This window comes from Halomonas sp. B23F22_20, assembly GCF_043496985.1.
Classification (GTDB): domain Bacteria; phylum Pseudomonadota; class Gammaproteobacteria; order Pseudomonadales; family Halomonadaceae; genus Halomonas.
Genome location: NZ_JBIEKH010000007.1, coordinates 1 through 225,039, shown reverse-complemented (window position 1 = coordinate 225,039; position 225,039 = coordinate 1). Strand labels below are relative to the sequence as shown.

The window sequence follows — 225,039 nt, the reverse complement described above, 5'->3', positions numbered from 1 at the left end:
CGACACTCATCGTCATCCCTGTCACGGGTCGCTTGAAAGCCTCCGAGTGTACGATGCCAGAGGTGCCATGTCATGGCGCCGGCTTTCCCGAGCCCGATGGGCGGGTTAGGCTAGCCCCATGTGCCTGATTGCCTTCGACCATCGCCCCGGCGAACCCTTCGCGCTTCGCCTGGTGGCCAATCGTGACGAATTCCACGCCCGCCCTTCGGCTCCGCTAGCCGCCTGGAGTGATGCCCCAGACATCGTCGGCGGCCGAGATCTGGAGGCCGGCGGTTCCTGGCTAAGCGTGCACCGCCGCGGCCGTTTCGCCGCGGTGACCAACGTCCGAGATCCGGGCCTCGGCGTCCCCGACCACGCCCCCAGCCGCGGCGAACTGGTCCGTTCGGCCCTGGAGTGCGACGATCTGAGCGATTGGCTAACGCGACTGGCCGACGACGATGCGCGGCGCTACGCCGGCTTCAACCTGCTGGTCGGCGATGGCAAATGCCTGTGGTACCTCCATCGCGGGCGCGAGCGAGTCGTCCTGCGGCAGGTATCCGCCGGCCTGCACGGCCTCTCCAACGCCGAGCTGGACACTCCCTGGCCCAAGCTGATCGCCGCGCGCCAGGGGCTCGCCGCCGGCCTGCATCGAGGCCACTGGCCGGACGACGCGCTGGCAGCACTGGGGGATAGCCACGAGGCCGAGGACGACCGCCTTCCGGCGACGGGCATAGGGCTGGAGCTCGAACGCCGCCTTTCGGCGGCGTTCATCCTGGGGGAAGACTACGGTACACGGGCCACTACCTGGCTGGAGTGGCGGGCCGATGGCCATCTGACCATCGGCGAGCGGCGCTTCGGGCCCCACGGAGCCCCACTCGGCGCCCGACACTTGAGTCTCAGCACGCCGTCAATAGCTTGACGACCGGAGACCTCGACAGTCGCCCTGGCACACCAGGGCTGAAACGGATCAGGTGTCCTTGGGCGGCAACAGGTGGGCCAGCTGCCACTCGTTCATGCGCGCCTCCAGGTGACGCCTCACGCCCACCGGCGACGGCTGGGTCAGGGTCTCATCGACCAGTGCCTCGGCCGCCGCCATGCTGACGCGGCGAATGGCGGCACGCACCTTGGGCAAGCTGGGGGCGTTCATCGACAGGGCATCGAACCCCATCCCCATCAGCAACAGGGCACCGGCCGGATCCCCGGCCAACTCGCCGCACACCGAAGTGGGAACGCCCAGGGCCCTGGTCTCCCTAGCCAGGCGCGCCATGGCCGACAGCACCGCGGGATGGCAAGCATCGTAGAGATCCGCCACGCGTGGGTTGTTGCGATCCACCGCCAGCAGGTACTGGGTGAGGTCGTTGCTGCCCACCGAGAAGAAATCCACCCGCTCGGCCAGCGCTCCGAGCTGATAGAGCGTCGCCGGCACCTCCAGCATCACGCCCACCTTGGGGCGCGCCACCTCGATGCCGTCTTCCCCCAGTTCGCGAATGGCCCGTTCGAGCAGGCGCAGGGCGTCGTCGACCTCGTCGACGTTGGTGATCATCGGCAGCAGGACCTGAAGGTTGTCGAGCCCCTGCGATGCGCGCAGCATCGCCCGCAGCTGAACCATCAACACTTCGGGATGATCCAGGGTGACGCGAATCCCCCGCCAGCCCAGGAACGGATTGGCTTCCTCGATGGGGAAATAGGGCAGGTCCTTGTCGCCACCGATATCCAGGGTCCGCATCACCACCGGCAGCGGGGCAAAGCCCTCCAGTTGCTCCCGATACAGCCGGGTCTGCTCCTGCTCTCCGGGGAAACGCTCGGTGATCATGAACGGCACTTCGGTGCGATACAGCCCCACTCCGCCGATGCGAGACTTGAGCGAAGCCACCGCATCCACCGCCAACCCGGTATTGACCATCAACGGCATGTCGTAGCCATCCGGGGTGCGGCTGGGCAAGTCCTGTTCGTGCTCGAGAACCTCGGCCAGCGCTCGCTCCTCCTCGATCAAGCCCTGGTAGTGGCTCTCCAGGTCGGGGCTCGGGCGCACGAACAGCCGGCCGCGGTGGCCATCCAGCACCACCCGGGCCCCGTTGAGCCGCGGCAAGGGCAGGTCGACCATGCCCAGCACGGTGGGAATGCCCATGGCTCGGGCCACGATGGCCACGTGGGAGGTACTGGAGCCGCGCACCGAGACGATCCCCGCCAGGCGATCGCGAGGCACCTCGCCGAGCATCGCCACACTGATCTCATCGCTGACCAGCACGGTATTCTCCGGATACACGGCCGGCGTCGAGGCGGTCTCCTCCTGCAAATGGGCGAGCACCCGACGCCCCAGGTCGCGCACATCGGCCGCCCGCTCACGGAGATAATCGTCGTCCACCCGCTCCAGGTACTGCACATGGCGTCGCACCACGTCGGCCAACGCCCCCGGCGCCCATTGCCCTTCGCGGATACGCTTGACCACCTCCTGAGAAAGTGCCGCCTCGCCCAGCATCTGCTGATAGACGTCGAACAGTGCCAGCTCCTGGGCCGAGATCCGATTGGCCAGGCGCTCACCCGCCGCACGGATCTCGTCACGCGCCTTGCCGATGGCCTCCTTGAGGCGCGCGATCTCGTATTCTTCATCGGTCGGGATCAAGTCCGGCACGCTGTCGAGATCGGCCGGCGGCGCGATCACTACAGCCTCACCGATGGCCATGCCCGGCGAGGCCGCCACCCCGGTAAAAGTGGCCTGGCCACCGGGCAACGACGGCCGGGTCAGGCTACCAGTGGCCAGGGCATGGGCCAGAACGCCGGCCAGCTGGGCGGCCATGGTGACCAGGAAGGCCTCGTCGGCCTCATCGTAGCGTCGCTTGTCGGATTGCTGAACGACCAGCACGCCGAGCATGCGACGCTGATGGATGATCGGCACGCCGAGGAAGCTGGAGTAGCGCTCCTCGCCGGTGGCCTCGAAGTAACGAAAGTAGCGATGGGCGCGCGCGTCTTCCAGGTTGATGGGCTCCTCGCGCTGGGCCACCAGGCCCACCAGCCCCTCCCCTACCGACAGCGATACGTGTCCCACGGCCTGGGTCCTCAGGCCGATGGTTTCCATCAGCACCAGGCGATCGAGTTCGGCATCGAAGAGGTAGAAGGAACACACGTCAGTACGCATGGCCTTGCGAATACGTCGCACCATGGTCGACAGGGCGGCATCAAGATTGCGCGCCCCGTTGACCTCCAGGATGATGCGTCGCAACACCTCGAGCATCGGCGTCTTGCTGTCCATTGTCGTTATGCCTCGCTGAGGGTATCGCCGGGGCAGGCCCCGGCATGTATCGCGGCGTCAGCCATGCCCGAGAGCCAGACGCTGGGCGCGCGGCGACAGTTCGCGCAGCGCGCGTCGATAGACCTCGCGCTTGAAGGGCACCACCTGTCCCAGCGGATACCAGTAACTGACCCAGCGCCAGCCGTCGAATTCCGGTTTAGCCGCACCGCCGTCCATGCTGATGCGGGTCTCTCCACAGCGGATCCTGAGCAGGAACCACTTCTGCTTCTGGCCGATACACACCGGCCGGGCGTGTGTTCGCACCATGCGTCGCGGCAGGCGATAGCGCAACCAGCCCCGGGTACAGGCAAGCACCTCGACGTCATCGGCGGTCAGGCCGACCTCTTCGTAGAGTTCGCGAAACAGTGCCTGTTGCGGTGTCTCGTTCGCCTTGATGCCTCCCTGGGGAAACTGCCACGCATTCTGCCCAACCCGACGCGCCCAAAGCAGTTGCCCCTGGTCGTTGGCGAGAATGATGCCAACGTTGGGGCGAAAGCCGTCTGCGTCGATCACGGACTTCACCTTATGAATCCAGTATTGGATTCATTCTTCCACAAGGCCGTGAAACGTATCAATACGCCGTTTGCGGGCCGCTCGAAGGGGTCGCCCGCATCTGCCATAATCGCGGGCTCGACATACCAACGACAACCAGAGGAAATCCGTGAGCCTCGCCATCTTCGACCTGGACAACACCCTGCTCTCCATCGACAGCGACCATGCCTGGGGCGAGTTTCTGCTCGAACAAGGCGCCGTGGATCCGGTGGCCTACAAGGAGGCCAACGACCGCTTCATGGCCGACTACGAAGCCGGCACCCTCGACATGAAGGAGTTCCTGTCGGTGGCCCTCAAACCGCTGGCCGACAACTCGCCCGAGCAGCTGGCGGCCTGGCATCAGCAATTCATGGCCAGCAAGATCGAGCCGCACATCCTGCCCCGCGGCGAGGAGCTGATCGCCCGCCATCGGGCCCGTGGCGACACCCTGCTGATCATCACTGCTACCAACCGCTTCATCACCGGCCCCATCGCCGAACGCCTGGGCGTGGACGATCTGATCGCCGTGGAGCCGGAGATGGTTGAGGGCCGCTATACCGGCCATGTCAGCGGCGTGCCCAGCTACCGGGAAGGCAAGGTGACGCGCCTGGAAGCATGGCTCACGGACCGCGACCACACTCTGCACGGCGCCTGGTTCTACAGCGACTCGCACAACGACCTGCCGCTACTGGAGCAGGTCGACAACCCAGTGGCGGTGGACCCCGATGACACCCTGCGCCAGACCGCCGAGGCGCGCGGCTGGCGGGTCATCAGCCTGCGGGACTGAGCCGGCTACGCCGGCTCAAAGCTGTAAGCCCGAAGCTGGAAGAGCGGCGCTTCACACCTGGAAGAAAGACAAACAAAACCCCGCACAGGCCATGCCGTGCGGGGTTTTCTTGCAGCTTCAAGCTTCAAGCTTACGGCTGGCGTCAGCCGAGCAGATGCTCCACCGCGGCGCGTTCTTCACGCAGCTCGGTCTCGGTGGCGGTCATGCGATCACGGCTGAAGTCGTCGATCTCCAGGCCCTGGACGATCTCGTACTTGCCGTCCTTGCACACCACCGGGTAGGAGTACATCACGCCCGGCTCGATGCCGTAGCTGCCGTCGGCCGGAATGCCCATGCTGACGATACCGTCGCTGCCGAGCGCCCAGTCACGCATGTGATCGATGGCGGCAGAGGCGGCAGAGGCGGCGGAAGACGCACCGCGAGCCTTGATGATGGCGGCGCCGCGCTGCTGGACAGTGGGGATGAAGTCGTTCTCGTACCAGTCACGCTCGACCAGTTCCAGGGCCGGCTTGCCATCCACCTTGCAGTGGGCCAGGTCAGGGTACTGGGTCGCGCTGTGGTTGCCCCACACGATCATCGACTCGACGTCGGTGACGTGCTTGCCGGCTTTCTGGGCCAGCTGGGTCTTGGCCCGGTTGTGGTCCAGACGCATCATCGCGGTGAACTGGCCGGCGTCGAGGTCCGGCGCGTTGCAGGAGGCGATCAGGGCGTTAGTGTTGGCCGGATTGCCCACCACCAGCACGCGCACGTCACGGCTGGCGTGATCGTTCAGCGCCTTGCCCTGGACGGAGAAGATCGCGGCGTTGGCCTCGAGCAGGTCCTTGCGCTCCATGCCCGGACCGCGCGGACGCGCGCCGACCAGCAGGGCGAAATCGGCATCCTTGAAGGCGACGTTGGGATCGTCGGAGGCAACGATGTCCTGCACCAGCGGGAAAGCACAGTCGTTGAGCTCCATGACCACGCCGTTGAGCGCATCCATGGCCGGCGGAATCTCGAGCAGCTGCAGGATGACCGGCTGATCCTTGCCGAGCATGTCGCCGGAGGCGATACGGAAGGCCAGGGAGTAACTGATCTGGCCGGCGGCGCCGGTAATGGCAATACGGACGGGGTCTTTCATCGTGGCTCCTTCGGTTGTCGCCGTGAGGATCGGCCGGAGCGATGGTGCCTCCCCGGCCAGGATCAAAACCGGGGAAATGGTATGCCTGCAGTGCACAAAACTCAATTCGACCTGCGACTAGGCCGCCGGAAGGGTCGGTTCAGACGCCGCTGGAGGCTCTCTCTTCGGGCGCATGAGCCGCATGCAGCCGCGCGATCAGACGATCCTCGAGCGAGAAGCGCTCGGTGAGCCCCTTGGCCAGCCGATCCAGCCAGGCAGGCAGGCGGGAAAGGTAATGCTGACATCGCACCGGACTGGCGTAATCCTCGTCGAAAGCCAACACCAGTTCGGTGGACATCTCAAGGCGTGTCAGCAGGCGGTCGGCGAGCCCCAGGGCATCGTCGTCCTCGAACGCCTCGGCCTCGGCCCTGAGCTGAGGATAGATCTCGAAGTGCCCGGCACTGATGTAGTCCATCAGCAGTTCACTAAAGGCGTCGATACGCGGCTTGGTGACCGCCTCCAGCTCGGCGTCGCAAGCCTCCTTGAGCTCGTCGAAGCGGACGAGCAGCATGCGTCGCTCGTCGAGCCAACGGTCGATCAGCCGATGCACGCCCCCCCAGCGTTCCTGTGCGCTCTTGCAGTCTTCCAGCATGGTGCTCCCCTCGCTCGATTTACCCGACCTCGGACACCCAACCGCCCGGCCTGGAGCAACAGCGTCCCCCCTGGGGAGAGCGCTGTCAATCCTGCAGCATTCCCCCCGGCCAACGGTAGCCACTACGCCGCCGCAGGGACCGCCACAGCAGGCCCAGCGGCGCCACGGCCAGTACTACGAAGCCGATCAGCGTCCAGCCCGGCAGCGACAGCCCCAGGAAGCGCGCGCTGATCTCGGCGCACTCCCCGGAGGCGCTGAGTACCATGCTCACCACCTGCTGCAGCGGCAGCACCTCCATCATGTAATCGAGGCCCGGACCGCAGCTCGGCACCTCGTCGGCGGGCAGCGACTGCAGCCACAGGTGGCGGCCGGCCAGGCCGATGCCGGCGCTCACGGCGAGCAGCGACAGCAGCGCGTAGATTGCCCCTCCGAGCCGCCCCTTGGGGTCATGCAGGGCCGCAACGGCAAACACCACGCCAGCAGTGATCACCGCCACCCGCTGGAAGATACACAGCGGACAAGGCTCGAGCCCGCCCAGATGCTCGAGCCCCAGGGCCACCGCCATCATCAGCACGCAGCCACCCAATCCCAGCAGGCTCCAGCCCCTCACGCCCGCCTCACGCAGTCCCTCGATCATGCCTGACCTCCCGCACGCAGCGGTGTCAAAGCCCGGGATTCCCGAGCGCGTTCGAAATAGGCGGCCAGAAAATCGGCGAAGGTATCGACGTCGGCAGCCTCGATGTCGCCCTGCTGCTGATGGGATGTTTCCACCAGCTCGTCGAACAACGCCGCACGGGCGCGCTCGATGGGCTCCTCGCCCAGGCGTGCGCCCTGTTCCCGCGCCAGTCCCAGAACCGCTTCGACGAACTCCTCATTGCGGGACATCAGCCGTGCCAGCAGCTGACCGGATGGCGTCTGCGTCGGATCCTCGAGCCGCGGCGCCAGCGCCGCCAGGGCATCGCCATGGGGCGAGCCCTCTTCCAGCCGATCCAGCAGCGCGGCGACCTCACCGAGCCCTTTGAGGATCTCGCCGCCCCAGTCGGCGATGCCGCGCTTGCGCCCGTGATGGTCGAGGCGCAGCTCGGGATCACGGCCCCGCGACACCACCAGGCGCCGATTGTCGTCCAGATGCTCGCACTCCTCGTCGGAAATCCACGGGCTCTCGGTGAGCAGGCACCACATCAGGAAGGTATCGAGGAAACGACTCTGCACGGCGTCGATGCCCAGCGGGTCGAAGGGGTTCAGGTCGAGGCAACGCACCTCGATGTACTCGACACCGCGAGCCTCCAGCGCCTGGCTGGGCGTCTCGTCATGGCGCGCTACCCGCTTCGGGCGGATATCGCTGTAGTACTCGTTCTCGATCTGCAGGATGTTGGCGTTGAGCTGGCACCAGTCGTCGCCTTCGCGCACGCCACTCGCCTGGTAGTCCGGCCAGGGCGTGGAGATCGCATGACGCAGGGTGTTGACGTAGTTGGACAGCGAGTTGAAGCAAATCTTGAGCTGCGACTGCACCTTGTTCTGGTAGCCCAGATCGGACATCCGCAGGCTGGTGGCGAACGGCGAGACCAGCGTCTCGTCGCCATGGGCCTCGAGCCCTTCCGGTACCCTTCCATCGGGCAGGAAGCTGCGATCGATCGCCGGCGAGGCACCGAACAGATAGAGCAGCAGCCAACTGTGGCGGCGGAAATTGCGGATCAGACCGAAGTAGCGGGCCGAGCGATAGTCCTGCATGGCCGTCTCACCCTCGCCGTCGAGCTCGCGCAGCAGGGCGAACAGCTCATCGGGCAACGACACGTTGTAGTGCACACCGGCGATCGCCTGCATGATGCGCCCGTAGCGCACATCCAGCCCTTTGCGGTAGACGTGCTTCATGCGCCCTACGTTGGACTCGCCATAATCGGCGATCGGCACGCTATCGTTGCCATCCAGCCGGGCCGGCATGCTGGCCGGCCAGATCAGTTCCTCACCCAGTCGCCGATAGCTGAAGCGATGCAAGTCGGCGAGGAATTCGAGGGCATCTTCGGGGCGGCTGTGGACCGGCGTGATGTACTCCAGCAGCGCCTCGGAGTAGTCAGTGGTGATATGCGGATGGGTCAGCTTGGAGCCCAGCGCCCGAGGGTGCCGGGTCTGGGAGATGCGTCCCGCGGCGTCGACCCGCAGCCCTTCCTTCTCGATGCCGCGGCGCAGTCGACCGAAGCGCTTCTGGTCGGCCAGCCGACCGAGGCGTTCGATGTGGGGGGAAAGCGTTTCGGACAAGGTGGTCACCCCATGTCAGGGACGCCGACGCCCGGCGTCCCGGTGGACGGTTCGGGCGCCGCGGCACCCACAAGACCTCTGATTATGGCGACGGAAAACGGCGATTCAAGATAAGCCGGCTAATTGCTTCGAGCTTCGAGCTTCGAGCTTCGAGCTTCGAGCTTCGACAGCATTATATCCCGCAGCCCGCAGCCCGTAGCCCGTAGCCCCATGCTACCCCTCTCGCTTGGCCTTGAGCAGCGCCGCGCCCAAGGCACCGAGCTGGCCATCGCCCTGGCCGCCCTGCCCTTTGCCCTTCTGCGATCCGCCGCCCTTGCGCGCGGCCTTGCCCTGGCGGCCGCGAGAGCCTCCGCCGCCTCGCCTGGCCGGTTCGCCGTCCTCGTCGGGCTGATCGTCGAGGCGCATGGACAGGCCGATGCGCGCACGTTCCAGATCCACGCTCATCACCTTGACCTTGACGATGTCCCCGGCCTTGACCACCGAGCGCGGATCCTCGACGAACTTGTCGGACAGTGCCGAGATATGCACCAGGCCATCCTGGTGCACGCCGATATCGACGAAGGCACCGAAGTGAGTGACGTTGGTGACGCTGCCCTCGAGCACCATGCCAGGCTCCAGGTCCTTGAGGGTCTCGACGCCCTCGCGGAACTCGGCTGCCTTGAACTCGGGGCGTGGATCGCGGCCCGGCTTGTCGAGCTCCTTGAGGATGTCGCTGACGGTGGGCACGCCAAAGCGCTCGTCGGCGAAATCGGCGGGCTTCAAGGCCTTGAGGGTGGCACTGTCGCCGATCAGTCCGCCAAGCTCACGCTGGCTCTGCTTGGCGATGCGCTCGACCAGTGGATAGGCCTCCGGGTGCACGGCACTGGCATCCAGCGGATTGTCGCCGCCCATGATGCGCAGGAAGCCGGCGCACTGCTCGAAGGTCTTGGGCCCCAGGCGGCTGACGTCGAGCAACTGCTTACGGCTGGCGAAGGCACCCTCGGCGTCGCGCCGAGCCACGATGTTCTCGGCGAGACCCGCGTTGAGGCCGGCGACCCGCGACAGCAGCGCACTCGAGGCCGTGTTGAGATCGACTCCCACGGCGTTGACGCAATCTTCGATGACCGCTTCCAGGCTGCGCGACAGCTGCACCTGGGAGACATCATGCTGGTACTGGCCGACGCCGATCGACTTGGGCTCGATCTTGACCAGCTCGGCCAACGGGTCCTGCAGCCGACGGGCAATCGACACCGCACCGCGGATGGTCACGTCGAGGTCAGGCAGTTCGCGCGCAGCATATTCCGACGCCGAGTACACCGAGGCACCGGCCTCGCTGACCATCACCTTGGACAGCGGACCCTTTCCTGCCCCGGTCCTTGAAGAAAGGGCCTTGACCAGTTCGCCTGCCAGCTTGTCGGTCTCGCGACTGGCGGTGCCGTTGCCTACCGCCACCAGGGCCACGTCGTGCTTGTCCACCAACCGCGCCAACACGGCCAGCGACTCGTCCCATTGATTGCGCGGTACATGGGGGAAGATGGTGGCATGCTCGAGGAAGCGGCCAGTGGCGTCGACCACCGCCACCTTGCAGCCGGTGCGCAGGCCCGGGTCGATGGCCAGCGTGGCTTTCTGGCCGGCCGGTGCGGCCAGCAGCAGGTCCTTGAGATTGGCAGCGAACACCTCGATGGCATCGAGCTCGGCGCGATCGCGCAGCCGACCCATCAGCTCGGTCTCCAGATGCGTGTAGAGCTTGACCCGCCAGGTCCAGCGCACCACCTCGGCCAGCCAGCGGTCAGCAGGACGGCCGTGGTCGGCGATCTCGAAGTGCTTGGCGATCGCCACCTGGGCCGGGTGTACGGCGGCCTCGTCCTCGCCGGGCAGGCGCAGGGTCAGCGCCAGCACGCCCTCGTTGCGGCCGCGGAACATCGCCAGCGCGCGGTGCGAGGGCACCTTGGCCAGCGGCTCGTCGTGCTCGAAGTAGTCGGAAAACTTGGCACCCTCCTGCTCCTTGCCGGCGATCAGCCGAGAGGAGAGTTCACCGTCGCTCCACAGCCGCTCGCGCAGCCGACCGACCAACTCGGCCTCCTCAGCGAAGCGCTCCATGAGGATCTGCTTGGCGCCGTCCAGGGCCGCCTTGGCATCCACGATGGCCGGGATGTCCCCCTCCGCGGCGCGGAAATACTTCGCCGCCTCGGCCTCGGGATCCAGCGAGGGATCGGCCAGCAGCGCCTCGGCCAGCGGCTCGAGGCCGGCCTCCCGGGCGATCTGGGCCTTGGTGCGGCGCTTCTTGCGATACGGCAGGTAGAGGTCTTCCAGGCGCTGCTTGGTGTCGGCGGCGCGGATGCTGGCAGTCAGCTCGGGCGTCAGCTTGCCCTGCTCGTCGATGCTTGCCAGCACCGCCTCGCGGCGCTCCTCCAGCTCACGCAGGTAGCCCAGCCGCTCGTGCAGCTGGCGCAGTTGGGTGTCATCCAGCCCGCCGGTGACTTCCTTGCGATAGCGGGCGATGAAGGGCACGGTGGCCCCGCCGTCGAGCAGCTCCACGGTGGCCGCCACCTGGGGCCCGCGAACGCCGAGTTCCTCGGCGAGACGATCGATGATCTTGGCTTGTGCGTCCATGTAATCCTTGGCAATCCGGGACAGACGATCGCGACAAGGTATCACACCGCCGCCTGGGCCGGCAGCTGGAAGCTGGAAGCTGGAAGCTGGAAGCTGGAAGCTGGAAGCTGGAAGCTGGAAGCTGGAAGCTGGAAGCTGGAAGCTGGAAGCTGGAAGGCAGCATGAACCCGACATCATGGGGTCAAGGGTTTTCTTCCAGCTTCAAGCTTATGACTTCAAGCGCCGGACGAAGCCCAGTCGGGTTTTCTTCAAGCTTCCAGCTTAAGCCCGCGAAGCGGGCGTTCTTCCAGCTTCTAGCTCCCGGCTTCGCCGGGCCCGGCTATGCCGGCACGAAACGCAGCGCCAGGCCGTTATTGCACCAGCGCAGTCCGGTGGGCTCGGGACCGTCCTCGAAGACGTGACCCTGATGGCCGCCGCAGCGCGCACAGTGATATTCGGTGCGCGGGATCAGCAGCACCAGGTCCAACTCGGTGAGCAGGTGTCCCTCTACATGGGTGAAAAAACTCGGCCAGCCGGTGCCGGAGTCGTATTTCATCCGGCTTTCGAACAGCAACAGGTCGCAGCCGGCGCAGCGGTATTCTCCGTCGCGGGTCTCCTTGTCCAGCGGGCTCGAGAATGCCGGCTCGGTGCCGGCCTCACGCAGGATCCGGAAACGTTCATCACCGAGCCGCTCCCGCCACTCGGCTTCGCTGAGCTCCAGCGTTTCCAGCCCGGGCGCGGGCTGCAGATCGAGCTTGGGCCGCGCGGAGGCCAGCCCCGGCGCCAGACCGGCGAGGCCACTGAGCCCCAGCAGCCCCAGGAAGTTGCGTCGCTTCATGATGCGCCTCCATTGGCGTGTGATACCCCCGTGTCGGGTTTGCCACGGCATCCTTACCATAGGCCCCGCTCCTTCTCGAAAGCCTCACGAAAGTGTCACGACGACCTTCACGACAAAAAGGGGGCAGCCAAGGCTACCCCCTCTCGGACACTACCGGAACGCCGGGGTTCGCCCGGTCCGCTTCAGGTCAGGCTCGGGCCCGCGGCCACGATGGCCGGGCTCACGCCGTCGAACTTCTTGAAGTTGTCGACGAACTTGGCCGCGAGATCACGCAGGTGGCGGTCGTAGGCGTCTTTGTCTTCCCAGGTCTCGCGCGGGTCGAGCAGGCGCGAGTCAACGCCCGGCACCGCGGTCGGCACGGCCAGGTTCAGGCCGTCGATGGTGCGGGTATCCACGTCGCGCAGCACCCCGGACTGGATGGCGCCGATGATGGCGCGGGTAGTGGGTATCGAGAAACGCGCACCGCCCTCCCCGTAGGCGCCGCCGGTCCAGCCGGTATTCACCAGGTATACCTGGGCATCCTGTTCAGCCACGCGCTTCATCAGCAGGTCGGCATAGACCCGGGCCGGGCGCGGGAAGAAGGGCGCACCGAAGCAGGTAGAGAAGGTCGCCGCAAGCCCCTCGGAAGACCCCATTTCGGTGGAGCCTACCTTGGCGGTGTAGCCGGACAGGAAGTGGTAGGCGGCGGCTTCCTTGGACAGCACCGAGACCGGCGGCAGCACGCCGCTCATGTCGCAGGTCAGGAAAACGATGGCGTTGGGCTCGCCGGCGCGATTCTCCGCTACCCGCTTGCCGATGTGCTCGAGCGGATAGGCAGCGCGGGAGTTCTGGGTCAGGCTATCGTCGGCGTAGTCGGGCTCGCGGCGGTCGTCGAGCACCACGTTCTCCAGCACGGTGCCGAACTTGATGGCGTTCCAGATCACCGGCTCGTTCTTCTCGGAGAGATCGATGCACTTGGCATAGCAACCGCCCTCGATGTTGAACACGGTGCCCGGCCCCCAGCCGTGCTCGTCGTCGCCGATCAGAAAGCGCGCAGGATCCGCGGAGAGCGTGGTCTTGCCCGTTCCCGAGAGGCCGAAGAACAGCGTGGTCTCACCGTCTTCGCCCACGTTGGCGCTGCAGTGCATGGGCAGCACGTCGGCGGCCGGCAGCAGGAAGTTCTGCACCGAGAACATGGCCTTCTTCATCTCGCCGGCATAGCGCATGCCGGCGATCAGCACCTTCTTTTCGGCGAAGTTGAGAATCACGCAGCCGTCGGAGTTGGTGCCGTCACGGCCCGGCTCGCAGGTGAAACCGGGGGCGTTGAGGACGGTCCACTCGTCCTTGGCCGAAGGATTGTAGACCTCCGGACGCACGAACAGGGTGCGACCGAACAGGTTGTGCCAGGCGGTCTGGGTGGTGACCCGCACCGGCTGATAGTGTGCCGGGTCGCTGCCCACGTGAAGCTCCGAGACGTAGTGCTCATCGCCGGCCAGGTGGGCCTCGACGCGCGCCCAGAGGGCGTCGAAACGCTGGGCGTCGAAGGGCTGGTTGACGCTGCCCCAGTCGATCTCACCTCGTGTGGAAGGCTCGTCGACGATGAAGCGGTCCTTGGGGGAACGGCCCGTGCGCTCTCCGGTATTCACTACCAGGGCACCCTGGACGGACAGGCGGCCTTCGCCATTGGCCACGGCCCGTTCGACCAGCTCAGCGCTGGACAGGTTGACGTGGGCAATGGGAGCCTTCTCGTCGGCGGCCTTGGGGGCGGCTTGAGTCGTGGTCATATCGTTTCCTGGGCCTTGCGGCCATCTCTCTCGTTTGCCGGGCGTCCGTGACGCAGTGTCGATTCATCCCCGGCCGCCGCTGGCGGTTGACCGTCTTTTAGTAAGCGGCGACCGAAATACGGATGAACGCGGCGCATTATGGCAAAAAGCCGGCCCCAGCGACAGGAAACGACATTGTTACGCGACGTTATAGTAATTTTACTACCAATTAGAGCCCGTTAAGCACAGATATCGACGTGAGCTCAATGCAAGGTCGGTGGCTCTTCGGGATCCTCCAGCATCGCCTCCACTTCGGCGACGGTGAACTCATACCGGGTATGACAGAAATGACACTGGGTGGCGATGCCGCCCTGTTCGGCGAGAATGTCGTGCAGCTCCTCGCGACCCAGTGACAGCAGGGCTCCGGCAATGCGCTCCCGGGAGCAGGTGCAGGCGAAGCGTAGCGCCTTGGGCTCGAAGACCCGCACGCTCTCCTCATGATAGAGACGATGCAGCAGCTCGCGCTGCTCGACGGCGAGCAACTCCGTCTCGCTGAGGGTCGAGGCCAGATGGACGGTGCGCTCCCAGGCATCCTCGTCCTGGTTCAGCGCCTCCTCGGGGAGTCGCTGCAGCAGCAGCCCGCCGGCCCGCTGGCCGTCGTCGGCCAACCACAGCCGGGTGGGGAGCTGTTCGGACTGGGCGAAGTAATCTTCCAGACATCCAGCCAGACTATCGCGGTTAAGGGCCACGATACCCTGGTAGCGATGCCCACCACGGGGGTCCAGGGTGATGGTGACCTGCCCCTCACCCACCAGCTCGGAAAAGCCGGCGTCCTCGGCGGGCAGCGTCGCTTCCTCGTCGAGGCGAGCAATGGCGCGCAGCTCTCCGCCAGGATTGGACTCGGCCATCAGCAGCGACAGCGGCCCCTTGCCGCGGACCTCGATGCTCATGGTGCCATCGAGCTTGACGGTCTCGGTCAGCAGCGCCACGGCGGCCAACAGCTCGCCGAGCTGGCGGGTCACTGCGGGCGGATAGTCGTGGCGATCCATGACCTCGGCATGCGCCTGCTCGAGGGTCACGATCTCGCCGCGCACGTTGGTGTCCTCGAAGAGGAAGCGTTGGATCTGGTCGTTCATGATGCTTGCCTAAGCTAAGTCGTAAGAAATAAGAGGTAAGAGGGAAGAGAGCAAGAAGCCCCACCCGACCTTGCTCGCTCTTCCCTCTTCCCTCTTCTATTCGCCACGCATGAATCGCTTGATCTCGCGACGCTGCTTCTTGTCGGGACGCTTGAGCGGGTGTTGCATGGCCTGGTTGGCCTGGCGACGACTCTCGGCCTCTCGTGTCCGGCGCGCCTCGCTCTCGGCGGTTTCGCGATAAAGCTCGCGTGCCTCGGGGGCGCCGCGGCGCTGCTCGGACAGCGCCATCACCTCGACCTCCCAGGTATCCCAGCCCTGGGGCAGGCGAATCAGGGCACCGACCTCCACGGTCTTGCTGGTCTTGGCCCGCGCGCCATTGTAGTTCACCTTGCCACCTTCAATGGCCTTCTTGGCCAGGCCACGGGTCTTGAAGAAGCGTGCCGCCCACAGCCATTTGTCGAGCCGTACACCGCTCATGCGCCCTCCTCGCTGCCGGGCATTTCATCGGGCAGGATGGCGGCGAAGCGATCGAGAGCGATGAACTCCTCGAGCTCTTTCTCGGGCCGACGGCTGTCGGGTTGCTTGATGCCGAGCAAATGACGAATGCCGAACTCCCTGGCACTCTCCAGCACCACAGGATTGTCATCGATGAACAGCGTGCGAGCCGGGTCGAAGGGCTCGACGTCCTGGAGGGCAAACCAGAACTCCTGAGCTTCCTTGGGCACGCCCAGATCGGCGGAAGACACGATGGCGTCCAGATAGTCCTCGAGCCCGGTCAGCGGCAGCTTGAGCGCCAGGCTCTCGCGGTCGGCGTTGGTGGCCAGCACCACCCGGGGGTGGGCGCGCTTGAGCCAGCGCAGGAAGTCCAGAGCATCGCTGCGCAGGCCGATCAGGTGCTGGACCTCACGCTTGAGCGCCACGATATCGACACCCAGTTCACGGCTCCAGTAAGCCAGGCTGTACCAGTTCAGGGTGCCCTGCTCGCGAAGGATCCGCGCACGGATCTCCTCCTGGCTCGCCTCGTCGAGCCGATGCAGCTCAACGTAACGACGCGGCAGGTGCTCCAGCCAGAAGTGGCTATCGAAATGCAGATCCAGCAGGGTGCCGTCCATGTCGAGAAGAACGGTATCGATCGCACGCCAGTCGATCATGGGACTCCTTTCAAGGACAGTTTTCAGGGACAGTCGTCGGGGGCGACGCGGTGACGTCCGCCAGGGGGAAGACGTGATAGTGTAACCAATCGATGCAGCGGACGCATTCCAACCCCCGAATGCCCGCGGCTATCGCCGTGATTGAGTGTGCCGATCAGGCGATGGCGACTCGGCATTCGCACAGAACGACCGGAGACCCCATGACCGACTACGCCCCCCGCAAGCCGCAGGTTCTAGCTCGACGCAGCGTCGCGCGCAGCCGTCTGTTCCACGTCGAAGAGATGGAGCTGCGCTTCGCCAATGGCGCCGAACGCACCTTCGAGCGGCTGGGTGGCACCGGACGCGGCATCGGCGCGGTCATGATCGTGGCCATGCCTGACCCCGAGCACGTGCTGTTGATCCGCGAATACGCCGCTGGCGTCGAAGACTACGCCCTGACCCTGCCCAAGGGGCTGGTGGACCCCGGCGAGGACTTGGTCACCGCCGCCAACCGCGAACTGATGGAGGAATGCGGCTTCGGTGCCCATCGCCTGGAGCCGCTGGTGGAGCTGACCCTGGCACCGAACTACATGCGTCATCGCATGCAGGTGATGCTGGCCACCGACCTTTATCCGCGACGCCTGCCTGGGGACGAGCCGGAGCCGCTGATCGTCGAGACCCATGCCATCGACGAGATCGGCGCCCTGCTGGCGCGGGAAGACTTCCACGAAGCCAGGGCCATCGCGGCCCTGTACATCGCTCGGGACAAGGTGCGCAGCGAAGCCGTCACCCCCACGCTTTGGTAGCGTCCCCTCCTCAACATCGAGGAGGGCATCGCCAGGGACGTCAGCCCTTGGCGTGAAGTCGGCGCGGCAGGCTGCCGCCCTCCTTGAGCTTGACCCAGCGTCCCTGGCGATAGCTGTCGAGGCCCGCCTCGAGCAGGCTCATCACCTCCAGGGCCTCGTCGGCGGTGACCGGCGGGGGCGTGCCACGCAGCAGGGTGCGGGCGACGCCGTCGTAGAAGGCCCGGTAGTCCCCGGGCACGCCCTCGACCTCGTGATGGACGAGGGCCACCTCGTCGCCCTGCCCCTCGTTCAGCGTCAACCGTCCCGGCGAGGAATCGACGCCCCAGGCCGGCTGCGGGCTCTCGCCCTCCTTGAGCCACCCCTCCTGGGGATCGAGGCCATACTTGACGAAGCTGCCCCGGGTGCCGTTCACCCGCAGCCGCGGCGTGGGCTCGGCCACCAGGGTGCTGGCCCTCAGGGTCACCCGAAGCCGCTCGTATTCCAGCACCGCCACGAAATCATCGTCGATCTCGGCGCCATCGCGCAGCGTGGCCAGCTCCAGCAGGATCGCCCGCGGCATGCCGAACAGCGCCCGAGCCTGGTCGAGCAGATGCGGGCCCAGGTCGTACCAGATGCCGCTGCCGGGGCGATGCTGCTCCCGCCAGCGGTCGGGAACCACGGGGCGGAAACGATCAAAGCGAGATTCCACTTCCACGACCCGGCCAAGGCGCTGCTCATCAAGCAGTCCCTTGAGGGTCAGGAAGTCGCTGTCCCAGCGCCGGTTGTGGAAGACGCTGAGCAAGCGCTCGGCGCCATCGGCCTGGGTCTTGAGCTGACGCGCTTCCGCCAGCGACACGGCAAAGGGCTTGTCGAGTACCACGTGCTTGCCCTTGGCCAACGCCGCCTTGGCCAGCGGAAAATGGGTCTCGTTGGGAGTAGCGATCACCACCAGGTCGATGTCCGGATCGGCGAACAGCGTCGCCGCCTTGGCATGCACCGCCACCTCGGGGTAGCGGTCGTGCACCGCGCCGGCGTCGCTCGAGACCACGGCGGAAAGCTCGAGTCCCGGGGCCGCCTGGATCAGGGGCGCGTGAAAGGTCCTGCCGGCCATGCCGAAACCAATCAGGCCGACGTATAGAGTCTGGGTCTTCATACCGCGGCTTCCGTGCTGAGTCGAATCGGAAAATGCAAGCACCCCGGCCGAGGCCGGGGTAGACGGCTCAGTCAAGCTTGGTCAGGTCGCGCACCGCGCCCTTGTCGGCGGAGGTGGCGAGCAACGCATAGGCCTTCAGGGCCGCCGAAACCTTGCGCACGCGCTGGATGCTCGGCTTCCAGGCATCGTGGCCGCGGGCTTCCTCGGCGCGGCGGCGCTCGGCGAGCTCCTCGTCGGAGAGCTTGACGTCGATGGTCCGATTGGGAATGTCGATGCGGATGACGTCGCCGCTCCGCACCAGGCCGATGGCGCCGCCAGCGGCGGCCTCGGGCGAGGCATGGCCGATCGACAGCCCCGAGGTGCCGCCGGAGAAGCGGCCATCGGTGAGCAGAGCGCAGCCCTTGCCCAGGCCCTTCGACTTCAGGTACGAGGTCGGGTAGAGCATCTCCTGCATGCCCGGGCCGCCCTTCGGCCCCTCGTAGCGGATCACCACCACCTCACCTTCGACCACCTTGCCGTCGAGGATGTGCTCCACCGCCTGATCCTGGGACTCCACCACGTGGGCCGGGCCCTCGAAGACCAGGATCGACTCGTCGACGCCGGCGGACTTCACCACGCAGCCATCGAGGGCGATGTTGCCCTTGAGCACGGCCAGCCCCCCCTCCTGCGAGAAGGCATGCGCCAGGTCGCGGATGCAGCCGGTGGCGCGGTCTCCGTCGAGGCTCGGCCAGCGGGCGCTCTGGGAAAACGCGGTCTGGGTGGGGACGCCGCCGGGGCCGGCCTTGTAGAACTCCACCACCTCGGCGCTCGGCGAGCGCATGATGTCCCACTCATCGAGGGCCTCGGCCAGACTGTCACCGTAGACGGTGGGTACCCGGGTATCCAGCACCCCGGCGCGGTCCAGCTCGCCGAGGATCGCCATGATGCCGCCGGCGCGGTGCACGTCCTCGATATGATACTTCTGGGTGTTGGGCGCCACCTTGCACAGCTGCGGCACCTCGCGGGACAGGCGGTCGATATCGTCCATGTCGAAATCGATCTCCGCCTCCTGGGCCGCGGCCAGCAGGTGCAGGATGGTGTTGGTGGAGCCGCCCATGGCGATATCCAGGGTCATGGCGTTCTTGAACGCCGCCTTGGAACCGATGGCGCGCGGCAGCAGGTGCGCCTCGTCGCCCTCGTAATAGCGCTTGGCCAGCTCGACGATGCGATGGCCGGCGGTCTCGAACAGCCGGCGACGGTCGCCATGGGTGGCCAGCAGGGTGCCGTTGCCCGGCAGCGCCAAGCCAAGCGCCTCGGTCAGGCAGTTCATGGAGTTGGCGGTAAACATGCCGGAGCAGCTGCCACAGGTCGGGCAGGCGCTGCGCTCGACCTCGCTCAGGGTCTCGTCGTCCACCGAGTCATCGGCGGCCATGACCATGGCGTCGACCAGGTCGAGGCCGTGGTCGAGCAGCTTGGTCTTGCCGGCCTCCATGGGGCCGCCGGAGACGAAGATCACCGGAATGTTGAGGCGCATGGCGGCCATCAACATGCCAGGGGTGATCTTGTCGCAGTTGGAGATGCACACCAGGGCGTCGGCACAGTGGCCGTTGACCATGTACTCGACGCTGTCGGCGATGATATCGCGGCTCGGCAGCGAGTAGAGCATGCCGTCGTGGCCCATGGCGATGCCGTCGTCCACGGCGATGGTGTTGAACTCCTTGGCCACCCCGCCGGCCTTCTCGATCTCGCGAGCCACCAGCTGGCCCATGTCCTTGAGGTGCACGTGACCGGGCACGAACTGGGTGAAGGAATTGGCCACGGCGATGATCGGCTTGTGGAAATCGTCGTCCTTCATGCCGGTGGCGCGCCACAGGGCGCGTGCGCCGGCCATGTTGCGGCCGGCGGTGGTGGTGCGGGAACGATACTCGGGCATGGTGTCCTCTTGAAATGCTGCCTGCCGCCCATGGCCGCGCGATTACGCGGTCGTCGAATGGATTCGAACGAAGGCCCGGGCGATCTTCGGTGTCCAGTTCTCCGATTCTGTCATGCCCCCGGGCGAGGGGCCAGTGCCTTGCCGCCAAGGGCTTACCGCTCCCGGCGACGCCGGGTCACACCAGTCGCCCCGCCTCGAGCCGGCAGCGACGATCGGCCAGCGCCTCGATGTCGTCACGGTCGTGGCTGACCAGCAGCACCGCCACTCCCGCCGACATCTGGCGACGCACGAGATCCCATAAGCCGCGCCGAGTGGCGTCGTCCAGCCCGGTGAAGGGCTCGTCGAGCAGCAGCAGCGGCGCACCTCGCAGCAGCGCCCTCAGCAGCGCCACTCGCTGGCGCTGGCCTCCGGAGAGCTCGTCGGGCAGTCGGTCGTGGAGCCCCTCGAGACCGACCTCGACCAGCCCCTCGCGAACGCGCGAACGCTGCGCCCGGGAAAGCCTCATGTCCGGGGCCAGGCCAAGCCCCACGTTGAGCCACACCGGCAAGTGGTCGAAGAGGTTGTGGTCCTGGAACACGGTGGTGATCCCGCGTTCCCAGGGTGGCAGCGACAGCAGATCGTGCCCCTGCCAGGTCAGCCGGCCGCCGCCGGGCTCCAGGAAGCCAGCCAGCAGTGCCAGCAGAGTGCTCTTGCCAGCCCCGGATGGCCCCTCGACCGCCAGGCACTCTCCCGGCGCGAGCCCGAACGAGAAACAGAAATCGGGGATCTCGCCGGGATCGCAACGCTCATAGTGAAAACTCACATCATCGCAACGCAGCATATCGCCTCACCATCGTCTCTCCCCCACTCACCGCTCACCGCTCACCGCTCACCGCTCACTACTCACTACTCACTACTCACTACTCACTACTCACTACTCACTACTCACTACTCACTACTCACCACTCACCTCTTACCTCTTCCCATTCTCTCTTCCCCAGCCATAGCGCGGCCGCCGCCGGGTCAACCGATCGAGCACGGCGAACACCAGCATGACCAGAGCAAGCAGCAGCAGCGCCGTGGCCGCTGCCCCTTGCCAGCGGTAGCCGCCCAGCTGCTGGAAAAGCAGCATCGGCAGGGTCGGTGCCGAGGGGCTACCGAACAGGGCGATCACGCTGAAGTCGCCCAGCGACAGCGTCATCGCGTAGGCCAGCGCCAGGGCCAGCGGACGACGCAACCTCGGCCACTGCAGCCAGCGCAGCCGCGCCCAACCGTGCACTCCGAGCTGGTCGGCAAGGCGTCGCTCGGGCGCCGAGAGGCCCGGCAGCGCGCCACGGATCACCTGCATGGCGAAGGGCAGCGCCATGAAGGCGTTGACCAGTACCACCAGGGCGTAGCCCTCCCAGCCACTGCCGAGACGCGGTCGCAGCAGCAGGAACAGCCCCGTGCCGAACACCAGAGCCGGAATCACCAGGATCAGCTGGCCGCCGCCCTCCATGACCGTGGCGGCCAGCGGCCGCCGGGCGTCACGTAGCCACTGGCGTCCGGCGAGCAGCGCCACCGCCAGGGCAAGCGCACCGAGCCCGGCGCCGAGCGCCATGAAAAGGCTTCGCAGGGCCGCAGGCGCCAGGCTTGCGCCCCGCGGCATGTCAGGCAGGCCTAGCACCCCGGCCACCAGCACCGCCGCCAGGGGCGGGAGCAGCAGCGCGGCGAGCCCCGCAAGCCAACAGGCATCGGTGAATCGCGAGACACCCAGGGCGTCGCGTCGCCACCAGCGCCCGGCCGAGCGGCTCGGATGACCGCCCACCGCCAGCCTCGGCGTGCCGCCCCGGGACAGCGCGAGGAGCCACAGCGTCAGGCAGATCGCCAGCTGTGTCAGCGCCAGCAGCGCCGCGAGCGCCAGGTCGTGATCGAACTTCATGGCCTGATAGAGCGCCACTTCCAGGGTCGAGGAAGCGGGGCCGCCGCCCAGGGTCATGACGATGGCGAAGCTGGTGAAGCACAGCGTGAATACCAGGGCGGCGAGCCGCGGCAGCAGCGGCGCCAACCGCGGCCATTCCAGAGCCCGCCACAGCGCACCCCGCGACAGCCCCAGCTGGCCGGCCAGGCGCCACTGCGCGGGCGGCGCCTCTTCGAGCGCCTGCAGCATCAGCCGGGCCGCCAACGGCAGGTTGTAGAACACGTGGGCCAACACGATGCCGGAGAGACCGTATAGGTAGTCGTCGGGTATGCCGCCGAGTCCGTCGCGCAGCGGCGCCAGCCAGCCGCGCCGACCGTGCACGGCGACCAGCCCGAACAGCGCGATCAGGCTGGGGATCACCAGCGACAGCTCCATGGCCCGCAGCAGCAGGCGCCGGCCGAAGAAGCGCGGCCGCCGGGCCAGTGCCAGCGCCACGGGAATCGCCAGGCCGATCGAGAGCAGTGTGGAGAGGCCGGCCTGCCACAGGGTGAAGCGCAGCACGGCGGCCAGCCATGGCTCCTGCCACAGCAGCGCCGGATGCAGCTCGCGGGCCTGCCACAAGAGCGCCCCCAGGCTGCCGAGCCCGAGCCCCGCCACCGCGATCAGCGCCACGATGCCGGCTCCCAGAGGCCAGCGGGAATGCGTGGCCCAGCGGGACGACGCCCTCACTGGGCGAAGGCGTTGCGCCACTCGCGGATCCACTCGCGGCGGTGCGCCTGGACCTCTTCAGGCGTGAAGGTCAGGCTCCTAGGCGCGATCAGCCGGTCGTACACCGCAGGCATATCTTCCCCCAGGTCGATAGCCGGATGCATGACATTGCCCAGCGGGATGTGGCGCTGGAAGTCCGGGGTCAACACGAAGGCCAGGAAGTCGCGGGCGAGCTCGGTCCGCTCGCTGTTCGCCACCGTGGCCGCGGTCTCCACCTGAAGATAGTGCCCCTCCTCGAACTCGGCGGCCTGGTAGCGATCGGTGCCCTCGACGGCCATGTGGTAGGCCGGAGAAGTGGCATAGGAAAGTACCATCGGCGCTTCGCCGTTCATGAACAGCGAGAAATAGGCCTGGCTCCAGCCATTGGTGACGGTCAGCACCCGCTTCTGGAGACGCGTCCAGACCTCCGGGGCCCTCTCGCCGTAGACCTTCTTGATCCACAGCAGCAGCCCAAGGCCGGTGACGCTGGTGCGCGGGTCCTGGAGGATCACCTTGACGTCCTCCGGGGCCTCTAGCAGCGCTTCGAAGCTGTCAGGCGGCTCGCTGAGCTGCTCGGTGTCGTAGACGAAGGCGAAGTGCCCCCAGTCGTAGGGCAGGAAGGTGTCATCGTCCCAGGCGATAGGCAGATCGAGCGCTGACATGTCGACGCCATGGGGCGCCAGCAGGTCCAGCGAGCGGGCTTCGGCCATCAGATTCATGTCCAGCCCTAGCACCACGTCGGCGGCGGTATCCTCGCCCTCCAGTCGCAGCCGCTGGAGGATGTCGACCCCGCCGGGCAACGCCACGAACTCCAGGTCACAGCCGCCGCAGCGGGCCTCGAAGGCCTCCTCGATGCCGGGACCGGGCCCCCATTCGGAGACGAAGGAGTCGTAGGTGTAGACGGTGAGCGTCTCGCCGGCCTGTGCGACACCGGCGACCAGCAGCACCGCCAGCGACGTACCAGCGGCGTAAACCTTGAGAGGCATGAGCATTCCTGTTGTTCGAGAAGTGGTGAATCGGACACGAAAACGCGCCCGCCATTATGCCATCGGCGGGCGCGCGGGGACCGGTTCAGATACCGGATCCGGGGTTTCTTTCAGCTTACCGCTCCGTTGCAGCCGTCACCCGAAGACCACCTTGGCCACATCCCTGTAGCGCACGGCGAAATGCACCGTCATGCCCTCCCGAAGGTAGTCGGGGAGCTCCTCGTAGTCGCGGCGGTTGGCTTCGGGCAGGATCACCTCGAAGATCTCGCTGCGCCGGGCGGCGATGATCTTCTCCCGGATGCCACCCACCGGCAGCACATGGCCGGTCAGGGTCAGCTCGCCGGTCATCGCCAGCGAGCGGTCGATGGGCCGGTGCTTGGCCAGCGACAGCAGTGCCGTGGTCATGGTCACGCCGGCCGAGGGACCGTCCTTGGGTGTGGCACCCTCCGGCACATGAAGGTGCACGAAGGCGGAATCGAAGAAGTCCGGATCGGCGCCGTACTCACCCAGATGGCCCAACACGTAGCTGTAGGCGATGTTGGCCGACTCCTTCATCACGTCGCCGAGCTGGCCGGTGAGCTTGAAGCCGCGGTCCAGGGCGTGCACCTTGCCGGCCTCCACCGACAGGGTCGCCCCCCCCATGGCGGTCCAGGCGAGCCCGGTGACCACGCCTTCGCCCTTCATCACCTGTTCCTTGCGGAACAGCGGCGCACCGAGAAACTCCTCGAGGTTGTTCACCGAGACCTTGACCGTCTGCTGGTCGTTCTCGAGCAGCTTGACCGCCGCCTTGCGCACGATGCGGTGCAGCTGCTTCTCGAGCTGGCGCACCCCGGCCTCGCGGGCGTAGCCCTCGATCACCTGGCGCAGGGCCGCCTCGGTGAGGTTAATGCGCTTCTTGGGAATGCGGTCACGCTCGAGCAGCTTGGGCCACAGATGGTGCTTGGCAATGGCCACCTTCTCCTGGGCGATATAGCCGGAGAGGCGAATCTGCTCCATGCGATCCAGCAGCGCCGGGGGAATCGAGTCCAGGGTGTTGGCAGTGCATACGAACAGCACCTTGGAGAGGTCCAGGCGCACGTCCAGGTAGTGGTCGAGAAAGTCGACGTTCTGCTCCGGGTCGAGCACCTCGAGCAGCGCCGAGGCCGGATCGCCCTGGAACGACTGGCCCATCTTGTCGATCTCGTCGAGCATGATCACCGGATTCTCGACGTCGACCTCCTTGATGGCCTGCACCAGCTTGCCGGGCATGGCACCGACGTAGGTGCGACGGTGGCCCTTGATCTCGGCCTCGTCGCGCATGCCACCCACCGAGAAGCGATAGAACTCGCGGCCCAGGGCCTCGGCGATGGAACGCCCCACCGAGGTCTTGCCGACCCCGGGCGGGCCCACCAGCAGCAGGATCGAGCCGCCCACATCGCCCTTGAAGGTGCCCTCGGCGAGAAACTCGATGATGCGCTCCTTGACGTCCTTGAGGCCATCATGGTCGCGGTCGAGCACCTGCCGGGCATGGCCCAGATCCAACTGGTCGTCGCTGGTGATGCCCCAGGGCAGCGAGGTCAGCCAGTCCAGGTAGTGGCGGGTGGTGCCGTACTCCGGCGAGCCGGTCTCGAGCACCGAGAGCTTCTCGAGCTCATCGTCGATGCGCGCCTGGACCCGCTCGGGGACCGTCTTGTCCTCGAGCCGGGCACGGAAGGTGTCGACGTCGTTCTCGCGATCATCCTTGGCAATCCCCAGCTCGCGCTGGATGATCTTGAGCTGCTCGCGCAGGAAGAACTCCCGCTGGCGCTCCTGCATCTGGGCGTTGACCTGCTCGCTGATCTCGCTCTGCAGCCGAGCGACGTCGATCTCCTTGCGCAGCAGCGGCAGCACCTTCTGCATGCGCTCCATCACCGGCAGCGATTCCAGCACGTCCTGCAGCTCTGGCCCCTTGGCCGAGGTGATGGCGGCGGCGAAGTCGGTGAGCGGGCCCGGCTCATGGGGGCTGAAGCGATTGAGGTAGTGCTTGAGCTCTTCACCGTAGAGCGGGTTGATCGGCAGCAATTCCTTGATGCCGTTGATCAATGCCATGGCGTAGGCGCGAGTCTCCTCGTCCTCGGCATCCACCGGCTCGCGGGGATAGCTGACCTCTACCAGGTAAGGCGGCTCCTTGGAGAGCCAGCGCTGGATGCGGAACCGGCGCATGCCCTGGGCGATAAACTGCAGCTGGGAATCTTCGCCCTGAAGCTTATGCACCTTGACCGCCGTGCCCACCTCGGGGAAATCCTCCTGGCCCAGCTCGTCGACCCCCGCCTCGCCGACGAAGGCCAGCCCGACCATGTGGTGCGGCGTATTGCCGACCCGATGAATGGTTTCCTCCCAGCGCTCGCGGTTGATCACCAGGGGCTGGACCTGGGCGGGAAAGAAGGGGCGATTGTGAATCGGCAGCAGGTAGACCCGTTCCGGCAAGGTATCGCTCGCCGGCACGACCGCATGGCCGGTGCCCTCATCGGGATCGAATCCATCCTCCGTCTCGGTCTCGGCCTGGACCCATTCCAGGTCGTCCTGTTCAAAACGCTGATCGTCTTCGCTCATGCCTACCTCATCCTGAAGGAGCGGGGCACCTCGGCCCGGGATGTCTTCGGGAATGCGGGCGAAACAGCCAAACTTCAAGTCATTGCCAGTGTTCGAGGGCCGGCGGCAGGGGGCGCCCGTTGATCCGAGCCCGCCCGCTGACCACATCGACCTGCAGTTCCCGGGTATCCAGAGGCAGCCCCAGCCACAGCGCGATCACAGGCGGCAGGTCTTGCCACAGGAAGTCGCCGTCGAGACGCTCGCGCCATTCGGCACGCTCCAGCGCCGTATTCAGCGCCAGCGGATCCAGCGACTCGAAGTCGCGGGCATCGAAGACCAACACTCCCTCACCGGTCAGCGACAGCCCCAGCATGGGACTGTCGAGATCCGCATCGAGGATGTCGAGCCGCGGCGAATCAGCCAACAGCGAGCGCAGCACCCGGTTCAACTCGATGGCTGAATCCTTGCCATCCTCCGCGATGTGGCCGTGAGCGGTCTCCCGGCGCAGGATCGCCAGCAGGCGGCGCAGGGCATCGGCATCGAGCCGCGAAAGTTCGGCGACCACGCCTCCCGAGAGCAATACCTCGTCTGCCGAGTGGATCTCGCCGAGGTCCAGCTTGCCCTTGAGACGCAGCTCCTCGGCATCCAGCACGGTGCGGGTCTGCAAGACGATCTGGGCTGCGTCGAAGGCCAGCTCCGGCGATCGCCAGGCCAGGTCCTGTATACGCAGCCGATCATTCTGATTGAAGTGGAGGGCAGGCTGGGTATAAGCGTAGCGGCTCTCCAGCACGACCGGCCCGGCCTTCAGGCTCGTTTCGCCATCGTCCAGCCGTACGGCCGACAGACGCGCCCGCAGCTGCCAGTCACCGATGCCGCCGTGAATGGCGACGCGCCCCCCCTGCAGGGTGAGGGTTCGCCCCTGCTGGTGAAAGACGATCGGCGCGAGTTCCAGCGTCGCGTCCAGCGTCTCGGTATAGGGGCTGAAGCGGGCATTCCACTCCGGCGGGGCGATCCGGGCATCGCCGAGCGCGGCCTCGCCAGATTCGGGCGCATGTGGCCGCAAAGTGCCGTCCAGCGCGGTGCTCAGCACACCGTGCCGGGCTCGATAGACGAGATCGAGATGCCAGGCATCGCCGAACAGCGGCGACAGGTGAAGAACACCATGAGAGGTCAGCCAGCCATGCTCGACGTCGCTGCGCCGAACCGTCAGTTCTCCTCGCAGCTGGAGTTCCTTGACGGCCCGGGCGAGCTGGCGCTCGAACAGCAGGCCGGACAGCGTCTGGGCCACCGCCCAGGCAAGCGCCAGCACTGCCAGCACCGGCACGATCAAGCGCTCCTTGCGCATCGTTCACTCCTTGTCACCGTTCCGCCCGCAACGGACGGCATGCCGGCCTCAGTGCAGCCAGAACCAAAGGTGCATCGTACACCAGGCATAGGCGCTGGCCAGGACGTCGTCGATCATGATACCGAAGCCACCGGCGACTCGGCGGTCGGCCCAACGGATCGGCCAGGGCTTGAAGACATCGAAGATCCGGAAGGCCACGAAGCCCCACAGCGCGGCCTCCCAGGAGAACGGCACCGCGGTCATGGTCAGCCAGTAGCCGACGAACTCGTCCCAGACGATGCCGGAGTGATCATGGACCCCCAGGTCGCGGGAGCTCTTTTCACACAGCCAGATGCCCCACACGAAGGTGATGGCCACCACCAGCAGATACCAGCCAAGCGGCAGCTCCGACATCAACCAGTAGAAGGGAATGGCCGCCAGGGTGCCGAAGGTACCCGGGGCGAAGGGAACGGCACCGCTGCCGAAGCCGAAGGCAAGAAAGTGGACCGGCCGATGCCAGACGCTCTGGGGGGCACGGTTCATGGCGTGTCTCCTGAGAAATGCTGCCAGCCCGCCACGCCCAGCTCAACTACCCCGGTGATGCCTGGGGTGGCGGTGACGCGACCGATCGCGGTCAGCGCCACACCGTCGGCGGCCAGACGCTCGCGGGCCGGCGCGAGACACTCGGCCGGCAGCGTCACCAGCAGTTCGTAGTCGTCGCCGCCGCTCAGGGCGGCACGCCGGGCGTCCGAATCGCCAAGCGCCGCCGCGAGCCCCTCGGCCAGCGGCAGCGTCTCGGGGCTCAAGGCCGCGCCCACGCCGGAAGCCTCGCAGAGATGCCCCAGGTCGGCCAACAGGCCATCCGAGACGTCGATCGCCGCACTGGCCAGCTCGCGCAGCGCCACGCCAGCCGCAAGCCGGGGCTCGGGCGTGAGGTAGCGGCGCAGCAAGGGATCATCACGGTCACGCCGCCCTGTCTGCCAGCGTGCTAGGCCACCCGCACCGCCGCCGAGGGCACCGGTGACCGCCACCACCTCGCCGGGCCGAGCGCCGCGACGGGTCAGGGCCTGTCCCTCGGGGACCTCGCCGATCACCGTCACGCCCACCGCCAATTCGCCGCGGGTGACGTCACCGCCGGCCAGGACGACGCCGCAGGCCTCGCACAGGGCATGGAAGCCCGCTGCGAAGTCGGCCACCCAAGCCTCGTCGGCCGTGGGCAGGGTCAGCGACATCAGGCACCAGCGTGCCCTGGCCCCCATGGCGGCCAGGTCGCTCAGGCTGACCGCCAGCGCCCGGTGGCCGATGGCCGCCGCCGGCGCATCGGCGGGAAAGTGGACGTCGGCCACCGAGGTGTCGACGCTCATCGCCAGCCGCATGCCCGGCGTGGGCACCAGCAAGGCACAGTCGTCGCCAACCCCGAGTGCGACGCCGGCGGCGTCCGCAGCTGGCGTCGGGGCAAGATAGCGGGCGATCAGCTCGAATTCGCTGTGCATCCGATAAAGGCCTTCAGCGACGGCGCGCAGAGACCTCGGCGCCGCGCAGTCGGGCGGCGAGCTTGTCGAGGATGCCGTTGACGTACTTGTGCCCTTCGGTGGCACCGAAGGACTTGGCCAGTTCGACGCCCTCGTTGATCACCGCGCGATAGGGCACCTCGGGGCGCTTGGCGAGCTCATAGGCGCCCAGGCGCAGGATGGACAGTTCGATGAGGTCGAGATCCTCCAGGCGACGGTCGAGCAGCGGCGCGATGGCGGTGTCCATCTCGCGGCGATGGCGGGCCACCTCATGCAGCAGCTGATGGAAAAGCGCCAGGTCGGCGATCCCCATGACCTTGTGCCAGTTCTCGTGGTCCTCCAGGTCATCGTCGGCCACCTGGCTGCGGAACTCGGCCTCCACGGCGCTGATGGACTTGCCAGTCAGCTGCCACTGGTAGAGCCCCTGGATGGCCAGCTCCCGGGCCGCGTGGCGGGCCAGCTGGGACTTGGACGGTGCGCGTCGCTGCTCGCTCATTGCGTCTCCTCCCCGCCGTCGTCGAAGCGACGCAGCAGCGAGACCATCTCCATGGCCGCCATGGCCGCCTCGGTGCCCTTGTTGCCGGCCTTGGTACCGGCCCGCTCGATGGCCTGCTCGATGGAGTTGACGGTCAGCACGCCGTTGGCCACGGGGGTGTCGAACTCCAGCTGCAGACGACTCATGGCCGAGTTGCACTCGCCGGCCACGTACTCGAAGTGCGGCGTGCCGCCGCGGATCACCGCGCCCAGGGCGATGACCGCCTCGGGGCGGGCGACCTGGAGCACGCGCTTGATGGCCAGCGGCAGCTCCCAGGCACCGGGGGTGTGGACGATGTCGATGTTGTCCTCGTCCACGCCATGGCGCACCAGGCTATCCACGGCGCCCTCGACCAGGCTGTCCACCACATGATGATTGAAGCGGCCCACTACGATCACGTAGCGGCCATCGACGTCGACGAAACTGCCTTCGACTTGGGAAATCGGTTGCATGGTCTCTTTCCTGCTGAACCCGATGAAACGGAATCGCCGAGCGCGCGCTATCGGCGCCTCGGCGAGATGTCGGTAGGAGCGTCAGGCGCCGTCGTCGCCCTCGGCAGCCGGCGGCTGGCCAGGCTCGAGCCGCTCGACCACTTCCAGGTCAAAGCCGGAGAGCGCCGAGAATCTCCAGGGCGAACTGAGCAAACGCATGCGGCCTACGCCCAGGTCACGCAGGATCTGCGAGCCGGTGCCGATGGTCAGGTAGTTGCCGGCGCCGTCGGAATCGGTGGTGCGCGGCGGCCGGCGGCGCTCCAGGAAGACGTCGAGAAGGTCGCGGAGATCCTGGCGCGAGCGGCCGTCGTCGAGCAGCACGAACACGCCCTGATCGGCGCGTGCGATCTCGGCGATGGCCTCATGGGCGGTCCAGCTATCATGCTCGCCCTTCTGCAGCGACAGCAGGTCGCGCATCACGTTGGTCAGGTGAACCCGCACCGTGGTCAAGGCCTCCGGGTGGGGATGCCCCTTGACCAGCGCCAGGTGATGGGCGCCCTGAATGCGATCGCGGAAGACGTGCAGGGTCAGCTCGCCGTGGGGCGTCTGCACCGGCATCGACTCCAGCGACTCGACGGTCTGCTCGTTGTGGATGCGATAGTGGATCAGGTCGGCGATGGTGCCCATCTTCAGGCCATGCTCGCGGGCGAAAGCCTCGAGCTCCGGACGCCGCGCCATGCTGCCGTCGTCGCTCATCACTTCGCAGATCACGCCGCTGGGGTCCAGGCCGGCCAGGGCCGACAGGTCGCAGGCCGCCTCGGTATGGCCGGCACGCCGCAGCACGCCACCGGGCTCGGCCATCAGCGGAAAGATGTGGCCAGGCTGAACGATATCGGCGGCCTGGGCGTCACGCGCCACCGCCGCCTGGACGGTACGCGCCCGATCGGCGGCGGAAATCCCGGTGGTCACGCCCTCGGCGGCCTCGATCGACAGCGTGAACTTGGTGCCGAAACCGGAGCCATTGTCGCGCACCATCAGCGGCAGCTGCAGGCGTTCGCAGCGCTCGCGGGTCATCGGCAGGCAGATCAGGCCCCGAGCGTGGCGGGCCATGAAGTTGATGTGCTCGGCCTCCACCTTCTCGGCAGCCATGATGATGTCGCCTTCGTTCTCGCGATCCTCGTCGTCCATCAGGATCACCATCCGCCCCTGGCGGATGTCTTCGATCAGTTCGGCGATGGGGGCCAGGCCCCCGGAGGAGGAGTGCTCCATGGAATCTCCACTGAGTCTGCTGCGGTCGTCGCGAGGCAACGACATCGTCGTCGCCGCCGGGCGTCGCCCGCCTCGAAACCGCGTCAGGGTACCGTGGCACGGCCTCGGGCGCCAGTTTGACGTTCAAGCTTCGGCGAGACTTCACGGGCTGCGGGCTGCGGGCTGCGGGCTGCGGGCTGCGGGCTGCGGGCTGCGGGCTGCGGGCTGCGGGCTGCGGGCTGCGGGCTGCGGGCTGCGGGTAGTCTCCGTCGCATCGCGCTTGCTGCAATCCGCTCGATGCGCGTGGCTCGCGGCCCACGCACCCCGAGCGCCTACCGCGGGCGTGCGGTGATTCGCCAGTCCCCGCCCACGGCGCGAATGTCGAGGATCTCCAGCGGCTTCTGCTCGGCCATGGTCTCGAGGCCCGGCAGGGCGAACAGCGGCCGCGCCTCGCCGCCAAGCAGTGTCGGGGCAACGAACAGCTGCATCTCGTCGACCAGGCCGACATCCAGCATGGCCCCGGCCAGCGTCGCACCGGTCTCCAGCAGCGCCTCGTTGGCATCTTCGCGTTCGGCCAGGTAAGCGAGCAGGGCCGCCAGGTCGACGCGTCCACCGCTGCCGGCGGGCAACGCCAGCACCTCGGCACCGGCGGCCTCCAGCCGCTGACGGCGCTCTTCGTCGTGCCCCTCGACGGTGGCCACCAGGGTGCGCCCCGGCTCACGCAGGCAGGCCGCCGCCTCGGGCAGGCGCAGCTGGGAATCCACTACCACGCGCAGCGGCTGACGGGCAGCAATGCACTCCGCGTCGGGCAGCTCGAGCTGCTCGGCGCGCACGGTGAGCCGCGAGTTGTCGAAGATCACCGACTCGACGCCGGTGATGACTGCGCTGGAGCGGGCTCGCAGCCGCTGCACCTCACAGCGCGCCCGGGGACCGGTGATCCACTGGGACTCGCCGGAACGCATGGCCGTGCGACCGTCGAGGCTCATCGCCATCTTGAGCCGCACGAAGGGGCGCCCCCGGGCCATGCGCGATACGAAGCCGGGATTCAGGGCAAGCGCCTGTTCCTCGAGCAGGCCGACCTCGACCTCGATGCCGGCTGCGCGCAGCAGGGCGATGCCCCGGCCCGCCACCAGGGGATTGGGATCGCGCATAGCGATCACCACCCTGGCAACACCGGCCTTGGCCAACGCCTCGGCACAGGGGCCGGTGCGACCATGATGGGAACAGGGCTCGAGAGTGACGTAGGCAGTGGCTCCGCGAGCAGCCTCGCCGGCGGCGCGCAGGGCATGAACCTCGGCGTGCGGCTCGCCGGCTCGATGGTGCCAACCCTCCCCTACCTGGCGACCATCCTTGACCAGCACGCAGCCGACCCGAGGGTTGGGATCGGTGGTATAGAGGCCGCGACGCGCCAGCACCAGGGCTCGGGCCATCCAGCTCTCGGGGTAGCGGGTTACAGTGGTCATGGCTTGCGAGGCTCGTCAGGATGAAAGCTCGGTTCCTGGGCCAGGCGATCGATCTCGGCGCGGAACTCGTCGATGTCCTGGAAACGGCGATACACCGAGGCAAAGCGTATGTAGGCTACCTGGTCGAGACGCTTGAGGGCATGCATCACCTCTTCGCCGACGTCCCGCGCCTGGATTTCCCGTTCGCCTCGGGCCCGCAGAGTCTGGCGTATGCGCTCCACTGCCGCCTCGATCGACTCTGAGCTCACCGGACGCTTCTCCAGGGCACGCAGCATGCCGGCACGCAGCTTGGCCTCATCGAACAGCTCCCGGGAGCCGTCGCCCTTGATCACCCGAGGCATCACCAACTCGGCGGTCTCATAGGTAGTGAAGCGTTCGCCGCAGGCCGCGCACTGGCGCCGCCGCCGCACCTGGTCGCCGTCGGCAACCAGGCGGGAGTCGGTCACGCGGGTGTCGTTGGCGCCGCAGAAGGGACAGTGCATAGGCAGGAATCCGGGATCGGGGAAAGACGATGTTGCCGCATTGTAACGGTTTTGGCCCCCGGGCGCCCAGCGAACCCCATGGCCGCCGCGTTGTCATCATGGGGCCCAATCATTCAAGGAGGATCGTCATGCCCGCCCTGCCCCGCGCCCTGCTGCCCGCCTACCTGCTGGTGCCACTCGCCGTCTCTGCCGAGGAGCTTCCCGCCCCCTTGCAGGCCCTCGAGGCCCAGGGACTCGACATGCACGGCCGCTTCGAGGCCCCCGGCGGCCTGACCGGCTATGCCGCCAGCGCCCAGGGGCAGCCGATGACGGTCTTCGTTACCGCCGACGGCGAGCATGCCGTAATCGGCAACCTGGTGGACGCCGAAGGCCAGAATCTCTCGCAGGCGCCGCTGGATCGCCTGGTGCGCGCGCCCAAGGACGCCGAGGCCTGGGGCGATCTGGAACAGAGCGCCTGGATCGCCGACGGCGCCTCGGGCGCCGAACGCATCGTCTACGTGTTCACCGATCCCAACTGCCCCTACTGCCGCCAGTTCTGGCAGGCCGCCCGCCCCTGGGTAGAGGCCGGCAAGGTTCAGCTGCGCCACGTCATGGTCGGCATCCTCGCCGCCGAGAGCCCGCGCCAGGCGGTCTCACTACTGGCCGACGACGACCCCGCCGCGGCGCTGGCCGCCCACGAGCGCGGAGACCCGGTCGAGGTCCTCGACGCCCTGCCCCGCTCCCTGGAACTGGCCTTACAGGAGAACCACAACCTGATGGATGGCCTCGGCCTGGTCGCCACCCCGGGCATCGTCTATCGCCAGGACGGCGGCCGGCTGAAGACCGCCCAAGGCATGCCCCAGGAGGACAGGCTGGCCGAGATCCTCGGGCCTCGCCCCTGATCACGACACGGCCGAGCGCTATGCCGACACCCGCCGGGCGATGAACCAGCCAACGACCATCGCGGCCAGCATGGCGGCCAGCGGCAGCGAGATGCCCGACACCGAGGCGAAGGCCGGCCCTGGGCAGTAGCCGGACAATCCCCAGCCAATGCCGAACATTGCCGACCCGCCGACCAGTCTAGCGTCCAGGTCCCGCCGAGTGGGCAGCTGGAAGGCCACGGCGAACAGCGGGTTGGGCCGTCGCAGGGCCAGCCGGTAGCCGACGAAGTTGGTCACCACGGCGCCGCCGAGCACGAACATCAGGGTCGGATCCCAGGCGCCCGCCAGATCGAGAAAGCCCAGCACTCGGGCGGGGTCGGTCATGCCGGACACGGCCAGGCCCAGGCCGAACAACAGCCCGGCGACGTAACCCATCAAGCCCTTCATGCGCCACCTCCGATCAGGTGCCGTACCGCGAAGACGGTCATGATGGCCGTCACCAGGAAGGTCAGGGTGGCGACCATCGAGCGCGGCGACAGCCGGGCCAGGCCACATACCCCATGACCGCTGGTGCAGCCGCTGCCCAGGCCGGTACCGACGCCTACCAGCAGCCCCGCCAGCAGCATCAGCATCACGCCGCCGGCGGGCTCACCGATCACCGCCCCGGGCCGGCCGAGCACGTTGCCGAATCCACCGCCGGCGAGCGTCAGCAGCAGCGGCCCCGAAATCAGCCCCAGCAGGAAAGTCAGGCGCCAGGCGCTATCCCCCCGGGGACGGACGGTGAGCAGGGTACCGATGATGCCGCTGACCCCGGCGATACGGCCCAGGGTGACCATCAGCCAGGTAGCCGAGAGCCCGATCAGGATGCCCCCGATCAGGCCATGCAGGCTTGCCGTGATATCCAACGCTTCTTCCCCCTCAGTGACGTGGCTTGCAGGTGCTGATGCCCAGCAGCGAGTAAAGCGGGCAGGTGTTGAACAGCCCGGTGGCCAGCAGGATCACCCCGATCCAGCCCCAGGCGCCGATGGCGCCGGTCAGAGCCAGCACGATGAGCAGGGCCCCGATCAGGATGCGTGCGATCTTGTCGATGCCTCCGACGTTGGTCTTCATGGTGAGACTCCTTGCTTGAGGGTGGGGCCGGACGCTTCGTCCGGCGCGGCGGACGCCTCGGCGTCGGCCCCGTGCAGGGCGCGCCAGGCATCATAGGTGCTGAGGAAGGCGTCACCGGTCAGTTCATCGAAGAAGGCGGTGTGCTCCAGGCGATCCATCACCGGGCCCTTGACCTCGGCCAGATGGAGGCAGACACCGGCGTCCTTCAGCCGGCTGTTGATGGCCTCCAGGCTCTCCAGCGCGGAGGCATCGATGACGTTGACCGCCTGGCAGGCCAGCACGATATGGGCCAGGCCCGGCTGGCGGGCCGCCAGGGCCATGACGGTATCCTCCAGGTAGCGGGCATTGGCGAAGTAGAGGCTCTCGTCGACGCGCAGGATGGCCAGGCGCTCGTCGGTCTCCACCGCGTGGCGGCGCACATTGCGGAAGTGTTCGCTGCCGGGCACCCGCCCGACCACAGCACTGTGCGGGCGACTGGTGCGGTAGAGATGCAGGCCAACCGACAACACGACCCCGGCCAGGATGCCGCTCTCCACGCCGTGGACCAGGGTCAGCACCAGGGTCGCCAGCATCGCCACGCCGTCGGCCCGGGAGTAGGCCCAGGTGCGTTTGATAGCGGGCAGGTCGATCAGGGTGGCCACAGCGACGATGATGGTGGCGGCAAGCGTTGCCTTGGGCAGGAAGGCCAGTGGCGTGGTCAGGGTGAGGGTCGCCACTGCGATGCCCACCGCCGTGAAGGCGCCGGCGAGCGGCGTGGCGGCACCGGCCTCGAAGTTGACCACCGAGCGGGAGAAGCCACCGGATACCGGCGAGCCACCGCTTCCCCCGGCACCGATATTGGCCAGGCCCAGGGCGATCAGTTCCTGGTTGGGATCGATACGCTGGCGACGCTTGGCGGCCAGCGTCTGGGCCACCGACACCGATTCCACGAAGCCCACCAGGCTGATCAGTACCGCCGCGGGCGCGAGGCTCGACCACAGCCCCGGCTCGAGGCTCGGCAGGGCCAGGCTGGGCAGACCGCTCGGCACCTCCCCGACCAGCGCCACGCCGCGTGCGCCGAGCCCCAGGGCCCAGGCCAGCAGGGTGGTGACGACCACCGCCGAGACCGGGGCGGCCTTGGCCACCAGATCCGCAACCGTGGCGGACAGCCCCAAGCGGTGCAGCCCGCCCTTGAGATGCCGCCGGCACAGCAGCAGATAGCCCCAGACCCCGCCACCGATGGCCAGGGTCATGACGTTGACCTCCCCGAGCGAGGCGATCAACGCCGAGAGCATTTCCACCAGGTTGTGGCCGGATGCCTCCACCCCGAGGACGTGGCGCAGCTGGCTGGCGGCGATGAGGATGCCCGAGGCAGTGACGAAGCCCGAGATCACCGGGTGACTCAGGAAGTTGGCGAGGAACCCCAGGCGCAACAGGCCCATGGCCACCAGCACCAGCCCGGACAGGGCCGCCAGCACCAGGGCCGCGCCCACGTACTCGGCGCTGCCGGGGGCGGCGATGCCGGAGAGCGCCGAGGCGGTCATCAAGGAGGCCACCGCCACCGGCCCCACCGCCAGGGTGGCGCTGGTCCCAAAGATGGCATAGAGCACCAGCGGCAGCATGCTGGCGTAGAGCCCCACCTCCGGGGGCAGGCCAGCCAGCAGCGCGTAGGCCAGGGCCTGGGGGACCAGCATCAGGGTGACGATCACCGCCGCCAGCAGGTCGCGGGCCAGGATGTCGCGCCGGTAGCCGTGCAGCCAACCGAGCAGGGGAATCCAGCGTGAAGGGATCATCAGCCTCTCGCGGTCCGGGGTTCGTCTCGATCGACATGGCGGCGGACCGGCCTGGCCAACCACTCATGCCCCTTGAGCATGCCGTTCCAGTACAGCCAGGGCAGTTGCTTGGCCTTGAGCCACCAGGCCCGCCGGGTCGCCTGGGTACTGTCGTTGATCCAGCGGGGGAAAGTGGGCTGCAACTGGCCGCCGTAGCCGAACTCGGCCAGCACGATGCGTCCCCGCTCCACGGTCAGCGGGCAGGAGCCGTAGCCCAGGTAGGCCGCCGACAGGGGCTTGTCGTCCAGGGAGACCAGCAGGTTCTCGGCCACCACCGGGGCCTGCTTGCGCACCGCCGCGGCGGTCTTGGCGTTGGCCGTGCCACTAGCGTCGCCCAGGCCGAACACTGCCGGATGTCGGACGTGCTGCAGGGTCTCGGGGTCCAGGTCCAGCCACCCCCCCTCGTTCGCCAGCGACGATGCTGCGATAAAGGCTGGCGCCTTCTGCGGCGGCACCACGTGCAGCATGTCGAAGCCGCGCTCTACCTCACGATCGCCCTCTGTGTCGTTCACGGCGAAACGGGCCGTGCGTGACGGGCCGTCCACCGCTACCAGTCGATGGCCGAAAGCCGTCTCGATCCCGTAGCGATCGATGTAGCGCTCCAGCGCGGGCACATAGTCAGGCACGCCGAACAGCACTCCGCCGGCATTACAGAAGCTCACCTCGATGTCCCCCAGGCGGCCCTCGCGACGCCAGTGATCACAGGACAGGTACATGGCCTTCTGCGGCGCACCGGCGCACTTGATCGGCATGGGCGGCTGGGTGAACAGTGCCCTGCCCCTCTCTAGCGACTGCACCAGCGACCAGGTGTAGGGAGCCAGATCGAAGCGGTAGTTGGAGGTCACGCCGTGCTGGCCGAGCGTGGCTTCCAGGCCCTCGATGGCGCCCCAGTCGATCACCAGCCCCGGGGCCACCACCAGGCGGGAATAGCCCAGCCGGCGGCCGTCGCCCAGCATCACTTCCCGGGCATCCGGGTCCACCCGCTCGGCATGGGCCGCGTACCAGCTCACCTTGTCCGGGATGACGTCGGCCATGGGCCGCTGGGTGATGTCGGCGGAGAAGACGCCGCCTCCCACCAGGGTCCAGCCGGGCTGGTAGCTGTGCATCTCGGCGGGCTCGACGATGGCGATGTCCAGGTCGCCGCGGCGCTTGAGCAGGCTTGCGGTCACGGCGATACCTGCAGCGCCGCCGCCGATCACGACGATGTCGTGTCGGCGGGACGAGGTCTGTGGAGTCGGATGTGGCATGGCGTGGCTCCGGGGTCGAGTTATCGTTGTCGTGGCGGGCGCCGTCAGGCGTCCAGCATCTCGCGGATCGGCTGGGGATCGTGGCCGGCCGCGTGAGCGGCTTCCAGCAGCGCCGGAATGTCGCAGCCCGGCTCGCGGGCCCGGGACCGGGCCCAGAGATGCACGGCCCGCCTGCCGGTGCGGCAGAACGCGAGGACCGGGGTCGGCAGCTCGTCCAGGGCGCGGCCGAAAGCCGCGATGTCCGCCTCGCCATATTCCCCAGGCGCCACCGGTATGCAGCGCCATGCCAGGCCCAGAGCCTCGGCTCGCTCCCGCAGAGCGGCGTCGTCAGGATGGTCCTCCCCCTCGCCGGGACGGCGGTTGCAGATCACCGCCTTGAAGCCCTGGCGCGCCACCTCTTCGAGGTCGGCAACGCTGATCGCGTCGGCGATGGCCACGCCCGGTTCGAGCTGCTGAATCTTCATCGACGTCTCTCCTTTAGGGTTAGAAGCGGTTGATCGGCACCTTGAGGTAGACCTGGCCATTGTCCTCGGCGGGAGGCATCTCGCCCGCGCGCATGTTGACCTGCACCGAGGGCAGGATCAGCCGCGGCATGTCGAGGGTGGCATCGCGCTCGGTGCGCATCCTGACGAAGTCATCCTCGCCGATGCCCTCGTGGACATGGATGTTGTGGGCACGCTGCTCCGCCACGGAAGTCTCGTGCTGGTACTCCTCGCGGTCCGGGGCCTTGTAGTCGTGGCACAGGAAGAGTCGGGTCTGACCGGGCAGGGCCAGCACCTTCTGGATGGAGCGGAAGAGGGTGCGGGCGTCGCCGCCGGGGAAGTCGCAGCGCGCCGTGCCGTAGTCGGGCATGAAGAGGGTGTCGCCGACGAAGGCGGCGTCGCCGATCACATAGGTCAGGCAGGCCGGGGTGTGGCCCGGGGTGTGCAGCACCCGCCCCTCGAGGCCACCGATGGCGAAGGTGTCGCCCTCCTCGAAGAGGCGGTCGAACTGGCTGCCGTCCCGGGCAAACTCGGTGCCGGCGTTGAAGGCCTTGCCGAAGATCTCCTGGACCTCGGTGATGCGCCCACCGATGCCGGTCCTGCCACCGAGCTGCTCGTGCAGGTAGGGGGCCGCCGAGAGATGATCGGCGTGAACATGGGTCTCGAGGATCCACTCGACGATCAGGCCCTCGCCCTCGACGTAAGCGATGATCTCGTCGGCGGAGCGCACGTCGGTGCGTCCGGCGGCGTAGTCAAAATCGAGCACCGAATCGAGGATGGCGCAGGCGTTTGAGTCCGGATCGCGAACTACATAGCTGAAGGTGTTGGTGGGCTCGTCGAAGAAGGACTTGACGATGGGCTGCTGGGACATGGTGTGCCTCCGTTGCCGCGAAGGATGGGGGACGACACTCTCGATGCGTCCCGGGGCTGCGATTATGACCGCATGATAACCAAATATTTTATTATAACGTTAGACTATTTGTTCATATAAAGAGAGCGGCAGATAGCAACCCGCTATGGCCACCCGGGTGAGGAGGCAGGGGGGCCCCCGTCTCCTGCTTCCTTAGAGGTTCTTCTTGCAGAAGTGCCCGTCGGTGCAGTCATAGCCCTAGTCACGGAGTAGACTTCGCTGACCCCCAACGCGGCGATCAGGTCCATCTCTGGCGCACTGCGGGTCGACCCGGAGCGGCACATCACGATGATCGGATCATCCTGGGCCACGTCCAGCACCCAGGGCACATGGATGTCGGTGAGCGTCGCGAAGCCGGTGAACGTGATCTCGATGGGATCCCGCACGTCGCTCAGCACCGCCCGTTCGTTCTGCTCCATCAGCGCATGGGCCTCAGCCGCAGTGACATAGAGCCCAGCCAGGTCTAGCGATAGGTCGGCACCTCAGTGGCGAGAACCGCCGTCGGGAATGACGCCGAGATCGCGCCCACGATGACGAGAGACAAGAGCAACTTTTCATAACAAAATATTATAATTTAATTCCTTTATTATCTATCAGTATGATCACTTACCGACGACATGCCATGCGGCATGTCGACGCGGGGGCGTAGCTTTGGGTGAGACTAGGAGCCTGTCGGACTTAACGCTGATCTACTGCGAATCCCGGGCTTTCGGCCAACTGTATTCGATCCATTTCGTTAAATAGCGCGCTATTCGCCTCAATCGATCGAACAATTTGACTCGAAATTCGTGATTCTCGTGACGATCGGTCAAACCCGACAGGCTCCTAGAGCTCGACGCGCTGCCGATAGGTGGGAATCTCGGCCTGAATGCCGGCCTCCTGCAGGGCCTCCTGCAAGGCTCGCTGGGCTTCGGGCTCGCCATGCACCAGGTAGAAGCGGGGATGATCGCGAAAGGCGCCCGCCCACCCGATCAGCTCGCTCTGGCCAGCATGGGCCGAGAAACCGCCCAGGGTATGCACTCGGGCCTTGACGGCCAGTTCCTCTCCCAACACCCGGACCCGCTCGACCCCTTCGACCAGCTGACGTCCGAGGGTGCCCCTGGCCTGGAAGCCGACGATGACCAGCCGGGTGCTGGGACGTTCCAGGTTGTAGCGCAGGTGATGAACGATGCGTCCGCCGTTGCACATGCCGGCCCCGGCGATGACGATCGCCCCGCCATGGATACGGTTGATGGCCATGGATTCCTCCACGCTGCGGGTCAGGCGCAGAATCGGCAGGTACTGCCCCGGATCGCCATGGGCGGCGACGTTGAGCACCTTGAGGCCGTCGGGATCGAGCGCCCTGTGCTTACGGGCGTAGAGCTCGGTGACGCGGATCGCCATGGGGCTGTCCAGAAAGACCATCTGCTGGCGCAGCCGTCCTTCATGGTAGAGCACGCTCAAGTGGTAGAGGATCTCCTGGGTGCGGCCCACCGCGAAGGCCGGAATCAGCACGTTGCCACCATCCGCATGGGCCTCCTCCAGCACCCGGGCGAACTCCTCGAGGGTGTCCGGTAGAGGACGGTGGTCACGATCGCCGTAGGTGCTTTCCATCAGCACCAGGTCGGCATCGCGCACCTTCTCCGGCGTCTTCATCAGCGCCGACGCGGGATTGCCCAGGTCGCCGGAGAACACCAGCCGGCGCCGCTGGCCACCCGAGGGAATGGCCAGCTCGATGATCGCCGAGCCCAGGATATGCCCCGCATCCCGGAACACCAGGGTCACGTCGCCGGGCAGCGTGACCGGCCGCCCATAGTCGTGGGGCTCGCACTGCTCCAGCGTGCGCACCACATCGTCCTCGTCGTAGAGCGGCTCGAGGGCGGGCTTGCCGGCCCGCGACCGCCAGCGGTTCTCCCATTCCAGATCCTTGGCCATCACGAAGGCGGCGTCGACCAGCATGATCTCGAGCAGCTCGGCGGTGTCGGCGGTGCAGTGGATCGGCCCCCGATAACCTTCGCGTACCAGCTTGGGCAGCAACCCGGCATGATCGAGGTGGCCATGGGACAGCACCACCGCTTCGAGCTGCCCGGCCAGGCGACCGAAGGGCACGGCGTTGGCGTCCTCGAGCTCGCGGCCGCCTTGATGGAGACCGCACTCCAGCAGCAGCCGATGGGGACGGGACGGGCCGTCGACGTCGAGCAGATAGCGGGAGCCGGTCACCTCGCCCACCGCTCCCAGAAAGGTCAGTCGCGACATGCCCACCTCCCGCTGCGCCTCGGGGATTTCGTTTGAGCATAACGAAGCCTGGCTCTGGGCGCCTCGACTCAAGTCAAGCTCGAGGCAGCCGATGCACAACAAGAGGCTCCGCCTCCCCCGCCCGCTCCGGGCCCGCCAGGTCACGCTCAAGGGAACGCCCCATCATGCACGCATCCTTCACCTCGCTATCCCGCACCGTCCTCGCGCTCTGCCTGCCCCTCGCGTTGAGCGCCTGTGCCGCCATGTCGGATGCCCCGCCCCCGCCCAGGACGCTCGACGACGTGCTCGCGACGGCAACGACGGCGATGGTCGACGCCAACCCGCGCCTGAGCGACTACGATCCACTGATTCCCACGACCGTGGTGGACATCGACGACCTGAACCTCTCCTCGACCCTGGGCCGGCTGGCCAGCGAGATCGTCGCCGCCAGGCTCACCGAGGCCGGCCTGAGGGTGCGCGAGGTACGCCTGCGCGGACAGCTGTACAGCGAGGAGTATACCGGCGAGCTGATGCTGTCCCGGCTGGCCCAGCGGGTCGGCATCGATCAAGGCGGACGCTCGCTGCTGGTGGGCACCTATGCGGTGGGCGAGGATCGCCTCTACCTGACCTTCAGGATAGTCCGCACCAGCGACGCCAACGCGCTTGCCGCCGCCCAGGTCAGCCTGCCGCTGACCAATGACCTGCGCGCCATGCTCGATCGCTGGTGACCACGGTCGGCCTAGCGCGGCTGGATCACCACCTCGACCCGCCGATTGCGGGCACGCCCTTCGACGGTATCGTTGGTCGCCAGCGGCCGGGTGTCGGCGAGTCCCACCGCGCGCAGACGCGTCGGGTCGATGCCGGCCTCGACCAGCGCCTCGACGATGGCGATGGCACGGGCGCTGGACAGCGCCCAGTTGGAGGGAAAGCGCGGCGTCTGGATGGGTCTGCTATCGGTATGCCCCTGTACCGCCACCTGCCCCGGATGGCGCGCCACTACGTCGCGCAGACGCTCCGCCACCAGCTCGCGGCCGGCCTCGGTGAGCTCGGCCTGGGCAGAGGGAAACAGCAGCCGGTCCTCGACCCGCAGGCGTACACCCTCCGGCACCCGCGACACCTCGACGCCTTCGAGGTCCGGCAGGTAGGGGGCGGCAGCGACCCGCTCGGCCACCTCACGGGCGGCGAGGCTCAGGGTCTTGGCGGCCTCGGGTGCCGCCTCCACGCCGTCGGGAGGCCGGTCGGTCAGGATCACCATGTAATCGGCCAGCGGCGCGGTGGGATCGAGCCCCTTGGGTAACGCCAGCTTCGGCAAGTCTCTCGCCGATGCCGTATCGGGCTCGGGGCTCGACGGACGGGCCAGCAGCGCGGGCGGTGCCGGCGGCGTATCCGCAGACACCGCCCGCAGCGGCAGTCCGGCCACGCCGAGGGCCGCCGAGACCGCCTCGCGATGCAGGGTCAAGGGAGCCACCGGGCCGGCGTCCAACGCCTGGCGCAGCGCCGCCGGCAGCGGCACGCCGAGCCGCGGCGGCATCGATTCGGCGATCACCGGTGACACGGGGTCGGGCTCAGCGGCGCCAGCGGACAGTCCATCGCCAAACCGACTCGACAGGGCGAGCAGCAGCACGAACAGCACCACCAGCAGCGTCATCACATCGATGTAGCTGACCATCCAGCCGTGGGCGCTATCATCGTGGCTGTGCTCCGGCAGGAGTGACTCATGTCGCGAAGGCCTGCGGGGATGCTGCATGTCTCGACTCGGCATTTGGCGTGGCAAAGCGCCAAGCCTAGCGCTCTCTCGGTCTCGTCGAAACGTCGAACAGGGCACGTTCGAGACCGTCTATTCCCCGAGCCCGGCGTCATGAAAAAGCCCCGACGCCCATCGGGGCGTCGGGGCTCGTGCGACCGACGGTGGGGAAATCGCCTTCCGGCGATAGCGCTGTCTCGCGCTAGGCGATCAGGGACAACGCTTCAGAGGACTCGGTGAAGCCCACCATCACGCTGCCTCGGCTATCTCCTTGAGCGAGCTGGTCAATCCAGTAGTCGCGGCCCGACACGTCGGCATCGCGCTCAAGGACATTGTGATACATGAGATCGATGAACGCCGCGTCCTCAATGGTTTGATGTAGCTGCTGAAACTCCACCGAATCGACGAAGGCATCAGCAATGTCCGAATGATCGAGACGTTCCTGACGATCCAGCCAATAGCCTAGCCCCGCCCCATCGGCATGACGGTCGAAGGCGGCATCGTAGAGCCGCAGCAGCGAGTCGACGTCTCCCACCAGCACCTGATCGTCACGTGCCGCCAGATTCTGGATACGGGCATCTTCCCCCGCCGGCGTTTCCGCGTCGCTGAACGGCGTCTCGGAATGGAACTCTGCCATGTACTCGGCGAAGGCATCTTGTTCGGTACCCGAGTCGGCGAAGCTGAACCGTCCGTCTTCATTAACGGCATCGACCAGGTCGACTCGCTCCAGATACTCTCCCTGCCCCAAGGGGTAGCCGTCGCCACCGTCCGCCATGAAGCCAAGCGTCACGACCTTGACGATCTTGTCAGCGCTGCCGACGAGGCTTCCATCGTTGACGAGCACGTCCAGGGTGGCGCCGGCCTCATCGACGATGGCGGCACTCTGGATGCGCTCGCCGGCGGGCTGCTCCCAGTCAAAGCTGTATCGAATACCGCCGACCTGGGCAAACTGGCCCGCCGTGATGTCGGGCGCCGAGGCCGCTACGGCATGCTCGAGAATCTCGACCAGCTTCTCGCGGGTCACGCTGAGGATCGCAAGATCGTTGTTGAAACGTAGCGCCGAGGCAGCATCAAGCTGCGACACGCCACCTTCCGGCTTGCCGATGGCCGAGTCGGCCGCCGGTGCCTCGAAGCTCGGCTCGCTATCTTGCCCCTCGACCACGACACGCCCGATCGGCTCGCGGATTCCCCCGCCGTTCTTGAACGACACCAGCACGTCTTCATCCACCTGACGCGCATACCACAGGTTCGCATCGGCAGTCAGATTACCGAGATTGGTTTCTTCGGTACGCACCTTGCCTCGCTCACCCACCAGGTAGGTATCGGTCAGCCCGAGAATATTGCCATCCTGCTCGGAAACGAAGTCGGCGACCGCCCCCACCAGGTCGTCGGCGATATCCCCCTTGGTGCCATCGGCAAAGGCGTTCTCCCATTCTCCCCAGAGAGCCGCCACCTGCTCATCCGTCGCGGCATAGACCCCGGACGTCGCCGATTCCACGGAGTCGGCGATCAGGCGTCCCTGCTCGTCGAATTCCACCACCAGCTGCCCCACATAACGCCAGCCGCCGTCGGTGTTGATAATGGCCACATCGTCACCTGCAGCATCCTGGGTGACGATGGGATAACGATCGTAGGGCTCGCCGGAACCCGGATAGAGGCCTCGATCGACGTCTTCGTCATCGGCCAACAGCGTGTTGGACCCACCCGCCATGACGATATCGACGCCATCCAGCAGTGTGGCCAGTTCTTCCTCGTACTGGATCTGCTGCAGATGGGAAGCCAGCACGATCTTGTTGACGCCCTGGCTTTCCATCTGGTCGACGATCGGCTGGATCAGGTCGGCCAGGGCCTGCATATCATCGCTGCCACCCGCCAGCACCTCGGTATCTCCCGGGGAAGAGATACTTTCCAGAATCTGGGTGGTGATACCGATGATGCCGATCTGCTCACCGCCACGTTCGGTCACCACGGCCGGAGCCAGCTTGGACGGCATGGCACCATCCAGCACCTCATCAGGCGACGCGCGGAAGGCATCGCGATCCAGCACGTCGGTCGTCGCCAGATCGGCCAGATTATCGTCGGCGCTGAAGTCGAGATTGGCCGAGAGATAAGGAAACTGGGCGCCCATCCATTCCATGCCGCTCTCACCGATCACGGGTGCAATCATGTCGGCGATCAACCCCGTGCCCTGGTCGAACTCGTGATTCCCAAGCGTCACCGCATCGGCATTCAGCAAGTCCATGAGCAGCGTCTCGACGCGCCCCGAAGCGGCCGACACGTCTTCCAACGAGCCGGCAGGCAAGCCATAGATCGCCTCGGCCGCGGCCTGGATCGCCGGCTGCAACGCATCACTGCCGGCCGCCGCCAGGTAGGGTCCCGGCAGCACAAGGTCTCCCGAACTGACGAACAGGGAATTGGCTTCCTGCTCCTCGAGATAGTCCACGATCGCGGCGAAGTTGGGCGCGTTCAGCAGATCGCCACCGCCACCTTCCATATCGGAGGCATGCAGTAGCTGCAGGCGAAAGTTGCTCATGAGACTCACTCCCTTGCGTCATGACTTTGGGCGCACCAGTGTCGACGCCGAAAGTGACATCCATTTGACAGTTTCACTATTGGCTCTCTTTCGCATTTCTCCAAAGAAAGCGTCACCCAAGCGTCAATCAATCTAAATATTAGAATGCAAAAATATATTACCGATTGACCATTCAAGAGATTGCCTCATGTCCACTGAAATCCTGCTCGCTAATCTGTACAGAGACATCCTGCTGCGTGAACCCGATGCCTCGGGCATGGCCTACTGGAAAGGTCAGCTCGAGGGTGAAAGCCAATCTCTTTCAGAGGTTGCCCAGGCATTTCTCGATAGCCAGGAATTCCATGCAACGGTCGCGCCGGTGATTGCGCTGTACGAACAGCAGCTCCTGCGTCAACCGGATCTCCCGGGGCTGCGCTTCTGGGTCGGCGAGCTGCGTGAAGGACTTTCTCTGGAAGAGATCGGCTCCGCCATGCACGCTTCCGAAGAGGCCGACGACGACATAGCCTCGCTGTCCGATGAGGCTTGGCTGGAAGGGGCCTATGCCAACGTGTTCGACCGCCAACCCGATCCCGAAGGCCAGAGCTACTGGCTTCAGCAGCTGGCTGCCGGCGGTTCGCGTAGCGATATCGTTGCCACCCTTCAAGCCAGCGAGGAAGGTATCGCGCGTCAGGAGCAACGTCATCTCACCTCAATACTGGAAGATGACGGGCCTCCCGAACAGGCGCTGGATCGCTATCTTGAAGCGCTCGAGGAATCTGCCCAACCTCCCGCCGATGACAGTGACGATCAGAATGACGATTCTCCCTCACCCGCCGAACCGCCGGATGAAGGCGATGATACGCCGGACAACACCGGAGGTGACGAGGAAGAGCCATCCTCTACGGACAATCCCGATCTTGGCTTGAACGAGCGCTACCACCTGGGTGCTTCCGATGCCTCGGCGGCTATCACCGTTGGTGACAGGCTGATGCTGGTCGCTGATGACGAAGACCAGGTATTGCGACTCTATGATCGCGATACCAGCGGCGAACCATTGGCATCCATCGACCTGAACGATGCGCTGGGCCTGAGCGACGGCGATGAAGTGGACATCGAGGCCGTGGCCAGCCTAGACGGCATTCAGTACTGGCTGGGCTCCCACGAGAACGAGCAGCGCTCCTTGCTGTTCGCCACTCGTATCGATGGCAGTGATGCCGATAGCCTCAACGTCGAGGTACAAGGTCAGTACGCCGACCTGGCCGTTGATTTACAAGCCTGGGACGGCGAGAGCGGCCATGACAAAGGAGCCAACGCTCTGGGGCTTGCTGCCGGACTCAACGTGGAGGGAGCGGCCTTCGCGGATAACACTCTGCTATTGGGACTGCGTGCCCCTCTGGATGAAGGGTTGGCACAGGTAATTCCGGTGACCAATGTGCCGGCCCTCGTGGCGGGGGAAGCCGACACGGCCGAGTTCGGCACGCCGCTTCGCCTGGACCTGGGCGGCCGCGTGATCCGCTCCATCGAACCTACCTCTGATGGCAACTTCCTGGTGCTGGCTGGCCCCGAACACGATGACGGCGAGGAAGGCTTCGCGCTCTATCATTGGGACGGCGCCCATGCAGTGCGCGAGATCGACGGCATCGATCTCGATACCGCCCCGGAGGCATTGGGTGCCAAGCCAGAATCCATCTTCGGTCTGCAAGCGACCGATGGCGACGTTACCGCGAGCGTTCTCTACGATAGCGGTAGCGTGGACTGGCTGGAAGATGACCAGGAATCCAAGGACTTACCAGTAGATCAGCAGCGTTTCATCAGTGTGGATGTCGATATTCCGACCCTGCCCGACTTCACTCCCCGCCCGGGGGATATTGCCATCACCGCCGTCCAGGCCGATTCTCCCGACGACTTCCAGTTCGTCGCCCTGAAGGGCATCTCGGCGGGGGCGCAGATCACCTTTACCGACTCCGGTTGGAACGATGGTGCCTTCCGTGCCAATGAAGGTGCGGTCACGTGGACGGCTCCGGAAGGCGGAGTGGCACCAGGCACGCTCATATCATTTGCCGACCAGAGCGAGCAGTTCCAGGAGGCCAACGGAGACGAGGTCGGCAACAACGGCTTCAACCTCTCCTCCAGCGGCGATCAGGTAATAGCCTTCACCGGCACGCCGAGCGAACCGACGTTCCTGTTTGCCGTTCAGACCAACAGCGATACCTGGCAGGGCGCCGCCTCCAGTTCCAACGACTCGGCGCTTCCCCCGGGACTCGAGGCGGGGCTGACCGCCGTAGCAGCGGGTGAAGGGCCAAGCAGCGAATACGACAACGTGGCCTACGTGGGACCGGGGACCGGTACCGCGGAACAACTGCTGGCGTCCATCGGCAACATCGCCAACTGGACCGGCAGCAACGACATGCTGCCTGACAGTGCCACTTCATCGTTCCGGATCGGCACCATGGACGCTCCCCATGTGCCGGGTGAGCGCGATATCGGCCTGGCGATCACCGAAATCTGGTCCGGACAAAGCGGCGACGATGTGACCGAGGACTGGTTCGAGATCACCAACCGCTCCGACGAGACCCTCGACGTCTCCACGACCCCGCTCTACTACGACGATGAAAGCGCCGCCCCCGAGGATGCCGTAGAGATCCAGGGGCTGGATCCTCTGGCTCCCGGAGAGTCGGCCATCGTGCTGGTCGATGGAGGCGCCGATGCCGTGACCGAATTTCGCCAGGCATGGAGCCAGCTGGAAGGGATAGAGAACCTGTCGATCGGTTACGCCGAGGACGCCTCGGGGCTCGGCAGCGGCGGCGATGGCGTCACGCTCTGGCTGGGCGACCCGCGCGTGGATGGCGACCAGGTGGCGACCGGGCGCTATCCGGACACCGAGGGCTTTGACGCCGCGGCCTGGGACGTCAACGCTCAGCGTTTCGTCACCGCCCAGGATGATGGCGTGACCGCCTCCACCGCCCTGGGAGGCGATAACGGCGATGTGCCGGCACTGGCGACGCCCGGAACGGCGACCGAGCCCACCGCCGACATCACCAGGATTTCGTCGATTCAGGGCAGCGGCGATGCCAGCCCCCTGGCGGGCGAACGGGTCACCATGGAAGCCATCGTGACCATGGTCGCTCCCGGCCTGGACGGCTTCTTCCTGCAGGAGGAGGATGCCGACAACGACGCCGACGCCACGACCTCAGAGGGCATTTTCGTCTACACCGGCAGTGGCAGTGCCGATTGGTTGGAGGCCAACCTGGCGGCCGGACAGCAGATCCGGATCAGCGGCAGCGTCTCCGAGTACTACGACAAGACCCAGATCAGCGCCGAGCGTGCCAGCCTGGACGTGCTGGACAGCGGTCTTGCCCTGCCGCAGAGCCAGCACATCGCCATGCCGTTCACCGACAAGCACGGTCTGGAGGCCTTCGAGGGCATGCGTATCGCCATCGAGGCCCGGGATGGCGAGCCGCTGACGGTCACCGAGCTGTACGAACTGGGCCGCTACGGCGAAGTCACGCTCTCCTCCGGCGGGCGACTGGAACAGTTCACTGAGGTCAACGCCCCCGATCAGGAAGGCTATAGCCGTTGGCTGGCAGATGCCGAAGCCCGCACCATCAAGATCGACGATGCCAACAGCGCCCAGAATCCTGACCCGGTGATCTACGGCCGCAACGGCCAGGTGCTCTCCGCCGACAACCCGCTCCGCGGCGGCGATCAGTTGAACAAGCTCGAGGGCGTACTCGATTTCAGCTTCGATGAGTGGAAGGTCCAGAACGTCGGGGGGCTCGACTTTGCCGGCCCCGAGCGCCCCGACGCACCGGCCGAAGAGGCACTGGGCAACCCGGGACTGACCGTGGCGTCCTTCAACGTCCTCAACTACTTCACGACCCTGGACGAAGACGGCAACCAGACCGTCACAGCGAACGGCACCTCGCACGACCCGCGTGGCGCCGACAATCTCGAGGAGTTCGCGCGCCAGGAAGCCAAGCTTGTCGAGGCCATCAACACCAGCGGCGCCGATGTCGTCGGCCTGATGGAACTCGAGAACAACGGCTACGGTGAGGACAGCGCCATTGCCTCACTGGTCGAGGCCCTCAACGCCGACGTGGCGACAAAGGGGATCGAGGGCGTGAACTGGGCCTACAGCATCCCTCGAGATGCCGAGGGCAACCTTACCAGCCCCGGTGACGATGCCATCGCCGTCGGCATGATCTACAACAGCGAGGCCGTCACGACCGTGGGTTCCGCCGTCACCAAGACCGATGGCGCCTTCGCCACCGCCAACCGCGCCCCGCTGCTGCAGACCTTCGAGGAACTCGACTCGGGCGAGCGCTTTTCCGCCGTGGTCAACCACTTCAAGTCCAAGGGCAGCGTGATCAACGGCGAAGAGGCCATCGGCGACGGTCAGGGCAACAACAATCCCACCCGCGTCGAGGCGGCCAAGGCGTTGCGCGATTGGCTGGCCAGTGACCCGACCGGCAGCGGCGACAGCGACGTGCTGATCCTCGGCGACCTGAATGCCTATGCCATGGAGGACCCGATCACGACCTTGACCGAGGCGGGCTACGCGTTGCTGGACGAGGATCACAGCTACGTCTACGACGGCTTCTGGGGCTCGCTGGATCACGCCCTGGCCAGTGCCTCACTGGCATCGCAGGTCAGCGGCACCCGAGCCTGGCACATCAACGCCGACGAGGCCTCGGCACTGGACTACAACACCGACTACACCAGCGACCGTCAGGACGAGAACCTCTATGCGCCGGATGCCTTTCGTAGCTCCGACCACGACCCCGTCCTGGTCGGCCTCAACCTCGGAGAGGCAACTAGTCTCGCCTGATCCCGTCCCCTGACGACACAGCCCCGCCAAGGCGGGGCTGTGTCGCAATATACGCAGACTCACAACGGCGGCCTCGGGCCACCGTGGCGGTATCAGCGATAGACAGGGAAGCGGCCGCAGACGGCTTCGACCTTGCCCTTGACCTCGGCTTCGATGGCGGCGGTGTCGTCGCCCTTGGCCAGGACGTCGAGGATATCGCAGATCCAGCCGGCCAGTTCACTGCACTCGGTCTCGCCGAAGCCGCGAGTGGTCACCGCCGGGGTGCCGATACGCAGGCCGGAGGTCACGAACGGACTCTGCGGGTCGTTAGGCACGGCATTCTTGTTCACGGTGACGTGGGCGCGGCCCAGGGCAGCGTCCGCATCCTTGCCGGTCACGCCCTGCTTGACCAGCGACAGCAGGAAGAGGTGGTCCTCGGTGCCGCCGGAGACGATGTCGAAGCCGCGCTCGATGAACACCCTAGCCATCGCCTGGGCGTTCTTGACGACCTGCTGCTGATAGGTCTTGAACTCGGGCGCCATGGCTTCCTTGAAGCAGACCGCCTTGGCGGCGATGACATGCTCCAGCGGACCGCCCTGGATGCCCGGGAACACTGCAGACTGCAGCTTCTTCTCGATGGCCTCGTCGCCCTCGCGGGAGAGAATCAGGCCGCCGCGCGGACCGCGCAGGGTCTTGTGGGTAGTGGTGGTAACCACGTGGGCATGGGGCAGCGGGCTCGGGTAGACCCCGGCGGCCACCAGGCCAGCGATGTGGGCCATGTCGACCAGCAGGTAGGCACCCACTTCGTCGGCGATCTCACGGAACTTGGCCCAGTCGATGATCTGAGAGTAGGCGGAGAAGCCGGCGATGATCATCTTCGGCTTGTGCTCGCGCGCCAGTTCGGCGACCTGGTCGTAGTCGATGCGGCCGTTCTCGTCGATGCCATACTGAACGGCGTTGTAATGCTTGCCGGAGAAGTTCGGCTTGGCGCCGTGGGTGAGGTGACCGCCGGCGTCCAGGCTCATGCCCAGTACGGTGTCGCCCGGAGTGACCAGCGCCTGGAAGACGGCGCCGTTGGCCTGAGAGCCGGAGTGCGGCTGGACGTTGGCATAGGTGGCGCCGAACAGTTCCTTGGCATAGTCGATGGCCAGCTGCTCGACCACGTCGACGTACTCGCAGCCGCCGTAGTAGCGCTTGCCGGGATAGCCTTCCGCATACTTGTTGGTCAGTTGGCTGCCCTGAGCCTCCATGACCCGGGGGCTCGCATAGTTCTCGGAGGCGATCAGCTCGATGTGCGCCTCCTGACGCGCGCTTTCTTTCTGCATCGCATCGAACAGGGCATCATCGAAACCGGAAATCTGCATGTCACGGCTGAACATCGGCGGGAAACCTCGCATCAACGGGGAAATCGAAGGCCGCCATGATACCCCAGCCCATGGCGGCTTTCACTTGAAACCCCGTCATGCGGCGCCCCATGATTTCTCATGTGCGCTTCAGTAATTCTGAAGGCCGATCTCAGCGGGTCTCCACCCGCATCGAGAGCTTGCTCGGCAGCCCCAGGGGATCCGCAGCCAGCGTGTCTGCATCGCTCTCCGGTGGCAGGGTCAGGTGCACCGTGAGCTCGCCGGCCTGGCCCACCATCATGTCCACCAAGCCGTTCAGCAGCGCGCCGACCTCCGGCCCGAGCATGGTACCGAAGCCCTTGGCCTGGGTGCGTGCCTGGTCGAGGAACTCGGCCTCGCTGACGCCTCGGCTGGCCGCCATCACCGCCGGCATGCGACCGAACAGGCCCAGGTCGGCAAGCGTGGTGTCGATCCGACCGCCGAGCAGGGTAACCCCACGCAGGTCCTCCATCTCGGCCAGGTAGGCCGCCGGCTCCACGCCTTCCGGCAGGCGCACCGGTAATTCGGCATCGATGTTCCAACGGAAGGCATCACCGGCGGTGATCCGACCTTCGCCATTCAGCAGGCTTTTCCGCCCCAGGGCTTCCCAGCGACCGTCGAACTCGGCATCCAGGGCCAGCCTGCCGCTGCCGCCGGTGAGCACGTTGCTGGCCAGGCGCAGCTCGGTGCGCTTCTCGGGCGGCGCCAGTTCGATCATTTGCGCCAGGTCCAGGTCGAGCGACTCGAGGCGCATTCCCCCCTCGCCGTCGCGCATGTCGCCGTCATAGGTCAGCCGCGCCAGGTCGGCCACCAGGCGATCCGACACGATGCTCAGATCATTCAGCGTCATCTGATCCAGGGTGGGCTCCTTGCCGTCATCGTGCAGATGACGCATTCCCTCAAGGCTCAGCGACGCCAGCGTGAAGTCGCCGTCGCCCATCTCCTCGAGCCCTTCCCCATGCCCCTCGATACCGCTCATTTCCAGGTGGCCGATGGCCTGTCGCGACAGCTCGGTGGCGTGCAATCGCTCCATCGTCAGCCAACCACTGGACGGGCCCGTGGGGGCCAGGGTCTTCTTGCCGTCGGAGGAAGTGACCGGTGCCGCCTCGAGTTCCAGGCGCAGCCCCTCGGCGGTCAGCTCGTTGGCTTCGAAGTCGACGTCGCGCAGCGGCCCCTCGGGCCACGGCAGCGGCCCGCCGGGGCCATCGAGGCGCACCCGGTCGGCAGTCAGCACACCGGCCTCGCTACCGGAGCGCTCGAGCCGCAGGCCCTCCATGACGACTGCATCGGGGCGTTCGTAGTCCCCCTCGACGACGTAGCGCGCCACGTCCAGTTTCGAGCCATCGTCATCGACGAAGCTCAGGTCCTCGGCCGCGGTCTCGCCGCCGAGCAGGCTGTCGGACACTTCACCGATGCTGAGCTCGCCGGGCGCCTCGGCGAAGCGCGCGCGCAGATCGCTCTCGAGGCGATCGGCATCGGCCTGCGCCAGGCCGCAGGGCAGCATGGCGAGAAAGGCGGCGAGCGCGGCGGCTCGCGAAGGGGTCATACGCATGAGGGTCACCTCCCTGATGATCCCGCCTGCGGGCGTCAGCGCGGCTCTGCGAGACGCGCCTCGAGCAGGCGATTGGCATGGTCCAGCACCGCCAGACGGGCACGGCGCTTGTCGTTGGCGTCGATCAGGGCCCAGCCCCCATCGACGTCATGAGTATGCACAAACATGTCGTCGATCGCCCGCCGATAGTCCTCCCAGCGCTCGCGATTGCGCCAGTCCTCATCGGTGAGCTTGTGGCGCTTGTGGGGCGTCTCGGCGCGGGACCGAAAGCGACGCAGTTGCTCGTCCTTGTCGACCGCCAGGAACAGCTTGCCGAGCACCGCGCCATGGGCCAGCAGCTGGCGCTCGAAGCGCCGGATCTCGTCGTAGGCACGCCGCCACGCCGCCGGCTCGGCCAGTCCCTCGACCCGCTCCACCAGCACCCGTCCGTACCAGGAACGGTCGAAGATCGCCACGCGGCCGTCCAGCGGCAAGCGCCGCCAGAAGCGCCAGGCCCAGGGATGGGCACGCTCCTCGTCGCTGGGTGCGGCGATGCGATGGACGCGGTACTGGCGGGCGTCGAGCGCCGAGGTCAGCCGGTGGATGCAGCCTCCCTTGCCGGCGGCATCCTGGCCCTCGAAGACCAGCACCACGGGAATCCGCCGCCGCTGGATCTCGCGGGCATTACCGGCCAGCCGCGCCTGGGCCTCGGCGAGACGCTCCCGGTAGCGCGCCTTGCCCAGGGCCCGGGGCGCCTGCGCGGCGAGATCCGCCAGCCGCGGCGGCCCCGCGGCGCCCGCCACCGAGCGAGAGACCGGCGCCTCGACATCGGGCAGCGAGCCGGCCATGGCCTCCACCAGGCGATGGGCCAGCGCCTTCATGGGCTTTTGCCCCGGGCCGCCCACCAGGCAGAGCCAGGGGGCGTGATCGGCCTCGGTGGCGCGGCGCATCTCGTGCCCCCGCGAGGCCAGGGCAGCGTACTGGAGATGGCGCTGCCAGTCGTGATCCTTGACCTGCCAGGCCCGCTCGGGGTCGTGCCATAGCTCGCGAAGGTGACGCCCCTGGACGTCGCGGTCGATGTCCAGCCACAGTTTGATGATCGCCACGTTCTCGGCGGCCAGTTCGGCCTCGAAGGCGCGGATCTCGGCCAGGCGATCGCGGAAGGCCCCCTCCCCCAGGCGCTGCTCGACGCGGGCGAACAGCGCATCGCCATACCAGCCGTGCACGAACACGCCGACCCGCCCGCGAGCCGGTAGGCGGCGCCAGTAGCGCCACCAGTAGGGACGCTCGCGCTCCTCGCTGCTCGGCGCCAGGGCATGCACCTCGGTGAGCCGGTTCTCCAGGCGATGGTTGAGCTCGTTGATCAGCGCGGTCTTGCCGGCGGCGGCATGACCGGTGACCAGCAGCAGCACCGAGCGCGAGGCCCGACGCGCCAGCTCCAGTTGGGCCTCGAGCAATGCAAGGCGCAGCGATTCCTTCATCTTGCCTCTCTGACGCAATGATCGGATGCCTTTCAGGCCTCTCCTAACAAGCCTAGGCTCTCGGCCGGCGCCTGGCGCCGGACACCCCTCGACAGCCACTGGCCGATGACGCCGACCAACAGCGCTCCACCCAGCGGCAGCGCGATCCATAGCGCTGGATGCCAACGTGGCGCCAGATCCAGCCAGCCTCCATAGAGCCCGGCGGCGGCCAGCTCGGTCAGCGCCGCGGCGAGCAGGCCGCTGGCCAGCCCCAGCAGCGCATATTCTGCGCCCTGCACCCGCGACAGCAGCCGATCGCCGGCGCCGAACACCCGCAGCAGCCCGGCTTCGTGGGCACGCACCGGCAGGCTGGCGGTCAGCGCGGCATAGAGCACGCTGACCCCGGCCAGCAGCACCAGGCCCAGCACCAGTTCCACGGCCCGGCTGACCTTCGCGAGCACCTCGCGCACCCGCTCGAGGATCGCCTCCACGTCGAGCAGGGTCACGCCGGGGAAGTCGCGGACCAGGCGGCGAAGGGTGTCGCGGTCGCGGGTGTCGAGATGGAAGGCAGTGATGTAGCTGTGTCCGAAGCGCTCGAGCACCCCTGGCGGGAAAATCACGTAAAAGTTGGGCCGAAAGCTGTCCCAGTCCAGCTCGCGCAGGCTGGCGATCCGGCCGTCGACGGTGGCACTGCCAACGCTGAAGGTCAGGACATCGCCGAGTCCGAGGCCCAGGCGCTCGGCCAGTTCGCTCTCCATCGAAACCGGCACCGGTGAGGCGCGATCGCTCTCTTGCGTCGCCCCGTCAACGTCCTCGAACCATTCGCCGGCCACCAGGCGATTGCCCTCCGGCAGGTCGGCGCGCCAGGTCAGATTGAGCTCGCGGCGCAGGGCATTGTCGCCGCGCGCCTCCGCCGGCACCGCCTCGCGGGGTGGCTGACCATCGATGGCGGTGAGCCGCCCGCGCACCATGGGATACAGGGCGCTGCGCGCTTCGGCGGCCTCGTTCAGGGCTTCGGCGAAGGCGTCACGCTCGGCGGGCTGGATGTTGATGGCGAACTGGTTGGGCGTGTCTTGCGGCAGCTGGTCCTGCCAGGCGTCGAGCAGATCGCCGCGCACCAGAGCGATCATCGCCATGGCGAACAGCGCCACCGAGAACGCCAGCAGTTGGCCGAGGCTGGCGGCACGGCGTCGGGCGAGCTGGCGACCGCCCAGACGCAGCGCCTGAAGCGGCCCCGAGCCGCCACGCCGAGGCAGTCGGGCACAGAGCGCCAGCAGCGCGCTCAGCAACAGCCCGCCGAGCCCCCAAAGGATCGCCAGCGCCAGGCCGCCGCCGAGCAGCAGCGAAATCGCCAGGACAAGATCGCCGGAATACAGCCACAGCAGCGCTCCGAAGACCAGGCCGGCGACGCCCACCACCCACCAGGCGGACGCCGGCAGCGGATCGAGCTCGCGGCGCAGCACCTTGAGCGCGCTGACCCGTCGCAGGCGTAGCAGGGTCGGGCCAGCGAACCCGGCCAGCACCGCCAGTGCGGTAAGCACACCGAGCGCCAGCGGCATGAGCCCCGGCGGAGGCAGTTCCACCGTCACCAGGCTGCCAAGCAGACCCAGCAGCAGCGCCTGACCGGCCAGCCCGAGTAGCGCGCCCAGCGCCGCGGCAGCCAGCGACAGCCACAGCAGCTGCAGCGCGAACAGCCTTACCAGATCTGCCTGGCGAGCCCCAAAGCAGCGCAGCAGGGCCGCGGTGTCCAGATGACGCTCGACGTAGCGACGAGTGGCCATGGCCACCGCCACGCCGGCAAGCAGTACCGCGGCGAGACCGGCCAGGCTCAGGTAGCGGTCGGCGCGGGACAGCGCGCTGCCAAGCCTCGGCCGGTCGCGGCGCACGTCGCGCACCTCGACGCCTTCGTCGCGCAGCCGCTCGAGCCGGGGCGTGACGGCCTCCACCGCGGCCGGCGGACCGGCGGCCAGGATCTCGTACTCGATGCGCGAGCCGGGCTGGATCAGGCCGGTGGCGTCCAGATCGTCGACGTGCACCATCAGCCGCGGGTTGAAGCTGCCGAAACCCGCCGAGGGGTCGGCCTCGCGTTCGATTACCCCGCGCACCTCGAGCTCCGCCTGACCCAGCCGCAGTCGGTCCCCGATCTCGAGGTCGAGCAGCAGCGCCAGGCGCGGGGCGACCCAGGCCGTGCCCCGCTCGGGCCCGCGAGGCAGCGCCTCGGCGCCATCACCTCGATCGACCACTGATTCGCCGTAGTGCGGATAGGCATCGTCCACCGCCTTGACGCTGACCGGCTGGAAGGCCTCGTCGTGGCTGACCATGGACACCATGTCGACCTGGTCGGAGAGCGTCAGCCCGGCGTCCTCCAGGGCACCACGCAGTGCGGCGTCGAAGGGGCGTGACTGTTCGAGAACGATATCGCCGCCCAGCAGTTGCCCGGCCTGGCGGGTCAGGCCGCGTTCCAGGCGGTCGAGAAAGAAGCCGATCATGGTGGCGGCGGCCACCGCCAGGACCAGCGCCACGAACAGCGCACGCACATCGCCCGCGCGCAGGTCACGCCTGAGCCCCTTCCACGAGAGGCGCACGGCATGGCGCAGTCGCTGAGAGCGCGGCCCGGTCATGCGCCGACCTCCTCGGGCACGATCGCCTCGAGCCGCCCATCGACGAGCGACAGGCAGCGATCGCAGCGCCGTGCCAGGGCGCGGTCGTGGGTGACCAGCACCAGGGTGGTGCCGACCTCGCGATTCAGGGCGAACAGGCTATCGATGATACGCTCGCCGGTGGCGGGATCGAGGTTGCCCGTGGGCTCGTCGGCGAACACCAGCTCGGGGTCAGTGACGAAGGCCCTGGCCAAGGCGACACGCTGCTGCTCGCCGCCCGAAAGCTGCTTGGACAGGTGGTCGAGGCGTTCGCCGAGCCCCACACGGCCCAGCCAGTCCCGGGCCCGGGCCTCGGCATCGCCGTCCGGTGCCAGCTCGAGTGGCAGCAGCACGTTTTCCAACGCGGTCAGGGTAGGCAGCAGCTGGAAGTTCTGGAACACGAAACCTACCCGGCCCGCCCTCAGCGCGGCCCGGCCATCCTCGTCGAGCTCGCCGAGCGGCTCGCCGAACAGCTCGAGTTCGCCGGCACTCGGTGCATCCAGCCCGGCCAGCAGGCCGAGCAGGGTCGACTTGCCCGCGCCGCTCTGGCCGAGGATGGCCAGGCTCTCGCCGGGGAACACCTCGAGTGCAAGATCACTCAGAATGGTCAGCGAGCGCTCGCCGCTCTCCACCCGCTTGGTCAGGTGGGCGGCGCGTAGAATAGGATAGGGTTTTCCTGGCGAGGAGTCGGACATGAGGTCGGTCATGAGAAAGCGCATCCCTGTTGGTCGAGCTCACGACACCCTGGCACGGTGCCTGCTCTGGGCGCTACTGGTGCTGATGGCCGCGCCAGCGATGGCCAACGAGCGCCCGCGGCTGCTGGTGATGGGCGACAGCCTGAGTGCCGCCTATGGCATCGAGCGCGACGCCGGCTGGGTCAGTTTGCTGGCCGATCGGCTGGAGGGAAAGGCCAAAGTCATCAACGCCAGCATCAGCGGCGAGACCAGCAGCGGCGGTGCGACCAGGCTGCCCGAGCTGCTTCGACAGCACGCCCCGGAGATCGTGCTGCTCGAACTGGGCGGCAACGACGGCCTGCGCGGGCTACCGCCCGGTCAGCTACGCGCCAACCTGGCGGGCATGATAGAGCAGAGCCAGGCCGCCGGCGCCCAAGTGCTGCTGCTCGGCATCGATATTCCGCCCAACTACGGGCCGGCCTACCGCAACGCCTTCACCGGCGTCTATGACGATCTCGCCGAGCGCTACGAGGTGGCCCTGGTGCCCTTCCTGTTGGAAGGCGTGGCGCTCGATGAATCGCTGATGCAGGACGACGGCATCCACCCCACGGCGGCGGCTCAGCCTGCGCTGCTCGACAATGTCTGGCCGGCTCTGGCACCGCTGCTGGAACAGCAAGGCGTAGCGCTGGCCTCGCGGGGAAATTAAGCCTCGTCCGGCGTCGCCGGAGCCTTCTGCCACTGCTGCAGGGCCAGCCCGCCGAGGATCAGTACCAGCCCCACCAGGGTCGAGGGCAGGATCGGCTCGCCGACGACCAGGTACAGCAACATCAACGACACCGGCGGCGACAGGAAGATCAGGTTGGAGACCTTGGCGGTGCGCGATACCGTGCCCACCGCCAGCTGCCAGAGCACGAACGCGATCCCCATCTCGAACAGCCCCACGTAGACGCCGGCAGCGAGCCCCGTGATGCCATGCCACTCCAAGCCCGGCCCGAACAGCAGCAGCACGGTCAGCACCGGCACCCCGACGCTGAAGTTCTGCCACTGGGCGACCAGCGGCGGGCGACGGTCGCGCACGTTGAGCAGCCAGTAGAGCGCCCAGATCAGCGTCGAGACCAGCGCCAGGCCCACGCCCAGCGGGTCGGCGAAGGCCACGTCGAGCACCTGGCCGCGGGTGGCGATCACCCAGACCCCGCCGTAGGCCACCAGGCCCGCCAGGATGTCCATGAGGGTGAGGCGCTGGCCGAGAATCGGCACCGCCAGCAGCGCCATGGCCAATGCCCAGGTGTAGTTGAGTGCCATCGCCTCCTGGCCCGGCAGACGGTCATAGGCAGCGAACAGCACCAGATAGTAGGCCACCGGGTTCATCAGCCCGGCCCAGGCCGCGGTGCGCCAGCCGCGCTGTAGCGCCTCGCCGAGCAACCCGCGGCGCACCACCAGCACGCCGATCACCGCCCAGGAGACCAGCGCAGCGATCCACATCAGCTCCAGCGGGGTCATCTTGGCGAGCGCAACCTTGAAGGCTGTGGCCACCGTGGACCAGAGCGCGACGGCGCCCAGCCCGTACAGAATGGCGCGACGATCCGTTGTCATGACGTCTCCCTGTTTATTCTCCGCAGCCCGCAGCCCGCAGCCCGCAGCCCGCAGCCCGCAGCCCGCAGCCCGCAGCCCGCAGCCCGCAGCCCGCAGCCCGCAGCCCGCAGCCCGCAGCCGCCAGATTATCGATCGATATGGCCCAGGTTCCGCTCGGGGTCGAGGCGGTCGCGGACCTTCTGCTTGAGCGTCTTGACGTCGGGGAAGCCGCCGTCTCGCTTGCGCTCCCAGAGGCTCACGTCGTCGAAAAAGACCTCGAAGTAGCCGCCGTGAGACGGCACCAGGGCCACCTCCTCGAGATCCTCGCCGAAGGTGGAGAGCAGTTCCTGTGCATACCAGGCGCTGCGCAGCAGCCATTGGCACTGGGTACAGTAGTGAATGCGAATACGTGACACGATGCCCTTCCTGTCGCAACAATAAGCGCTTCATCCTACCAGCGAGGAGCCCCCATGGCCGCCCCCGAGATCAGCCAGACCCGCCTCTACGAGCGGCTGACCGGCGACGAGGACAGCCGCATGTGCAAGGACATCCCCGACGAGGCCTGCCAGGAGCAGCCGCGCAACTTTTTCCTGCACCTGGCGGCCTCGCTCGGCAACAAGCTGGCCGACGAGCTGGCCAGCGCCCGGCTGGTGCTGCCCTGGCTGCTCGGAGCGATCGGCGCGCCGATCTGGATGGTCGGGCTGCTGGTACCGATCCGCGAGGCCGGCGCCCTGCTGCCCCAGGTGTTCGTGGCCGGCGTCATCCGCGGCCGTCCGGAGCGCAAGGGGGTATGGGTGGCCGGCGCCCTCCTGCAGGCCCTGGCCGCCGCCGCCCTGGCGCTGCTGGCACTGTTCGGCCACGGGGGGACCGGCGGCGCCCTGGTGCTCGCCGTGCTGGTGGCGCTGTCGCTGGCCCGAGGCCTGTCGTCGATCGCCACCAAGGACGTGCTCGGCAAGACCATCGCCAAGCAGCGCCGCGGTACCCTGATGGGCTGGAGCGGCAGCCTGGCGGGCGCCGCGACCCTGGCCGCCGGTGCCGTGCTGGTGTGGTTCGGCGACCGTCCCGGCGAGCTTGCCCTGGCTACGCTGCTGGCAGTGGCCGCCCTAGGCTGGGCGATGAATGCCCTTTGCGCCGCACGCATCCGCGAGGTGCCCGGCGCCGTCGAGGGCGGCGACAGTATCGCCTCGACGCTGCGCGAGGGGCTGCGCCTGTTGCGCGAGGACCGCACCTTCCGCCACTTCAACCTGTCTCGCGCGCTGCTGCTGTCGAGCGCCTTGGCGCTGCCCTACGTGGCCCTGCTCGGCCAGCGGCAGGCCGGCGCCGAGCTGGGCGGCCTGGGGGTGCTGGTGATCGTCTCGGGCATCGCCGGCATGGTGGCGAGCCCCGTGTGGGGCAAACGCGCCGACGACTCGAGCCGCCGGGTGATGCGCCTCGCCGCCCTGGGCACCACCGTGTGCTGCGCCGCCGGGGCGCTGCTGGCCTGGCTGCCTCTGGCCTGGACGGCGAGCGTCTGGCCCTACGCTGTGCTCTACGCGCTGCTGGTGATCGTCCACGCTGGGGCCCGGCTGGGACGCAAGACCTATGTCGTCGACCTGGCCGGCGCCGAGAACCGCGCGCTCTACGTGGCGCTTTCCAACACCCTGACCGGTGTGCTGATGCTGATCGTCGGCGGCCTGGTCGGCGCCCTGGCCCAGTGGCTCGGCAGCGGCGCCCTGCTGCTGGCGCTGGGCGTCACCGCGCTGGCCGCCGCCGCCAGCGCCACACGGTTGCCGGAGGTCGAATGAGTGGCTCCAACGTTGAAATCCCGGTCCCGGCTGGCCATGATATTTTACAAAGGGGCGGCGCCTGGCCGCGCCGTCCATCACGCTCTCGCGACAGGAATGCCTCGATGAAACGCCCGCCCCTGATCAGCCCGGACCTGCTGGAACGAATGGTCGATGCCTCCGAGGATGGTATCGTCGTCGCCGAGCAGGAGGGCGACGAGAATATCCTGATCTACGTCAATCAAGGCTTCGAGCGCCTGACCGGCTACAGCGCCGACGAGATCCTCTACCGCGACTGCCGCTTCCTGCAGAACGAGGACCGCGATCAACCGGCCCTCGCCACGATTCGCAAGGCGCTCGCCGAGGGCCGCCCGTGCCGGGAGGTGCTGCGCAACTACAAGAAGGACGGCACGCTGTTCTACAACGAGCTGTCGATCACTCCCGTTTTCGACGAGAACGACGCCCTCACCTACTTCATCGGCGTGCAGAAGGACGTCACCGAGCGCGTCGAGGCCCAGCAGGAGCTCGAGCGACTCAAGGCCGAGCACGGCCTGTCCTGAATTCCCCACGTCGGCGCCCCCGGCGTCGACGGCCAATGGCGTGACGTCCCCGATGCCAGGTGCAGCCCACACGGACACGGCGGCATGATATTTCTTGCCTTCTCCTCTTGCGCTTGGCCGCATCTCCCCTTATATAGCCGTCAGGTGCCCGTCAAGGGCATCCTGGGGCCCCGCTCGATACGGGGTGTCGGATCCGTCTCTGCCGCTACCCGAGCGGCACGGCCATGGGAGGACCTCGCATGCGCCAGAATGCCCATCACGAAGAAACCCTCGACGACGACTTCTACGACGACGATCAGGACGAGGCCGTCAACGACCACGATTATCGCCGTGCCCGCCCGGCCAGCCGCACCGAACAGCTGCGCGCTCGACGACGCCTGGAGACCCTGCTCGAGGAACGCCGCCTGAAACGCGCCATCGAGGACGACTGGGGAATCGACGAGGAGGAGTGAGACTCGAGATTCGAGGTGCGTGGTCGGCCCTAGCCATTCCTCCGCCCGGGCTCTATCATCATGGGCCAGCGCATTCTCCAATCCGTTCTTTACAACCTTAGTGAGATTCCATGGCGCAATACGTCTACACCATGAATCGGGTGGGCAAGGTCGTGCCCCCCAAGAAGCAGATTCTCAAGGACATCTCGCTGTCCTTCTTCCCGGGTGCCAAGATCGGCGTGCTGGGCCTCAACGGCGCCGGTAAGTCGACGCTGCTGCGCATCATGGCCGGCGTCGACACCGAGTTCGAGGGCGAGGCCCGCCCGATGCCGGGCATCAACGTCGGCTACCTGCCCCAGGAGCCGGAGCTCGACGACGAGAAGAACGTCCGCGAGACCGTGGAAGAGGCGCTGGGCGCGATCAAGGAAGCCCAGGAGAAGCTCGACGGCGTCTATGCCGCCTACGCCGAGCCGGACGCCGACTTCGATGCCCTGGCCGCCGAGCAGGCGCGCCTGGAGAACATCATCGAGGCCGCCGACGCCCACAACCTGGAGCGCAAGCTCGAAGTGGCAGCAGAAGCCCTGCGCCTGCCGCCCTGGGACGCCAAGGTGGGCAACCTCTCCGGGGGCGAACGGCGCCGCGTGGCGCTGTGCCGCCTGCTGCTCTCCAGCCCCGACATGCTGCTGCTGGACGAGCCGACCAACCACCTGGACGCCGAGTCCGTGGCCTGGCTGGAGCGCTTCCTGCACGACTACAACGGCACCGTGGTGGCGATCACCCACGACCGCTACTTCCTCGATAACGTGGCCGGCTGGATCCTCGAGCTGGACCGCGGCGAAGGCATCCCCTTCGAGGGCAACTACTCCCAGTGGCTCGAAGCCAAGGAGAAGCGCCTGGAGCAGGAGGCCAAGCAGGAGGCCTCGCGCCAGAAGGCCATCAAGCACGAGCTCGAGTGGGTGCGCTCCAACGCCAAGGGTCGCCAGGCCAAGAGCAAGGCGCGCCTCAACCGCTTCGAGGAGATGCAGTCCGGCGACTTCCAGAAGCGCAACGAGACCAACGAGATCTACATTCCGCCCGGTCCGCGCCTGGGCGACAAGGTCGTCGAGTTCCACGGCGTGTCCAAGGCCTTCGATGACAAGCTGCTCTACGAGAACCTGGACTTCGCGATTCCGCCCGGCGCCATCGTCGGCATCGTCGGCGGCAACGGCGCCGGCAAGTCGACCCTGTTCAAGCTGATCAACGGCACCGAGCAGCCGGACAGCGGCGAGGTCGTCAAGGGCGAGACCGTCGACATCGCCTACGTGGAACAGCTACGTGACGCCCTGGACAACAAGCAGACGGTGTGGGAGGCGGTCTCCGACGGCCAGGACATCCTCAACATCAACGGCTATGAAGTGTCCTCGCGGGCCTATGTGGGCCGCTTCAACTTCAAGGGCAACGACCAGCAGAAGCGCCTGTCGGACTTGTCCGGCGGCGAACGCGGTCGCCTGCAGCTGGCCCAGACCCTCAAGCAGGGTGCCAACGTGCTGCTGCTCGACGAACCGTCCAACGACCTGGACATCGAAACCCTGCGCGCCCTCGAGGAGGCCCTGCTGGCCTTCCCCGGCTGCGCCCTGGTGATCTCCCACGACCGCTGGTTCCTCGACCGCATCGCCACGCATATCCTCGCCTTCGAAGGGGATTCCCACGTGGAATTCTTCGAGGGCAACTACACCGACTACGAGGCGGATCACAGGAAGCGCGTGGGCGACGATACCCCGCACCGGATGAAATATAAGCGCATCGACGCTTGAGGAAACGCCGAATCCATGACTGCGCGGCTCGGTCACGGCGTTACGCGGTGCTCGCTCTCCTCATGTAGCAGGCTACATTCCGGGAGCTGCGCGCCGGGCGCCTTGTTACCGAGCCTGCTCGCCGATGACTTCGACGCTTCCTGATCAGCGTTAAAAACCCCCACGACCCTGCGGTCGCGGGGGTTTTCTTATGACTTCCCTCTTCCAGGCGCGAAGCGCCGCTCTTCCAGCTTTCCTGCGTCAGTAGAGCTTGGGCTCGCCCTTGGGGCGGGTCTTGAAGCGGCGGTGCAGCCACAGGTACTGCTCAGGGTGGCGGCGAATGGCGGCTTCGATGACGGCGTTGACCTGGGTGGCATCGGCCACGTCGTCACCGGTGGGAAAATTCTCCAGCGGCGGCAGGTACTCCAGGGTGTAGGTGCGATCATCAGGGTTGCGATGGAAGATCAGCGGCATGACAGGCGCGCCGGTCATGCGGGCGATCTTGGCGGTGAGCTTGATGGTCGCCGCCTCGACGCCGAAGAAGGGCGCGAAGACGCTGGCATCGCGGCCGAAATCCTGATCCGGCGAATACCAGACGTTGTGGCCGCCCTTGATCCTGCGAACCACGCCGCGCAGGTCGTGGCGGTCGATGGCACGGCCGAAGATGCGTGAGCGGGCGCGGGTCATGAAACGCTCGAACAGCGGATTGTCGTGGGGCCGATAGACCACGTCGGCGGGGAAGAACAGCGAATGCAGGGCCCCACCGAGGTCCAGGGTCGAGAAGTGGATGCCGATGATCAGCGCGCCCTTGCCCTGGGCCTGGGCGCGCGCCATGTGCTCCTGACCCTTGAAGGTCACGCGGTGGCGCAGATGCTCGGGGTCCCGGCACCAGCCGGTGGCCGTCTCCAGAATGCCGATACCGTTGGCGATGAAGGTCTCGCGCACCAGCCGAGCATGCTGGGCCTCATCGAGCTCCGGGAAGCACAGCCGCAGATTGGTCTCGGTGATGTGTCGGCGCCGCTTGGCGAATCGCCAGACGGTGAGGCCGATGGCCCGCCCCACCCACAGCTTGAGCCGCCAGGGCAACCAGGCGGCAACGCGCATGGCGCCGATGGACAGCCAGGTCGGCCAGTAGCGGGGATGGGCGAAGGAGGTCTGGGTCTCGTCCTTGGACATGGGGCGCTCTTACTCGGATTCAACCACCATGATAGCGTCTCGGCACCCGCGGCAGCACCCCGGTGAGCAGCGTATAGCTGATGGTGTCGCAATGCCGGGCCACCTCGTCCACCGACAGCACCTCGCCGTTGCCCGCGCGGCCCCACAGCACCACCTCGCTGCCGATATCCGCTTCGGGGATATCGGTGAGGTCCACGGTCAGCATGTCCATCGATACCTTGCCGGCGATGGCCGTGCGCCGCCCCTCGACCAGCACCGGGGTGCCGTCGACGGCGTGCCGGTCGTAGCCGTCGCCATAGCCACAGGCCACCACGCCGATACGCGATGGCCGCGGGGTCGTCCAGCGACCGCCATAGCCCACCGGCTCGCCCGCCGGCAGCTCACGTACGGCGATGATTTCGGAGCGCAGGGTCATCACCGGGGCCAGGCGCAGGCTGGCATCGTTGGCCGCTTCCAGGGGATCGCTGCCGTAGAGCATCACTCCTGGGCGGTTCCAGGCACCGTGGCTTTCAGGGCGGGCCAGGGTCGCCGGGGAATTGGCCAGGCAGGTGGGCGCGCCCAGCCGCTCGGCGAGCTCGGCGAGCAGCGTCGCCTGGCGGCGGAAATAGCCGTCGTCGACAGCATCGGCGGTGGCGAAGTGGCTCATCAGGTGCAGATCGCAGGCATGGTCCGGCGCGTCCACCAGGCGCTGCCAGGCAGCCTCGACCCGCTCCGGCGCAAAGCCCAGCCGATGCATGCCGGAATCGACCTTGAGCCACACCGGGATCGGCCGTGCCGGACGATAGGCCAGCAGCGCATCCAACTGCCACTCGCTGTGTACCGCCATCCACAGTCCCAGGGCCTCGACGCGCTCGAGCTCGGCGGCCTCGAAGATCCCCTCCAGCAGCACGACGGGGGCGACGATGCCGCCCTCGCGCAGGGCCTCGGCCTCCTCGATGCAGGCCACGGCGAAGGCCGGTGCCAGCCCCTCAAGGGCCCAGGCGCAGGCCACCAGGCCGTGACCGTAGGCATCCGCCTTGAGCACTGCCACCGCCTGGCTGCCAGGCGACAGGTCACGAGCCAGGCGATAGTTGTGGCGCAGGGCGTCCAGGTCGATGTCGGCGCGCAGCGGTCGGGCCATGGGCAAGACTCCAGCAAAGGCAAAAGCCCTATTATTTTTCAATTGATCGCCATTTTCATGGCTAAATAAACCGAAATATATTTATTTGGCAGTATTTTCAACCAGCAAAACCATACTATCCAGACCATCGTGCCAATGAGGCTTCATAACGCAGAAAGCCAGGACAGGGTCCTGGCTTTCTGCCGAGATTCGGGGCGTGATCACTCGAAGATGGCGTCCAGATCCAGCCCCTGCTTGTCGAGCATTCGTCTGAGCTTTTTCAACGCTTCCACCTGGATCTGGCGGACGCGCTCGCGGGTCAGGCCGATCTCCTCGCCGACCTGCTCGAGAGTCGAGGCTTCGTGGCCACGCAAGCCGAATCGACGCACCACCACCTCGCACTGCTTATCGGTGAGCTCGGCCAGCCAGTCGTCGACGTGCTGCTTGACGTCGCCGTCCACCAGGGTCGACTCGGGGCCCAGGTCGTTGTCGTCGGTCAGCGTTTCGATCAGCGGCTTGTCGCTCTCGGTGCCCACCGGATAATCGACCGACGAGACCCGCTCGTTGAGCCCCATCATCTTCTTGACGGTTTCCACCGGCTTGTCGAGATAGTCGGCAATTTCCTCGGCGGTCGCCTCGTGGTCAAGCTTCTGGGTCAGCTCGCGGGCCGCCCGCAGGTAGATGTTGAGTTCCTTGACCACATGGATGGGCAGTCGAATCGTGCGGGTCTGATTCATCAGCGCCCGCTCGATGGTCTGACGAATCCACCAGGTGGCATAAGTGGAGAAGCGGAAACCGCGCTCGGGATCGAACTTTTCCACCGCGCGGATCAGGCCCAGGTTGCCCTCCTCGATAAGATCGAGCAGGGTCAGCCCGCGGTTGAGGTAGCGGCGCGCGATCTTGACCACCAGGCGAAGGTTGGACTCGATCATCCGCGACCGGCCGGCAGGGTCGCCCTTGCGAGCGAGTCGCCCGAAGTGAACCTCTTCCTCCGGGGTCAGCAGCGGCGAGAAGCCGATCTCGTTGAGGTAGATCTGCGTCGCGTCCAGGCTGTGGTGATAGTGACGATCCTCCCGGCTCAGTGCCTTCTCGAAGGCCTCGTCACTATCCGCATCTTCGGCCGCGGCGGTCTCGACCTCGACCTCCTGCTCGCTGGTTTCGGAGGCTGATTCCAGGTCCACGTCCTGCAAGTCCCGTTCAAGCATGCTCATCGATTGTCACCCCGTGGTTGCCATGGGCATCAAGTCATGCCCGAAACGATCGATGTCAGAGGTTATCATTGTAAATTTTTGTGCTGCTGAAACGAGCGACTCTGTGACCCTTCCCTTCAACGCTTGGGGAGATACTCCAGCGGGTCCTGAGGCTGGCCATCCTTGCGCACCTCGAAATGCAGCCTGACATCTTCGGCGTCGCTGTCGCCCATGGTGGCGATCACCTCGCCGGCCTCGACCACATCGTTTTCCTTCACTCTGAGAGTGTCGTTGTGAGCGTAGGCACTGAGGTACTGGTCATTGTGCTTGAGCAGGATGAGGTTGCCGTAGCCACGTACGCCACTGCCCGCATAAACCACGATGCCCGGTCCGGCCGCCTTGACAGGTTGCCCCTTTTGTCCGTCGATATCAATGCCGGCGGTAATGCTGCCCCCTTCGCCGAAACCGCCGACCACTTCACCGTTGACAGGCCACTGCCAGGGCACGTCATCCACCGGCGTATAACGGCGCGACTCGCGGTTCTCGGCGGCCGGCTCACCGGCCACTTGGGTACCGGCATCGGCCTGTACGTCGCTCTCGGCTTCGGCCTGAGACCCGCTGTCGGCCACCTGCCGCTCTTCGGCCGCTTGCGACTGTGACTGGGCGTCGGCCTGCGACTGGGTCTCGGCTTGCGCCTGGGCCTCGCGCCGGCGACGTTCGGCCTGATCGCTATCGCTCAGCTCGCCATCGGCCCCAGGGCTGTCGGGATCGTAGACCGGTCCCGGTCCTTCGGCGCGGGCCTCGCTCGCGGCCGCCGTCCCGGAGGACGAATCCTCGCTACCGGCGCTCTCGCCGCTGCGTTCGGTGCTGCCATCGGGCAATAGCCAGTCCAGCGAACCGTCGTCCTGAGTCCCGCCACCGAGACCGGTGGCCACGGCGCCCCCAGCGGACGCCGCCGCCGCGGTCACCGCCTGGCCGGACTCGCCGGCGCCACCACTGCTGGCTGTGGCGCTATCGCCCAGCGACAGCTGCTGCCCCGGCTGGATGCGATAGGGAGGCTCGATATGGTTGAGTCGTGCCAGATCGCGGTAGTCCATGTCATGGCGCCAAGCGATACCGTACAGGGTGTCTCCAGGCGCGACGGTGTAGCTGGCCGGCCGATCCGTGGCACGGCTGGCCGACAGGTCCTGGACCTGCACCGGCTGGGGCGCCTGCTGGGAGGCGGCACATCCCGCCAGGGTCAGGGCCAACCCGGAAATTAGCAATACCTTATGCATCGGAACCTTCCTCCTTGTCCTTGTGTCGGCCATCGCGGGCGAAAGCCTCGCCACCTCGATGGGCTCTGCCGATGCCCCATACCAGGGCGGCACCGGCCAGCATCAGTGCCACCACGACGGGCAGTTGAGCGGGATCCCCGGTGACCTGGGTAAACCCCGAGGGTGTCAGATAGCGAAAATCGAGGGGGATCATCTGTCCGTCCGGCCCGAGCTGATAGCGGACCAGCTCCCGCCATGGCCACAGCACCGGCAGTGAGCCAAGGATGAACCCCACCAGAAGTTGCAGGGTGGCGGTGTGAAAGCGTTCGAGCAACCAGCACAGCAGCCGCGAGAAAGCGAACAGCCCGATCAGGCAGCCACCGCCGAACAGCATGAGCACCTCCAGGTCGAAGCCACGGATCGCTGCCATCACCTTGCCATAAAGCCCCATGGTCAGCAGCAGGAAGCTGCCCGACACGCCGGGCAGCAGCAGCGCACTGATGGCGATCCCCCCGCCCACTACCAGCACCAGGGCAGGGCTGCCGAGCTGGCCGAGCCAAGGCATCAGCGCCGGCAGGGCCTGGGCCAGCAGCAGACCGACGAGCAACGGCAGCAGATGCCAGAAACGCCAGTCAGCGGGATGCCGGCCGACCACCAGCGCCGAGGCTGCCACCAGGCCGAAGAAGAAGCCGTCGAGCAGCAGCGGCTGTGCTTCCATCAGCCACACCACCAGGTGAGCCACGCTGATCAGGCTGGTGGCGATGCCGGCCAGCAGCGGCACCAGGAACGACAGGTTGAGGTGGGCGACCAGCCCGGCCACGCCGTCCTGGCGCCAGGCCACGATGGCACTGGGGCCAAAGCGGCGAATGGTGTAGAGCAGCTCCTCGTAGATGCCGGTGATGAAGGCGATGGTGCCCCCGGAGACACCGGGCACCGCATCGGCGGCCCCCATGCCGGCGCCCCTGAGCAAGAGGCCAATTTGACGCTTCAAGAACTCACTCCCACTTTCCTTATCAACGTATGACGCCTTCCAGCAGCGGCACGAAACGCACTCGCTCGAGGCGTTGCTTCTCGAACCGATCGCCCTGTCGACGCACCCGCACCAGCCACTGGTCGCCATCGCGGGACGCCAACGGGGCGATCAACACCCCGCCATCCGCCAGTTGAGCGAGCAGCGGCTCGGGCAATGTGCTGGCACAGGCCGTCAGCAGGATGACCTCGAAGGGCGCAGCCTCGGGCCAGCCGTGGCCCCCATCGGCCAGGCGCAACCGCGCGTTGTGCACGGCGAGCAGCCGCAGCCGCTCGCCGGCGCGCCGATGCAGGGCATTGATTCGCTCCACCGACCAGAGTTCCGTCACCAGTCGAGCGAGCACCAGGGTCTGGTAGCCAGACCCGGTACCGATCTCCAGCACTCGCCCGGGCGCCTCCTCGAGGACCAGTTCGGTCATGCGTGCCACGATCCATGGCTGGGACAGCGTCTGGCCGTGGCCGATGGGCAGCGAAGTATCCTCGTAGGCGCGATGCGCCAGCGCCTCGTCGAGAAACAGATGCCGCGGCTCGCTGGCCATCACCTCCAGCACCCGGCGATCGGCGATGCCCTGGCGAGCCAGTCGATCGGCCATGCGATCGCGGGTTCGCTGCGATGTCATGCCGATGCCTTGCATCAGGCCAGGACGCAGGCTGTGGCGAGAGTCAGGCGAGCGCATCCAACCATTCCTGCACGTCATCGCGCGCGGCATGCCGGGTCAGGTCGGTCTGCAGCGGCGTGATGGACACGAAGCCGGCCTCGACGGCGGCGAAATCGGTATCCGGGCCATCGTCGGCGTTCTCGCCCACGGCGGCGATCCAGTAACGCTTGCGCCCGCGCGGATCACGAACCTCCAGCGGCTCGGCCGCCGGTCCGCGGTATCCCAGCCGGGTCACGCGCAGGCCGCGGATCTCGTCCCAGGGCAGGTCCGGTACGTTGACGTTGAGCAGGCTGCGCGGCGGCAGCGAGAGCCGGTCGGCGACTCCGACCAGGCTCGCCGCCACCCGCCCCGCGGTATCGAAGTGCCGGTGCCCCACCAACGACATGGCGATCGCGGTCATGCCCAGGTTGCGCCCTTCCATGGCGGCGGCCACGGTCCCCGAATAGAGGACGTCGTCGCCCAGATTGCCGCCGTGGTTGATCCCCGAGATCACCAGGTCGGGCCGCTCCGCCCAGACGCCGTTGACGCCCAGGTAGACACAGTCCGCCGGGGTGCCGTCGACGCTGTAGAAGCCGTTGTCCAGCGTCGACAGCGCCAGGGGGCGTGACAGGGTCAGGGAATTGCTGGCCCCGCTCTTGTCGCGGTCGGGGGCCACCACGCGCAGCCGCGCATGGGGGGCCAGGGCGTCATGCAGGGCGCGCAGGCCCGGGGCATGTACCCCATCATCGTTGGACAGCAGCAGTCGACGCATCCACGCCTCCTCTGTCGGCACCCTCGGCGGAGGGGTGGAAATTCAGTGTCGGATGAGCGATCAACTCGCGCAGCACCGCGGTGGCGAAGGCTCCGCGAGGCAGCGTGAAGGACAGCCAGGCCTCGCCCTCGCCTGACTCGAGGCGCGGTGCCGCCAGGCGCAGGCGCAGCGGCCGACGCGCCATCTTCACGCCGGCCCTCTCGAGCCCCGCGCACAGCTCGGGATGAGCCCCGCGCAGCGCCTGCTCCAGGGCCAACGCCTCGTCCCGAGCCACCGACTCGCCCTGCCCCCAGAGCATGCCGCTGGGGTGCAGGTCCAGCCGCTCGGCGCGCTCGATCAGCGACGCATCGATGGCCTCGACGACGAAGCGACTCGCCGAGCCGTCGAGCACCACCGCCTCACCGGGTAGCGGCACGTTCCAACTGCCGTCGACGATGCGCGCCGCCAGCAGCTCGTTGAACAGGTAGCTGCGCGCCGCGGAGAGCAGCATGCCGTCGCGGTCGTCGCGCTTGCGCCAGCCGCGCGCCAGCAGGCTGGCCGCGCGATGCAGGTTACGCCCGTCGGGGCCGAAACGCTGGGGGCCGAAGTAGTTGGCGACCCCGTGACGGCACAGCCAGTCCCAGCGTTCGGCGAGCTCCGGGCCATCCAGGGCCTCGCCGGTGAGACGCAGCCGGAAGCGGTTGGCGGCGTGAACGCCGCGCTTGAGCTTGCGGGGATGCCGGGTCACCTCGAGCAACGTCAACGGCAGCTCCGCGAGCCTGGCGTCCAGGTCTTCCGGCGCCTCGCGGCCGGGCAGGTGCACCGAGAACCACTGGCGGGTCACCGCGTGACGATCTTTCATTCCGGCATAGCCGACGTCCCTGGGCGCCACCTCGCAAGCCTTGGCCAATCGACGGGCGACCATGGCGGTGGTCAGATCGCGTTTCTCCAACCACAGCCACAGGTGCTCGCCCTGCCCTTCAGGTTCGAAGCCCAGGTACTCCTCGACCCTGAAGTCCTCGGGCGTGGCCCGGTAGCCCCCGGGACGGGGCGTGCCGAAACGCGCGTCCAGCACCCGCGGCCAGTGGGGCGGCCAGGCGATCGTCGCCTCCTTGCGTTCAGTCATCGATACACTCCCCGACGAGCAGCACGACCGCTTCGGCGGCGATGCCCTCGCCACGGCCGGTGAAGCCCAGCCGCTCGGTGGTCGTGGCCTTGACGTTCACCGCACCGCGCGCCACCGCCAGATCGGCGGCGATGGCCTCGGCCATCGCCTCGACGTGGGGAGCGAGCTTCGGCGCCTGGGCCATCACGGTGGCGTCCAGATTACCGACCCGGTAGCCCGCCTCGTGTACCTGCGCGACCACCCTGCGCAGCAGCTCGCGGCTGTCGGCGCCGGCCCAGGCCGGGTCGGTGTCGGGAAAGTGACGACCGATGTCGCCCAGCGCACAGGCGCCAAGCAGGGCATCACAGATCGCGTGGAGCAGCACATCGCCGTCGGAATGGGCGATGAACCCGCGGTCGAAGGGAATGGCGACGCCGCCGATCTTCAGGTGGTCGCCCTCGCCGAAGCGATGGACATCGAAGCCGTGACCGATTCGCATCATGCGCTATCGTTCCTGTCAGCGTGGTGATCGGGCATCCCCTGGGCGACGAGGATCGCCTCGGCAAGCGCCAGATCCTCGGGATGAGTGATCTTGAGGTTATCGCGGCGGCCGGCCACCAGGCGCGGCGAGAGGTCAAGCGCCTCTACCGCGGACGCCTCGTCGGTGACCGCGATACCTCGTTCGGCGGCATCCGCGAGGGCGCGACGCAGCAACCCGAAGGCGAAGCCCTGGGGCGTCAAGGCATGCCAGAGACCGTCACGGGGCTCAGTGCCGGCCACCCGCCCGGCGCCGTCATCACGCTTCATGGTGTCGGCCACCGGCGCGGCCAGCAGTCCGCCCGCCAGGTCCTCGGCCGCTACTGACGCCAGCCGTCGCAGGTCATCGACCCGCACGCAGGGCCGGGCCACGTCATGGACCAATACCGTGTCGCTATCATGGGCCTCGCCGGCGATGGCAGCCAGGGCGTTTTCCACCGAGTCGACGCGCTCGCTCCCGCCGGGCACTCGCCGCCAGTCCGCGAAGGGCACCTCGGCCGGATCGAAGTACTCGTCGTCGGGATCCAGGCAAAGACACAGTCGTGCGTCCGGAAAGGCGGCGTGCAGTCGCGTCAGGGTGCATGCCAACACCGTGCGGCCGGCCAGCGGCAGGTACTGCTTGGGCAAGGCCGCCTTCATGCGGCGCCCACGCCCCGCAGCCGGCACCACCAGCCAGAGTCGCTCACTCAAGGCGCCACTCCCTCGCCCGTACCGGCATCCGGCACCCAGAAGAACTGCTCGTCGCGGCGTACCATGCCGATGTCGCTGCGCGCCCGCTCCTCGATGGCATCCAGGCCGTTCTTGAGATCGACCACCTCGGCGGCGAGGCGGTCATTGCGCGCCCGTAGCGGCGCGTTCTCGGCCTCTAGATGGTCCACCCGCTGGCGCACTTCGGCCAGCTCGCGCAGTCCGCCCTCGCCGAACCACAGGCGATACTGCAACAGCGCCTGGAGGGCGATAAGCACGATGGCCAGCCACTTGAGCATGAAGAGGATCCGTCACCAGGGAATTCGAGGGCGTAGTATGCCATCTTCCCCCGACCGCCTCATCCACGAAAACTCCTGACGCTCACTCGGAAACGCGAAACGGCAGGGCCTCTTTGGCGGCCTCGATATAGGCCGCGACATGCTCGGCCTCCTCGTCACAGAAGCGCGCCACCCCGGCGCGCAGGCGTGGGTCGGCGATATGGTGAAGCGAGGTCAGCCGACGGGGCGCAAAACCTCGCGCCAGCTTGTGCTCGCCCTGGGTCCCCGGGTCGAAGCGGCTCAGACCACGAGCCAGGCAATGCTCGATGCCCTGGTAGTAGCAGGTCTCGAAGTGCAGACCATCGGCCTCGACCTCGCTGCCCCAATAGCGGCCATAGAGAGTGCGGCGTCCCTGCAGGCACAGCGCCGCGGCCACCGGCCGCCCTTCCATTCGGGCCTGAACGAGCACCAGCGCCTCGGGCAGGTGGCGACGCAGACGGGCGAAGAAGGCCTCGTTGAGATAGCCCTGTCGCCCGCGTTCCAGATAGGTAATCTGATAGCAGCGATAGAAATGCGCCAGGTCGGCCTCACCAATCGATTCGCCCTCCAGGCGGTGCAGGCTCAAGCCTTGCTCGGCAACTCGACGACGCTCGCGGCGGATGGCCTTGCGCCGCTTGGAAGTCAGGGCGGCCAGGAAGCCGTCGAAGTCGCCGTAGCCATGATCCTGCCACTGGAACTGCACCCCGGCACGGGGAATCAGATCGGGCCGGGCCTCGCGCCAGGCGGCGACTTCGCCCTCCTCGGCGAACAGCAGGTGCCAGCTCGACAGCATCGCGTTTTCCCAGCCCTCGGCCAGACAGCGGCGTGCGTCGAGGGGATCGACGTCCGCGGCCAGCGCCAGCCGCGGCCCCGGCGCCGGGGTGAAAGGGATGGCACTCAGCCCCTTGGGATAGTAGCGCCCCCCGGCCCGCTCCCAGGCATCGGCCCAGGCCCAGTCGAAAACGTATTCGCCGAAGGAATGCTGCTTGTGGTAGTGGGGCAGCAGACCGACCAGGGTATTGCCACGCCACAGCGTCAGATGACACGGCTTCCAGCCGGTCTCGGTACTCACCGCACCGCTGGCTTCCAGGGCGTGCAGGAACTCGTGTCGCAGGAAAGGATGATCATCGCCCACCAGGGCGTTCCAGGCCGACGCCGGCACCTCGGCGACGGCGGGCTGCTCGACGAGACACAATCGACTCATGGGGACTCCCGACGGGGGCCGGCTGACAACAGGCCGGCGCAAGACCTACATTGTGCCCTAGTAGACGGTCGGGGTTAACGCCGTCCCCCGCCAGCATGGCGTCGACACCTACCGGCCCCGGACCGTGCACCGGGCCACGACGCCGCCCGCCCGACGGCCGGTATTCGGCCCGACTCAAGGTAAATTAATTACAACTATAGCCGCATAGCCCTTCCCGCCCCGACTTTTCGCCGCTATTTTTGTTAAACTTACGAAACCATTCGTTTCCCCATGCCGAGGTGCCCCATGGCTCAAGCTTCCACGCCACTCAACGCCACCGTCCAGCAGGTCACCCAGCGCATCCGCGAGCGCAGCGCCGAGCGCCGTGCCCTCTACGAGCAGCGCATGGCCGACCAGCATCGCCGCGGCGTGCACCGCGGCGAGCTGTCCTGCGGCAACCTGGCCCACGGCTTTGCCGCCTGCGGCAGCCAGGACAAGAATTCGCTGAAGCTGATGAACGCGGCCAACCTCGGCATCATCTCGGCCTACAACGACATGCTTTCGGCGCACCAGCCGCTGGAAACCTTCCCCGACACCATCAAGGACGCCGCCCGCGCCATGGGCTCCACCGCCCAGTTCGCCGGCGGCGTGCCCGCCATGTGCGACGGCGTTACCCAGGGCCAACCGGGCATGGAGCTGTCGCTGTTCTCCCGCGACGTGATCGCCATGGCCACCGCCGTGGGACTGTCCCACAACATGTTCGACGCCGCTCTCTACCTGGGCGTATGCGACAAGATCGTGCCGGGGCTGTTCATCGCCGCGGCGCGCTTCGGCCACCTGCCGGCCATGTTCGTGCCCGCCGGCCCCATGCCCAGCGGCCTGCCCAACAAGGAGAAGGCCCGCATCCGCCAGCTGTTCGCCGAAGGCAAGGCGAGCCGCGAGGACCTGCTCGAGGCGGAGTCCGAGTCCTATCACAGCCCCGGCACCTGCACCTTCTACGGCACCGCCAACTCCAACCAGCTGATGATGGAGATGATGGGCCTGCACCTGCCGGGCACCTCCTTCGTCAACCCGGGCACCGAGATGCGCGAGGCACTGACCCGCTTCGCCACCGAACAGGCGGTCCGCAACACCGAGCCCGGCGGCGACTATCGCCCCTTCTACAAGCAGATCGACGAGCGCGCCATCGTCAACGCCGTGGTCGGCCTGCTGGCCTCCGGCGGCTCCACCAACCACACTCTGCACCTGGTGGCCATGGCCGCCGCGGCGGGCATCACCCTGACCTGGGAAGACTTCACCGACCTCTCCGCGGTGACGCCCAGCCTGATGAAGGTCTATCCCAACGGCCAGGCGGACATCAACCACTTCCAGGCCGCCGGCGGCATGGCCTACCTGTTCCGCGAGCTGCTTGGCGCCGGCCTGATCCATGGCGACATCCCCACGGTGTTCGGCACCGACATGACCGCCTACACTCAGGAACCCTTCCTCGAGGACGGCAAGCTTGTGTGGCGCGAGGGCCCCGAGGCCAGCCTCGATACCGAGGTGTTGCGGGGCGTAGCAGACCCCTTTGCCCCCACCGGCGGGCTCACGGTGCTCGACGGCAACCTGGGCCGCGGCGTGATCAAGGTCTCTGCGGTGGAGGAGGAGCATCGCGTGGTGGAAGCGCCGGTGCGGATCTTCGAGGACCAGAACGAGATGAAGGCGGCCTTCGACGCCGGCGAGCTGGACCGCGACGTGATCGCCGTGGTGCGCTTCCAGGGTCCCAAGGCCAACGGCATGCCCGAGCTGCACAAGCTGACGCCCTATCTCGGCGTGCTGCAGGACCGCGGCTACAAGGTGGCGCTGGTCACCGACGGGCGCATGTCCGGTGCCTCCGGCAAGGTCCCGGCGGCCATCCACATGAGCCCCGAGGCGCTCGACGGCGGGCCGCTGTCCAAGCTGCGCGACGGCGACATCGTGCGCCTGGACGCCAACGCCGGCACCCTGGAAACCAAGGTGGACGCCCATGTCTGGGCCGATCGCGAAAAACACGTGGCCGAACTCGATCACTATCACGTCGGCCTGGGCCGCGAGCTGTTCGGCGGCTTCCGCCACCTGGCCATGCGCGGCGAGGAAGGCGCCGGGGTGTTCGGCGGCTTCGAGGCCGACGACCTGGCCCGCCAGGCCGGCCAGATCCACGACGAGGACGCCTGAGGAACTCCCGCCATGACCCGATCCGCCCTGTCCGGTAGAAACACCGAAAGCGGCGGCACCATGGCGGGCCACCTTGGCCGAGCCCTAGGCTAGCCCCTGAGAAGACCCGAGACAAAGCCATGACTCGACCCGCACTGATTGGTGGGAATATCGACAGGGGCGGCACCATGGCGGACGCCCCTGAACGAGCCTTGGGCTAGCCCCCTGAGAACATTTGAGACGAAGCCATGACACGACCCGCACTGATCGGTGACATCGGCGGTACCAACGCCCGCCTCGCCCTGGTGACCCCGGGGGCCTTCGAGCCCCACGACATCCTGAGCCTGCCCTGCGCCGACTACCCCGGCCTGGTCGAAGCGGTGCGCGACTATCTGGAGCGGGTCGGCGCCGTGGGCGATGCCGCCCCGCGCGAGGCCTGCCTGGCCTTCGCCTGCCCGATCCGCGGCGATCGGATCAAGATGACCAACAACCCCTGGTCGTTTTCTCGATCCGAGGTCCAGGCGGCTCTGGGGCTCGAGCTGTTCAAGGCGATCAACGACTTCACCGCCCAGGCCCTGGGCGTGCCCCACGTGGCCGAGGAAGACCTGTTCGAGGTTCAACCCGGTGAGGCAATCCCCCATGCCGCGCGGCTGGTGATCGGCCCCGGCACCGGTCTCGGCGTGGCCGGCGTCTTTCCCGGCCGCCACGCCTGGATCCCGCTGGCCACCGAGGGTGGCCACGTGACCTTCGCCCCCACCGACGAGCGCGAGTACAACCTGCTGCGCCACTTCCGCAACCGCTATGGCCGCATCTCGGTGGAGCGGCTGCTGTGCGGCCAGGGGCTGCTCGACCTCTACCTGGCGCACTGCTCACTGAAGGGCGCCAACCCGCGCTACTCGACGCCCGCCGAGGTGACCGAGGCGGCCGACGACGACGGCGTGGCTCGTGATACCCTGCTGCGTTTCCTGAAGATTCTCGGTGACGTCAGCGGCGATGCCGCGCTCACCATGGGCGCCCGAGGCGGGGTCTACCTGTGCGGCGGCATCCTGCCGCGGCTGCTCGACTGGCTGCCGCAGAGCCGCTTCCGCGAGGCCTTCGCCGACAAGGGCCGCATGAGCGCCTACACCGCCGAGCTCCCTGTCCGGGTGGTGACCGCCCCCTGGACGGGCCTGCTGGGCGCCGCCGAGGCCCTGCACAATGAGGAGGTCGAATGATTCCCGCATCCCTGCGCGCCCTGCTGGACGCCACCGACGGACAACGCCGCGCCGAATGGGCCGGCCGCGAGGTATGGATGGCCCGCGAGGCCTGGGGCGAACTCGTGGTGTCGCTACAGGGCGCCCAGGTGCTTCACTATCTACCCGCGCCCGAAGACGCGCGCGCTGAGGGCTCTTCCCCCGCGCCCGAAGACGCGCAAGCCGCAGGCGCTTCCGCGTCGCCCGATGCTGCGACCGGCGAGAACGAGGAAGCCCTGGTGGCCGGCGGCTGGCTGTGGGTCACGCCCACGCCCCAGGCGCTGCCCGGCGCCATCCGCGGCGGCATCCCGCTGTGCTGGCCATGGTTCGCCGACGAGAATACCGCCGACGAGTCCCCGGATCGCTCCGGACCGATGCACGGGCCGGCGCGCAAGGCCGACTGGCGCCTGGATGCCGTGGACGAGCACGAGGAAGGCGTCGAGCTGCACCTATCGCCGCTCGAGCGTCTGCACTCCCAGCTGGTGCCCCGGGCGGTGATCCAGGCCAACGCCAAGCGCCTGCACGTGGAGCTGGTCACCGAGCATGTCGGCGAAACCCCGACCAAGATCACCGGTGCCCTGCACAGCTACCTGGCGGTGGACGACGCCACGGCCTGCCGAATCGAGGGGCTCGCCGGCGCCCGCTACCTGGACAAGCTCGCCGACTTCGCCGAGCGCGAACAGCAGGGCGAGCTTGGCGTGCGCGGCGGGCTGGACCGCATCTACCACACAAACGCCGAACTCACCCTGGACGATGGCAGCCGACGGCTGCGCGTCGCGCGGCAGGGCAGCGATTCGGCGGTGGTGTGGAACCCGGGCGACGAGCGACCGGCGGACACCTCTGCCGCCGCGGGCCGCCGCTTCCTGTGCATCGAATCCGCCAACACCCGGCTCGACCCGGTGTGGCTGGTGCCCGGCGCCCAGCACCTGCTGGGCACCACCCTCTCCCTGGCGAACGACGCATGAGCGCCGCGCCGGTGTTCGACGCGCCCTTCGCGCTGGGCATGATGGCCCTGCACGAAGCCCCGGCACTGCACGCCCCCGAGCGACTGGCCGACTGGCTTGAGGCGCGCCTCGATCAGGGCCTGCATTGGTTCGACCACGCCGACATCTACGGCGACCGCGCCGGCGAGCGGCTGTTCGGCGACGCGCTGCGCGCCCGCCCCGGCCTGGCTTCGCGCGTCAAGGTGGTGACCAAGGCCGACATCGTCACCCCCGAGCGCGACGCCTCGTCGTTCGCCGTCAAGCACTACGACAGCTCGCCGGCCTACGTGACCCGGGCCATCGACGACGCCCTCGAGCGGCTGGGCGTGGAGCGCCTCGACCACTTCCTGCTGCATCGCCCCGACCCGCTGATGGACGCCGAGGCCACCGGCCGCGCGCTGGACGACGCCATCGCCGCCGGCAAGCTCGGCGCCGCGGGCGTTTCCAACTTCCGCCCGGAAGCCTGGCGGCGGCTGCAGGCCGCCATGCACGGTCGCCTGTCGGCCCACCAGCTGCAGCTGTCGCTGGATCACCCGCAGCCGCTGTTCGACGGCCTCTTCGATGCCCTGATCGGCGACGGCCAGGCGCCCATGGCCTGGTCGCCGCTGGGCGGCGGCCGGGTGCTGACCGGCCCGGCGCGCTCCCTCCTGCTGACGCAGGCCGAGGCCTTCGGGGTCAGCCCCGCCGGGCTGGCGCTGGCCTGGGTGCGCGCCCTGCCCGGCCGGCCGCTGCCGGTGATCGGCAGCCTGAAGTCCGAGCGCATCGAGACGCTGTGCCAGGACGCCGCGCTCGAGCTGCCGCGTCCGGCCTGGTTCGCCCTGCTCGAGGCCGCCCGCGGCCACGAGGTGGCCTGAATCCATCATGAGGAACCACGACCATGCTGCCCGTTATCGCCTTCGGTGAAGCCCTCGTCGACATGCTCTCCAGCCGCCTGGGAGACGCCACCGACGGGACCACGGAGACCTTCACGCCCGAAGTTTTCACCCCCTATGCCGGCGGCGCTCCGGCCAACGTCGCCGTGGCCTGCGCGCGGCTCGGCGTACCCAGCCGCTTCCTCGGCATGCTCGGCGACGACCACTTCGGCGATTTCCTGGCCGAGGCATTGACCGCCCAGGGCGTCGACCTCTCCGGCGTGCGCCGCACCCGCGAGGCGCGCACGGCGCTGGCCTTCGTCTCCCGCGACGCCGACGGCGAGCGCACCTTCGACTTCTATCGTCCACCCGCCGCCGATCTGCTCTATCGCCTGGAGCACCTGCCGGCCGGGATCTTCGCCGAACCGGCGATCCTCCACCTGTGCAGCAACAGCCTGACCGACCCCGAGATCGCCGAGACCACCCTGGCCATGGCCGAGATGGCCGCCCGAGCCGGCTGCCTCGTCAGCGTCGACGCCAACCTGCGCCACAACCTCTGGGCCGAGGGCCGAGCCGACGCCGCCCTGGTCACCCGGCTGCTCGACACCGCCGACCTGCTCAAGCTGTCTCGCGAGGAGGTCGACGACCTGCGCGGCGACCATCCCGAGGAGGCCTGGCTGGCCGAGCGCCTGGCCGCCGGAGTCAAGCTGGCGGTGATCACCGACGGCGGCGGCGACGTGCGCGCCTTGGGCGCAGGGCTGTCGCTATCGGTCACGCCGCCGAACGTCGATCCCGTCGACACGACAGCGGGCGGTGACGCCTTTATCGGCGGGCTACTGGCAGCGCTGGCCGAGGGCGGCTTCGCGGAGGGCTGGCATCGCGACACGGCAAGCCTGGAAGCCGCGCTGGCCTTCGCCTGCCGCTGCGGCGCCCACGCCGTCACCCGTCCGGGCAGCTATGTCGCCCTGCCCACCCGGGACGATCTCGCCACAGCCTGATCGGCGGCGCGCCATCACGACAACGCCCGATGACGGAACAGTCATCGGGCGTTGTCTCGTCACCAGTGTCTTGTCACGAGTGCCGTGCCGGGAGGTCGCGGGGAAGGAAGACCGCGGGCGAGCGGCTCAGTCCATCACGCCATGGTGCTCGGCCAGCAGCCGGCGATAGCGCGCATGGACGCCCTGATAGGCCTCGACGCGAGCGGCGTCGGGTTCGGCCCGTGAACTCTCGTCGAGGCGGACCAGCCGCGCGCACAGCGCCTCCAGCGAGGCACCCGCAGAGCCCTCGCACCAGGCAGCCTGGATCGCCGCGCCCAGGGCCGCGGCATCGGTGATGTCGGGGCAGATTACCGGGGTGGCCAGGATGTCGGCGACCATCTGCCGCCACACCGCGCTCTTGGCCCCGCCGCCGATCAGGCGGATCTCGCTGGCGTCCCGGGCCAGCCCACCGAGCCGCTCGAGGCCATAGCGCAGGCCGAAGGTCGCCCCCTCGACCACCGCCCGGCACAGATTGGCCTGGGTGGCGTTGACGTCGGTCAGGCCCAGGAAACTGCCGGTGGCCTGGGGCAATGGCGGGACCCGCTCGCCGTTGAAGAACGGCAGCACCGTCACGCCCTCGGCGCCGATCGGCGCGGCGACGAGGCGCTCGCCGAAGGCCGCCAGGTCGAGGCCGAACATTTCGCGTACCCGAGTGGTCGCCGAGGTCACGTTCATGGTGCAGATCAGCGGCAGCCAGCCGCCGTGGCTGGCGCAGAAGTTGGCCACCTGGGCATCGTCGGCGACCACCGGCTCGGGTGAATAGGCACAGACCGTGCCCGAGGTGCCGAGGCTCAGCGTCACCAGGCCCGGGGCGATATTGCCGGTACCGATGGCCCCCAGCATGTTGTCGCCGCCCCCGCTCGAGACCACCACGCCCTCGGCCAGCCCCAGCTCACGGGCCAGCGCCGGCCGCAGCGTGCCGGCCGGCTCGCGGGAGCCAATCAGCCGCGGCAGCACGCGCTCCGGGTCGAGCTCCGGGGCGATCTCGGCCAGCACGTCCTCGCGCCAGCGGCGCGCGCGGGTATCGAAGTAGCCGGTGCCCGAGGCGTCGCCGGCCTCGGCGACCCGCTCGCCGGTGAGCCAGAAGTTGAGGTAGTCGTGGGGCAGCAGCAGGGTGGCGATGCGCCGATAGGCCTCGGGCCGGGCGTCGCGCAGCCAGGCCAGCTTGGAGGCGGTGTAGCCGGTCTGCAGCACCAGCCCCAGCCTGTCGAGGCAGCCGGCCTCGCCGCCCAGGCGCTCGACCAGGGCGGCGTTGTGCTCGGCGGTCTCGGTGTCGCACCACAGCTTGGCCGGGTGCACCGGTTCATCGGCGGCATCCAGGGCCACCAGGCCATGCTGCTGGCCGGAGACGCCAATGGCACGGATCGCTTGGGGCTCGATGCCGGCGCGCGCCACGGCGTCGTGGAAGGCGCCGCGAAAGGCCTCGATCCAGTCGGCGGGCGCCTGCTCGCGGCGCCCGCCCTCCCCTGCTTCCAGCCGGTGGGGCCGGCTCGCCTCGCCGAGGATTCGGCCGCCGTCGATGTCGACCACCACCACCTTGGTGCTCTGGGTCCCGCAGTCCACGCCGATGTACATCATGAGTCCTCTCGTTCGACCAGCGCCTCCAGCGTAGCGCGTGCGCCGTCACGATGCAGGCGCTCCAGCGCCCACAGGTAGGCCTCGCGGAAGCGCTCCTCGTCCGCCAGGTCGCCGAACAGCTCGCGATTGTCGATAAAGGCGGTGGGGACGTCATGCTGCCGGCCGGCAAGCGACATCAGCTCGTCCTTGAGGCGATCGACGACCTCGATCGGCTCGCCCGCCTCGTCGACGCCCTCGGCGTAGCGCGCCCAACTGGCCACCACCGCCGCGGCGCGGTGCAGCTCGCCGCCGCGGGCGAGCTGCTCGCGAATCACCGGCAGCAGCCACTTGGGAATCCGATCCGAGCTCTCGGCGCACAGCCTGGCCAGGGTGTCCTTGACCTCGGGGTTGGCGAAGCGCTCGATCAGGGTGCGGCGGTAGGCGTCGAGATCGACCCCGGGCAGCGGCGCCAGGGTCGGCGTCGCCTCGTGCGTCATGTAGCCGAGCAGGAAATCGACGAACAGCGGGTCGGCGCTGGCCTCGTGGGCATAGCGGTAGCCGGCCAGGGTGCCGAAGTAGCACAGCGCCTGGTGGCTGGCGTTGAGCAGGCGCAGCTTCATCAGCTCATAGGGCTCGACGTCCTCGACCACCTGCACCCCGGCCTCCTCGAAGGCGGGACGCCCGGCGACGAAGCGATCCTCGAGCACCCACTGGGTGAAGGGCTCGCAGACCACCGGCCAGGCGTCCTCGACGCCGAAGCGCGAGGCCAGCTCCTCGATATCGTCGGCGGTAGTCACCGGGGTGATGCGATCGACCATGGAATTGGGGAACGGCACCTCGGCCTCGACCCAGGCGGCGAGCGCCGCATCGCGGGCGCGGGCGAAGGCGGTGAACATGCGGTGCGCCACCTCACCGTTGCCCTGGATGTTGTCGCAGGACATCACCGTGAAGGGCGCGAGGCCGCGCTGGCGACGCCGCGCCAGCGCCTCGGTGATCAGCCCGAAGCTGGTGCGCGATGTAGCCGGCTCGGCCAGGTCATGCCGCACGTCGGGGTTGTCGAGATCGAACTCGCCCGTTACCGGATGAAAGTTGTAGCCGCCCTCGGTGACCGTCAGCGAGACGATGCGGATGGCCGGGTCGACCATCAGCTCGATCACCGCCTCGGGGTCGTCCGGGGCGTAGCGGTAGTCGATGATCGAGCCGATCACTCGCGGCTCGCGACGGCCATCGGGATGCTTGACCACCAGGGTGTAGAGGTGGTCCTGGGAAGCCAGTGCCTGCTGCATGCGCCGGTCGCCGGGCATCACCCCGACGCCGACGATGCCCCAGTCCAGCGCCTGGCCGCGGTTCATCAGGTCGTCGAGGGTCACCGCCTGGTGGGCGCGGTGGAAGCCGCCCACGCCGAAGTGAACGATGCCGGCGCTGACCGCAGCGCGGGCGTAGGACGGCCGGGCGACCTCCGGGGCCAGTCGGTCCAGCTGGGCGGTAGCGAGTCGGGTCATGTGACGTCTCCTGGCGCATATCGCGGTCAAATCGAAAGTGAGGTCGAGCGGCATTCAGTCGTCGGTGGCCCAGTGCAGGTCGGCGGCCACCGAGGCGGCCTTGATCAGGCGGGCATTGAGCATGTCCTTGTGGCGAGCGCGCTCGATGGCGCCGGCCGGATCCTGGCCCATCTCCCGCCAGCGCTGGATCAGCCGTGCCTCGAGCAACTCGTCGGGCACATCGAGGAACAGCGTCATGTCGAACAGCGGCCGCAGCGACGGCCAGGGGCCCTGGTCGAGCAGCAGGTAGTTGCCCTCGACGATCACCAGGCGATGCTCGGGGGTGATCAGCCGGCCTCCTGCCCGGGCCAGGTCCAGCGGCCGGTCGAACACCGGCACGGCGACGGGACGATCGGCGCGGCGGATGCGCTCAAGGTCGTGCTCGAGCCCGTCGCAGTCGAAGGTCTCCGGCGCGCCCTTGACGGGCACCAGCCCCCGGGGCTCGAGCACGGCGTTGTCGTAGTGGTAGCCGTCCATCGGCACCACCGCGGCGCTGCCGGGCTCGCGGGCGTTGAGCTCGCGGCACAGCCAGCCCGAGAGGAACGACTTGCCGGCGGCCGGTGGACCGGCCAGGGCGACGATGAAGCGCCGGCTCTCCCCCGCCGCCTCCAGCACCCGTGCCGCCACCTCATGGATATTTGGATTCATCGTTGTTCACGCCTGGTCAATCCATCATGTCTTCGCACCTCGCCGTGAATGCCATCGTGGGCGCTCACGGCCCGGCAACCCGGCTGTCAGGCACGCCTCTCTCTGGCAGGGCGCCTGACGGCGCCAATCGTTCAGCGAAGCTGAACTCCCACCATGCAACACCACCATGCCGCGCTTGGTCGTACAGCGGCTTCACACGGGTCTGCGTCGAAACCAAGCTGTCAGCTCATCCAGTTGCCGCCGTCGACATTAAGCGTCTGCGCCACTACGTAATCGCTGTCGTCACTGGCCAGGAACACCGCGGCGCCGGCGTGATCCTCCGGCCGCCCCATACGCCCAAAGGGCACCGCCTCACCCACCAGGCGCTTCTTCTCGCCTAGGGGGCGACCCTCGTAACGGGCGAACAGCGCATCGACCTCATCCCACATCGGGGTGTCGACCACGCCCGGGGCGATGCCATTGACGTTGATGCCGTGCTCGATCAGCGCCATCCCGCAGGACTGGGTGAGGCTGATCACCGCCGCCTTGGAGGCGCAGTACATGCTGACCAGCGGCTCGCCGCGGCGGCCGGCCTGGGAGGCCATATTGATGATCCTGCCGCCCCGGCCGCGCTCCACCATCGCTCGGGCCACCGCCTGCAGGGTGAAGAAGGCGCCCTTGACGTTGACGGCGAACTGCTTGTCGTAGCTCGCTTCGGTGACTTCGAGCACCGGGGCCATGTCGAACACCGCGGCGTTGTTGACCAGGATGTCGATGCCGCCGAAACGCCGGACCGTCTCCGCGACCATGGCGTCGATGGAGGCACGGTCGCAGACGTCCAATCGGATGCCCGCGACGCGCTCGCCACCGCCGAGGGCGGCCACGGCCTCGTCGATGGCCGCCGCGTCGATGTCGGCCATCACCACCCGGGCGCCCTCGGCGAGATAGCGTTCGGCGATGGCCAGGCCGATGCCCCGTGCGCCGCCGGTGATCACGGCGACTCTGTCGTGAAGTTTCATGCTGTCGTCCTCGGTGGAAGGTAGTCTCGGCTTATCGGCCCGCGGCCGTCCGGCGCGCCCGTTGCCACTGCGCCACCAGCGCGGCCAGTTCGTCCATGTGCGACATCACTCGCCAGGCTCCCGCCTCGCGCAGGCGCTCGGCCTGGCCCGGCGGCACGTGGCTGGCGCCGATGAAGCCGATCACCGTCATGCCAGCGCGGTGGGCGGCGGTGATGCCGGAGACGCTGTCCTCGACCACCAGACAGTCGTCCGGGGTACGCCCCAGGCGTGCCGCGGCGTGGCGATAGACCGCCGGATCCGGCTTGGGCTTCTCCACCTGGTCGGCGGTGAAGATCGGCGCCTCGCCCAGCCGCGCCGCGAGCCCGGTGGTCGCCAGCGACGCCAGCACGCGCTGGCGGCGGCTGTTGGAGACCACCGCCATCGGCAGGTCCAGCGCCGCGATGGCCCCGGCCACGCCGTCGATGGCGCGCAGCTCGTCGGCCAGGCGCGCCTCGATCTCGTCGTCGAGGCGGCCCAGGGCCTCGGGCGGCAGGCGATGGGCGCTCAGACCCTCGAGGTGCGCGAGGATGTCGGCGGTGGTCATGCCCAGCGCCTGGGCCAGCAGCCTCTCGACCTCGATGTCCGGCAGCCATTCGGCGAGCCGCTGGATCAGCGTGGCCTCGGCGATGGTCTCGCTGTCGACGAGCACGCCGTCGCAGTCGAAGATCAGGGTGTCCATGGGCATGCCCCTCATTCGCTGTCGGCGCTCGAGGCCACACGGTTGTCCTGGCGCTTCAGGCCGGCCAGGGGATGCGGCTCGAGGCTCGTCAGGGCCAGGCCGTCGGCGTCGAACAGGTGGGCACGTCCGGGCTCGAAGCCGAAGCGCAGCGTATCGTGGACGCGGTGGGCGACATCGCCGTCGGCCATGATGGTCACCGTCTGCTCGCCCATCCTCACGTAGAGCGATGTCTGGCCGCCCAGACGCTCGAGCACCTGGATCTCGCCGGACAGCGGCCCCTGGTCGTCGAGCACTAGATGCTCCGGCCGAATGCCGAGCTCCAGGGCCGCGCCCGCGGCCTGCCCCTGGCCATCGACCGGAACCCGGGTGACGTCCCCACCGGGCAGGCGCACGCTGACGCCCTCGGCGCCGGCCTCGGTGGCCTCCACGGGCAGGAAGTTCATCTTCGGCGAACCGATGAAGCCGGCCACGAAGCGGTTGCGAGGATGGTGATAAAGCGCCATCGGCGAACCCACCTGCTCGACCACCCCGCCCTGCAGCACCACGATCTTGTCGGCCATGGTCATGGCCTCGATCTGGTCGTGGGTGACGTAGATCATGGTGGCGTCGAGCTCCTCGTGGAGGCGCGCCAGCTCGATGCGCATCTGCACGCGCAGCGCCGCGTCGAGGTTGGAGAGCGGCTCGTCGAACAGGAAGATGCTCGGGTTGCGCACGATGGCGCGGCCGATCGCCACGCGCTGGCGCTGGCCGCCGGACAGCGCCTTGGGCTTGCGGTCGAGCAGCGGCTCGAGCTGCAGGATCCGGGCGGCCTCCAGCACCTTCTCCCGACGCTCGGCCTTCGGTACCCCGGCCAGGCGCAGGCTGAAGCCCATGTTGTCCTCGACGGTCATGTGCGGATAGAGCGCATAGCTCTGGAACACCATGGCCAGGCCACGGTCGGCGGGCCCCACCTCGTTGATGCGCTGGCCGTCGATGACGATATCGCCGGAGGTGGCGCTCTCGAGCCCGGCGATCATGCGCATCAGGGTCGACTTGCCACAGCCCGAGGGGCCGACGAAGACCACGAACTCGCGGTCGTTGACCTCGAGGTCGACGCCCTTGATGACGTCGGTCTCGCCGAAGCTCTTGGTGATCTGCTTGAGTTGAAGCGTGGACATCAGGGAATCCTCGTTATTTGACGGCGCCGAAGGTGAGGCCGCGGACCATTTGTTTTTGTGTGAGCCAGCCAAAGACCAGGATTGGTGCGATAGCCATGGTCGAGGCGGCGGAGAGCTTGGCCCAGAACAGGCCCTCGGGGCTCGAGAAGGAGGCGATATAGGCGGTCAGCGGGGCGGCCTGGGAGGAGGTCAGGTTGAGACTCCAGAAGGCCTCGTTCCAGCTCAGGATCACCGCCAGCAGGCCGGTGGACGCGATGCCCGGCAGGGTCAGCGGCAGCAGCAGGAACCACACCTCCTGCAGGGTGCCGGCGCCGTCCATGCGCCCGGCTTCGAGGATGTCCCTGGGCAGGTCCTTGAAGAAGGTGTAGAGCATCCACACCACGATCGGCAGGTTCATCAGCGTGTAGACGATGGTCAGCCCGAGGCGGGTATCGAGCAGGCCGACGTCGCGGAACAGCAGGTAGATCGGCACCAGCACCCCCACCGGCGGCAGCATCTTGGTGGACAGCATCCACAGCAGCGTGCCCTTGGTGCGCCTGGTCGGCAGGAAAGCCATGGCATAGGCCGAGGGAATCGCGATCGCGAGCGCCAGCAGGGTCGAGCCGAAGGACACCACCACGCTGTTCAGCGCGAAGTGGAAGTAGTTGGCGCGGCTCTGGACCTCGACATAGCTGTCCAGGGTCGGCGAGAAGACCAGGCTGGGATCGGCGACGGCCTCGGCCTCGGTCTTGAAGCCGGTCAGCACCATCCAGAAGATCGGGAAGAAGATCACCCCGGCGACGCTCCAGCCGAGCACGGTCAGCCACAGGCGGCGGCTGCGCAACGACGCGAACAGCGGGCTCGGCGTGGCCTGCGGCGTACTGCCGGCGGCGCTCATCGATTTGGTTCTTGCGGTGGTCATGGCGGCGCTCCCGTGTCAGTTGTCCAGGTTCCTGGCCACCATGCGGACCAGGAAGATGGCGACGATGTTGGCCAGCACGATCGCCACCACGCCGCCGGCGGAGGCCATGCCGACGTCGAAGTCGAGCAGCGCGCGGATGTAGATCAGGTAGGCCAGGTTGGTGGTGGCGAGGCCAGGGCCGCCGGAGGTGGTGACGAAGATCTCGGCGAAGATGGTCAGCAGGAAGATCATCTCGATCATGATCACCACGCTGATCGCCCGCTTGAGGTGCGGCAGGGTAATGAAGAAGAAGATCGCGATGGGTCCGGCGCCGTCCATGCGCGCCGCCTCGACCTGGTCGTCGTCCAGCGACTGCATGGCGGTGAGCAGGATCAGCAGCGCGAAGGGCAGCCACTGCCAGGCAACGATAATGATGATCGAGGTCAGCGGCAGCGACGAGAACCAGTCCAGCGCCGGCAGGCCCAGCGACTCGGCCAGCCAGGCCAGCACGCCGTTGGCCGGGTGCATCATCATGTTCTTCCACACCAGGGCGCTGACCGTGGGCATGACGAAGAACGGCGAGATGGCCAGCACCCGGGCGACACCGCGGCCCAGGAACTCCTGCTGGAACAGCACCGCCAGCAGGGTGCCGCCGACCACGGTGATCGCCAGCACCCAGCCGACCAGCAGCAGGGTGGTGCCGATCGCCGACCACAGCGCCGGGTCGGTGAACAGATATTCGTAGTTTTCGAGCCCGGCGAAGCCGGTCATGCCGGGCATCAGCAGGTTGTAGCGCTGCAGCGAGAACCACACGGTCATCGCCAGCGGCACTATCATCCACAGAAACAGCAGGGTGACGGCCGGCGCCTGGAGCGAGAGGGTACGCAGCCCCCCGACCGTGCGTCCGGAGGATCGTGTCTTGTTCATGATCTGACCCATGGGGAATGGAAGGTGGGTAACGGCCGGCCGGGGCCCTGCCCCGGCCGGCCCACGCGGCTCACTCGAAGTAGCCGGCACGTTCCATGGTGCGCTGGGTGGCGCGCTGGGCGGCCTGCAGGGCCTGCTCGACCGAGGTCTCGCCGGTCAGCGCCGAGGCCACCATCTGGCCGACCTGAGTGCCGACCGACTGGAACTCGGGGATGCCCACGAACTGCACGCCGACGTAGGGGTTGGGCTCCAGGGTCGAGTCGGTGGGATCGGCGCCCTGGATGGCGTTCAGCACGAAGTCGGCGAAGGGCGCGGCCTGCTGATAGTCGGCGTTCTCGTAGGTGGAGACCCGGGTGCCGGGCGGCACGCTGGTCCAGCCCTCGCGCTCGCCGACCAGCGCGATGTATTCCTGCGAGGTCGCCCAGGTAATGAACTCACGGGCCGCATCCTTCGAGTCGGACGAGGCCGGAATGCCCAACGCCCAGGACCACAGCCAGTGCGAGCCCTTGGGCGTCTCGGCCACCGGTGCCGGGGCGAAGCCGAGCTGGTCGGCCACCGTCGACTCTTCGGGGTTATAGAGCTTGCCCGCCGCCGAGGTGGCATCGACCCACATGGCACAGTTGCCGCGGGAGAACAGCGCCAGGTTCTCGTTGAAGCCGTTGGAGCTGGCGCCGGGCGGGCCGTATTCGCCCAGCAGGTCGACGTAGAAGCCGATCGCCTCCTGCCAGGCCGGGGAATCGATCTGCGGCTGCCAGTCCATGTCGAACCAGCGCCCGCCGAAGGTGTTCACCAGGGTCGAGACGAAGGCCATGTTCTCGCCCCAGCCCGGCTTGCCGCGCAGGCAGATGCCGTAGGTCTCGTTGTCTGGGTCGTGCAGCTGGCCGGCCCAGTCGCGGACCTGCTCCCAGGTCGGCTGCTCGGGCATCTCGATGCCTGCCTGCTCGAACAGGTCGCGGCGAAAGTAGAGCATCGAGCTCTCGGCATAGAACGGCAGGGCATGCAGGGTGCCGTCGTCGTCGCTCAGGCCATCGCGGACCGACTGCAGCAGATCGTCGACCCGGTAGTCGGCGGGCAGCTCGTCGAGCGGTGCCAGCCAGTCGCGCTCGGCCCAGATCGGCACCTCGTAGGTGCCGATGGTCATCACGTCGAACTGGCCGCCGCCGGTGGCGATATCGGTGGTCAGGCGCTGGCGCAGCACGTTCTCCTCGAGCACCACCCAGTCCAGGGTGATGTCCGGATGGGCCTGCTCGAAGGCATCGGTCAGGCTCTGCATGATCACCATGTCGTTGTTGTTGACGGTGGCCACGGTGATGGTCTCGGCCTGGGCGGCAGTGGCACCGGCCGCGGCCAGGCCGACGAGGGGGATCGCACGAGACAGCTTCATGGCATGCTCCTTGGTGGGAGGGTGTTGTGTTGTTGTCGGAAGTCGTGTCGCCGAAATGATCAATCTACTCATGTTTCGATCAAATGATCGAACACCGCCCCAAAAAAAGCAAAGCCATGGAAGTTAGACTTTCGGGTATATCGCAGAACGGTCCTACCGACGAGACGGCAGGCACATGGTGGGCGAGCGCCTGCGGGTCAGGCGCTCTCGCGGGCCGCCATCTCGGTGTCGACGATGAAGCGGGCGGCTTGCTCGTCGGTGACCAGGCCCTTCAGCCAGCCGCCGCGCAGGGCAGCGAGAATCGCGGGCCCCTTGTCGCGTCCGCCGGCCAGCGCCACCAGGGTCTGCTCGCGGAACATCTCCAGCGGCAGGCTGGTGACCCGCTGGCTGGTCGAGCAATCGACGAGCTCCCCCTGGGCATTCATCGGCCAGCCCAGCAGCTCGCCGACGGCGCCGCCGGAGATCAGTTCGTCGAGCTCGGCCTCGCTGATGAAGTGATCCTGGAACAGGGTCGCCTGACGATCGATGCGCCCCACGCCGACGAAGGCCGCCTCGGCCTGCCGGGCCACCTCGGTGATGGCCCGAAACAGCGTCTGCTCGCGCAGCGCCTCCTTCTCAGACACCGAGCCGGCGACCACCGGCGCCGGCAGCAGGAAACGCTCGCCGCCGGTCTTGTCGGCCAGGATCATCACGCCATCGTAGCGGTTGGCCGAGCCGTCTCGGGCCACGTTGCCGACCAGGGAGACGAAGCGATGCTGGGGACGGTCGATGCGGCTGAGCGCCTCCACCGTGGCGCGCACCGAGCGGCCGGTACCCAGCGACAGGGTCAGCGGCTCGCTGCGATCGAGGTAGCGGGAGAGCCGCTCGGCGGCGGCGACCGCCAGGTAGCGGGCTTCGCTGTCGGAGGTCCCGGCATCGGCGGGCGCCACGTCGCAGAACTCCAGGCCGAAGCGGCCGCGGATCGCCTCGGCCAGGGCCATGCAGTTGGCGATCGGATGGTCGACGCGGACCTTGACCAGGCCCTCCTGGCGGGCCAGCGCCAGCAGCCGCTGCACCCCGGGACGCGAGACGCCCAGCTGGGCGGCGATCTCGTCCTGGGTGCGGCCGCCGACGTACGACAGCCAGGCGGCACGCGCGGCCTGATCCAGCTTTACCTCGAACTTGTCCACGACTCGGCACTTCCTGCATGGCGGTGATCGGCAAAATCATCGCAAGCCTGCCCCGCCGGCACAATGCCCGTCGCCCGATCGCCTCAGGACGCCGCCGCCCGGCTCGCCTCGCTGCGCCAGCGCATCCGCCGCGGAATGACCTCACGCCCCAGTCGATGCTCGCCCCGGGCGGCGGCCAGCGCGCTGTCCAGCGCCGCCTCGGCCATGCGGTCGTGGTCCTGAACCGCGGAGTTGACCGCCAGCGGCAGGAAATCCAGCAGCCGGCTGTCGCCAAAGGTCGCCAGGCGCAGCGAATCCGGCAACCCGCCGGCCTCGAGCAGAGTGTCGAGCACGCCGTCGAACAGCGAATAGGAAGCGGTGACCAGCGCATCCGGCAGGCCGTGCTCGTCGAGCACGCGGCGCATCAGCCGGGCGCCCTCGGCGCGGTCGTAGCGCTCCCCCGCCAGCGACAGCGACCGCACGTCGCGTCCAGCGAGGGAGCGCAGGAAACCGCTGCGCCGCTCCTGGGTGATCGACAGCCAAGGCACCGCATCCAGCCACACCACCCGTGACACCCTATCTTCCAGCACCGAGGCGGCGAGCCGCTCGGCGGCCTCGGCGTCGTTGCTGACCACGCTGGCAAAGCGCCGGGCATCGAACCCCCGGTCGACGGCCACCACCGGAAGACCTTCGGCCTGCAGCTCGGCATAGAAGGCATCGTCCATGGGCAGGCTGCTGGCGGTGATCAGCACCTCGCAGCGCCGTGCCCGCAGGGCCAGCGCCAGGTCGCGCTCGACCTCCGGCCGGTCGTCGGAGCCGGCGATCAGCAGCTGGTAGCCCGCCTCCCGGGCGCCGCGCTCCAGCCGCTTGGCCAGCCGCGCGTAGGTCACGTTCTCCAGGTCGGGCACGATCAGCCCCAGGGTGCGGCTGGAGCCGCGCCGCAGGGCGGCCGCCTGGGGATCGACCCGATAGCGATGGCGGTCCACCACCGCCATCACCTTGTCGACGGTTTCCTGGCTGATGCGCCGTTTCTCGGCCTGGCCGTTGATGACGTAGCTGGCCGTGGTGCGCGACACCCCGGCCAGACGAGCGATTTCCGCGAGCGTCATGGACTCCCCCTAGACTGTTGGGAAGCATTCTACGCCGGACCGCCGCCCTGACGCCCCCTGCCAAAGTCGTAGATATTCGGCCTTGCCAAGCGAGGTGAAGCGATCCAGCATTCGTGGTACCGAAGGTGACACGATTCACCTAACGCATACAAGCCGCTGCAACGCCACGGGAACCACGGATGGCCCGGCGTCGCGCCCCGACGAACCGGAGACACCCATGTTGACGCTACGCCAGGAAGACGTCCTGCTCGGCTGCCGGGCCGAGCACTGGAGCGCCGCGCTGGACCAGGCCGCCGAATCGCTTCACGCCGCCGGGCTGGTCGCGCCCGAATACCGCGACGGCCTGCATGCCCGCGAGGCCCAGTCCTCGACCTTCCTCGGCAACGCCATCGCCATTCCCCACGGCACCCCGGAGAGCCGCGAGCACGTGCGCGCCACCGGCGTGCGGGTGCTGCAGTTCCCCGAGGGCGTCGAGTGGCACGACGGCCAGCGAGTTCACGTGCTGGTGACCATCGCCGCCCAGAGCGACGAGCACCTCGACATCCTGCGCCAGCTGACCCACGTGCTGGACCAGGACGGCATCGCCGAGCGCCTGGCCGGCGCCGAGCAAGCCGCCGAGATCGCCGAGCTGCTGTCGAAGGCGGTAGTCGAGGCGCGGCTGGACGCCGCCACCCTGTGCCTGGGCTTCCCCGCCCGCGACCACCGCGAGCTGGCGCTGGCCGGCGCCGCTCGACTGCGCCAGGCCGAGTGCGTCGACGCCGCCTTCGTCGCCGCCGTGGCCGAGGCATCGCCGCGTTCGCTCGGCCGCGGCCTGTGGCTGGTGGCCAGCGACCGCGGCGTCGAGGTGCCGGCGCTGGCCCTGGCGACCCCGGCCGAGGCCCTGGAGGCCGACGGCTCCCCCATACAAGGCGTATTTTGCCTGGCCGCCCAGGGCCAGGCCCACCGCGGCCTGCTCGAGCGGATCCTCGCCCTGCTCGACGGCGACGCCCCCGAGACCCTGCATCGACTCGACGCCGACGCCCTGCTGGCGAGGCTGGCAGGCGAGTCCGCCGCCGCCAGCCAGCGCCTGGCCACGGTGCTCAACGCCCACGGCCTGCATGCCCGCCCGGCCAAGCAGCTGGTCCAGGTGGCCCGCGCCCAGGGCACCGCGGTGCGCGTGCGCCTGGCCGAGGGCGGCTACGATGCCGTCTCGGCCGCCAGCCTGACCAAGGTCATCAACCTCGGCGCCCGCCGCGGCCAGCGGCTGATCTTCAGCGCCGAGGGCGGCGCCGCCGAGGCCGCGCTGGACGCGGTCTGCCAGGCCGTGGCGGACGGCCTCGGCGAGCACGTCGAGCCCTTCGACGCCTACCGCGAGCCGGTAACGATGGAACAAGAGGACGCCCCGGCCCTCGAGCCGCTGGCCGACGACGTCGCCCATCCCGCGGTGGCCGCCTCGCCGGGCCTGGCCATCGCCCCGGCCTTCGTGCTGACCACGCCGAGCTTCGACTACCCGTCCCGCGCCAGCGACCCGGCCGCCGAGCGCCGCCGCCTGGACGATGCCATCCGCGAGGGCGGCGAACAGCTCGAGGCGCTGATCGGCCAGGCCCGCGGCGGCGAGGTCTCGCAGATCCTGTCGATGCACGAGGAGATGCTCGGCGACCCCGAACTCCACCAGGCCGCCCGCGAGGGCATCGACGAGGGCGCCTCCGCCGAGGCCGCCTGGTGGGAGGCGATCGACACCGCCGCCCAGGCCCAGGAGCGCCTGGCCGACAAGCTGCTCGCCGAGCGCGCCGCCGACCTGCGCGACGTGGGCCGCCGCGTGCTGGGCATCCTGTGCCGGGTCGAGCTGCCCGACCCGCCGGACCACCCCTACATCCTGGTCACCGACGACATCGGCCCCTCCGACGTGGCGCGCCTCGACACCAGCCGGGTGCGCGGCCTGCTGACCGCCCGCGGCGGCGCCACCGCCCACAGCGCCATCCTGGCCCGGGCGCTGGGCATCCCGGCCGTGGTCGGGGCCGGCGAACGCATCCTGCTGCTCGACAACGGCACCGAGCTGATCCTCGACGGCGAGCGCGGTCGCGTGACCCCGAGTCCCGCCGCCGAGCGCCGCCAGGCCGCCGAGCAGCGCCTGGCCGAGCGCCGGCGCCGCGAGGCCGAGGCCTGGGAGGCCCGCTTCGAGGAGGCGCGCACCCGCGACGGGCACCGCGTCGAGGTGGCCTCGAACCTCGGCAACACCGCCCACGCCGCCGATGCCGTGGAGCGCGGCGCCGAGGGCGTCGGCCTGCTGCGCACCGAGTTCCTGTTCATGGCCCACGCCCAGCTGCCCGACCTCGACACCCAGGTCGCCGAGTACCGCGAGGCCCTCGACGCCCTGGACGGCCGCCCGCTGGTGGCCCGCACCCTGGACGTGGGCGGCGACAAGCCGCTGCCCTACTGGCCGCTGCCCCAGGAGACCAACCCCTTCCTCGGCCTGCGCGGCATCCGCCTGGCGCTGACCAAGCCCGAGGTACTCGAGACCCAGCTCCGCGCGCTGCTGATGGCCGCCGCGCCCTCGACCGAACCGAAGCGCGAGGCCAAGCCGCTGCGCATCATGCTGCCGATGGTCAAGGATGTGGCCGAGTTCCGCGCCGCCCGCGCCATCCTCGACCGGCTGCTCGAGGAGCTGCCGGTCGGCGAGCGCAGCGACGACGTCCAGCTCGGGGTGATGATCGAGGTGCCCTCCAGCGCCCTGCTGGCGCCGACGCTGGCCGCCGAGGTGGACTTCTTCTCGGTGGGCACCAACGACCTGACCCAATACACCCTGGCCATCGACCGCGACCACCCCGAGCTCTCCGCCCAGGCCGACGGCCTACACCCCGCGGTGCTCAAGCTGATCGAGATGACCGTGGCCGCGGCCCACGCCGAGGGCAAATGGGTCGGGGTGTGCGGCGAGCTGGCCAGCGACGCCACCGCGGTGCCGGTGCTGGTCGGTCTCGGCGTCGACGAGCTCTCGGTCAGCGCCCGCCAGGTGCCGCTGGTCAAGGCGCGGCTGCGCGAGTTCGATCTCGAGGAGGCCCGTGCCCAGGCCGCGCTGGCGCTGGCCCAGGCCACCGGCGAGGCGGTCCGCGACGCCCTGGAGGCCCGCTGATGGCTCGCCTGCTGACCCTGACCCTGAATCCCGCCCTGGACCTCTCGGTGTCGCTTTCGCGCCTGGCCCTCGGCGAGGTCAACCGCACCCGCGAGACCCACCTCGAGGCCGCCGGAAAGGGCGTCAACGTGGCCCGGGTGCTGGCCGCCCTCGGCCATGAGGTTTGCGTCTCGGGCTTCCTGGGCGCCGATAACGATGGCTCCTTCCTGCGTGCCTTCGAGACGCTGGGGCTCAGCGACGCCTTCCTGCGCGTGCCCGGCGAGACCCGCATCAACGCCAAGCTCGCCGAGGCCGACGGCCGGGTCACCGACATCAACGGCCCCGGACCGGCCATCGACGCCGACGCCTGGCAGGCGCTGCTCGACCGGCTCGATGAGCTGGCCGCCGATGCCTCCCGTCGCCCGGCAGCGGTGGTGATCGCCGGCAGCCTGCCACCCGGCGTCTCGCCCGGCGGGCTGGCCGAACTGATCGCGCGGCTGCGCGGCGCCGGCCTACCGGTCTGGGTGGACACCAGCGGCGCGGCGCTGGAGGCCGCCATCGACGCGCGCCCCACCGCCGTCAAGCCCAACGAGCATGAACTCGCCGCCTGGGCCGGCACGCCGCTCGACAGCCACGCCGCTCGTCTCGACGCCGCCCGTCGCCTGCACGCCGCCGGCATCGAGGAGGCGGTGCTCTCCGCCGGCGCCGAGGGCGTGCTGTGGGTCAGCCGCCGCGGCGCCTGGCAGGCCGTCCCGCCGCCCATGCCGGTGGCCAGCACGGTAGGTGCAGGCGACACCCTGCTGGCCGCCCTGCTGCACGGGGTGCTCGAAGGCCACGCGCCCGACGAGACGCTGCGCCTGGCCGCCGCACTGTCCGCCGATGCGGTCCGCCATCTCGGCGTGGGTAACGCCCGCGCCGCCGATTTCCCGTCACTCCAACAACAGACGCGCGTCCACCGCCTGGCCGGTGACGACGCCGGGGGAGCCCTTGCATGAACGCCATCCTCATCACCGCCTGCCCCAGCGGCCTGGCCACCACCTTCCTCGCCGCCCGGCGCCTCGAGCAGGCCGCCGAGCGGCTCGGCTGGCAGACCACCGTGGAGATGCACGGCGAGCTTGCGCCGGTGCAGCCGGTCTCGGCCGAGACCATCGAAGCCGCCGATCTCGTCGTCGTGGCCGCCGACCACGTACCCGACCCGCAGCGCTTCGCGGGCAAGCGGCTGTTCCGCGCCGCCATCGACCAGGCGCTGCCCGACCCCGGCGGCTTCCTCACACGCGCCGAGCGCGAGGCCGAGACCTTCGAGCCCGGCGACGCGGCAGCTGCCGCCAAGCCAACCACCGCCGCGCCCGGCGGCCAGCGTATCGTCGCCGTGACCGCCTGCCCCACCGGGGTGGCGCATACCTTCATGGCCGCGGAAGCCCTCAGTGAAGCAGGGAAATCTCTCGGCCATGCGATCCGGGTGGAAACCCAGGGCTCGGTGGGCGCCCAGGACCAGCTCACCGACGAAGAGATCGCGGGCGCCGACGTGGTGATCCTGGCCTGCGACATCGAGGTCGATCCCACCCGCTTCGCCGGCAAGCGGATCTACCGCACTTCCACCGGCAGCGCGCTGAAGAAGTCCCGCCAGACCATCGAGGCGGCGCTGGCCGAGGCCGCGGTGGAAGATGGCAGTGCGCCCTCGGGCGGCGGCGAGGCCAGGAAGAGCCTCAAGGAAAAGGGCGTCTACAAGCACCTGCTGACCGGGGTGTCCTTCATGCTGCCGATGGTGGTGGCCGGCGGTCTTCTGATCGCGCTGTCGTTCGTGTTCGGCATCGAGGCCTTCAAGGAGGAAGGCAGCCTGCCCGCCGCGCTGATGCAGATCGGCGGCGGCACGGCGTTCGCGCTGATGGTGCCGGTGCTGGCCGGCTACATCGCCTACTCCATCGCCGACCGCCCCGGCATCGCCCCGGGCATGATCGGCGGCATGTTGGCCTCCAACATCGGCGCCGGCTTCATCGGCGGCATCCTGGCCGGCTTCCTGGCGGGCTACGCGGCCAAGGCGGTGACCCGCTACGTCAAGCTGCCGGCCAGCGTCGAGTCGCTCAAGCCGATCCTGATCATCCCGCTGCTGGCCAGCCTCGTTACCGGCCTGACCATGATCTACATCGTCGGCGAGCCGGTGGCGGCGATCCTCTCGGGGCTGACCGAGTTCCTCGAGAACATGGGCTCCACCAACGCGCTGCTGCTAGGCGGCCTGCTCGGCGCCATGATGTGCTTCGACATGGGCGGGCCGGTGAACAAGGCCGCCTACACCTTCGGCGTCGGCCTGCTGGCCTCCGAGACCTACGCCCCCATGGCGGCGATCATGGCCGCGGGCATGGTGCCAGCGATCGGCATGGGCATCTCGAGCTTCGTGGCCCGCGCGAAGTTCTCGGAGCCCGAGCGCGAGGCCGGCAAGGCGTCGTTCGTACTGGGGCTGTGCTTCATCACCGAGGGAGCCATTCCCTTCGCCGCCAAGGACCCGCTGCGGGTGATCCCGGCAAGCATCGTCGGCGGTGCGGTGACCGGCGCGCTGTCGATGCTGTTCGGCGCCAAGCTGATGGCGCCCCACGGCGGCATCTTCGTGCTGCTGATCCCCAACGCCATCACCCCGGTGGCCTGGTACCTGCTCGCCATCCTCGCCGGCAGCCTGATCACCGGGCTGGGCTATGCGGCGCTCAAGCGCGGTGACCAGGCGGTAGCGGTCGAGGCCAGCGCCTGAAGCCATCGGAACGGATCATCGTGCTGACCACGAAGGGCAGGCCATCGGCCTGCCCTCTTCTGTTTGGTAATAACGTGCCAGTTCATCGGGCGTCGGGCACTGCCGCGAAGCCGTGAGGGACGCGATGCGAAAAAAAGCCGGACGCCATGAAACCGGGTAGGCTCCGGCGTCGTATGTCCAAGACGGGTGTGGATGACTCTTCGCCCTGCGTGACACACCGAAAGACCACGCGCAATGCATCGCGCCCTGTCGGCGAATGTCTCGCCGGCGGCACAGGAAAACGGCTTGGAGGCTAGATTCCCATGGCACACGAAGCGCAATACGACAATGTCCAAGGTCTTTACATCGCCTATTTCGGTCGGCCGGCCGACCCGGAGGGCCTCGACTTCTGGGCCAGGCAAGCGGTCCAGGATGAAAACGGCATCGGCGGCATCATCCAGAGGTTCGGTGACGCGGCCGAGTTCGATCAGCGCTACGGCGACCTCTCCTCCCAGGACCTGGTGCTGACCTTCTACCAACAGCTGTTCGGTCGCGACCCGCGGGAGACCGGGGACCAGGCCGGCCTGGACTACTGGGTCGGGCGCCTGGACGGCGGTCATGTCGAGCCCATGGAAGTGGCCTTCGCCATCCTGGAAGGGGCCACCGGCGCCGACGTCACGGTCGTGGAAGGAAAGAAGGAGGTCGCGGGCTACTATTCGGCGAACGTGGCCCAGGGCGATTTCGATCTGGACTTTTCCACTGCGCTGCTGGCAGGCATCGACGGGATGGCGACCCCGGCGGACGTGGAAGACGCCAAGATCGCCGTCGATACCCAGGCCCTCCCCGAGGAGTTTACCGAGCTGACGATCGACCCCGACACCTTGGTGGGGGACGTCGACGACGACACCTTCGTAGCGACCGCCGGCCAGGATGGCGTCGGCGAGCCGGCCAACACGCTACAGAGCGAGGATGTCCTGACGGGAGGCGACGGTGACGACGCCTTGCACGCGACCCTGGTGGAAACGGGCGTGACCGCGGCGCCGACGCTGAACGGCATCGAGCACGTGCAGGCGCGCTTCGCGGCCGAAGGCGGAGCGACGCTGGACCTGTCCAATGCCAATGGCGTCGGCTCAGTGGGCGTCGTGCGCAGCACGGCACCCGGCTTCGTGACCAATGTCGGGACCATCGACCGCTTCAGCGTGGCCAACCAGGACCAGACCGTCGGCTTCGAGAGCTCGGCCGTGACGGCCTTCACGCTCTCGATCGGCAACGTGACGGCCCAGGCCGATGGCGACCTGGCGGTCGTGGATTTCGATGATATCCAGGCACGCGACATCACCGTCGATGCGCACAATGCCACGGCCGCCCTGGGGCTGGCGAACATCACGCGCGATGCCGATGGCAATCCGGTCACCGAGGCCAGCACCCTGGAAACCCTGACCGTCAATGCCACGGGCGACAATACCCTGGGCATCACCGGGACGGGCAACACCACGACCCTCAACATCGCCGGCGATGGCAACCTCACGCTGGTGACGGGCGCGGTGAACTCGGGGCCGGACGTCAATCCCGTTGATGGCCTGGACCTGGCGACGGAGTTCACCGGCGGCGCCTTCGACGCCCTGGAGACGCTCGATGCCTCGGAAGCCGGCGGCAATATCAGCGTGACCGCCGGTGCCGCGCTGACGAGTGCCACGCTGGGCGATGGGGACGACTCCCTGAGCATCGATGAAAGCCACGGTGACAACGCCGGCGCCGCGATCCGAGGGGGAGGCGGCGATGACACCCTGAGCGGCGGCAGCGGCGATGACCTGATCGTCGGGGGGAGCGGCGACGACACCCTGATGGGAGGCGACGGCGACGACATCTTCGGCGGCCTGGGCGGCGACGACATCGTGACGGGTGGCGCCGGTAACGACGAGTTCCACTTCGATGCCGGCACGGGTACCGACGAAATCACGGATTTCGATGTCGATGCCGACGTCATCTCCTTCCTTGATACCGATGAGGGCGCCATCCAGTTTGCCAACTCGCAGACGGGTGACGTGCGTGGCGACGGCGACCTGGCCATGGCCGACTTCCAGACGCGCGCCTCCCTCGCCGACACCCAGGCCATGGATGACCAGAAGGTCGTCATGCTGGAAGGCGACGTCACCGACGACCGGCTCGCCAACGACATGGGCGCCGCTGCCGAGTTCTATCTGGTGGCGAACAGCGGCGGCAGCGCACAGATCTACTACGACGACGACTGGTCCGACGCCGCGGGACGCGAGCATGTGGCCACCCTGACGGGCATCAATACCGCCGACCTCGGCGTCGAGAACTTCGATGTGTACTGAAGCAACGTCTGGCAGCCTGCCCCCCCTGAGGGCCGCGGCATCGTCAATTACCTGAAGGGGCCCCAGGGCCCCTTTCTTGATGCCGCCAGGGCATGAAACCAAAAAAAAGCCCCGACCGAATGGCCGGGGCGCAAGGACAGCGACTGGCTGTCGAGAGAGAACCCGATGGGGTCGTGAAAACTCAGTGGTGGAAACGCTCTGCGGCCTCGCGAGCCAGGCGCTGGATGGCGTCCCAGTCCTCGGCCTCGACCAGCGACTTGGGTGTCAGCCAGGAGCCGCCCACGCACATCACGTTGGGCAGCGTCAGATAGTCGTCGGCATTGTCCAGGCTGATGCCGCCGGTGGGGCAGAAGCGCGCCTCGGGGATCGGTCCGGCGAAGGCCTTGAGGGCCTTGGCGCCGCCACTGGCCTCGGCGGGGAAGAACTTGAAGCGACGATAGCCGAACTGCCAGCCGATCATCAGCTCGGAGACGGTAGCCACGCCGGGCAGCATCGGCACCGGACTGGACACGCCGTAGCGGTAGAGGGCCTCGGTGGTGCCCGGGGTCACCACGAAGTCGGCGCCGACCTGCTCGGCCTGGCGATACTGGGCCGGGGTCAGCACGGTGCCGACGCCGACGCTGGCCTGGGGCAGCGCTTCCTTGATGCGCCGGGAGGCCTCCAGGGCACAGTCGGTGCGCAGGGTGACTTCCAGGACGCTGAGGCCGCCTTTCACCAGGGCGGTGGCCAGGGGCACGGCATCCTCCACGCGCTGGATGGCCAGCACCGGGATCACCTCGGCCTTGAGGCAGATGCTGTCGATCTCGGTAGTGCGGGTGGACGGCAGCTGTTTGTCGATGGTCATGTCGTGGCTCCTGAAAGGGTCCGGGGGCGACTCAGGGCGCCCAATAGGTGGCCAGCGGGCAGGCCAGGAAGGCGCGGATCGGCAACTCGCGAACGTCGTCACCGGCCAGGGCTCGGGCCAGTACGCTGCGCTTGTCGCCACCGGTGATATGCAGAACATGGCGGCGCGCCTGGTGCAGGCGATCGGCGCTCAAGGTGATACGGGGCTGGGGCTGGCTGGGCGTACGCACGGCCACGACCGGCTCGGCGGTGGACAGCGCCAGCTCCAGTTCCCGGCTGTCGGGGAACAATGAAGCGGTGTGGCCGTCGCCGCCCATGCCCAGGATCACCGCGCTGGCCGGCCAGGCAAGACCCTCGATCCGCCCGGCCACCGCCTCGACGCCCTGCTCGGGCGTGGAGTCCTCGGTGGTCAGCGGCACGAAAGTCGCCGCAGCGGCCGGGCCCTGCAGCAGGTGCTCGCGCACCAGGCGGGCGTTGCTGTCGGAGGCCGACTCGGCCACCCAGCGTTCGTCGGCCAGGGTCACGTCGATGCGCGGCCACGGCAGCTCCATGGCGGACAGGGCGGTGAAGAATGGCACCGGGGTCGAACCGCCGGAGACCACCAGCAGGGCGCGCTCCTGCTCGGCCAGATCGGTCCGCAGGGCCTCGGCCACCGCCTCGGCGAGCTGGTGGGCCAGGCATTCGCGGGGCGTCGGGTTGGCATCGCTCATGTCAATCATCCTCGTACCGACGGGGTCAATAGTCTTCATACCAGCTGCGGCCGTCTTGCGTGATCATCGCGATCGAGGCCACGGGGCCCCAGGAGCCGGCGGGATAACGCCGCGGCGGCTCGTCGCGATCGGCCCAGGCGGCGATCAGGCTGTCGCACCAGTGCCAGGCGTGCTCGACCTCGTCGCGGCGCACGAACAGGTACTGCTGGCCCTTCATGACCTCGAGCAGCAGGCGCTCGTAGGCGTCCGGGATTCGGGTCTTGGGAAAGGCGCTGTTGAAGTCAAGATGCAGCGGACCGCGGCGCAGACGCATGCCCTTGTCCAGACCGCTGTCCTTGGTCAGCACCTCCAGCGCGATGCCCTCCTCGGGCTGCAGGCGGATCACCAGCTTGTTGGCGGCCAGGGCGCGCTGATCGGGATCGAAGATGTAGTGCGGCTGCTGACGGAAATGGATGACGATCTGCGACAGCTTCTCCGGCATGCGCTTGCCGGTGCGCAGGTAGAACGGCACCCCTGCCCAGCGCCAGTTGGCCACCTCGGTCTTCATCGCCACGAAGCTCTCGGTGTGGCTGGCGCGATTGGCGCCCTCCTCGTCCAGGTAACCGGGCACGGCCTGGCCGTCGATGGTGCCGGCGATGTACTGGCCGCGCACCACGTCGCGTCCCAGCATGTCATCGGTGAACGGCTTGAGCGCCTTGAGCACCTTGACCTTCTCGTCGCGGATGGCATCGGCATCGAGGTTGGCCGGCGGGTCCATGGCGATCAGGCAGACCAGCTGCAGCAGATGGTTCTGCACCATGTCACGCAGCTGACCGGCGTCGTCGAAATAGCCCCAGCGGCCTTCGATGCCGACCTTCTCGGCCACGGTGATCTCGACGTGGGAAATGTGGTTCTGGTTCCACTGGGTGCCGAACAGCGGGTTGGCGAAGCGCAGGGCGATCAGGTTCTGAACCGTTTCCTTGCCCAGGTAGTGGTCGATGCGATAGACGCGGGACTCGGGGAAGACCGCGCCGATGGCATCATTGATCTCGGCCGAGGAGGCCAGGTCATAGCCGATCGGCTTCTCCACCACGACTCGGCTTGCCTCGTCGAGGCTGCCGCTGGCTTGCAGGTGGTGGCAGATATCGCCATAGATCTTCGCGCCCACCGACAGGTAGACCACCATGGGCTGCGCCGACCCCTGCCGCCACTCGCGGATGGCGGCGTAGCCCTCGGGCTGGGTGAAGTCGAGCTGCAGGAAGTCGAGCCGGGCCAGGAAGCGGCCCAGCGACTCGCGGTCCAACTCCTCGGCTTTGACATGAATCTTGAGGGATTTTTCGACGCGCGCCTTGAAGGCATCGGCGTCCATTTCCTGGCGCGCCAGGCCCAGCAGCCGGGTGGCGGGATCCAGCAGCCCCTCACGTTCCAGGTGGAAAAGCGCGGGAAACAGCTTGCGCTGGGCCAGATCGCCGAGCGCCCCGAACAGGGCCAGGTCGATAGCCGTACCGGAATCCCCGGAGGAAAGCGCCGCCTCGGGCCGCTTGTGTTGACTCATGTCCGCCCCCATCTGGTTAACTTAACAAAATACTAGCCTATTGCGCCCGCTATCTCCAAAAATATTCTGTAAGATTACTACTAAAAGGGGAGGCAGTGACGCCCCCTGGTGGCCCTGCCCCCTACGCGCGCGCTAGGATAGTGAGCATAATGTAGTTAAATCACCACATCATATCGACACACCCGGGGAGCGGCCACGCCGCCCCGCATTACGGAGACCCTCTCGCGCATGGTCAGTCATGATCTGCTGGACCGCATCCGCCGTCGCCTCGATGAGCTCAATCGATCCGAGCGCAAGGTCGCCGACGTCATCCTCGCCGACCCGGCCGCCGCCACCAGCATGAGTATCGCCAGCCTGGCCCATGCGGCTTCGGTCAGCGAGCCCACGGTCAACCGCTTCTGTCGCAGTTTCGACGCCAAGGGCTATCCGGACTTCAAGATCAAGCTGGCCCAGAGCCTGGCCGGCGGTACCCCCTACGTCAGCCAGGCGGTTGAGCCCGGCGACGCCGCGGGCGAATACACCGGCAAGATCTTCGGCGCCACCATCGCCGCCCTGGACATCGCGCGGCGCGAGGTGGACTCGACCCGGGTGGAGCGGGTGGTCGACTACCTGACCCAGGCCAAGCAGCTGCACTTCTTCGGCCTGGGCGCCTCAGGGGCCGTGGCCCAGGATGCCCTGCACAAGTTCTTTCGCTTCAACATCCCGGTGTCGGCCTACATCGACGTGCTGATGCAGCGCATGGTCGCTGCCGCCTGCCACACCGGCGACGTGGTGGTGATTCTCTCCTACACCGGCCGCACCCGCGAGCTAGTCGACATCGCCCGCCTGGCCCGCGAAAACGGCGCCGTGGTGCTGGGCATCACCGCCCCGGAGTCGCCGCTGTCCGCCGAGTGCACCGAGACGCTCGAGGTCTCGGCCCCGGAAGACACCGACCACTATATGCCGATGACCTCGCGGATGATTCAACTGGCGCTGATCGACGTGCTGGCCACCGGCGTGACCCTGCGGCGCGGCGAGGACTTCCTGCCTCACCTCAAGAAGATCAAGGACAGCCTGCGCGATACCCGCTATCCGATGGGCGACGCCGGATAACGAAGATTTCCAGCTCCTGACATTTGCTGGTTGAGGATGGGCTGACCCGGCAACAAGCCTCCGCGAGGACGCTGTAAACCCATCCCTGGGCGCTTCTTTTGCCATCCATGGCAAAAAAACCTCGCTTCGCCTTGTCCCCGGCGCCCATGAGAGATGGCCGGTATCAGCTCAATCGCAACGGCGGCTCGGCGAGCCCCGGCACCGGAAGGTCGGCGACGAAGAGATCGCCGACCCCGGGCTCGCGGGCCCGCTGCTCGTCACTCATGCCCTCCCGGGCGGTGGTGATGTAGAGCGAGGCCAGCCCCTCGCCGCCGAAGGCCGGGCATGAGGGTTGAGACGTAGGAACGGAGACCGCGCCGATCTCGCGACCCTCGCGGTCCAGGCGCACCACCTTGCCGGCGCCCCACAACGCCAGCCACATGGCGCCTTCGGCGTCGATCACCGCGCCGTCGGGATTGCCCTCGCGCCGGGTGAAGTCCAACCACGGCTCTGGCTCACCGACCGGCCAGCCCTCGGCGTCCAACGCCCAGCGATAGACGATGCCGCGGGCCGTGTCGGCGAAGTGGGCATGCTCGCCCTGGGGCGAGAAGCAGATCGCGTTGGGAATCGTCAGCCCGGTTCTGAGACGCACCAGCTCGCCGCGATGCAGCCGGTAGAGGCTGCCGGCGTCGGGCTCGGCGGCCTTGCCCATGCTCGACAGCCACAGGCTGCCGTGGCGGTCCACCCGAGCATCGTTGCTGCGGGTGACGGCGTTGTCGGCCTCGAAGCCCATCAGTCGCTCGATCGTGCCGGAGGCGGGGTCCAGCCGGCTCAGGCGATCCTCGCCCACCACCAGCAGGCTGCCGTCGTCCAGCGGCGCGGCCAGCGAGGCCATATGATCGAGTTCGATGGTGCCCGTCTCGCCGCTTGCCACCTCGAGCCAGTGCAGCCGCTTGCCAAGGATGTCGCACCACACCAGCCGGCCGAGCGCGGCGTGCCACAGGGGCCCCTCGCCGAGCTCACAGCCGCTGGCCACCGCAACACGAACCGTATCGCTCATGCTGCAGGCCCCGCAGCCTGCCAGGCCTCGATCAGCGCGCGCGCCCGCTCGCCGACCTCATCGGCGCTGAGGCCCGGCCGGTAGAGGGCGCTGCCGAGCCCGGCGCCGTTGACGCCGGCGGCCCGCCACTGGGCGAAGTTGTCGACGCCGATGCCGCCCACGGCATAGAGTTCGGTGCCCGGCGGCAACACGGCGCGCACCGCCTTCATGCCCTCCAGGCCGACCTGCACCGCCGGGAACAGCTTGAGCGCCGTGGCGCCGGCGTCCAGGGCATCGAAAGCCTCGGAGGGCGTGACGATGCCGGGATAGGACGCCATGCCCAGCCGACGCGTCTCCGCGATCACCGCCGGACGGCAGTTGGGCGACACGATCAACCGGCCGCCAACGGCATGGACGTCACGCACCTGTTCAGGCGTCAGCACGGTGCCGGCACCCACCGCGGCGCGATCGCCCAGCGCGGAGACCAAGCGGCGGATACTCTCCAGCGGCTCGGGAGAGTTCAGCGGCACCTCGAGACGGTCGAGGCCGGCGGCGAGCAGCGCCTCGCCAACGTCGACGGCCTCGTCAGGCGTGATGCCGCGCAGGATACCGATCAGCGGAAGGGACATGGAACAAGGCTCCTGTTCAGTCATGGTCAATGGCAGCGTGCTCGAGAGCGGCGTGGGCCAGGCCGAGGCCGGCCAGCACCGCGCGCTGGTTGGCGATGATCTCGCTGGCATGGCCCAGCGCCGAGAGCGCCAGGGCGTAGCGGCGGCACAGCGCCTCGCCGCCGATCAGCCGCACGGTCTGGCCCGTGGTGAGATCGCGGCAGGCGCCGGCCAGCTCCAGGCCGATGGCGAGCCCGGAGAGCCTGGCCGCCAGCACGGCACCACGGGCCTCGCCGCCCGGCAGGGTGTCGTCGAGCAGATCCATGGCGCGCAGCCCGAACAGCCGTTGAGTGAAGGCCTCCGGCGCGTCGACCGCCTCCGACACAGCGGCAGTGAAGGCCCCGTGGCAAGCGGCATCTCCGAGATCGTCCTCACCCAGCGAGTGGGCCAGCACCGAGCGTTCGGCCAGCAGGCGATAGAGCTCGCCGGTCATGTAGGTGTGGAAGCCCCGCACGCGGCCGTCCTCGAGCGTCGCCCACTTGGCATGGGTGCCGGGCAGGCACACCGGGCCGGAGACGCCGGGCTCGAGGGCCGCCAGCCCCGCGAGCTGGGTCTCCTCGCCGCGCATCACGTCGAAGCCGCCGGCGTCCGCGCCCTGGCACAGGCCCGGCAGCAGGCGCACGTCGAGGCGCGGATCCTCGGTGGCCGGGCGCACCGCGCCCTCGGCCAGGGCATCGAGCGCGGTGGGCACCGGGCGATACGGGGCCTCGCGCCAGCCCTGGCGGGCGCCGGCCATGCCACACACCAGCACCTTGATGCGGCCCTCGACGGGCAGCCAGTCTCCGATGACGGCCAGCAGCGCCGGCTCGTAGTCGGCCGGAGCGAGGCCCAGCATGCCGCGCGCGGCCTCAGCTTCGGCCAGCGCTTCGCCGCCCGCGTCCATGGCCCAGGCACGCAGGTTGCTGGAGCCCCAGTCGACGGCGACCCAGACCAGCTGCGTGGGTATCGATATGGTCATGGCGGCCTCCCCTACCATTCGGCGATCGAGCCGTCTTCATGGGTCCACACCGGATTGCGCCAGCGATGGCCCACCTTGGCCCGCTCCTCGACGAAGGCCTCGTCGATCTCCACCCCCAGTCCCGGCCCCTGGGGGATGGCGCAGAAGCCGTCCTCGATGCCGAGCGCCGACTTGTCGACCAGGTAGTCGAGCACGTCGTTGTCCTGGTTGTAGTGGATGCCCATGCTCTGTTCCTGGATGAAGGCGTTGTGGCTGACCGCATCCACGTGCAGCGAGGTGGCCAGCGTCAGCGGCCCCAGCGGGCAGTGCGGCGCCATGGCCACATCGTGGGCGGAAGCCAGGGCGGCGATCTTCAGGCCCTCGCTGATGCCGCCGCAGTGGGATAGATCGGGCTGGACGATGTCGATCATGCCGTCGGCCAGCAGGTCACGGAACTGATAGCGGGTATGCAGCCGCTCGCCGGTGGCCAGCGGATAGCCGAGCCCGCCGGCGATGTGCTTGAGGCACGGCAGGTGCTCGGGGGCCACCGGTTCCTCGACGAACATCGGGTGGAAGGGTTCCAGCTCGCGCAGCAGCGCCTTGGCCATGGGCCGGTGCACGCGGCCGTGGAAGTCGATGCCGATGCCGACGTCCGGCCCCACCGCCTCGCGGGCCTCGGCGACCCGCGCCACGGCTTCGTCGACCTTGCGGTGGCTGTCGACGATCTGCAGTTCCGGCGTGCCGTTCATCTTGAAGGCGGTGAAGCCCTGGTCGACCAGCGCCTTGGCACCGACGCCCACGTCGCTCGGCCGGTCGCCGCCGGTCCAGGCGTACATGCGCATCTTGTCACGCACGGCGCCGCCCAGCAGCTGGTGCACGGGCACGCCCAGGTCGCGGCCCTTGAGGTCCCACAGCGCCTGGTCGATGCCGGCGATGGCGCTCATCAGGATCGGCCCACCGCGGTAGAAGCCGGCGCGGTACATGGTGTTCCACAGGTGCTCGATGCGGTGCGGATCCTGGCCGACCAGGTAGTCGGCGAGCTCATGGACCGCCGCCTCGACGGTGGCGGCGCGACCCTCGATGACCGGCTCGCCCCAGCCGTAGGCGCCCTCGTCGGTCTCGATCTTGAGGAACAGCCAGCGCGGCGGCACCTGCCAGGTCTTGAGTCGGGTGATCTTCATGAAAGGCTCCTTGCTGAACGCGTCAATAATCAGGCGTGAACGGCCGCCCGGATGGCGGCCGATGAAGGTCTGGGTGCTAGGTGTCGCTGTCGCCGGTATCGATGCCCAGATCCCGGGCGGTGCGTCGCAGCACCTCGCGGGCGGCCCGAGCCGCCCCCGGGCCGTCGCCGCCCTTGATCGCCTCGAACACGGCTCGGTGGCGAGCCAGGCTGTCGGAGAGACCATCGTCGCCGCGGGCGGGGCGCTGGGAGTGCTGGACCAGAGCAATGATCGAGGGCCGCAGCAGGTGGCCCATCTGGCGCCAGATCAGGTTGTGGCTGGCCTCGTAGATCGCTTCGTGGAAGGCCACGTCATGCTCCACGTGACGGCCGGCCTGGTCCGGCGACTCGACGGTTTCTATCATGCCGCGGAAGGCTGCCTCGAGGCGATCCAGGTCGTCGGCATCGGCGGCTCGAGCGGCCAGCTCGGCGACCACCGGCTCCGCGGAGTAGCGGAAGGCCAGCAGCTCGCGCACCAGCTGTGGCTGGGGGCGCTCCAGGCCGACCAGCCAATCGCTCATCTGCGGGTCGAGAAGGTGCCACTCACCGACCTCGCGCACCCGGGTGCCACGGCCTGCGGTGCGCTCGAGCAGGCCGGCGGCGGTCAGGCTGGTCAGGGCGTTGCGCACCTGGTTGCGGCTGACGCCGAAGTGGGCGGCGATATCCAGCTCCTTGGGGAAAGTCTCCCCGGGCCGCCAGCGACCGCCCAGCAGCGCCCGGGCCAATAGCCGTGCCAGCGCATCGGCATCGCCCTGATGCGGGCCCAGTGCGTCGAGACTCATCGATCGCTCTCCATGACTGAGTGATGTCAGCAAAAATGTCTGACATTTATCGTGAAAGTGTAAGCCCAACCACACCACCGCGTCATGCACCTTTGGTCCAATGGCGGTCGAGTCCCTACCAAAAGTCCCCGACGCACGCGGATCCGGGGCCTTTGATAAATGCGAGTAGAGGCCGGCCCGACCTCGAACACCGCCTACTCGTGGGCTGCCAGCAGGCGTGGATCGTTCAGCACCCCATCGATGGCGGCATTGAGCGTCTGGTTGGCGAAGTCCGCCAGTGCCTCGACGTCGCCGAAGATACCCGCTCAGACACCGGGGCGTTTCTCTCTTGCCGTTGTTCGAGTCAGGCGTGCGCGATGCGAGCACCTACCCCACCGCAGGCGCCACATCAGGGTCTCAGTATCATGAGAAATCTTGAATACAACCCAGGCGTAGCGCAGGCATGGCGGGGCTTCGGGAAATTCGGTATCGTTAGCGCCCCTCACGCATCTCGACAGCTCTCGAACGTCATGCAGCCACTGTATCTCAAGGATTGGAGAGGCTGGCTTCCCGGGGATCTCGGCTCCGCCGTACCCACTGAACGCCAGATCGACGAGCGGCCAGGCAGCTCGCTGCCGGCGATGCTGCGTCGTCGTCTGGACGAAACCGGGCGTGCTGTCTGCGATCTGCTGGCGGCCCTGGACCCCGAGGCGCGATGCCCTCTGATCCATGCTTCCAGGCACGGCGATACTCGCTACACGCTGTCCATGCTCGAGGAACTGACAGCAGGCAATTCCCTTTCGCCGACCCGCTTTTCCATGTCGGTCCACAACGCCGTGATCGGCGTGCATTCCATTGCCCGGCAGCATCACCGTCCGCTCCAGGCCCTGGGGGCCTGTGGCCAGGAATTCGATGCCCTGATGACCGAAGCCGCCGGCTATCTGGCCGAAGGCCATGACGATGTGGTCGCCGTGTTCTCCGAGGGCCCGCTGCCCGAGGCCTATGCGGGTCACACGACGCATCCCGGGCATCCCTGCGCTGTGGTGCTGCGCTTGTCTCGCTCGGAGGGTGAGCGTCTGATCGCCGAGGCAAACGGCGCTTCCGATGCCCCGACGCCCGAAGACGTCATTGACTGGCTCGCCGGTCGCCGCTCCTCGCTCGCCCAACGCTGGCGGCGGGAGGCACTGTGAGTCTGGATCAGTGGAAACGCGGCCTGGGCACCGCCCTCTCCTTCTCAGCCTTCGGCCTCGGAGGCCTGATCATCGGCATGGTGATCGCTCCGCTCCTGCGCCTCGCCGTGCGAGATCCCTACCGGCAACGCCGACTGGCCCGACGCCTCATCCGCCAGACCTTCCGCACCTTCATCGGTCTGATGCGCGGCCTGGGCGTGCTCGACTACCGGCTCGAGGGCAGTGAGCGCCTGGCCACACCGGGGCAGCTGATCCTGGCCAACCATCCGTCGCTGATCGACGTGATCTTCCTGATCGCCCAGGTTCCGGATGCCGACTGCATCGTCAAGGGACGCCTGGCCACCAACCCCTTCACCCGGGGGCCGATCCGCGCTGCGGGCTATATCACCAATCGCGATCCGGAAGCCGTCATGGAGGCCGCACGAGACAGCCTGGCGGCAGGCCATTCGCTGATCCTGTTTCCCGAGGGGACTCGCACCGAGCCGGGCCGACCGATCAAGTTCCGACGCGGAGGCGCCAATATCGCGTTGCGCTCGGGCACGCCCATCACGCCGGTGCTGATCCGCTGCGAGCCGACCACCCTGACCAAGGGTGAACCCTGGTATCACATACCATCACGCAAGGTACGGATCGACCTTCGCGTACTCGACGACCTGCCACTAGAGCGGGATGATGCGCTGCCCACGAGTCAGCAGGCCCGCGCCCTGACTCGTACGCTGAGCCGCCATTTCAATAGGGAACTGGAGTGCTTCCACCATGCACGACACACAACAACTGTCGCTTGATCTCAAGCGCATGATCATCGAGACCCTCGAGCTCGAAGACATCACCCCGGACGACATCGAGGACCAGGCACCGCTGTTCGGCGAAGGCCTGGGGCTCGACTCCATCGATGCGCTCGAGCTGGGCCTGGCACTTCAGAAGTGTTATGGCATCAAGCTCGACGCCGACGCCGAGGATACCCGTCAGCACTTTGCCAGCCTGGCCGCACTGCAGTCGCTCGTGGAGGCTCGCCGTGTCGCTTGACAGCCCCGCCACCGTGACCCGGGCGGACATCCTCGCCCATATCCAGAAGACCCTGGTGGAGCTGTTCGAGCTGGACGCCGCCGAGGTCCAGCCCGAGGCGCGACTGTACGAGGACCTGGACATCGACAGCATTGATGCCGTGGACCTGGTCGTCGAGCTCAAGCAGTTCACCGGGCGGCGCATCAACCCCGAGGACTTCAAGTCGGTGCGCAGCGTCGTTGATGTGGTCAATGCCGTCGAACGCCTGCTGAACGACTGAGACTCACCATGGGAACGCTCAAGCCTCTGCTCCTGCTGGCAGGACTAGGCTGGCCCCTGCTCGTCTGGTGGCTACATGACGATATCGGCAGCTGGCCGCTGCTGGTCGGCGGCGTGCTGCTGCTGGCCTGGCGAATGCCCGAGGCCCGCCGACTGGCGATCCTCGCCGCCGCGTGTCTGGGGATGATCGGGCTGCTGATCGACCCGGAGCTGGGCATGCGTGCCTATCCGGTGGCCGTCAATGCCGTGATGCTCGGCGTCTTCGCCGCCAGCCTGTGGCGCGGCCGGCCGGTTATCGAGCGTCTGGCGAGGCTGCGCGAGCCCGAGCTGCCCCCGGCCGGCGTACGCTATACCCGGCGCGTGACCCGGGCCTGGTGCGGCTTCTTTCTCGTCAACGGCGGTATCGCCGCCTGGACGGCCCTGTGCGCCGATCTGGCCGTGTGGTCCCTGTACAACGGCGTCATCAGCTACGGTCTGATCGCCCTGATGTTCATCGGTGAATGGCTGTGCCGTCGCCGCCTGCGCAGAGAGTCCGCTTCATGTACCTCCCCCTGACCCGGCTGCCCTGGCGCCGCAACACCGAGGCTTCCCCCGATCTGTCCGCCGCCCCCTGGTGCCGCCCTGGCGATCTCGCGGCCCGCATCGATGCCTGGCGGCAGTGGCTCGATGGACGCCCCGAAGGACGTTGGCTGCTCCACGACAGCGATCCGGCCACCTTCTGCGCCGCCCTGCTGGCGCTGTGGGAGAGCGGTCGCAGCGCCGTGCTGCCCGGTGACGATCGCCCTGCGACGCGCCAGAGGCTCGCCGAGCAGGTCGATGGCATCCTGCCCGAGGCGCCGCCTGCTGCCTCCGACCAGCCCGTCGCCGCCCCCGAACGGCTGGACCCGACACGCGAGGCCCTGGTGCTGTATACCTCGGGGTCCACGGGCGAGCCCGTCATGCAGGCCAAGCGGCTCGACCAGCTGGAAACGGAGCTGGACGCCCATGCCAGTCTCTGGCCGCTGGAAGGCGAGGCCGTCATCTCCCAGGTCAGCCACCAGCATATCTACGGCCTGCTGACCGGCGTACTGCATCCGCTGTGCCAGGGCGTGCCGTTCTGCGGCGACGACAGCCGCTATCCCGAGGTCATGGCCGCCCGCCTCGCCGAGGCAGAACAGGTCGGGCGTCGCGCCACCGTGATCAGTTCTCCTGCCCAGCTGTCGCGCCTGCCGGATCATCTTGCCTGGCGCTCGCCTCGCCGGGTCATGTCGTCCGGCGCCCCGCTGGCGGCGGCGGATGCCAAGCGGACCGAATCCCTGCTCGACGCTCCCGTCATCGAACTCTACGGCAGCACGGAAACCGGCGGCATCGCCTTTAGGCGGCAATCGCTCCACGACGACTGGCAACCGCTACCCGGCGTCGAGATCGATCTGGGCGAGGACAGTCTGGCGCTGCGCTCCCCCTACCTTGAGCATCCTGACCGATGGTGGCACCAGCTGGATCGTGTCGCCGTCACGGACCGCGGCTTCCGACTGCTGGGACGCGCGGACCGACTGATCAAGCTCGCCGGCAAACGCGTCTCGCTGACCGCCGTCGAGCACGATCTAATGACGCTGCCCGACGTCATGCAGGCTCGCGGTATCAACCTCGGACGCGCCGACGAACGCCTCGGCGCAGTCTTGGTCATGGCCGACGATGCCCTGCCCCACGACCACGACACCCGGCGGCAGCTGATCGCCCGGCTGCGCGGCCATCTGGCCACGTCCCAGCCGTCGGTGGCGATACCGCGCTACTGGCGCTTCGTCTCGTCGCTTCCCACCAATGCACAGGGCAAGCTCGACGGCGCTGCCGTGACTCGACTGTTCGCCGATCTTGAAGATACCCGGCGACCGCGCTGGCTAGGCGAGCATCGAGAGAGTCCCGAGACCTGCCACGTGACGCTGGAAGTGCCGGAGCGCCTGTCCTATCTGGAGGGACACTTCGACGGTTTCCCGCTGGTTCCCGGCGTGGTCATGATCCAGTGGGCCATCGAACTGGCCGACGAGGCCTTCGGCGCGCTCGGTAGCTTTCGTGGCGTGGAACGCCTGAAATTTCAGCGCATTCTGCGCCCGGGAGCGCGCTTCATGCTCCGGCTGGAGAAACGGCCGGGCAACCTGACCTTCACCCTGGATTCCCGGGACGGCCGCCATGCCGGCGGCCGGATACGCCTGGCGGGGGACGACGATGGCTGATCCGCGCCCCTGCGCTCTGGTGCCGGTCTACAACCACCCCGGCACCATTGCCGACGTCTGCACGACGCTCGAGGCCTTGAACCTGCCCGTAGTGCTGGTCGACGACGGCAGCGACGACGCCTGCCGGCGTGAACTCGATCGCCTGGCGGCACGTGGCCACCACCTGGTGCGCCTGGCCGAGAATCGCGGCAAGGGTGCGGCAGTCCGAGCCGGCCTGCGCGAGGCCGAGCGTCTGGGCTACAGCCATGCGCTGCAGGTGGACGCCGACGGCCAACACCGCGGCGAGGATCTACCCGCTTTTCTGAAGGCCATGCGCGAAGCACCGCAGACCTTGGTCGTCGGCCACCCCCGCTATGACGCCAGCGTACCGAGGGCGCGCTTCTATGGCCGCTACGCCACTCATGTCTGGGTCTGGATCAACACCCTGTCGCTGCAGATCCGCGACACCATGTGCGGCGTCCGTCTGTACCCGGTGACACCGCTCAACCGACTGCTGGCCCGTCACGCCTGCGGGGATCGCATGACCTTCGACACCGAGGTGCTGGTGCGCTGGTTCTGGGCCGGCGGCGTGCTGCGCAACCAGCCGGTGCACGTCCACTACCCGGCCGATGGTGTCAGCCACTTCGCACCCTGGCGCGACAACCTTCAGATCAGCGCCATGCACACCCGGCTGTTCTTCGGCATGCTGCTGCGCCTTCCCCGGCTGCTGGCCAGGCGGAGGTGACAAACATGACACGGCGGCACTGGGCGAGAATCGGCGAGCGCGGCACCCTGACCGGGATGCTTGTCATGGTGGGCATTCGCCGCCGCCTGGGAAACTGGCCCTTCAGGCTGGCGCTGGGCCCGGTCATCTTGTGGTACTTCCTGACCCATGGCCTGGCTCGCCGCGCCTCCTGCGACTACCTCACGCGCCTGGATCCGAGCCTGGCCAGGCGGCCTCTGGCGTGCCGGTGGCGCAGCTACCGTCATTTCCTGGCCTTCGGCCGCTCGCTGATGGACAAGGTCGCCGCCTGGAGCGGCGAGTATCCCCCCTCTCGCCTTCACGGAGACGGCGTCGATCGCTTCACGTCGGCGATTGCCTCGGGGCGCGGCGGACTGGTGCTGGTCGCCCATCACGGCAACCTCGAGGTGGTCAATGCGCTGAGCGATCGTCATCCGGGCCTGGACCTGACGGTGATGGTGCACACCCGCAACGCCCGCAAGTTCCACGACCTGCTCGAACGCGCCACAGGGCGCCGCCAGCCCGACCTGCTGGAAGTCACCGCGATCACCCCGGCCACCGCTCAGCGCCTCGACGAGCGTATCCGGCGCGGCGGCTTCGTGGTGATCGCCGCCGACCGAGTGCCGGTCGGCGCCGGTCGGCGACGCCGCGTCGATTTCCTCGGCGCGCCGGCCGACTTTCCCGAGGGGCCCTTCCGCCTGGCAACGCTGCTGCGCTGCCCGCTGCACACCCTGTCATGCGTGCGCGAGGACAACGGCTTCCACGTCGATTTCGACACCTTCGACGATACTCGTGATCTACCACGTCGCCAGCGCGAGGCCTGGCTCGAGGACGCCATGCAACGCCATGCCGACCGGCTGGCCGAGCGGGTTCGCCGCCATCCCCTGCAGTGGTTCAACTTCTATCCGTTCTGGCCTGACGACACGGAGGCCCGCCATGAACAATGCCAATGACACCCAGGCGCCGCTTTACCTCGATGGCACCCACGTCGCCCTCGAGACGATCCTGGAAGTCGCCGAGGGCCGCCGCCCCGCGCGCCTCTCCGAGGATGCCGCCTTCCGCAAGCGCATCGCACGAGGCAGCGCCTTCCTGGAAACGCTGCTCGAAGAGGACGGCGTAGTCTACGGCGTGACCACCGGCTACGGCGATGCCTGCACTCGCGCCGTGCCGGCGGAGGACGTGGCCCAGTTGCCTCATCGCCTCTACACCTTCCACGGCTGCGGCCTCGGCGAGACCCTGTCGGTCGAAGCCGCCCGCGCCGTGGTACTGGTTCGGCTGATCTCGCTGTGTCGCGGCGTCTCGGGCGTCAGCCTCGAACTGCTCGAACGACTGGCCTGGCTGCTCGAGCACGACGTGGTACCGGTCATCCCCGAGGAAGGGTCGGTGGGCGCCAGCGGCGACCTGACGCCACTTTCCTACCTCGCCGCGGTGCTGTGCGGCGAGCGCGAGGTGATCGACAACGGCCGGCGCCGCCCCGCCGCCGAGGCCCTGGAAGAACGAGGGCTCAAGCCCTATCGCCTCAAGCCCAAGGAAGGCCTGGCGCTGATGAACGGCACCGCGGTGATGACCGCCCTGGGCTGCTTCGCCTTCGTCCGTTGCGCCTACCTGTCCCGGCTGGCCACCCGCATCACGGCGCTGTCGGTGCACGCTCTGGCCGGCAACCCCTATCACTTCGATGCCGAGCTGTTCGCCGCCAAACCGCATCCCGGACAGGGACGAGTCGCCGCCTGGTTGCGTGAGGACCTGCACACCCCCGACACGCCGCGCAACTCGCCCCGGCTGCAGGACCGATACTCGACCCGCTGTGCACCTCACGTGATCGGCGTGATCGAGGATAGCCTGCCCTGGTGGCGCCAGTTTCTGGAAAACGAGCTCAACAGCGCCAACGACAACCCACTGATCGACGCCGACATCGGCAAGGTCATGCACGGCGGACACTTCTACGGCGGCCACGTGGCCTTCGTCATGGACGGCCTCAAGCAGGCCGCCGCCAATCTCGCCGACCTGCTCGATCGCCAGCTGGCCTTGCTGGTCGATACCCGCTACAACCACGGCCTGCCGAGCAATCTGAGCGGTGCGTCGCTGGAACGCCTGCCGCTCAACCACGGCTACAAGGCAGTGCAGATCGCCGCCTCGGCCTGGAGCGCCGAGGCGCTCAAGCTGACCATGCCGGCCAGCGTCTTCTCGCGTTCGACCGAGTGCCACAATCAGGACAAGGTCAGCATGGGCACCATCGCCGCCCGCGATGCCCTGCGCGTGCTGACGCTGGTCGAGCAAGTCACCGCCGCCGCCCTGCATGCCGCCTGCCAGGGCGCCGAACTTCGAAGCCGACGGGAAGACGCCGATCCGCTGCCGGAGCGCCTGGCCGCCTTCCTCGACGATTGCCGACGCGATATCCCGCCATTGGTCGAAGATCGCGCGCTGGATGCTGAGTTCAACCGCCTCTGCGAGCGCATTCGCCAACGCCACTGGAGCCTGTATGACGCCGGATGATCGCCCTCTGCCCAGGGCCGAAGTCGAGCTCGAGATTCCCTTCCACGACGTGGACATGATGGAGGTCGCCTGGCACGGCCACTATGTGCGCTATCTGGAAATCGCTCGCTGCCGACTGCTCGATGCCATCGACTACAACTATCCGCAGATGCGCGACTCCGGCTTCGCCTGGCCGGTGATCGACCTGCGCGTGCGCTACGCGGCACCGGCGACCTTCGCCCAGCGCATCGCCATCGAGGCACGCCTGAGCGAGTGGGAGCACCGCCTCAAGGTCGACTATACCCTGCGCGATGCCGAGACACGCCGGCGGCTGACCCGCGCCTGGACCGTGCAGGTCGCCGTCGGGCTGGACGACCGGGAAATGCGTCTGGCCTCGCCACCGGCGCTGGTCGACCGGCTGTTGGCCTGGCAGGAGCAACAGCGATGAACCGCCGCCGCATCGCCTTCACCCTGCTGCTGGCACTGCTGAGCCTTCCCGTTACCGGTGTCGCCGAGACAACGCCCGACGCCGACCGGCTTGCCGAGCAGCTTCGCGCACATGCGCCCACCTGCGGGCACTTCTCCCAGCATCGCTGGATGGCGGACCTCGACACCGGGCTCGACAGCACCGGCATCTTCCGCCGCCAAGGCGAGGCGCTGATCTGGCAGACCCTTACCCCGGTGAGCGATCGGGTGCGGCTCGCGCCGGACAACCCGGACCTGCCGCTGGGGCTCAAGGCGATGCTGCCGGTGCTGACCGGTCTGCTGGCCGGTGACTGGCAGGCCGTCGATCAGCACTTTCGGCTGCGGCTCGAAGGACAGCAAGACGCTTGGCAGGCCCGGCTGACGCCACGCGACGCAGCCGTGGCCGAGCGGCTCACGGGCCTGCGCGTCGCGGGCGGCGAGCGGGTCGAACGCGTGCGGCTCGACTTCCGCAGCGGCGACCACCTCGAGCTGACGCTGGAGCCGGTAAACTGCGACACGCTGGATACCGAGGCAACGGCGTCGTGAAAGACCGGACGGCGGCCCATCCGGCCTGGGAACGACGTGCCGCCAGCCTGTGGGCACTGGCGCTGCTGGCCTGTGCGCTGCTGCTGGGTGTCCAGCTGTGGCGTGGCGCGCCACTGGAAAGCCGCGTGACCGCGATGCTCCCGGCGTCCGCCCAGGCAGAGCGTTTCACCGCTGCCGAGGCTCATCTCGATCGGGCCTTCGCTTCCCGACTGCTGATACTGGTCTCGGGGCCCGACGCCGCGTCGGCCATGCCCGATCTGAAGCGGCGCCTGCATGACTCGGGCAGCATCGAGCGTATCGACGACGAGACACCACCGCGTCCCGATCGACTGCTCGCCCCCTATCGCTACCGGCTACTGACGCCGATGCTGGCCGATGCCTCGGAGAGCGAATGGCAGGAGCGCGCCCTGTCGCGTCTCTTCACCCCCGGCCTCGACGCCGATCCAAGCCGTGACCCCTTCGGCCTGCTTGACGCCTGGCTGAACGCTCGACTGGCCGGCCCCGTAAGCTGGCAGGACGGCCTGCCAGGCGTGACCGCCGAGGGTCGGCGTTGGCAGCTGCTCAGTGCCCGACTGGCCGGCAGTCCCTATGCCCCGGCCAGCCAGGCACCGCTGGTCGATGCCGTCGACGCCTTCGAACAGGCCCATCCTCAGCTGACCGTGCGGCGTGCCGGACTGGTCTTCCACGCCGCTGCCGGCACTCGACTGGCCAAGCAAGAGATCACCACCATTGGTCTGGGCTCGCTGCTGGGCATTCTGCTACTGCTGGGCTGGGTATTTCGCCGCCCGGGCATCCTGGCCAGCCTGCTGCTGCCGGTGGCCGCCGGCATCCTGTTCGCCCTGCCGCTGACCTGGGCGATGTTTGGCGCCCTGAACCTGCTGACCCTGGCCTTCGGTGCCAGCCTGATCGGCGTCGCCGTCGACTATGCACTGCACCTGCAGTGCGCCCGCACCCTGCATCCGCATCATCCGCTCGCTCGACTGTGGCCCGGCCTGGCACTGGGACTGGTCTCGAGCCTGAGCGCCTACCTGGTGCAGCTGGCCACGCCGCTTCCGGGACTACGCCAGATGGCCACCTTCGCCGCCCTGGGATTGATCGGTGCCTGGCTGACCGTTCGCCTCTGGCTGCCCCGACTGGCCCCTCCCCGTCACCCGGCGACCACCGCCATCGCCGCACGCCTCGACCGCTGCCGGCTGCCCGCCAGACCAGGACACTGGCAGACAGGACTCGCCGTGATGCTGCTGGCGGCGATGATCGCGGCCTTCGTCGGGCTGCGCACCGGCGACGACCTGCGCCATCTCAACCCTTCGCCGCAGACGCTGGTCGACCAGCAGCGGCAGGTCCAGACGCTGCTCGAACGCGGCGGCGGGCAGCGCTATCTGCTGGCCACCGCCGACAGCGAACCCCGACTGCTGGCTCGCCTCGAGTCGCTGGACGAACCGCTGTCCCGTCTCGTCTCACGGGATCGGCTGCGTCACTACCGCCACCTGGCCCAGTCCGTGCCGTCGCCACAGCGCCAGGCCGACAACCTGCAACGGGTAAGGCAACGCTATGACCAGGCGCTGCCCGGCGTGCTGAACACAGCCGGTCTTCCGCTCTCCTTGGCAGAGACCCTCGACGCCTCCCTGGCCGAGGTGCCCATGCTGACGCCGGACGCCTGGCTGAACGCCACCGTGGGAGAGGCCGACCGCTCGCTATGGTTCACGACCGCCGAGGGTCGCCCCACGGCCCTGGTACTGCTCGATGGCGTCACCCCGCAAGCCGCCCAGGCCCTTGGGACACTGGCCGACGGTACCTCCTGGCTCGACTATCGTGACCGGGTTGCGAGCCTCTCAGATCAGCTCGGCCTGCTGCGTCAGCAGATCGGGCTATGGCTGGCGCTCGCCATGCTGGGGCTGGTGCTACTCTTCGGCTGGCGCTACCGACAGCGCGCCTGGCGCGTACTGCTGCCACCGCTGGGCGCCGTGGCGCTGACGTTCGGGCTATTCGCCGTCCTCGGTGTGGGCGTGACCCTGTTTCACCTGCTGGGCATGCTGCTGGTGCTGGGGATCGGCCTGGATGCCGGCATCTTCAGCACCGAGCATCCCCAAGACGCTGCCGCCTGGCTGGCCATCAGCCTGTCCTGCGCCTCGAGCCTGCTGGCCTTCGGGCTATTGGCCTTCAGCGCCACCCCCGCGCTGCACTACCTCGGGCTGACCTGTCTGGTCGGCCTGGTCGCCACCTGGGCGCTGGTGCCCTTCTCCCGGGGAGCGACGCGATCCGATCGACATGACAGGGAGTTCGTCACACATGGAACGGAGTGAGACCACCGATATCGCCATCATCGGCGCCGGCCCGGCAGGCGCCGCAGCGGCCGCCTGGCTGTCGAGACGCGGCCACGACGTGCGCGTGCTGGAACGCCAGCACTTCCCGCGCTTCTCGATCGGCGAGAGCCTGCTGCCGCAATGCATGACCCACCTCGAGGCCTGCGGGTTGCTCGAGGCGGCTCGTGCCGGCAATTTCCAGCCCAAGAACGGTGCCGCCTTCTGCTGGAAGGGCGCCGAGGCCGCCATCGACTTCCGTGACAAGTTCAGTCCCGGCCCGGGCACCACCTGGCAGGTCGAGCGCGCCGACTTCGATCAGCGGCTGATCGGGGGCGCTCGTCAGGCAGGCGCCAGGGTCGAGCATGGCGTAACGGTGGAGAGCTTCGCCCCCGACGCGCTCGCGCCAAGGCTGACGCTGCGCGATGAAGACGGCACAAGACGCGACCTCCAGGCACGCTTCGTGCTCGATGCCAGCGGCTACGGGCGCGTGCTGGCACGCCTCACCGGCCTCGACCGCCCCTCGTCGCTGGCCGAACGCAGCGTGCTTTTCACGCACGTCGAGGATGGCATCCGCTGCCCCGATCACGATCGCGATAAGATTCTGATCGGCATACACCCCGAGCGTCCTCAGGTCTGGTACTGGCTGATTCCCTTCCGCGACGGACGCGCTTCGGTGGGCGTGGTCGCCGATTCGGCGACCCTGACAGCCGCCGGCGGCAACGACGAAGAACGTTTCTGGGCCCTTCTGGGCCAGGAGCCTCGCTTTGCCGAATTGCTCGACCAAGCCAGCGCGATCCGCGATGTGACCCGGCTGACGGGCTATTCCGCTGACGTCGAGCGGCTCCACGGCCCCGGCTTCGCCATCCTCGGCAACGCAGGCGAGTTTCTGGATCCGGTCTTCTCCTCGGGCGTGACCGTCGCCCTGGACTCGGCGCTGCGGGCCGCGCCCCTGGTCGAGCGCCAGCTGGCGGGCCAGGCGATGGACTGGGACGCCGACTTCGAGACGCCGCTACGCCGGGGCGTGGCGACCTTCCGGGCATTCGTCGACGCCTGGTACGATGGCCGACTGCCGCGCATCATCTTCCACGATCGTCAGCCCGAGCGGCTTCGCGGCATGATCAGCTCGGTGCTCGCCGGCTATGCCTGGGACGAATCCAATCCTTTCGTCGCCGCCAGCCGGCGCCGACTCGACCGACTGGCCGAGACCTGCGCCAACGAGGCCATGACCGACATCCCATGATCCGCGACCTGATGCCCTCACGCCCGATTCGACGTCTCGGCTGGTACCGGCTCCTGCCGAGCCTGCTGTCGATCGCCCTGTCGTCCTGTGCCCTGGCGCCACCGTCTTCTCCATTGCCGCCGGTCGCGACACTGCCAGCAGCGGTACCCGAGACCTATCGGCTGACCTTCGAGCACGATGACGCACGCCACGACCTCATTGCCGCCCTGCGCCACGATCGCCATTCGCTGCGCCTGGCACTGCTCAGCCCCCAGGGGCAGCGCTTGCTGACCCTGGTGCAGGACGCCGAAGGGGCCCGCTTCCTGCCGGATGCCGCCTTCGAGCCCCCTTTCAGCGCCGACTGGCTCGCCAGCCGCCTGAGCTGGGGACTGTGGCCCGCCGAGCGACTGGAGGAGGCCTTCCATGACAGCGACTGGCGCCTCGAGACCCGCGGCCAGGAACGCCTCATCTTCGAGGAAGATCATCAGATCGCCCACCTGAAAGGCGATGCCCGCTGCCGTGTCCTGCAGGACATGGAAGGCGACTATCGACTGACCATCTCTCCACTCGACACACGGACCCAGACGACCGCCCCATGCCGAGCTCCATGACTTCCCGGCCAGCCTCCGGCTTCCGACTGTATCCGCCCGCGGTAGTCTGCCCCTTGGGAGACGATGCAGAGACGATTGCCGAGCACCTGTTCGCCGGCCAGCGAGGTCTGACGATCAGCGACGCCTTCACTCCCGGGCGGCCACTGCCGCTAGGTCGCGTTACCACCCTGCTGCCGAACGCATCGGACTGGCCAGCGGCGCACCGCTCGCGCAACAATCGCCTGCTGGCCGCGGCGCTGGAACGTCTTGCGCCGACCCTGGAAGCCTTCCGAGCGCGCCACCCACAAGCCACTATCGGCGTGGTACTCGGCACCAGCACTTCCGGCATCGGCGAAACAGAGCACGCTCTGGCCGAGCGGAATGACAACGGCGACTGGCCGGCTGATTTCCACTATCAGCGCCAGGAGATCGGCTCCCCCACCGCCTTCGTCGCCCACTACCTGGAACTGAGCGGTCCCGCCTATACGCTGTCCACCGCCTGCTCTTCCAGCGCCAAGGCCCTGGCCAGCGCTCGGCGGCTGCTGGCATCGGGCGCCTGTGATGCCGTGATCGCCGGTGGCGCGGACAGTCTCTGCCGACTCACGGTCAGCGGCTTCTCCTCCCTGGAGGCCGTCAGCGACGCGCCCTGCCAGCCCTTCTCGGGAAGCCGCAGCGGCATCAACCTCGGCGAGGGCGCAGCCCTGTTCCTGATGACCGGCGAACCAGGTGGCATCCAACTGGCCGGCTACGGCGAAACCAGCGATGCCTACCATATTTCCGCGCCTCACCCCGATGGAATGGGCGCGAAGGCTGCGATGCGGGCCGCGCTCGACATGGCAAGCATCCAGCCGGGAGATGTTGACTATCTCAACCTGCATGGCACGGCAACGATCCAGAACGACCTCATGGAAGCCAGGGCCGTCACTAGCCTGTTCGAGACACCGCCACCGTGCAGCTCGACCAAGAGCCTGACCGGCCACACCCTCGGCGCCTGCGGCGCCCTGGAAGCCGCCTTCTGCTGGATGTCCCTCGATGCCGGACGTCTGCCACCGGCGGTGAGCGACGGCGAACCGGACCCGGCGCTGGCACCGCTGCCGCTAAGCAGCGGCGGGACCGCCCGACTGCGCTGCGCGCTCACCAACGCCTTCGCCTTCGGCGGCAACAACATCGCCTTGCTTCTGGAGAAGACCTCATGACCCCCATCGCCGATCTGGTGCCCCATCAGGGCCCCATGTGCCTGCTGGACACCCTCGTCGAGCACGGCGAAGAGCACCTGATCGCCACGGTGACGCCGCGCCACGACGATCTTTTCGCCACCACCGACGGCATTCCCGGCTGGGTAGGCATCGAGTGGCTCGCCCAGGCGGTCGCCGCCTGGTCCGGCGATCGCGCCAAGGCCGCTGGCGGCAACCCGCGAATCGGCTTTCTGCTTGGCAGTCGCCGCTATCGCTGCCAGGTCGAGCATTTCGCCTTCGACCAGCAGATTCGCGTGGAAGTGACGCTCGATTATCTCGCCGACAACGGACTCGCCGCCTTCCGCGGCTGTGTACGTGATGCTGAGGGACAAGCGCTGGCCGAGGCCATGCTCAACGTCTTCGAACCGGACTCTCCGGAGGCCCTGAACGCCATGCAAGAGGATTCACGTTCATGACCGATACCATTCTCGTCACCGGTTCCAGCCGTGGCATCGGACGCGCCATCGCCCTGCGCCTGGCTCGCGACGGCTTCGACATCGTGCTGCACTGCCGCCAGCGCCGCGACGCCGCCGAGGCGGTCGCCGAGGACATCCGAGGCCTCGGCCGCCAGGCCCGCATCCTGAGCTTCGATGTGGCCGACCGCGAGGCCACTCGTCAGGCCCTGGAGGCCGATATCGAGGCCCACGGCGCCTACTACGGCGTGATCTGCAACGCCGGCATCACCGCCGATGGCGCCTTCCCGGCGCTCTCCGACGAGGACTGGGACAGCGTCATCCACACCAACCTCGACGGCTTCTACAACGTGGTGAAGCCTCTGACCATGCCGATGGTCAGACGGCGCGCGCCGGGACGCATCGTGGTCATGTCGTCGGTGTCCGGTTTGATGGGCAATCGCGGCCAGGTCAACTACAGCGCCGCCAAGGCCGGCCTGATCGGTGCGATGAAGGCACTGGCGATAGAGCTCGCCAAGCGCCGCATCACCGTCAACTGCGTCGCCCCCGGGCTGATCGATACCGACATGACCGAAGATATCGCCTCCGAGGAAGCCCTCAAGCTGATCCCCATGCAGCGCACCGGCACCGGCGAGGAAGTCGCGGGCGCCGTGAGTTTCCTGTGCTCCGCGGACGGGGCCTACGTCACTCGACAGGTGCTGGCCGTCAACGGAGGCATGTGCTGATGACCGCCGACACTCTGAGGGCAGACGGCCTGGGACGACGCGTGGTGGTGACCGGCATGGCCGGTTTCTCGCCGATCGGCAACGACTGGGCAAGCATCCGCGAACGACTGGCCCGTCTGGACACCGGCATTCGCCACATCGGTGACTGGGATGAATACGAGGGACTCAACACCCGCCTCGGTGCTCCCGTCGAGGACTTCGCGCTGCCCGCCCACTATCACCGCCGAGCGCTGCGCAGCATGGGTCGAGGTGCACGCATGGCCACCCGCGCCAGCGAACTGGCGCTGGAAGACGCCGGGCTGCTGGGCGAGGCGCTGCTCGGCAGCGGCCGCATGGGTATCGCCTACGGCGCCTCCGCCGGGGAGCCCGACGCGGTGGCCGACTTCGGCAACATGCTGATCAACAAGTCCACCGACGGCCTGAATGCCAACTCCTATATCCGCATGATGGCGCATACCGCACCGGTCAATATCGGCGTCTTCCTGGGCGTCAAGGGACGTATCCACACCACCTCCAGCGCCTGTACTTCAGGCAGCCAGGGCATCGGCTATGCCTATGAAGCCATCCGCTTCGCACGGCAGACGGCCATGATCGCCGGCGGCTGCGAGGAACTGTCGGCCTCCGAAGCGGCGGTGTTCGACACCCTGTTCGCGACCAGCACTCGCAACGAGGCACCGAATACCTCGCCGCGCCCCTTCGACGCCGAACGCGATGGTCTGGTGATCGGCGAAGGCGCAGGCACGCTGATTCTGGAAGATCTCGAGCATGCCCGGGCACGCGGGGCCACCATACATGCCGAACTGGTCGGTTTCGGCACCAACAGCGACGGCCGTCACGTCACCCAGCCGGACGCCACCATGATGGAAGCGGCGATGCGTCAAGCTCTGGACGACGCCGGCCTGTCACCGGAACAGATCGGCTACGTCAGTGCCCACGGCACCGCCACGGATCGCGGCGACCTTGCCGAGAGCCAGGCCACCCACGCGGTATTCGGCGGCCGACAGCCCATCAGCGCCTTCAAGAGTTTCACCGGCCACACCCTCGGTGCCTGCGGCGCCCTGGAAGCCTGGACGGCCATCGAGATGATGCGCGAGGGCTGGTTCCACGGTACTGCCAATCTCGACCGGCTCGACCCCAAGTGCGCCGAGTTGGATTACCTCACCGGCGCGGGGCGACGCTTCGACTGCGACTACGTGATGAGCAACAACTTTGCCTTCGGCGGCATCAACACCTCGTTGATTTTCCGCCGCTGGTCCTGAGGCTTCGGCCTCGTCCGACCCGGCCGAGGAATGGCCGGCTATCTCATCCCAACCGAAAGGAATGCACCATGAAAAAAGGACTGATCACCCTCACGGCTCTGGTGGCCGGTCTGGCCATGGCCACCTCGGCCCAGGCCCGGGACACCCGCCACCTGCTTTCCATCGAGGAAGCCATGAGCACCCCGGCGGCTCAGGAGAAACTGGATCCCAACATCCGCTTCGTGTTCGCCGACGCGCCTCACGACAGCGTAGTGGAACAGCACGGCAACTTCGTCACCAACAAGAAGACCAACGCCTTCAACAAGAGCGACGAGGAAGCCTGTCGCTGGGTGATGCTGTCCGCCCTTCTCAGTCTCCAGGATCGCGTACATGCCGAAGGCGGCAACGCGGTGATCAACATCGAGAGCTTCTACAAGCGCGAGCCCATGGTGTCTCAGGACGAGTACGAGTGTCATGCCGGCATGCTGATGGCCGGCGTCGCACTGCGCGGCGATGTCGTCACCCTGCGCTAAGGCCGTGCCGCCTCTGCTGACGCTGCGCGTGGCAGGGGCGGATCGTGACGGCGCCAGCCAATCGAGACGCGGCCGCGAGCTGCTGAGCGAGCTGGCTGCCGCACGCGGGCTGGACTGCCCGGTGGCAGGTTGGTCGGCGAGGGGAGCCGGCCCGCCGCGCCATCCGGGCCTGCCAAATGGTCTGCATGCCGGGCTGAGCCACCGCCATGGCCGCGTGGTCGCCGCCCTGGCCGACTGCCCGTTTGGCCTCGACCTGGAACACGCCCTTCCTCGCCACCGTCGGCAGCTCGCGGAACGGGTCGCCCTGCTGCCCGATCCCTGGGTACGCCGGCACATCCTCGATGCCGAGGCCCCGCTGGCAGCCTTCTATCGGGCCTGGACGCTCCACGAGGCCCTCTTCAAGTTCGAATGCCTCTGCGGTCGGCCGCCGGCCACGCTGCTGGCCACCCGTCTCGGCACGCTCCGCGAGCCAGACGGACCCGCTGCCTGGCGTTGGCAGCAGGGCGACTGGACGCTGAGCCTCTGCGCCGAGACTCCGACCCTACGGATCACCGCGCCGGCATCACTGACGCCGCTGCCGCTCACGAGCGACATCCTGGCCTGATGCCTCGGCTTGCCAAAGCCACGACCAGCCACAACAATACCCCCTTCGCTTCCTTCCAGGAGACCGTCATGCGCTGGATCGCCGCTTCCGCCGCCGCCCTCGCCCTGTTTGCCCAGGGTGCGGCGGCCGATACCTTCCGCTTTACCGCCATTCCCGATGAGGACCAGTCGCGCCTGGTCGAACGCTTCTCCAAGGTGGCGGACTACCTCGAGGAGCAGTTGGACGTCGAGGTGGAGTATGTGCCGGTGAAGTCCTACGGGGCCGCGGTCACCGCTTTCCGCAACGACCAGGTCCAACTGGCCTGGTTTGGCGGCCTGTCCGGCGTGCAGGCGCGCCGCCTGGTGCCAGGCTCCCAGGCACTCGCCCAAGGCGCCGAAGACGCCGAGTTCGAGACCTACTTTATCGCTCACCAATCGACAGGACTCGAACCCGGGAATGAAATTCCCGAGGCCGTCGAGGACATGAGCTTCACCTTCGGCTCGAAGACCTCTACCTCCGGCCGCCTGATGCCCGAGCACTACCTGCGCCAGCGTTTCGACGCCGCCCCCGAGGAGGTCTTCTCGCGGGTGGGCTTCTCCGGCGACCACTCCCGCACCATCGCTCTGGTCGAGGCCGGCACCTACCAGCTCGGCGCGGTCAACTACGCGGTATGGGAGGCCGCGGTGGAAGACGGCCGGGTCGACACCGACCAGGTCAAGGTGATCTGGACCACCCCGACCTACCCGGACTACCAGTGGACCCTGCGTGGCGACGCCGACGAGAGTTTCGGCGAAGGCTTCACCGACCGGGTGCGCGAGGCGCTGCTCGCGATGGACGATCCGGCACTGCTGGACAGCTTTCCGCGCTCGGCCTTCATTCCCGCCGACAACGCCATGTACGCACCGATCGAGGACGTGGCGGAAGACCTCGGCCTGCTGCGCTGATGAGCGAGCCCCGCGAGCCTCTGTTGACGCTCGAGGGCGTCGACCTCGGCCACGGGTCGCAGGTGGTGCTGCCGGGCCTGAGTCTAAGCCTGGCGTGCGGCGAGCGTATTGCCCTGCTTGGCCCCAGCGGCGCCGGCAAGTCGACGCTACTGACCGCCCTGCGCGCCCGGCTCGGCGCCGCGGCCGCCTGGTGCCCCCAGCACCATGGCCTGGTACCGGGGCTCGCGGTCTATCACAACGTCTACATGGGACGGCTCGCCGAACGCTCGGCACTGGCCAACCTGTGGAATCTGGTGCGCCCGCTACGCGGCCCCTGGGGCGAGGTGGCAGAGCTGTGCGAGCTGCTCGGCCTGGAAGGACTGATGCGTCGCCCCGTGGGCCAGCTGTCCGGCGGCCAGCGCCAGCGCACCGCCATCGCCCGGGCGCTCTACCAAGGCCGTGAGGTGTTTCTCGGCGACGAACCGGTGGCCAGCGTCGACCCGCATCAGGCCCTGCGCCTGCTGGGGCTGATCGAGGAACGTCACGCCACCACCGTGGTCGCCCTGCACCAGCGTGAACTGGCACTCTCCCACTTCGATCGCGTCTGGGGCCTGCGCGACGGCCGGCTGGCCATCGATGCCCCGGCCGATGCGCTGAGCCTGGCCGATCTCGATGCTCTCTATCCCGATGCCGGGGCAACGTCAAAGGGCACCGATCCTAACGATACCGAGCCGACAGCGCCTTCCCCGGAGGCCCTGCCTTGCTCCCGGGGGCGTGCATGAGCTCGGCCACCCTGCCCCGCCGGCCGAGCTGGCTTTCCGGCCGCGCCACCGGGCCACGCCTGGCCCGCCATACCCTGACGCTGGTGGCGATAGCCGTGCTGCTGCTGCCGCTGGCCGACCTTTCGGTGGTCACCCGCGGCCCGTGGACGGAACTCGGCCGCATGCTCCAGGGGCTGGCCTGGCCGAACTTTGCCGGCGTGGAATCGCCCTTTCACGCTTTGGGCCTGACCGTGTCGGTGGCGCTGTGGGGCACGCTGGCCGGGGTGGTGCTGGGCTTTCCGCTGGCACTGCTGTTTGCCCGCTCGAGGCTGGTGCGGGCCGGCTGCGCCTTCGTGCGCGCCATCCACGAGCTGTTCTGGGCGTTGCTGTTCCTGCAGGTGTTCGGCCTCTCGGCGCTGACCGCCCTGGCGGCGCTGGCCATCCCCTACGCCGGCATCTTCGCCAAGGTGTTCGCCGAGATCCTCGAGCAGACCCCGCGGGCGCCGGCCGATGCCCTGCCACCCGGGGTCGGCCGGCTGTCGCGCTTCCTCTACGCCGAGCTGCCGCTGGCCTGGGCCCAGCTCGCCGCCTATACCCGCTACCGCTTCGAGTGCGGCCTGCGCGCCAGCGTGCTGCTCGGCTTCGTCGGCCTGCCGACGCTGGGCTTCCAGCTCGAGACCGCTTTCCGCGAAGGCCGCTACCCCGAGGCCGGCGCCCTGCTGTGGTGCTTCTACCTGCTGATCGCCAGCCTGCCCTGGTGGAGCCACAAGCGGCTGGTGCCGCTGCTGCTGGTCGGCGGGGCCTTGCTGCTCGGCCCCTGGCCGGCAGTGGACGGCGGGCTGCTATGGCGCTTCGTCAGCCAGGACCTGTGGCCGGCGCCGCTGCTCGCGGGGGACTGGACGGGGCTGGCCGGCTGGTTCGCGGCCATCCCCGAGCTGGCCCCGGCCATCGGCAACACCCTGCTGCTGGGACTGCTCGGCACCGTAGGCGCCCTGCTGGTGGCGCTGGTGCTGTGGCCGCTGGCCAGCCGGCACTTCGGCAACCCGGCGAGCCGACTGGCCGGCCGCGGGCTGTTGGTCTTCCTCCGCTCGACGCCGGAGCTGATGCTGGCCTTCGTCTTCCTGCTGGTGTTGGGACCCTCGCTGCTGCCCGCCTGGCTGGCGCTGGCGCTGCACAACGGGGCGCTGATCGCCTTCCTCGCCGCCCGCCACGCCGACGCCCTGGAGCCCGGCATGCCGGGGCTGCCGGCCTCGGGACGCCTGGCCTACGAGCTGCTGCCGCGGATCTACCCTGGCCTGCTGGCGCTGCTCTACTACCGCGCCGAGGTGATCCTGCGCGAGACGGCGATCCTCGGCATGCTGGGCGTCGCCACGCTGGGCTACTACATCGACGAGAACTTCCAGTACCTGATGTTCGACATGGCCGCCTTCCTGCTTCTGGTGACGGCCGGACTCAATATCGCCGTGGACTCGCTGTCCCGACGGCTTCGGCCTCGAGAGGCGCCGCTCGAAGACCCTTGTCTGCGCTAGTTGCCTTTCGGGCAACGAAAAAGGCCGACGCACCATGCGTCGGCCTTTTGCTTGCCGGGGCTCAATCGAAGACCGGCTCAGGCGTCCTTCACCAGGGCGGTGACGGTGACCTCCACCTTGAGCTCGTCGGCGGGCAGCGGCGCGCAGACGCAGGTCCGGGCCGGAGCATGACCCTCGGGCACCCAGGCATCCCAGACGGCATTCATGGCCGCCACGTCGCCGCCGTCCTTGAGGTAGACGGTGGCGCTGAGCAGGTGCTCGCGGTCGGAGCCGATCTCGGCCAGCAGGGCGTCCACACGCGCCAGCATGCTCTCGGTCTGCTCGGTGATGTCGCCTTGGCGGGCTTCGGGGCCGGCCACCTGGCCGCACAGGTAGGCCACGCCGTTATGGATCACGGCACGGCTCATGCGGGCCTTGGTATCGTGTCGCTGGATGGTCATCTATCTCTCCTGAAGAAAAGGCATATGGCCACATAATACCCTAGCATCACTCCCATAAGCAGCCGAATTCGTCGTGCTATTCGGCACACTCGATGCATTTCAACGCCACCGGATCGCCTTCGAGACGCCGGGCACCGATCCAGTCGCCACAGGCGATACATTCTCCGTACTCGCCACGCTCGATCCGCACCAGGGCCGAGGCGATGCGCTTGAGGGTCAGTTGACGGCGTTCCTCCTCGGCCTGGGCCATGGCCTGCCCCTGAAGGGCATCCATGCGCGACAGTCGCCCCACCGAGGTCTGATCCAGAATCACGGTATCGCGCGCCGTCTGGCTACTGACGCTCTGCGCAAGAAGGTCGTCGCGCAGGGCCTCGAGGCGAGTCCTGACGGCTTCCATATCCAGGTCGGGATGGTTCATGGGGCACTTCCACCGTTGATCACGAATTTTTTTCTCGACGCCTGTAAGCATTCGCGATGCACCGCGACTCATCAAGGCATATCGACGCATCGAGCGATGCGCGGTAGCAGCTCACCCCAAGCGATGCACAGGAGACACACCATGAACCGTTCCACCATGATGGCCGCCGTGTTCACCACCGCCCTCGCCCAGGCGGGTGCCATGAGCGCCGTTCAGGCCCAGGAAGACGAGGCCATGGAGAAGTGCTACGGCGTGGCGCTGGCCGGCCAGAACGACTGCAAGGCGGGGCCGGGTACTACCTGTGCCGGCACCTCCACCGTGGACTACCAGGGCAACGCCTGGAAACTGGTCCCGGAAGGTACCTGCACCAGCATCGAGACGCCCCATGGCATGGGCAGTCTGAGCGAGGTCGAGCGCCCCTGAGGTGGCGCCCCGAGCCTACCCCGGCCCGCCGCTCAGCGGGCCGGGCATCATGAGGAGATCGCCATGTCATTACCTCTCGCCCCGGACGCCGTCGGCATCGGCCTCAAGACCCGGCACGCTGAGGCGCTGCTCGCCGCGCCCCGGGCGACCGACTTCCTGGAACTGCACGCCGAGAACCACATGAGCGACGGCGGTCCCGGCCGGGAGCGCCTGCAGGCGCTGGCCGAGCGCTACCCTCTTTCGGTGCACGGCGTGGGGCTGTCGCTGGGCGGCGCCGAGCTCCCTGACCCGGCCCACCTGGCGAGGCTCGTCCATCTTGTAGAGGCGACGGCCCCGGCGCTGGTCTCGGAGCACCTGGCCTGGAGCCGGCTCGACGGCGACTGCTACAACGACCTGCTGCCGGTACCGCTCACCGAGGAGAGCCTGGCGCTGGTCGCCCGCAACGTCGACATCGTCCAGCAGGCCCTGGGCCGCCGGCTGCTGATCGAGAATCCCAGCCTCTACGTGATGCTCGCCATGAACACCCTCGACGAGGCCGAGTTCCTCGCCGAACTGGTGACCCGCACCGGCTGCGGGCTGCTGATGGACGTCAACAACGCCTACATCAGCGCCCACAACCTGGGTCGCGACCTCGATGCCTACCTGGCCGCCCTGCCCTGGGAGTCAGTGGGCGAGTTCCACCTGGCCGGGCACAGCCTCGATGATGCAGCCGACCCACCGCTGCGCATCGACGACCATGGCAGCCCGGTCAGCGAGGCGGTCTGGGCGCTGTATCGCCGGCTGGTGCCCGACGCGGCCGACGCCCCCACCCTGATCGAGTGGGACACCCGAGTACCGACCCTCGAACGCTGGCTCGAGGAGACCGACCTGGCCCGTGCCCAGCGTCTCGCGGTACTGCCCGGAACGGCGAGGAGGACAGCATGAGCGCCCTGGCCGAATGGCAGCAGCGCTTCGCCGACGCCCTGCGCCATCCGCACACCGAAGCCAACGCCGACCTGGGCCAAACCGCGGGGCTCGACGTCTATCGCAACAACGTCCGCCACAGCCTGATAGAGGCGCTAGCCACCGCCTTTCCGCATACCCTCACCCTGCTCGGCGAGCGCTACTTCGCCGCCGCGGCCGGAGACTTCGTCCGCGACCACCCGCCCGACGACCCGCGCCTGACCTGTTACGGCAAGGGCTTCGCCGACTTCCTGGACGACCTGCCACCGCTGGCCGGCCACCGCTACGTGAGCGATATCTGCCGGCTCGAGCGGTCGCGCCTAGACGTCAGCCACGCCGCCGAGGCGGTGGCACTGGACGCGGCACGACTCGCCGCCCACCCCACGCCGGAGGACCTGCGCGTGGCGACTCGACCGGCGACATCGCTGGTGGACTGCCGCCACGACGTACGGGCCCTGTGGCAACACCTCGAGCGGGACGGCGGCACCGCACCGCTCGGCGAGCGAGGAGGCATGGCCTGGCTAGTGGTGCGCCGAGCAGCAAGAGTCGAGTCGATGCCAGTAACGCCGGCGACCGCCGAGCTCTACCGGACACTCGAGGTGGCCGGGCCGGATGGCCGGCGGCTGGAAATGGCCCTGATGCCCAGCGCCGATGCCCATGGACAGGCGGCCGCCGGCGAGGCGCTGGGCACCCTGCTCGGGGCATGCGCCCTGGCCCTGGTCACCGGCGGAGACGAGCGCGACGAAGAGGACATTCCATGAAGGCCCTGCTGATGCCCCTGCGGCTCTACTATCATCGCCTCGAACCGGCACTCGAGCGCCTGCCCTTCGATCTCGTGGCCCTGCTGGCGCGAATCGTGGTGGGCAGCGTCTTCTTTCGCTCGGCGCTGACCAAGGTCGACGGCCTGGCGATCAGCCAGAGCACCTTCTTCCTGTTCGAGCACGAGTACGCCCTGCCGCTGCTGCCGCCGGTGATGGCCGCCTACCTGGCGACCAGCGCCGAATTCGGGCTGTCGCTGCTGCTGTGGGCGGGCCTGGCCACGCGCCTGGCCGCCCTCGGCCTGCTGGTCATGACGCTGGTCATCCAGACCTTCGTCTATCCCGAGGCCTGGGTCACCCACGGCCTATGGGCCATCGGGTTGCTAACCCTGCTGCTGCGCGGTCCCGGATGGCTGTCGCTGGATCGCCTGCTGGGCCGTCAGGTGCCGTCGGCCTGACGAAGCACGCCCTGGGCGAGCCACCAGCCGGCCACCAGCAGTGCCAGCATGCCGCCCAGCACCATCGAGATAGGGGTCCCCAGATCCAGGGCCACGCCCAGAACGCCCGGCGCGATGCCCGTGGAGAAGACCATGGCCGCGCTCAACGTGGACCGCACCCGCCCCAGGTGCTCGGCGCCCCAGAGGCGCACCAGCAGGCTGGTGGCGATGGACTCCTGGGCGCCCATGGCGAGTCCGCCACCGACCATCAGCGCCCAGACCGCGAGGTGTCCGCCCTGGGTCAGGGCCAGCACCAGCCCCAGGGCGAAGGGCAGCAGATACAGCCGCGCCAGGCGCACCGGGCCGAGGCGGTCGACCCAGTGGCCGCCGAGCAGGGCCCCGGGCAGCTTGCCCAGGCCCATGCCGGTCAACGCCAGCGAGTAGACCGCCAGCGAGCTGCCCATGGCCGAGGTCAGTGTTGCCTGGTAGATGAACAGCCCGGTCATGGCGACCGGCAGGGTCATCAGCAACGGCAGCAGGCGCCAGAAGCGCGTATCGCGAAACGGCCGAGGCCCCGACGCCTGGCCACCCTGCGGACGTCGGGTCCGCGGCGCGGACGGCCAGGGCGCCGTCCACAGCGACAGGCCCCACAGCACCCCCAGCGCCGCGCCCAGCGCCCACCACAGCTCGCGCCAGCCGAACCAGACCAGCAGTCCGGCCACCAGCGGCGGCAACAGGGTCTCGCCGAGCATCAGCCCCATGCCGGCGAGCCCCAGGGCACGACCGCGCAGCACCTCGAACTCGCGCCCGGCCAGGGTATTGCCGAGATGGCTCATCATGCCCTGGCCGCACAGCCGCACCAGCCCCAGGCCGAGCACCCCGAGCGGCCACCAGGGCGAGGCGGTCAGCAGCAGGATACCGATGCCCAGCGCCACCAGGATGGCCAGGGCAAAGCGCCGCGGCGCCAGCCAGTCGATGCTGGGCCCCAGGCGCAGCACGGCGAAACCCGCGGCCAGGGTGACCAGCGAATAGGCGGTGCCGAACTCGCCGGCGGTGAAGCCGAGCCGTGCGGCGATGGGCGCCTGAAAGAGGCCAACGAAGAAGCTCTGGCCCAGGCTCGACGTGAACATCGCCAGGAAAGCGATGCCGATCAGCCCCCGATGGTCCTTCAGCAGGGTGCGATAGCTCATGGGGTTCTCCCTGACGGGGTGACACAAAAAGGCCCCGCCATGGCAGGGCCCGAACGAGCGAGGCGCGGCTCAGCGCAGCAGCAGCACCGGCACCGAGGCCTTGCGCAGCATCTCAGTGGTGGTGCTGCCCACCAGCAGTTGACGGATCCGCGAGTGGCCGTAGGCGCCCATCACCACCAGATCGATGTCGTGCTCTTCCTTGTAGCCGCGCAGCGTCTCCTCCACGTCGCCGGCGCGAATGGCGCCCTCGGCCTCGTGGCCGGCCTCGCGCAGGGTGGAAAGCGCCCAGTCGAGCTGGGAACGGTTGTCGCCGGTCTCGGCGCCGACGATCACCACATGGCAGGGAATGCCGCTGAACAGCGGGCTCCGGGCCAGCAGCTCGACGCCCTTGCGAGTGGTGTTGCTGCCATCGAAGGCGATCATCACCTTCTGCGGACGCTGGAAGGTCTCCGGCACCATCAGGATCGGACGGTGCAGGCTGCGCACCACCCGCTCGAGGTTGGAGCCCAGGTGTTCGCTGTCCTGGTGGGCGCTGCCGCCGCGCTTGCCCAGCACCAGCAGGCGGATGTCCTCCTCCAGTTCGGCGAGCGTTTCCACTAGGGTACCGTTGCGCTGGCGGCTGGCGGGCTCGCCGACGCCGTCCTCGACGGCACGCTCCTTGGCCGCCTTGAGCATCAGCCGGCCCTGCTCCTGGGCAACCTTGGCCCGCTGCTCGTCGAGCTGCGAGAGCTCCTCGAGCAGGTGCTCGCGAGACCCCAATCCGATGTTGCCGGAGAGATCCGCCTCGGCGGTCTGCGGGTGGTTATCGACCACGTGCAGAAAGGTCAGCGGCGCCTCGAGCGCCAGACTGGCCCAGGCCGCGTAGTCGCAGACGCCTTCGGAAAACTGCGAGCCGTCGATGGCCGCCATCACCTGTTCTGTCATCTGTCTGTCCTGAAGCTGGCGTGGATTGTGTCGCTTCCGTTCGTTCTACACCATCGCGACCGCCCCGTCACAGGGGCGGCCGACAGCGAGCGTTCAGTGGCCGCCCATCAGCTTCTCGACGGCTGCCGGATCGTCGTGGATGGCATAGCGGTCGACGATGGTGGCGCTGGCCTCGTTGAGGCCGAGCAATTCGACCTCGGTGCCCTCACGGCGGAACTTGATTACTACCCGGTCCAGAGCCTGGACGGCGGTGATGTCCCAGAAGTGCGCCCGGGACAGGTCGATGGTGACCTTCTCCACGCTTTCCTTGAAGTCGAAGGCACGCCCGAAGCGCTCGGAAGAGGCGAAGAACACCTGGCCCACCACCTTGTAGACGCGGCGTTGGCCGGCGTCGGCCTCCTCGACGCCGATGTAGAGAATATTGCCGACCTTGTTGGCGAAGAACAGCGCCGCCAGCAGCACGCCGACGAACACGCCCATCGCCAGGTTATGGGTCCCCACGGTGACCGCCACGGTGGCCAGCATCACGATATTGGTCGACAGCGGATGCTTCTTCAGATCGCGGATAGAGGTCCAGCTGAAGGTGCCGATGGAGACCATGATCATCACCGCCACCAGTGCCGCCATGGGAATCTGCGACACCCAGTCGGCCAGGAACACCACCATGATCAGCAGCATCACACCGGCGAACAGGGTGGAGAGACGACCGCGGCCGCCGGACTTCACGTTGATCACCGACTGCCCGATCATCGCGCAGCCCGCCATACCGCCGAGCAGGCCGGTGCCGATGTTGGCCAGGCCCTGGCCCTTGCACTCGCGGTTCTTGTCGCTCTCGGTGTCGGTCAGGTCATCGACGATGGTGGCGGTCATCATCGACTCCAGCAGGCCCACCACGGTGAGCATGATGGCGTAGGGGAAGATGATCGACAGGGTCTCGAGGTTGAGCGGCACGTCCGGCCACAGGAACACCGGCAGGGTATCGGGCAGCTCGCCCATGTCGCCCACGGTGCGAATGTCCAGGCCGGCGGCCATGGCCACGCCGGTCAGCACCAGGATACACACCAGCGGCGACGGCAGCGTCTTGCCGATTACCGGCACATAGGGGAAGAGGTAGATGATGCCCAGCCCCGCCGCGGTCATGGCGTAGACATGCCAGGTCACGTTGGTCAGCTCGGGCAGCTGCGCCATAAAGATCAGGATCGCCAGAGCATTGACGAAGCCTGTTACCACCGAGCGCGAGACGAAGCGCATCAGGTCCGCCAGGCGCAGGTAGCCGGCGACGATCTGCAGCACCCCGGTGAGCAGAGTCGCGGCCAGCAGGTACTGCAGGCCGTGCTCCTTGACCAGCGTCACCATCAGCAGCGCCATGGCACCGGTGGCCGCCGAGATCATCCCCGGCCGGCCGCCGGCGAAGGCGATGATCACCGCCATGGAAAAGGAAGCATAGAGGCCGATCTTGGGATCGACGCCAGCGATGATCGAGAAGGCGATCGCCTCGGGGATCAGCGCCAGGGCAACGACGATGCCCGACAGGAGATCGCCCTTGATGTTGGAGAACCAGTCTTGCTTGAGGGATCGAGTCATGCTGCGGTCCAGTCGAGAATGGTGGGTTGAGCCATTGAAGCGCGTCAGAGTCATGTCGTGCGCCGTCCCTGCAAACAGCGCGGGGATGCCGACGCCGAGGCACATCGAACGCTTGGTCGCACGTGGAAGACGCCGTGGCGCTTGTAGAAAGAGGCTGGCAGTGCAAGGCAGGCGCGGACGCCAAGGACATCAAGACGATGCCCGACCACGATGACATCGTGACGACGTCATCGCGGCCCGAATTCGGGAGGGAAATGCTAGGGCGGAGTCATCAGCCCGGCACGGAGGGTCATCATGTCGTATCGGTTCCCTTGCGCTGAATCGACAGGGCATGGTGCGGCGCTGGCCACCCCGTCAGAAGCGCGAGAGTCTACCAGACGCGTCGCCTCGCTGCACCCGCCCTAGGTCGACGCCGACTCATCTTCCGGCCCTCTCGGCGGGCGTCGCGCGACGCCTTCTGCCATGTGCCGGAAGGCCTCCATCAGGTCGATGGGCAGCGGCACCACGATGGTGGAGGCGTTCTTGTTGCTCATGTCGCTCATGGTCTGCAGGTAGCGCAGCTGCAGCGCGGCGGGATTCTCGGACATGATGTTGGCGGCCTCGACAAGCTTCTTCGAGGCCTGCAGCTCGCCCTCGGCGTGGATCACCTTGGCGCGCCGCTCGCGCTCGGCCTCGGCCTGGCGGGCGATGGCGCGGATCATGCTCTCGTCCAGGTCGACGTGCTTGATTTCCACGTTGGCCACCTTGATGCCCCAGCCCTCCGCCGAGGCGTCGATGATCTCCTGGATGTCGTCGTTGAGCTTGTCGCGCTCGGAGAGCATCTCGTCCAGATCGTGCTTGCCGAGCACCGAGCGCAGGGTGGTCTGGGCCAGCTGGCTGGTGGCATTGACGAAATGCTCGACCTGGATGATCGCCTTCTCCGGATCCACTACCCGGAAGTAGAGCACCGCGTTGACCTTCACCGTGACGTTGTCCTGAGAGATCACGTCCTGCTCGGGCACGTCCATGGTGATCACCCTCAGGTCGACCACCTGCATCTTCTGAATGCCGGGGATGATGATGAACAGCCCCGGCCCCTTCACCGCCTGGAAGCGGCCCAGGAAGAACACCACGCCGCGCTTGTACTCCGGCAGGATACGAATCGAGGCCGCGATCAGCATCAACAGCAATACGAGCGGCACGAGATAGGAAATCATCATGGCGTGTCTCCTCGAGAGTGACGGCCGGTGCCACCGGCCTCAGGACCTTGCCTCCAGCGGTTCGACCTCGACGGTGAGCCCGTCGATGCCGACCACCCTGACGACCTGCCCGTTCTGCACTGCCACCGGGCTACGAGCATTCCAGCGCTCGCCGTGGAGGCGCACATGACCTTCACCCTGGAAGTTTTCCAGGGCCACGGCCTCGACGCCCAGCAGCTCTTCCTGACCGGTGCGGACCGGCCGGCGGCGCAGCCCCAGGAAGCGGGTCATGACCCACAGCATCAGGCCCGCCGCCACCAGGGCGATACCGCCAATCAGCGGCAGCGATATGTTCAGGGTATCCGCATCCATCAGCATCACCGATCCGATCACGAAGGCCACGATGCCGCCGATGCCCAGAATCCCGAAGCTCGGCATCAGCGCCTCGCCGACGATCAACGCCAGGCCGACCAGGATCAGCGCCAGGCCAGCATAGTTAACGGGTAGCACCTGAAAGGCGAACAGCGCCAGCAGCAGGCAGATGATGCCGATGGTGCCAGGCACCAGGCTGCCGGGATTGGCCAGCTCGAAGATCAGGCCGTAGAAGCCGATGATCATCAGGAAATAGGCCACGTTGGGGTCGGTGATCACCGCCAGCAGCCGGGTGCGCCAGTCGGGATCGAAGCGCTCGATGGCGAGCTCCGCGGTATCCAGGGTGAGTGTGCCATCCGCCATCACCACCTCGCGGCCATCGATCTGGGCCAGCAGATCGTCGAGGTCAGAGGCCAGCACGTCGATGACGTTCTGCTCCAATGCTTCCCGGGCGGTAAGGTTGACCGCCTCGCGCACCGCCGCCTCTGCCCAGTCGGCGTTGCGACCGTGGCGGTTGGCCAACGAGCGGATATAGGCCACGGCGTCTTCCAGCACCTTGCGTTCCATGGCGGTCTCGCCGCGCCGCTTGCCCGCCTCCTCGCCGCTCGCCTCGGACGACGATGCCTCGGCCTGATCCGTCTCGGCCTCGTCCGCGGTATCTTCCTCCGTGGGCGAGGCGTCGCCGCCGGCCGACTTGTCCTTGCCAGCGGCGGTAGCCCCCGCGTCGTCTTGTGCCCCTTCCTGGTCATCCGGCGACTCCGGCTCGCCGATGCCGGGAAAGCCGCCCCCGCCGCCGATCTGCACCGGCGTGGCCGATCCCAGGTGGGTGGCCGGCGCCATGGCCGCCACATGGCTGCCATACAGCAGGTAGGTGCCGGCGCTGGCCGCCCGGGCACCGCCGGGGGAGACATAGAAGGCCACCGGCACCTCGGAGGCCAGCATGGCCGAAATCATGTCGCGCATGGCGGCATCGAGGCCGCCGGGGGTGTCCACCTGCACCACCGCCAGGCGAGCCTCGCGCTCGGCAGCAAGCTCCAGGCCACGCTGAAAGTAGTCGCTGGTCGCCGGACCGATGGCGCCATCGAGGGTCATCACCAGCGCCACACCGCGCTCCTGCTGCGCCGTCGCCTGCCAGGCGACGAACGCCCCCAGCAGCAGGCAGGCCAGGCTCAGCCCAAGCAGGATGCGACGCCGGCTACGCGATCGGTAAATTCTCATGGCGCCCCCCTTCGGCCCCGGGCGGGGCCGCTACAGGTGCCGGGCGAGGCGATCAGGCGTCGGGGCGAACCCCGGGGTTCATCGCCAGTACATCGGCGCGAATCACCTGCTGCTCGGCAATCAACTCGTTGACCACGGCCCGGCTGGCCCGGTAGTGCGGCGTTTCCTTATGGGCCGCCAAGGCCTGCTGATCAGTGTAGATCTCGTAGAGATGGAAGAGGTCCTGGTTGTCGCGATCCTCGATCACGTCGAAGGCATGGCAGCCCGGCTCGTCGCGCACCGAGGCCTCTGCGTTGGGCAGCATGGCCTCCAGGAAGCGGTCGCGGGTGCCGGGTTTCAGGCGGGTCTGGACGATGATGCAGTACATGGGGAACTCCTCGAATGTAGTCAGCATGGTTGTGAAACGGATCATTTTATGGAAACATTTTCCAATTGATTACTGAACCCCCTTGCGCGAAGGAGGCCCCATGCAACGTCCCGCGCCGTTCAACGGCATGCGCCACATCGCCCTGCAGGTCCAGGACCTGGAGGCCTGCGAACGCTTCTACGTCGATGTCCTGGGCATGACAGTACTGCGCCGGGCCCATGAGGACCTGGTCTACCTGACGCTGGGCAACGACAACTTCTCGCTGGCCCGCGCCAAGGCCGACACCGGCGGCGATCCCCAGCGCCTTGACCACTTCGGCTTCGTGGTCGACGAGCGCGACGACGTGGATGCCTGGAACGACTTTCTTCAGGCTCAAGGCGTCGAGGTGGTTCGTGGCCCTCACGACCATGCCGACGGCGGACGCAGCCTCTACTGCAAGGACCCCGACGGCAACACCGTCCAGCCGCTCTACCACCCGAGCGTCTCCGGCCAGCGACTGCGCTGAGCCCCACTTCTCTCTCGTGGCGGCCCCGGCCGCCGCCCCCTACGGCATGCCCGCCATGCTGACTCGTTAGGCGCCACCGATCCGGTGGCGCCCTTTTTCTTGCCCGCCAAGCGGTTATTATCGGAACCTGAGGCATACGTCCGCCGAGATTCATGCTGAGAGTCTCGGCGCGGTCGCGCGGCATCCGTCGGTAAGGCAAACGGCCCGGCGGCGACTCACTGCCGAGAGCGATAACCACAAGGATTACCGATGCCTACGACCATGGTCGACACCGACCAACATGCCCCGTCCCCGCTGCTCGACGCCCTGGCTCGCGCCCTGAAACGCGCCGGCGAGTTCAATCGAGTCCTCGACTTGTCACCCATGGCCGATACCGGTCTGGCCCATCGCCACGTGTGGATACACCACGCGGACGGCGACCGGGTGGCGCGCATTCCCAAGCAGAGCCAGATGGGCATGGCTGTCGAGGACAACCTCGCCTACCAGGCCGCATGCTTCACCCGGGCCGCCGACGGCGGCAACACGCCGGCGTTCCATGGCGTGCTGCCGCCGGACGACGACCTGCCGCGGGGCGCCCTGCTGGTCGAAGCCATCGAGGGTCGTCCGGCCCACCTGCCGGACGACCTGCCGGCCATCGCCCGCACCCTGGCCAGCCTGCATCGACTGCCGCTTCCTGCGGCGGGGGAGCAAGCGCCGCTGCTGGCCCCTGCCGATCCCTGGCAGGCCATGCGCGACGAGGTGTTCGGCCAGGCAGAGGCACTGCCCGAGGCTGGGCTCGCCCCAGAGGCCCGTGCGCTGATCGAGGCCCAGCTGCAAGCACTGCCAGCGCGTCTGCCAGATGCCGACAGGATGACGGCCCTGATCAGCTTCGACGCCCACCCCGGCAACTTCCTGATCGACGCCACCGGGCGCGCCGTGCAGGTCGACCTGGAGAAGTGCCGCTACGGCCTGCCAGGCTTCGATCTGGCCCACGCCAGCCTCTATACCTCCACCACCTGGGATCCACTCAGTCGGGCGATACTCGACGCGAGCCAGCTCATGGACTTCCACGCCGAGTGGCTATGCGCCATGGGGCCGGCCGGCGACGACCACCCTGATACGGCGTTGCTGGCCTGCCGCCGCGCCATGTGGCTGTGGTCGCTGACCTGGTGCGCCAAGTGGCGTCGCAGCCATCGCCAAGCCCCGGACGCCGCTCGCTCGGGCGAAGACTGGTCCTCCGCGCTCAGCGAGGACAGGCTGGTCGCCCATGTCCGAGAGCGGGTCGAACACTATCTGGCCCCGGCGACCCTGCGCCGAGTCATCGAGGAGTTCGACGCCCTCATGTCCGCCACTCACTGCAAAGGACGACCGTGATGCCTTCCTATTCCCCGCTGCGATACGCGGCCCGCGTGCTGCTCGCTCCCCTGCTGGCCTTGACGACGCTCGGCATGGCCATGGCCGAAGAGGCACCGCTCCCAGAGGAATGGGCCGATATCGAGGCCTTGGCTCGCGGTCAGACCGTGTACTGGAATGCCTGGGGCGGTGACGCCGCCACCAATCGCTATATCGACTGGGTCGCCGGGCACCTGGCCGAGCGCTTCGAGATCGAGCTGTTACACGTCAAGCTCGACGACACCGCGGCCGCGGTGTCGCGGGTGATCGCCGAGAAGTCGGCCGGCAACGTCGACGATGGCGCCGTGGACCTGGTGTGGATCAACGGCGAGAATTTCGCCGCCATGAAGCGCCATGAGCTGCTGTATGGCCCCTTCGCCGAACGCCTGCCCCACTTCGCGCTGACCGCCCCGGACGACAATCCCGAGATGCGTACCGACTTCACCCTGCCCACCGAGGGCTTTGAAGCGCCCTGGGGCAAGGCCCAGCTGACCTTCTACTACGACGCCGAACGGCTCGAGACTCCGCCCCGCAGCATGGCCGAGCTGCTCGCCTGGGCTCGCGCCCATCCCGGACGCTTCACCTATCCGCTGGTGCCCGACTTCCTGGGCAGCACCTTTCTCAAGCAGGCGTTGATCGAGCTGGTCGAAGACCCGAGCGTGCTCGCCGATCCGGCAGAGCGGCACGACGTAGCGGCGGTGACCGCCCCGCTATGGGAGTTCCTCGACGCCCTGCACCCCCAGCTGTGGCGCCGCGGACGCGACTTCCCCGCCAGCGGCCCCGAGCTCAAGCAGTTGATGGGCGACGGCGAGCTGTCGCTTGCCTTCACCTTCAATCCCTCGGAGCCCGCCGCCGCGGTGGCCGCCCATCAGCTACCGCCCAGCACCCGCAGCTACGTGCTCGACGGCGGCACCCTGGGCAACGTGCACTTCGTGGCGATCCCCTTCAACGCCGCCCACAAGGCCGGCGCCCTGGTGCTGGCCAACTTCCTGCTCTCACCGGAAGCCCAGGCCCGCAAGCAGGACATCGAGGTCTGGGGCGATCCCACGGTGCTCGACATGACCAAGCTGACGCCAGAACAGCGAGTGGCCTTCTCCAGCCAGGACGATCATCCCGCCCGGCTGCCTCCAGAGGCGATGGGCAAGCTGCTTCCGGAACCTCATCCCAGTTGGATGGAGGCCCTGGAAGCCGGCTGGCGCGAGCGCTATGCCGACGACGGTTGAGCCCTGCCACCGGGCGAGAGCTAGCGCCGAATGACCCTGTTCGAGACCACGATTCGCCTGGTGCCGCGCCTCACCGTACTGCTGCTGATCGTTCCAGTGGTGGCAGGACTGGCCGGCGTGGTGGCGCCGGCCTTCGGCTGGCTGCCGGCCCTGGGCGGTGAGCGCTGGACACTGGCCCCCTGGCGGGCGCTGGCGCAGACTCCCGGCCTGCCCGACATGCTGCGCCTGAGCCTGGTCACCGGGCTTGCCAGCAGCCTGGCGGCACTGGCTATCGTGGTGCTGTTCCTGGGCGCCTTCCTCGACACTCGCCTCTTCCACCTGGTACGGCGGCTGCTCTCGCCGCTGCTGGCGGTGCCCCATGCCGCCGCCGCCATCGGCCTGGCCTTCCTGCTGGCGCCCTCCGGGCTGGCCAGCCGGCTGGCCTCGCCCTGGGCGAGCGGCTGGACGCAGCCACCGGACTACCTGTTTCCCGGTGACCCGGCGGGGCTGGCGCTGATCGCCGGGCTGGTGCTCAAGGAGGTGCCCTTCCTGCTGCTGATGAGCCTCGCCGCCCTGCCCCAATGCCAGGCCGCCGAGCGACTGCAGGTCGCCCGGGCGCTGGGCTACGGTCGGCTCAACGCCTTCACCAAGGCCGTGCTGCCGGGGCTCTATCCGCTGATCCGCCTACCGGTCTATGCGGTCATCGCCTTTGCCACCTCGACGGTGGAAGTGGCGATGATCCTCGGCCCCTCGACGCCCCCGACACTGGCAGTGGCGGTGGGGAGATGGCTCGGCGATCCCGACCTGGCGATGCGCTTCCAGGCCTCGGCCGCCGCGCTGCTGCAGCTCGGCGTTACCGCGCTGGCGCTGCTGATATGGTGGCTGGCCGAGCGCCTGGTCGCCCGAGTGGCCGTCGGCTGGCTGGAGAACGGCCAGCGTCGCCGCGGCGAGCGCCTCGGCCGCGGATTCGGCGCCGGGCTCACCGGGCTGGCAATCCTGCTGCTTGGCGCCAGCCTGGCAGGGCTGGTGCTATGGTCTCTGGCCGCCTGGTGGCCCTTCCCCGCCGCCTGGCCTTCGCCGATGACGCTCGACACCTGGCGTGCGGCCGCCGATACGGCGCCGACGCCGCTCGGCCATACCGCCAGCCTGGGACTGGCCGCTACCCTGCTCGCGGTGGCGCTGACGATCGGCTGCCTGGAAGCCGAAACCCTGCGCCGCCGCCCCCTGCGCCCGGGGTCGCAGTTGATCCTCTACCTGCCGCTGCTGGTGCCGCCGGTGGCCTTTCTCTACGGGCTGGTACAGCTGCAGGCCCAGTTGGGACTGGCCTCGGGCTGGCCGGCGGCGGCCTTCGGCCACAGCCTGTTCGTGCTGCCCTACGTTTTCCTCTCGCTGGCCGAGAGCTACCGTCGACTCGATCCACGCTGGGGCCAGGTCGCCGCTGCCCTGGGCGCCTCTCGGGCGCGTACCTTCTGGCGGGTACGCCTGCCCATGCTCGCCTCGCCGATCGCCGTGGCGGCAGCGGTCGGCTTCGCGGTCAGCGTCGGCCAGTACCTGCCTACGCTGCTGCTCGGCGGCGGCCGCCTGGCCACCCTGACCACCGAGGCGGTGAGCCTGGCCAGCGGCGGCGACCGTCGCCTGACCGCGGTCTATGCGCTGGGCCAGCTGGCCCTGCCGGCGCTGGGCTTCGCCCTGGCGGCAGGCCTGCCCCGCCTGCTGCTGCGCCACCGATACCCGACGCGGTAACCCTCGCCATGTTCACGGAGTCCGCCATGCCCGCCCCCGCGCTGATCCTCGACGACGTCGTCATCCACCACGGCCACCAGCGCCTGGTAGCGGTGGACGCACGCATTGCCGCGGGCGAGGTGCTGACCGTGATGGGGCCCTCCGGGGTCGGCAAATCGACCTTGCTGGCCCAGGCCGCCGGTTTCCTGGCCCCGGCCTTCACCGCCAGCGGGCACATCCGCCTGGGCGACGTCGATCTGACTCGGCTCGCCCCGGAGCGTCGCCGACTGGGCCTGCTGTTCCAGGACCCGCTGCTGTTCCCCCATCTCAGCGTGGGCGGCAACCTGGCCTTCGGGCTGCCCGCCAGCGGCGGACGGCGCAACGAGCGACGCAGAGCGCGGCGTCGCAGGATCGAGGAAGCACTGAATGACATCGGCCTGGCCGGCTTCGCCGACCGCGACCCGACCACCCTCTCCGGAGGCCAGCGCGCCCGAGTGGCGCTGATGCGGGTACTGCTGGCCGAGCCGCGGGCAATGCTGCTCGACGAACCCTTCTCCAAGCTCGATGCGGCACTGCGCGAGGAGATGCGCCGGCTGGTGTTCGCCCGCATCCGTGCCCGGGGGTTGCCGACCCTGATGGTGACCCACGACCGGGAAGACGCCGAGGCGGCCGGTGGGCAAGTGATCGAGCTGGCTCCGCAGCCGCAGGGCTAATATGGAGATATCCCAGGACAGACTCCGGAACGCCCCCATGGCCTCCCACCCGAATGACACTGGCGCGCCGGACGCTTCGACATCGCCAGCGCTGGCGATCATCGTGCCAACCCTCAACGAGGCCCTTACCATCGAAGCCAACCTGAGGGCCCTGGCACCGCTCATCGCACGCGGCGTCGAGGTCATCGTCGTCGACGGCGGCAGTCAGGACGCCACCCGCCGCCTGGCCGCCCCACTGGCGTCGCGGCTGGCGGTCGGCGAACGCGGCCGGGCCCACCAGATGAACGCCGGCGCCCGGCTGACACGTGCCAGGGCGCTGCTGTTCCTGCACGCCGATACCAGGCTGCCGGAGGGCGCCGATAACCTGGTCGCCGAAGCGCTCGCCGACCGACACCGCTGGGGCCGCTTCGACGTTCGCCTCAGCGGCCGCCATCCCATGCTGGCGGTGATCGCCTCCGCCATGAACCTGCGTTCGCGGCTGACCGGTATCGCTACCGGCGACCAGGCGCTGTTCATGACCCGAGCGGCCTACGAGGCGGTGGGCGGCTTCCCGAATCAGCCGCTGATGGAGGACATCGAGATATCGCGGCGCCTCAAGCGGCAGTCGCCGCCGGCCTGCCTGCATGCCCGGGTGACGAGTTCCGGGCGGCGCTGGGAGACCCACGGCGTGTGGCGTACCGTCCGGCTGATGTGGCGCCTGCGCTGGGACTACTGGCGGGGCACACCCGTGGCACGGCTGGCGAAGGCCTATCGCGATGCACGCTGAGCCCCCGAGAATCGCCGTCCTCGCCAAGGCGCCGCTGCCGGGCCGGGTAAAGACACGTCTGATACCGGCGCTGGGCGCCGCCGGCGCGGCCGCCCTGCACGAGCACCTGCTGCGCCGCACCCTGGCCGTGGCAATAGCGGCCAGCAGCGTCGATCGCCTGACACTGTGGACGGCCCTTCACCACGACCATCCGCTGTTCGTCGAGCTGGCCGAGACCCATGGCATCGCCCTGTCGCCCCAACCAGCGGGCGACCTGGGACGACGCATGCATCATGCCCTGGCCGCCGAGGCCGGCCCCGGCCTGGTGGTGGGGAGCGACTGTCCGGCGCTCACCCCAACCCTGCTGCGTGACTGCTGGGTGGCGCTTGAGACGGCCGAGGCGGTATGCCTGCCGGCGGAGGACGGCGGCTATGGGCTGATCGGCGCCCGCGAAAGCGACCCCGCCCTGTTCGCGGGCATCGACTGGGGCGGCGAGAGGGTCATGGCCCAGACCCGGGCCCGGGCGTCGGCGTTGAACTGGCGGCTGGCCTGCCCCGCCCGGGTGTGGGACCTTGACCGTCCGAGCGACCTGGTGCGCTTCGCCGCCCGGGATGAAGACGGATGTTGACGAGAGGACCGCTATGTCGAGCGCCGACCACCATGAGGAGGACCGCCGGCAGCGCCTGGCCGCCGTACGCCCCCGGCTGGTGTCCTTCGCGCTGCTGCACCTGCGCGATCGCGCCCAGGCCGAGGACGCCGTCCAGGAGGCCCTGGCCGCGGCGCTGGAAAAGGACGCCAGCTTCGGCGGCCGCTCCGGCTACGAGACCTGGGTGTTCGGCATCCTCAAGTACAAGATCCTCGACGCCATGCGCGTCCAGCAGCGTCAGGGCAAGTGGCAGCCACTGGACGAGGAAGCCGGCGACGAGGCCATCGATCGCCAGTTCCAGCAAAGCGGGCGCTGGCAGCCCCAGGCACGCCCGGCCGCCTGGGGCGAACCGGAGGCGGCCTTCGAGAGCGAGCACTTCTGGCGGGTCTTCGACGCCTGCATGATCGGACTGCCGGACAACCTGGCTCGGGTGTTCTCGCTGCGCGAGCTGATGGGCCTGTCCACCGGCGATATCTGCCAGGAGGTGGGCATCCGCGAGAACAACTGCTGGGTGATGCTGCATCGGGCGCGACTGCGCCTGCGGGCCTGCATCGAACGCGGCTGGTTGACGGAGGACACCATATGCTGATGTGCAAGCAGGCCACGCGCCTGATGTCGCTAAAGCTGGACCGCCCGCTAAGCCTGGGCGAACGCCTGTCGTTGCGCCTGCACCTGGCGATGTGCGGCGCCTGCCGAGAGTGCGATCGCCAGTTCACGCTGCTGCACGGCGTCGGCCCTCACTTCGAGCCGGAGCGCCACCGGGGTGACAAGGCGGAGTGAAGGCTACCCCGTTGGGCTCGCGTCAGTCGGCGGCCGCCCTCGCCGCCAGACCCTCGAGGGCTTCGGCCACCGTCCCACCCGGCCTGTCGAGTACCGGGGACTGAGCAGACCGCTAGCGCATCGAGCCTGGCCAGATCGCCGCCGCCGGGCGAGAACCGCGCACGACATGGAGGCATCGTCATGGTGATTCCACTGGGCCGCGCACTGCGATACGGTCTGTTCATGATCCTGCTGGCGCTCGGCGCGCCGGCCCAGGCCCAGGACGTTCGCTTCACCCCGGACGAGATCCTGGCCTGGCCGATGCGCGCCTTCGAAGGCGAAACCGAATACCGGCTGGCGACCCTCGACGGCGAGGCGGTGCTGGCGGCCCGGGCGCGGGGCCAGGCCTCGGCGAAATACCTCGAGCGCGACATCGACCTCACCGCCACGCCCTACCTCAAGTGGTGCTGGCGAGTCTCGGGCCTCTACCCCGGCCTCGACGAGCGCACCAAGGCCGGCGACGACTATCCGGCCAGGGTCTACGTGGTGCGCCGCACTGGCCTGCTGCCCTGGCAGGTCCAGTCGGTGAACTACGTGTGGTCCTCGACCCAGGCCGCCGGCACCGACTGGCCCAACGCCTTCACCGACCGGGCACGGCTGTTGGCCCTGCGAGGCGGCCCCGAGCGAGTCGGCGATTGGGTGGCCGAGGTGCGCAACGTGCGCGACGACTATCGCCGGCTGTTCGGCGAGCGTCCCGGGCGACTCGCCGGCCTGGCGCTGATGACCGACGGCGATAACGCCGGCGGTGACGCCACCGCCTGGTTCACCGCTCTGACCCTATCGCGCGACGCTACACCGCCCCGCTGCCCGCGGTGAGGTCGTCTCAGATCAGGCGATCGGCCAGGTCTTCCAGATCGGCCACGGTGAGGTCCGGCTCGATGCCCCAGGGGTCGAAGGGGGCCTCCGGGCTGCGCCGAACCCAGGCCGCCCTCAAACCGGCGTGGCGGGCCCCGATCACGTCGAAGGCATTGCTGGAGATGAGCCAAATCTCGGACGGGGCGGCCTCGAGCCGCTGGCGCAGATGAAAGTAGACCGCCGGATCAGGCTTGAAGCGCTTGACCTCGTCGACGCTGACGATGTCCTCGAAGCGATCGCGCAGCGACGCCCCGGAGAGCAGGCGGGTCACCGCTTCCTGGCTGCCGTTGGAGAAGGCCACGCAGCTGATGCCGACCTCGGCCAGTCGCGCCAGCGCCGCTTGCGCCTCGGGAAAGGCCGGCAGGCTGCCATAGCGCCCCATCAGGTGATCCTTGTCGGCCTCGGACAGCCGGGTCTGAAGAGCGCGATCGATGTACTCCAGGGCCTCACGGGTGCAGCGGGCGAAGTCAACGTAGTCGCCCATCAGCCCGCGACGGAAGCTGTACTCCAGCTGCTTGTCGCGCCAGCGCCGCGAGAACTCCACCGCCTGCGCCGGCTCGGCCAGACGCTGCTCCAGTTCGGCCACCACGCCGTGAGTGTCGATCAGGGTGCCGTAGACATCGAAGGCCAGTAGCTTCGCCATGGGCGTCTCTCCTCGAAACGATGAATCTACACAGCCTGGGCCAGTGCCCAACGCGGCACAAGTCGGATCATTGCGCCGCCAGGCGCGACAGCGCGAAGCCGGCGATGGCGGTGTCCTGAACGCCGGTGCCGGTCAGGTCGCAGACGGTGATGGTGGACGCCGACAGACGCAGCATGTCGCCTTCGGCGAGTACCCGCCCCAGCTCGTGGACCTTGAACGGCACCTCGCCCCCGGCGAAGGCCTTGAGCTCGCCGTTGGTCTCGCTCTGGGCCCGGGTATCGGCGACGAAGGCATCGGCGCGGGTCAACACCGAGGCGGCCAGCTCGCGCTTGTCGGGACTGTCCGAGCCCATGGCGGTGACGTGCACGCCCTCGGGCAGGTCGCGAGCGTGCAGCAGCGGCTCCCGGGCCGGCGTGGTGGTAACGATGATATCGGCCCGCGCGCAGGCCCCGGAGACCGTCTCGTGAACCTCGACCGCCAGGCCTCGGGCACGCAGCCGCTGGGCACAGGCCTCGGCGCCCTCGCGACGACGCGCCCAGATATCGACGCTGTGGATGTCGCGCACCAGCCGCAGCGCCTCCACCTGGCGCTCGGCCTGCTCGCCGGCGCCCAGCACCGCGACCCGGCGGCTGTCCTCCCGGGCCAGGGTCTTGGCGGCGATGGCGCCGGCCAGCGCGGTGCGCACCATGGTGAGGTACCCCTCGTCGAAGAGTACCGCCTCGACCAGCCCGGTCTTCGCCGAGAACACCATCATCAGGCCGTTGAGGCTCGGCAGGCCGAGCTTGGGATTGTCGAAGAAGCCGGGGCTGACCTTGATGGCGAAGCGCTCGGCGCCGCGGATGTGCGCGGTCTTGACGTCCACCTCGCCGTTGGCTTCCTCGATGGCCATCGACAGGATCGACGGCTGCACCACCCCACCGCGCCCCAGGGCGGCGAAACCGGCTTCGACCGCCGCCAGGGCCTCACGATCGATGCCGACGGCGCGTTCGATGGCATCGCGTTGATAGAGCTGCATGACGATCTCCAGAAGGAAGAAGAAAGAGTGAAGAGGGAAGAGGGAAGAGAAGCGGACGATGCGCCATCGCCCCAAGACCGCGGCCCGTAGCCCGTAGCCCGTAGCCCGTAGCCCGTAGCCCGTAGCCCGTAGCCCGTAGCCAGCAGCCTAGCGCCCCGCCATCGCCCGGGCCCGATCGAGGGTCTCGAGCGACACGGCGTTGCCGGAGAGGATCAGCGCGATCTTCTGGCCACGTATCTCGAGGCCATGCTCGGCCAGGGCCGCCAGACCTACCGCGGCAGCCCCTTCCACCAGCTGCTTCTCGTGCTCGAGAAGGTCGACCATGGCCGCGGCGATGGCGGTCTCCGAGACAGCGTAGTGATCGTCCATCACCCGGCGCACCAGGTCGAAGGAACAGCGGTTGTCGAGGCCGATGCCGCCGCCCAGGGAATCGCCCAGGCTCTCCACTTCCTCCACGGCCACCGGGTGGCCAGCGGCCAGGCTCTCGGCCATGGCCGCGCCCCGCGACAGGCTGACCCCGGTGATGCGCGTCGCCGGCCGGATCGCCTTGACCGCGGCGCCGATGCCGCCCAGCAGGCCGCCGCCGGAGAGACCGACGATCACCCTGTCCAGGTCGGGGACATCCTCCATCAGCTCGAGGCCGATGGTACCCTGGCCAGCCACGATCAGCGGGTCGTCGAAGGGCGGGATCAGCATCATGCCCCGCTCTTCGACCCGGCGGGTGACCTCCTCGAAGGCGGCGTCCTGGCTCTCGCCGACGCGCACCACCTCGGCCCCTAGCTCGGCGATGGCTGCCGCCTTGTACTCGGGTACCAGCCGCGACAGGCAAACCACTGCGGGAATCCCCAGCGTCGCGGCGGCGTGAGCCACGGCCCTGCCGTGATTGCCGGTGGAGGCGGTCACGACTCCCGTAGACAAGGCATCCGGCCCTCGCCGCTCCAGTAAGGCAGCGATCATGTTGGTGGCACCGCGCAGCTTGAAGGCGCCGGTGGGCTGGCAGGTCTCCCACTTGAGCAGGATCTCGGCGCCGAAGCGCGCCGAGAGCGCCGCCGAGCGCGTCAGCGGCGTGCGCACCGTCCGGCCGGCGATCCGCCGTCGGGCGGCATAGCACTCGGCCAGGCCGACCTCGGCAAGGTCCGTGGTCATGAGTCCCTCCTTACCGCGACATGATGACGACACCGCCCCGGCACAGACAAGATCGCCGCGGGCAGGGCCCGCGGCGATGATCGGCTCGAGTCGGTAGCGACGATGAGCTTGCCGCCGGCTCATCGGCTGGGTCACCGAGTCTCTCAGGCGGTCTGCAGCTCGCCTTCCCGCACCAGGGCATCGGTGACCTTGCCCACCGCACGCTCGGCGCGAGCGACGATCTCGTCGACCTCGGCACGCGTGGTGGTCAGCGGCGGCGCGAAGCCGAGGATGTCGCCCTGCGGCATGGCCCGGGCGATCAGGTTCTCCTCGAGCGCGGCGGCAGCGACGCGCGGGCCGACCTTGAGGCTCGAGTCGAAGTGGCGGCGCAGTGCCGGATCGGCGGAGAACTCCAGCGCCGCCAGCATGCCCACGCCGCGTACGTTGCCGACGATGGGGTGATCGCCGAAGGCGGCCTGCAGGCGATTCTGCAGGTAGGCGCCAGTCTCGGCAGCGTTCTCGGTCAGGCCTTCGCGCTCGATGATCGCCAGGTTGGCCAGGCCGGCGGCACAGCCAAGGGCATGACCGGAGTAGGTCCAGCCGTGACCGATCGGGCCATATTCGCCGGTGCCCTGCTCCAGCACGCTCCAGACCCGGTCGCCGACGATGACGCCGGACAGCGGCTGATAGGCGCTGGTCAGGCCCTTGGCCACGGTGATCAGGTCAGGCTTGATGCCGTAGAGGTGGCTGCCGAAGTCGGCACCGATGCGCCCGAAGCCGCACACTACCTCGTCGGCGATCAGCAACACATCGTACTTGGCCAGCACCGCCTGGATCTCGTCCCAATAGCCCTCGGGCGGCGGCACGATACCGCCGGTGCCCAGTACCGGCTCGCCGATGAAGGCGGCCACGGTATCCGGCCCCTCGGCCAGGATCATCTCCTCGAGCTTCTGCGCGCAGTGCTTGGAGAACTCACGCTCGGTCATGCCCTCCTGCTCGGCGGCACGATGGTAATAGTACGGCGCCTCGGTGTGCAGGATGCCGGCCATCGGCAGGTCGAACTGGTCGTGGAACGCCTTGAGCCCGGTCAGCGAGCCGGTCGCCAGGCCAGAGCCATGGTAGCCGCGCTGGCGGGAGATGACCTTCTTCTTCTGTGGCCGTCCCAGCACGTTGTTGTAGTAGCGCACGATCTTGAGCTGGGTCTCGTTGGCATCACTGCCACCGAGGCCGTAATAGATCTTGGACATGCCGGGGCCGGCAAGCTCGAGGATCTTCTCGGACAGGGCGATCTGCGGTTCGTTGGAGTGGCCCACGTAGGTGTGGTAGTAGGCCATCTCGAGCGCCTGCTGGTAGATGGCCTCGGCCACCTCGGTACGGCCGTAGCCGATGTTGACGCAGTAGAGCCCGGCGAAGCCGTCAATGAACTCGCGGCCGTCCTTGTCGACGATGTGGATGCCCTTGCCACCGGTGATCACGCGCCCCGGCGCATCGCCATGGGCGAAGTCACGCAGGTGGGTGGAGGCGTGGAAGGTCACCTTGCGGTCGCGATCGATCAGATCCTTGTGAGTGGTCATGCGCTTCTCCAGTAAGACTCCCCGGCTCCGCCGGGGAGGATGATATTCGGTTTCATGATGCGGTGACCCCGTGGGAGCGCTCTTCAGAGCGCGAGGGTGTGTGGCCTGGCCATCGCGCAGCAAGCTGCGCTCCCACGGTCGTCGCTGTTCAACTGCCTGATACCGACCCCAGCGCCCCCAGGCAGTAGTACTTCGTCTCCAGATATTCGTCGATGCCGGTCACGCCGCCCTCGCGACCCAGGCCCGACTGCTTGACGCCGCCGAAGGGCACGGGGGGGCCAGTCATCTTCACCGAGTTCACCGAGACCATGCCGTACTCCAGCGCCCGCAACAGCTTCCAGATGCGGCGAATATCGTGGGTATAGACGTAGGCCGCCAGGCCATACTCGGTATCGTTGGCCATCTCGATGACTTCGTCGTCGTCGCGATAGGAGGTGATGCCGGCCACCGGGGCGAAGTTCTCCTCGCGCCACACCTTCATGGCCGGCGTGACACCGGTCAGCAGGGTGGGCATGAAGAAGTTCTCGCCCGGCGCCTGGCCCTGGTCGCCGGCCACCAGGGTGGCACCGCGGGACAGGGCGTCGTCGACGATGGCCGAGGCCTTCTCCACCGCCTGACGATGGATCAGCGGACCGAGATCGACCTCGCTCTCCAGGCCGTTGCCAACGGTCAGCGCCGCCATGCGCTCGACGAACTGCTCGACGAACTCGTCGTGGATCGACTCGTGCACCAGGATGCGGTTGGCCGCCAGGCAGTCCTGGCCGGCGGTCTGGAACTTGGCCGCCACGGCGGCGAAGGCCGCCTCCTTGGGATCCATGTCCGGGCCGACGATGAAGGGCGCATTGCCGCCGAGCTCGAGCGATACGCGCTTCACGGTATGTGCGCACTGCTCGATCAGCAGCCGACCGACCCGGGTGGAGCCGGTGAAGGACAGCGCCTTGATGCGGTCTTCATCGCACAGCAGCTTGGAGACCTCGGCGGCGTCGCCCAGCACCACGTTGAAGATGCCCGCGGGGATGCCGGCACGCTCGGCCAGTTCGGCCAGCGCCAGCGCCGAGAACGGCGTCTCGTGGGCCGGCTTGACGATCACCGGGCAGCCGGCGGCCATGGCAGCAGCGGCCTTACGGGTGATCATCGCCAGCGGAAAGTTCCAGGGCGTGATCAGCGCAGCGATGCCCACCGGCTCCTTGAGCGTGCCGAGCGCCGCATTGGGGATATGGCTGGGAATGGTGTCGCCGTAGGTGCGCTTGCCCTCTTCGGCGAACCAGCGCACGAAGCTGGCACCGTACTCTACCTCGCCGCGAGCGTCCGGCAGCGGCTTGCCCTGCTCAAGGGTCATGATGGTCGCCAGGTCCTCACGATGGGCCTGCAACAGATCGTACCAGGCCAGCAGGCGCTCGCAGCGCTCGTCGGCACGCAGCGCCCGCCAGTGCACGAAGGCGGCCTCGGCGGCATCCACGGCGGCGGTGATCTGGGCCGGCTCGAGCAGCGGAATATGGCCCAGCACCTCACCGGTGGCGGGGTCGACGACGGCCTCCTCACGCCCCTCATCACCGTGGGTCCATTTACCGTCGACATAGGCGTACTGACGGAACAGACGCAGATCAGTAAGCATGTTGGACAGCGTCATAAGCACCTCCCCTGGGACACCGGCGCGAGTGGAGACCGGCGATGACATGGCCAGCGCGGCGGGTGCCGCGCGATGGTGTCAGGGTAAGGCAGATCAGCGGACGGTAGTTTTTGAAGTCGAGCGCCGGGAACGAGGCGATTTTTCGTTCCGGCGCCGTAGAGTTGCGTTTTTTTTTGTGCCCCTTCAATAGGCCGGGGGCTCGGCCAGGGCGGCCTCGGTGAAGACCAGCAGGCCCAGTTCCGGGCGATAGCCGTGGATCTCCTTGACGTCCAGGGCCTGCAGGAAATGCAGGATCTCCTCACTGACCACCTGCCCCGGCACCAGCACCGGGAAACCCGGCGGATAAGGAATCACGAAGCTGGCCGAGACGACGTCCCGCCCCGCACGCATCTGGGCCTGGAGCTCACCGTTGACGAAGCTCAGGTACTCGGTGTTGTCCTCATCGTAGCTCAGGAAGTAGGCGCTACGGATGTCGCCCTCGGGCGTCTCGCTGCCGCGCCGGAAGGCGTCGTGGAAACGACTGAAATCAGGCAGCGGCGGCAGCTCCTGGGTCAGGGAATGGACCCGGTGCTCGATGATCTTGCGTTCGGGACGACTGCTCTCCTCCCAGCGGTACTCGAGTTCCCTGGCGATCTTCATCAGCACGTCGAGCAGGTAGGCGATGGCCCCCCGGGAGGTGCCGATGTTAGTCATGAACAGCACGGTATTGCGCGAGGTCTTGTTGATCTGGATGCCGTACTTGTTCATGAGGTATTCGTTCTTGAAGGCATCGCCGTCGACTCCGGTGTTGCCGATGGCGATGGTGACCCGGGTGGGATCGACCACGAACTCGTCGCGGGCCCAGGCCTCCTCCATCTGGTTCCAGCCGGTGACCGGGTCGTAGTAAGACTCGACCCCCGACTCCCGGTAGGCGGCGGGCACCATGTCGCTGTTCTTGAGCACCCGGAAATACTTCTGCAGCAGGGGATGGTGATAGAGCTGCTCGCGCAGCGACAGCGCCGTCTCGACCTGGGCGTGCACCAGTTCGAAGCCCTCCATTTCGGCCTGCATCCGGCCCACGTCCAGCGACGCCACAATCTGATAGTTGGGCGAGGTCGAGGTGTGGGTCATATAGGCCTCGTGGAACGGAGCCTCGACCTTCTGTCGGAAGTCCTGGTCCCAGACATGGATCATCGAGCCCTGACGCAGCGAGGTCAGGGTCTTGTGGGTCGAGTGGGTGGCATAGGCGCGGATGCGCACCTCGTCGGGGTCGGGCAGCAGCCGGCGGTCGAGCCAGGTGGCGTCGTCCTCGGGGTCGAGGGCATCGAACTCGGCCTTCCAGGCCGCATACTCCTCCCGGTAGGCCTCGCTGCGGTAACGGTCGCGCAGGCTTCGCGCCGTATGCATGGCGGTGCGCGGTCGGTAGGTGGGGTTGAAGGTGGCGAAGGCGAACCAGGCCTCGTCCCACAGGAACACCAGGTCGGGCTTGATCGCCAGGCACTCCTCCATCACCCGGCGCACGTTGTAGACCACGCCGTCGAAAGTGCAGTTGGTCAGCAGCAGCATCTTCACCTTGTCGAGGGTTCCGGCCCGCTTGTGTTCGAGCAGGGTCTTCTTGATCTCGCGCAGCGGCACCGCCCCGTACATCGAGTAATCGTGGAGCGGATAGGAATCCAGGTAGCTGACGTGGGCCCCGGCCAGCACCATGCCGTAGTGGTGGGACTTGTGGCAGTCGCGGTCGACCAGCACGATGTCGCGGGGCTTGATCAGGGCCTGCACCACGATCTTGTTGGCGGTCGACGTGCCGTTGGTGACGAAGAAACTCTGCCGGGCGCCGAAGGCGCGTGCGGCATACTCCTGAGCTTTCTTGATCGGCCCGTAGGGCTGCAGCAGCGAATCCAGCCCGCCGGAGGTCGCCGAGGTCTCGGCCAGGAAGATGTTGATGCCGTAGAAGTCGATCATGTGGCCCGCCCAGTGCGAACGGGTCACCGACTTGCCTCGGGAAATGGGCATGGCGTGGAATACGCCGGTGGGCTTCCTGCTGTACTCGCGCAGGGCGTCGAAGAAGGGCGTGCGATAGCGGTCGTCGATGGCACGCAGGATGGTGTGGTGCTGTTCGATGTAGTCGGTCTCGCGGTAGAAGATCCGCTTGAAGAAGCGCAGGTCGCGGCTGGCCGTGGCCTCCACGTCGCCGCTGGTGACCAGAAACTGGTCCACCTCTGGGCGCAGCTCGTTGATCATCGAGCTGAGCAGGATGCTGCGCTCCGCCTCAGACTGGTGCTCCATCGACTGCTCGGAAAGCCCCTCGAGATAACCCCGCAGGGCGCTGAGGTTGTACTTCGACTTGAAGGGGAAATCGAAGCGGATCAGGCAGGCCTGGATATTGGGATTGACCAGCACCGCGATCAGGGCGTCCTCGAAGCTGCGTGCGGTGACCACGTCGTAGACGAACTTGTCCTCGGGGCGCCGCAGGTTGTGGAACGCCTCGCGGACCACTTCCTCTTCCTGGGGCGAACAGTTGTCGACAATCAGCAGCTCGAAGTAAGGCTGGGCCGAGCTGTTGGAGGCCGGGTGTCCGCGACGCAGCTGGTTGAGGGCGTCAAGGGTCTCGAGGTCCTCGGCATCGGCATCGGTCTCGCTGAGGTCGACGTGGCGCCGCCGGTAGGATTCGCTGATCAGCGCGCGTACCAGGCGCTTGACCACTTTCTCGAGAAGAACGTATTCCTCGCGATCGAACAGTGCCCAGATGTGTCGAAAGTCCTCCTTGGAGGGGAAGGCATGATAGTCCTCGATGATTTCCAGGCGGGTGAGCTTGACGTCGATCGCCTTGACCAGCTGTCGTTCCCCTCCTTCGTCCTTGAGGCGCACCAGCTGACTGAGATCGCGCTTGAGCGCGTTCCAGGTATCGGCGCGCAGTTGGGAGATCTTGTGATAGAACCCCAGCGCGGTGTACGGCGTTTCGGTTTGGCTGCTCTCGTGCATGGCGATCCCCTTATGACTCTTGTTCTGCACCCTCTCAGCCCGTATAGAGCCCCCGCGCACCGTAGCGCACGGTGATGCGCTCCTCGGAAAAGTCGTCGAAGCCCAGTTCAAGGGCGAGCCCCGGCCAGCGGAAGCTGGCTCGCCCCTCGGCCGGACGATAAACGGCGGTGTAGATGGTCCCCAGGCCACGGCCGTAATCGTGGCGGAACAGCGGCGGCGCCGCGAAGGCAGACACGAAACGCGCCTCGCTGGTACTCTCGTCGTCCACCAGGATCGATAGCTGGCGTTCGCGGATCAGCGTTTCCGACGCCAAGGCATGGGCATACCACTCGATCTTCTTCTGGTGATTGGTGGCCACCGGCACGCGGCGGATGCTGGCCCGGCGATCGGGCGCAATCATCGCCGTCACGTAACGGCCGGCCTGGTCGGCAACCGTGATGTTGTAGGCCATGTGCGTCGGCACGCGGGCCAATACCTCAGTGGCCTGATGCACGTCGTCACAGGTCTCCAGTACGTAGCGCAGGATGATCGGCGCGCCGAAGCCGTCGCCCACCGCCTTGCGTCCGCCGAACGCCAGGGAGACCGTCAGTCCGGCATCGTTCATACCGTCGAGCACGCCCCACAGGCAGTCCGACATGGCGATCACCCGACGCTGGTTCCAGCGGCTATAGAGGATGGTGCCTTCGCACAGCTCCGGCGGGTAATCGTAGTTGCGGGCCAGCACCGTCGCGCTCGGCCTGGTCAGCACCGCCTGGGAGCAGCCGGTGATATAGGCCGGCGGCCGGTAGAGGCTGAGCAGGCGAGCGCTGAGATCGCCGCCTCCGGCCAGCTCGCACAGGGTCCGATAGGTCCCCACCAGCTCGGGCATGTGGCGTCGCAAGGCGTTGTAGCAGGCCAGGTAGGCAGGCCGCTCGCGTTCGCCCTCGCTCAGATACCACTGCTCGTAAGCCGGCCAGTGGTAGTCGAACAGCGACCGCCACTTGGGGCCCGGCAACTCCTCCCGAACAGTGCGAAAGTCCAGCATCTTGTCCGGCCCGCCCCAGGGCGTCCTGCCCGGTGGCGGGCCGAGGTGGTGTCTCCCGCTCATAGGATCTTGAAGTTGCCGCCGCCGATGGCATGGCTGACGGCGACCTCCTCCACCACCGGATCCTGAAGGGGCTGGCCGGAGAACTGGCCACGAATCCCCTCGATCCAGGACTTCGCCCGCTCGGTGAGCTGGAAGTCATCGTCCATGAGCCGCCCTCGGGTAATCAGGATGCCAAGATCCGCGCCCTCATAGCGAAAATCGCCCTCCCCGCTGATGCGCAGGAAGAACGCTTCACTCTCGTTCTCGGCGGCGTGGGGATGGGAGTCGTAATGGTCATAGGCGATGCTGCCGTCCTGCTCCATTCGCCACACCCCTGAGGCCGGGGCCGCCGTGAGCAGGTCGACGCTCTCCTCGGTGTGCTTGATGACCAGCTGACTCCAGCTGTCGACGCTGTCGGGATGCGACCAGCGTTCGTTGATCTCATCGATGTTCAGGTCGAAATCCAGCTCCGAGAATTCCAGCAGGTGGAACAGGAACAAGGGGATGTCGGAGTGGGCGAAGGCCGCCACGTTGGTCAGTGAGCTGGCCCCGGTGACACGGGGGTTGAGCTCGCCGAGGTAGACATCCTGGGTGTCCATGTCGATCAGGAAGTCGAGTTCGAAGTAGCCGCGATAGCCCTCTTCACGCAGCGCCTCGCCGAACTTGAAGGTGCACTCGCGGGCCTTGTCACGCACCTCCTGCGAAAAGGCCCCGGCGAACATTTCGTTGCCGCACCAGCCGCCCTTGTAGGGCGTCAGCGACTTGAAGCCCACCAGCTCGGTCATCAGCGGACCCACCACGGTGCCACTACGGGTGGCGCAAGCCTCGATGGCCGAACCGCGGCAGTTGATGCGCTTCATGATCTTGACCTCGGGCTCGGCCTCGATCTCCTCGGCATGCTTGTAGTAGTCGTCCTCGCTGGCGATGAAGAAAGTGGTATGGCCGGAATCGCCGAAAGCGGTCTGTACCACCAGGTCGGTGCCCAGTTCGCGGCTGACGTCGAGCAGCTCCTGGTAGCTTCCCACCTTGGCCAGCACGTTGGGCACGCTGGGCACGCCAGCCTTGTTACCGATGCGCACCGTCTCGATCTTGTTGTCCATGCGCGAACGCAGCGCCGCCGGCGGGAAGGCGACCTTGAGCCCCAGCTGCTTGCAGACCTCCTCGGTGTGCTCGTCGAACATCAGGAAAGCGGCGACGCCGGCATCGTCGCCCTGGGCACGGGACTGGATGAAGTCGATCACCTCCTTGTGCTCGAGGAGGTAGTTGTTGATGTCTTCGATGCCTTCGAAGTCGCGGGGAAACTTCTCCCGAGGCACGAAGACGTTGCGCTGGCGGCGGTCGAAGCAGTCGATGTAGTTGATATGGCGGAAGTTGCCGACCCAGTCGCCGATTCCCAGCAGATTGAAGTTGGTGGCCGAGATGAAATAGATCGGCCGCTTGTTGTTGAGGAAATGGCGACGGACATCGGCAATGCTTGTTATTTTGCTGCTCATCGTGGTCGCTCCCTTGGGGTCAACGGAAGCCTCGCCTCCCGCCTCGGCAGAGGTGAGAGGCTCGGGCTGGTCGGCTCCGGCGTTACCGGCGGCCGCGGACGAATGGAACAGGCGACGCAGGCCATCGAAGATTCGAGCGAACATGGAGGCTCCTGTGTTCCGTGGTTACCCGTTCGAGACGCTCAGTACTCCTCAATATTAGTGCGCTGTGGCTTTTCGAGTGGCCCCAGGGTATCCAGGAAGGGCGAGGAGCCACTCTCGTTGCGGTACAGCGAGAAATCGACGCGCCGATCACGGAAGCTCTTGAGCGGCTGCCCCAGCCCTCGCAGGCCGGTCTCACGTTCGCGGCGCAGGCGGCTCAGATCGATCTCGATGGGCATGATCTCCTCACCGGTGCCGGCCTGGTGGATAACGTCGCCGGACGGGCCCACCACGATGGAGCGCCCGTTGCCGATGGCGCCGGCGCCGTTGATGTCAAAGAAGTAGCACTGGTTGACCGCGGCATTGGTCCGCGCGATGGCCAGTTCGATGTCGCGGTCGATGGTGTCGGTCATGGTCGGGTGCAGTATCACCTCAGCCCCCATCGCTGCCAGGGTACGGGTGGTCTCGGGGAACCACATGTCGTAGCAGATCGACACGCCGAAGCGCCCGACCCGCGGCACGTCGAAGACGACGAACTCGCCGCCGCTCTCAACGCCGGCCTCGTAAGGCCGAAAGGGGAACATCTTGCGATAGCGAGCTACCACCTCTCCGTGAGGGTTGATCACCGACAGGGTGTTGTAGATACCGTCCTCGCACTGCTCGAACATCGAGCCGGGGATCAGCCAGATGCGATGCTGTTCGGCCAGCTGGCAGAACATCGCCTCGGCATGGCTCGGCAGCGGCTGGGCATGGTGCGGCGAGGCGCCCATGGGCATCAGCTCGCTGAACAGCACCATCTGCACCTGGGGGAAACGGCTCATCAGCACGTCGATGCGATGGCGCATGGCCTCGGTGTTATCGCCGTGATGCAGGGCATGCATCTGGACTCCGGCAATCGTGAAATAGGACATGTCATTCCCTCTGCGTCAGGCGATCTCGAATCAAACGGGCTCGGTCCTTGGGCCGGCGTCTGGATTCATGCAGCGCCGGTGGGATCGCCCGGCAGGGTGGGGCTTGCCCCACCACTCTTTCTAGCTTATGCCATGGGTGGCGGGGCGAATCAACGCAGAAGACACGTCGTGACGAGGAGACTCAGTCGGACGCGAAGTCGGACGCGGCGAAACCGCTTGAGGGTCGCTTGACGGTCTTGGTGACGATGTAGGTGAAATAGCGCTCGATGCCGGCGTCGGACATCAGCCAGGCATCGATCAGGCGCTGATAGGCGTCGATGGAATCGGCCTCGAACTTGACCAGGTAATCCACCCCACCGCCGACGGCCACGCACTCGACCGCCTCCGGCGTATCGCGAACCAGCGACTCGAAGCGGGCAAAGCTCTCGACGTTGTGGGTCTTGAGCTCGATCTGCACCCATACCGGAGTGCGCGGCTGGAGCACGGCGGGATTGAGTCGCACGCCATAGCCTTCGATGATGCCGGCCTTTTCGAGGCGCCGCACCCGCTCCCAACAAGGGCTGACGGACAGGTTGATGGCCTCGGCCAGCCGTGACTTGGTAATGCGTCCATCCCTGGACAGGATCTCGAGAATCTTCAGATCGTAGCGATCGAGCTTCATGGGCCTTTATCTTCCGTGAGGGTTCAACCGAGCGACTCGACGACCTCGGCAATCACCGCGATGGTGTCGCCCATGTTGACGTTGGCCGGGAAGCGACGTGCCGCCAGCACGCCGCCGCGACCGGCGCGGTATTCGATGGGTGCGCTGCCGCTGCGCGTCATGTCATAGACCCGAGCGATCACCTGCCCTTGTTCCACCGCCTCGCCCAGCGCCACCGTCAACTCGAGCAAGCCACTGTGTTCGCTCTGCACGTAACAGCTGGCATCCGGCATGTCGAGGTAGACCTGCGGCGCCTCCGGCGAGGCCAGCTCGCCCTCGACCAGCCCGAAGTGAATCAGGAAGTTGCGAATGCCGCGCTCGGTGATGGCCAGGCTCTCGGGGGTGGAGGTGCCGCCGCCACCGAGCTCGGTGGCCACGAACACCTTGCCCTGGCGCTCCACCGCGGTGTCGAACAGCGCCTCCGCGTCGAGTTCGAACATCATCATGGCGTAGGGGGCGCCGAAGGCCTTGGCGCCGTCCAGGGCGCGACGCTGCTGGTCGGCATCATCGAGCACGTGGGAGGCGGCGAAGGGCACGATGTCCAGAGTCCGCCCCCCGGAATGAAGATCGAGCACCGCATCGCACATCGGCACCAGGGTACGAGTGAAGTAGTCGGCAATCTTCTCGGTGACGCTGCCGTCCGGGTCGCCGGGGAAGCTGCGATTGAGGTTGCCGCCATCCATCGGCGAGGTGCGCCGGCCGGCCAGGGCCGCCGGCGTGTTCATCATCGGCACGATGATCACCCGGCCCAGCACCTCCTCGGCGGACAGCGAGCTCGACAGCTTCTGCAGCGCGGTGATGCCCTCGTACTCGTCACCGTGGTTACCGCCGGTCAGCAGAGCGGTGGGGCCCTCGCCGTGCTTGACCACGGTGATCGGGATCATCACCGCGCCCCAGGCCGACTCGTCATTGGAGATCGGCAGCTTCAGGAAGCCGTGCTGGACGCCTTCGGCCTCGAAGTCGACGGTAGCGGAGATAGGGCTGGGTCGTTTGCTCATTGGATGCTCCTTACTTGACGAACAGCTGGCGTGGGAAGTTGGCCAGCGTCTCGCAGCCGGTCTCGGTAATCAGGATGCTCTCGGTGATTTCCAGGCCCCAGTCCTCGACCCACAGCCCCGGCATGAAGTGAAAGGTCATGCCCGGCTCGAGGATGGTCTCGTCGGAGGGACGCAGGCTCATGGTGCGCTCGCCCCAGTCCGGGGGATAGCTGATGCCAATGGGATAACCGCAGCGCGCCCCGCCACGGTCGAAGCCGTACTTGTCCATCGCCGCGCCCAGCGCCATGGCGATGTCCGCGGTGCGGTTACCTGGCTTGGCGACCTCTAGACCGTTCTCGATGCCCTCGAGCAACGCCGACTCGGCGCGCACGAACTCCGCCGGCGGCCTTCCCAGGAAGACGGTGCGCGACATGGGCGCGTGATAGCGCTTGAACACCCCGGCGATCTCGAAGAAGGTGCCCTCGCCCTCGCGAAACGGGGTGTCGTCCCAGGTCAGATGGGGCGCGGCGGCGTCCTTGCCGGTGGGCAGCATCGGCACAATGGCCGGGTAGTCGCCACCGAAGACCTTGCCGTTCTCGTCCTTCCAACCCTCGATGCCGACGCGGTAGATCTCGGACACCAGCTTGCTCTTGGGCAGCCCCGGCTCGATTACCTCGAGGATACGCGAATGCATGCCCTCGACGATCTTCGCGGCGATGCGCATGTACTCGACTTCCTGGGCCGACTTGATCGCACGACACCAGTTGACCAGGGCGTTGGCGTCCATGAAGCGGGCATGCGGCAGCTCGCGCAGCAGCGACTGATAGGCCTTGGCCGAGAAATAGTAGTTGTCCATCTCCATGCCCACCACGCCCTCGTGCCAGCCGCGATCCGGCATGATCGACTGAGCCAGGTAGTCCATGGGATGCATGTCCGGATTCTGCACGTAGTAATCCGGGTAGTAGGTGATGTTCTCCGGGTCCATCCAGCAGGTGCGCAGCGCCCCGTTGGCATCCATGCGCCTGCCATACCATACCGGCTCGCCCTCCAGCCCCAGCAGCACGCACTGGTGCACGTAGAAGGACCAACCGTCATAGCCGGTCAGCCAGGCCATGTTCGAAGGGTCGCTGATGATCAGCACGTCGATGCCCCGGCTCGCCATCTCGGCACGGACCTTCCAGAGTCGGCCGGCATATTCTTCGCGAGTGAAAGGCAGGGAAACCTGAATCATGAAATCGCTCGTCCAACGATCACATCACCGATCCCGGTCGTCTCCTGTCCTGGGAGGCGGCCGGGGCCCAAGGCGGACTTGCCGGCCACGCGAGGGGCCGTTTGAATTGTCATGACATCTTCTATCATAATTCATGACAATTTCAGTCAATGTCTCAATGCCGATACTAGCACTCCCGATCGGCCGGCGGTCAAAGGCTTTATTGCATCATGACAATCGATCTTTCGCCCTATCTGACGGACACCGGTCCCAAATACCTGGCCATCGCTCGCGCCCTGTCGCAGGCCATTCGCCAGGGGGAACTCGTGCCGGGTACTCGGTTGCCGCCCCACCGCCGCCTCGCCGAGACCCTGGGCGTGAGCGTACAGACGGTTTCGCGGGCCTACGCCCAGGCCGAGAAGATGGGCCTGGTGCAATCGCGAGTCGGCAGCGGCACCTGGATCAACGCCCTCGACGACGCCCGGGAATCGGCTTACCTGCACGGACAGGAACCGCGGCAGGAAAACCCGCTGGTCGACCTGTCGATCGCCCATCCGGTCTGTCCACCAAGCCACCACCTGCGGTTTCGCGAGACGCTGGCGATATTGGCCGAACAGGCCCGACCCGAGGTGGCTTCCGCCAACCGCCCCATCGCCGGGTTGATCCACCAACGCGAGCACGCCAGCCAGTGGCTAGACGAGCGGCTCGGCGTGCCCGGCAGCCCCGATGACCGAGTGCTGTGCAACGGTGCCGCCCATGGCCTGATGCTGGCCATTTCCACGGTGGTCCAGCATGGAGACCTGGTGCTGACCGAGGCCCTGACCGATCACGGACTGATCGCCCTGTCACGTACGCTGGGCTTCCAGCTGCGCGGCGTGGCCATCGATGATCGCGGGGTGATTCCCGAGGCCCTGGACCTGGCCTGCCGGCGCCTGCGTCCGCGAGCGGTTTGCCTCACGCCCACCCAGCTCAACCCCACCGGCGCCACCATGGACGAGGCCCGCCGCGACGCGGTGGCTCGCGTGCTCGACCATCACGGAGTGTGGCTGATCGAGGACGACGTCCACGCGCTGCTCGAGCCGCCAGGGCTGACGCCGCTGGCCGCACGCCTGCCGCACCTGTGCTTTCACGTCACCAGCCTGACCAAGGTCGCGCTCCCCGGGCTGAGGGCCGGCTACCTCAGCGTGCCGCGGGGGCAGTTGCACCACACGCTGCCGCGCATGCGCGCCACCAGTTGGATGGCCACCCCGCTGGTCTTCGAGCTAGCCGGCGTCTGGATCGCCGACGGCACCCTGGACAGCCTGGCCGTTGAGCAACGCGAGCTGCTGGCCGAACGCCAGCGCCTCGCGGCGCGCTCGTTCGGCGATCACGAATTCTCCGCCCGGCCCTCCAGCCTGCACCTGTGGCTGTCACTGCCCGCCGCCTGGCGAGCCGAAGAGCTGCAGCAACAGGCCGAGCAGGAGGGCGTAGCCATCACCACCGCCATCCCCTTCATGGTCGAGCAGACTCCGGCGCCGAGACGCATTCGCCTGAGCCTTGGTGCCGAGCCGGATCTCGAGCGCCTAGAAGATGCCTTGTTACGCCTCGCCGCCATGCTCGACGAAGCGCCGCCACCCATGATGCAGATCGTCTACTAGGGAGAGACACCGCATGCGAGTCCTGGTCCATATCGACGCCGCCGAGGCCTGGTGCAAGGCCCTGGCCGAACGCCTGCCCGACGCCGAGATCATCACCAGCACGGCCCCGGCCGCCGAGCGCCGCCATGCCGACTACCTGGCGGCCTGGAAGCCCTCCGCCGAGCTGCTAGGCGAGCTCACAAAGCTCAAGGGCATTGTCAACCTGGGCGCCGGCGTCGATGCCCTGCTGAACAATCCCGCCCTGCCCCGCGGCGTACCCATCGTCAAACTGCGCGATGCCGGCATGGCCGGCCCCATCGCCGACTACGTCCGCTACGGTGTCATGCACTTCCAGCGCGACTTCGACCGCTACCGCCGTCAGCAATCCCGCGCCGAATGGCGTGAACTGCCGGCGACCGACAAGGCCGAGTGGACGGTAGGCGTGCTGGGGCAAGGGGCCATCGGTGCCCGCGTGGCGCAGGCCCTGGCCGATGACGGCTTTCCGGTGCATGGCTGGAGCCGCTCGCCCAAGACGTTGCCCGGCGTGGCCTGCCATCATGGCGACGACGGCTTGCGAGAACTGCTGCCCAGAGTGAAGAGCCTGGTCCTGCTGCTGCCCGACACGCCGGCGACCCGCCATCTCATCGACGCAGAGTCCCTGGGCGCCCTGCCCGAAGGCGCCAGCCTGATCAATCCGGGGCGCGGCAGCCTGATCGACGAAGCCGCGCTGCTCGAAGCACTCGGCGACAGCGAGGCGGAGGGTCGGCTCCGTGGCGCCCTGCTCGACGCCTTCCCGGAGGAACCGCTGCCGGCATCAAGCCCGCTGTGGTCGCATCCGCGGGTGCTGGTCACGCCGCACATGGCCGGCCCTACGCCGCTCGGCGAGGCACTGGATCAGGTGGCCCAGGCGCTGCGCGCCCTGGAGGCCGGGGAGCCGGTGGAGACGATCGATCCCGACGCGGGCTACTAGACACTATCTCGAGGGAAACGGATCCTTGACGCGTGCGGGGCCCGCAGGCCCTACACGAATGCCGGCTCAGGGCATACGCTGAAGGTGACACACACCGACCTCGAAGGAGGAACGCGATGCGTCATGCCCAGGTGGACTACGGCCCCGCGGACGCGCTGCTGGTGGTGGACATGCAGAACGACTTCTGCGAGGGCGGCGCCCTGGCCGTCGCCGGCGGCAACGCCCTGGTGGCTGGCATCAACGCCGAGATCGCCGGCGCCCGGGCGGCCGGCGCCCTGGTCGTCGCCTCCCGGGATTGGCACCCCCTCGACCACGTCAGCTTCGCTCATCGTGGCGGCCCCTGGCCGGTGCACTGTGTCCAGGACACTCCCGGTGCGGCCTTCCACCCCGATCTCGATCTCGACGACGCGACCCTGCGAGTCAGCAAGGCCTGCGCCTTCGACGCCGACGCCTACTCCGCCTTCGACGGCACCGGCCTGGCCGGCTACCTGCGCGAACGCGGCATCGAGCGCGTGATCGTCTGCGGCCTGGCGCTGGATGTCTGCGTTCGGGCCACGGTGCTGGACGCTCGCCGGGAGGGCTTCACGACGCTGCTGCTCGAATCGCTCAGCGCTGCGGTGGATCCCGAGGCAGTGGAGGACTGCCGGGCCGCCTTCGCCGAAGCGGGCGCCACGGTCCAGACACGCTCATGAGCCAGATCGCCCCCCTGACCGTCGACGACGACGAGCTGGTGCTGCTCACCGACCTCTACCAGCTGACCATGACCCAGGCCTACTGGAAGGAGGGCATGGCGAAGCCGGCCACCTTCAGCCTGTTCTTCCGCCGGCTGCCGCCGGAGCGGCGCTTCATGCTCGCCTGTGGCCAGCAATATGCCGCCGAACGCGTCAGCCGCCTGCGCTTCACCGACCGCATCCTCAAGCGGCTCGCCGCGGTCGATCACCTGGAGCCGGCCTTCCTCGACTGGCTGGCCGACTGGCGCTTCGAAGGCGACATCTGGACGCTACCCGAGGGCACTCCGGTATTCGCCAACGAGCCGCTGCTGGAAGTCGACGCGCCCATCGCCCAGGCCCAGCTGCTCGAAAGCCTGATCATGAACCTGGTGCAGCTGGAGACGGTGCTGGCCTCCAAGGCGGTGCGCCTCGTGATGGCCGCGCAGGGTCGGCCGGTAGTGGACTTCGGCCTGCGCCGCATGCACGGCGTCGACGCCGCGGTGCGCGGGGTGCGCGCCTATCGCGCGGCGGGGCTCGCCGGCACCAGCAACGTGCTGGGCGGGCTGCGCCATGACCTGGCGCTCAACGGCACCATGGCCCACAGCTACGTGCTGGCCCACGACAGCGAACGCGAGGCCTTCCGCGCCTTCGCCCGGTACTATCCGGGCACTACCCTGCTGGTGGATACCCACGACACCCTGGAAGGGGTACGACGAGTGATCGAATTGCTGCAAGACGAGCCCGGACTTCACGTGGGCGCCGTGCGCCTGGATTCCGGCGACCTCGGCGAACTGGCTCGCAGCACCCGAGCGCTGCTCGACGCGGCCGGCCATGACCGAGTACGGATCGTCGCCAGCAGCGGCCTCGACGAGCACGGCATCGCGTCGCTGCTGGCGGACGGCGCGCCGATCGATGCCTTCGGCGTCGGCACCCAGCTCGGCGTGGCGGCCGACGCCCCGGTCATCGATCTCTCCTACAAGCTGGTCGAGTACGCCGGCATTCCGCGGGTCAAACACTCCATCGGCAAGGTCAACCTGCCCGGCCGCAAGCAGGTATTTCGCCGCCACGATGTCCACGGCCACTATATCGGCGACATCATCGCCGGCCGCGACGAGCACGTTGACGGGGCGACACCGCTGCTGCACCCCTGCGTGGTGTACGGCGAAGCGGTACCGGAGGCGATGGCCGCTGCCCAGGCCACGCGTGAACGTGTCACCGTGGCCATCGCACATCTGCCGGCCTCGCTGCATGAGCTCGTCCGCGGCGAGAGCGACTATCCGGTAACGCTGTCGGAGACGCTCGAACGGCAGACGCGGGGCGGCTGAGCGCGCTACAGGAGTTCGTGGAAGCGCGCCAGCCAGGCCGGGTGCGCTGGCCAGGCCGGCGCAGTGACCAGCTTGCCGCTGACGATCGCCTGGTCGACGGCGATCTCGACGAAGTCGCCGCCGGCCAGATGCACCTCCGGGGCACAGGCCGGGTAAGCGGAGACACGCCAACCATCGAGCGAGACCGCGGCGGCCAGCAGCTGGGCACCGTGACAGATGGCCGCCACCGGCTTGTCATGGTCGAAGAAGTAGCGCACCAGCTCCAGCACCCGCTCGTCCAGGCGTAGATACTCCGGCGCCCGGCCACCGGGGATCACCAGGCCGTCATAGTCATCGAGGGCTATCTCGGCGAAGGTGGCATTGAGGATGAAGTCGTGACCCGGCTTCTCGGTGTAGGTCTGGTCGCCCTCGAAGTCGTGGATGGCGGTGCGAATGCGATCCCCCTCGCGCTTGTCCGGGCACACCGCGTCGACGCGATGGCCCATGGCCTGGAGGGCCTGGAAGGGCACCATGATCTCGTAGTCTTCGACGAAGTCGCCGGCGATGAGCAGCAAGCTGGCCATGGAGGTCTCCTTGTGGATGAGCGGGAAAGCGGCCCCTGACAGGGCAGCCTAGCCCGCCATCGATGAATCGGCCATGACAGGCGGGAACCCGGGGCGGCACGCTGCGCTCTCAAGGCAGTCACCTTGTTCGAAGGCATACCCATGCTCTTTCCCATCCTGCGCCGTTTCGGCTGGCTGGCACTGCTGACGCTGGCTATGCCCGCCCTGGCGGCCCCCCAGCCGCAGGCCTTCAGCGCCCGCTACCACCTAGAGGTCGCGGGCTGGCCGGACGCCGAGATCCACCACCGTCTCAGTCAAGACGCCGGACACTGGCAGAGCGAGATGCGCGCCAGCCTGCCCGGTGCCAGCGGTCACGAATGGGGGCGCTTCCGGCTCGACGACGATCGGATCCGCTCGCTGCACTATGCTGCCGGCTACTCGCTGCTGGGAATCCGCCGCGCCTATTCCCTGGATCGCAACGACCTCGCCCCGCTGCCCGATCGCCAGAGCGCCCTGGTGGCTCTGGCAGTTCGCGCCATCGACGATGCCCCTCGGGATACGAGCCAACTGCGCTATCGCGACCACCGCGGGCGCGAGGAAAGGATCGACTTCAGGGTGCTGGGGCGAGAGGACATCACCCTGCCGGCGGGGCGCTTCGAGGCGGTGCGGGTAGCCCTGGTCGAGCCCGACAAGGACGACCGCCGCCTGGTGCTCGATTTCGACGTCCGACATCCAGGGCTGCTGCTGGGCATGGAATACTATCGCGACGGCCGCTGGCGCAGCCGACTGACCCTCACCGAGCTGTCGACGCCCTGAAACCTTACCCTCCGGGCGGGACATGCTAAAGTAGCCGGTTTTTCGACCGCCGCCGGCGGTCTCGAGTGGAGAAAGGAATCTCGCATGCTCACCGGACTGCTGATCGTGCTGCTGCCGCTGATCCTCGGCTACCTGGTTCGGGTCCGCCATGACGGCGTGATGGCGTGGATCAACCGCGGCGTGAACGCCTCGATCTACGCCATCCTGCTGCTGATGGGCGTGAGCCTGGCCGGGCTCGACGATCTCGGCGGTCAGTTTGCCCGCCTGGGCAGCCAGGCGTTGATCCTGCTAGCCGCGACATCGGCGTGCAATCTCGTCGCACTGGGCTGGTTGTCGCACCGGCTGCGCCTGCCGGTGGATCCCGCCCGTTCCGTGGCCGGCGCGCCCACCAGCAAACTGGCCGCCATGGCCGGCTCGCTGTCACTGGTCGGAGTCGTGGTGGGCGGCATGCTGCTCGGCCTGGCGGCGGGCCAGATCCTGGGCAAGCCGCTGTTCGCCTGGGCAGAGCGCCTCTCGGAGTGGGTGCTCTATGCGCTGCTGGTGCTGATCGGTTGCCAGCTCAGAAACTCGGGCATGCCGCTCAAGCAGATCCTGCTCAATCGCTTCGGACTGGTCATTGCCAGCACCCTGGCAGCGAGCTCGCTGATCGGCGGCCTCGCTGCCGCCCCGCTGCTCGATCTTCGCTGGAACGAAGGGCTGGCGATGGCCGCCGGCTTCGGCTGGTACTCGCTGTCCGGGATCCTGATCGGCGACGAACTCGGGCCGCTGCTAGGCGGCGTGGCCTTCTTCAACGACCTGGGCCGCGAGCTGCTGGCCTTCGTGCTGATTCCGCTGGTGATCCGCCGCCATGCGGCGCTGGCCATCGGCTACGGCGGCGCCACCTCCATGGACTTCACCCTGCCGGTGATCCAGCAGCACGGCGGGGTGAGCTGCGTCCCGGTGGCAGTGGTCAGCGGCTTCATCCTGTCGCTGCTGTCTCCCCCACTGATCCTGTTCCTGTTGTCGCTGTAAGGCCATTTCACCCTGCCGTCTTTGCAGAGGTCACCCAGCACCACGGCGGGGTGAGCTGCGTCCCGGAACGAAAACGCCCGCGACCCTGGGGTCGCGGGCAAGCATCGAAACAGCGCTAGGTCAGGCGGATCGCGATCAGAACCAGACCTCGCTCTGCACACCGAAGGCCCACTCGTCGCCGGTGAAGCCGGAGCTGCCGAAGGCGTCCTCAGACGAGTAGTCGTTGAGCTCCTCGTCCCAGTCGCTCCACGACGCGAACAGGCGAATCTCCGGGCGCTTCCAGAACCCGCCCACCTCGGGCTTGAAGGTCGGGGCGATGGTCAACTTGGTGTAATCGCCCTCGACGGCATTGTTGCCACCGTAGCCTTCCGGCGAGATGTCCATCCACTGGTAGCTGCCTTCGTACTGCATCTCGAAATTCTCGGTCAGCTCGTTGGCCAGGCGCACGTTGAAGGTCGCCCAGTCGTACTGGTCACCCTCGACATAGCGGTCTTCGCTGGTCTCGGCCAGAATCGCCGGTGCCACACGCCACTTCGGCGCCAGGTAGGTGGTGCCATACAGGCCCAGCCGCGTCGCGGTGGCATCCTCGCTCAGGTTGCCGTTGGAGCCGATGCTCTTGGTCTCGGCACCCAGCCCCTGGCCATGCATGACCGCCGCCTTGAAGTTGCCATCACTCAGGCCGAAGAAGTCATCGCCGTGGTAGGCCACCATGGTGTGTACGCCGCTATCCGCAGCGTTGGCATTGCCCTCGGTCAGGCGATCGTCGTTGTCAGTGGCATTCATGCCGCTGACCATCCACTGCCAGTTACCGAAGTAGTTGTTGGACGTGAGAATGAGGTTGTCGGTGCTGCCGGTATCGGCCGCCGGATTCATGCTGTCGACCGGGAAGTCGGTGAAACTGCGCCCGTAGATGGAGAGGTTGGACTTCCAGTTGTCGGCCAGCTGCATGTCGTAGATACCCGCACCGGTGCCCGCCAGGAAGATGAAGTCGCTGTCGAGCCAGTGGATATCGAAATTGTCGCGATCGAAGCGCTTGCCGGCCCAGATCGAGGCATTCTCGAAGGCCCCGGTGAAGCTTGGCAGGTCACTGAACTCGACGAAGACCTGGCGCACGTTGAGGCTCGATTCGTCGGCGGTCCAGTCGTTACTGGTCTCTACCCCATCCGCGATCATGGTCCGGTAGAGGGCCTTGGCGCCGTTGTCGAAGCGCATCTTGTAGTTGAGAATCGCCTCGGCGTAGGTGTCCGGCTCATTGCCAAGACGCCCCACGGCGCCACCTTGCGCGCCCGCCGGCGTCAGGTAAGGGCCACCCTCGGTACTCTTGCCGTCATCGCCGATCAGCAGCCCCGAACGGGCATAGGCGTTGAAGGAGAAGCCCTCTTCTCCGTTGGCGTGACGCTCAACGGCCGCCAGACGCGTCTCCAGTTCCTCGTCGGACGGCCGCTGAGCCACCTCCTGCTCAGCTTCTTCGGCACGGCGCTCGGCGGCCGCGGCGCGCTGCTCGGCGGCGATGATTCGCTGCTCCAGCTCGGCCAGCCTGGCCTCGAGATCGCTGGTCGACTGGGCACTGGCCAGGCCGCTGGCACTCAGGGCAGCAGCAGCGATGGCCATGACGAGCGGAGACTTGCGCGGGCGTTGGGTCGGAAATGTCATCGTGATCAATGCCTTTGTTGTTGTCGCATGGGATCTCGTCCGGCGATGCCTGTTGAGCTTGCCAGCCTGGAAACGACCGACATGGCGCGCCTTAGGACTTAATCGTTTAAGACAATAGTCATAATATGACGTAACAAAAACACGACTTACGTCTAAAACTCGCAAAATCGCGCGTCAAAAATAGTAAACAAACAAGATTCCCCGCCTCGCGGCGGCTTGCTCACGACGAAAGTCTAGGTTGCACAGCCGTGCCGGCGTCGCTTAACTGAGCGCCATGTCTTAATCGTTTAAGACGCCGCTCGGCATCGCCTTTGTCATCGCTTCCGCGATACCGACGCTCGACAACAACAAGCGACGAGGATACGCCATGCAACGCAAACCCCTGATCGCCTCCGGCCTCGCCCTGCTGGGCGCCGTAGGCGCTACTCCGGCCCTGTCGGCCGACCTGACCATCTCCTGCGGCGCGGTGGGCGCCGAGCTTGAGCTCTGCGAGCAGGGGGTCGCGGCCTGGGAGAACGAAACCGGCCACGAGGTGGAGATCGTCTCCACGCCCAACTCGTCCACCGAACGGCTGTCGCTCTATCAGCAGATCCTGTCTGCCCGCTCCGGCGACATCGATGTGCTGCAGATCGACGTGGTCTGGCCCGGCCTGCTGGCCAATCATCTGCTCGACCTCAACGAGACGCTGGGCGAGGAAGCCGCCGACGGCCACTTCGAGGCCATCGTCGCCAACAACACCGTCGACGGCCGGCTGGTGGCCATGCCGTGGTTCACCGACGCCGGCGTGCTCTACTACCGCAAGGACCTGCTCGAGCAATACGGCTTCGCGCCGCCCGAGACCTGGCAACAGCTGACCGACATCGCCACCGACATCCAGGCCGCCGAGCGCGACGCCGGCAACGACAAGATGTGGGGCTACGTCTTCCAGGGACGCGCCTACGAGGGACTGACCTGCAACGCGCTCGAATGGGTGGCCAGCCAAGGCGGCGGCACCATCGTCGACGCCGAAGGCGAGATCACCATCGACAACGCCAACGCCGCCGCGGCGCTGGACCTGGCCGCCGGCTGGATCGGCGAGATCGCCCCGCAGGGCGCGCTCAACTACACCGAGGAAGAAGCCCGCGGCATCTTCCAGTCCGGCAATGCCGTGTTCATGCGCAACTGGCCCTACGCCTGGTCGCTGGCCCAGAGCGAGGACAGCGAGGTAGCCGGCAAGGTCGGCGTGATCAAGCTGCCCCACGGGGCCGATGGCACCAGCGCCGCGGCATCGGGCGGCGAGAACCAGAGCGCTGCCGCTCTGGGCGGCTGGAACCTGGCAGTCTCCAAGTACAGCGAGAACGCCGAGCTCGCCGCCGAACTGGTGGCCTTCCTGACCGGTGAGGCCGAGCAGAAGCGGCGCGCCATCGAGGCGGCCTACAACCCCACCATCACCTCGCTCTATTCAGATGAGGCGGTACTCGAGGCGGTGCCCTTCTTTGGCACGCTCTACGACACCTTCACCAACGCCGTGGCGCGGCCCTCCGCCGTCACCGGCGACAACTACGGCCGGGTCAGTAACGCCTTCTTCAACGCGGCGCACGGGGTGCTGTCCGGCGACCAGAGCGGTGCCGACGCCGTCGCCGAGCTGGATAGCGAGCTGTCACGCATCAAGCGCCGTCGCTGGTAACCCTGGAGGCTTCCATGTCGACTCCCGTCACTGAACAGGCATCCCCGGCGGCACGCCGCAATCCGGCGGGCTATCGCGGCACCAAGGTGCGCCGCCAACGGGTTCGCGCCGCCTGGACCTTCCTCGCGCCGATGCTGGTCGCGCTGGCCCTGGTTGCCGGCTGGCCTCTGCTGCGCACCTTCTATCTGAGCCTCACCGACGCCTCGCTTTCAGACACCGCCGGCGCCGCGCTGATCGGCTTCGAGAACTACCTGGTCTACGACGACGGTGCCTGGTACGGGCTGCTCGCCGACCCGGTGTGGTGGACCTCGGTATGGAACACCGTCTACTTCAGCCTGGTATCGGTCTCGCTGGAGGTGGTGTTCGGCATCATCGTCGCGCTGCTGCTCAACGCCGAGTTCAAGGGCCGCATGCTGGTACGCGCCGCGGTGCTGATTCCCTGGGCCATCCCAACCATCGTCTCGGCCAAGATGTGGGCGTGGATGCTCAACGACCAGTTCGGGATCATCAACCATCTGCTGATGGGCCTGGGGCTGATCGACGCTCCGCTGGCCTGGACCGCCGACGCTGACCTCTCCATGTGGGCGGTGATCATGGTCGACGTCTGGAAGACCATTCCCTTCGTCGCCCTGCTGGTGCTGGCCGCCCTGCAGATGCTGCCCAAGGACTGCTTCGAGGCCGCCGAGGTCGACGGCATTCACCCGATCAAGGTGTTCTTCCGCGTGACCCTGCCGCTGATCACTCCGGCGCTGCTGGTGGCGGTGATCTTCCGCCTGCTCGACGCCCTGCGCGTGTTCGACGTCATCTACGTGCTGACCTCCAACTCCACCAGCACCATGACCATGTCGATCTACGCCCGCCAGCAGCTGGTGGAGTTCCAGGACGTCGGTTACGGCAGCGCCGCCTCGACGATGCTGTTCCTGATCATCGCCCTGGCCGTGGTCGTCTATCTCTACCTGGGCCGCCGTCAACTGGGAGTCGATCAATGAACACGTATCAGCTGATGAAACTCGCCAAGCGCGTCGGCCTCTACGCCCTGATCGCCGTGGTGCTGGTCTACGCCGTCTTTCCGTTCTACTACGCCGTGATCACCTCGCTGAAGCCGTCAAGCGAGCTGTTCCGGGTCGACTTCTGGCTGTCGTCGGTGGACTTCGGCAACTACGTGCAGATCTTCACTCAGAAGAGCTTCGTGCGGGCCATCTTCAACTCCATCGTCATCTCGCTGTCGGTGGTGGCCATCGCCCTGCTGCTGGGCATCACCGCCTCCTACGCCCTGGGCCGGGTGCGCTTCCGCGGCCGCACCACGGTGATGCTGACGATCCTCGGGGTGTCGATGTTCCCCCAGGTGGCGGTGCTCTCCGGGCTGTTCGAGGTGATCCGAACGCTGAACCTCTACAACAACCCAGGCGGGCTGATACTGAGCTACACCATCTTCACCCTGCCCTTCACCGTCTGGGTACTGACCACCTTCATGCGCCAGCTGCCCATGGAGCTGGAGGAAGCGGCGATCATGGATGGCGCCACTCCCTGGGTGACCATCACCAGGGTGTTCCTGCCGCTGATGTGGCCGGCCATGGCGACCACCGGCCTGCTGGCCTTCATCGCCGCCTGGAACGAGTTCCTGTTCGCCCTGACCTTCACCCTCACCGACGACCAGCGCACGGTGCCGGTAGCCATCGCCCTGATCTCGGGCGGCAGCCAGCACGAGCTGCCCTGGGGCCCGATCATGGCTGCCTCGGTCACCGTCACCGTACCGCTGGTCATCCTAGTGATGATCTTCCAGCGCCGCATCGTCTCCGGTCTGACGGCCGGCGCCGTCAAGGGCTAACCCCATGTCATCAAGGAACCCGACCATGCAAGACAACCTGAGCTGGTGGCGCGGCGGCGTCATCTACCAGATCTACCCGCGCAGCTTCATGGATGCGAATCACGATGGCATCGGCGATCTTCCCGGCATCACCGAGAAGCTCGACTACGTGGCGAGCCTGGGCGTGGACGGCATCTGGCTGTCGCCGTTCTTCACCTCGCCGATGGCCGACTTCGGCTACGACGTCAGCGACTACCGCGACGTCGACCCGATGTTCGGCACCCTGGACGACTTCAAGGCACTGCTGGCCCGCGCCCACGAACTGGGCCTGAAGGTGATGATCGACCAGGTGATCAGCCATACCTCGGATGCGCACCCCTGGTTCGCCGAGAGCCGCATGGACCGCACCAACGACCGCGCCGACTGGTACGTCTGGGCCGATCCCAAGCCCGACGGCACGCCCCCCAACAACTGGCTGTCGATCTTCGGCGGTTCGGCCTGGACCTTCGACCCCCGGCGCCGCCAGTACTACCTGCACAACTTCCTGGCCAGCCAGCCGGACCTCAACTTCCACAACCCCGGGGTCAGAAAAGCCCAGCTCGACAACATGCGCTTCTGGCTCGAGCTCGGCGTCGACGGCTTCCGCCTGGACACCGTCAACTTCTACTTCCACGACGCCGAACTGCGCGACAACCCGCCGGTGCCGGCGGACGAGACCCGGACCCTGGGCGCTCCGGATGCCAACCCCTACACCTGGCAGCGCCACGTCTACGACCTGAGCCGTCCGGAGAACCTCGACTTCCTGCGCGACCTGCGTGCACTGATGGATGAGTACCCGGGTACCACCACGGTGGGCGAGATCGGCGACGACAATCCGCTCGAGCGCATGGCCGAATACACTGCCGGCGGCGACAAGCTGCATATGGCCTACACCTTCGACCTGCTCAACGCACCACACTCGCCGGCCTACATTCGCGAGGTGATCGAGCGCTTCCAGCGCCTGGCCGGCGATGCCTGGCCGTGCTGGGCACTGTCCAACCACGACGTGGAGCGAAGCGCCAGCCGCTGGGGCGCGGCCGAGGATCCCCTGGCCTATCCCAGGGTGGCCCTGGCGCTGCTGTTCTCGCTGCGCGGCAGCGTCTGCCTCTACCAGGGTGAGGAGCTGGGCCTGCCCGAGGCCGAGGTACCCTTCGAGCGCATCCAGGACCCCTACGGCAAGGTGCTGTGGCCGGAGTTCAAGGGTCGCGACGGCTGTCGCACGCCGATGCCCTGGAGCGATGCCGCCCAGGGCGGCTTCACCGCCGACGGCGTGGAACCCTGGCTGCCGCTGGAGGCCTGCCACCTGGCGCTCGCCGTCTCGCGCCAGCAGGACGACAGCGCCTCGACGCTGGCCGCCACACGGACGCTGCTGGGCTTCCGGCGCCGGCACCCGGCGCTGGTCGACGGCGACCTCGAACTGGTCGACGTCGGCGAAGAGCTGCTCGGCTTCGTTCGCGAGGCAAGCGGCGAAGCCGGAGGCGAGCGGCTGCTGTGCGTCTTCAATCTCGGCGGCAGCCCCCGCAGCGCGACCCTGCCATGCACCGGCACGCCGCTCGACGGCCACGGCTTCACTGCCTCACTCGACGGCCACGCCCTGACGCTGCCGGCCTATCAGGCCGCCTTTATCCAGCTCGACAGATAACCCCCTACAAGAATGCCGGCCCGAGAGGCCGGCGAGGAGTCGCCAGATGGCAAGCGTGACGCTCGAAAAGCTCAACAAGGTCTTCGGCCATACCCACATCATCAAGGACGTCGACCTCGAGATCGGCAACGGCGAGTTCGTGGTTTTCGTCGGCCCCTCGGGCTGCGGCAAGTCCACCCTGCTGCGACTGATCGCCGGGCTCGAGTCGATCTCCGACGGCGAACTCAGGATCGCCGGCGACGTGGTCAACGACCTGCCACCCCGCGAGCGCGGCGTGGGCATGGTGTTCCAATCCTACGCCCTTTATCCACACATGACGGTCTACGAGAACATGGCCTTCGGCCTCAAGCTGGCCAAGACCGCCAAGGAAACCGTCGAGCAGCGGGTGATGGCCACGGCGCGCATCCTGCAGCTCGAGGAGCTGCTCGAGCGCAAGCCCAAGGCACTTTCCGGCGGCCAGCGCCAGCGGGTAGCCATGGGCCGCGCCATGGCTCGCGAGCCACGCATCCTGCTGTTCGACGAGCCGCTTTCCAATCTCGATGCCTCGCTGCGGGTGCAGATGCGCAACGAGATCGCCCGCCTCCACCACCGACTGGGCTCCACCATGGTCTACGTCACCCACGACCAGGTCGAAGCCATGACGCTGGCCGACAAGATCGTGGTGCTGCGCGACGGCCGCGTCGAGCAGGTCGGCAGCCCGCAGACGCTCTATCAACAGCCGGCGACCCGCTTCGTGGCCGGTTTCATCGGCTCACCGACCATGAACTTCATGCCGGCGAAGCTGCTGAGTGGTGACAACGAAGGCTGTCGCGTCACGGCGCCGGGCCTGGGCGAGCTTGCCCTGCCTCAAGACGCCGGCAACGAGTCCACCGGTGCCGATCTGACCCTCGGCGTACGCCCCGAACACCTGTGCCTGGCCGAGGCCCAGGGCGACAACGCCTTCGAGATCGTCAACGTCGAGTACCTGGGCAACGAGGTCTACGTCTACCTGGAGCCCAAGGCCGGCGACACCCTGCTGATCCATCGCAGCGAGGCACCCAGCCGCTGGGAGATCGGCCAGCGGGTAGCGCTGGTGCCCGAACTCGAGCACGTCCACCTGTTCGACGCCGCCGACCGGGCGCTGGGCGTCGCCGGCCAGCGCCGGGCGGCCTGATCGCCTCAGCGCCATGATGCGCCGGATATCCGCCATCCGGCGCTGCTCCACCGTCCACCGCTCCACATGACAATCACAACGCCGGAGAACGAAGCATGCCCCACTTACTGCCGTCCCCCTCACGCCCAATGCTGCCGCTGCTCAAGGGAGGCGTCGGCACGCTGCTGCTCGGCGGCGCGATCCTGGCCGTTCCCCAGGCTCAGGCCACCGAGATATCGATCGCCTGCGGCGCCGGTGATGCGTCCGACTACTGTCCCGAGCTCGCCCGCCAGTGGGCCGAGCAGACCGGCAACAGCGTCAAGGTCATCTCGACGCCCAACGATACCACCGAGAAACTCTCGCTCTTCCAGCAGCTGCTCAGCAGCCGCTCCAGCGACATCGACGTGATGATGGTCGACATCGTCTGGCCGGGGCTGCTCGACGACCATCTGCTGGACCTCTCCGAGTACCTGTCGGAAGGCGCCACCGGCGATTACTTTCCAGCGCTGATCGACAACAACACTATCGACGGCCGACTGGTGGCCATGCCCTGGTACACCGACGCCGGGCTGCTCTATTACCGCAAGGACCTGCTGGAGAAATACGGCTATCCGGTGCCCGAGACCTGGCAGGAGCTCACCGAGACCGCAGCGGCGGTCCAGGCCGCCGAGCGCGAAGCCGGCAACGATGACTTCTGGGGCTTCACCTTCCAGGGACGCGCCTACGAGGGCCTGACCTGCAACGCCCTGGAATGGGTCGCCAGCTACGGCGGCGGCACCCTCGTCGACGAAGAAGGCGAGGTAACCATCGACAACCCCCGCGCCGCCGCGGCGCTGGACCTGGCCGCCTCCTGGATCGGCCACATATCGCCGCAGGGCGCGCTGAACCATACCGAGGAAGAGACGCGCGGCATCTTCCAGTCCGGCAACGCGCTGTTCCTGCGTAACTGGCCCTACGTCTGGTCGCTGTCTCAGGAGGACGGCAGCGAGGTGATCGGCAAGGTCGGCATGGCCCCGCTGCCCCACGGTCCCGAGGGCGAGTCGAAGGCCACCCTGGGCGGCTGGAACTTCGCCGCATCACGCTACTCCGAGCACCCGGAGCTGGCCGCCGACCTGGTGGCTTACCTCACCGCGGCCCCGCAGCAGAAGGCCCATGCGGTCAAGATGGGGCGCAACCCGACCATCGAGTCGCTCTATCAGGACGAGGCGGTACTGGCCAGCAACCCGGCCATGGGCGATCTCTACGAGACGCTGCGTCACGGCGTGGCGCGTCCGGCCTCGGTGACCGGCGATGCCTATGCTCGCGTCTCCAATGCCTTCTTCAACATCGCCCACCTGGTGCTAGCGGGAGACGTCCCGGCCGACCAGGCCGTGGCCCAGCTGTCCGACGAGCTCGAGCGCATCGGCCGACGCGGCTGGTGAGCCATCCAGGCTTCCACCGGAGGGCCGGGCGGCCATGCGCTTGAACGCCATCGGGCTCGCCCTGCCAGGAACGCGACCCTCCCTGGGTCGCGCTCCGCTACCTTCCTGGCTGCCTCGAACGGCATAGGCACCCCGCGGATCCGGGACTATGATAGACTCCTAACTAAATCGATACAGAAACCTCCTTCTCACGTTCAGGAATCGAGTCGCCCCGTGTCTTTGCCACGCCGCATTACCCTGAAGGACCTGGCCCAGCACCTCGGCGTCTCCACGGCCAGCGTCTCCAACGCCTTCAACCGTCCCGACCAGCTGTCGCCCAAGCTGCGCGAGCACATCCTCTCCGAGGCCCGGCGACTCGGCTATCGCGGGCCCGACGCCAAGGCCCGCAGCCTGCGCACCGGGCGCTCGCAGATCGTCGCCGTGGTGCTGGCCGAGAGCCTGACCTACAGCCTCAACGACGCCGTGGCCAGCGAGCTGCTGTCGGGCATCGCCGAGGTGCTGGATGCCCATGGCCACACCCTGCTGCTGCTGTCCGGCCGCCAGGACGTGTCGCAGATGCCCGGCTCGTCGAGCATCGCCGACGGTTTCATCATCTATGGGCTGATGCCGAGCCTTCTGCTGCTCGACGAGCTGCCGCTGCCCGGCCAGCGCCCCCTGGTGGCGGTGGATTTCGACCTCGAGGGCCAGCCCACGGTGCACGTCGACGACGAGCCGGCCTGCCACGCCATCGCCAAACACGCCCTGGCCACGCCTCCCCGGCGCCCCGCGGTCATCAACCTGCGGCTCACCAAGCACCCCTGCAACGCCCGCATCGCCCCCGACCAGGAGCTGCTGCCCGCCGATCGCACCATCACCCGCTCGCGCCTGGCCGGCTTCCATCGCGCCTTCGCCGAGCACGGCATCGACCCGGCCACGGTGCCGATGTGGAACATCGAGGAGAACACCTTCGACGTCTGCGCGCCGGTGATCGCCGAGATCCTCGACCTGCCCGTCGAACAGCGCCCCGACCTGCTGCTGTGCATGTCCGACCGCATCGCCCTGACCGTGGTGACCCTGGCCGAGCAACGCGGCCTGCGCATCCCGGAGGATCTGCGCATCACCGGCTTCGACGGCATCGCCGAGGGGCAGTATCGCTCGCCGCGGCTGACCACGGTGCGCCAGGACAGCGTCGAGAAGGGCCGCGTCGCGGCACGCATGATCCTCGGCCTGGAGCCGCTGGCATCCCGGCGGCTGGCCACCGAGCTGCTGGTCGGCGAGACCTGCCCCTGACCGACTTGCACCAGAATTGCATCCTCCCGGCGGCCGCTTGCGCTAGGCTGGAGCCCTTTGCCTGCCCCGACGAGAGCCCTGCCATGTCCCTCCGAGACGCCCTGCCCTCGGCCGTGTCCCGCCTCGGCATCAAGCTGTTCGTGATCATCCTGGTGGTCAACGTGGCCATCTCGGGCCTGGTGTTCATCGCCATCTCGCGCAGCCTGGACCAGGGCTTCATCGAGTACCTGGATCGCACCCAGACCCGCCGCGCCGAGACCCTGGCCAACGGGCTCGCCGAGGAGTGGGCCTGGCGCGGCGACTGGCAGTGGCTGCGCCAGTCGCCGCGGGCCTGGCACCACGTGGTGCGCCGCCAGCTGTGGCCCGGCGACGCCCCGCCGCCGGAGGGCATCGAGCGCCGCCTGGGCGACCCCAAGGACTTCGTGCTCCACGATGCCGAAGGCCTGCCGGTGATCGGCCTGCCGCCGGACAACGACCTGGAGGCCGCCGAGCTGCGCTGGCTGCCCATCCTCAGCGATGGCGAACAGGTCGGCACCCTGGGCTATCGCCCGCCGCAGCAGCTGATGGCGCGCATGGATCGCATCTTCCTGAGCCAGCAGCGCCGCAATCTGGCGATCATCGTCGCCGCCCTGGGGCTGGCCTCGCTGCTGCTCGCCGGGGGGCTATCCTGGTGGCTGGGACGCCGGGCCCGCGGCATGACGCTGGCCACCCGCCGGCTCACCGAGGGCGACTACAGCATCCGCCTGACCGAGCGCGGCCGAGACGAGCTGTCGAGCCTGTCGCGGGACTTCAACGTCCTGGCCGCCACCCTGGAGGCCAGCCGCGAGGCGCGCAGCCGCTGGGTCTCGGATATCGCTCACGAGCTGCGCACCCCGCTCGCTGTGCTGCGCGGCGAGATCGAGGCCATGCAGGACGGCATCCGCCCCCTGGACCTCGACAGCCTCGGCTCGCTGGCCCAGGAGGTCGGCCAGCTGGAACGCCTGGTGGCCGACCTGCGGCTGCTGTCGCAGAGCGACGCCGGCGCCCTGGAGGTGCAACTGGCGCCGCTGGACCTGGCCGCGAGCCTGCAGGCGCGCCTCGACGAGGCTGGCAGCTGGCTCGCCGATACCGACGTGACGCTCGAGACCGACATTGCCGGACCTGCCTGGATCCGCGGCGACACCCAGCGTCTGCGCCAGCTGTGGACCAACCTGCTCGACAACACTTGCGCCTACACTCATACGCCAGGACGGCTGCGGGTCAGCATCACCGAGGTGGGCGATCATTACCGGGTATGTTGGGAGGACAGCGCCCCCGGGGTCCCCGAGGCGGAACTGCCGCGGCTTACCGAGCGTCTCTACCGGGTCGAGGGCTCGCGGAACCGAGCCAGCGGCGGCAGTGGCCTGGGACTGTCGATCGCCATGGCCCTGGCCCGCGCCCACGGTGCCGAAATGAGCGCCAGTGGCTCCTCACTCGGCGGGCTATGCTGGACGCTGACCTTTCCCGCCATTGCCGAGAATCAACTCAGGGAGGAAGACGCATGAGCCCACAGGCTCTCGACACCGATAACGTCCTGATCGTCGAGGATGAACCCAAGATCGCCCGACTGGTGGCCGACTACCTGTCGGGCAGCGGCTTCACGCCCCACCATCTGGATCACGGCGACGCCGTGCTGCCCTGGCTCGAGGACCGCGAGGCACGTCCCGAGCTTATACTGCTGGACCTGATGCTGCCCGGTACCGACGGCCTGACCCTGTGCCGGGAAATCCGCCAGCGCTGGCCGCAGGTGGCGATCATCATGCTTACCGCCCGGGTCGAGGAGGTCGACCGTCTGCTGGGACTCGAACTCGGCGCCGACGACTACATCTGCAAGCCCTTCAGCCCCCGCGAGGTGGTCGCGCGAGCCCGGGCCGTGCTGCGCCGTAGCCGGGCCGCGGAGGGCATCGACAACGGCATCATCGAACAGGCCCTCAGCCTCGACGAGGACGGCTGGCGGGCACTGGCGGACGGCCAGGACCTGGGACTCACGGCCGTCGAGTTCCAGCTGCTGCGGGTGATGATGCAGTCGCCCGGTCGCATCTTTTCTCGGGAGCAGCTGATGGATCACATGTATCGCGACCACCGCATCGTCTCCGAACGCACCGTGGACAGCCACATCAAGAAGCTGCGCAAGAAGATCGCCGAGGTGTGGCCCGAACGCGAGATCATTCGCTCGGTCTACGGCGTCGGCTACAAGTACCAGCCGGAGGAGTGATACGGCACGGCCTCGCTGCCAGCGGTGATACCGCCTAGACTGTCGCCCATCGATCAGGGAGAGCCAAGATGGGCCATCGCCAAGATCACCTGCGCTTCTGGCACGACCCGGCGCTACCGTTTCTCGAGGCTCGCCGCGTCACGGACGGACGGCGCGTCTGCTACGCCATGCACAGTCACGAGACCTTCTCGATCGGCGCCATCACCGGCGGCTGCAGTACCTACTGGAACCAGGGCCATGACGAAACGGTCGCTACGGGCAGCGTGGTGGTCATGAACCCCGAGGAGGTGCATGCCTGCAACCCCATCGACGACCGCCCCTGGTCGTACGACATGCTCTACCTGGACAATGCCTGGCTCGGCGAACTGCAACGAGAACTCGGCGCCCCCGACCATCTAGATCTTCAGCTCTTCACCACCCGCTCGAGTCGCCATCCGGCACTCTACCGGCGCCTGGTAAACCTGTGTGACACCCTCTTCGATCCTGATGCCTCCCGCCTGGCCAGGGAAACCGAAGCCACCGAGCTGATCGTCGAAATGCAGCACCGACTCGCGCCTCGGATGCCGGCTTCACACGACGATCCTCAGGGGTTGCGCCGCGCGGCGGACTACATCGCGGCCCACTGCACCGAGGCCATCGGCCTGGACGACATCTGCCACGCTGCCGGGCTGTCGCGTTCTCACCTGGTGCGACGTTTCAAGGCCCACTATGGCTTGACGCCCCATGCCTTCGTCACCGATCGACGCATCCGGCTCGGTCGACACAAGCTGCGCAACGGACAGCCCATTGCCGAGGTCGCCATGGACTGCGGCTTCGCCGACCAGGCGCATTTCCAGCGCACCTTCAAGCGCCTGCAGGCGGCCACTCCGGGGCAATACGCCGCGGGTTACCACAGCAGATAACACGCACTCGCCGCCAGCAACATCGCCATGCCGCGGTTGAAGCGGCGCACCCGGGCCGGGCGATCCACGAAACGCTTCAGGTAGGCGCCGGCGTAGGCCCAGCAGCCGATCGACAGATAGCAGATCACGAAGTACAGGATCGCGAACCATGCCACCAGGTGGAGCTCGCCGCCGGCGGCGTAGGCGCCCATGCCGGCCATCGACGCCAACCAGGCCTTGGGATTGAGCCACTGCATGGTCGCACCCACCCACCACGACGGTGCCGCACCGGGAGAGGTGCCCTGCAGTCGGCCGTCATCCGCGGCGAGGCGCCAGGCCATGTAGAGCAGGAAGGCCACCCCGGCCCAGCGCACCCCGTCGAGAACGCCCGGCCAACGGGCCAACAGCTCATGCAGCCCCAGACCGACCAGCACCAGCAGCAGCGTAAAGCCGAGGGTCGCACCGGTGACATGGCGCAGGCTGGCGCGAAAGCCGTGCCGCATGCCGGCGCCCAGCGCCACCAGATTCACCGGGCCAGGAGAAAGGGAAGCCGCCAGCGCGAAGGCGGCCATGGACAACGACAGCGTTACGGTCATGGGGAAGCGTCCTCGATATCTCGTCTCGATACCGCCCAGGCTATGGCACCAAGACGCCGGGATATTGAACGAGATTGCTCCCCGTCGTACGCGCCAGGATCCCGCGAACGACCCGGCACCTTGCACCGGCTTTGCACCCTGTGTCCACGCCCCTTGCACCTGCGCCAACGACACTGAAAGCGTCAACCCAAGGCCACAAGGAATGCCCGACATGAAGAAGATGCGCCTGACCCGCAAGCTGTTTGCCCCTGCACTGCTCGCCGCCACCATCGCCCCGCTGGCGCTCTCTGCCAATGCCGCACCCGGCGAGTCGGGAGATCATGCCAAGGGCCCCGCGTTCCACGCCGGCCAGGAGCACCGCGCCGAACAGCGCGAGGCGCTGTTCGAGCGTGCCGGCATCGACGCCGAGACCCGCGAAGCCCTCGCGGCAGCCCGGCGCGAGCATCGTCAGGCCATGCAGGAGCTGCGCCAGGAATACCGCGAGCAGCTCGACGAGATCCTCGACGACGAGCAACGTGCGGCCCTCGACAAGGCCCGCCAGGAGCTTCGCGCCGAGCATCGTGCCGAAGCGCGAGAGGCCATCAAGGCCCGCGTGGATGCGGTGATCGACGGCTGGGATCTCGACGACGAGACCCGCCAGTCACTGGACGAGCTTCGCCAGTCCTTCATCGACAACGCCCAGGCGCTGAAGGAGCAGTCCTTCGACTCCCGCGACGCCCGCCGCCAGGCCTGGCAGGACCTGCGCGACGAACACCGCGCGGCGCTGGCCGAGCTGCTGACCGAGCAGCAGATCGACGAGCTCGAGCAGACCATGCGCCCGCCCCATGACGGACGAGGATATCATCGCGGTCCCGATCACCATGACGGCCCCGAGCAGACGCCTCCTTCCGCCGAATAAGCCTTCTTCCCCCTCCTTCGACGCCCGGCTCACGCCGGGCGTTTTCGTACCCGCCTTCCTCATTTTACTTTGCCATGTTCGCCACAGACGGGTCTCCGGGTTGCAGCCTTCCAAGGATGTGCGTATTTTATTTGAACGTTCATTCAAAAAAAGAGTCGCCCAAGGCGACAGGAGTATTGCGAATGTCGGATAACACCGCCCTCCCCGAGCGCCGGGACCGGATCAACCGCACTGTCTTCCACGGCAGTGTGGCTGGCATCCTGGTGTTCCTGATCCTGACCATGACGTTCACCGAGGAGGCCGGCGCCTTCTTCGACGCCGGCCTGGCCTGGGTGAATGACACCTTCGGCTGGTACTACATGCTGGCCGCGGTGGTCTATCTGGTCTTCGTCGTCGCCATCGGCTGCTCGCGCGTCGGTAACATCCGCCTGGGTCCGGACCATGCGCGCCCAGAGTTCTCGCTGGTGTCCTGGGCCTCGATGCTGTTCGCCGCCGGCATCGGTATCGATCTGCTGTTCTTCTGCGTCGCCGAGCCGCTGTCGCACTACCTGGCGCCACCTGACATGGCGCCGGAGAGCGCCGCGGCACTGCGCGCCGCCGTGCCCCAGACCTTCCTCCATTGGGGGCTGTCCGGCTGGGGCATGTACGTGCTGATGGGCATGGCGCTGGCCTACTTCAGCTATCGCCATCGTCTGCCGCTGGCCATCCGCAGCGCTCTTTATCCACTGCTCGGTAAACGCATCAACGGCCCGATCGGCAATGCCGTGGACATCACCGCGGTGATCTCCACCGTGTTCGGCATCGCTACCAGCCTCGGTATCGGCGTGATGCAGCTGAACTACGGCCTGACCTTCATGTTCGGCGTGCCCGAGAGCCTGGCAACCCAGGTGGTACTGATCGTGCTGGTGGTGATACTCGCCACCATCTCGGTGGTCACCGGCGTCGAGAAGGGCATCCGTCGGCTGTCCGAGTTCAACATGGCGCTGGCTGCGGCCCTGCTGCTGTTCGTGCTCTTTCAGGGCGATACCCTGCACCTGCTCGACGCCCTGGTGCTCAACGCCGGCGACTATCTGAGCGGCTTCGTCGGCAATAGCTTCGACACCTACGCCTTCGAAGGCGCCGACGCTCAACAGTGGAAGGGCTGGTGGACCATCTTCTTCTGGGGCTGGTGGATCGCCTGGACGCCCTTCGTTGGCCTGTTCCTGGCCCGCATCTCGCGCGGCCGCACCATCCGCGAGTTCGTGCTCGGCGCGCTGCTGCTGCCGCTCGGCTTCATGATGGCGTGGATGTCGATCTTCGGTAACAGCGGCATCGAGATGGTGGCCGACCAGGGCATCGCCGCGCTGGGAGAGCAGGCGCTCAACTCGCCGCAGACGACCATCTACACCTTCCTGGAGCAGTATCCCTACATCGGCGTCACCGCTTCGGTAGTGACCATTCTGGGCATCGTGTTCTTCGTCACCTCGGCCGACTCCGGCGCCCTGGTGCTGGCCAACTTCACTTCTATCCTCTCGGACGTGAACCACGACGCCCCGATCCGCCTGCGCATCTTCTGGTCAGCGACCATCGGCCTGGTGACCGTGGCGCTGCTGATGGCCGGCGGCCTCTCGGCGCTGCAGAGTGCGGTGGTGATCACCGCCCTGCCCTTCTCGCTGGTGATCTTTGCCATCATGGCCGGCATGAGCCGCGCCCTGAAGCTGGAATGCACCAAGGCCGACACCCGTCGCCAGATCGGCGGAATGGCGCCCGGTGGTGACTGGCGCGAGCGACTCGACCGGGCGCTCGACACCTCTAACCGCGCCGGTGCCGCCGCGACCCTGGAGCACGCCATTCGCCCGGCCCTGAACCAGTTCGCCGAGGAGCTCCGGAGCCGCGGCCAGTCAGCCACGGTGACCGAGGAGAAAGTCGAGGGCGAGCCGCTGCGCCAACTTACCCTGCAGGTGGACTTCGACGACGCCGCCAGCTTCGTCTACCAGGTGCGGGCCCATCGCCTGCGCACCCCTAGCTTCCTGCCGGTCGACGACGACTACTACGTGCGCTTCGACGTCTACCTCAACGAGGGCGGCCTGGAGCAGGATCTCAACGGCTGCAGCCGTGCCCAGGTGATCCATAACCTGGTCACCGAGTACGAGAGCCACCTTTATTTCCTGGCACGCGCCGATCAGGAAAACGGCAACGTCCAGGCGATGCCGGGCTCGGTGGGCGAACCGCCCCAGGACCTGAGCCCGAGCTGAGCGACCTCCAAAGCCTGAACGCCAGCGGCGACCCATCGGGTCGCCGCTGGCGTTTGCCCTGGTGCGTTTCCGGGTCGGACTGCCGCGACGCCATGGCGGATGGTCTATAACTGTACCCAGGCCATGACAGCCGGAGATAGCGTCATGCAACAGGACCCCGAACCGCCGGGGGGCTCACGCCTGGTCGAGGTGCCGGTCAGCCTGCTCGAGAACGGCATGTACATCGCGGCCCTCGATCGCCCCTGGATGGTCCCGCCGCACCTTCTGAAGCGAGGGAAGTCCGACCTGCGCCGACTACGCAGCTACTGTCGCTCGGTGTATGTCGATCCCGAGCGCTCCCAACCACAGGTGCAGGCCATCCTGTCGGCACTCCAGATGCCACCGGATCCCTCCGAGTTCACGCCCTCTCCCGCCGAGGAGCGCCGTCGCGCTTCAATCGCATCGAACGATCCCCGCGAGGTACAGCATGCCGAGCAGCTGTATCTCAAGACCCTGCGCACGCTCCAACGCCTGATGCGTGACGAACATGACTGGTATCGCCGCCAGCCGACGCTGCAGCGGGAAATCGGCCGGCTCATCGCCTCACTGGAAGTGGTCCCCGACACCCTGGTCTGGCTGACCCGCCTCAAGCACCGGGTCGCCTACCGAATGGAGCACGGCCTCAACGTCGCCATCCTCGCCATGGCTTTCGGCCAGCATCTGGGCTACGAGCGTTCACGACTCGAGGAGCTCGGGCTCGCCGGCCTGCTGCATGACGTCGGCAAGATGCGCCTCGACCAGGCAATACTGGACAAGCCCGGCCCTCTTTCCGAGGAGGAGTTCCAGCACGTCCAGGGGCATGTGCTGCACGGCTACGCCATGCTCGAGCATGACCCCCATCTCCCCACGGCGGTGAAGATCGCCTGCCGCGACTACCACGAGCGCCTCGACGGCAGCGGTTATCCGCATGGCAAGCCGGGCAAGGACATCGACGAGACCGCCCGCATACTGGCCATCGTCGATACCTATGACGCTATCACCAGTGACCGCGTCTACAGCCCGGCCCGACCGGCGACCGAAGCCTTGGGCATCCTTTACCAGGGGCGCCGATACCACTTCGATGGCCGGCTGGTCGACCGCTTCATCGACTGGATCGGCCTCTACCCCCTCGGCAGTCTGGTCGAGCTCAACAACGGCATGGTCGGCATCGTGGTCGCCCAGGTGCCCGACCAGCCGCTCCGCCCTCGAGTGCTGGTCAAGCTCGACGAGCGCAAGACCGCCATCCCCGGGGTGCTGATAGACCTCGCCGAACCCGACCTCGGCGGCTTGCGTCTCTCGATAGACAAGTCGTTGCCGCCGGGGGCCTACGGTGTCCAACTGGATACCCTGCCGATCCCCGGGGGATGATCCGGCAGCGCAGCCGTCTCGCGATGCCGCCGTGCAGCGGGTACCCTGGGATCCCCCAGCAGGAGACCGTCATGCCAGACACCCCAGCGTTCATCGACCCAAGCCGCATCCGCTACTATCACGCCCATCTCTACTATCACGATGCCGCCGGCCTGGCCGAAGCGCATCGCATCGCCGAGGCTGCCGCCGAGCGCTTCGAGATCCGAGTGGGTCGCTTCCATGAGCGTCCGGTGGGTCCCCACCCGCTATGGAGCTGCCAGCTGTCCTTCGCTCCTGAGCGCTTCGGCGAGATCGTGCCCTGGCTGGCGCTGAACCGCGGCGATCTGGATATCTTCGTGCACCTGGGCACCGACGACGACCACTTCGACCATACCCAGGGCGCGATGTGGCTGGGCCACAGCCACGCGCTCGATCTGAGCCAGTTCGTCGACCATTGACCGGATGCCCCATGCTCACACTGCGCACCACCTTGCTCGGCCTGCTCCTGATGGGGCTGGCCGGTTGCAACGACGGCCACGAGGTCGGGGATGTCTCGCTGGGCCTGTTCACCACCAAGGACATCAAGATCGATAGCCTCGTCGATCCCAAGATTCCCGGCGTGACCTGCCATCTCAGCAACATCGATGCCGACCTGGACCTGGCCGATCCGTCCGACACCAGCCTGGCCTGCCGCCAGACCGGACCGATCACCGCCGACATGCTCGCCGACATCGACACCTCACCGGACGGCGAACTGCTCTACCGCCGCTCCCAGAGCGTGCTGTTCAAGAGCCTCAAGCTGCGGCGAATCCTAGATGCCGACAGCCAGACCCTGCTCTACCTGGCCTATACCACCAAGGAGACGCACGGCAGCTTCAAGCACGCCCTGAGCAGCGTGCCGCTGTGGGGTACCCAGGCCTGGCAGGCGTCCGCCTTTCCCTGACACGGCCACATAAAAAGCGGGGCGCAACCCAGTTGCGCCCCGCCTCGTCAGGCCAGTCAGCCTGCCGCCCTATTGCATGTCGAGGACGACCCGTCCCTCGATGCGGCCATCGATCATGCGCTGGAAGATGTCATTGATGTTCTCCAGCCGGTCACCGTGGACAGTCGCCTTGACCTTTCCCTCGCCGGCGAAATCCAAGGCCTCCTGCAAATCCTGGCGAGTGCCGACGATGGAGCCGCGAACGGTGATGCCGTTGAGCACGGTATCGAAGATCGGCAGCGGGAAGTCGCCGGGCGGTAGGCCATTGAGCGAAATGGTCCCGCCGCGGCGTACCATGCCCTGAGCCTGCTCGAAGGCCTTGGGCGAGACGGCGGTGACCAGCACGCCGTGGGCGCCGCCGATCTCGCGTTTGAGATAGGCAGTCGGATCGGTGGTCAGGGCATTGACCGTCACGCTGGCCCCCAGCCGACGAGCCAGCGCCAGCTTGTCATCGTCGATGTCCACCGCGGCGACGTTGAGCCCCATGGCCTTGGCATACTGCACCGCCATGTGGCCGAGCCCGCCGATGCCGGAGATCACCACCCACTGGCCGGGGCGGGTATCGGTCATCTTGAGGCCCTTGTAGACGGTCACCCCGGCGCACAGCACCGGCGCGATCTCCAGGAAATCGACGTTGTCCGGCAGGCGCCCCACGTAGCCGGCATCGGCCAGGGTGTAGTCGGCGAAGCCGCCGTTCACCGAATAGCCGGTATTCTGCTGCGACTCGCAGAGGGTCTCCCAGCCGCCCAGACAGTGCTCGCAGTGGCCGCAGGCGGAATACAGCCAGGGCACTCCGACCCGGTCGCCTTCCCTCAAATGGGTGACGCCCTCGCCCGCGGCGGCGACGTAGCCGACGCCCTCGTGCCCCGGAATGAAGGGAGGCTCAGGCTTGACCGGCCAGTCGCCGTGAGCCGCATGCAGGTCGGTGTGGCAGACGCCGGAGGCGGCCACCTTGACCAGGATCTCGCCGCGCCCCGGGCGCGGCACATCCACCTCTTCCAAGCTCAGCGGCTCTCCGAAGGCCCGCACCACAGCGGCTTGCATCGTGCTGTCCATGACACTATCTCCTCAGCAACGAGTTGGGATGGCCCCGCCGCCTTGGGGCAGGGCAGGCTTCGTCAGGGGAAGAATGCCCCGGATTCGATGCCCGGGGTCGGGACGTTAGAAGAAACCGAGCGGATTGGTGTCGTAGCTGACCAGCAGGTTCTTGGTCTGCTGATAGTGCTCGAGGGCCACCTTGTGGGTCTCGCGGCCGACGCCGGACTTCTTGTAGCCGCCGAACGCCGCATGGGCCGGGTACTGGTGGTAGCAGTTGGTCCACACCCGGCCGGCCTGGATGCCGCGGCCCATGCGAAAGGCGACGTTGATGTCGCGACTCCACACCCCGGCGCCAAGACCGAACTCGGTGTCATTGGCGATGGCCAGCGCCTCTTCCTCGTCCTTGAAGGTGGTCACCGCCACCACCGGACCGAAGATCTCCTCCTGGAAGACGCGCATCCTGTTATGGCCCTTGAGCAGGGTCGGCTGGATGTAATAGCCGCTGTCATAGGCCGGGTCGAAGCTCTCCTTGCCGCCGCCGGTAAGGAACTCGGCGCCCTCCTCGCGAGCCACCTCCATGTACGACATGATCTTGTCGAACTGCTCCTGGCTGGCCTGGGCGCCGACCTTGACGTCGGTATCCAGCGGGTTGCCGCGGGTAATGGCCGCGACCTTCTCCATCACCTTGGCCATGAAGGACTCATAGATGTCCTCCTGAATCAGCGCCCGCGACGGGCAGGTGCACACCTCGCCCTGGTTGAAGAAGGCCAGCACCAGGCCCTCGGCGGCCTTGTCGATGAACTCGGGCTCGGCGTTCATGATGTCGGCGAAGTAGATGTTCGGCGACTTGCCGCCCAGCTCCACGGTGGAGGGAATGATGTTTTCCGCGGCGCACTTGAGGATGTGCGAGCCCACCGGGGTCGAGCCGGTGAAGGCGATCTTGGCGATCCGGGTGCTGGTGGCCAGCGCCTGGCCGGCCTCGGCGCCGTAGCCGTTGACGACGTTGACCACGCCCGGCGGTAACAGGTCCCCGACCAGCTCCATCAGCTTGAGGATCGAGGCCGGGGTCTGCTCGGCGGGCTTGAGCACCACGCAGTTGCCGGCGGCCAGCGCCGGCGCCAGCTTCCACACCGCCATCAGGATCGGGAAGTTCCAGGGAATGATCTGCCCCACCACGCCCAATGGCTCGTGGAAGTGATAGGCCACCGTGTTGGCGTCGATGTCAGCGGCGGTGCCCTCCTGGGCGCGGATACAGCCGGCAAAGTAGCGGAAGTGGTCCACCGCCAGGGGGATGTCGGCATTCAGGGTCTCACGCACCGCCTTGCCGTTGTCCCAGGTCTCGGCCACGGCCAGCATCTCGAGGTTCTGCTCGATGCGATCGGCGATCTTCAGCAGGAGATTGCTGCGCTCGGTAGCCGACGTCTTTCCCCAGGCCGGGGCGGCGGCGTGAGCGGCGTCAAGCGCCTTGTCGATGTCCTCGGCGGTGGAGCGGGGAATCTCGCAGAACGGCTTGCCGTTGACCGGGCTGACGTTGTCGAAGTACTGGCCCTTGACCGGCGGCACGAACTCGCCGCCGATGTAGTTGCCATAGCGCGCATCGAAGCTCACTACTGCCTCGGGGCTTCCAGGGTTGGCATAGATCATGGCGTGTCTCCTGCTGTTGTGGTTATGTGAGTACCCTCCCAGTCTTGGCCAGTCATGGCGTCTGAGACATACTGCGATGGCAGGAGAATGCCTCCTCCTTCGGTAGGAGATCCGGAGGGCGACAGGCAAGCGGCCGAGCGATCCAAGGAGTCCCCCATGAATACCCTGATGGTGGCCGACGACCATCCGCTGTTTCGCGAGGCGATCGGTGCGGCGATCCGTGCCGGCCTGCCCAACTGCCGGCTGCTCGAGGCCGGCAGCCTCGACGACGCCCTGAGGGGGATCGCCGGGGAAGAGCAAGAGATCGACCTGCTGCTGCTAGACCTGGGCCTGCCCGACGCGGCGGGGCTGGCCGGGCTGGAGCGGCTGCGCGAGGCCTGTCCGGCGCTGCCGGTGGTGGTGATTTCGGCCGAGTGCGAGCGCAACCTGATCCTCGAGTCCATCGCCCTGGGCGCGGTGGGCTACATTCCCAAGTCGACGCCTCGCCGGGCGATGCTCGAGGCCCTGCGCCAAGTGCTCGGCGGCCAGATCTACCTGCCGCCGGATATCATGCGCCGGCCGCCGTCGCCGTCGGCGCCCGATCACGAGTCGCTCGTCGCGCCCGCCGCTCCGAACACCTCATCATCGTTGGATGCCCTCACCGACAAGCAGCTCCAGGTGCTGGCTCGCCTGGTGCGCGGCGACGCCAACAAGGTGATTGCCCGGGATCTCGATATCGCCGAGACCACCGTCAAGACACACGTCTCGGCGATCCTGCGCAAGCTCAACGTCGATACCCGGATCCAGGCAGTGCTGGCGGCCGATCGCGCCGAGCTGGCCACCCAGCTATCGCGTCGTCAGTTGCAGGCCTGATCCCCGCTCACCTGAAGTCGGTTGGCGATCAGCACCCGCAGGCGCAGCGGCTTGACCGGCTTGAGCAGACAGTCATAACCACGCTCGCGAGCCCATTGCTTGAGGTCGCCATCGTGATTGGCGGTGATCAGCACCACACCCAAGCCGGGGTGGGCTCGGCACAGCCGATCCGCCACACAGAGCCCATCGGGATCCCCCGGCGCCAGGTGGTAGTCCACCAGCAGGACGTCGGCGCGCTCCCGGCGGCTCAGCGCCTCCAGCGCCGCCGGTGTCGAGGCGCAGCGCACGCGGCAGCCCCAGCCCTCCAGCAGCGCCGCCATGCCGTCGAGGATCGCCGGGTCATCATCGAGCACCCAGACCCGCGCACCGGCCAGACGATCGGCCCCGGGCGCCGGCTCCGCCGCGGGCGACATCTCCCGACGCCGGCCATAGGGTACGCGGATCGAGAACAGCGCCCCCTGCCCCGGACGCGAGACGAGGCCCAGCGGATGATCGAGCATGTCGGCGATGCGATCGACGATCGCCAGGCCGAGGCCGAGGCCACGATCCGCCTCATCGGGACGCGTCACTGCGCGGCGAAATTCGAGGAAGATGGCTTCCTGATGAGCCTCGTCGATGCCAGGCCCGGTATCCCCAACCAGGATCTCGAGGCCGTCGGGGCGTCGCCGACAGCCCAGCAGCAGACGGCCACGCTTGGTGTAGCGCACCGCGTTGGTCAAGAAGTTGCGCACTACCCGGGCGAGCAATGCCAGGTCAGAACTCACGACCGCCGAGCTGGGCACATAGCGAAACGCCAGTCCCCGTGCGGCGGCCATCTGGCGGTACTCCTCGGCCAACACATCGAGCAGCTCGGCGACAGGGAAAGCCGCCACGTCCGGGGTCAGCACCCCGGCATCCAGGCGCGAGATGTCCACCAGGGTCCCCAGCAAGGCCTCGACGTCCTTGAGCGAGCGGCCGATATGACCGACCAGACGCGTCGCCTCCGCGGGCAGCGATTGATCTTCCAGGGCACTGGTGAACAGCCGCGCGGCGTTGAGAGGCTGCAGCAGGTCGTGGCTGACCGCGGCCAGGAAGCGAGTCTTCGAGTGGTTGGCCGCCTCCGCCTCGGCCCTGGCCTCTTCCAGGCGGGCGTTGGCCTCGCCCAGTGCTTCCAGGGTGCGGTGCAGGCTGTCGGTGCGCTCACGGACCTGCTCGGCAAGCAGCACGGCATGTTCGAAGGCGCCATAGGGGGCACCGCCGGCCATGCCTGCAGACTCGACTCGCTCGATGAGCGCACCGCAGATGCGCCGCAGCCGCGCGTTCTCTTCTGCCAGAGCCCGCTCGCGCTCGCTGGCGGGATCGAACGCCGGCGGTTCAGCCCCGAGATCCAATCGCCACTCCGGTGAAGGTCTGATTGATGTGCATGCCCTGATGCTGCTCACCGTAGGTATTGAAGCCCACGACGCGGGCGTCGGCCAACAACCGCGAAGCGGCGTCCACACCACCCATGGCCTCCAGCTCCAGACGTCGCAGGAAACAGTCACAGCCGAGAATCAACGCGGGGGCGCCGAGGCGCCGCTCCAGACCGTCGAACACACCAGCGAGTTGCTCGAGCATCGGCGCCGGCTGCATAGCGGTCAGCACGATGCCATTTTCCACCGCGCAGTAGAAACGCAGCCCGCCGTCCGCGTCGACCCGCTGAATCGAGCGCACGTAGTGGGCCTCGCCGATACGCACCGCCAGCGGATGACGGGCGAAGACTTCGGCGTCCAACGCCTCCACAGGCCTTCCCACCAGGCGCGCATACTCCTCGGCCGCAGGCGCGGCGTTGAGTTCCAGTACCCGCCGCCGCTCGCGGTCCACCGCGGTGACCACCAGTTTCTCGCGGCGTGGACGCAGGTGGTGAGTGGTGAAGACCTCGAAGGGGTGCCGACTGGTGACCATCACCACCACTGCCGAGGCATCGTGAAAGCCGCCCTCGGCGTAGACGTGGGTATGGCTCAGCCGGTTGTCGTCCCCGGCGGAGCCTCCGAAGCTGGGGATGCCACCAAGCGCCGCCTCCAGGGTCGCCAGCACCTGTTCTTCGCTGCTGGAAAGGCCATCCAGCAGCGTCAGCGCGAAGGGCCGGGCATCCTCGGGGGGCGCCTGGCGCCGACAGTCGGCCAGCAGGCCGTCGACCAGCCGCTGGGCCTGGGGCAAGGCGAAGGCATCGAGATCGGCGATCCGCGCGCAGGCGATCGCGAAGTCGCCGCGCTCGAAGCCGACGGCGACGATGCAGCCTCGACCGTAGCCTGCCGGCGTGATCTCGCCGGCCGTGGTACAGCCGGCCAGCGGGACCGGGGCGAAGGCCCGCTCGAGAGCCTCGCCAAGCGCCGCCAGCGGATAGTCGGCGCTGCAGAAGAACAGCACGAAGCCAAGCTCCGGCCCGGCTAGTGCGCTCGCCAGCTCGTCGGCGGCCCGTCGCGGATCGGTATTGTCGCTGTAGGCCGTTCGAATCGATACGGCGGCCGGCGAAAAGAGGCTGGCATCGGACATGGCGATTTCCAGGTGCGATAGTGAACCTAGTGTATGCGCTGGACGGCCGCGCTCCCAAGGTCAAGGGCCCCGCCGTCGGCGCACTCCAATCAGGACAGCGCCGCCTCTCGCTCCAGCGCCGCCAGGGTGTCGGCCAGACGCTCATGCAGCCGCGCCAGGATTTCCTCACCGCCCTCCATCCGACCTTCACGGGCGGCCCGCTCGAGTCGAGTCGCCAGTCCGGCGACCTTGACCGCGCCAAGGGTGGCAGATTCGCCCTTGAGCTGATGCGCCAGTCGCTGGGTCAACGGCGCCTCGCCCACATCGAGCGCCTCCGCCAGGGACGTGAGACGCGCTCTGGCATCACGACGATATTGAGCCACCAGCGCGGCCAGTCCCTCGTGGCCAAGGCTCTCACGCAAGCCCTCCATGACGCTGGCATCCACCAGCTGCTCCTCGCCCACCGCGCCGGGAAAGCTGGCGGGTGGCATCGTCGCCGAACCGGACATTCCCGTCAGGTGACGATGCAGGGCCTTGAGCAGCGAGGCCTGCAGCAGCGGCTTGGCCAGGTAGCCGGTCATGCCCGCGGCCAGGCAACGGGCCTGATCTCCCATCGGCCCACCTGCGGTCATGGCCACGATAGGCACTTCCGCCAGCCAGCCGCCGCGAGCGCGGATCCGCCGAGTGACCTCCAGCCCATCCAGGTCCGGCATCTGCACGTCCATGAAGATCAAATCGAAGCGCTCCCGCGCCACGCTCTCCAGCGCCTCAAAGCCGGAAGCCGCCAGCGTGGCGCGACAGCCCAGCTTGGTGAGCATCGCCATGGCAACCTGCTGGTTGACGGGATTGTCCTCGACCACCAGCAGACGGGCATCGCCCAGGGCCGGTCCACTATTGTGGGTAGCATTCTCATCGACCTGGGAATCGGCCGTCGACGCTTCGATAAGCGGCAGGCGAAACCAGCAGCGGCAGCCCTCGCCCAGGCGGCTGTCAACGCCGATCTCACCGCCCAGCGCCTCCACCAGCCGCTTGCTGATCGCCAGCCCCAGGCCGCTGCCACCGAAGCGCCGCGCCGTGCCGGGCTCGCCCTGGTGGAAGGGTTCGAATAGCCGCGGCTGCTTGTCAAGCGCGATACCGCACCCCGTGTCGACCACGGCAACACTCAGCACTTGCTCCCCTTCACGGACGATCTCCACCCTGATACCGCCCTCTTCGGTGAACTTGACGGCATTGGAAAGCAGGTTCAGCAATACCTGGCGAAGCCGGCCCGGATCGCTGACGATATGTGCCGGCAGCGCCGGGTCCAGATCGATCTCGAGCCACAGCCCTCGCGCTTCGACATGGGGACGAAACAGCGATGCTGCGCTCTCGGCCAGATCGTGCAAGGACAGCGCCTGGTGCTCGAGCTCCAGGCGCCCTGCCTCGATCTTGGAGAAATCCAGGATGTCATTGATCAGCTCCATCAGGCGACGGGCGCTGTCGTGAATGGTATCGGCGTAGTGGCGAGCCCGCTCGGGCAGCGGCTGCTCGACCAGCAGGTCACTCATGCCGATCACCCCATTGAGCGGAGTGCGGATCTCATGGCTGACGGTGGCCAGGAACTCCGATTTGGCCTGGCTCGCCGACTCGGCCCGTCGTGCCGTGGTTTCCAGCTCGGCGCTGAGACTCTCCAGGGCACGGCGCGCCGCGGCATTGTCACGTGCCTCGCGAACCAGGAAGGCCACCACCAGCATGGCCGCCACGCTCATACCCATGATCAGCGCCAGCAGCAGACCGTAGAGCCACTGCAGGCGTTCACGCTCCTGGGTCTCTGACTGGGCCAGATGACCGTTGACGGTGATGATCAATCGCTCGGCCGGGTGACTAAGCTCGCCAAGGCGCTGCATGAGCGCCTTGCGCGACGCCTCATCCAGCGAGTCCAGTTGGCTCAGGCGTGCATCCAGTGCCTTGAGGTGCTCCTCGATCTCCCCGACCAGGCGATCCGTGCCGGGAATGCCATGGATGAGCTCCGCCATCTCGCCACCTCGCAGCAGCGTCAGCCGGCTGTAGAGCAGCTCAAAGCGAAGCCTTGCCTCACGCAGGACCTCGGGACCCAGCTCGCTGAGCGCCAGGTAGCTGCGCAGATCGACGGCATCACGGTCGAGCTTGTAGGCATGCCAGACCGTATCCTCGCCGATCCGCCAGACCAAGCTGTCCTGTCGCCAGGCAGCCAGTCCCACCACCAGAATGGCGGCAACGAACAGCAGCAGGGTGGCGATGACGCCGAACTTGAGACGCAGGGGGTATTGACGCACCGAGCAGCTCCTCGACGATCAGTGAACCTGAATGCGGCTCACCTGCCAGACCGAGCGGAAACGGACCGCCTCGGTGAACAGCTCGGGATGAGCATCAAAGGGATACAGCACGAATAGCGGCCCGAAGCGACGTATCGGCATAATCTCACCGTTGCGCTTCATCGCCAGAATCACCTGATAGCGTGAAACATCGCTGACCGGTACCTCGGCCTCGAAGCCGTTGAGCGCAACCACCCGTAGCTGATCGCCCCTGGCACCGACGGCATCGAGCAGCGCCTTTGCCAGTGGTCCCTCGAAGCGCCCCGACGCCTCGTGCCAAGGGGTATGGGTCGTGATGGTACGTGACGGAAGGGCCTCGAGCATGGCGCGATCGAAGCGCGCCACGCCGTCGCCGTTGGTACGTGTGATATCACCGCTCACGGTCAGTAGCACCGGGCCCTGGGGCATCGGGAGAGGCTTCGCCCACACGCCACTGCTCACCGCCAGGCAAGTCATCAGGCCACAAAACAGGATCAAGAGGCGTCGGACGCGCATGCTCGGGCTCCGGGTTGGCAGTCTCGACGCCAAGGGTACGCGAATCCCGCGCCACGGTCAGGCACCAGTGCCAAAGAAGCCGGCACTATGCCGTCGAGGGGCCGGCTCAGCCCTCCTCCGCTTCTCCGTGGTCGATGCGCACCAGGTCTTCATAGGCATGCCAGCTGGCATGGCCCAGCACCGGCAGGATCAACGCCAGACCGATGTAGAAGGTGGCCACCCCGACAATCACACAGCCGGTGATGATAGCGGCCCACAGCAGCATGGGGCGGAAATTGCGGGCCACCGAGCGCACGCTGGCCTCAATGCCTTCCATGAAGGTCAGGTCCTGGTCCATCAGGGTGGGAATGGCCACCACGCTGACGGTGAAGGCCCCGAAGGCCAGCACCGCACCGATCGCCGTGCCCACCGCCAGCATGCCGAGCCCTTCCGCCGTGGTCAGCAAGGCCAGGTAGATGGTGGCCGGATCCGGTGCCCCCAAGCCGAAGAACAGCGCAAACAACAGCATCGCGATGTTGAACCAGGCCATCAGAATGAGCACCAGCATCACACCGATCATTGCCAACTGGCCGACGTGGCCTCGCCAAGCGCCGAAGGCATCGCCCAGGGTCGGCTCGCGACCGGCTTCCAGCGCGCGACTGATGCCATATGAGCCCACCGCCACAAGTGGACCGACGAACATGAAGCCGGCAATCAACGGCAATAGCCAGTGCCAGAGCCCCAGGATGAAGGCGCCAACAGTGATGGCGATGCTCAGACCGACCCAGAACAGGCCATAGGCCAGGCTCACTGCCGTGGCGCGGCGAAAGTCCTCGAAGCCGGCCGCCAGCCAGGCGCGAGGCTTATCCATGCCGACCGGACGAATGCGGATACGCACCTGAGAATCCGGCTTGCCGCCGCTCTTGGTGGCTGCTGCGTTCATGGTGACACCCCCGTTGTCGACGATGGAGTCGCGGGCGGCCCGAGGCGGCCCCGTCTCGGGCCGCGAGCCGCGATGGCCCGCCCTGACACCTGGTTACTCTAGTCGCTCCGAGGGTATCCCGCCGTGATACACATCACGTCCTCTCCACGCTGCCGACACGCTCCCAACGCAGAACGCCCACGCCCCCGGCAAGGGGAGCGTGGGCGTCGAGAGGCGACGGCAACGACCGTCAGCGCACGATCATCACCGACATCTTGGAGTGATGCACCACGTGCTCGGCGTTGGGACCGAGCACGTAGTCGGCGAACTTGCGCTTGTTGTGGGAGGCCATGACGATCAGGTCGACCTTGAGCTTTTTCGCCGTTTTGACGATCGCCTCCCAGGGCGAGCCGTCGACGATGACGCTCTGCACCTGGACATCCTCGGGCACGTGCTGCTGGATGAACTCGTGCTGCGCCTTCGTCACCGCCTCGTGGGCCTTGCTGGCGAAGTCCTCGGGGAAGTAGGCCCCCACCAGCGGCATGCGATAGTCGGGCAACACCGTCACTACATGCAGCGTGGCACCGAAGCTCTTGCACAACGCCAGCGCCGTGGGCAGCGCCTTGGCCCAGGATGCCTCCTCGTTGAGGTCCAACGGCAACAGGATCTTGCTATACATGGTTCACCTCCATCAGACCGAAACCGGATCACCGCCGCGCTGGCGGCGCCGTCGCTGCAGCATCACCACCAGGCCGAGTATCAGGAAGGCGGGAATCCACATCCATTCCTTGGTCCAGCGATCCACTGGTGCCTGCACCTGAATGATCTCCTGGTCGAAGTCGAAGCCGAGCTTGGCCGCCTCGCTGCCGAAGGTCACCATGTCGACGATTGCCTTGTCGTCCTCGACCCGCAGCATCAGCCCCAGGTTCGACAGGCGGTCCTCCCCGGTCTCACCCTCCGGCACCGGCAGAGTCATATAGGTGGTCATCGGATCGCCGTAGGCGTCCAGGCCACTGATCTGGATCCTCAGCGTGGAGTCCGCATCCGCGTTGCCCAGCGCCTCGACGAACTGGGCCGGCGGCACGTCCCGATAGGGGTCGTGGATCATGTCCATCCAGAACCCCGGGCGGAACAGCGTGAAGGCCACCAGCAGCAGCAGCAGAGATTCGTACCAGCGGTTGCGGGTAACCATGAACCCCTGGGTCGCCGCCGCGAAGATCAGCATCGCCACTGTGGCCACCACGAATACCAGCACGCCCTGCAGCGGCGAGACATCGATCAGCAGCAGGTCGGTATTGAAGATGAACAGGAACGGCAACGCCGCCGTGCGCAGGCTGTAGTAGAAGGCCTGGAAGCCGGTGCGGATCGGATCGCCCCCAGATACTGCCGCCGCGGCGAACGACGCCAGCCCCACCGGCGGTGTCACGTCGGCCATGATGCCGAAGTAGAACACGAACAGGTGCACCGCGATCAGCGGCACCAGCAGGCCGTTCTGTTCGCCCAGTTGGACGATCACCGGCGCCAGCAGCGCCGACACCACGATGTAGTTGGCGGTGGTAGGCAGCCCCATGCCGAGGATCAGGCTGAGCACCGCGGTGAACAGCAGGATCAGCAACAGGTTGCCCATGGAGAGGATCTCCACCACGTCGGCCAGCACCAGGCCGACGCCGGTCTGGGAGACGGCACCGACGATGATGCCGGCGGTGGCCGTCGCGATGCCGATACCGATCATGTTGCGGGCACCGCCCACCAGGCCTTCCCAGAGGTCAACCAGACCCTCGCGGATATCTTCCGCCAGGTTACTGCGATGACGGAACATCGAGGTGATCGGCCGCTGGGTGACCATGATGAAGATCATGAACACGGTGGCCCAGAAGGCCGACAGTCCCGGCGACAGGCGTTCCACCATCAAGCACCAGATCAGCACGATGACCGGCAGGAGGTACTGCAGCCCGACCATCACCGTGGGGCGAGTCTGCGGCAGCTTGTAGACCGGCTCGTTGGGGTCGTCGAGTTCCAGCTCGGGATAGCTCGCGGCCACCTTGAGCAGCCCCACGTAGACCGCCGCCAGGGCCACGGCCACCACCCAGGGCGTAGCATCACCGAGCACCGGCTTGAGCCAGCCCAGGCCGTAGTAGACCACTAGAGCCGTGATCATCATCAGCAACAGGCCGGCCAGGAAACCCACCACCTTGCGCAGCAGCGGCTTGGGCGGATTGCTGCTCTCCAGGCCCTGCATGTTGGCCTTGAGCGCCTCGAGGTGAACGATGTAGACCAGCGCGATATAGGAGATCAGTGCCGGCAGGAAGGCGTGCTTGATCACCTCCACGTAGGAGATGCCGACATACTCGACCATCAAGAAGGCCGCGGCGCCCATCACCGGCGGCATGATCTGGCCATTGACCGAAGAGGCTACTTCCACCGCCCCGGCCTTCTCGGCGGGGAAGCCGACGCGCTTCATCATCGGCACGGTGAAGGTGCCGGTGGTCACCACGTTGGCGATCGAGGAGCCGGAGATCAGCCCGGTCATGCCGGATGCCACCACGGCGGCCTTGGCCGGCCCGCCGCGATAGTGGCCGAGCATCGAGAAGGCTACCTTGATGAAATAGTTGCCGGCCCCGGCCTTGTCGAGCAGGGCGCCGAACAGCACGAACAGGAACACGAAACTCGTCGACACCCCCAGCGCGATGCCGAACACCCCCTGGGTGGTCAGCCACTGGTGGTTGACCAGCCCCTGCAGGCTGACGCCGCCATGGGCCAGGATGCCCGGCATCCAGGGACCGGCCAAGCTATAGACGAGGAACACCAGGGCCACGATCATCAACGGCGGCCCCAGGGCACGGCGCGTGGCCTCGAGCAGCAGCACGATGCCGATCACGCCGATGATCACATCCTGAGTGATCGGCGCGCCGGGGCGCTGCGCCAGCTGTTCGTAGAACATGAACATGTAGGCCCCGCAGAATGCCGCGGCGGCGGCCAGCACCCAGTCCATCAGCGGAATGCGGTCACGCGGAGAGCGCTGGAGTGCCGGATAGGCCATGTAGGCCAGGAACAGTGCGAAGGCCAGGTGAATGGAGCGCGCCTCGGTGGCATTGAAGACCCCGAAGCCCAGCATGAAGGGGATCGGCGAGGCAATCCACAGCTGGAAGAGCGACCAGACCGCGGCGATGCCGACCAACAGCTTGCCCGGCGTTCCGGCCGGTTTACGTGCACCGGTATCGCTCGAGGCGACCATATCCTCCAGGTCGGCCCCCGCGCCCGGCGCCCTCTTGTTGTCTTCAGTCATAAGCGTGCCCTGCCCTTGCGTCGATCTTTCATCAAATGCGCGCGATGCCGACCAGCATCACAAACGCAATGCGCGGCCCTCGGCGAGGGCCGCGCATCATTCAGCGAAATGCGGTGATCTCAACGGCTAGCGATCACTCGATCCAGCCCTGTTCGCGATAGTAGCGCGCGGCCCCTTCGTGCAGCGGCGCCGAGAGACCCTGGCTGACCATTTCCTGCGGATCCAGGTTGGCGAAGGCCGGGTGCAGCTGCTTGAAGCGATCGAAGTTGTCGAAGATCGCCTTGACGGTCTGGTAGACCACTTCTTCGCTGGTATCGCTGTCGGTCACGAAGGTGGCCGCCACGCCGAAGGTCTCGACGTCGTCCGGGTTGCCCTTGTAGATGCCACCGGGAATCACCGACATGGAGTAGTAGGGATATTCCTCTACGATGCCCTGGATATCCTCGTCATTGAGCGAGATCAGGCGCGAATCCACGGTAGTGGTGGCTTCCTGGATCGCACCGTTCGGGTGGCCGACCACGTAGGCCATGGCGTCGATGTTGTTGTCGGCCAGGGCGGAGGCCATCTCGGCAGCATCGAGCTGAGACGCCAGCGCGAAGGAGTCCTCGGTCCAGCCCTTGGCGTCCATCACCACTTCCATGGTGTTGCGCTGGCCGGAGCCCGGGTTGCCGATGTTGACGCGTTTGCCTTCCAGGTCATCGAGGGACTCGATGCCAGAGTCGGCGCGAGCCAGGATGGTCAGCGGCTCGCCGTGCACCCGGAAGACGGCGCGCAGCTTGTCGTAAGCCTCACCTTCGAAGTTGCCGGTGCCGTTGTAGGCCTGGTATTGGACGTCGGACTGCACGACGCCCATGTCCAGCTCGCCAGACTTGATGCCGTTGACGTTAGCCACCGAGCCGCCGGTAGACGGTGCGTTGCACTTGATATTGGCGTCTTCGAGGCGGTTGACCAGGCGACATACCGACTGCCCGACCACATAGTACACGCCGGTCTGGCCGCCGGTACCGATGGTGATGAACTGTTCTTCTTCCTGGGCCATGACCGGCGAGGCGAACATGGCGGCTCCCAGCAGCGCGCCGGAGACGGCGGCGGTGGAGAAAGCATGGCGTTTCATTGACGCACCTCTTTGACGTTGTGGGTGAAGCGAGTATCTGCGGTCACTCGTGCAAGACCTTGGGCGGCATAACCGCTACTGACTACTTTAGCGAAAAAACGTCTGTCCGATGAGGATTTTTCCGTCACTGTCATTTTAGTTGTCATCAACGTTAGGGGCCCGTTTATTTCGTCCTGTCGAATGGAACGAGCCTGGTGCGCAACCAGGCAGAGGAGAGGACAACACCTGTCATTGACCCCTGGTGATCAGCGCCTGTCAGACTCACTCGGAGAGACGATAAACAGCACCATCAGCACCGGCAGCCCTGGCATCGTCTTGTGGAGGAGGGACACTAGCAGCGACCGAGCGACGCGTTGGTATGGACGATCAAGGACGGTGGAATCTTGCCAGACGGTCGCTGGACCTATCAGACTGAAGATCAACCCGTGTTCGAGTGGAGGCCGACATGAAGGCTGCCGCGTCCCGCATCGAGTGCCGGCAGGGCGACATCGCTCATCAGGACGACATCGAGGCCGTGGTCAACGCCGCCAACGCGGCACTGCGCAGCGGCGGTGGCGTGGCCGGAGCGCTGCACCGCGCCGCCGGCCCCGAGCTCGCCGAGGCTTGCCGGCCCTTGGCACCCATCCAGCCCGGCCAGGCGGTGATCACCGATGCCTTCGGCCTGCCCAATCGCCACGTCATCCACTGCCTGGGGCCGGTATATGGCGTCGACGAGCCCTCCGACGAACTGCTCGCCGACTGCTATCGCCACGCCCTTGAACTGGCCCAGCAGCACGGCATCACGAGCATCGCCTTCCCGGCGCTGTCCACCGGGGCCTTCGGCTATCCCGCCGCCGAAGCGGCCCGCATCGCCCTGGCCACGGTGCTGGCCATCCTGCCGAGCTGTCCGGCGGTGAAGCAGGTACGCTTCGTGCTATTCGACGCCGCCAGCGCCGAACTGCATCAACGCACCCTGGCCGCCCTGGGACGACGCCACTGAACCGCCACAGGGGCACGCCCTTTTGCCCTGCCGCGCGCAGCCCTTAGCCCACAGCCCGCCGAAAGCCTAGACGTTATAGCCAAGAATGTCGGGTAACCACAGGGCGATGCTCGGAAACGCCACGACCAGCGCCAGGGCACAGGCCATGGCCACCACGAACACCAGCGCCCAGCCCACGGTCTGCTCCAGGCGTATCCGCGCCACCTCGGTGGTGACCATCAGGTTGACCGCCACCGGTGGCGTGAACTGGCCGATGGCGATGTTCATCGCCAGCAGGATGCCGAACCACACCGGGTTCCAGTCGAAGTGCTGCATCACCGGTATCAGGATTGGCATCATGATCAGGTAGATCGAGATGGCGTCCAGCAGCATGCCGGCCACCAGTACCGCCAGCATGATCAGCAACAGCAGCAAGATCCCGCTGTCCGACAGCCCGATCACCCATTCCGCCAAGTGGCGGAAGGTACCCAGCATGGTGCCCGCCCAGGCGAAGATACCGGCCAGGGCGATAATCAGCATCACCACACCGGAAATCACCGCGGCTTCGCCGAGCAGTTCCCAGAGGTCACGCCAGCCAAGTTCGCGGGTCAGCCACAGGCCCACCACCACGCCATAGGCCACCGCCACCACCGCCGCCTCGGTGGGCGTGAACAGCCCGCTGCGCAGCCCGCCGAGGATCAGCACCGGGGCGAACAGCGCCGGGATCGCCTGGCGGAAGCTCTCACCAAGCGGCGGGCGTTCCACCTCGTCGGGGGCCTCCCAGCCGAAGCGGCGCGACAGCCACCAGGCCGGCACCAGCAGCGCCGCTCCAGCCAGCATGCCCGGGAACAGCCCGGCGGCGAACAGCGCCCGCAGGTCCACCCCCGGCACCACGATGGAGTACAGGATCAGCGCCACCGAGGGCGGAATCAGGATCGCCGTGGAGGCCGAGGCCGCGATCAGCGTCGCCGAGAAAGGCTTCGGGTAGCCGGCCCGCGTCATGCTCGGCAGCATCACCATTGCTACGGCCGCCGCATCGGCGGGGCCGGAGCCGCTCATGCCGCCCATGATCATGCACACCAGCACCGCCACCAGCACCAGCCCGCCGTGACGCGGCCCGATCAGCGCTTGGGCGAAGCGCACCAGGCGCGCCGCCACGCCAGCGCGCTCAAAGATCAGCCCAGTGAGGATGAATAGCGGAATGGCGATCAGCGGGTACTTGGCGACGCTGTTGTAGGTATTGGTGCCGAGTGTGGCCAGCATCGACGGCGACAGCCCGGCGACGATGCCCACCGCCCCGGACAGGCCCAGCGAGAAGGCGACCGGCACCCCGGCAATCAGCAGGCCGGCGAAGGCCAGCAGCATCCACAGGTCAGGACTCATCGTCGAGGCTCCCGCGCAGGCGATCGAGGGTCTGCTGGCACTGTCGCCACAGCATCAGCCCGGCCAGCAGCGGCAACCACACCAGGTACCACCACTGCGGCAGCCCCAGGCCCGGGGACAGCGTCTCCCACTGGTACTCCTGCCAGGCCAGCCTGGCGCCGAACCAGGTGACCAGACCCAGTACGACCAGGCCACACAGGCCCTGGAACAGGATCAGCGCCCGCCGGGGCCCCGACGGCAGGGCCCGCTCCAGCAGGCCGATGCGGATATGGCGATGACTGCGCAGCGCCACCGAGGCGCCGGCGAAGGTCATCAGCACCAGCAGGAAGACCGAGAATTCCTCGGTAAAGGCAAAGGAGGCATCGGTGACGTAGCGCACCACCACGTTGGCCAGGCTGATCAGGCCGATGATCAGGATGGCCAGGGTCGCGAGCACGCGCTCGAGTCTTGCATCGGGACGTTTCATGACGGGGGTTCTTGGCGGAGGGAAACACACGACGCCGCCCGACCGAAGCCGGGCGACGTCTCACGGAGTTGGCGAGCGCTTCAGGGCGCGTCGATGTCGCCGCGGGCGGCCTCGACGATCTCCTCACCGATGCGTGGCACCCACTTTTCGTGGACACTCTCCGTCGCCTCGACGAAGGCCTGGTATTGGCTGTCCTCCAGCTCAGTGACGGTCACGCCGCGCTCGCGAATCGCCGCCAGCCGACCGGCCTGTTCCTCGCGGGTCTTGGCGATCTCCCAGGCACCAGCCTCGACGGCGGTCTCGCGCAGCATCTTGCGCTGCTCCTCGGTCAGCGATCCCCACACCTGGCGGTTGGAAGCGAACACCAACGGGTCGTTCATGTAGTTCCACAGCGTCAGATGGGTCTGCCCGACCTGATCGATACGCGCCACGTCGAACACCGACAGCGGATTCTCCTGGCCATCCACGGCACCGGTGGTCAACGCCGGCTTGGCGTCGGCCCAGCTCATCTGGGTGGGGTTGGCGCCGAGCGCGGTGAAGGTGTCCTGGAACAGCGGCGAACCCACGACGCGAATCTTCAGCCCCTCGAGGTCAGCCGGCTCGTCGATGTCGCCGCTGGAGTTCGACAGCTGACGAAAGCCGTTCTCACCCCAGGCCAGCGGCACCACACCCTTGTCCTCGATAGCCGAGAAGATCATCTCGCCGGCCGCGCCGCCGGTCACCGCGTCGACGGCGGCCTCGTCAGGCAGGAAGAACGGCAGCGAAAAGAGGTTGAGCGCCGGCACCTGGGGCGACCAGTTGATGGTCGAGCCCACCGCCAGGTCGATCAGGCCTGAGCGCATGGCGGAGAACTCGCGGGTCTGGTCGCCGCTGACAAGCTGAGCGTTGGGATAGACGCGCAGGGTCAGTTCACCGTCGGAGCGCTCCTCCACCAGGTCGGCCCACTTCTGGGCGGCCTGGCCCCAGGGGAAGGCATCGGACAGCACGGTGGAGACGGAAAGCTCGCGCGCCTGGGCAGAGAGCGCCGAGGTCAGCAGGGCGGCACCGGCCAGGGTGGCGACAAGTCGAGCAATGGGGCGGGTCGTGGGCATGACGTGTCCTTGTAGGCCGCATGGCGAGCGGCTATCGGCGTTATCGGTTATTCACAATCTTCAAATATGCCTGCAAGTCGCCCGCTACGACAAGTGACGCTGCCCCCATGGCAGCCTGACCGACCCGAAATGTATACAAAGAATGTTGATGATGTTCACGTAGGTGTTTATAACTGTATCCAAGCATTGTCTTCAACAAAGAAATCCAGAAGCCAAAAGTACTGGATACAACAACAAGCTTCGGTGACGTCCACCCGCCCCTCGCGGGCCCCGCCCCCGCTCCGACAGTGCCTGGGCCAGTCACGCGGCTGGACGCTCGACGCATCGACCCGCTCCACGACAACATCCAACAACGGAGACTTCGGATGCACCTCAGGACCAAACTCGCCATCGCCACCGCCGCCACCTCGCTGATCGCCGCCCAGGGCGCCAACGCTGCGCTGTACAGCACCACCAAGGTCGAGGCTCTCTACGGCTGGGACTACGAGGACACCGCCGGCGCCGGCTTCACCATCGACAACGAAAAGCACGCCATCCTCACCGTCGCCAATGCCACCGGCTGGGCCTATGGCGACAGCTTCTTCTTCGCGGATATCACCAACCTCGACCAGGGCCGCGAGGACGAGCAGGATCACGGCAGCGTCCACGCCGAGTGGAACCTGCGCGGCAACATCGGCAAGGCCACCGGCCTCGACCTTTCCTTTGGTCCGGTAACCGGGCTCTACGTGACCGGCCAGCTGGACGTCGACCGCAATTCTTCCACCCGCAAGACCACCCACCTGGCAGGGCTCTCCGCCGACCTGGCCATGCCCGGCTTCAGCTTCTTCAAGGTCTACGCCTTCTATCGCAATGACGAGAGCGCCGCCGCCGAGGGTAGTGCGATGCAGTACACCGCGGCCTGGAACGCACCCTTCAGCCTGGGCGGCGCCGACTTCACCTTCGAGGGCTTCGTCGACGTCATCACCGAGGAAGGCGACCTGGAGGCCCAGCTGCTGACTCAGCCACAACTGGTCTGGCATGCCACCGACAACCTGGGCATCGGCCTGGAGTACCAGTACTGGGAAAACAAGTTCGGCCTGGAGGACACCGACGAATCGCTGCCCCAGGCCATGGTGCGCTGGACCTTCTGATCGTCCGTGGGAACGACGACGTCCGGGCGGCCTGGGCCGCCCGGACGTCGTCTTGATCGCCCCGCTGCTCGGCCTGCCGTCGCGTCAGTTATCGACCAGGGCGCGATAGCGCGACAGGATGCTCTCGGGCGCATAGGCGTGGAGCAGCATCGGCGGAATGGCCGGCGGATTCGACAGCAGGTCGCTCACGGCGGCACCGAAGGCCTCGTCATCGCCGAGGGGAACCAACCCGCGAGCGAGCTCGCCCTGCAGGATATCGGAAGGGCCCGACAGGCAGTCGGTACTGACCGCGGGCGTGCCGCAGGCCAGGGCCTCCAGCAGCACGTTGGGCAGGCCTTCGTAGTCGGACGACAGCAGCAGCAACCTCGCCCGACGCATATAGGGATAGGGATTATCCCGGGCGCCCAGCAGGATGACCCGCCCTTCCAGCCCCAGCCGGTGCACCTCGCGCTCGACGCCGGCCCTGTCGCCATCGCCGATCAGCACCAGCGGCAGGCGAGTCCCACTGGCCAGGTAGCCGCGCAGCAGCCGATCAAGACGCTTCTGCGCCATCGCCAGCCGTCCCACGTAGAGGCAGAAATCCTGTTCGGCCCATTCCCGCTCGGCGACGGGCGCCTCCATGAGCGCCTGCAGCCCCGACAGGTTCACGATGTTGGGAATGACCTGAACGTCCCGGGGACGACAGCCGATCGCCGCCAGCGACTGCCGATTGGTCTCCGACAGCACGATCAGACGCTGGCGCGAATACAGCCGACGCACCTTGAGGCGCTTGACCCAGCGCCGCCAGCCGCGCTGGGAGGCAATCAATTCCTGGCGGGGATCGGAGCGGATGCACAGCCAGGCCCGGTCCGCCAGGCATGACCGGCTGACCACCTGATGCGCCTGGTGAAGATTGGCCACCACCAGATCGAAGGACGCCGGATGGTCGGCAAGGTAGGTATCCAGGCGGTGCGCATGCAGCTGGTAGCGGTGCAGCTTCTCGCTGCGATTCCGTGGCACGAAGGGCACCACGCAGACCTCGACGCCCTCGGGCACCGGCAGCCCCAGGCGATCGGACAGTGACATCAGGGTCACCGACACGCCCTCGTCACGCATGGCCCGCGCCAGCTTGAGCACCGAACGAGGCGCTCCCCCACTGGCCAACTGATCGATCACGAACAGCACGCTTTGCACGCCGACTCCCTCCAGCTCGATGTATCGGCCCTCAGGATACCCTATCGGTGACCGAGTGCCGCCCCCTCGGCGCCGCCGACGGCGCCTCGACGCAAAGGCGACATGCGCCGATCCGCTTCTGATAAGCTGCGGCTTCATGCCAAGACCGATCAAGGAAGAGCCGTGCCACTAAAGGACCTGGCCCTGGGACTGGGCGTCATCGTCATCTGGGCGCTCAACATCATCGTCATCAAGCTCGGGGTGACGGAGCTACCGCCGATGTTGCTGACCACCGTGCGCTTCGCGCTGGTGGCGGCGCTGCTGGTGCCCTTCCACCCGGTCCATCACCACCAGCTACCCTTCCTGGCGCTGCTGTCGGTGACTTTCGGTACCCTGCACTTCGCCCTGCTGTTCATCGGCCTGGGCCAAGCCGAGGCTGGCACCGGCGCGATCCTGGTGCAGATGGGCACACCGTTCGCCACCCTGCTGGCGGTGATCTTCCTCAAGGAAAAGCTGGGAATTCGACGCCTGGCGGGGCTTCTGCTGTCGTTCGCCGGCGTGGTGGTGCTGGCTGGCGGCCCGACGCTGCCCGCCCCGCTGCCCACCGCCCTGCTGCTCGCCAGTGCCCTGGCCTGGGCGGTCTCCCAACTGCTGATCAAGCAGGGGCCGAAGGTGCCGCCCATGGCGCTGGCCGGCTGGGTGGCGCTGTTCGCCACGCCCCAGGTGGCACTGGGCTCCTGGTGGTTCGAACATGACCATTGGGCTGCCCTGGCCGAGGCGGGCTGGCGCGGCTGGGGGGCGGTCCTGTATACGGCGGTGATGTCGTCGATCGTCGCCTACGGGATCTGGTACGGCCTGCTGCGCCGCCATCCGGTCAACCGAGTGGTGCCGCTGGTACTGCTGATGCCGGTGCTGGCGGTGGGGCTCGGCATGCTGCTGCTGGGCGACCCCCTGGGCCCCCACAAGCTATTCGGCGGCGGACTGGTGATAGCCGGCATCGCACTGATCGTGCTGCGTATCGGCGGCCGATCGTCAGGCCAGGCGACAGACTGACGCCGGCGGCGCAGGGCGTCAGTCGTCCGGAGCATCCTCAGGCCGAGATGGATCCACGGCGAAACGACACTCGCCGCCATCGCCAGGCCAGCTGACGCAGTCTCCGGGCACGATTCCCCGCGCCTCGAAGTAGCCGGCATTGACCTCCAGCGCCGCCCGGTAAGGATCCGACGGGCGCGTCACCGGGCAGTCCTGGGCCGAGGCCGAGTCGCAGGGCGCCATGCGACGGATATCGACGATGCGCCCAGTATCGTCGATGAAGGCGATATCCAGCGGGATCCGGGTGCGATACATCCAGAACCCGTTGCGAGACGGCTGGGTGCGGTCGTAGAGGAACAGCATGCCGGCGTCTTCCGCCAGATGCTCGCGCTCCATCAGCCCGCGGCCTCGCTCGGCCAGGCTGCGCGCCACCTCCACGGTCATTCGCTGCGGCCCCGCCTCGCCATGCAGGGTCAGCGGCACCCGTGGCAAGCGCGGCTCCTGGGCCAGGAGCTCACGACCTCCCAGCGCGGCGAGTGGCAACAACGTCAAGGCCTGGAGCAGTCGGCGACGGGTCTGGTTCATGACGATCCTCTGTTCAGCGACGAGGCGTGTCGGCAGGATAGACGACGCCTCGTGTCCATGGAGATACGGCGCCTTCGTCAGGCACGGGGAGCGGCCGTGCTGTCCCGAATCACCAGCTCGAAGGGCAGCACGACATGCGAGTCGCCCTGCCCGCGCGCCTCCAGAATATCGATCAGCATGGCGACCGCACAGCGACCGAAGGCCTCGGCGGGCTGGGCGACAGTGGTCAGAGGCGGATCGCTGTAGCGGGCGAAGGCAATATCGTCGAAGCCGGCCACCGAGACGTCATCGGGCACCGACAGCCCGGCCTGCTTGAGGCGACTGATCGCGCCGATGGCCATCTCGTCGCTCTCGCAGAAGATCGCCGTGGGGCGCACCGCCCGGTCCAGCAGGGTCGTCACCGCCTCGTGCCCGGCCTTTGGGGTGAAATCGCCGGGACACAGCAGCTCATTGTCGGGCACGATGCCAGCGGCCTCCAGGGCGTCTCGGTATCCCGCCACGCGATCGCGGGTCAGCGGGCTGCGCCGCGGGCCCTGGATCATGGCGATACGTCGGTGACCCAGCGCGATGAGGTGCTCGGTGAGCGTGCGCGCCGCCGCCCGATTGTCGATCTTCACCGTCGGACAGGGCGCGTCGTCGAGCACTTCGCAGGCGTTGACCATCGGCAATGCCTGCCCCGGATCGACGGCATCCTCGGGAAAGGGATTGAAGGCGCGCAGCTGGATGATGCCATCGGCCTGGCGGGCGGCGACCATGCCCGCATACTGGATCTCTTCCTCCTCGCGACCCAGCGTATTGCACAAAAGCACGCCATAGCCCTGTTCCCGAGCCGCCTGCTGGATCCCGGCGATGACCCGGGCGAAGAAGGTGTTGGCAATGGTCGGTACCAGCACCGCCAGGTTGTGGCTGCGCCGCGACCGGAACTGCACCGCCATCCGGTTGGGCCGGTAGCCCGCCGTCTCGACCGCCTGCAGTACCTTGTCGCGGGTGGCCGGCGACACGATATCCGGCGACTTGAGGGTGCGCGACACCGTAGCCACGGAGACCCCGGCCAGCTCGGCCACCTTGCGTATGTTGGACATGCGTCCCCTGTCTCGCTGGTTCAGTCGCGCCGCGAAACGGGCGACGCGGCGGGCTTTCCAGCTTATCGCATCCGCCGGCCGAGTCCAGCGGCCACCGCCGACTAGAGCGCCCTTATCCAGATGTTGCGAAAGCTCACCGCCGCATCGTGATCCTGGAGATAGAGCGGCGCGCAGCCGTGGGCCTCGTCGTAGGAGGGTGCCCCGATCCACTCGGTGGTGCCCTGGATCGTGGCGTGATGCTGCACCAGCACGCCGTTGTGCAGCACCGTGACGTGGGCCGGTGCGTCCAGCTCGCCTCCTTCATCGAAGCGTGGCGCGGTGTAGAGGATGTCGTAACTCTGCCACTCGCCGGGCTCCCGGGAGGCATTGACCAGCGGCATGTGCTGCTTGTAGATCGAGGCCGCCTGGCCGTTGGCGTAGGTGGGGTTGTCGTGGGAATCCAGCACCTGGACCTCGTAGCGCTGCTGCAGGAAGACGCCGCTGTTGCCGCGGTCCTGGCCGTCGAATCCGTCGATGTCAGCCGGGGTGCGCCACTCCAGATGCAGCTGCACGTCGCAGAACGCCTCCCGGGTGCGGATGCCGCCGGCGCCGGGCACCACCGTCATGGCACCGTCTTCGACCCGCCACTCGGCCGGCCCGCCCTCCTCGCCTTCCCAGGCGGACAGATCCGTGCCGGCGAACAGCACCAAGGCGTCCGACGGCACGCCGCCGGCCGGTACATTCACCACCGGCGGTGCCGGCTCCCAGACCTCCGTCCTGGCCGCTTGCTCGGCGTCGCTGAGCTCGTCGGCCTGGGCACCGGTCGACGCCAGTACGGCCAGCGTGGCCAGCCCGGTCATCAGCGCGCCGGCGGAAACTCGCTTGTACATAGGATGTCTCCCTCTCGCAGGTGAAACGCGTGGGCGAGACCGCCCGCGCTCAGGTGGGCTTGAATGCGCTCAGGTCGTCGCCCAGGCCGGTTCACCGGGCTCGTAGGCAAGATTGCCGTCATAGCGGCCGGGCACGGCCACGTAGCGCAGCACCTCGGTGCCGCCGACCTTCGAAGTGAAGAAGCCGAACAGAGCCAGCTGCTTGATCAGAGTGAAGCCCTGGGGCTCGCCCTGCGTCTCCACCTGCGCCCGAGCCTCGCTTTCCATCCGCGCCCGGGCCTCGCGGTCCAGCGCGGCGACGACCTCGCCGCGGCGCGGCGCGTCCAGGGCCAGGAAGCCGGCGCCGTGGGCCGCCCGGCTGTGCGCCTCGACCCGAGCGATGCCGTCGCGGAACCGTGCCTGCTGCTCGGCGGTGTAGCAGTCGCGCACGAACACCCGCATGAAGTCGCCGACCTCGGCGTCCTTGGCGCCCGGGGTGTCGGTACGCGGCAGCAGGGTCTCGGCCACCTCATCGAGCAGGCGCACGTCCGCGTCCGTCAGCGCGTCCTCGGCCCCGCCGCTGGCGAAGGCCGTCAGGGCCTGGCCGCCGACCAGCGCGGTGCCGGTGGCGGCGGCGATCATCTTGAGCAGTTCGCGGCGATTCATGCCAGGTTCCCCCTCTGCAACTCGCGTACGGCGTGGTCGACCGCCCGGGCGGTCAGCGCCATGTAGGTCAGCGATGGATTGACGCAGGACGACGAGGTCATGCAAGCGCCGTCGGTGACGTAGACGTTGGGCGCGTCCCACAACTGGTTGTGGGGGTTGAGCACTGAGGTGGCGGGATCGCGCCCCATGCGCGCGGTGCCCATCTCGTGGATGCCCATGCCCGGCGCGTAGTCGCCCTCCTCGGCTTGCACGTTCTGTACGCCGGCGGCCTCGAGCATGTCCACCGCGTCCTGCACCATGTCGCGGCGCATGGCGCGCTCGTTGTCGCCGAGCCCGACGTCCATCGCCAGCACCGGCAGGCCCCAGGCGTCGGTGACGCCGTGGTCCAGGGCGATGCGATTGGCGTGTCGCGGCAGCATCTCGCCAAAGGCCGTCATGCCGATGCTCCAGCCGCCGGGCTGGCTAAGCGCCTGCTTGAGCTCGGCGCCGTGGCTGACCTCGGCGACCTCGCGGTCCCAGCGCTCGCGACTGGCCGAGCCCTGGTAACCGAAGCCGCGCAGATAGTCGCGTCGGTCGTCGCCGACGTTGCGGAATCGCGGAATGTAGAAGCCCGCGGGGCGTCGCCCGAAGTAGTAGGTGTCCCGATAGCCCTCGATCTCGCCGCTGGCGCCGGCGCGGAAGTGGTGGTCCATGACGTTGTGACCGAGCTCCCCGCTGCTGCTGCCGAGCCCGCCTGGCCAGACGTCGGTGGCCGAGTTCATCAGCACCCAGGTGGAGTTGAAGGTGGAGGCGTTGAGGAACACTACATCGGCGGTGTACTCGTAGGTCTGGCCGTTCTCGGCGTCCAGCACCTCGACGCCTCGGGCGCGGCCGCGGTCCCTGTCGTAGAGCACCTGGGTGACGATCGAAAAGGGCCTGAGGGTCAGGTTACCGGTGGCCATGGCCACCGGCAGGGTCGCCGACTGGGTGCTGAAGTAGCCGCCGTAGGGGCAGCCCAGCCAACACTTGTTGCGGAACTGGCAATTGACCCGGTTCTGTTCCGGCTTGGGCTGGGTGATGTTGGCCACCCGGCTGTGGATCAGATGGCGGCGACCGCCGAAGGATTGCTCGAGGCGCGCGGCCACATCCTTCTCGACCCGGTTGAGCGGGATGGGCGGCAGAAACTCACCGTCGGGCAGGATATCCAGCCCCTCGCGGGTCCCGGCGATGCCGGCGAAGCGTTCGACGTAGTCGTACCAGGGCGCCAGATCCTCGTAGCGGATCGGCCAGTCGACGGCCACGCCCTCGCGCTGGTTGGCCTCGAAATCCGCCGGCGCCCAGCGATAGCTCTGGCGGCCCCACAGCAGCGAGCGGCCGCCCACGTGATAGCCGCGGAACCAGTCGAAGCGCTGGCGTTCGACGTATGGGTTGGCCTGCTCGTCGGCCCACATGCCCAGGGTCTGCTCGTTGAGCGGATAGTCGCGGCTGAGCACCGGATAGTCCGCCTTCATCTGCCGGGTCGGCTCGCCGCGGTGCGGATAGTCCCAGGCCTCCTTGTGGGCGTTGTGGTAGTCCTTGATGTGCTCGATGTTGCGGCCGCGCTCCAGCAGCAGCACCTTGAGTCCCTTCTCGGTGAGTTCCTTGGCGGCCCAGCCGCCGCTGATGCCCGAACCCACCACGATGGCATCGTAATGATGGTCTGCCACGATCGGTCTCCTTGTCCTTGTCGTTGTCGTGTCTCGCCCAAGACCGGCGTCACTCGACGTCAGCCAACAGCACCTCACTGAGGAAACGATTGCCCTCGGTCAGCACCGCCTGGGCATCTTTCGGCTGGTCGTGTTCGATGACGTAGACCTCGACGCCGGCCTCACGGGCGGCGGGCAGGATCTCGTCCCAATCGAGAACGCCCTGGCCGACGATGGCGAAGCCGCGCTGATCCTCGGCGGTGCCGGCCGGGGCGTTGTCCTTGGCGTGCACGGCAAACAGCCGGCCGTCGAAATGCTCGAGGTAGTCGGCCGGGTCCTGGCCGCCGCGGGCCACCCAGGCCAGGTCGACCTCGCCCAGCACCTCGGGGCCGGCGGCCTCCATCAGGATCTCCAGCGCGGTGCGGCCGTCGAAGGTCTGCATCTCGAAGTCGTGGTTGTGGTAGGCCAGGCGCATGTCGTCCTCGGCGAGTCGGTTGGCCAGGCCGCCGATCTCCTCGCCGAGCGCCTGCCAACCCTCGGCGCTGTCGGGGCGCGCGTCCTCGGCCAGGTAGGGAATCACCAAGGTGTCGTTGCCGATCGCCCGGTGGTAGGCAACGACGTCGCCGAGATCATGGCGCAGATCCTCGATGGGCACGTGGCTCGAGACGACCTCGAGATCGTGCCGCGCCAGCAGGGCATTCATCTCGTCGGCCTCGATGCCCTGGTCGCCGACCAGCTCCACCGACTCGATGCCGGCGCGCTCGACGGCCGCGAACTGCTCCTCCAGCGAGCCGAAATCACGCAGGGTGTACATCTGGGCGGCCACCGGGGAAGCTGCCTGGTCCTGAGCCTGGGCATAAGCCAGGCCCGGGGTCGCCAGGGCGGCCCCCAGGCAGGCGATCAGTGCGCGGCGGCGAAAGGCGGCGAGCGGGCGTGTCGTGTTGTTGTTCATGAGGCGTGTCTCCGTGTCGTTGGGGGCTCAATGGCGAGCCATGACCGCATCCGGCAGCCATGTAACCGGTTACACTATTTAGGTCATCACTCTTCGTGCCGCAATAGGGCAACCCATCCATCACTACCCTCGCGACAGCATCGATCGCCCTGCGAGCCCCGGCACAGCGGTGTATGCCCCCTTCTCCCCGCGAAGACTAGACATTGGCCGCATAGCCTTTGGTCGCATTGCTCGATCCAGACGCCGTGCTCTACTTTTCTGAACAATGAATGTAACCGGTTACATGGTGCTTGTTCACTCACGATCCAGGAGCAAACGATGTCCCCTACTCCGAGAGTCCGCCTGGGCATGGTCGGCGGCGGCGAAGGCGCCTTCATCGGCCAGGTCCATCGCCTCGCCGCTAACCTCGACGGCCACTTCGAGCTGGTCTGCGGCGCCTTCAGCCGCGACGGCGACAACAACGCCCGCACCGCCGCCGCCTGCGGCGTAGCGGCATCGCGCCTGTACGCGGACTGGCGGAGCCTGCTGGACGCCGAGCGCGCCCTGCCCGCCGACCAGCGCATGCAGCTGCTGGTGATCGTCACCCCCAATCACCTTCACGTGCCGATCGCCGACGCTGCCCTCGCCGCCGGCTTCCACGTCTTCTGCGAGAAGCCCGCCGCCCTGTCGCTGGACGAGGCCCGCGGCCTCGACGCCACCTGGCGCGAGCACGGCGGCCTGTACGGCCTGGCCCATACCTACCTGGGCTATCCGATGGTGTGGCAGGCCCGCGCCATGGTTGCCGCCGGCGCGCTCGGCCGGCTACGCAAGATCCACGTCGAGTATCCCCAGGGCTGGCTCGGCGAGACCCTCGAGGCCCAGGGCAACAAGCAGGCCGGCTGGCGCACCGACCCGGCCCAGGCCGGCCCCAGCGGCTGCATGGCCGACATCGGCACCCACGCCTTCGGCCTGGCCGAGTTCGTCTCCGGCCAGCGCGTCGCGTCGCTGTGCGCCTCGCTCGGCAGCCACGTCGACGGGCGCCGGCTGGACGACGACGGCGACGTGCTGCTGCGCACCGCCGAGGGCGCCAGCGGCACCCTGATCGCCAGCCAGGTCAGTACCGGCGAGGAGAACGCCCTGAAGCTGCGCCTCTACGGCGAAGACGGCGCCCTGGAGTGGCATCAGATGGAGCCCAACAGCCTGATCCACCGCGCCCGAGGCGCGCCGATGCGCGTGCTGCGCGCCGGCATTGACCAGCCCGAGCTGGTCGATGAGGCCATGGCGCGGCTGCGCCTGCCCGGCGGCCACCCCGAGGGCTATCTGGAGGCCCTGGGCAACCTGTATCGCGACACCGCCTCCGCCATCCGGCGCGGCGACCGCGGCGACATCGCCGGCGTGCCCGGCATGGCCTCTGGGCTGCGCGGCATGGCCTTCATCGAGGCGGTCACCCAGAGCCAGGCCGGCGGCAGCCGCTGGACCGACCTGCCCTCCATCGACTGAACGGGAGCCTCTCATGAGCGACACGCCTTCCGGCATCCGCGGCCCGGCGATCTTCCTGGCCCAGTTCATCGGCGACGAGGCGCCCTTCGACAGCCTCGACGCCATCGCCCGCTGGGCCGCCGACCAAGGCTATCGCGGCATCCAGCTGCCGACCCACGATCCGCGCTTCATCGACCTCGAGCGCGCCGCCGAGAGCCAGGCCTACTGCGACGAGCTCAGGGATCGCTGCGCTGCGGCCGGCGTCGAGATCAGCGAGCTCTCCACTCACCTGCAGGGCCAGCTGGTGGCGGTCCACCCGGCCTTCGACGAGCTGTTCGACGGCTTCGCCCCGTCCGAGCTGCACGGCGCCCCCGCGGCCCGCACCGAGTGGGCCATCGCCCAGCTCAAGCTGGCGGCGAAGGCCAGTCGGCGGCTCGGGCTCAAGGCCCACGCCACCTTCTCCGGCGCCCTGCTGTGGCCCTTCTTCTATCCCTGGCCGCAGCGCCCCGCCGGGCTGGTCGAGGAAGGCTTCGCCGAGCTCGGCCGGCGCTGGCGGCCGATCCTCGACGCCTTCGAGGAGGCCGGGGTCGACCTGTGCTACGAGATCCATCCCGGCGAGGACCTGCACGACGGCGCTTCCTTCGAGCGCTTCCTAGAAGCCGTGGATCATCACCCGCGGGCCAGGATCCTCTACGACCCGAGCCACCTGCTGCTGCAGCAGCTCGACTACCTGGGCTTCATCGACCGCTATCACGAGCGCATCGGCATGTTTCACGTCAAGGACGCCGAGTTCACCCCCGACGCACGCAGCGGCGTCTACGGCGGCTACCAGGGCTGGGTCGAGCGCCCCGGACGCTTCCGCTCACTGGGCGACGGTCAGGTGGATTTCAAGGGCATCTTCAGCCGCCTGACCCGGTACGGCTACGACGGCTGGGCGGTGCTCGAGTGGGAGTGCTGCCTGAAGGACGCCGCCCAGGGGGCTGCCGAGGGCGCGCCCTTCATCGCCGAACACCTGATCACCCGCGCCGGCCGCGCCTTCGACGATTTCGCCGGCCGCGAGGCCAGCCCGGCCCGCAATCGCCGACTCCTGGGGCTGGCGCGCTAGCGCGCCGCCCCGGCAGGGCCGCGCCACAAGACTCACAAGAACAAGCCTCACAACAAGGAAAACGCCATGTCACTGCTACGCTCACGTCTCAGCCTGATGATGTTCCTGCAGTTCTTCATCTGGGGCGGCTGGTTCGTCACCCTGGGCACCTTCCTGGCCAGCAACCTGGAAGCCAGCGGCGGCCAGGTCGGGATGGCCTTCGCCACCCAGTCCTGGGGGGCGATTATCGCGCCCTTCATCATCGGCCTGATCGCCGACCGCTACTTCCGCGCCGAGCGCCTGCTCGGGGTGCTGCACCTGCTGGGCGCGGCGCTGATGGTCGGGCTCTACCTGGCCGAGGACTTCGCTACCTTCTACCCGCTGGTGCTGGCCTACATGATCCTCTACATGCCGACCCTGGCGCTGGTGAACTCGGTCTCGTTCCGCCAGCTGCGCAACCCGGCCACGGAGTTCGCTCGCATCCGCGTGTGGGGCACCCTCGGCTGGATCGTCGCCGGCCTCGGCATCAGCTACGTGTTCGCCTGGGACTCCGCCGCCGGCATTGGCGAGGGCCTGCTGCGTAACACCTTCCTGATGGGGGCGATCGCATCGCTGGCGCTCGGCGTATACAGCTTCACCCTCCCCGCCACGCCGCCCAAGGCCAGCGGCCGGGTCGGCCTGCGCGAGGTGCTGGGCCTGGACGCCCTGTCGCTGCTCAAGGACCGCAACTACGCGATCTTCTTCGCCGCCTCGGTGCTGATCTGCATTCCGCTGGCCTTCTACTACCAGAACGCCAATCCCTTCCTGGCCGAGGTCGGCGTGGCCAATCCCACCGGCAAGATGACCCTGGGACAGGCCTCCGAGGTGCTGTTCATGCTGCTGCTGCCGCTGTTCATCGGCCGCTTCGGCATCAAGAAGACGCTGCTGATCGGCATGCTGGCATGGGCGCTGCGCTACGCGCTGTTCGCCTTCGGCGACGCCGAAGGCCAGCTCTACATGCTACTGCTGGGCATCGCCCTGCACGGCATCTGCTACGACTTCTTCTTCGTCACCGGGCAGATCTACACCGATGCCAAGGCCGGCGAGCAGTTCAAGAGCGCCGCTCAGGGCATGATCACCCTGGCCACCTACGGGGTCGGCATGCTGATCGGCTTCTGGATCGCCGGGCAGATCACCGACCACTACACGCTGGCCGGCGGCGGCCACGACTGGCAGGGCATCTGGCTGTTCCCGGCGGCGTTCGCCCTGGCGGTGCTGGTGCTGTTCCTGATCGCCTTCCGCGAACGTCGCGCCTCGGCCGGCGCCGAGGTGGCCTCCCGCGCCTGACGCCATCCGCCCCGCCGTCGGGCGGGGCCAGCAACGACAACGGGACCGCCGCGTCTCCCTGCCAGGGTCGCGGCGGTCCCGTTTCTCGCCTCGCCTGCGTTGGCCGACCGGCTGGCCTCAGGCCTGTTCGGGGGTGCGGCCGAGGATCGACATCAAGTCGATGCGTGCCTCGCGAGGGCTCAGGTCGAGCAGCGCCTCCAGGCCGCGCAGGTGGTCGTGGATGGCCCGGCGTGAGGCCTCGGCCTCGCCGTCCGCCAGGTGCTCGAGCAGTCGGTCGTGCTGGCCGTCCTGATAGCAGGACGCCAGCCCCGAGCGCTTGTAGAGGGCGACCACGATCGACGTGCGCAGCACCAGGTCGGTGAGCATGCCCCCCAGCACCCGGTTGGGCGACTGCTCGGCGAGCAGGTGATGCAGGTGCAGGGAGTGTTCGATACGTGCCGGCTCGTCGCCGCGGCGATAGGCCTCGGCCTCCTCCCGCGCCTGGAGCTTGAGCGCGTCCAGGGTCTCCGCGGACAGCCGGCCGGCCAGCAGGGCGGCCACCTCGCCTTCCACGAGCCGCCGGGCCTCGAAGGTCTCGCGGGTCTCCTCGATGCTCGGCGCCCGCACCCGCGCCACCTGGTTGGGCCGCTGGTCGACGACGTGCTCCGAGGCCAGCCGGGTCAGGGCCTTGCGCACCACCGACCGGCTGACGCCGAACACCTCGCCCAGCGTCACCTCGGGCAACTTGGTGCCCGGCGGCAGGCGCTGCATCAGCACCGCGTGGCGCACCTTGTCAGCGATATCGCGGTCGCTGACGCGGCCCCCGGCCTTGATCTCGGCCTGCATCTCCTCGTGCCAGGCATGGCTCATGACATGGATCTCCCTGATGATCTCGCCGAACTGTGGCATGTTTCGGGCTAGCTGGCTACAGCGGTATCTCACTATTGTATACAAAACAGCCCCGACCGTCAGCGACGATCGGGGCCAGCGAGCAATGGTGTCGACAGCAGTGTCAGGCGGAACGTGCTTCGCCGGGGCGATGGCCCTCGTTCACGTCGAGGATCTTCAAGGTATTGGTGCCGCCGTGGGCGTTCATGTGATCGCCGCGGGTGAGGATGACGTGATCGCCCGGCTCGGCGATGGCCCGCTCCACCAGCAGCGCCATGGCCCGGTCGTTGAGCTCGTCGGCGCTCATCTCGCTGGTGTCGAAGGGCAGCGAGATCACCCCACGATACAGCGCCATGCGCCGCTGGGCGACGGGGTTGTGGGCCA

The 225,039-nt window shown here is 67.6% G+C and carries 206 protein-coding genes (1 of these 206 only partly in view); 86 read left to right on the top strand and 120 right to left on the bottom strand.

Annotation, left to right across the window (positions count from 1 at the left end):
* Positions 1–10 carry the start of a response regulator gene (locus tag ACGTN6_RS07950; protein WP_394590829.1) on the bottom strand. It extends 1,124 nt beyond the left edge of the window, so only the first 10 of its 1,134 coding nucleotides appear in the window; it begins with the start codon at positions 8–10; its stop codon lies beyond the left edge, outside the window.
* 108 nt (positions 11–118) lie between these two features.
* Here ACGTN6_RS07950 and ACGTN6_RS07945 point away from each other — a divergent pair, with 108 nt between their 5' ends.
* On the top strand, positions 119–898 hold the full coding sequence (locus ACGTN6_RS07945; protein WP_394590828.1) for an NRDE family protein: 780 nt from the start codon (positions 119–121) through the stop codon (positions 896–898).
* Positions 899–946: 48 nt separating this feature from the next.
* Here the strand turns inward: ACGTN6_RS07945 and ptsP (ACGTN6_RS07940) are convergent, their stop codons facing one another.
* Both ptsP (ACGTN6_RS07940) and ACGTN6_RS07935 read right to left on the bottom strand, forming a co-directional pair.
* The gene (gene ptsP, locus ACGTN6_RS07940; RefSeq protein ID WP_394590838.1) at positions 947–3,211 is read right to left on the bottom strand and encodes a phosphoenolpyruvate--protein phosphotransferase; all 2,265 of its coding nucleotides are present in this window, start codon (positions 3,209–3,211) and stop codon (positions 947–949) included.
* Positions 3,212–3,286: 75 nt separating this feature from the next.
* Positions 3,287–3,781: an RNA pyrophosphohydrolase gene (locus ACGTN6_RS07935; RefSeq protein ID WP_394590827.1), complete on the bottom strand. Its 495-nt coding sequence runs from the start codon at positions 3,779–3,781 to the stop codon at positions 3,287–3,289.
* A 148-nt stretch (positions 3,782–3,929) separates the two neighbouring features.
* On the opposite strand from ACGTN6_RS07935, the gene ACGTN6_RS07930 reads away from it, so the two are divergent.
* A complete protein-coding gene (locus ACGTN6_RS07930) occupies positions 3,930–4,586 on the top strand; it encodes a histidinol-phosphatase (RefSeq protein WP_394590826.1) in 657 nt (218 codons plus the stop codon).
* 142 nt (positions 4,587–4,728) lie between these two features.
* Here the strand turns inward: ACGTN6_RS07930 and ACGTN6_RS07925 are convergent, their stop codons facing one another.
* The 10 genes from ACGTN6_RS07925 to yrfG form a co-directional block, all read right to left on the bottom strand.
* Complete coding sequence (locus ACGTN6_RS07925) at positions 4,729–5,703, bottom strand: malate dehydrogenase (protein ID WP_394590825.1); 975 nt, start codon at positions 5,701–5,703, stop codon at positions 4,729–4,731.
* 139 nt (positions 5,704–5,842) lie between these two features.
* The gene (gene rsd, locus ACGTN6_RS07920) at positions 5,843–6,334 is read right to left on the bottom strand and encodes a sigma D regulator (protein ID WP_394590824.1); all 492 of its coding nucleotides are present in this window, start codon (positions 6,332–6,334) and stop codon (positions 5,843–5,845) included.
* Between the two features lie 85 nt (positions 6,335–6,419).
* A complete protein-coding gene (locus tag ACGTN6_RS07915) occupies positions 6,420–6,971 on the bottom strand; it encodes a disulfide bond formation protein B (protein WP_394590823.1) in 552 nt (183 codons plus the stop codon).
* Positions 6,968–8,599, bottom strand: coding sequence for a glutamate--cysteine ligase (gene gshA / locus ACGTN6_RS07910; protein WP_394590822.1), 1,632 nt, complete (start codon positions 8,597–8,599; stop codon positions 6,968–6,970). The genes ACGTN6_RS07915 and gshA overlap by 4 nt, the downstream gene beginning before the upstream one ends.
* Positions 8,600–8,803: 204 nt before the next feature.
* The gene (locus ACGTN6_RS07905) at positions 8,804–11,182 is read right to left on the bottom strand and encodes a Tex family protein (protein WP_394590821.1); all 2,379 of its coding nucleotides are present in this window, start codon (positions 11,180–11,182) and stop codon (positions 8,804–8,806) included.
* A 319-nt stretch (positions 11,183–11,501) separates the two neighbouring features.
* Positions 11,502–11,999, bottom strand: a complete 498-nt coding sequence (gene msrB / locus ACGTN6_RS07900; protein ID WP_394590820.1) for a peptide-methionine (R)-S-oxide reductase MsrB — start codon at positions 11,997–11,999, stop codon at positions 11,502–11,504.
* Between the two features lie 182 nt (positions 12,000–12,181).
* Positions 12,182–13,762: a phosphoenolpyruvate carboxykinase gene (locus ACGTN6_RS07895; protein WP_394590819.1), complete on the bottom strand. Its 1,581-nt coding sequence runs from the start codon at positions 13,760–13,762 to the stop codon at positions 12,182–12,184.
* 242 nt (positions 13,763–14,004) lie between these two features.
* Positions 14,005–14,877 (bottom strand): Hsp33 family molecular chaperone HslO, encoded by an 873-nt coding sequence (gene hslO / locus ACGTN6_RS07890; protein WP_394590818.1) that lies wholly within the window; start codon positions 14,875–14,877, stop codon positions 14,005–14,007.
* Positions 14,878–14,973: 96 nt separating this feature from the next.
* A complete protein-coding gene (locus ACGTN6_RS07885; RefSeq protein WP_394590816.1) occupies positions 14,974–15,354 on the bottom strand; it encodes an RNA-binding S4 domain-containing protein in 381 nt (126 codons plus the stop codon).
* Positions 15,351–16,028 carry a GMP/IMP nucleotidase gene (gene yrfG / locus ACGTN6_RS07880; protein WP_394590815.1) on the bottom strand — a complete coding sequence of 226 codons (678 nt, stop codon included), beginning with the start codon at positions 16,026–16,028 and terminating at the stop codon, positions 15,351–15,353. The genes ACGTN6_RS07885 and yrfG overlap by 4 nt, the downstream gene beginning before the upstream one ends.
* A gap of 200 nt (positions 16,029–16,228) precedes the next feature.
* Between yrfG and nudE the strand changes: the two genes are divergently transcribed.
* On the top strand, positions 16,229–16,813 hold the full coding sequence (gene nudE / locus ACGTN6_RS07875) for an ADP compounds hydrolase NudE (protein WP_394590814.1): 585 nt from the start codon (positions 16,229–16,231) through the stop codon (positions 16,811–16,813).
* A 40-nt stretch (positions 16,814–16,853) separates the two neighbouring features.
* On the opposite strand, the gene ACGTN6_RS07870 is transcribed toward nudE, so the two are convergent.
* The 14 genes from ACGTN6_RS07870 to nrdR all read right to left on the bottom strand — a co-directional run bounded on the left by ACGTN6_RS07870 (position 16,854) and on the right by nrdR (position 33,013).
* Positions 16,854–17,945, bottom strand: a complete 1,092-nt coding sequence (locus ACGTN6_RS07870; RefSeq protein ID WP_394590813.1) for an oxidoreductase — start codon at positions 17,943–17,945, stop codon at positions 16,854–16,856.
* 67 nt (positions 17,946–18,012) lie between these two features.
* Positions 18,013–19,857, bottom strand: a complete 1,845-nt coding sequence (ilvD, locus tag ACGTN6_RS07865; RefSeq protein WP_394590812.1) for a dihydroxy-acid dehydratase — start codon at positions 19,855–19,857, stop codon at positions 18,013–18,015.
* A gap of 175 nt (positions 19,858–20,032) precedes the next feature.
* A complete protein-coding gene (locus tag ACGTN6_RS07860) occupies positions 20,033–20,677 on the bottom strand; it encodes an ATP-binding cassette domain-containing protein (RefSeq protein ID WP_394590811.1) in 645 nt (214 codons plus the stop codon).
* Between the two features lie 132 nt (positions 20,678–20,809).
* Positions 20,810–22,408 (bottom strand): thiamine/thiamine pyrophosphate ABC transporter permease, encoded by a 1,599-nt coding sequence (gene thiP / locus ACGTN6_RS07855; RefSeq protein WP_394590810.1) that lies wholly within the window; start codon positions 22,406–22,408, stop codon positions 20,810–20,812.
* Positions 22,409–22,461: 53 nt separating this feature from the next.
* Positions 22,462–23,469, bottom strand: coding sequence for a thiamine ABC transporter substrate binding subunit (gene thiB / locus ACGTN6_RS07850; RefSeq protein WP_394590809.1), 1,008 nt, complete (start codon positions 23,467–23,469; stop codon positions 22,462–22,464).
* Between the two features lie 135 nt (positions 23,470–23,604).
* Positions 23,605–26,040 (bottom strand): endopeptidase La, encoded by a 2,436-nt coding sequence (gene lon / locus ACGTN6_RS07845; RefSeq protein ID WP_394590808.1) that lies wholly within the window; start codon positions 26,038–26,040, stop codon positions 23,605–23,607.
* A gap of 79 nt (positions 26,041–26,119) precedes the next feature.
* Entirely contained in the window at positions 26,120–27,364 is a 1,245-nt protein-coding gene (locus ACGTN6_RS07840) for a DUF945 family protein (protein WP_394590807.1), read from the bottom strand.
* 48 nt (positions 27,365–27,412) lie between these two features.
* Positions 27,413–27,886, bottom strand: coding sequence for a phosphatidylglycerophosphatase A family protein (locus ACGTN6_RS07835; protein WP_183389650.1), 474 nt, complete (start codon positions 27,884–27,886; stop codon positions 27,413–27,415).
* On the bottom strand, positions 27,883–28,836 hold the full coding sequence (gene thiL, locus ACGTN6_RS07830; protein ID WP_394590806.1) for a thiamine-phosphate kinase: 954 nt from the start codon (positions 28,834–28,836) through the stop codon (positions 27,883–27,885). Before thiL ends, ACGTN6_RS07835 begins: the two co-directional genes overlap by 4 nt.
* 13 nt (positions 28,837–28,849) lie before the next feature.
* The gene (gene nusB / locus ACGTN6_RS07825) at positions 28,850–29,350 is read right to left on the bottom strand and encodes a transcription antitermination factor NusB (protein WP_394590805.1); all 501 of its coding nucleotides are present in this window, start codon (positions 29,348–29,350) and stop codon (positions 28,850–28,852) included.
* Positions 29,347–29,841, bottom strand: coding sequence for a 6,7-dimethyl-8-ribityllumazine synthase (gene ribH, locus ACGTN6_RS07820; RefSeq protein ID WP_394590803.1), 495 nt, complete (start codon positions 29,839–29,841; stop codon positions 29,347–29,349). The genes nusB and ribH overlap by 4 nt, the downstream gene beginning before the upstream one ends.
* A gap of 81 nt (positions 29,842–29,922) precedes the next feature.
* Positions 29,923–31,089: a bifunctional 3,4-dihydroxy-2-butanone-4-phosphate synthase/GTP cyclohydrolase II gene (gene ribBA / locus ACGTN6_RS07815; protein ID WP_394590802.1), complete on the bottom strand. Its 1,167-nt coding sequence runs from the start codon at positions 31,087–31,089 to the stop codon at positions 29,923–29,925.
* A 311-nt stretch (positions 31,090–31,400) separates the two neighbouring features.
* Positions 31,401–32,531: a bifunctional diaminohydroxyphosphoribosylaminopyrimidine deaminase/5-amino-6-(5-phosphoribosylamino)uracil reductase RibD gene (ribD, locus tag ACGTN6_RS07810; protein WP_394590801.1), complete on the bottom strand. Its 1,131-nt coding sequence runs from the start codon at positions 32,529–32,531 to the stop codon at positions 31,401–31,403.
* Entirely contained in the window at positions 32,528–33,013 is a 486-nt protein-coding gene (gene nrdR / locus ACGTN6_RS07805; protein ID WP_394590800.1) for a transcriptional regulator NrdR, read from the bottom strand. The genes ribD and nrdR overlap by 4 nt, the downstream gene beginning before the upstream one ends.
* Positions 33,014–33,141: 128 nt before the next feature.
* Here nrdR and dsbG point away from each other — a divergent pair, with 128 nt between their 5' ends.
* The gene (dsbG, locus tag ACGTN6_RS07800) at positions 33,142–33,894 is read left to right on the top strand and encodes a thiol:disulfide interchange protein DsbG (RefSeq protein WP_394590798.1); all 753 of its coding nucleotides are present in this window, start codon (positions 33,142–33,144) and stop codon (positions 33,892–33,894) included.
* Between the two features lie 18 nt (positions 33,895–33,912).
* Here dsbG and ACGTN6_RS07795 read toward each other — a convergent pair whose 3' ends face one another.
* From ACGTN6_RS07795 to ACGTN6_RS07760, 8 genes are all read right to left on the bottom strand, one after another.
* The gene (locus ACGTN6_RS07795) at positions 33,913–34,320 is read right to left on the bottom strand and encodes a DUF6691 family protein (protein WP_394590797.1); all 408 of its coding nucleotides are present in this window, start codon (positions 34,318–34,320) and stop codon (positions 33,913–33,915) included.
* Entirely contained in the window at positions 34,317–34,778 is a 462-nt protein-coding gene (locus ACGTN6_RS07790) for a YeeE/YedE family protein (RefSeq protein WP_394590795.1), read from the bottom strand. The genes ACGTN6_RS07795 and ACGTN6_RS07790 overlap by 4 nt, the downstream gene beginning before the upstream one ends.
* A gap of 13 nt (positions 34,779–34,791) precedes the next feature.
* Positions 34,792–34,983 carry a YgaP family membrane protein gene (locus ACGTN6_RS07785; protein WP_394590793.1) on the bottom strand — a complete coding sequence of 64 codons (192 nt, stop codon included), beginning with the start codon at positions 34,981–34,983 and terminating at the stop codon, positions 34,792–34,794.
* Positions 34,980–36,755, bottom strand: a complete 1,776-nt coding sequence (locus ACGTN6_RS07780; protein WP_394590792.1) for a SulP family inorganic anion transporter — start codon at positions 36,753–36,755, stop codon at positions 34,980–34,982. The genes ACGTN6_RS07785 and ACGTN6_RS07780 overlap by 4 nt, the downstream gene beginning before the upstream one ends.
* Complete coding sequence (locus tag ACGTN6_RS07775; RefSeq protein WP_394590791.1) at positions 36,755–38,041, bottom strand: NAD(P)/FAD-dependent oxidoreductase; 1,287 nt, start codon at positions 38,039–38,041, stop codon at positions 36,755–36,757. The genes ACGTN6_RS07780 and ACGTN6_RS07775 overlap by 1 nt, the downstream gene beginning before the upstream one ends.
* Positions 38,042–38,085: 44 nt before the next feature.
* On the bottom strand, positions 38,086–38,505 hold the full coding sequence (locus tag ACGTN6_RS07770; protein WP_394590790.1) for a protein tyrosine phosphatase family protein: 420 nt from the start codon (positions 38,503–38,505) through the stop codon (positions 38,086–38,088).
* A gap of 19 nt (positions 38,506–38,524) precedes the next feature.
* Positions 38,525–39,394 carry an MBL fold metallo-hydrolase gene (locus tag ACGTN6_RS07765; RefSeq protein ID WP_394590789.1) on the bottom strand — a complete coding sequence of 290 codons (870 nt, stop codon included), beginning with the start codon at positions 39,392–39,394 and terminating at the stop codon, positions 38,525–38,527.
* A gap of 864 nt (positions 39,395–40,258) precedes the next feature.
* Positions 40,259–41,668: an MBL fold metallo-hydrolase RNA specificity domain-containing protein gene (locus ACGTN6_RS07760; RefSeq protein WP_394590787.1), complete on the bottom strand. Its 1,410-nt coding sequence runs from the start codon at positions 41,666–41,668 to the stop codon at positions 40,259–40,261.
* Between the two features lie 164 nt (positions 41,669–41,832).
* On the opposite strand from ACGTN6_RS07760, the gene ACGTN6_RS07755 reads away from it, so the two are divergent.
* Positions 41,833–42,375, top strand: a complete 543-nt coding sequence (locus ACGTN6_RS07755; protein ID WP_394590786.1) for a FlgO family outer membrane protein — start codon at positions 41,833–41,835, stop codon at positions 42,373–42,375.
* An 11-nt stretch (positions 42,376–42,386) separates the two neighbouring features.
* On the opposite strand, the gene ACGTN6_RS07750 is transcribed toward ACGTN6_RS07755, so the two are convergent.
* Positions 42,387–43,394 (bottom strand): flagellar motor protein MotB, encoded by a 1,008-nt coding sequence (locus ACGTN6_RS07750; RefSeq protein WP_394590785.1) that lies wholly within the window; start codon positions 43,392–43,394, stop codon positions 42,387–42,389.
* Positions 43,395–43,593: 199 nt separating this feature from the next.
* Positions 43,594–45,924, bottom strand: a complete 2,331-nt coding sequence (locus ACGTN6_RS07745; protein WP_394590784.1) for a DUF4214 domain-containing protein — start codon at positions 45,922–45,924, stop codon at positions 43,594–43,596.
* A 187-nt stretch (positions 45,925–46,111) separates the two neighbouring features.
* Between ACGTN6_RS07745 and ACGTN6_RS07740 the strand changes: the two genes are divergently transcribed.
* Positions 46,112–50,731, top strand: a complete 4,620-nt coding sequence (locus ACGTN6_RS07740; protein ID WP_394590783.1) for an ExeM/NucH family extracellular endonuclease — start codon at positions 46,112–46,114, stop codon at positions 50,729–50,731.
* A gap of 92 nt (positions 50,732–50,823) precedes the next feature.
* Here ACGTN6_RS07740 and glyA read toward each other — a convergent pair whose 3' ends face one another.
* The 5 genes from glyA to ACGTN6_RS07715 all read right to left on the bottom strand — a co-directional run bounded on the left by glyA (position 50,824) and on the right by ACGTN6_RS07715 (position 58,417).
* On the bottom strand, positions 50,824–52,089 hold the full coding sequence (gene glyA / locus ACGTN6_RS07735; protein ID WP_394590782.1) for a serine hydroxymethyltransferase: 1,266 nt from the start codon (positions 52,087–52,089) through the stop codon (positions 50,824–50,826).
* 136 nt (positions 52,090–52,225) lie between these two features.
* Entirely contained in the window at positions 52,226–53,644 is a 1,419-nt protein-coding gene (locus tag ACGTN6_RS07730) for a hypothetical protein (protein WP_394590781.1), read from the bottom strand.
* Positions 53,645–53,679: 35 nt separating this feature from the next.
* The gene (locus tag ACGTN6_RS07725; RefSeq protein ID WP_394590780.1) at positions 53,680–55,104 is read right to left on the bottom strand and encodes a polyphosphate kinase; all 1,425 of its coding nucleotides are present in this window, start codon (positions 55,102–55,104) and stop codon (positions 53,680–53,682) included.
* Between the two features lie 32 nt (positions 55,105–55,136).
* The gene (locus ACGTN6_RS07720; protein WP_394590779.1) at positions 55,137–57,704 is read right to left on the bottom strand and encodes an ABC transporter permease; all 2,568 of its coding nucleotides are present in this window, start codon (positions 57,702–57,704) and stop codon (positions 55,137–55,139) included.
* Positions 57,701–58,417, bottom strand: coding sequence for an ABC transporter ATP-binding protein (locus ACGTN6_RS07715; RefSeq protein WP_394590837.1), 717 nt, complete (start codon positions 58,415–58,417; stop codon positions 57,701–57,703). The genes ACGTN6_RS07720 and ACGTN6_RS07715 overlap by 4 nt, the downstream gene beginning before the upstream one ends.
* 10 nt (positions 58,418–58,427) lie before the next feature.
* Between ACGTN6_RS07715 and ACGTN6_RS07710 the strand changes: the two genes are divergently transcribed.
* On the top strand, positions 58,428–59,102 hold the full coding sequence (locus tag ACGTN6_RS07710) for an arylesterase (RefSeq protein WP_394590778.1): 675 nt from the start codon (positions 58,428–58,430) through the stop codon (positions 59,100–59,102).
* Here ACGTN6_RS07710 and ACGTN6_RS07705 read toward each other — a convergent pair.
* Together ACGTN6_RS07705 and ACGTN6_RS07700 are read right to left on the bottom strand one after the other, a co-directional pair.
* Positions 59,099–59,989, bottom strand: coding sequence for a DMT family transporter (locus tag ACGTN6_RS07705; protein WP_394590777.1), 891 nt, complete (start codon positions 59,987–59,989; stop codon positions 59,099–59,101). The genes ACGTN6_RS07710 and ACGTN6_RS07705 overlap by 4 nt on opposite strands.
* Before the next feature lie 125 nt (positions 59,990–60,114).
* Positions 60,115–60,384 carry an Rdx family protein gene (locus ACGTN6_RS07700; protein ID WP_394590776.1) on the bottom strand — a complete coding sequence of 90 codons (270 nt, stop codon included), beginning with the start codon at positions 60,382–60,384 and terminating at the stop codon, positions 60,115–60,117.
* Between the two features lie 54 nt (positions 60,385–60,438).
* On the opposite strand from ACGTN6_RS07700, the gene ACGTN6_RS07695 reads away from it, so the two are divergent.
* From ACGTN6_RS07695 to ettA, 4 genes are all read left to right on the top strand, one after another.
* Positions 60,439–61,752: an MFS transporter gene (locus ACGTN6_RS07695; protein ID WP_394590775.1), complete on the top strand. Its 1,314-nt coding sequence runs from the start codon at positions 60,439–60,441 to the stop codon at positions 61,750–61,752.
* Positions 61,753–61,856: 104 nt separating this feature from the next.
* Entirely contained in the window at positions 61,857–62,291 is a 435-nt protein-coding gene (locus tag ACGTN6_RS07690; RefSeq protein ID WP_183388463.1) for a PAS domain S-box protein, read from the top strand.
* Positions 62,292–62,530: 239 nt separating this feature from the next.
* A complete protein-coding gene (locus tag ACGTN6_RS07685; protein ID WP_183388464.1) occupies positions 62,531–62,743 on the top strand; it encodes a PA3496 family putative envelope integrity protein in 213 nt (70 codons plus the stop codon).
* A gap of 110 nt (positions 62,744–62,853) precedes the next feature.
* Complete coding sequence (gene ettA, locus ACGTN6_RS07680; RefSeq protein ID WP_394590774.1) at positions 62,854–64,515, top strand: energy-dependent translational throttle protein EttA; 1,662 nt, start codon at positions 62,854–62,856, stop codon at positions 64,513–64,515.
* A gap of 240 nt (positions 64,516–64,755) precedes the next feature.
* Here the strand turns inward: ettA and lpxL are convergent, their stop codons facing one another.
* The 12 genes from lpxL to ACGTN6_RS07620 all read right to left on the bottom strand — a co-directional run bounded on the left by lpxL (position 64,756) and on the right by ACGTN6_RS07620 (position 75,483).
* A complete protein-coding gene (gene lpxL, locus ACGTN6_RS07675) occupies positions 64,756–65,670 on the bottom strand; it encodes an LpxL/LpxP family Kdo(2)-lipid IV(A) lauroyl/palmitoleoyl acyltransferase (RefSeq protein WP_394590773.1) in 915 nt (304 codons plus the stop codon).
* Positions 65,671–65,689: 19 nt separating this feature from the next.
* A complete protein-coding gene (gene alr / locus ACGTN6_RS07670) occupies positions 65,690–66,790 on the bottom strand; it encodes an alanine racemase (protein WP_394590772.1) in 1,101 nt (366 codons plus the stop codon).
* A 200-nt stretch (positions 66,791–66,990) separates the two neighbouring features.
* Positions 66,991–67,980 carry an RNA polymerase sigma factor RpoS gene (gene rpoS / locus ACGTN6_RS07665; RefSeq protein WP_183388469.1) on the bottom strand — a complete coding sequence of 330 codons (990 nt, stop codon included), beginning with the start codon at positions 67,978–67,980 and terminating at the stop codon, positions 66,991–66,993.
* 116 nt (positions 67,981–68,096) lie between these two features.
* Positions 68,097–69,236: a peptidoglycan DD-metalloendopeptidase family protein gene (locus ACGTN6_RS07660; protein WP_394590771.1), complete on the bottom strand. Its 1,140-nt coding sequence runs from the start codon at positions 69,234–69,236 to the stop codon at positions 68,097–68,099.
* Positions 69,229–70,206: a DUF368 domain-containing protein gene (locus ACGTN6_RS07655; RefSeq protein WP_394590770.1), complete on the bottom strand. Its 978-nt coding sequence runs from the start codon at positions 70,204–70,206 to the stop codon at positions 69,229–69,231. Before ACGTN6_RS07655 ends, ACGTN6_RS07660 begins: the two co-directional genes overlap by 8 nt.
* 22 nt (positions 70,207–70,228) lie before the next feature.
* On the bottom strand, positions 70,229–70,921 hold the full coding sequence (locus ACGTN6_RS07650; protein WP_394590769.1) for a protein-L-isoaspartate(D-aspartate) O-methyltransferase: 693 nt from the start codon (positions 70,919–70,921) through the stop codon (positions 70,229–70,231).
* Entirely contained in the window at positions 70,908–71,654 is a 747-nt protein-coding gene (gene surE / locus ACGTN6_RS07645; protein WP_394590768.1) for a 5'/3'-nucleotidase SurE, read from the bottom strand. The genes ACGTN6_RS07650 and surE overlap by 14 nt, the downstream gene beginning before the upstream one ends.
* Positions 71,626–72,759 (bottom strand): tRNA pseudouridine(13) synthase TruD, encoded by a 1,134-nt coding sequence (truD, locus tag ACGTN6_RS07640; RefSeq protein ID WP_394590767.1) that lies wholly within the window; start codon positions 72,757–72,759, stop codon positions 71,626–71,628. The genes surE and truD overlap by 29 nt, the downstream gene beginning before the upstream one ends.
* The gene (ispF, locus tag ACGTN6_RS07635) at positions 72,752–73,237 is read right to left on the bottom strand and encodes a 2-C-methyl-D-erythritol 2,4-cyclodiphosphate synthase (protein ID WP_394590836.1); all 486 of its coding nucleotides are present in this window, start codon (positions 73,235–73,237) and stop codon (positions 72,752–72,754) included. The genes truD and ispF overlap by 8 nt, the downstream gene beginning before the upstream one ends.
* Positions 73,237–73,965 carry a 2-C-methyl-D-erythritol 4-phosphate cytidylyltransferase gene (ispD, locus tag ACGTN6_RS07630; protein WP_394590766.1) on the bottom strand — a complete coding sequence of 243 codons (729 nt, stop codon included), beginning with the start codon at positions 73,963–73,965 and terminating at the stop codon, positions 73,237–73,239. Before ispD ends, ispF begins: the two co-directional genes overlap by 1 nt.
* Positions 73,962–74,261 (bottom strand): cell division protein FtsB, encoded by a 300-nt coding sequence (gene ftsB / locus ACGTN6_RS07625; protein ID WP_394590765.1) that lies wholly within the window; start codon positions 74,259–74,261, stop codon positions 73,962–73,964. Before ftsB ends, ispD begins: the two co-directional genes overlap by 4 nt.
* Positions 74,262–74,343: 82 nt before the next feature.
* Positions 74,344–75,483 (bottom strand): GNAT family N-acetyltransferase, encoded by a 1,140-nt coding sequence (locus tag ACGTN6_RS07620; RefSeq protein WP_394590764.1) that lies wholly within the window; start codon positions 75,481–75,483, stop codon positions 74,344–74,346.
* 285 nt (positions 75,484–75,768) lie between these two features.
* Between ACGTN6_RS07620 and edd the strand changes: the two genes are divergently transcribed.
* The 5 genes from edd to ACGTN6_RS07595 all read left to right on the top strand — a co-directional run bounded on the left by edd (position 75,769) and on the right by ACGTN6_RS07595 (position 81,698).
* On the top strand, positions 75,769–77,655 hold the full coding sequence (gene edd / locus ACGTN6_RS07615) for a phosphogluconate dehydratase (protein WP_394590763.1): 1,887 nt from the start codon (positions 75,769–75,771) through the stop codon (positions 77,653–77,655).
* Between the two features lie 227 nt (positions 77,656–77,882).
* Positions 77,883–78,848, top strand: coding sequence for a glucokinase (gene glk, locus ACGTN6_RS07610; RefSeq protein WP_394590762.1), 966 nt, complete (start codon positions 77,883–77,885; stop codon positions 78,846–78,848).
* Entirely contained in the window at positions 78,845–79,831 is a 987-nt protein-coding gene (locus tag ACGTN6_RS07605) for a D-hexose-6-phosphate mutarotase (RefSeq protein WP_394590761.1), read from the top strand. The genes glk and ACGTN6_RS07605 overlap by 4 nt, the downstream gene beginning before the upstream one ends.
* Positions 79,828–80,703 (top strand): aldo/keto reductase, encoded by an 876-nt coding sequence (locus ACGTN6_RS07600; RefSeq protein WP_394590760.1) that lies wholly within the window; start codon positions 79,828–79,830, stop codon positions 80,701–80,703. The genes ACGTN6_RS07605 and ACGTN6_RS07600 overlap by 4 nt, the downstream gene beginning before the upstream one ends.
* 23 nt (positions 80,704–80,726) lie before the next feature.
* Positions 80,727–81,698: a carbohydrate kinase family protein gene (locus ACGTN6_RS07595; protein WP_394590759.1), complete on the top strand. Its 972-nt coding sequence runs from the start codon at positions 80,727–80,729 to the stop codon at positions 81,696–81,698.
* Between the two features lie 126 nt (positions 81,699–81,824).
* On the opposite strand, the gene xylB is transcribed toward ACGTN6_RS07595, so the two are convergent.
* The 11 genes from xylB to cra form a co-directional block, all read right to left on the bottom strand.
* Positions 81,825–83,312: a xylulokinase gene (xylB, locus tag ACGTN6_RS07590; protein ID WP_394590834.1), complete on the bottom strand. Its 1,488-nt coding sequence runs from the start codon at positions 83,310–83,312 to the stop codon at positions 81,825–81,827.
* Complete coding sequence (locus ACGTN6_RS07585; RefSeq protein WP_394590758.1) at positions 83,312–84,796, bottom strand: mannitol dehydrogenase family protein; 1,485 nt, start codon at positions 84,794–84,796, stop codon at positions 83,312–83,314. The genes xylB and ACGTN6_RS07585 overlap by 1 nt, the downstream gene beginning before the upstream one ends.
* Positions 84,797–84,850: 54 nt before the next feature.
* On the bottom strand, positions 84,851–85,483 hold the full coding sequence (locus ACGTN6_RS07580; protein ID WP_394590757.1) for a nucleoside triphosphate hydrolase: 633 nt from the start codon (positions 85,481–85,483) through the stop codon (positions 84,851–84,853).
* A 221-nt stretch (positions 85,484–85,704) separates the two neighbouring features.
* Positions 85,705–86,481: an L-iditol 2-dehydrogenase gene (locus ACGTN6_RS07575; protein ID WP_394590756.1), complete on the bottom strand. Its 777-nt coding sequence runs from the start codon at positions 86,479–86,481 to the stop codon at positions 85,705–85,707.
* 31 nt (positions 86,482–86,512) lie between these two features.
* Entirely contained in the window at positions 86,513–87,199 is a 687-nt protein-coding gene (locus tag ACGTN6_RS07570) for an HAD family hydrolase (RefSeq protein WP_394590755.1), read from the bottom strand.
* Positions 87,200–87,210: 11 nt separating this feature from the next.
* Entirely contained in the window at positions 87,211–88,356 is a 1,146-nt protein-coding gene (locus ACGTN6_RS07565) for an ABC transporter ATP-binding protein (protein ID WP_394590754.1), read from the bottom strand.
* Between the two features lie 13 nt (positions 88,357–88,369).
* Positions 88,370–89,257 (bottom strand): carbohydrate ABC transporter permease, encoded by an 888-nt coding sequence (locus ACGTN6_RS07560; protein ID WP_394590753.1) that lies wholly within the window; start codon positions 89,255–89,257, stop codon positions 88,370–88,372.
* A gap of 15 nt (positions 89,258–89,272) precedes the next feature.
* Positions 89,273–90,163, bottom strand: a complete 891-nt coding sequence (locus ACGTN6_RS07555) for a carbohydrate ABC transporter permease (RefSeq protein WP_394590752.1) — start codon at positions 90,161–90,163, stop codon at positions 89,273–89,275.
* Positions 90,164–90,233: 70 nt separating this feature from the next.
* Positions 90,234–91,547: an ABC transporter substrate-binding protein gene (locus tag ACGTN6_RS07550; RefSeq protein WP_394590751.1), complete on the bottom strand. Its 1,314-nt coding sequence runs from the start codon at positions 91,545–91,547 to the stop codon at positions 90,234–90,236.
* Positions 91,548–91,744: 197 nt separating this feature from the next.
* Complete coding sequence (locus ACGTN6_RS07545; RefSeq protein ID WP_394590750.1) at positions 91,745–92,716, bottom strand: sugar-binding transcriptional regulator; 972 nt, start codon at positions 92,714–92,716, stop codon at positions 91,745–91,747.
* Positions 92,717–92,799: 83 nt separating this feature from the next.
* On the bottom strand, positions 92,800–93,804 hold the full coding sequence (gene cra, locus ACGTN6_RS07540) for a catabolite repressor/activator (RefSeq protein ID WP_394590749.1): 1,005 nt from the start codon (positions 93,802–93,804) through the stop codon (positions 92,800–92,802).
* A gap of 217 nt (positions 93,805–94,021) precedes the next feature.
* Between cra and ptsP (ACGTN6_RS07535) the strand changes: the two genes are divergently transcribed.
* From ptsP (ACGTN6_RS07535) to ACGTN6_RS07520, 4 genes are all read left to right on the top strand, one after another.
* The gene (ptsP, locus tag ACGTN6_RS07535) at positions 94,022–96,913 is read left to right on the top strand and encodes a phosphoenolpyruvate--protein phosphotransferase (protein ID WP_394590748.1); all 2,892 of its coding nucleotides are present in this window, start codon (positions 94,022–94,024) and stop codon (positions 96,911–96,913) included.
* Positions 96,913–97,887, top strand: coding sequence for a 1-phosphofructokinase (pfkB, locus tag ACGTN6_RS07530; RefSeq protein ID WP_394590747.1), 975 nt, complete (start codon positions 96,913–96,915; stop codon positions 97,885–97,887). Before ptsP (ACGTN6_RS07535) ends, pfkB begins: the two co-directional genes overlap by 1 nt.
* The gene (locus tag ACGTN6_RS07525) at positions 97,884–99,632 is read left to right on the top strand and encodes a PTS fructose-like transporter subunit IIB (protein WP_394590746.1); all 1,749 of its coding nucleotides are present in this window, start codon (positions 97,884–97,886) and stop codon (positions 99,630–99,632) included. Before pfkB ends, ACGTN6_RS07525 begins: the two co-directional genes overlap by 4 nt.
* Before the next feature lie 302 nt (positions 99,633–99,934).
* Positions 99,935–101,950: a DUF4214 domain-containing protein gene (locus ACGTN6_RS07520; RefSeq protein ID WP_394590745.1), complete on the top strand. Its 2,016-nt coding sequence runs from the start codon at positions 99,935–99,937 to the stop codon at positions 101,948–101,950.
* Positions 101,951–102,131: 181 nt separating this feature from the next.
* Here the strand turns inward: ACGTN6_RS07520 and ACGTN6_RS07515 are convergent, their stop codons facing one another.
* From ACGTN6_RS07515 to zwf, 3 genes are read right to left on the bottom strand one after another with little or no spacing between them, the layout of a single operon-like run.
* Positions 102,132–102,794, bottom strand: coding sequence for a bifunctional 4-hydroxy-2-oxoglutarate aldolase/2-dehydro-3-deoxy-phosphogluconate aldolase (locus tag ACGTN6_RS07515; protein ID WP_394590744.1), 663 nt, complete (start codon positions 102,792–102,794; stop codon positions 102,132–102,134).
* A 31-nt stretch (positions 102,795–102,825) separates the two neighbouring features.
* Positions 102,826–103,503 carry a 6-phosphogluconolactonase gene (gene pgl / locus ACGTN6_RS07510; RefSeq protein ID WP_394590743.1) on the bottom strand — a complete coding sequence of 226 codons (678 nt, stop codon included), beginning with the start codon at positions 103,501–103,503 and terminating at the stop codon, positions 102,826–102,828.
* Positions 103,504–103,528: 25 nt separating this feature from the next.
* The gene (gene zwf / locus ACGTN6_RS07505) at positions 103,529–105,037 is read right to left on the bottom strand and encodes a glucose-6-phosphate dehydrogenase (RefSeq protein ID WP_394590742.1); all 1,509 of its coding nucleotides are present in this window, start codon (positions 105,035–105,037) and stop codon (positions 103,529–103,531) included.
* Between the two features lie 228 nt (positions 105,038–105,265).
* On the opposite strand from zwf, the gene ACGTN6_RS07500 reads away from it, so the two are divergent.
* Positions 105,266–106,129: a MurR/RpiR family transcriptional regulator gene (locus tag ACGTN6_RS07500; protein WP_394590741.1), complete on the top strand. Its 864-nt coding sequence runs from the start codon at positions 105,266–105,268 to the stop codon at positions 106,127–106,129.
* Between the two features lie 163 nt (positions 106,130–106,292).
* Here the strand turns inward: ACGTN6_RS07500 and ACGTN6_RS07495 are convergent, their stop codons facing one another.
* From ACGTN6_RS07495 to ACGTN6_RS07475, 5 genes are all read right to left on the bottom strand, one after another.
* The gene (locus tag ACGTN6_RS07495; protein WP_394590740.1) at positions 106,293–107,168 is read right to left on the bottom strand and encodes an SMP-30/gluconolactonase/LRE family protein; all 876 of its coding nucleotides are present in this window, start codon (positions 107,166–107,168) and stop codon (positions 106,293–106,295) included.
* Complete coding sequence (locus ACGTN6_RS07490; RefSeq protein WP_394590739.1) at positions 107,165–107,776, bottom strand: 2-dehydro-3-deoxy-6-phosphogalactonate aldolase; 612 nt, start codon at positions 107,774–107,776, stop codon at positions 107,165–107,167. The genes ACGTN6_RS07495 and ACGTN6_RS07490 overlap by 4 nt, the downstream gene beginning before the upstream one ends.
* A 16-nt stretch (positions 107,777–107,792) precedes the next feature.
* The gene (locus ACGTN6_RS07485; RefSeq protein ID WP_394590738.1) at positions 107,793–108,773 is read right to left on the bottom strand and encodes a 2-dehydro-3-deoxygalactonokinase; all 981 of its coding nucleotides are present in this window, start codon (positions 108,771–108,773) and stop codon (positions 107,793–107,795) included.
* A gap of 11 nt (positions 108,774–108,784) precedes the next feature.
* On the bottom strand, positions 108,785–109,933 hold the full coding sequence (dgoD, locus tag ACGTN6_RS07480; RefSeq protein WP_394590737.1) for a galactonate dehydratase: 1,149 nt from the start codon (positions 109,931–109,933) through the stop codon (positions 108,785–108,787).
* Positions 109,934–110,009: 76 nt separating this feature from the next.
* Complete coding sequence (locus ACGTN6_RS07475) at positions 110,010–110,753, bottom strand: FadR/GntR family transcriptional regulator (RefSeq protein WP_394590736.1); 744 nt, start codon at positions 110,751–110,753, stop codon at positions 110,010–110,012.
* A 509-nt stretch (positions 110,754–111,262) separates the two neighbouring features.
* Here ACGTN6_RS07475 and ACGTN6_RS07470 point away from each other — a divergent pair.
* The 23 genes from ACGTN6_RS07470 to ACGTN6_RS07360 all read left to right on the top strand — a co-directional run bounded on the left by ACGTN6_RS07470 (position 111,263) and on the right by ACGTN6_RS07360 (position 131,672).
* Positions 111,263–111,922, top strand: coding sequence for a beta-ketoacyl synthase chain length factor (locus tag ACGTN6_RS07470; RefSeq protein WP_394590735.1), 660 nt, complete (start codon positions 111,263–111,265; stop codon positions 111,920–111,922).
* Positions 111,919–112,707, top strand: a complete 789-nt coding sequence (locus ACGTN6_RS07465; RefSeq protein WP_394590734.1) for a lysophospholipid acyltransferase family protein — start codon at positions 111,919–111,921, stop codon at positions 112,705–112,707. The genes ACGTN6_RS07470 and ACGTN6_RS07465 overlap by 4 nt, the downstream gene beginning before the upstream one ends.
* A complete protein-coding gene (locus ACGTN6_RS07460) occupies positions 112,679–112,948 on the top strand; it encodes a phosphopantetheine-binding protein (protein ID WP_394590733.1) in 270 nt (89 codons plus the stop codon). The genes ACGTN6_RS07465 and ACGTN6_RS07460 overlap by 29 nt, the downstream gene beginning before the upstream one ends.
* Positions 112,938–113,207 (top strand): acyl carrier protein, encoded by a 270-nt coding sequence (locus tag ACGTN6_RS07455; protein ID WP_444875042.1) that lies wholly within the window; start codon positions 112,938–112,940, stop codon positions 113,205–113,207. The genes ACGTN6_RS07460 and ACGTN6_RS07455 overlap by 11 nt, the downstream gene beginning before the upstream one ends.
* 8 nt (positions 113,208–113,215) lie before the next feature.
* Positions 113,216–113,761, top strand: a complete 546-nt coding sequence (locus tag ACGTN6_RS07450; protein WP_394590732.1) for a COG4648 family protein — start codon at positions 113,216–113,218, stop codon at positions 113,759–113,761.
* Positions 113,746–115,416 (top strand): AMP-binding protein, encoded by a 1,671-nt coding sequence (locus ACGTN6_RS07445; protein WP_394590731.1) that lies wholly within the window; start codon positions 113,746–113,748, stop codon positions 115,414–115,416. Before ACGTN6_RS07450 ends, ACGTN6_RS07445 begins: the two co-directional genes overlap by 16 nt.
* Positions 115,409–116,140 carry a glycosyltransferase family 2 protein gene (locus ACGTN6_RS07440; protein WP_394590730.1) on the top strand — a complete coding sequence of 244 codons (732 nt, stop codon included), beginning with the start codon at positions 115,409–115,411 and terminating at the stop codon, positions 116,138–116,140. The genes ACGTN6_RS07445 and ACGTN6_RS07440 overlap by 8 nt, the downstream gene beginning before the upstream one ends.
* Before the next feature lie 5 nt (positions 116,141–116,145).
* Positions 116,146–117,090 carry an LpxL/LpxP family acyltransferase gene (locus ACGTN6_RS07435; RefSeq protein ID WP_394590729.1) on the top strand — a complete coding sequence of 315 codons (945 nt, stop codon included), beginning with the start codon at positions 116,146–116,148 and terminating at the stop codon, positions 117,088–117,090.
* Positions 117,074–118,630: an HAL/PAL/TAL family ammonia-lyase gene (locus ACGTN6_RS07430; RefSeq protein WP_394590728.1), complete on the top strand. Its 1,557-nt coding sequence runs from the start codon at positions 117,074–117,076 to the stop codon at positions 118,628–118,630. The genes ACGTN6_RS07435 and ACGTN6_RS07430 overlap by 17 nt, the downstream gene beginning before the upstream one ends.
* Entirely contained in the window at positions 118,617–119,057 is a 441-nt protein-coding gene (locus ACGTN6_RS07425) for an acyl-CoA thioesterase (RefSeq protein ID WP_394590727.1), read from the top strand. The genes ACGTN6_RS07430 and ACGTN6_RS07425 overlap by 14 nt, the downstream gene beginning before the upstream one ends.
* Entirely contained in the window at positions 119,054–119,620 is a 567-nt protein-coding gene (locus tag ACGTN6_RS07420) for a LolA-related protein (RefSeq protein WP_394590726.1), read from the top strand. The genes ACGTN6_RS07425 and ACGTN6_RS07420 overlap by 4 nt, the downstream gene beginning before the upstream one ends.
* Entirely contained in the window at positions 119,617–121,923 is a 2,307-nt protein-coding gene (locus ACGTN6_RS07415; protein WP_394590725.1) for an MMPL family transporter, read from the top strand. Before ACGTN6_RS07420 ends, ACGTN6_RS07415 begins: the two co-directional genes overlap by 4 nt.
* Entirely contained in the window at positions 121,910–123,163 is a 1,254-nt protein-coding gene (locus ACGTN6_RS07410; protein ID WP_394590724.1) for an NAD(P)/FAD-dependent oxidoreductase, read from the top strand. The genes ACGTN6_RS07415 and ACGTN6_RS07410 overlap by 14 nt, the downstream gene beginning before the upstream one ends.
* Complete coding sequence (locus ACGTN6_RS07405) at positions 123,160–123,753, top strand: DUF3261 domain-containing protein (protein ID WP_394590723.1); 594 nt, start codon at positions 123,160–123,162, stop codon at positions 123,751–123,753. Before ACGTN6_RS07410 ends, ACGTN6_RS07405 begins: the two co-directional genes overlap by 4 nt.
* Positions 123,738–124,928, top strand: coding sequence for a beta-ketoacyl-ACP synthase (locus tag ACGTN6_RS07400; RefSeq protein WP_394590722.1), 1,191 nt, complete (start codon positions 123,738–123,740; stop codon positions 124,926–124,928). The genes ACGTN6_RS07405 and ACGTN6_RS07400 overlap by 16 nt, the downstream gene beginning before the upstream one ends.
* On the top strand, positions 124,925–125,383 hold the full coding sequence (locus ACGTN6_RS07395) for an ApeP family dehydratase (protein WP_394590721.1): 459 nt from the start codon (positions 124,925–124,927) through the stop codon (positions 125,381–125,383). Before ACGTN6_RS07400 ends, ACGTN6_RS07395 begins: the two co-directional genes overlap by 4 nt.
* A complete protein-coding gene (gene fabG, locus ACGTN6_RS07390; protein ID WP_394590720.1) occupies positions 125,380–126,105 on the top strand; it encodes a 3-oxoacyl-ACP reductase FabG in 726 nt (241 codons plus the stop codon). Before ACGTN6_RS07395 ends, fabG begins: the two co-directional genes overlap by 4 nt.
* Entirely contained in the window at positions 126,105–127,364 is a 1,260-nt protein-coding gene (locus tag ACGTN6_RS07385) for a beta-ketoacyl-ACP synthase (RefSeq protein WP_394590719.1), read from the top strand. Before fabG ends, ACGTN6_RS07385 begins: the two co-directional genes overlap by 1 nt.
* Positions 127,365–127,432: 68 nt before the next feature.
* Positions 127,433–127,876: an excinuclease ATPase subunit gene (locus tag ACGTN6_RS07380; RefSeq protein ID WP_394590718.1), complete on the top strand. Its 444-nt coding sequence runs from the start codon at positions 127,433–127,435 to the stop codon at positions 127,874–127,876.
* 4 nt (positions 127,877–127,880) lie between these two features.
* Positions 127,881–128,480, top strand: coding sequence for a 4'-phosphopantetheinyl transferase family protein (locus ACGTN6_RS07375; protein ID WP_394590717.1), 600 nt, complete (start codon positions 127,881–127,883; stop codon positions 128,478–128,480).
* Positions 128,481–128,548: 68 nt separating this feature from the next.
* Entirely contained in the window at positions 128,549–129,403 is an 855-nt protein-coding gene (locus ACGTN6_RS07370) for a putative selenate ABC transporter substrate-binding protein (protein ID WP_394590716.1), read from the top strand.
* Positions 129,403–130,164 carry an ATP-binding cassette domain-containing protein gene (locus ACGTN6_RS07365; RefSeq protein WP_394590715.1) on the top strand — a complete coding sequence of 254 codons (762 nt, stop codon included), beginning with the start codon at positions 129,403–129,405 and terminating at the stop codon, positions 130,162–130,164. Before ACGTN6_RS07370 ends, ACGTN6_RS07365 begins: the two co-directional genes overlap by 1 nt.
* Entirely contained in the window at positions 130,161–131,672 is a 1,512-nt protein-coding gene (locus tag ACGTN6_RS07360) for a PhnE/PtxC family ABC transporter permease (protein ID WP_394590714.1), read from the top strand. Before ACGTN6_RS07365 ends, ACGTN6_RS07360 begins: the two co-directional genes overlap by 4 nt.
* Before the next feature lie 77 nt (positions 131,673–131,749).
* Here the strand turns inward: ACGTN6_RS07360 and ACGTN6_RS07355 are convergent, their stop codons facing one another.
* Positions 131,750–132,112: a RidA family protein gene (locus tag ACGTN6_RS07355; RefSeq protein WP_394590713.1), complete on the bottom strand. Its 363-nt coding sequence runs from the start codon at positions 132,110–132,112 to the stop codon at positions 131,750–131,752.
* Between the two features lie 76 nt (positions 132,113–132,188).
* Positions 132,189–132,530, bottom strand: a complete 342-nt coding sequence (locus ACGTN6_RS07350) for a TraR/DksA family transcriptional regulator (protein ID WP_394590712.1) — start codon at positions 132,528–132,530, stop codon at positions 132,189–132,191.
* 141 nt (positions 132,531–132,671) lie between these two features.
* Here ACGTN6_RS07350 and ACGTN6_RS07345 point away from each other — a divergent pair, with 141 nt between their 5' ends.
* The 4 genes from ACGTN6_RS07345 (at position 132,672) to ACGTN6_RS07330 (ending at position 135,111) form a co-directional block, all read left to right on the top strand.
* On the top strand, positions 132,672–132,953 hold the full coding sequence (locus ACGTN6_RS07345; protein WP_394590711.1) for a BufA1 family periplasmic bufferin-type metallophore: 282 nt from the start codon (positions 132,672–132,674) through the stop codon (positions 132,951–132,953).
* Between the two features lie 63 nt (positions 132,954–133,016).
* Complete coding sequence (gene bufB, locus ACGTN6_RS07340) at positions 133,017–133,877, top strand: MNIO family bufferin maturase (RefSeq protein ID WP_394590710.1); 861 nt, start codon at positions 133,017–133,019, stop codon at positions 133,875–133,877.
* Entirely contained in the window at positions 133,874–134,656 is a 783-nt protein-coding gene (locus ACGTN6_RS07335; protein ID WP_394590709.1) for an HvfC/BufC family peptide modification chaperone, read from the top strand. The genes bufB and ACGTN6_RS07335 overlap by 4 nt, the downstream gene beginning before the upstream one ends.
* Positions 134,653–135,111 (top strand): DoxX family protein, encoded by a 459-nt coding sequence (locus ACGTN6_RS07330; RefSeq protein ID WP_394590708.1) that lies wholly within the window; start codon positions 134,653–134,655, stop codon positions 135,109–135,111. Before ACGTN6_RS07335 ends, ACGTN6_RS07330 begins: the two co-directional genes overlap by 4 nt.
* Here ACGTN6_RS07330 and ACGTN6_RS07325 read toward each other — a convergent pair.
* The 6 genes from ACGTN6_RS07325 to ACGTN6_RS07300 form a co-directional block, all read right to left on the bottom strand.
* Positions 135,093–136,280 (bottom strand): MFS transporter, encoded by a 1,188-nt coding sequence (locus tag ACGTN6_RS07325; protein WP_394590707.1) that lies wholly within the window; start codon positions 136,278–136,280, stop codon positions 135,093–135,095. The two genes, ACGTN6_RS07330 and ACGTN6_RS07325, sit on opposite strands and share 19 nt — an antisense overlap.
* 69 nt (positions 136,281–136,349) lie before the next feature.
* Positions 136,350–137,204, bottom strand: coding sequence for a universal stress protein (locus ACGTN6_RS07320; protein ID WP_394590706.1), 855 nt, complete (start codon positions 137,202–137,204; stop codon positions 136,350–136,352).
* 93 nt (positions 137,205–137,297) lie between these two features.
* The gene (locus tag ACGTN6_RS07315) at positions 137,298–138,788 is read right to left on the bottom strand and encodes a SulP family inorganic anion transporter (protein ID WP_394590705.1); all 1,491 of its coding nucleotides are present in this window, start codon (positions 138,786–138,788) and stop codon (positions 137,298–137,300) included.
* A 401-nt stretch (positions 138,789–139,189) separates the two neighbouring features.
* Positions 139,190–139,987 (bottom strand): slipin family protein, encoded by a 798-nt coding sequence (locus ACGTN6_RS07310; protein WP_394590704.1) that lies wholly within the window; start codon positions 139,985–139,987, stop codon positions 139,190–139,192.
* 39 nt (positions 139,988–140,026) lie between these two features.
* A complete protein-coding gene (locus ACGTN6_RS07305; protein ID WP_394590703.1) occupies positions 140,027–141,556 on the bottom strand; it encodes an NfeD family protein in 1,530 nt (509 codons plus the stop codon).
* Between the two features lie 52 nt (positions 141,557–141,608).
* On the bottom strand, positions 141,609–141,923 hold the full coding sequence (locus ACGTN6_RS07300) for a putative quinol monooxygenase (protein ID WP_394590702.1): 315 nt from the start codon (positions 141,921–141,923) through the stop codon (positions 141,609–141,611).
* Positions 141,924–142,023: 100 nt separating this feature from the next.
* Between ACGTN6_RS07300 and ACGTN6_RS07295 the strand changes: the two genes are divergently transcribed.
* The 10 genes from ACGTN6_RS07295 to ACGTN6_RS07250 all read left to right on the top strand — a co-directional run bounded on the left by ACGTN6_RS07295 (position 142,024) and on the right by ACGTN6_RS07250 (position 150,462).
* Entirely contained in the window at positions 142,024–142,428 is a 405-nt protein-coding gene (locus ACGTN6_RS07295; RefSeq protein ID WP_394590701.1) for a VOC family protein, read from the top strand.
* A 249-nt stretch (positions 142,429–142,677) separates the two neighbouring features.
* A complete protein-coding gene (locus ACGTN6_RS07290; RefSeq protein ID WP_394590700.1) occupies positions 142,678–143,781 on the top strand; it encodes an aminoglycoside phosphotransferase family protein in 1,104 nt (367 codons plus the stop codon).
* Positions 143,781–145,022, top strand: a complete 1,242-nt coding sequence (locus ACGTN6_RS07285) for an ABC transporter substrate-binding protein (protein WP_394590699.1) — start codon at positions 143,781–143,783, stop codon at positions 145,020–145,022. The genes ACGTN6_RS07290 and ACGTN6_RS07285 overlap by 1 nt, the downstream gene beginning before the upstream one ends.
* Before the next feature lie 30 nt (positions 145,023–145,052).
* Entirely contained in the window at positions 145,053–146,744 is a 1,692-nt protein-coding gene (locus tag ACGTN6_RS07280) for an ABC transporter permease (RefSeq protein WP_394590698.1), read from the top strand.
* Between the two features lie 26 nt (positions 146,745–146,770).
* A complete protein-coding gene (locus ACGTN6_RS07275) occupies positions 146,771–147,436 on the top strand; it encodes an ATP-binding cassette domain-containing protein (protein WP_394590697.1) in 666 nt (221 codons plus the stop codon).
* Between the two features lie 37 nt (positions 147,437–147,473).
* Complete coding sequence (locus tag ACGTN6_RS07270) at positions 147,474–148,202, top strand: TIGR04283 family arsenosugar biosynthesis glycosyltransferase (RefSeq protein WP_394590696.1); 729 nt, start codon at positions 147,474–147,476, stop codon at positions 148,200–148,202.
* The gene (locus ACGTN6_RS07265; RefSeq protein WP_394590695.1) at positions 148,192–148,809 is read left to right on the top strand and encodes a TIGR04282 family arsenosugar biosynthesis glycosyltransferase; all 618 of its coding nucleotides are present in this window, start codon (positions 148,192–148,194) and stop codon (positions 148,807–148,809) included. The genes ACGTN6_RS07270 and ACGTN6_RS07265 overlap by 11 nt, the downstream gene beginning before the upstream one ends.
* Positions 148,810–148,822: 13 nt before the next feature.
* Positions 148,823–149,416 (top strand): sigma-70 family RNA polymerase sigma factor, encoded by a 594-nt coding sequence (locus ACGTN6_RS07260; protein WP_394590694.1) that lies wholly within the window; start codon positions 148,823–148,825, stop codon positions 149,414–149,416.
* A complete protein-coding gene (locus tag ACGTN6_RS07255) occupies positions 149,410–149,607 on the top strand; it encodes a zf-HC2 domain-containing protein (RefSeq protein WP_394590693.1) in 198 nt (65 codons plus the stop codon). Before ACGTN6_RS07260 ends, ACGTN6_RS07255 begins: the two co-directional genes overlap by 7 nt.
* Positions 149,608–149,787: 180 nt before the next feature.
* Positions 149,788–150,462 carry a DUF3047 domain-containing protein gene (locus ACGTN6_RS07250; RefSeq protein ID WP_394590692.1) on the top strand — a complete coding sequence of 225 codons (675 nt, stop codon included), beginning with the start codon at positions 149,788–149,790 and terminating at the stop codon, positions 150,460–150,462.
* A 7-nt stretch (positions 150,463–150,469) separates the two neighbouring features.
* On the opposite strand, the gene ACGTN6_RS07245 is transcribed toward ACGTN6_RS07250, so the two are convergent.
* The 12 genes from ACGTN6_RS07245 to doeA all read right to left on the bottom strand — a co-directional run bounded on the left by ACGTN6_RS07245 (position 150,470) and on the right by doeA (position 165,968).
* Complete coding sequence (locus ACGTN6_RS07245; protein ID WP_394590691.1) at positions 150,470–151,144, bottom strand: haloacid dehalogenase type II; 675 nt, start codon at positions 151,142–151,144, stop codon at positions 150,470–150,472.
* A gap of 67 nt (positions 151,145–151,211) precedes the next feature.
* The gene (locus ACGTN6_RS07240) at positions 151,212–152,159 is read right to left on the bottom strand and encodes a cyclodeaminase (RefSeq protein ID WP_394590690.1); all 948 of its coding nucleotides are present in this window, start codon (positions 152,157–152,159) and stop codon (positions 151,212–151,214) included.
* A gap of 147 nt (positions 152,160–152,306) precedes the next feature.
* The gene (eutB, locus tag ACGTN6_RS07235) at positions 152,307–153,305 is read right to left on the bottom strand and encodes a hydroxyectoine utilization dehydratase EutB (protein WP_394590689.1); all 999 of its coding nucleotides are present in this window, start codon (positions 153,303–153,305) and stop codon (positions 152,307–152,309) included.
* A gap of 143 nt (positions 153,306–153,448) precedes the next feature.
* A complete protein-coding gene (locus ACGTN6_RS07230; RefSeq protein WP_394590688.1) occupies positions 153,449–154,858 on the bottom strand; it encodes an aspartate aminotransferase family protein in 1,410 nt (469 codons plus the stop codon).
* 148 nt (positions 154,859–155,006) lie between these two features.
* Positions 155,007–156,488 carry an NAD-dependent succinate-semialdehyde dehydrogenase gene (locus ACGTN6_RS07225; protein ID WP_394590687.1) on the bottom strand — a complete coding sequence of 494 codons (1,482 nt, stop codon included), beginning with the start codon at positions 156,486–156,488 and terminating at the stop codon, positions 155,007–155,009.
* A gap of 183 nt (positions 156,489–156,671) precedes the next feature.
* The gene (locus ACGTN6_RS07220; RefSeq protein WP_394590686.1) at positions 156,672–159,449 is read right to left on the bottom strand and encodes an aminotransferase class I/II-fold pyridoxal phosphate-dependent enzyme; all 2,778 of its coding nucleotides are present in this window, start codon (positions 159,447–159,449) and stop codon (positions 156,672–156,674) included.
* Positions 159,450–159,483: 34 nt separating this feature from the next.
* On the bottom strand, positions 159,484–160,473 hold the full coding sequence (locus ACGTN6_RS07215; protein ID WP_394590685.1) for a C45 family autoproteolytic acyltransferase/hydolase: 990 nt from the start codon (positions 160,471–160,473) through the stop codon (positions 159,484–159,486).
* A gap of 59 nt (positions 160,474–160,532) precedes the next feature.
* Positions 160,533–162,152 (bottom strand): biotin carboxylase, encoded by a 1,620-nt coding sequence (locus ACGTN6_RS07210; protein ID WP_394590684.1) that lies wholly within the window; start codon positions 162,150–162,152, stop codon positions 160,533–160,535.
* A 38-nt stretch (positions 162,153–162,190) separates the two neighbouring features.
* The gene (locus ACGTN6_RS07205) at positions 162,191–163,060 is read right to left on the bottom strand and encodes a carbon-nitrogen hydrolase family protein (RefSeq protein ID WP_394590683.1); all 870 of its coding nucleotides are present in this window, start codon (positions 163,058–163,060) and stop codon (positions 162,191–162,193) included.
* A 181-nt stretch (positions 163,061–163,241) separates the two neighbouring features.
* Positions 163,242–163,721 carry an Lrp/AsnC family transcriptional regulator gene (locus tag ACGTN6_RS07200; protein ID WP_394590682.1) on the bottom strand — a complete coding sequence of 160 codons (480 nt, stop codon included), beginning with the start codon at positions 163,719–163,721 and terminating at the stop codon, positions 163,242–163,244.
* A gap of 23 nt (positions 163,722–163,744) precedes the next feature.
* Complete coding sequence (gene doeB, locus ACGTN6_RS07195; protein ID WP_394590681.1) at positions 163,745–164,758, bottom strand: N(2)-acetyl-L-2,4-diaminobutanoate deacetylase DoeB; 1,014 nt, start codon at positions 164,756–164,758, stop codon at positions 163,745–163,747.
* Between the two features lie 10 nt (positions 164,759–164,768).
* Positions 164,769–165,968 carry an ectoine hydrolase DoeA gene (gene doeA, locus ACGTN6_RS07190; RefSeq protein WP_394590680.1) on the bottom strand — a complete coding sequence of 400 codons (1,200 nt, stop codon included), beginning with the start codon at positions 165,966–165,968 and terminating at the stop codon, positions 164,769–164,771.
* 209 nt (positions 165,969–166,177) lie between these two features.
* Here doeA and ehuR point away from each other — a divergent pair, with 209 nt between their 5' ends.
* The 4 genes from ehuR (at position 166,178) to ACGTN6_RS07170 (ending at position 170,568) form a co-directional block, all read left to right on the top strand.
* Positions 166,178–167,584 carry a MocR-like ectoine utilization transcription factor EhuR gene (ehuR, locus tag ACGTN6_RS07185; protein WP_394590679.1) on the top strand — a complete coding sequence of 469 codons (1,407 nt, stop codon included), beginning with the start codon at positions 166,178–166,180 and terminating at the stop codon, positions 167,582–167,584.
* A gap of 13 nt (positions 167,585–167,597) precedes the next feature.
* Positions 167,598–168,533 carry a 2-hydroxyacid dehydrogenase gene (locus ACGTN6_RS07180; RefSeq protein WP_394590678.1) on the top strand — a complete coding sequence of 312 codons (936 nt, stop codon included), beginning with the start codon at positions 167,598–167,600 and terminating at the stop codon, positions 168,531–168,533.
* Between the two features lie 116 nt (positions 168,534–168,649).
* Positions 168,650–169,225 (top strand): nicotinamidase, encoded by a 576-nt coding sequence (locus ACGTN6_RS07175; RefSeq protein WP_394590677.1) that lies wholly within the window; start codon positions 168,650–168,652, stop codon positions 169,223–169,225.
* Positions 169,222–170,568 (top strand): nicotinate phosphoribosyltransferase, encoded by a 1,347-nt coding sequence (locus ACGTN6_RS07170; RefSeq protein WP_394590676.1) that lies wholly within the window; start codon positions 169,222–169,224, stop codon positions 170,566–170,568. Before ACGTN6_RS07175 ends, ACGTN6_RS07170 begins: the two co-directional genes overlap by 4 nt.
* Before the next feature lie 5 nt (positions 170,569–170,573).
* Here ACGTN6_RS07170 and ACGTN6_RS07165 read toward each other — a convergent pair whose 3' ends face one another.
* Positions 170,574–171,131, bottom strand: a complete 558-nt coding sequence (locus ACGTN6_RS07165; RefSeq protein ID WP_394590675.1) for a DJ-1/PfpI family protein — start codon at positions 171,129–171,131, stop codon at positions 170,574–170,576.
* A gap of 141 nt (positions 171,132–171,272) precedes the next feature.
* On the opposite strand from ACGTN6_RS07165, the gene ACGTN6_RS07160 reads away from it, so the two are divergent.
* Both ACGTN6_RS07160 and ACGTN6_RS07155 read left to right on the top strand, forming a co-directional pair.
* Positions 171,273–171,926 (top strand): DUF3108 domain-containing protein, encoded by a 654-nt coding sequence (locus ACGTN6_RS07160; RefSeq protein WP_394590674.1) that lies wholly within the window; start codon positions 171,273–171,275, stop codon positions 171,924–171,926.
* 84 nt (positions 171,927–172,010) lie between these two features.
* Complete coding sequence (locus tag ACGTN6_RS07155) at positions 172,011–172,937, top strand: LysO family transporter (protein WP_394590673.1); 927 nt, start codon at positions 172,011–172,013, stop codon at positions 172,935–172,937.
* A 135-nt stretch (positions 172,938–173,072) separates the two neighbouring features.
* Here the strand turns inward: ACGTN6_RS07155 and ACGTN6_RS07150 are convergent, their stop codons facing one another.
* Entirely contained in the window at positions 173,073–174,590 is a 1,518-nt protein-coding gene (locus ACGTN6_RS07150) for a carbohydrate porin (protein WP_394590672.1), read from the bottom strand.
* A gap of 367 nt (positions 174,591–174,957) precedes the next feature.
* Here ACGTN6_RS07150 and ACGTN6_RS07145 point away from each other — a divergent pair, with 367 nt between their 5' ends.
* From ACGTN6_RS07145 to ACGTN6_RS07100, 10 genes are all read left to right on the top strand, one after another.
* Positions 174,958–176,256, top strand: coding sequence for an ABC transporter substrate-binding protein (locus ACGTN6_RS07145; RefSeq protein WP_394590671.1), 1,299 nt, complete (start codon positions 174,958–174,960; stop codon positions 176,254–176,256).
* A 14-nt stretch (positions 176,257–176,270) separates the two neighbouring features.
* A complete protein-coding gene (locus ACGTN6_RS07140; protein WP_394590670.1) occupies positions 176,271–177,245 on the top strand; it encodes a carbohydrate ABC transporter permease in 975 nt (324 codons plus the stop codon).
* On the top strand, positions 177,242–178,084 hold the full coding sequence (locus ACGTN6_RS07135; protein WP_394590669.1) for a carbohydrate ABC transporter permease: 843 nt from the start codon (positions 177,242–177,244) through the stop codon (positions 178,082–178,084). The genes ACGTN6_RS07140 and ACGTN6_RS07135 overlap by 4 nt, the downstream gene beginning before the upstream one ends.
* 25 nt (positions 178,085–178,109) lie before the next feature.
* Complete coding sequence (locus ACGTN6_RS07130; protein WP_394590668.1) at positions 178,110–179,744, top strand: alpha-glucosidase; 1,635 nt, start codon at positions 178,110–178,112, stop codon at positions 179,742–179,744.
* Positions 179,745–179,790: 46 nt separating this feature from the next.
* Positions 179,791–180,897, top strand: a complete 1,107-nt coding sequence (locus ACGTN6_RS07125; protein WP_394590667.1) for an ABC transporter ATP-binding protein — start codon at positions 179,791–179,793, stop codon at positions 180,895–180,897.
* A gap of 95 nt (positions 180,898–180,992) precedes the next feature.
* Positions 180,993–182,297, top strand: a complete 1,305-nt coding sequence (locus ACGTN6_RS07120; protein ID WP_394590666.1) for an ABC transporter substrate-binding protein — start codon at positions 180,993–180,995, stop codon at positions 182,295–182,297.
* Positions 182,298–182,510: 213 nt separating this feature from the next.
* Positions 182,511–183,566 carry a LacI family DNA-binding transcriptional regulator gene (locus tag ACGTN6_RS07115; protein ID WP_394590665.1) on the top strand — a complete coding sequence of 352 codons (1,056 nt, stop codon included), beginning with the start codon at positions 182,511–182,513 and terminating at the stop codon, positions 183,564–183,566.
* Positions 183,567–183,649: 83 nt separating this feature from the next.
* The gene (locus ACGTN6_RS07110; protein ID WP_394590664.1) at positions 183,650–185,089 is read left to right on the top strand and encodes an ATP-binding protein; all 1,440 of its coding nucleotides are present in this window, start codon (positions 183,650–183,652) and stop codon (positions 185,087–185,089) included.
* On the top strand, positions 185,086–185,799 hold the full coding sequence (locus ACGTN6_RS07105) for a response regulator (RefSeq protein WP_394590663.1): 714 nt from the start codon (positions 185,086–185,088) through the stop codon (positions 185,797–185,799). The genes ACGTN6_RS07110 and ACGTN6_RS07105 overlap by 4 nt, the downstream gene beginning before the upstream one ends.
* Positions 185,800–185,867: 68 nt before the next feature.
* Positions 185,868–186,701: an AraC family transcriptional regulator gene (locus ACGTN6_RS07100; RefSeq protein ID WP_394590662.1), complete on the top strand. Its 834-nt coding sequence runs from the start codon at positions 185,868–185,870 to the stop codon at positions 186,699–186,701.
* Here ACGTN6_RS07100 and ACGTN6_RS07095 read toward each other — a convergent pair.
* Positions 186,686–187,276: a LysE family translocator gene (locus ACGTN6_RS07095; protein WP_394590661.1), complete on the bottom strand. Its 591-nt coding sequence runs from the start codon at positions 187,274–187,276 to the stop codon at positions 186,686–186,688. The two genes, ACGTN6_RS07100 and ACGTN6_RS07095, sit on opposite strands and share 16 nt — an antisense overlap.
* A gap of 211 nt (positions 187,277–187,487) precedes the next feature.
* Here ACGTN6_RS07095 and ACGTN6_RS07090 point away from each other — a divergent pair, with 211 nt between their 5' ends.
* The 5 genes from ACGTN6_RS07090 to ACGTN6_RS07070 all read left to right on the top strand — a co-directional run bounded on the left by ACGTN6_RS07090 (position 187,488) and on the right by ACGTN6_RS07070 (position 192,716).
* Positions 187,488–188,174: a Spy/CpxP family protein refolding chaperone gene (locus tag ACGTN6_RS07090; protein WP_394590660.1), complete on the top strand. Its 687-nt coding sequence runs from the start codon at positions 187,488–187,490 to the stop codon at positions 188,172–188,174.
* A gap of 182 nt (positions 188,175–188,356) precedes the next feature.
* Complete coding sequence (betT, locus tag ACGTN6_RS07085; RefSeq protein ID WP_394590659.1) at positions 188,357–190,408, top strand: choline BCCT transporter BetT; 2,052 nt, start codon at positions 188,357–188,359, stop codon at positions 190,406–190,408.
* A gap of 144 nt (positions 190,409–190,552) precedes the next feature.
* The gene (locus ACGTN6_RS07080) at positions 190,553–191,794 is read left to right on the top strand and encodes an HD-GYP domain-containing protein (RefSeq protein WP_394590658.1); all 1,242 of its coding nucleotides are present in this window, start codon (positions 190,553–190,555) and stop codon (positions 191,792–191,794) included.
* A 71-nt stretch (positions 191,795–191,865) separates the two neighbouring features.
* Positions 191,866–192,231: a DOPA 4,5-dioxygenase family protein gene (locus tag ACGTN6_RS07075; RefSeq protein WP_394590657.1), complete on the top strand. Its 366-nt coding sequence runs from the start codon at positions 191,866–191,868 to the stop codon at positions 192,229–192,231.
* A gap of 11 nt (positions 192,232–192,242) precedes the next feature.
* Positions 192,243–192,716, top strand: a complete 474-nt coding sequence (locus ACGTN6_RS07070; RefSeq protein WP_394590656.1) for a CreA family protein — start codon at positions 192,243–192,245, stop codon at positions 192,714–192,716.
* 69 nt (positions 192,717–192,785) lie between these two features.
* Here the strand turns inward: ACGTN6_RS07070 and adhP are convergent, their stop codons facing one another.
* Both adhP and exaC read right to left on the bottom strand, forming a co-directional pair.
* Positions 192,786–193,811: an alcohol dehydrogenase AdhP gene (gene adhP / locus ACGTN6_RS07065; protein ID WP_394590655.1), complete on the bottom strand. Its 1,026-nt coding sequence runs from the start codon at positions 193,809–193,811 to the stop codon at positions 192,786–192,788.
* 105 nt (positions 193,812–193,916) lie between these two features.
* Positions 193,917–195,437: an acetaldehyde dehydrogenase ExaC gene (gene exaC, locus ACGTN6_RS07060; RefSeq protein WP_394590654.1), complete on the bottom strand. Its 1,521-nt coding sequence runs from the start codon at positions 195,435–195,437 to the stop codon at positions 193,917–193,919.
* Positions 195,438–195,593: 156 nt separating this feature from the next.
* On the opposite strand from exaC, the gene ACGTN6_RS07055 reads away from it, so the two are divergent.
* Entirely contained in the window at positions 195,594–196,289 is a 696-nt protein-coding gene (locus ACGTN6_RS07055) for a response regulator (RefSeq protein WP_394590653.1), read from the top strand.
* On the opposite strand, the gene ACGTN6_RS07050 is transcribed toward ACGTN6_RS07055, so the two are convergent.
* From ACGTN6_RS07050 to ACGTN6_RS07015, 8 genes are all read right to left on the bottom strand, one after another.
* Complete coding sequence (locus tag ACGTN6_RS07050) at positions 196,274–197,659, bottom strand: ATP-binding response regulator (protein WP_394590652.1); 1,386 nt, start codon at positions 197,657–197,659, stop codon at positions 196,274–196,276. The genes ACGTN6_RS07055 and ACGTN6_RS07050 overlap by 16 nt on opposite strands.
* On the bottom strand, positions 197,643–198,803 hold the full coding sequence (gene nosP / locus ACGTN6_RS07045; RefSeq protein ID WP_394590651.1) for a nitric oxide-sensing protein NosP: 1,161 nt from the start codon (positions 198,801–198,803) through the stop codon (positions 197,643–197,645). The genes ACGTN6_RS07050 and nosP overlap by 17 nt, the downstream gene beginning before the upstream one ends.
* Before the next feature lie 89 nt (positions 198,804–198,892).
* The gene (locus ACGTN6_RS07040) at positions 198,893–201,076 is read right to left on the bottom strand and encodes an ATP-binding protein (RefSeq protein ID WP_394590650.1); all 2,184 of its coding nucleotides are present in this window, start codon (positions 201,074–201,076) and stop codon (positions 198,893–198,895) included.
* 18 nt (positions 201,077–201,094) lie between these two features.
* A complete protein-coding gene (locus tag ACGTN6_RS07035) occupies positions 201,095–201,610 on the bottom strand; it encodes a putative pterin-binding protein (RefSeq protein WP_394590649.1) in 516 nt (171 codons plus the stop codon).
* Positions 201,611–201,716: 106 nt separating this feature from the next.
* Positions 201,717–202,532, bottom strand: a complete 816-nt coding sequence (locus tag ACGTN6_RS07030) for a DUF2189 domain-containing protein (RefSeq protein WP_394590648.1) — start codon at positions 202,530–202,532, stop codon at positions 201,717–201,719.
* A gap of 229 nt (positions 202,533–202,761) precedes the next feature.
* Positions 202,762–203,190: a universal stress protein gene (locus ACGTN6_RS07025; RefSeq protein ID WP_394590647.1), complete on the bottom strand. Its 429-nt coding sequence runs from the start codon at positions 203,188–203,190 to the stop codon at positions 202,762–202,764.
* 12 nt (positions 203,191–203,202) lie between these two features.
* Positions 203,203–205,797, bottom strand: a complete 2,595-nt coding sequence (locus ACGTN6_RS07020) for a TRAP transporter permease (protein ID WP_394590646.1) — start codon at positions 205,795–205,797, stop codon at positions 203,203–203,205.
* Positions 205,798–205,930: 133 nt separating this feature from the next.
* Positions 205,931–206,911: a TAXI family TRAP transporter solute-binding subunit gene (locus tag ACGTN6_RS07015; RefSeq protein WP_394590645.1), complete on the bottom strand. Its 981-nt coding sequence runs from the start codon at positions 206,909–206,911 to the stop codon at positions 205,931–205,933.
* A 445-nt stretch (positions 206,912–207,356) separates the two neighbouring features.
* Here ACGTN6_RS07015 and ACGTN6_RS07010 point away from each other — a divergent pair, with 445 nt between their 5' ends.
* The gene (locus ACGTN6_RS07010; protein WP_394590644.1) at positions 207,357–207,890 is read left to right on the top strand and encodes a macro domain-containing protein; all 534 of its coding nucleotides are present in this window, start codon (positions 207,357–207,359) and stop codon (positions 207,888–207,890) included.
* Positions 207,891–207,956: 66 nt separating this feature from the next.
* Here ACGTN6_RS07010 and ACGTN6_RS07005 read toward each other — a convergent pair whose 3' ends face one another.
* The 3 genes from ACGTN6_RS07005 to ACGTN6_RS06995 all read right to left on the bottom strand — a co-directional run bounded on the left by ACGTN6_RS07005 (position 207,957) and on the right by ACGTN6_RS06995 (position 210,809).
* On the bottom strand, positions 207,957–209,252 hold the full coding sequence (locus ACGTN6_RS07005) for a TRAP transporter large permease (RefSeq protein WP_394590643.1): 1,296 nt from the start codon (positions 209,250–209,252) through the stop codon (positions 207,957–207,959).
* On the bottom strand, positions 209,242–209,718 hold the full coding sequence (locus tag ACGTN6_RS07000) for a TRAP transporter small permease (protein ID WP_394590642.1): 477 nt from the start codon (positions 209,716–209,718) through the stop codon (positions 209,242–209,244). Before ACGTN6_RS07000 ends, ACGTN6_RS07005 begins: the two co-directional genes overlap by 11 nt.
* An 80-nt stretch (positions 209,719–209,798) precedes the next feature.
* Positions 209,799–210,809: a DctP family TRAP transporter solute-binding subunit gene (locus ACGTN6_RS06995; protein ID WP_394590641.1), complete on the bottom strand. Its 1,011-nt coding sequence runs from the start codon at positions 210,807–210,809 to the stop codon at positions 209,799–209,801.
* A 365-nt stretch (positions 210,810–211,174) separates the two neighbouring features.
* On the opposite strand from ACGTN6_RS06995, the gene ACGTN6_RS06990 reads away from it, so the two are divergent.
* A complete protein-coding gene (locus ACGTN6_RS06990) occupies positions 211,175–211,939 on the top strand; it encodes an outer membrane protein OmpK (protein WP_394590640.1) in 765 nt (254 codons plus the stop codon).
* Positions 211,940–212,023: 84 nt separating this feature from the next.
* Here the strand turns inward: ACGTN6_RS06990 and ACGTN6_RS06985 are convergent, their stop codons facing one another.
* On the bottom strand, positions 212,024–213,112 hold the full coding sequence (locus ACGTN6_RS06985; RefSeq protein WP_394590639.1) for a glycosyltransferase: 1,089 nt from the start codon (positions 213,110–213,112) through the stop codon (positions 212,024–212,026).
* Between the two features lie 162 nt (positions 213,113–213,274).
* On the opposite strand from ACGTN6_RS06985, the gene ACGTN6_RS06980 reads away from it, so the two are divergent.
* Complete coding sequence (locus ACGTN6_RS06980; protein WP_394590638.1) at positions 213,275–214,144, top strand: DMT family transporter; 870 nt, start codon at positions 213,275–213,277, stop codon at positions 214,142–214,144.
* An 18-nt stretch (positions 214,145–214,162) separates the two neighbouring features.
* On the opposite strand, the gene ACGTN6_RS06975 is transcribed toward ACGTN6_RS06980, so the two are convergent.
* The 6 genes from ACGTN6_RS06975 to ACGTN6_RS06950 form a co-directional block, all read right to left on the bottom strand.
* Positions 214,163–214,708, bottom strand: coding sequence for a DUF192 domain-containing protein (locus ACGTN6_RS06975; RefSeq protein ID WP_394590637.1), 546 nt, complete (start codon positions 214,706–214,708; stop codon positions 214,163–214,165).
* Positions 214,709–214,785: 77 nt separating this feature from the next.
* Positions 214,786–215,790, bottom strand: a complete 1,005-nt coding sequence (locus ACGTN6_RS06970) for a LacI family DNA-binding transcriptional regulator (RefSeq protein ID WP_394590636.1) — start codon at positions 215,788–215,790, stop codon at positions 214,786–214,788.
* A gap of 101 nt (positions 215,791–215,891) precedes the next feature.
* Complete coding sequence (locus ACGTN6_RS06965) at positions 215,892–216,659, bottom strand: 3-keto-disaccharide hydrolase (RefSeq protein WP_394590635.1); 768 nt, start codon at positions 216,657–216,659, stop codon at positions 215,892–215,894.
* 69 nt (positions 216,660–216,728) lie between these two features.
* Positions 216,729–217,304 (bottom strand): gluconate 2-dehydrogenase subunit 3 family protein, encoded by a 576-nt coding sequence (locus ACGTN6_RS06960; protein WP_394590634.1) that lies wholly within the window; start codon positions 217,302–217,304, stop codon positions 216,729–216,731.
* The gene (locus ACGTN6_RS06955; protein WP_394590633.1) at positions 217,301–218,989 is read right to left on the bottom strand and encodes a GMC oxidoreductase; all 1,689 of its coding nucleotides are present in this window, start codon (positions 218,987–218,989) and stop codon (positions 217,301–217,303) included. The genes ACGTN6_RS06960 and ACGTN6_RS06955 overlap by 4 nt, the downstream gene beginning before the upstream one ends.
* Positions 218,990–219,038: 49 nt before the next feature.
* The gene (locus ACGTN6_RS06950) at positions 219,039–219,920 is read right to left on the bottom strand and encodes a sugar phosphate isomerase/epimerase family protein (RefSeq protein WP_394590632.1); all 882 of its coding nucleotides are present in this window, start codon (positions 219,918–219,920) and stop codon (positions 219,039–219,041) included.
* Positions 219,921–220,238: 318 nt separating this feature from the next.
* Here ACGTN6_RS06950 and ACGTN6_RS06945 point away from each other — a divergent pair, with 318 nt between their 5' ends.
* The 3 genes from ACGTN6_RS06945 to ACGTN6_RS06935 all read left to right on the top strand — a co-directional run bounded on the left by ACGTN6_RS06945 (position 220,239) and on the right by ACGTN6_RS06935 (position 223,788).
* Positions 220,239–221,399: a Gfo/Idh/MocA family protein gene (locus ACGTN6_RS06945; protein ID WP_394590631.1), complete on the top strand. Its 1,161-nt coding sequence runs from the start codon at positions 220,239–220,241 to the stop codon at positions 221,397–221,399.
* Between the two features lie 13 nt (positions 221,400–221,412).
* Positions 221,413–222,483 (top strand): sugar phosphate isomerase/epimerase family protein, encoded by a 1,071-nt coding sequence (locus ACGTN6_RS06940; protein ID WP_394590630.1) that lies wholly within the window; start codon positions 221,413–221,415, stop codon positions 222,481–222,483.
* Between the two features lie 66 nt (positions 222,484–222,549).
* Positions 222,550–223,788, top strand: coding sequence for a nucleoside permease (locus tag ACGTN6_RS06935; RefSeq protein WP_394590629.1), 1,239 nt, complete (start codon positions 222,550–222,552; stop codon positions 223,786–223,788).
* 117 nt (positions 223,789–223,905) lie between these two features.
* On the opposite strand, the gene ACGTN6_RS06930 is transcribed toward ACGTN6_RS06935, so the two are convergent.
* Together ACGTN6_RS06930 and ACGTN6_RS06925 are read right to left on the bottom strand one after the other, a co-directional pair.
* Entirely contained in the window at positions 223,906–224,637 is a 732-nt protein-coding gene (locus ACGTN6_RS06930) for a GntR family transcriptional regulator (RefSeq protein ID WP_394590628.1), read from the bottom strand.
* Positions 224,638–224,779: 142 nt separating this feature from the next.
* The coding region (locus tag ACGTN6_RS06925; protein WP_394590627.1) for a pyruvate kinase alpha/beta domain-containing protein at positions 224,780–225,039 on the bottom strand (260 nt) is incomplete at its 5' end.

What these genes read in the sequence shown, in the direction of transcription:
- ACGTN6_RS07945 (WP_394590828.1), top strand. Translation starts at nt 119, where the DNA reads ATGTGCCTGATTGCCTTCGACCATCGCCCCGGCGAACCCTTCGCGCTT.
- ptsP (WP_394590838.1), bottom strand. Translation starts at nt 3,211, where the DNA reads ATGCTCGAGGTGTTGCGACGCATCATCCTGGAGGTCAACGGGGCGCGC.
- ACGTN6_RS07925 (WP_394590825.1), bottom strand. Translation starts at nt 5,703, where the DNA reads ATGAAAGACCCCGTCCGTATTGCCATTACCGGCGCCGCCGGCCAGATC.
- rsd (WP_394590824.1), bottom strand. Translation starts at nt 6,334, where the DNA reads ATGCTGGAAGACTGCAAGAGCGCACAGGAACGCTGGGGGGGCGTGCAT.
- ACGTN6_RS07915 (WP_394590823.1), bottom strand. Translation starts at nt 6,971, where the DNA reads ATGATCGAGGGACTGCGTGAGGCGGGCGTGAGGGGCTGGAGCCTGCTG.
- ACGTN6_RS07905 (WP_394590821.1), bottom strand. Translation starts at nt 11,182, where the DNA reads ATGGACGCACAAGCCAAGATCATCGATCGTCTCGCCGAGGAACTCGGC.
- msrB (WP_394590820.1), bottom strand. Translation starts at nt 11,999, where the DNA reads ATGAAGCGACGCAACTTCCTGGGGCTGCTGGGGCTCAGTGGCCTCGCC.
- ACGTN6_RS07895 (WP_394590819.1), bottom strand. Translation starts at nt 13,762, where the DNA reads ATGACCACGACTCAAGCCGCCCCCAAGGCCGCCGACGAGAAGGCTCCC.
- hslO (WP_394590818.1), bottom strand. Translation starts at nt 14,877, where the DNA reads ATGAACGACCAGATCCAACGCTTCCTCTTCGAGGACACCAACGTGCGC.
- ACGTN6_RS07885 (WP_394590816.1), bottom strand. Translation starts at nt 15,354, where the DNA reads ATGAGCGGTGTACGGCTCGACAAATGGCTGTGGGCGGCACGCTTCTTC.
- yrfG (WP_394590815.1), bottom strand. Translation starts at nt 16,028, where the DNA reads ATGATCGACTGGCGTGCGATCGATACCGTTCTTCTCGACATGGACGGC.
- nudE (WP_394590814.1), top strand. Translation starts at nt 16,229, where the DNA reads ATGACCGACTACGCCCCCCGCAAGCCGCAGGTTCTAGCTCGACGCAGC.
- ACGTN6_RS07870 (WP_394590813.1), bottom strand. Translation starts at nt 17,945, where the DNA reads ATGAAGACCCAGACTCTATACGTCGGCCTGATTGGTTTCGGCATGGCC.
- ilvD (WP_394590812.1), bottom strand. Translation starts at nt 19,857, where the DNA reads ATGCCCGAGTATCGTTCCCGCACCACCACCGCCGGCCGCAACATGGCC.
- ACGTN6_RS07860 (WP_394590811.1), bottom strand. Translation starts at nt 20,677, where the DNA reads ATGCTGCGTTGCGATGATGTGAGTTTTCACTATGAGCGTTGCGATCCC.
- thiB (WP_394590809.1), bottom strand. Translation starts at nt 23,469, where the DNA reads ATGCCTCTCAAGGTTTACGCCGCTGGTACGTCGCTGGCGGTGCTGCTG.
- lon (WP_394590808.1), bottom strand. Translation starts at nt 26,040, where the DNA reads ATGAGCGAAGACGATCAGCGTTTTGAACAGGACGACCTGGAATGGGTC.
- ACGTN6_RS07840 (WP_394590807.1), bottom strand. Translation starts at nt 27,364, where the DNA reads ATGCGCAAGGAGCGCTTGATCGTGCCGGTGCTGGCAGTGCTGGCGCTT.
- ACGTN6_RS07835 (WP_183389650.1), bottom strand. Translation starts at nt 27,886, where the DNA reads ATGAACCGTGCCCCCCAGAGCGTCTGGCATCGGCCGGTCCACTTTCTT.
- thiL (WP_394590806.1), bottom strand. Translation starts at nt 28,836, where the DNA reads ATGCACAGCGAATTCGAGCTGATCGCCCGCTATCTTGCCCCGACGCCA.
- nusB (WP_394590805.1), bottom strand. Translation starts at nt 29,350, where the DNA reads ATGAGCGAGCAGCGACGCGCACCGTCCAAGTCCCAGCTGGCCCGCCAC.
- ribH (WP_394590803.1), bottom strand. Translation starts at nt 29,841, where the DNA reads ATGCAACCGATTTCCCAAGTCGAAGGCAGTTTCGTCGACGTCGATGGC.
- ribBA (WP_394590802.1), bottom strand. Translation starts at nt 31,089, where the DNA reads ATGGAGCACTCCTCCTCCGGGGGCCTGGCCCCCATCGCCGAACTGATC.
- ribD (WP_394590801.1), bottom strand. Translation starts at nt 32,531, where the DNA reads ATGACCACTGTAACCCGCTACCCCGAGAGCTGGATGGCCCGAGCCCTG.
- nrdR (WP_394590800.1), bottom strand. Translation starts at nt 33,013, where the DNA reads ATGCACTGTCCCTTCTGCGGCGCCAACGACACCCGCGTGACCGACTCC.
- dsbG (WP_394590798.1), top strand. Translation starts at nt 33,142, where the DNA reads ATGCCCGCCCTGCCCCGCGCCCTGCTGCCCGCCTACCTGCTGGTGCCA.
- ACGTN6_RS07795 (WP_394590797.1), bottom strand. Translation starts at nt 34,320, where the DNA reads ATGAAGGGCTTGATGGGTTACGTCGCCGGGCTGTTGTTCGGCCTGGGC.
- ACGTN6_RS07785 (WP_394590793.1), bottom strand. Translation starts at nt 34,983, where the DNA reads ATGAAGACCAACGTCGGAGGCATCGACAAGATCGCACGCATCCTGATC.
- ACGTN6_RS07780 (WP_394590792.1), bottom strand. Translation starts at nt 36,755, where the DNA reads ATGATCCCTTCACGCTGGATTCCCCTGCTCGGTTGGCTGCACGGCTAC.
- ACGTN6_RS07775 (WP_394590791.1), bottom strand. Translation starts at nt 38,041, where the DNA reads ATGCCACATCCGACTCCACAGACCTCGTCCCGCCGACACGACATCGTC.
- ACGTN6_RS07770 (WP_394590790.1), bottom strand. Translation starts at nt 38,505, where the DNA reads ATGAAGATTCAGCAGCTCGAACCGGGCGTGGCCATCGCCGACGCGATC.
- ACGTN6_RS07765 (WP_394590789.1), bottom strand. Translation starts at nt 39,394, where the DNA reads ATGTCCCAGCAGCCCATCGTCAAGTCCTTCTTCGACGAGCCCACCAAC.
- ACGTN6_RS07760 (WP_394590787.1), bottom strand. Translation starts at nt 41,668, where the DNA reads ATGTCGCGACTGACCTTTCTGGGAGCGGTGGGCGAGGTGACCGGCTCC.
- ACGTN6_RS07755 (WP_394590786.1), top strand. Translation starts at nt 41,833, where the DNA reads ATGCACGCATCCTTCACCTCGCTATCCCGCACCGTCCTCGCGCTCTGC.
- ACGTN6_RS07750 (WP_394590785.1), bottom strand. Translation starts at nt 43,394, where the DNA reads ATGCAGCATCCCCGCAGGCCTTCGCGACATGAGTCACTCCTGCCGGAG.
- ACGTN6_RS07745 (WP_394590784.1), bottom strand. Translation starts at nt 45,924, where the DNA reads ATGAGCAACTTTCGCCTGCAGCTACTGCATGCCTCCGATATGGAAGGT.
- ACGTN6_RS07740 (WP_394590783.1), top strand. Translation starts at nt 46,112, where the DNA reads ATGTCCACTGAAATCCTGCTCGCTAATCTGTACAGAGACATCCTGCTG.
- glyA (WP_394590782.1), bottom strand. Translation starts at nt 52,089, where the DNA reads ATGTTCAGCCGTGACATGCAGATTTCCGGTTTCGATGATGCCCTGTTC.
- ACGTN6_RS07730 (WP_394590781.1), bottom strand. Translation starts at nt 53,644, where the DNA reads ATGCGTATGACCCCTTCGCGAGCCGCCGCGCTCGCCGCCTTTCTCGCC.
- ACGTN6_RS07725 (WP_394590780.1), bottom strand. Translation starts at nt 55,104, where the DNA reads ATGAAGGAATCGCTGCGCCTTGCATTGCTCGAGGCCCAACTGGAGCTG.
- ACGTN6_RS07720 (WP_394590779.1), bottom strand. Translation starts at nt 57,704, where the DNA reads ATGACCGGGCCGCGCTCTCAGCGACTGCGCCATGCCGTGCGCCTCTCG.
- ACGTN6_RS07715 (WP_394590837.1), bottom strand. Translation starts at nt 58,417, where the DNA reads ATGTCCGACTCCTCGCCAGGAAAACCCTATCCTATTCTACGCGCCGCC.
- ACGTN6_RS07710 (WP_394590778.1), top strand. Translation starts at nt 58,428, where the DNA reads ATGAGAAAGCGCATCCCTGTTGGTCGAGCTCACGACACCCTGGCACGG.
- ACGTN6_RS07705 (WP_394590777.1), bottom strand. Translation starts at nt 59,989, where the DNA reads ATGACAACGGATCGTCGCGCCATTCTGTACGGGCTGGGCGCCGTCGCG.
- ACGTN6_RS07695 (WP_394590775.1), top strand. Translation starts at nt 60,439, where the DNA reads ATGGCCGCCCCCGAGATCAGCCAGACCCGCCTCTACGAGCGGCTGACC.
- ACGTN6_RS07690 (WP_183388463.1), top strand. Translation starts at nt 61,857, where the DNA reads ATGAAACGCCCGCCCCTGATCAGCCCGGACCTGCTGGAACGAATGGTC.
- ACGTN6_RS07685 (WP_183388464.1), top strand. Translation starts at nt 62,531, where the DNA reads ATGCGCCAGAATGCCCATCACGAAGAAACCCTCGACGACGACTTCTAC.
- ettA (WP_394590774.1), top strand. Translation starts at nt 62,854, where the DNA reads ATGGCGCAATACGTCTACACCATGAATCGGGTGGGCAAGGTCGTGCCC.
- lpxL (WP_394590773.1), bottom strand. Translation starts at nt 65,670, where the DNA reads ATGTCCAAGGACGAGACCCAGACCTCCTTCGCCCATCCCCGCTACTGG.
- alr (WP_394590772.1), bottom strand. Translation starts at nt 66,790, where the DNA reads ATGGCCCGACCGCTGCGCGCCGACATCGACCTGGACGCCCTGCGCCAC.
- rpoS (WP_183388469.1), bottom strand. Translation starts at nt 67,980, where the DNA reads ATGAGCATGCTTGAACGGGACTTGCAGGACGTGGACCTGGAATCAGCC.
- ACGTN6_RS07660 (WP_394590771.1), bottom strand. Translation starts at nt 69,236, where the DNA reads ATGCATAAGGTATTGCTAATTTCCGGGTTGGCCCTGACCCTGGCGGGA.
- ACGTN6_RS07650 (WP_394590769.1), bottom strand. Translation starts at nt 70,921, where the DNA reads ATGCGCTCGCCTGACTCTCGCCACAGCCTGCGTCCTGGCCTGATGCAA.
- surE (WP_394590768.1), bottom strand. Translation starts at nt 71,654, where the DNA reads ATGCGTCGACTGCTGCTGTCCAACGATGATGGGGTACATGCCCCGGGC.
- truD (WP_394590767.1), bottom strand. Translation starts at nt 72,759, where the DNA reads ATGACTGAACGCAAGGAGGCGACGATCGCCTGGCCGCCCCACTGGCCG.
- ispF (WP_394590836.1), bottom strand. Translation starts at nt 73,237, where the DNA reads ATGCGAATCGGTCACGGCTTCGATGTCCATCGCTTCGGCGAGGGCGAC.
- ftsB (WP_394590765.1), bottom strand. Translation starts at nt 74,261, where the DNA reads ATGCTCAAGTGGCTGGCCATCGTGCTTATCGCCCTCCAGGCGCTGTTG.
- ACGTN6_RS07620 (WP_394590764.1), bottom strand. Translation starts at nt 75,483, where the DNA reads ATGAGTCGATTGTGTCTCGTCGAGCAGCCCGCCGTCGCCGAGGTGCCG.
- edd (WP_394590763.1), top strand. Translation starts at nt 75,769, where the DNA reads ATGGCTCAAGCTTCCACGCCACTCAACGCCACCGTCCAGCAGGTCACC.
- glk (WP_394590762.1), top strand. Translation starts at nt 77,883, where the DNA reads ATGACACGACCCGCACTGATCGGTGACATCGGCGGTACCAACGCCCGC.
- ACGTN6_RS07605 (WP_394590761.1), top strand. Translation starts at nt 78,845, where the DNA reads ATGATTCCCGCATCCCTGCGCGCCCTGCTGGACGCCACCGACGGACAA.
- ACGTN6_RS07600 (WP_394590760.1), top strand. Translation starts at nt 79,828, where the DNA reads ATGAGCGCCGCGCCGGTGTTCGACGCGCCCTTCGCGCTGGGCATGATG.
- ACGTN6_RS07595 (WP_394590759.1), top strand. Translation starts at nt 80,727, where the DNA reads ATGCTGCCCGTTATCGCCTTCGGTGAAGCCCTCGTCGACATGCTCTCC.
- xylB (WP_394590834.1), bottom strand. Translation starts at nt 83,312, where the DNA reads ATGTACATCGGCGTGGACTGCGGGACCCAGAGCACCAAGGTGGTGGTG.
- ACGTN6_RS07585 (WP_394590758.1), bottom strand. Translation starts at nt 84,796, where the DNA reads ATGACCCGACTCGCTACCGCCCAGCTGGACCGACTGGCCCCGGAGGTC.
- ACGTN6_RS07580 (WP_394590757.1), bottom strand. Translation starts at nt 85,483, where the DNA reads ATGAATCCAAATATCCATGAGGTGGCGGCACGGGTGCTGGAGGCGGCG.
- ACGTN6_RS07575 (WP_394590756.1), bottom strand. Translation starts at nt 86,481, where the DNA reads ATGAAACTTCACGACAGAGTCGCCGTGATCACCGGCGGCGCACGGGGC.
- ACGTN6_RS07570 (WP_394590755.1), bottom strand. Translation starts at nt 87,199, where the DNA reads ATGGACACCCTGATCTTCGACTGCGACGGCGTGCTCGTCGACAGCGAG.
- ACGTN6_RS07565 (WP_394590754.1), bottom strand. Translation starts at nt 88,356, where the DNA reads ATGTCCACGCTTCAACTCAAGCAGATCACCAAGAGCTTCGGCGAGACC.
- ACGTN6_RS07560 (WP_394590753.1), bottom strand. Translation starts at nt 89,257, where the DNA reads ATGACCACCGCAAGAACCAAATCGATGAGCGCCGCCGGCAGTACGCCG.
- ACGTN6_RS07555 (WP_394590752.1), bottom strand. Translation starts at nt 90,163, where the DNA reads ATGAACAAGACACGATCCTCCGGACGCACGGTCGGGGGGCTGCGTACC.
- ACGTN6_RS07550 (WP_394590751.1), bottom strand. Translation starts at nt 91,547, where the DNA reads ATGAAGCTGTCTCGTGCGATCCCCCTCGTCGGCCTGGCCGCGGCCGGT.
- cra (WP_394590749.1), bottom strand. Translation starts at nt 93,804, where the DNA reads ATGACGCTCGCGGAAATCGCTCGTCTGGCCGGGGTGTCGCGCACCACG.
- ptsP (WP_394590748.1), top strand. Translation starts at nt 94,022, where the DNA reads ATGTTGACGCTACGCCAGGAAGACGTCCTGCTCGGCTGCCGGGCCGAG.
- pfkB (WP_394590747.1), top strand. Translation starts at nt 96,913, where the DNA reads ATGGCTCGCCTGCTGACCCTGACCCTGAATCCCGCCCTGGACCTCTCG.
- ACGTN6_RS07525 (WP_394590746.1), top strand. Translation starts at nt 97,884, where the DNA reads ATGAACGCCATCCTCATCACCGCCTGCCCCAGCGGCCTGGCCACCACC.
- ACGTN6_RS07520 (WP_394590745.1), top strand. Translation starts at nt 99,935, where the DNA reads ATGGCACACGAAGCGCAATACGACAATGTCCAAGGTCTTTACATCGCC.
- ACGTN6_RS07515 (WP_394590744.1), bottom strand. Translation starts at nt 102,794, where the DNA reads ATGACCATCGACAAACAGCTGCCGTCCACCCGCACTACCGAGATCGAC.
- pgl (WP_394590743.1), bottom strand. Translation starts at nt 103,503, where the DNA reads ATGAGCGATGCCAACCCGACGCCCCGCGAATGCCTGGCCCACCAGCTC.
- zwf (WP_394590742.1), bottom strand. Translation starts at nt 105,037, where the DNA reads ATGAGTCAACACAAGCGGCCCGAGGCGGCGCTTTCCTCCGGGGATTCC.
- ACGTN6_RS07500 (WP_394590741.1), top strand. Translation starts at nt 105,266, where the DNA reads ATGGTCAGTCATGATCTGCTGGACCGCATCCGCCGTCGCCTCGATGAG.
- ACGTN6_RS07495 (WP_394590740.1), bottom strand. Translation starts at nt 107,168, where the DNA reads ATGAGCGATACGGTTCGTGTTGCGGTGGCCAGCGGCTGTGAGCTCGGC.
- ACGTN6_RS07490 (WP_394590739.1), bottom strand. Translation starts at nt 107,776, where the DNA reads ATGTCCCTTCCGCTGATCGGTATCCTGCGCGGCATCACGCCTGACGAG.
- ACGTN6_RS07485 (WP_394590738.1), bottom strand. Translation starts at nt 108,773, where the DNA reads ATGACCATATCGATACCCACGCAGCTGGTCTGGGTCGCCGTCGACTGG.
- dgoD (WP_394590737.1), bottom strand. Translation starts at nt 109,933, where the DNA reads ATGAAGATCACCCGACTCAAGACCTGGCAGGTGCCGCCGCGCTGGCTG.
- ACGTN6_RS07475 (WP_394590736.1), bottom strand. Translation starts at nt 110,753, where the DNA reads ATGAGTCTCGACGCACTGGGCCCGCATCAGGGCGATGCCGATGCGCTG.
- ACGTN6_RS07470 (WP_394590735.1), top strand. Translation starts at nt 111,263, where the DNA reads ATGCAGCCACTGTATCTCAAGGATTGGAGAGGCTGGCTTCCCGGGGAT.
- ACGTN6_RS07460 (WP_394590733.1), top strand. Translation starts at nt 112,679, where the DNA reads ATGCACGACACACAACAACTGTCGCTTGATCTCAAGCGCATGATCATC.
- ACGTN6_RS07450 (WP_394590732.1), top strand. Translation starts at nt 113,216, where the DNA reads ATGGGAACGCTCAAGCCTCTGCTCCTGCTGGCAGGACTAGGCTGGCCC.
- ACGTN6_RS07445 (WP_394590731.1), top strand. Translation starts at nt 113,746, where the DNA reads ATGTACCTCCCCCTGACCCGGCTGCCCTGGCGCCGCAACACCGAGGCT.
- ACGTN6_RS07440 (WP_394590730.1), top strand. Translation starts at nt 115,409, where the DNA reads ATGGCTGATCCGCGCCCCTGCGCTCTGGTGCCGGTCTACAACCACCCC.
- ACGTN6_RS07435 (WP_394590729.1), top strand. Translation starts at nt 116,146, where the DNA reads ATGACACGGCGGCACTGGGCGAGAATCGGCGAGCGCGGCACCCTGACC.
- ACGTN6_RS07430 (WP_394590728.1), top strand. Translation starts at nt 117,074, where the DNA reads ATGAACAATGCCAATGACACCCAGGCGCCGCTTTACCTCGATGGCACC.
- ACGTN6_RS07425 (WP_394590727.1), top strand. Translation starts at nt 118,617, where the DNA reads ATGACGCCGGATGATCGCCCTCTGCCCAGGGCCGAAGTCGAGCTCGAG.
- ACGTN6_RS07420 (WP_394590726.1), top strand. Translation starts at nt 119,054, where the DNA reads ATGAACCGCCGCCGCATCGCCTTCACCCTGCTGCTGGCACTGCTGAGC.
- ACGTN6_RS07410 (WP_394590724.1), top strand. Translation starts at nt 121,910, where the DNA reads ATGGAACGGAGTGAGACCACCGATATCGCCATCATCGGCGCCGGCCCG.
- ACGTN6_RS07405 (WP_394590723.1), top strand. Translation starts at nt 123,160, where the DNA reads ATGATCCGCGACCTGATGCCCTCACGCCCGATTCGACGTCTCGGCTGG.
- ACGTN6_RS07400 (WP_394590722.1), top strand. Translation starts at nt 123,738, where the DNA reads ATGCCGAGCTCCATGACTTCCCGGCCAGCCTCCGGCTTCCGACTGTAT.
- ACGTN6_RS07395 (WP_394590721.1), top strand. Translation starts at nt 124,925, where the DNA reads ATGACCCCCATCGCCGATCTGGTGCCCCATCAGGGCCCCATGTGCCTG.
- fabG (WP_394590720.1), top strand. Translation starts at nt 125,380, where the DNA reads ATGACCGATACCATTCTCGTCACCGGTTCCAGCCGTGGCATCGGACGC.
- ACGTN6_RS07385 (WP_394590719.1), top strand. Translation starts at nt 126,105, where the DNA reads ATGACCGCCGACACTCTGAGGGCAGACGGCCTGGGACGACGCGTGGTG.
- ACGTN6_RS07380 (WP_394590718.1), top strand. Translation starts at nt 127,433, where the DNA reads ATGAAAAAAGGACTGATCACCCTCACGGCTCTGGTGGCCGGTCTGGCC.
- ACGTN6_RS07370 (WP_394590716.1), top strand. Translation starts at nt 128,549, where the DNA reads ATGCGCTGGATCGCCGCTTCCGCCGCCGCCCTCGCCCTGTTTGCCCAG.
- ACGTN6_RS07365 (WP_394590715.1), top strand. Translation starts at nt 129,403, where the DNA reads ATGAGCGAGCCCCGCGAGCCTCTGTTGACGCTCGAGGGCGTCGACCTC.
- ACGTN6_RS07360 (WP_394590714.1), top strand. Translation starts at nt 130,161, where the DNA reads ATGAGCTCGGCCACCCTGCCCCGCCGGCCGAGCTGGCTTTCCGGCCGC.
- ACGTN6_RS07355 (WP_394590713.1), bottom strand. Translation starts at nt 132,112, where the DNA reads ATGACCATCCAGCGACACGATACCAAGGCCCGCATGAGCCGTGCCGTG.
- ACGTN6_RS07350 (WP_394590712.1), bottom strand. Translation starts at nt 132,530, where the DNA reads ATGAACCATCCCGACCTGGATATGGAAGCCGTCAGGACTCGCCTCGAG.
- ACGTN6_RS07345 (WP_394590711.1), top strand. Translation starts at nt 132,672, where the DNA reads ATGAACCGTTCCACCATGATGGCCGCCGTGTTCACCACCGCCCTCGCC.
- bufB (WP_394590710.1), top strand. Translation starts at nt 133,017, where the DNA reads ATGTCATTACCTCTCGCCCCGGACGCCGTCGGCATCGGCCTCAAGACC.
- ACGTN6_RS07335 (WP_394590709.1), top strand. Translation starts at nt 133,874, where the DNA reads ATGAGCGCCCTGGCCGAATGGCAGCAGCGCTTCGCCGACGCCCTGCGC.
- ACGTN6_RS07330 (WP_394590708.1), top strand. Translation starts at nt 134,653, where the DNA reads ATGAAGGCCCTGCTGATGCCCCTGCGGCTCTACTATCATCGCCTCGAA.
- ACGTN6_RS07325 (WP_394590707.1), bottom strand. Translation starts at nt 136,280, where the DNA reads ATGAGCTATCGCACCCTGCTGAAGGACCATCGGGGGCTGATCGGCATC.
- ACGTN6_RS07320 (WP_394590706.1), bottom strand. Translation starts at nt 137,204, where the DNA reads ATGACAGAACAGGTGATGGCGGCCATCGACGGCTCGCAGTTTTCCGAA.
- ACGTN6_RS07315 (WP_394590705.1), bottom strand. Translation starts at nt 138,788, where the DNA reads ATGACTCGATCCCTCAAGCAAGACTGGTTCTCCAACATCAAGGGCGAT.
- ACGTN6_RS07310 (WP_394590704.1), bottom strand. Translation starts at nt 139,987, where the DNA reads ATGATGATTTCCTATCTCGTGCCGCTCGTATTGCTGTTGATGCTGATC.
- ACGTN6_RS07305 (WP_394590703.1), bottom strand. Translation starts at nt 141,556, where the DNA reads ATGAGAATTTACCGATCGCGTAGCCGGCGTCGCATCCTGCTTGGGCTG.
- ACGTN6_RS07300 (WP_394590702.1), bottom strand. Translation starts at nt 141,923, where the DNA reads ATGTACTGCATCATCGTCCAGACCCGCCTGAAACCCGGCACCCGCGAC.
- ACGTN6_RS07295 (WP_394590701.1), top strand. Translation starts at nt 142,024, where the DNA reads ATGCAACGTCCCGCGCCGTTCAACGGCATGCGCCACATCGCCCTGCAG.
- ACGTN6_RS07290 (WP_394590700.1), top strand. Translation starts at nt 142,678, where the DNA reads ATGCCTACGACCATGGTCGACACCGACCAACATGCCCCGTCCCCGCTG.
- ACGTN6_RS07285 (WP_394590699.1), top strand. Translation starts at nt 143,781, where the DNA reads ATGCCTTCCTATTCCCCGCTGCGATACGCGGCCCGCGTGCTGCTCGCT.
- ACGTN6_RS07280 (WP_394590698.1), top strand. Translation starts at nt 145,053, where the DNA reads ATGACCCTGTTCGAGACCACGATTCGCCTGGTGCCGCGCCTCACCGTA.
- ACGTN6_RS07275 (WP_394590697.1), top strand. Translation starts at nt 146,771, where the DNA reads ATGCCCGCCCCCGCGCTGATCCTCGACGACGTCGTCATCCACCACGGC.
- ACGTN6_RS07270 (WP_394590696.1), top strand. Translation starts at nt 147,474, where the DNA reads ATGGCCTCCCACCCGAATGACACTGGCGCGCCGGACGCTTCGACATCG.
- ACGTN6_RS07265 (WP_394590695.1), top strand. Translation starts at nt 148,192, where the DNA reads ATGCACGCTGAGCCCCCGAGAATCGCCGTCCTCGCCAAGGCGCCGCTG.
- ACGTN6_RS07260 (WP_394590694.1), top strand. Translation starts at nt 148,823, where the DNA reads ATGTCGAGCGCCGACCACCATGAGGAGGACCGCCGGCAGCGCCTGGCC.
- ACGTN6_RS07255 (WP_394590693.1), top strand. Translation starts at nt 149,410, where the DNA reads ATGCTGATGTGCAAGCAGGCCACGCGCCTGATGTCGCTAAAGCTGGAC.
- ACGTN6_RS07250 (WP_394590692.1), top strand. Translation starts at nt 149,788, where the DNA reads ATGGTGATTCCACTGGGCCGCGCACTGCGATACGGTCTGTTCATGATC.
- ACGTN6_RS07245 (WP_394590691.1), bottom strand. Translation starts at nt 151,144, where the DNA reads ATGGCGAAGCTACTGGCCTTCGATGTCTACGGCACCCTGATCGACACT.
- ACGTN6_RS07240 (WP_394590690.1), bottom strand. Translation starts at nt 152,159, where the DNA reads ATGCAGCTCTATCAACGCGATGCCATCGAACGCGCCGTCGGCATCGAT.
- eutB (WP_394590689.1), bottom strand. Translation starts at nt 153,305, where the DNA reads ATGACCACGGACCTTGCCGAGGTCGGCCTGGCCGAGTGCTATGCCGCC.
- ACGTN6_RS07230 (WP_394590688.1), bottom strand. Translation starts at nt 154,858, where the DNA reads ATGACCACTCACAAGGATCTGATCGATCGCGACCGCAAGGTGACCTTC.
- ACGTN6_RS07225 (WP_394590687.1), bottom strand. Translation starts at nt 156,488, where the DNA reads ATGACGCTGTCCAACATGCTTACTGATCTGCGTCTGTTCCGTCAGTAC.
- ACGTN6_RS07220 (WP_394590686.1), bottom strand. Translation starts at nt 159,449, where the DNA reads ATGCACGAGAGCAGCCAAACCGAAACGCCGTACACCGCGCTGGGGTTC.
- ACGTN6_RS07215 (WP_394590685.1), bottom strand. Translation starts at nt 160,473, where the DNA reads ATGCTGGACTTTCGCACTGTTCGGGAGGAGTTGCCGGGCCCCAAGTGG.
- ACGTN6_RS07210 (WP_394590684.1), bottom strand. Translation starts at nt 162,152, where the DNA reads ATGTTCGCTCGAATCTTCGATGGCCTGCGTCGCCTGTTCCATTCGTCC.
- ACGTN6_RS07205 (WP_394590683.1), bottom strand. Translation starts at nt 163,060, where the DNA reads ATGTCCTATTTCACGATTGCCGGAGTCCAGATGCATGCCCTGCATCAC.
- ACGTN6_RS07200 (WP_394590682.1), bottom strand. Translation starts at nt 163,721, where the DNA reads ATGAAGCTCGATCGCTACGATCTGAAGATTCTCGAGATCCTGTCCAGG.
- doeB (WP_394590681.1), bottom strand. Translation starts at nt 164,758, where the DNA reads ATGAGCAAACGACCCAGCCCTATCTCCGCTACCGTCGACTTCGAGGCC.
- doeA (WP_394590680.1), bottom strand. Translation starts at nt 165,968, where the DNA reads ATGATTCAGGTTTCCCTGCCTTTCACTCGCGAAGAATATGCCGGCCGA.
- ehuR (WP_394590679.1), top strand. Translation starts at nt 166,178, where the DNA reads ATGACAATCGATCTTTCGCCCTATCTGACGGACACCGGTCCCAAATAC.
- ACGTN6_RS07180 (WP_394590678.1), top strand. Translation starts at nt 167,598, where the DNA reads ATGCGAGTCCTGGTCCATATCGACGCCGCCGAGGCCTGGTGCAAGGCC.
- ACGTN6_RS07175 (WP_394590677.1), top strand. Translation starts at nt 168,650, where the DNA reads ATGCGTCATGCCCAGGTGGACTACGGCCCCGCGGACGCGCTGCTGGTG.
- ACGTN6_RS07170 (WP_394590676.1), top strand. Translation starts at nt 169,222, where the DNA reads ATGAGCCAGATCGCCCCCCTGACCGTCGACGACGACGAGCTGGTGCTG.
- ACGTN6_RS07165 (WP_394590675.1), bottom strand. Translation starts at nt 171,131, where the DNA reads ATGGCCAGCTTGCTGCTCATCGCCGGCGACTTCGTCGAAGACTACGAG.
- ACGTN6_RS07160 (WP_394590674.1), top strand. Translation starts at nt 171,273, where the DNA reads ATGCTCTTTCCCATCCTGCGCCGTTTCGGCTGGCTGGCACTGCTGACG.
- ACGTN6_RS07155 (WP_394590673.1), top strand. Translation starts at nt 172,011, where the DNA reads ATGCTCACCGGACTGCTGATCGTGCTGCTGCCGCTGATCCTCGGCTAC.
- ACGTN6_RS07150 (WP_394590672.1), bottom strand. Translation starts at nt 174,590, where the DNA reads ATGACATTTCCGACCCAACGCCCGCGCAAGTCTCCGCTCGTCATGGCC.
- ACGTN6_RS07145 (WP_394590671.1), top strand. Translation starts at nt 174,958, where the DNA reads ATGCAACGCAAACCCCTGATCGCCTCCGGCCTCGCCCTGCTGGGCGCC.
- ACGTN6_RS07140 (WP_394590670.1), top strand. Translation starts at nt 176,271, where the DNA reads ATGTCGACTCCCGTCACTGAACAGGCATCCCCGGCGGCACGCCGCAAT.
- ACGTN6_RS07135 (WP_394590669.1), top strand. Translation starts at nt 177,242, where the DNA reads ATGAACACGTATCAGCTGATGAAACTCGCCAAGCGCGTCGGCCTCTAC.
- ACGTN6_RS07130 (WP_394590668.1), top strand. Translation starts at nt 178,110, where the DNA reads ATGCAAGACAACCTGAGCTGGTGGCGCGGCGGCGTCATCTACCAGATC.
- ACGTN6_RS07125 (WP_394590667.1), top strand. Translation starts at nt 179,791, where the DNA reads ATGGCAAGCGTGACGCTCGAAAAGCTCAACAAGGTCTTCGGCCATACC.
- ACGTN6_RS07120 (WP_394590666.1), top strand. Translation starts at nt 180,993, where the DNA reads ATGCCCCACTTACTGCCGTCCCCCTCACGCCCAATGCTGCCGCTGCTC.
- ACGTN6_RS07110 (WP_394590664.1), top strand. Translation starts at nt 183,650, where the DNA reads ATGTCCCTCCGAGACGCCCTGCCCTCGGCCGTGTCCCGCCTCGGCATC.
- ACGTN6_RS07105 (WP_394590663.1), top strand. Translation starts at nt 185,086, where the DNA reads ATGAGCCCACAGGCTCTCGACACCGATAACGTCCTGATCGTCGAGGAT.
- ACGTN6_RS07100 (WP_394590662.1), top strand. Translation starts at nt 185,868, where the DNA reads ATGGGCCATCGCCAAGATCACCTGCGCTTCTGGCACGACCCGGCGCTA.
- ACGTN6_RS07095 (WP_394590661.1), bottom strand. Translation starts at nt 187,276, where the DNA reads ATGACCGTAACGCTGTCGTTGTCCATGGCCGCCTTCGCGCTGGCGGCT.
- ACGTN6_RS07090 (WP_394590660.1), top strand. Translation starts at nt 187,488, where the DNA reads ATGAAGAAGATGCGCCTGACCCGCAAGCTGTTTGCCCCTGCACTGCTC.
- betT (WP_394590659.1), top strand. Translation starts at nt 188,357, where the DNA reads ATGTCGGATAACACCGCCCTCCCCGAGCGCCGGGACCGGATCAACCGC.
- ACGTN6_RS07080 (WP_394590658.1), top strand. Translation starts at nt 190,553, where the DNA reads ATGCAACAGGACCCCGAACCGCCGGGGGGCTCACGCCTGGTCGAGGTG.
- ACGTN6_RS07075 (WP_394590657.1), top strand. Translation starts at nt 191,866, where the DNA reads ATGCCAGACACCCCAGCGTTCATCGACCCAAGCCGCATCCGCTACTAT.
- ACGTN6_RS07070 (WP_394590656.1), top strand. Translation starts at nt 192,243, where the DNA reads ATGCTCACACTGCGCACCACCTTGCTCGGCCTGCTCCTGATGGGGCTG.
- adhP (WP_394590655.1), bottom strand. Translation starts at nt 193,811, where the DNA reads ATGGACAGCACGATGCAAGCCGCTGTGGTGCGGGCCTTCGGAGAGCCG.
- exaC (WP_394590654.1), bottom strand. Translation starts at nt 195,437, where the DNA reads ATGATCTATGCCAACCCTGGAAGCCCCGAGGCAGTAGTGAGCTTCGAT.
- ACGTN6_RS07055 (WP_394590653.1), top strand. Translation starts at nt 195,594, where the DNA reads ATGAATACCCTGATGGTGGCCGACGACCATCCGCTGTTTCGCGAGGCG.
- nosP (WP_394590651.1), bottom strand. Translation starts at nt 198,803, where the DNA reads ATGTCCGATGCCAGCCTCTTTTCGCCGGCCGCCGTATCGATTCGAACG.
- ACGTN6_RS07035 (WP_394590649.1), bottom strand. Translation starts at nt 201,610, where the DNA reads ATGCGCGTCCGACGCCTCTTGATCCTGTTTTGTGGCCTGATGACTTGC.
- ACGTN6_RS07030 (WP_394590648.1), bottom strand. Translation starts at nt 202,532, where the DNA reads ATGAACGCAGCAGCCACCAAGAGCGGCGGCAAGCCGGATTCTCAGGTG.
- ACGTN6_RS07025 (WP_394590647.1), bottom strand. Translation starts at nt 203,190, where the DNA reads ATGTATAGCAAGATCCTGTTGCCGTTGGACCTCAACGAGGAGGCATCC.
- ACGTN6_RS07020 (WP_394590646.1), bottom strand. Translation starts at nt 205,797, where the DNA reads ATGACTGAAGACAACAAGAGGGCGCCGGGCGCGGGGGCCGACCTGGAG.
- ACGTN6_RS07015 (WP_394590645.1), bottom strand. Translation starts at nt 206,911, where the DNA reads ATGAAACGCCATGCTTTCTCCACCGCCGCCGTCTCCGGCGCGCTGCTG.
- ACGTN6_RS07010 (WP_394590644.1), top strand. Translation starts at nt 207,357, where the DNA reads ATGAAGGCTGCCGCGTCCCGCATCGAGTGCCGGCAGGGCGACATCGCT.
- ACGTN6_RS07005 (WP_394590643.1), bottom strand. Translation starts at nt 209,252, where the DNA reads ATGAGTCCTGACCTGTGGATGCTGCTGGCCTTCGCCGGCCTGCTGATT.
- ACGTN6_RS07000 (WP_394590642.1), bottom strand. Translation starts at nt 209,718, where the DNA reads ATGAAACGTCCCGATGCAAGACTCGAGCGCGTGCTCGCGACCCTGGCC.
- ACGTN6_RS06995 (WP_394590641.1), bottom strand. Translation starts at nt 210,809, where the DNA reads ATGCCCACGACCCGCCCCATTGCTCGACTTGTCGCCACCCTGGCCGGT.
- ACGTN6_RS06990 (WP_394590640.1), top strand. Translation starts at nt 211,175, where the DNA reads ATGCACCTCAGGACCAAACTCGCCATCGCCACCGCCGCCACCTCGCTG.
- ACGTN6_RS06975 (WP_394590637.1), bottom strand. Translation starts at nt 214,708, where the DNA reads ATGAACCAGACCCGTCGCCGACTGCTCCAGGCCTTGACGTTGTTGCCA.
- ACGTN6_RS06970 (WP_394590636.1), bottom strand. Translation starts at nt 215,790, where the DNA reads ATGTCCAACATACGCAAGGTGGCCGAGCTGGCCGGGGTCTCCGTGGCT.
- ACGTN6_RS06965 (WP_394590635.1), bottom strand. Translation starts at nt 216,659, where the DNA reads ATGTACAAGCGAGTTTCCGCCGGCGCGCTGATGACCGGGCTGGCCACG.
- ACGTN6_RS06960 (WP_394590634.1), bottom strand. Translation starts at nt 217,304, where the DNA reads ATGAATCGCCGCGAACTGCTCAAGATGATCGCCGCCGCCACCGGCACC.
- ACGTN6_RS06950 (WP_394590632.1), bottom strand. Translation starts at nt 219,920, where the DNA reads ATGAACAACAACACGACACGCCCGCTCGCCGCCTTTCGCCGCCGCGCA.
- ACGTN6_RS06945 (WP_394590631.1), top strand. Translation starts at nt 220,239, where the DNA reads ATGTCCCCTACTCCGAGAGTCCGCCTGGGCATGGTCGGCGGCGGCGAA.
- ACGTN6_RS06940 (WP_394590630.1), top strand. Translation starts at nt 221,413, where the DNA reads ATGAGCGACACGCCTTCCGGCATCCGCGGCCCGGCGATCTTCCTGGCC.
- ACGTN6_RS06935 (WP_394590629.1), top strand. Translation starts at nt 222,550, where the DNA reads ATGTCACTGCTACGCTCACGTCTCAGCCTGATGATGTTCCTGCAGTTC.
- ACGTN6_RS06930 (WP_394590628.1), bottom strand. Translation starts at nt 224,637, where the DNA reads ATGAGCCATGCCTGGCACGAGGAGATGCAGGCCGAGATCAAGGCCGGG.